This is a genomic window from Flagellimonas aurea, from assembly GCF_017313785.1.
GTDB classification, from domain to species: domain Bacteria; phylum Bacteroidota; class Bacteroidia; order Flavobacteriales; family Flavobacteriaceae; genus Flagellimonas; species Flagellimonas aurea.
In genome coordinates this window covers 57,672-288,357 of the sequence record NZ_JAFLNL010000005.1, presented here as the reverse complement: position 1 = coordinate 288,357, position 230,686 = coordinate 57,672, and the positions used below count along the sequence as shown (strand labels likewise).

Below are 230,686 nucleotides of genomic sequence, written 5' to 3'. Positions count from 1 at the left end.
CAGTGCCGCTGATGAAATGTACATGAACCCGGTCGGGCTTTTGGATTTTAAAGGATTGGCCACGGAGGTACTTTTTTATAAGGAGCTACAGGAAAAAACAGGGGTGAAAATGGAGGTTATTCGCCATGGGAAGTATAAAAGTGCCGTGGAACCTTTTCTGTCGGACACCATGAGCGATGAAAACCGTACACAGATCAAGGAACTGATCACTTCCATTTGGAGTGTAATCGTGGACGATATTTCGGAAACCAGAAACATAGCTCCCGAAAACTTGAACATCATAGCCGATACCCTTGGGGGAAAAACCCCGGAACATGCCGTTTCTTCAGGTCTGCTGGATGGTATCTTATATTATGATGAGTATGAGAATCTGCTCAAAGAAAGGGTAGGGGCGGAAGTGGATGACGAGTTAAACTATGTTGGACTTATGGACTATATACAAAAGGCGAACAAGCAGAAGATACGCACAGGGTCCGACCAAGTTGCGGTAATCTATGCTCAAGGCGAGATTTTATTTGGCGAAGGTGGCAAGGATTATATTGGACAGGGAATCATAGTCAATGCCTTGCAAAAAGCAGTGGACAATAAGAGTGTAAAAGCCATTGTTCTGCGTGTAGATTCCCCCGGGGGCAGTGCTTTGGTATCCGATATCATCTGGAGGGAGATACAATTGGCCAAAAAAGAAAAGCCCCTAGTGGTTTCCTTTGGAAATGTAGCCGCATCCGGTGGATATTACATAGGTGTGGCCGGCGATAAAATTTTTGCGGACCCCACCACCATTACCGGCTCGATCGGGGTCTTTGGGACCATTCCCAACGTTCACGAATTTGCAGACAACATTGGTGTAAATGCCGAACAGGTGGGAACCAACAAAAACTCCGTGGATTATTCCTTTTTTGAACCTATGACGGACAGTTTTCGCAATGCCATGCAAGAAAGTATCAAGGAAACCTATCAAACTTTTCTCGATCGAGTGTCCAAGGGTCGCAATATGACCGTGGAACAGGTAAATGAAATTGCACAAGGCCGGGTTTGGAGCGGAGTGGATGCCAAGGCCCTTGGGTTGGTGGACGAGCTCGGTGATCTGGACGATGCCATTGCGGCAGCCGCCGAAATGGCCGACTTGGACTCCTACGGAATCCGGAAGTATCCCAAATACAAATCCGGTTTTGAAAAGTTCATGGAAAATTATGGTTCCGTAAAAACCAAAATAGGGGAATCCTTCATTAAGGAAGAAATAGGCTCGGAAGCCTATGACATCCTCAAGGAATTCAAACAATTTACCAAACAGGAAGGGGTTCAGGCCAAGATGCCGTTCCGTTTAAATATCAAATAAAAATCGGCCAAAACGATTCTGCAAAGAAGCATTGATGTAATATATGACGCTAAAGGATAAGAGACTTGCTTTTAAAATTTATCTGTATTTAGGGGCTTTGTTCATTACCTCTTTGGTGGTGTCCAACCTCATATTTCAAAAGTTCTTTTCTTGGAGTCCGTTCGGGGATGTTACCGTTTTTGGGGCACCTTTATTTGAGCTTTCGGTGGGCATTTTGCCCTATCCCATCACTTTTTTGATTACCGATCTGATCTCTGAGATATTCGGGCAAAAAAAGGCAAATCAAGTAGTGACCGCAGGTATTTTTGCTTCGTTTTTTTCCATGGGCATTATTTTATTGGCCAATTATTCCCCTGCCATACCCACGTCCCCAGTGGACGATGTAACATTTACCGCAGTTTTTGGATTGTCGCCGCTAGGCGTTTTGGCTTCCATGCTTGCCTATTTGGCCGCACAATATGTTGATATTACCATTTATCATTTTTGGAAAGGTGTGACCAAAGGAAAAATGCTCTGGTTGCGAAATAATTTTTCCACCTTCTCCTCACAGTTTTTGGACACCTTTACCGTGGTAGGGTTGTTGTGCATTTTTGGCGTTCTGCCATGGGACAAGTTCTATGGTCTGTTGATCAGTGGATTTATTTTTAAGGTGATGATTGCGCTGCTCGACACCCCTTTGCTCTATTTTTTCGTATATATCCTACGAAAAAGATTTAACTTAAAAATAGGAGAGGAAATTTCATTGGATTGATGCTTCTCCTTTAATTTGCTGTAAAACAAACATGTATGAAGAAAAAAGCCCTAAAAATTACCGGAATAACCCTACTTGTCCTACTAGCCATTATAATTGCGGTCCCATTGTTTCTTCAAGGGAAGATTGAAGAGATGATCAAAACAAAAGTCAATAACAGTATTAATGCCACTTTCGATTTTGAAGATGCAGACCTGAGCCTTTTGAAGAGCTTTCCATATGCGAACGTGGAGCTTACAAATCTATCTTTGGTAAATAAAGCCCCGTTTGAAGGGGATACCCTATTTGCTTCTTCAGAAATCGAACTTTCCATGTCAATAAAGGAATTGTTCAAATCTGCCGATGAGCCGATTGTGATCAAAACATTGAACATTGATAAAGCCAAGTTGCACATCAAAGCAGATGCAGAGGGCAATGCCAATTACGATATTGCCAAGGAGTCCAACGAACCCGCCTCCACATCATCGGAAGAATCGAGCAGCAACTTTACGCTGAATATGGATTCGTACGCCATTACCAATTCAAATATTACCTACGAGGATTTGGCGAGCGGCATGAAATTGGACATTTCCGAGATGAACCACTCTGGTACCGGGGACCTTTCCTTGGAAAAATCCGAGTTAAAGACTTTGACGGATGCCCTGGTATCCTTTGAAATGGATAGCACGCAATACTTGAACAGGAACAAGATCAATTTGGATGCCTTAATCGGAATCGACCTTACGGAAAACAAATACACCTTTTTGGAGAACAAGGCGCTCGTGAACCAATTGCCCTTGGTGTTCGATGGTTTTGTGAAGGTGAACGAGGACAATCAAGAAGTGGATATTACCTTTAAAACCCCATCTTCGGATTTTAAGAACTTTTTGGCGGTGATTCCCGAGGCCTATGCGGCCAATATCGAAAATGTACAGACCACTGGAAACTTTGAGGTGAACGGTGAGTTCAAGGGGATAGTGGACGACGAGCATATTCCAACCTTCAAAATTGCCATCAACTCGGAAAACGCTTCCTTCAAATATCCAGATTTGCCCAAATCGGTGCGCAATGTGTATATCGACACCGAAATCAACAACGAAACCGGTATCACGGAAGACACTTATGTGAACATCAACAGGCTATCTTTTCTTATTGATGAGGATAAATTTAACCTGAACGCTAAAATCCGGGAGCTTATGGGCAATACCAAAGTAAATGCCCATATGGACGGGAGAATAAATTTGGCCAACATTTCCCAGGCTTATCCCATGCCGGAAAATTACAATCTCAAAGGTATCCTGAATGCTGACGTGACCACGGCCTTTGACATGGCTTCTTTGGAGAAAAAACAATATCAGAACACCAAGACCAACGGAAAGGCATCGGTGTCAGGTTTTGAATATGCTTCGGAAGAACTCAAAAATCCCGTTGTGATCAATACCGCAGCGGTGACCTTTAATCCAAATACCGTGACCTTGGATGCGTTCCAAGGAAAAACGGGCAGTACCGATTTTGATGCAAAGGGAACCTTGACCAATTTGTTGGGATTCATGTTCAACGATGAAGATATTGAAGGCAATTTCACCCTCAGTTCCAACCAACTTGCCTTGAACGATTTTATGGTCGAGGAAACCGAAGAATCTGAAAATGAGGGGTCAGATCAAGAAACTGGCTCTACCACTTCGGGTGAGGAGCGCATCAAAATACCTTCGTTCTTGGATTGTACCATTGACGCTTCGGCCAATACGGTGGTCTATGATAACCTCAATCTTAAAAACGTTAAGGGAACATTGGTAATCAAGGATGAGACCGCTACGGTAAAGAACCTTACATCCAATTTGTTCGGAGGAACATTGGGCTTGAACGGTTCGGTATCCACCAAGCAAGAAGCTTCCACTTTCGATATAAATCTTGGAATGAACAATTTCAATATTGGCGAATCGTTTGCGGGGCTGGAACTTTTCAAGGTATTGACACCACTTGCAACCGCTATTCAAGGAAAGCTCAATTCCGATATTAAAATATCGGGCAACCTAAAAGACGATTTTACACCGAACTTGGCCACGATTTCGGGTAACCTTTTGGCGGAACTTCTAAATCCAACGGTAGATACAGAAAAAGCTCCCTTGGTTTCCGCATTGGATAGCAAACTCAGTTTTTTGAACACCAAGGAAATCAATTTGGATGGATTAAAGACGGCGCTGACCTTTGATAATGGTACGGTAAAAGTGAAGCCTTTTACCTTAAATTATAAGGATATAGCCATCAATGTGGATGGAAGCCACTCTTTTGATAAGCAACTGAATTATTCGGCCACCCTGAATGTTCCTGCCAAATATTTGGGCACGGAAGTCACTAAGCTGATCTCACAATTGAACGATGATAGCGTAGGGGAGGTAACCATTCCGGTAACAGCGAACATTGGCGGAAACTTTACGAATCCATCCGTGAATACCGACCTTACTTCGGGAGTGAAGACATTGACCTCGAAATTGGTGGAGATGCAAAAGCAAAAGCTGGTGAACCAAGGCAAGGACAAGGTCAAGGATTTGTTGTCCGATGCATTTAAAAAAGATGGGTCCGACACCACAACTACCAAATCTGATGGAGTGAAGGAAGCCATTGGAAATATATTGGGCGCTAAAAAGGATACAGCCACAACCGATAGTGTACCCAAAAAAGAGGATGAGGTGAAAGAAGCGGCCAAATCCATTTTGGGCGGACTGCTCAAGAAAAAGAAAAAAGATACTGTGAATTAAAAAAAGGGCGGTTTTACCGCCTTTTTTTTATGGTTCAATTTCTGCTTCCAGCAGTTTTAAGATGTTGTCCAAACCTTCCATTAAAACAGTATAATGCTCCGTTGTGGACTGGCTCGTAATGATAAAGAGTAAAATATTGTTCTCAAAATCCACGGATTTTAAGGACGATAAATTGCTGATGGGCTTCTGTTGTTTTTGGATGCCCAATTGTGCGGACATTCCTGTATTTTCCAATATGGTCCTAATGCTGTGGCCCTCGGTTCTGAACCAATCCACAATATTGGTCCTTTGTTCGCCAAGAAATTTTTCTTGGTTGGCAATGTCATCAATGGTGGCGACCCAATTGGTAAGCCGTATGCGCAACGTATCGTTTGTAATGTCCTTGAGGCTGCCCGAGTTGATCATTTCGAACAAGAGCGAATTGTTGGGATTGAAGAAAATATCGGAAGCAAAGGCATCGATGAACAATTTGGACAACTGCTTTTCCGGTGGATTTTCTTCCTGGTCCATTAAGTGTACAATGTCCTTGGCAGCTTCATAGCTTGCCCGGTTCACCCTCATCAGTTCCTGTAATTTTAGTTTACTTGTCTGGAATTCATCCTTCAGCCCCATCAGATAAATCTGCTCTTTCTCCTTTTTTATGCTGAGTTCGTTGGCATTGTCAATGGCGAGGGCAATCAGAATACCGATTACGACCAATACAATCTCACCAACGGCATAGAGAAGGTAATTGCTGATTTTTTTCTCTTCTATGAACTGCTTTCGGATATTTCTAAAAAACTTTAGCATATCAGGAGCTTTTTCTTTTTTTCGTCCATTTGTAGATGGCTTCTATCAAAAAACAAAAGGCAATGATGGATACTGCCGTAATGACTCCGATTTTGTTGCTGGAATATTGTTGTTGGAGTAGCACGACCACAGCAATCGCACATAAAATACAACCGATGATGGGTATTGCCTTTTTGCCCTTGGTATCGGCGGATAACTTAAAGCCCACATAATTTACAATTGCAAAAATGAGCAAAAAACCCACGCTACCTGCTGTTGATATGCTCTCCAGTTCCAAGGTGTTGGTCAGGGTCAATGTTAAAATTGCGGTTATGAGGAGACCGATGGGCTGGTTCCATAATTGATAGGTGAACTGATGCGGGAGCTCATCATCCTCGGCAATTTCATAACTTACTCTACTACCCCCATAAAGTGAGGCATTGATGGCCGAAAAAGTTGAAATAAGGGCCGCGATGGTGATTATGGTGAAACCGGTTTGGCCCAGCATAGGCTTGGCAGCCTCGGCCAGAACATAGTCCTCCGCAGTTTTGATTTTATCAAAAGGAAGAGATCCTACGGTAACCACAGCAATGACGATATATAGCAAGACCACAAAAATGATGGATATGTAATAAGCCCTGGCAATGTTTTTCTCTGGATTTTTAATATCGGGAGCTGAGTTGGCTATGAGCTCAAAACCTTCATAGGCTACGAAAATTACCATTCCACCGGATAAAATCCGCAACGGGGCCTCCCATTTCTCCGGGGACAATTGCTCCAGATTGGGATTGCCCACCAAACCGTAAATTCCAATCCCTATAAATCCCAATAGGATCATGAGTTTTATAATCACGGCATAGGATTCAATCTTCCCAACGACCTTTATACTGTAATAGTTGATGATGGAAGCCAATATAATGATGCCGCTCGCATAAATATGGAAATCCATTTCGCCGCCAGTAAAGGCATACAGGTTTGGGGCGTAGGAACCAAAGGCCGAAGCGTACAGGGAGAGCATAATGATGTAACTTACCCAGAGCAGGTTATTTATTCCACCACTGAATATGGTTTCACCAAAACCCTGATTGATAAATTTTACGGTACCGCCCCTATCCGCAAATTTATTTGAAAGTTTTACATAGCTGTACGAGGTGATGAGTGCCAACATACCGGCAAAAAGGAAGGCCAAGGGAGTTCCTCCCCTTGAAAGTGAAACGGCCAGTCCCAAAACGGCAAAAATACCTCCTCCTACCATGCCGCCAACACCGATGGAGATGGCGTCCCTAAGTCCTATTTTATCGCTCATTTTGAATTTGGTTCAGGAAAAGGACGATTGTCCTTACTTTTGGTTTTATTTGAAATCAATGCCTACAAAGTAACCTTCACTTCCCCGCACATTGAAAACGGTGTTGTCCTCAAAAATAAGATATTGTCCTTTTATGCCTTTCAAAACCCCTTTATAGCTTGGTGTTTTCTCTAAATTAAGGCTATTCACCTTGTTCGGATATTGCAGGACGGGGAATTCCAAGTGGGTCTCTTCCTTATCATTCAAAAAATATTCGATGGCCTCTTCGGGAATGCTTGCTTTTAGTTTGTTGCGCCATTCCACCAAGTCTACGTCCTCAATATCGTTTTGGAGCATTTTCCTCCAACTGGTTTTATCGCTGACAAAATCTTTTAAAGCCACTTCCGTAATACCTGCCAAATAGCGATTGGGCACCTCCACAATCTCTATGGCCTTATGTGCGCCTTGATCTATCCAACGGGTAGGGACCTGCGATTTTCTGGTAACACCAACTTTAATACTGCTGGAGTTGGCCAAATACACAATGTGTGGCTGCAACTGCATTTTTTTCTCATACTCAAGGTCTCGGTCCTCTTTGTCCAAATGTGCCGTGCTCAGCTCGGGTTTCATGATCCAATCTCCGGCACGGGGTGTTTCATAAAAACATGATTTACAAAACCCCTGTCTATAAATGGGTTTGTCTTCCCCGCAGTTCAAACATTGGTATTTGATGAAATCTATCTGAAGTTCCCTGTTCAATGCTTGGTTCATGTTGATAAAATCGTTCTCAAAAACCAAAAAATATTGAATGGGGCTTCCAAATTCCGTTTGCATTTTTTTCAGGACTCCTTCGTATAACATATTAAAATGAATGTGTTTGTCTTATTTGAAAATGAGTGTTAGAAAAGCTATTTTAGCAGTTGTACTAACCTTAACTTTATTGGTTAAATATACCTAAAATGCCAATACCTTTATTTAATTCCATTGCTTCTTGGTTGTTGAGAAAGCGCTACCACCAAATAGAGCTTTTTTTAAAGTATCCCTTGGATGTTCAGGATGAGGTATTGCGACAACTTTTGGATTTTTCACAGGATACCATGATCGGCAAGCAATATGGGTTCCAAGACCTTCCCAAGTATGAGGAGTTCAGGAACAGGGTGCCGATTGTTGCCTATGAGGATATTGCCCCGATGATAGAGCGCACACGAAGGGGAGAACAGAACCTGTTTTGGCCAACATCCATAAAATGGTTTGCCAAGAGCAGCGGAACAACCAACGCTAAGAGCAAGTTTATCCCTGTAAGTACCGAGGCTTTGGAGGATTGCCACTATAAATCCAGCAAGGATTTGCTTTGTCTTTATTTGAACAATAACGAAAACTCTCAATTGTTTACGGGAAAAAGTCTGAGGTTGGGTGGCAGCAAGGAACTTTATGAGGACAACGGGACCTTTTTTGGGGATTTATCCGCCATCTTGATTGATAACATGCCACTTTGGGCCGAATATAGCAGTACTCCTAGCAATAAGGTTTCGTTGATGACAGAATGGGAATCTAAACTGGAAGCTATTATAGAGGAAAGTATACGCGAGAATGTGACCAGTTTGGCAGGTGTTCCGTCTTGGATGTTGGTATTGCTCAATCAGGTATTGGAGAAAACAGGGAAAGCGCATTTATTCGAGCTTTGGGAAAACTTGGAAGTCTATTTTCATGGGGGAGTGAGTTTTACACCCTATAAAAATCAATATAAAAAATTATTGCCCCGGAAAAAGTTCAACTTTTATGAAACCTACAATGCTTCGGAAGGGTTCTTTGGTATTCAGGATCAAAATAATTCTGATGAGCTGTTGCTAATGTTGGACTATGGTATTTTCTATGAATTTATCCCCATTAGTGTCGATGGAGAAGGGGAGCAGGCCATTCCGCTGTGGGATGTGCAGTTGGGAGTCAACTATGCCATGATCATCACGACCAATGCCGGATTGTGGCGCTATAAAATCGGGGATACCATCCGATTTACATCGAAAAGCCCCTATCGTATAAAGATAACTGGCCGAACCAAGCATCATATCAATGTTTTTGGTGAGGAACTGATCATAGAAAATGCAGAGGAGGCATTAAAACAGGTTTGCCTAAAGACCGAAGCAGAAATTATGGACTATACGGCCGCACCTATTTTTATGACGGATAAGGAAAAAGGGGCCCATGAATGGATCATTGAGTTTAGAAGGCCACCTGCAGATATTGCCTATTTTACCGAAATGTTGGACAATGCACTGAAATCCTTGAACTCCGACTACGAAGCCAAACGCTATAACAACATTACCCTAAAGATGCCCAAGGTGCACGTAGCCAAGGAAAACTTATTCCATAATTGGCTTAAATCCCAGAACAAATTGGGAGGGCAGCATAAGATTCCGAGGCTTTCCAATGACCGTAACTGCATCGAAGAGTTACTGAATATGAATGTCCAATAACTTTTCTTGTATATAAGATTGAACTTTATGATAGAGTTACGAAAACGTTTTCGTAGATTTGGCCCATTCGTCGTGGAAAGGTTTCTTTTGAACAAATAAAAGAGGATTTGCGACGTTTATTGATGAAATTCCTCCCATCAAATCTTTTATCAAACACAAAACCATTAAATCATGGCAGAAAAACTTGTTGTAATCTCAGATAAATGGGGTGCAAAAAAAGGGCTTTGGATAGCTTCATACTTTGGCTACCTACAACAATACTACGATATTGTTTTCCACGATTGTCAGCAATTGGGCAATGTAGATGTTTCCATTTTTTCTGAAGAAAACATTGATAAAGCTTTTTTTGAAGACAATGGAATTGAAAGAGCTGTTTCCAACTTGATTAGAAAAGAAAACGAACCGGCTCATTATTTGGCCTTTGGCGTAGGGGCAACAGTGGTCTATAAAGCATCATTGAAAGGCTTGCCGGCAAAATCAATTACTGCGATTTCCGCAATTGGTATTGAATCGGAGGAACAAATGCCACTTACTACTAACGTACAGCTAATTTTCGGTGAGTGCGATAAAAAGAAACCTAGTCTTAAGTGGGCCAAAAGGGCCGCCGCTAACCTTAGGATTGTACCCAATTTTGGACACACACTCTATTCTGACGAGAAAATCATCTCTGAAGTAAGTTTGGAACTATTGGAAAATGTCACAAAAAAAGCAGTCTAAGAGACTGCTTTTAATTTTTTTACGGTTTCGTAAGAGAGTTTTTTCTCTGCATAACCCTTGGTGACCTTGAATTCCGTTTCATCGCTGCTTGGTAGTGTAAACATAGCGTCGGTGAAGACGGCCTCGCAAAGGGAGCGCAATCCTCTCGCCCCGAGTTTGTATTCTACGGCCTTCTCAACAATATAGTCCAATGCTTGCTCTGTGATGGTGAATTCTATATCATCCATGGCAAAGAGCTTTTCATACTGTTTGATGATTGCGTTCTTGGGCTCTGTAAGTATAGCTCTTAGCGTTTTTGCATCCAAAGGATTCATGTGGGTAAGAACGGGCAGTCTTCCTATAATTTCAGGAATAAGTCCGAACTCCTTCAAATCTTTTGGTATGATATACTGTAGAATGTTTTCTTGGTCTAAATTTTCTTCAGCCTTGGAAGCACTATAACCTACCGCTTGCATGTTCAAACGTTTGGTGATGATGCGTTCGATGCCATCAAAAGCACCACCTGCTACAAATAGTATGTTTTCGGTATTTACTTCGATGAATTTTTGGTCCGGGTGTTTGCGTCCTCCTTTTGGTGGAACGTTTACGGTAGTACCTTCCAAGAGCTTTAACAACCCTTGCTGAACACCTTCACCGGATACATCTCGGGTAATGGAAGGGTTATCGCTTTTTCGGGCAATTTTATCGATTTCATCAATAAACACAATCCCTCGCTCCGCCTTTTCCAAATTGTAATCGGCGGCCTGGAGCAAACGGGTCAAAATACTTTCCACATCCTCGCCCACGTAACCGGCCTCTGTCAACACAGTGGCGTCAACAATGGCCAATGGCACGTTCAACATTTTTGCAATGGTCTTGGCGATAAGGGTTTTTCCAGTACCGGTCTGCCCTACCATTACAATATTACTTTTTTGGATTTCAATTTCCTCGTCCTTGCCCTTGGCCTGCAACAATCTTTTGTAGTGATTGTATACTGCCACGGACATTACTTTTTTGGTTCTTTCCTGTCCAATCACAAAAGTGTCCAAGAACTCGTGTATCTCCATTGGTTTTTTTAAAACCAGTTCGGAGGACAAATCTTGGTTTTTGGTCTGTTTGGACTCCTCAGCTACAATGCTGTGGGCCTGTTCTATGCATCTGTCGCAAATATGCGCATCCAAACCGGCGATCAATAAATTGGTTTCCGGCTTTTTTCTACCACAAAAAGAACATTCCAAATTTTCCTTTGCCATATAAATTCAATCTTCAACCGACAATAACGTAAAAAAAATGGATTTGTTCTACGTTAAGTGGTTGTTTTTTAGTCAATTGGTTTGAATTATGATTTTTCTCTGACCAATATTTCATCGATCATACCATACTCTTTGGCCTCTGGAGCCTTCATCCAGTAGTCACGGTCGCTGTCTTCGTATACTTTGTCGAAGGTTTGACCGGAATGCTTGGAAATAATCTCATACAGCTCATTCTTGATTTTGAGCACTTCTTGCGCTGCAATTTCAATATCGCTGGCCTGACCTTGGGCTCCCGAAAGGGGTTGATGGATCATTACCCTTGAATGTGGAAGTCCGCTTCTTTTGCCCTTTTCGCCAGCGCAAAGGAGCACGGCGGCCATTGAAGCTGCTATTCCTGTACAAATAGTGGCCACGTCTGGTTTTATGAATTGCATGGTGTCGTAAATTCCAAAACCTGCATAAACGCTTCCGCCTGGGGAGTTGATGTAAATTTGGATGTCTTTTGAAGCATCTGCACTCTCCAAGAACAGCAACTGCGCTTGTATAATGTTTGCTACTTGGTCATTTATGCCTGTTCCCATAAAAATGATCCGGTCCATCATCAACCTGGAGAAAACATCCATGGCAACAGCGTTCAATTGCCTTTCCTCAATAATGTTCGGGGTCATGTTCATAGGGTACATGGTACTCATGAGCTTATCATAGTACATACTGTTTATACCATGATGTTGGGTAGCGTATTTTTTAAATTCTTTTCCGTAATCCATAGGATTTTAGTCGATTTATCTTAAAAAAAAGGTGCCGAAAAATTAGCTTTCCGGCACCGTAAAGATACTTAATTTTCTTTTAGCGAAGCCTTAGCTATATGCTTCCTTGATGAAGTCGTCATAAGAAACTTCCTTCACCTTAAGGTTGGCCTTTTCTTTGTAAAGGTCCAAAAGTTTTTGGCTCATCAATTGTTCGGACAATCTTTTTACTTCGTCCTGATTGCTCATTACCCTTGCTGCAACACTTTCCAATTCTTCTTCTTTTGGGTCCATGTGGCCATACTGTGCCATTTGAGACTTGATGAATCCTTTGGCGAATTCCTTCAACTCATCAAACTGGACCTGAAGTTCATTCTCTTGGATAATCTTACCCTCGATCAATTGATAACGAAGACCTTGCTCGGATTTTTCAAATTCTTCTTTGGCTTCATCCTCGGTCAAAGGATTTTCTCCACTGATTTGAATCCATTTTTTCAAGAATTCTGCAGGAAGTTCAAATTTGGTCTCCTCGATCAATTTTTCCGTGATGTCGTTCAACAGTTTTTGATCGGACTGCTGCTCGAACTGCTTTTCTGAATCTTCTTTGATTTTATCCTTTAGTTCTTTTTCCGAAGTCACTTTACCTTCCCCGAACAATTTGTCGAAAAGTTCTTGGTCCAATGCTGCAGGCTCTCTTTCGTTGATTTCCTCAATGGTAAAGGTTACATCGATTTTTAAGTCCTCAGCTTTGTCACGGGCAATGCCCAAGGCGCTGGACAACAAGTAGTCTTCCTTAAAAAGTCCTTTTGTGTTCAAGGTAACGGAGTCGCCCACTTTTTTACCAACAAGTGTATCAATAGCTTTTTTGCTTTTGATCTTGTCCATTTCAAGAGTGGTCTTGTGGTCGATTTCTTCCTCTTCATTGGCAAAGAAACCAGTGATTTCATCTTTTTTGCCTACCTCGGTCTTGGAAATCAATTTTCCGTATTGCTTTTGAATACGTTCCACTTGTTCCTCTATCATCTTTTTATCGGCAACGATTTTATATTGGGTCACCGCTTTTTTGGTCTTCAAGTTTACATCGAAGCTCGGTGCCAATCCTAATTCAAATTCAAAATCAAGATTGTCCTTGTCCCAATCAAAGTTGTCCTGTTGTTTGGGAAGTGGATTTCCCAAAACATCCAATTTTTCTTCGGTAAGGTATTTGTTTAGATTGTCCTGAAGTAATTTGTTCACTTCATCCACCAAAACAGCCTTGCCATACTGCTTTTTGATAAGTCCCATGGGAACCTGTCCTTTTCTGAAACCAGGAATGTTGGCCTGCTTTCTATAATCTTTAAGGATTTTCTCTACTTTATCCTGATAGTCTTCTTTGCTTATGGCAACCTTTACTACTGCATTAAGATCGTCAATCTGCTCTTTGGTTATATTCATTTCCTACCTAATTTGCTTTCTAAAAATGGGATGCAAAAGTAACTCTTTTTTGATTTGCTGCCAAGTTTTTAAACTGTTGACTTTCAAACATTAGAATTTCTACTGGTCTTCTTTTAAAACGGAGTGTAAAATTGCCTGTAAAAAGGAGAGTAAAAGACTAAAAATGATGGCCCACCAAAAGCTTTCGACTTGGAAGCCATCTATCAGGTTTGCGGTCAATAGAATAATTATTGCATTGATTACCAATAAGAAAAGCCCCAAGGTCAAAATGGTAATGGGCAGGGTAAGGATGACCAGGATCGGTTTTACCAAAAAGTTGAGCAAACTCAATACTACGGCCACGATAATAGCAGTAAACATGGATGAAACACCTACACCCGGCAGAACGTAGCTCAATATTACTACGGCCAAGGCATTGAGTAAAAGTCTTAAAATAAGTTTCATGGGTTTGAATGATTAGTTGTTACAAAATAAAAAGGCACCGAATTTCGGTGCCTTTAAGATAAATAAAATAATGTTTGTCTAGTCAATATATAGTCCAGTATAATCTAGAGGATTTACACCGGGCAAATTCGAATTGTATTTTGTGTTGATGGCGTCGATAAAGGCGTTGGCCACAATGGCATAACCTCTAGGTGCTGGATGGACCCCATCTAAAGAAAATCCTCCTCCTGTGGCAAAAGTTGCGTCCACAACGCTTCCATCAGCTTGTTGGAATCCATTGGCGTTAAGTTCGGCCAACAATGCATTGGCATCTACAAATGCCAGATCATAGGCCGTGGCCAAACCTGCTATTGTTTGGTTGTAAGCCGTTAATGCAGTTTCCACAATGGTCTGCTCTTCTGGGGTAAGGACCCATTTGTCCGCCAAAGGAACCGCAACACCGTTTATGGATGTTGGGATGTCCGGGTCCGCAAGTGTTCCGATATGATTTCTTGCCGTAAGTACCAATAAATCATCTGCTGTGGCTTGTCTCATGTTGATCAATGCAGGGTTGAAGCCTGTCAAATCGGTCAAATCTTCATCGATGATTACCACTGCGTTTCCTTCACCTGCGGCAAAAGAGATGGTTCGTTTTTCTAGTTCTTCTTCGGTGATAATACTAAGTTGTTGCAACTGCGCTAAACCGGCGTTGTATGCACCGTATGCTTCAGCGCTGTTCAGATAAGCAGCTGTGGCCGCATCCAATGGAATTGGGTTGTGTGGTACAGTTGTAAAATATGGGATGTCCGTTACATTCGGTAGGTTGGCAATGGCGCCATCTGCTCCGTTGGCCGTCATCGCCTGTAGTATTGCATCCAATGATCCTGCAAAAACATTGGGATCGGTAACGTCATTTCTGTTGTAGGTGCTAGGGTCTACGTTCCCGGCTCGGTCAACACCTGTACCTCCTCCCGTGGCATAGAGCAGAATATCGTTTGCTCCGACCCAAACGGTGAAAAAGGTTGCTCCTTGAGCGGCGGCATCTCCGACTACAGTTGCGGACTCTGAAGATGAGAAACGCGCAAAATAAGGATTGGCAGTTCCCATGGCCACGCCAGTTACACTACCATATCCAGGTGCTAACAATTCGTAACTTTTAGCGCCGGGCACGCCCATGTTGTTATAGGTTCCTGTTAATTTATTTGAAATCTCGGTAGATCCTTGACCTTCAATTGGAACCGGACTTGGACTTGCGCCTAAAAAGGAGAGGATTAGTCTATTGTCGAATCCTGGAATATCGTTTCCTCCTAAGGTCATTCCTCCTAAGTTGTCCGCCATAAAAGGGATTTCGAAACTTCCGCCTCCCACAAGTGCAAAATTTGATGCAAGCATGTTGGGAAAGGACGCTGTTTGTCCATCAATAAATAGGGCGTTATCGGAGAAACCTGCTGTCAATGAGTTTCCTACGGCAACATAATTGGAAAAATCCGCAGATCCTGATGTATATTCCACTGGGTCTGGGCCAGTCGTTTCGGGTGGGGTTGTATCATCTTCGCATGCTATCAAGAATAAGCCTAGAAATGGGAGAAAGGCATAAAACTTTTTCATATCAAAAAATCTGTTACAGTTAGTTTATGTTAATTGTTGTGGTAAGAACCAGAATTAACCAAATCTATATCAAATTTGTCATACAGACAATTAAATAGGTGAAAAAGTTATGCATGCATAATAAAAAGGGCTGAATTTTAAGAATTCAGAAACGCAAGACTCTTGTTGTAGAACTGTTTCGGGTTCTCGGCATGCAACCAATGCCCGGCTTTATCAATGGTTTCTATTTCGGCTTGGGGAAAATGTCTTTTGATTTCTGCGAAGTCGTTTGGCTGGATGTATTCCGAGCGGTCGCCGCGCAAGAATAGGGTGGGCCCGTCGTAAACGGCATTGGAGGGTATGTTCTCTCCGATTTCGTCCATTCGTTCTTTGAGAACATCAAAATTAAAACGGAACCCCAATTTGTCTTTTTCTTCCCAATACAGGTTTTTGAGCAAGAATTGGCGGATTCCCCTTTCCTTGATATGTTTTGACAGTTCTTCGTCTGCTTCACGTCTATCCGAAATCTTGTCGAAATCCAAGTGGGATAGACCGTTGAAGATAAAATGGTGGTGGGCCGGGTAAAACTTGGGTGCAATGTCAGCAATTATCAATTTGGTTACCCTGTCCGGGTGTGATGTGGCCAACTGCATCGCTGTTTTGCCTCCCATGGAGTGCCCCATCACATAGGCTGAATCTATACTGTGGTGATCCATGTAGTCGATGACGTCATCACTCAATATATCATAATTGAACTCTTCGGAATGAAAACTTTTGCCATGGTTACGTTGGTCTATCAGATGTACCTCATACCCGTTTTCGGAATATTGGGTGCCCAATGTCTTCCAGTTGTCTGACATGCCCAAAAATCCATGTAGAATGATAAAAGGTTGTCCTTCGCCCAATATTTTTGAATGTAGTATTTCCATTATTTCAATCTATGTAAGTACATGTTCACCACATTTTCAAGTCCAAGATAAAGTGATTCGCAAATCAATGCGTGCCCTATGGATACTTCCAATAAATGTGGGATGTGTTCTTTGAAAAATTTGATGTTGTCCAAGCTGAGGTCGTGCCCTGCATTGAGTCCAAGCCCAACTTCGTGTGCCATTTTGGCCGCTTCAACAAAAGGTGCTATTCCGCCTTCTTTATTGCCTTTGGCGAATTCATGGGCAAAGCTTTCTGTGTAGAGTTCTATGCGGTCCGTACCTGTTTCTGCCGCGCCCTTCACCATTTGCACATCTGGGTCTACAAAGATGGAGGTGCGAATGCCGTTTTCCTTGAAGGTTTTGATCACATCAATCAAAAAATCTTTATGTTTTAGGGTGTCCCAGCCTGCGTTTGAGGTTATGGCGTCCTCCGCATCGGGTACCAAAGTAACCTGTGTGGGTTTTACCTCGAGCACTAGGTCGATAAATTTTGGAACCGGGTTCCCCTCGATATTGAACTCCGTGGTCACCACCTTTTTAAGGTCCCGTGCATCTTGGTAGCGTATGTGCCTTTCATCGGGGCGTGGATGAATGGTGATGCCTTCCGCTCCAAAAGATTCGATGTCCTTGGTGGAAGTTATCAAGTTGGGCACATTGCCGCCTCTAGAATTTCGTAATGTTGCCAGTTTATTTATATTGACACTCAACTTTGTCATGTAGTTCTTTTTAGAATGTCAAAAATAAGAATTCGGCATGCCTTTTGCCATTTTAAATTAGTATTTTGCACCTAATAGATTTGTTATGTACATCCAAGACAAAATAATCAATACGATTCCCATTTTTGAGGTTTCGGAAACTTTGAAGGACGTTATCAAGTTTTTTGAAGAGACTACATATTCCCATGTTGGAGTAACCGAGAACGGTCTGTACTTGGGATTGTTGTCAGAAAATGACCTGGCCTGTTTTGAGCCTGAAAAAAAGGTCGATGATTTTAGGTTTGAGATGGAGGATTTTTTTGTGGGAAAGGAAACGGCTTGGTTGGATGTTTTGGAAATGTTCTCCAGAAACGAGGCCAATGTGCTTCCGGTGCTGGACGAAGACCGTTTGATTATTGGATATTACGATCTTGAAGATGTGGTGGATGTATTTATTGATACTCCCTTCTTTAAGGAACCGGGTGCTATTTTGGTGGTCTCCATCGGTATCAAGGATTATTCTTTTAGTGAGATAGCACAAATTGTTGAAGGTAATAATGCCCGTTTGTTGGGAGCATTTATCACTGATTCACAGAACGATATCGTTGAGATTACCTTAAAGGTGGGAACGCAGAGTTTGAACGAGGTGGCCCAAACCTTTAGACGGTACAACTATACCATTGTCTTCGGAAACAGTGATGACCAATTTATAGAAGATTTGAAACAACGTTCCGACTATCTGGAAAAATATCTTAACGTTTAGTATGAAAGTAGCCATATTCGGTCTGTCTTTTCAAAAGGAGGACCAGCTTTGCGTAGAGGAGCTTTTGGACGAACTTAAGAAGTTGGATGCAGCGGTTTATGTAGAGGAGGACTTTAATAAACTCGTGGCCACCATTACCAAAACACAGGTTAAGGGTACGTTCAACCAATCCAAAGGATTGGATTCTTCATTTGATATGTTCGTGAGCTTTGGTGGCGATGGAACCATGTTGCGCGCCGTTACCTATATAAAGGACTACGGTATTCCCATTGTAGGGGTCAATACAGGACGATTGGGTTTTCTGTCCACCTTTAAAAAAGAAAATGTTCGCAAACTCGTCACCGAGTTCGAAGCTGGACATTATACCGTTGAAGAGCGTAGCTTGGTGGAAGTAGAGCTCAATTCGGAACTAGAGGAGTTCAACGGGCTCAATTTTGCATTGAACGAAATAACCGTTAGTCGAAAGGATACTACTTCCATGATTACCGTGGAAACTTGGTTGGATGACGAATATTTAACCTCGTACTGGTCTGACGGATTGATTGTTTCCACGCCTACGGGGTCAACCGGATACTCCTTGAGCTGTGGTGGTCCAGTAATTGCCCCTTCGGCGAAGTCTTTGGTACTCACGCCCATTGCGCCGCATAACCTCAATGCTCGTCCGCTCGTGATTTCCGATACAACGCAGATTAGATTGAAGGTTTCAGGTAGGGAGCAGACCCATTTGGTTTCTTTGGATTCAAGGATTGCCGATATCTCAAACGGCAAGGAAATCCGTATCAAAAAAGCAGGTTTTACCATCAAAATGATAGAGTACAAATCCGAAAGTTTTCTGAAAACTTTACGCAACAAATTGCTTTGGGGGGAAGATAGACGGAATTGATACCATCAAAAACAATAAAAGGAGCGAAAAACTGTTTTACAAGGGAAAGCAATATTAAACATTTGTCTATAGACCTTCCTTTACTCTTAATTCTTGTAACTTTTTGGATAGTATGCGGATAGTTTTGGCTGTTTTTCTATGCTGTGTGATGAATATGGGCGCACAGACCTATGAGATAGGAGTATTTGCCGGTGGTGCCAATATGATAGGCGATGTGGGGAGGACCAATTACATACTGCCATCAGGCCCTGCTTTTGGTGGAATATTCAAATGGAACAAGGGAAAACGCTACGCTTGGAGGGCCAGTGTGCTTTATGGTGAAGTTACTGCCGATGACAATAAATCCCACATGCAATCCAGACAGCAAAGGGGATATGTGGTGGATAATTCCATTTTGGAGTTCTCCGCAGGGCTCGAAATCAACTTTGTTGAATACAATCTTCATAAGCTCGGACCCGCCTTCACGCCTTACTTGTACACGGGTGTAACCTACTTCAGATATGATTTTAATTACATTGATGCCCTTCAAATGCAGGATATTAACCAAAAAGACGGTAGTTTTGCAATTCCAATGACGGTTGGGGCTAAGTATCGTTTAAATCAATTCTTGATTCTTGGAGCCGAAATTGGGGCCAGATATACTTTTACGGACAATTTGGACGCAAGTAACCCAGAAGGTTCCAATTTTGAGCAATTCCGATTCGGGAATATATTGAGCGACGACTGGTACGTCTTTACAGGTTTTACATTAACGTATACCTTTGGACGTAAACCTTGCCAGGATTGTTTTCAATAAAATGCACACACTAGAGGACGTAGACAAAGAAAAACTACCGCAGCACGTAGCCATTATTATGGATGGTAATGGTAGATGGGCAAAACAACGAGGGAAACTCCGTATGTTCGGGCACGAGAACGGGGTAGAATCCGTCAACCAAACCGTGGAGAGCTGCGCAAAGCTCCAGATTCCTTTTTTAACGCTATACGCTTTTTCCACAGAAAATTGGAACCGACCAAAGACCGAGATAGACACGCTAATGAAGCTTTTGGTAAACGCTCTTAAAAGAGAGTTGAAGACCTTGAACAAGCATAATATTAGGTTGAAGGCCATCGGAAAAATCGATACACTGCCCAAAAAAGTCTATAAGGAACTTACCGAAGTGATGTCAAAAACCGAAAATAATTCGGGTATGACACTTACGCTGGCATTGAGCTATGGCTCGCGGGAGGAGATAAAAACAGCGGTCCAAGAGATTGCGGTCAAAGTTAAAAATAACATAATTTCCCCTGAAAATATTGACGAAACAGTTATAAATACACATCTTTACGCGCACTTTTTGCCTGATGTAGACCTACTTATACGCACAAGCGGCGAATGTAGGATAAGTAATTTTTTACTTTGGCAGATAGCATACGCCGAATTATATTTTATTGATGTATTTTGGCCCGACTTTAGAGAGCACCATTTGGTAGAGGCCATATTAAGTTATCAAAACAGAGAACGACGATTTGGAAAAACGAGCGAACAACTTAACTAAGGGTATCAAAAACATCATCCTTTCAACCCTTATTATCCCACTATTTTTATTTTCAGCCCAAGGTATTGCCCAAGAGACCGATTTTGAAGAAGGCAAGCAATACATTTTGGGAGGGTTGACCGTAACTGGCTTACAGAGCTACAACGAGCAGACTGTGAAGAGCTACACCGGTTTGCGGGTAGGGCAGCCCATTAAGGTGCCCGGCGATGAAATAAGTGCAGTGATCAAAAAGTTGTGGAACTTGGATTTGTTCAGCAATGTGGAAATGTTCTACACCAACATTGAAGACGATAAAATATTTTTGGAACTGAGCATTACCGAAAGGCCTACCTTGAACAACGTGACCGTATATGGTGTAAAAAAACGTAAGGTTGAGGATATTATCGATGATACCGACCTTAAGAAAGGAAAGAAAATCACCGAGAGTTTGATTGCCAATACCAAGAACTATCTTCAGAACAAGTACAAAAAACAAGGATTCTTGAATGCCAAGGTAAGTATCGCCACAACGGCCGATACCACAGGTACCAATGTACAGAACATGGTCATCAATGTAAATAAAGGTGATAAGGTAAAAATTAAGGACATCAACTTTGTTGGCAACGAAAAACTATCGGACAAAAGGCTCCGCAAATCCCTGAAGAAAACCAAAAAGAAAAAGTTTTATCGTTTTTGGAAAAAATCCAAATACATTGAGGCGGAATATCAAGAAGACCTCGACAACTTAATCGACACCTATGCGGAAAGGGGGTATAGGGATGCCCGCGTGCTATCGGATACCTTTGTGAAACTGGACGAGAAGAACATTGAGCTTACGATTCAGGTAGAAGAAGGCGACAAGTACTATTTCGGTGAAATCGATTTTGTCGGTAACTCCGTTTATACGGATAGAATGTTGAGTCAGGTGCTCGGAATCAAAAAAGGAGATACCTATAATGGTGTAATGTTGAAAAAGCGTATCGCTGACGATTCCGATCCAGATGCGGCCGATCTAACGAACCTATATCAAAATAATGGGTATCTGTTCTCTAGTATCAACCCAGTTGAGGTTTCTGCTGTTAATGATACCATCGATTTTGAAATACGAATCATAGAAGGAAAAGAAACCTTCTTGGATCACGTAACGGTTTCTGGTAACGACAAGACCAATGACCATGTAATTTACAGGGAAATCAGAACAAGGCCAGGTCAAAAATATAGCAAGTCCAATATTGTTAGAACAATCAGGGAATTAGGTCAGCTAGGATTTTTTGATGCGGAACAAATTGTACCGGATATCCAAAACCCAGACCCTAATGCGGGAACGGTGGATGTGAACTATAGCTTGGTGGAATCCGGTTCCAGCCAAATTGAGCTCCAAGGTGGTTTTGGTGGTGGAGGTTTCATTGGTACGTTGGGACTTTCCTTCAGCAACTTCTCTTTAAAGAACATTTTCAACAAGGAAGCATACAAACCCGTACCAATGGGGGACGGACAAACCTTTGCCCTGCGTTTGCAGGCCAGTAGGACCTTCCGTGTCTATAGCTTGAACTTCTCCGAGCCATGGTTGGGTGGTAAAAAACCGGTAAGGTTTAACATGTCGCTGTCCAGAACACAACAGTTTGCTACCGGATATGATCAAAATGGTAGATTGGATGTACAGAAAGATCGTGGGTTCTCCATTACGGGAGTGTCTGCCGGTTTGGCGAAAAGAGTTCAATGGCCGGATGATTTCTTTACGATTTCCCATTCCGTGGGTTATCAATATTATAAGTTTGATGATTATGATTTGGGACTATTTAACTTTGGTAACGGTAGCTCCAATTCATTGACATACACTTTTGGTATTTCCAGAAGTTCCCAAGGTCCCAGTAGAATTTTCCCGATGACCGGTTCCAATTTTGAGTTAACGGCAAAATTCACACCGCCTTATTCGCTCTTTGGCAACAAAGATTTTAAATCGCTAAAGGAGCGTAGGGAAGAGTTGACTGAGATTTCTCGAGAAAGATCTTTGACCACCATGGAGGCCAATGAAATACGGGATATAGAGAAGGAACGTTTTAGATGGTTGGAGTTCTATAAGGTGAAGTTTAAAGGGGATTGGTACACCAATATTGTGGATAAACTGGTATTGCGTACCAATGCCGAGTTCGGTTTCTTGGGGTCTTATAATAATGATATAGGGGATGTACCTTTTGAACGTTTCTATGTTGGGGGCGATGGTCTTGGAAACTTTAGTTTGGACGGTCGTGATGTAGTGCAGCTCAGAGGTTACGAGAACAGTTCGTTGGCCTTTTCGGTATATAACCCGATTAGGGAGAGGGCGCAGCAAGAAGGCGGGGTCATCTACAATAAGTACTCCATGGAGCTGCGATATCCGTTGACCTTAAAACCATCGGCGTCCATTTATGTACAAACGTTTTTGGAAGCAGGTAACGCGTTCAATAACTTTCAGGACCTCAACCCATTTGAGCTAAAAAGGTCGGCAGGTGCAGGTTTAAGGATCTTTATGCCGGCGTTCGGTCTTTTGGGGATTGATTTTGGATATGGTTTTGATGCAGATAACGTTAGACCAAATGCTGGGCCTAGTGGTTGGCAGACACACTTTATCATTGGACAACAATTTTAATGACTTTAATCCGTTTCAGTTAAAAAGATCTGCCGGAGTGGGGCTACATATTTTTGGGCCGGTATCTATACTCTCTGGAATCAATTCTGATGAAAAGCTAAATGTAATGGCAAAATCAGGGTTCAATATGGGGCAAGTAATCGGTAAACGGACTTCATCATCGGGCAGCAGTTTTAATTTATGGAAAACGCCTCTTTATTATTTTTTTCAAATAGTTCATTTTGAATAAATTAGTAATTTTGGCACGATATTTTCTATGTAAAATGCGGAATCAAAGATGAATACCAAAGTTCTTTTAACATTAGTCGTTTTGATGACATCCTTTTATGGATTTTCCCAACGGGGCGTTCGTATAGGTTATGTGGATATGGAGTATATCCTCGAAAATGTGGAAGAGTACAGGGATGCCACAAAGCAGTTGAACGACAAGGCCCAAAAGTGGAAGCAGGAAATCGAACTGAAGCAAAGCGTTGTCGAACAAATGAAAAAAGATTTGATGGCGGAAAAAGTGCTCTTGACCGACGAACTGATTTTGGAGAGGGAAGAAGAGATACAGTTATTGGAAAAGGAAATGTTGGACTATCAACAAGACCGTTTTGGACCTCAAGGGGATTTGGTGCTACAGAAACAATTGTTGATACAGCCGATACAGGATCAGGTTTTCAATGAAGTACAAAAAATCGGTACCAATAAAAGATACGATTTTATTTTTGATAAATCCGCAGATGTTGTAATGTTGTACTCCGAAAAAAGACACGACATAAGTGACTTGGTTTTAAGGGAGATAGGACGCACAAGAAAAATAAGTGCATCAAACAAAAAACAAGAGGAACAAAGCCGTTTGGAGCAGTTCCAGGAAGAGGAGGACGAAATAAGCGATGCGCTCAGGGAAAGACAAGAGCAGGCCGAAGAGGCCCTTGAAGAAAGGGAGAAAGCAGCAGAGGAACGCAGAGCCGAAAAATTAAAAGAAAGGGAAGAACGCAAGAAAGCGTACGAAGAACGAAGGAGAAAATTATTGGAAGAGCGCGAAGCCCAGCGAAAAGCCAAATTGGAAGAGCGAAAAAAAGCGCAAGAACAACAAAAGGATTCAATAGGATAGATTATATTGAAACACTAAATTTAAAGTCAAAAAAGTAACGTTGAGAATCATGAAAAATGTAAAAAGAATCGCTGTAGCCCTAGTATTGTTTGTTGCGGCTACTGGTTTTGTAAATGCTCAGAGCAAGATTGCACACATCAATGTGCAGCAATTATTGTCTGATATGCCGGAGATGAAGGCTGCACAAGCTGAATTGAAGAAATTACAAGAAACTTACAGAGCGGATATCCAAAGCTCTATGACCGAGCTTCAAAACAAGTACACACAATACGAAAACGAAGCAACTTCCAAAACAAGGGAAGAAAACGAGCAAAGAGCTGTTGAACTACAAGGTTTCCAACAGAATATCCAAGAAGCGGAGCAAGCAGCTATGCAAGAAATGCAAAAGAAACAACAAGAATTGTTTGCACCTATTTCTGAAAAGGCAAAAGCAGCAATCGAGAAAGTGGCAGCGGCAAAGGGTTACGATTACGTAATCGATGCAAGCCCAGGATTGAGCTTGATCGTATCCAAAGGCCCGGACCTTTTGGCCGAAGTAAAAAAGGAACTAGGTTTCTAAACCTTACTTTCAAATAAAATAGTAAACCGCTTTTTTTAAAGCGGTTTTTTTATGCCATAAAAATTTAAGCCACTATTTTTAAGTATGCCAAAACCAATAGGAATTTTTGACTCAGGAGTAGGAGGCACCTCCATTTGGAAAGAGGTGGCCAAAATGCTCCCTAATGAAAACACCATTTATTTGGCGGATAGTGCCAATGCCCCGTATGGTGAAAAGTCAAAAGAAGAGATTTTAAGACTCAGTATCAAGAATACGGAGTATTTGCTCAGTTCGGGCTGTAAAATCATTGTAGTGGCCTGTAACACCGCCACAACAAACGCTATAGATTATCTCCGTTCACATTACGATGTTCCGTTTATTGGAATAGAGCCCGCCATAAAACCAGCGGCCCTTCAGACCAAAACAAAAAAAGTTGGGGTGTTGGCTACAAAGGGAACCCTCTCCAGCAGTTTGTTCCATAACACTTCCAAACTCTTTGCCGATGGAATCACTGTCTTGGAGCAAGAAGGTAAGGGTTTGGTAGAGCTGATAGAAACAGGTGAGATTGACTCCCCGGAGATGAGAAACCTATTGGTAACTTTCCTGAATCCCATGCTCGAGGAGAATATAGATTGTTTGGTGCTGGGGTGTACGCACTATCCCTATCTTATTCCAATTTTGAAGGAAATATTGCCGAGCAATGTCAATATCATAGATTCGGGCGAAGCCGTGGCCCGTCAGACCAAGACCGTTTTGGAACAGAATAACTTGCTAACCAAGGTCAATGATAATCCTGAACATCTTTTTTACACCAATACCGATGTAAAAGTTTTGAAAGATTTGGTCAACGACCCCACTGCTCAGGTATCTTCTATGGATTTTTAAATCCTATTTTCTTTTGTAGGTGAGGTAGGTAAAATCATATTCGTGCCTATCATCCTTTGGGTGATGTTCTTCTTTTACCAGTTTCCACTGTTCTTCATCAATCTCTGGAAAAAAGGCATCTGCCTCAAAAGTACCGTGAACCCTTGTCAATTCGATATCCGTGGCACGGTCCATGGATTGCTTGTAGATTTCTCCGCCCCCGATAATAAAAGCAGTCTCGTTGTCCTCTACCAGCGCAATCGCATCCGCCAATGAGTGCACAATGGTGCAGGGGAACTTCGGGACGTAATCCTCGTCTCTTGTAATGGCAATGTGGGTTCGGTTGGGCAATGGCTTTGGGAAACTCTCCAAGGTTTTTCTGCCCATTATGATTTTATGGCCTGAGGTCAAGCTTTTAAAACGTTTAAAGTCGTCCGGTAAATGCCATACCAAGTCGTTGTCCTTGCCCAGGGCATTGTTTTCGGCCGCGGCCGCAATAATGATCAATTTTCTCATTGATCTTTTTTTTTATTGATTTTGGAAAGCGGAAAGTCTGTTTCTATTTCCTTTTGGATTTCGCTGATACGCTTTTTTTGAAGGTTTACCAATCGCTCGCGTTGCTGGCGTTCCCAATCTTGCCCCATAAATTTATGTGTAACAAAAACATTGAATGTGTGCAGGGCAACCAAAAAAGCCCATGCCAATACAATCCAAATGGACCAATCGTAGGCTTCCCCGTACTTGAGTACCTTATTGGCAAGAATCAAAAAAATACTGCCGATCAAAAAAATCACGAAATGCGAGAACAATCGTTTCTTTTGTTTGGTGCGCTTATGGGCATTCTCCAAAAGTTCGTGCTGCTGTAAATCTATTTCGGACGTCTTCTTTTTACCAAATGACAACATGGAATGGCTATCTTTACCAACAAAGATAACTGAATTGTATCCAAAAATCCCGACATGCAAAACCTAAGAAAAAAATTTCCCGTACTCAATCATTGTGTTTATGCCAATACTGCATCCGCAGGTCTGTTGAGCGAAGATTTGATGGAGTGGCGCCAAGGGCACGATCTTGACTTTTTGATTGGCGGCAGTGAAATGAAAAATAAGGGCTTTGCCCATATGCCCGAAATAAAAAAGGTAGTGGGGAAATTTTTTAATTGCAAGGCCGAAAATGTAGCCCTGGTCCCTAATTTCACCTTGGGGTTTAACTTGTTGTTGGAAGGATTGCCCAAGGATAAAAAAGTATTGCTGGTCAATAAGGATTACCCAAGTGTCAACTGGCCGTTCGAGACCAGAGGTTTTGAACTCGACCATGTGGATGCCGATGAACATATGGAAGAAAGTATCCATGCCAAGGTCAAGAAGGGCGATATTGATATTCTCGCCCTCAGTTTGGTGCAATGGGTAGATGGGGTCCGTATTGACTTTGACTTTTTGAAGGATTTGAAAAAGGAATTTCCCGACCTGATGATTCTTGCCGATGGCACACAATACTGTGGTACGGAGCCGTTCGATTTTGAAGCATCGGGAATCGATATTTTGGGAGCCAGTGCCTACAAATGGATGCTGGCCGGCTATGGTAACGGCTTTTTCTTGGTAAAAGACTCCGTAATGGGCCAATTTGAGCTTAGGGGCATAGGGAATGGTTCGGTAAACAATGATGCTTCCAAACGGAACAGTATTACGTTCTGTAAGTTTCTGGAGCCTGGCCATTTGGATTCCCTCAATTTTGGGAGCTTGGAGTTTGCCGTGAAATTTTTGGACGAAATAGGTCCAGAGAATGTGCAGGCGCAATTGCAAAAGCTATCAAAAAAGGCAATGGCCGCTTTTACTGAGCTTGATTTGCTAGAGCCTTCGGTCACTAAAAGAAAGCAGCACAGCACCATATTCAATATTAAGGGAGATAAGCTCTTCAATAAACTCACTGAGGAAAATGTGGTGGCCTCACCACGTGGGGGAGGCATCCGCTTGAGCTTTCATTTTTACAATACCGAGGAGGAAATAGATGTTATTGCAACACTTATAAAACGCTGGAGGTCAAACTCATAATTGGTAAAAAACACGGATCTTATTTGCTAAAGTAATCCTTCGGTTAGGTGGATTTTATCAAATTGATAAATCGATTATAACTAATTGTAAATAAGATGTTTTATGTATTGCTTTGTACCTGAATTAAAAAAAATTGGTACCATGGCAATTAAAAAACAATACCTAAAAAGCAAGCCTGTTTGCAAGGTAACTTTCACGGTTCCTGCAGATGAGGCAGAGACAGTTGCGGTAGTTGGCGATTTCAATAAATGGAATCCCAAAAAGAGCGGCTTAAAGAAATTGAAGAACGGAACCTTTAAGGGTACGTTCGAACTACCTGTGGAGAACAGCTACGAGTTTAGATATTTGGTAGACGGCAACTATACCAACGATGGTGAGGCCGATCGTTACCAATGGAACGATTATGCCGGAACCGAAAATGCCGTATTGGAAGTGTAAATGATTTTTGAGCTGCCATCAGATTCCGCTGGACTGTGATGGTGGCTTTTCTTTTTTAGCTGTATTTCTAGCTATTTTTTAAAAATAGAGGTGTCAACTTCATCAAAAGAAGTGATTACATCATAATTCCATTTGCTGTAATCATTTTTGGCCGAATCAACGATTATAATTTTTTTGGCCTTGGAATTTTCGGCTGCCAATATTCCTGAGGTCGAATCTTCAAAAATCAATGTTTCACCGGCATCGATATCTAAAACATCAATAGCTTTAAAAAAGATTTCGGGGTCAGGCTTGCTTTTTATGTTTCCATTGCTATAAACGATTCGGTCCAGGTCAAAATATTTTTCTAGCTCCAAATGTTCAAAATAGAACTGCAGATTGTAAAGGTCAGAAGCAGTTGCAATGGTAAACGGGATATGGTTTTTGTCTAGATATTCCAAAAGATCCAAAACTCCGGGAGCCAACTCCATTTTTTCTTTTAAACAGAGCGACTGGTAGATACCCTCTTTTTCTATACTTAAGGTGTTTATTTCATCTTTTGATAGTTTTTTGGAGAACAGATTGGACATGATCTCCGCATTGTTTTTACCATGGATTTTAAGGTTTTTCTCTTCGTCGGTGAGCACAAAGGAATGCTTCTTTAAAAAAATGTCCCAAGCCTGATTATGCAAGTGGGTATCAAAAAACAGGGTACCGTTAAAATCAAATATTACACCTTTTATTGCCATAAAGTTCAAGTTTGTTCAATTATCAACCCCTCCAGGGCTGTTTGTCTATTCTGTCCAGTAATCCACAACCGTTACATCGGCAATGTGCGGGCCGGCGATGTCGCCAAAAGCCACATGGTCGGGGTGGGTGAGATAGGTGTCACGGTCAGCTTCGCTATCAAACGTCAAAAAGTAGCAGTGCGTGAGCCCTTTGTTCAAATTCTCCGGGCTGTTGTTTGTGCCCCACTCGTATCCTTTTATTTCCGAAATTTTTGATGGTAGGGCGTTAAAGGCTTCTTCCACTTGATGTATTTCTTCTTCGGATGAGGTCTCCTTAAATTTGAACAATACTACGTGGCGCAATTTTGGTGAATCGATGGCTTTGGTTTCTTTCACGGTCTTTTCTTCCTCTTTTTCGGTGGTTTCTTTTTTGGCTTGCTCGCCACAACTGGCGAACAACAATGCGGCAAATATGGTGATGATGGGTTTCATGGGATTAATTTGGTTATAAGTTTAAATCAGTTTTTAAGGTGTTTGGATGTTGTCTGGTATCAAATACTGTTACAATTTCGATTTCATCGGTTTCTGGCAAGATGCGATAGAAGCAGGTAGATTGTTTTGTAACAACACATTTGTAGAGTCCCATCATTTCAGTGGACTTTGGGCAACTATTTGGTTGAGACGCGATTTGCGACATCTTTTTATCGAACTTTTGGAAGAACTGGTCTCTTGCTTTTACTCCCCAGTTTTCTATCAGATAATCGTTTAGTTTTAGAAGTTTTGATTCAGCAAGCTTGGATAAAAATACCTTCATCAGGAAATCTTCTTAACAAACGAATCATAAGAAACTCTTTTTCCTTCATCAAGTTCCGCCAACCCTTTTTTTATCTCTTGTTGCTGTTCAGGGGAAAGTTCGTTCCAAAAATCCCCTTGTTCTTTTCGGAGAATGTTCGCCATTTTCTCGATGATGCTGGCATTGTCCACCTTTAAAATGGCCTGTATCAATTCTAATTTGGATGCTTTTAAATCCATGACTTTATCGTTTAACTCAAAGATACGATTTTCAATGGATTATGTGGGTGCGGTGTTGCCAGTTCCGTTTGTGGTAGTTGTCCTCGGTATTAGGTTTGCTCTAATTGGTAGAACACACACTTTTTAATTGTCTCAGAAAGAATGGAACAGTCATAATTTGTTGTGACGCTTTATTTGTTTGAGTAGATTACATTTGAATCATGACCGAAAGCGAGAGAAAATTTTTGGACTTGTTTGAAGATGCTTATGCATCTCCTTTAGATCTGGCCAAAGAATTGGAGTTGGGAATTGACATGCTTTTTTATTTGGAAGAAGGAGTCTTTTTGAGAAGGGAAATCCAAAATGTGGCCGCTGCTTTGCGGGGTATAAGTACGGTGTTGAAGAGTTGTGATTGGCACGAGCCAAGAGGCTCGCGGTAGCAGGGGCCATTAGGCTCAAACTAGTGCCGTATTTTAATTAGTTTCTTTAATTCGCTAATACTAAGAGTGTCTAGTTTACGGTGTAGCATTCTATGACAATTGGCGCAGACCAAAGCTAAATCATTCATTTTAGTAATTGTTTCTGCTTCTATTTCGGATAATGGTTTTTTGTGATGACATTCTATAAATCCCTCTCCCAATTCACCATACATTTTAAAGAAATCAAATCCACATACTTCACAATCCAATTTTCCATGAATTTTTAAATAGCCATCTTTTTTCTTTTTGTTGAGCTTTGAATTGCGTTCTCGATACTTGTGTAATTTATAGATTACTTTACCTTCTTTTACTTCTGGCTCGTCATCTTCTTCGTAATTATCAATTTGGTACAAGTTTCCTGTCAATTCTGAATTGGAAACAGTATTTTTTATTTGATTTGCGATTCTATGTAACCCATTTACATCATCTTCAAATTCAAAGAAAATTTTTTCATCCAACTTGCTATATCTATCCATTCCTTTGCCCTCATATTTTGGGTCAATTGCCTTAAAGTTGTTTAGTTTCATGGATACGCCATTTGGATTTCTAAACTTCGTGCTGTCTATTCTTTCTTTGTGGATTGGAAGTTTGTTTAGTATTTCGGAAACAGCAATTACTTTGGGGTTTTTACTGTCCATTTCTCTTGACTCAATATTGTGATATAGGTCGAGAGCGAGAATGATTTCATCTCGATGCCATTTAGGAGGTTTCATATGAGGTTTTATATACAACCCAAATTACTAAAAGTAACTCTAGCTATGTCCTCAAATCTATGAAAAACTAATTAACACTATGAGTTCAATATCGCAACCACTCCTTTGAGATGCGGATGTGGTCAGTTGTTCAGGATCTATTCAGCCAAAATTGTCAACCTTCATGTTCAATGCGCATGGTTAACGACCTATAATACTGGCATATTTGATTATTTTAGGATCTGTATTGTTACTATATGAATGGAATTTTACAGTAAACATTAAATGCTGCAATTGTTTTTCTCTTGTCCAAACACCTGAATTTGTCATTATTTAATTTGGCTTATTTTTAGGTTATGAACTTGGTAATCACAGATTAATTCGTTCAAAAGACTTTTCGTTATATCAGAACCTCCAGGTAATATATGCATGAAAATCTCAACTCTGTCATCCACAGTAAGAGTGTTCAGCTTTTCGTCATCGCGAAAGAATTGCATAAACACTTCTCGTGTCATCTCTTTATATTCACATTTCATCAGTTGTAAAGGATTTCAGTTTAAACCAAACTGTATTTTTCAATAAATAAGAATCAATAGTGCATTAATGCAAGTTAATTGTGTCTTTTCAAATTACTTCCCATTAAATTCACACCGCAACCACCCCTTTAATATGAGGATGTGGGTCATAGTTCAATAGCTCAAAATCATCAAAGGTAAAGTCAAAAATATCCTTTACTTCGGGGTTCAATTTCATGGTGGGCAAGGGGCGTGGGTCACGGCTCAATTGCAGTTCCACCTGCTCCATATGGTTGTTGTAGATATGGGCATCACCAAAGGTGTGGATAAAGTCGCCAGGTTGGTAGCCGCAAACTTGGGCCATCATTAAAGTAAACAAGGCGTAGGAAGCAATATTAAAGGGCACTCCCAAAAAGATGTCCGCACTACGTTGGTACAATTGGCAAGAAAGTTTACCATCCGCCACATAAAACTGGAAAAAGGCATGGCAGGGTGGGAGAGCGGCCTTACCGTTCGCCACATTTTCGGAAAAAGATATCGATGTATTGGGCAGTACGCTGGGGTTCCAAGCGGAAACCAGCATCCTGCGGCTATTGGGGTTGTTCTTCAAGGTTTCGATAACTTCCTTGATCTGGTCGATTTCCTCGCTGTTCCAATTGCGCCATTGATGTCCGTATACTGGGCCAAGATCGCCATTTTCATCGGCCCACTCGTTCCAGATACGCACGCCGTTTTCCTGCAAATAGGCAATATTGGTGTCCCCCTTTAAAAACCATAACAGTTCATGGATAATGGATTTAAGGTGCAGTTTTTTGGTCGTTACCATCGGGAATCCTTCGGAAAGGTCGAACCGCATCTGGTAGCCAAAAACGCTCAAGGTTCCTGTTCCCGTGCGGTCACCTTTTTGGTTCCCGTGCTCCAATACGTGCTTTAAAAGGTCGTGGTACTGTTTCATGCTGTCTGTTCCGTTACTAATGTCATTTCGAGTGGTTTTCCGCTAGCGGAAAATTGTATCGAGAAATCTTATCCGATTAAACTTTGGTCATCTCGACATCCCTTCGACTACGCTCAGGGTAACAGCTCGATATGACAAAAAATCAATCCATCGAAATTACTTCAATAAGTGTTTTTTGGAAACAAAAAGGCAAAAGACTTATGAAGAGTTTATTAACTGTGAGGGGGTGAAGGGTTACCCTAAAATGGTCCCAGCAATGGTCGCGGATAACAATGAAGCCAATGACCCGCCCAAAACCGCCTTCATTCCAAAAGAGGAAAGTGTTTTACGTTGACCGGGCGCCAATGACCCTATACCTCCAATTTGAATACCGATGGAGGCAAAGTTGGCAAAGCCACACAGCATGTACGTGGCCATGATTACCGATTTGTTGTAAGTGAAATGAACTCCGCTTGCCACATTTTTAAGATCGGCCAATTGAATGTACCCGACGAACTCGCTTGCGGCCAGTTTTATCCCGAGCAGTTGCCCCATGAGCATAATGTCTTCATTGGCAACACCTATCAACCACATAAGCGGGGCGAATATGGTTCCTAGAATGGCTTCCAGGGAAAATTCGGTGTACGGGGAATTGGCGGCTATCCAATTATTGAAAGTAGTAAGATCGCCTACCCAGCCCAAGATTCCGTTGATCATGGCAATAAATGCCACGAAAACCAGAAGCATAGCACCTACGTTCAAGGCGAGTTTAAGACCTTCGGTGGTTCCATTGGCAATGGCGTCCAGAATGTTGGCGCCTATTTTTTCGGAAGAAACCTCCACATCTGTATTGACCTTCTCGGTCTGTGGATACAATATTTTTGAGATAACAATGGCCCCAGGTGCTGCCATTACGGATGCTGCCAAAAGGTGCTTGGCGAAGACCAAGCGAAGTTCTGGGTCATCGCCCCCTAAAAATCCAATGTAAGCGGCCAAAACAGCTCCGGCTACGGTAGCCATTCCGCCGATCATCACCAAAAGGATTTCCGATTTGTTCATTTTTTCCAAATAGGCCTTGATAAGCAAGGGGGCTTCGGTCTGGCCCAAAAAGATGTTTCCCGCTACGGAAAGACTCTCCGCTCCCGATATGCCCAAACTTTTGGAAAGCAACCAAGCCATCCATTTTACGACCACTTGAATCACACCTAAATAATATAGGACCGAGGTCAAAGCGGAGAAAAATATAATGGTGGGCAATACTTGGAAGGCAAATATGTAACCAAAGGTGTCCATGTCCACGACCAATCCTTCAAACAGGAATTGGCTTCCGGCACGGGTAAAATCCAGTATGCTTACAAAGATGCTTCCTACCTGTTCAAAAATATATTGTACAAAAGGGACTTTGAGGACCCCGATGGCTATCAACACTTGCAGGGAAAGTCCTATTCCGACGGTTTTCCAATTGATGGCTTTTCTATTGGAACTGAACAAAAATGATATCAATATAAGGACGGCCATTCCCAACGCCCCACGGAGCAATGTGGTAATAGTGAAACCTTGATTGGGAATAATTTCAGCGGTTTGCTGCGCAGCAATGTTCTCCGTAATGGTGGAGCCAATGGCTACATTAAGGGAATCCGCGGGCAATGAATTTTGGCCGAAAGCGACCGAACAAAGGAGTAAAAGTATCAGTAAACTTTGGGTCTTTTTCGCCATGTATGTTGTTGATTATTTGCGCTTGGAAATTTCATCCCTCAATTTGGCGGCCTTTTCGTAGTCTTCGCTGGCCACTGCATTATCCAATTCTTTATGAAGTTCTTGTAGGGACATTTGTCTGTACCCGTGGGTATCGGAACCTGATTCTAACTCCACGGCTTCTCCTTCTTGAAGGATTTCGTCGACCATAATGCTGTCGTCCTCGTCCTCTTCTTTCTCTTTGGAAGAAAATTTTAGGAAAATACCGGCTTTGTCCAAAATGGTCTTGTAGGTGAAAATAGGAGCATTGAACCGCAGTGCAAGTGCAATCGCATCGCTGGTGCGGGCATCGATGATTTCTTCGTCGTTATCGCGTTCACAGATAATACTGGAATAAAACACACCGTCCACCAATTTATGGATGATCACTTGTTTGATCACAATTTTAAACCTGTCCGCAAAGTTCTTGAACAGATCATGGGTCAAGGGCCTCGGCGGTTTTATCTCTTTTTCCAAAGCAATGGCGATGGACTGTGCTTCAAAAGCTCCGATAACTATGGGGAGCTTTCGGTCTCCCTCCTCTTCATTTAAAATAAGGGCGTATGCGCCATTTTGTGTTTGGCTGTATGATATCCCCTTTATTTTTAATCGTACTAAACTCATATATCTCCTCCTAAAGCAAAGGGGCCGTCCAAATAAGTGGCTTTACCAGTTATCTGAACAGCCCCTTGCAATGGGCAAATTAACAAAATTTAAGTGTTTTGGGCTTTAAATTCTTTTAATTTTTCGATGAGTTCGGGCACTACTTCGAAGGCATCCCCTACAATTCCGTAATCAGCGGCCTTAAAGAAAGGTGCTTCGGGATCATTGTTGATGACCACTTTTACTTTGGAGGCATTGATACCTGCCAAATGCTGAATGGCCCCGGAAATTCCGATGGCAATGTACAGATTGCTTGCAACTGGCTTACCTGTTTGGCCAACGTGTTCACTGTGCGGGCGCCATCCCATATCCGAAACTGGTTTGGAGCATGCGGTTGCTGCACCCAAAACATCGGCCAGTTCTTCGACCATGCCCCAATTTTCGGGCCCTTTTAGTCCTCGACCACCGGAGACAACGATATCCGCATCGGCAATGGTTGCTTTTCCGACCACACGATCTACTTCCACCGATTTAACGGCAAAGGCCTTGTCGCTCAATGATGGGCCAAAATCTTCCACCGAAGCAGATATATTGTTTTCAGCAACACCAAATGCGTTGCTGGAAACTCCTATAATCTTTACATCCGACGAAATCTCGGTCATGGCGAACCCTTTATTACTGAAAGCGGTGCGCTTTACTACAAATGGAGAGGTGCTTTCTGGTGCAGCCACTACGTTTGGTACGTATCCGGCAGTTAATTTAGCAGTTAGGATAGGTGCCAAAAACTTGCTGTCCGCACTGGAACTCAATATAATTACTTTAGCGCCCTCTGCTTTTGCAGCCTCGGCCAACACTTCAGCATAGGCTTTTGCGTTAAAAGTTGCCAATGAGCCGTCTGATACCCTCAAAACTTTGGATACCCCGTAGGTTCCCAATGAGGCATCGTCCTCGGCATTGAAAGAGACCGCTGTTACGGTTGTGCCTAAATCTTGGGCCACTTTATGTGCGTAAGAGGCCGCTTCGAAGGCATTTTTTTTGAATTTTCCCTTTAGGGATTCTGTATATACTAATACTGACATAATTTCTTGATCTTGTTTAGATAACTTTTGCTTCGTTGTGCAGTAGTTCTACCAATTCTCCCACGTTGCCGGCATCGACCAACTTAACTGGTCCCTTGGCTGCAGGTTTTTCAAATTTTTGGTCTTGGGTAGGTTGAGCGGCTTCAACGGGTTCTACCACGTTCAATGCTTTTTTACGGGCCATCATTATACCTCTCATATTCGGGATGCGAAGGTCACTTTCCTCTACCAATCCTTTTTGACCACCAATCACTAGTGGAAGCGATGTGCTGATTTTTTCCTTACCACCATCGATTTCACGGGTTGCGGTTGCGGTATCACCATCGATTTCGAGACCGATACAGGTATTCACAAAATTCATATCCAATAAGGTTGCGAGTATTCCGGGAACCATACCGCCATTGTAGTCGATGGATTCCCTACCTGCGATAATGAGGTCGTACTCACCATTTTTGACCACTTCGGCCAATTGCTGTGCCACAAAGAAACCGTCTTTCGGCTCGGCATTTACCCGAATCGCTTCATCGGCACCAATGGCCAACGCTTTTCTGATGGTCGGCTCCGTTTGGGCACCGCCAACATTTACCACATGGACCGTTGCGCCTTGTTTTTCCTTGAACCACATGGCACGGGTGAGTCCGAATTCATCATTTGGATTAATAACAAATTGAACCCCGTTTGTGTCAAACTGGGTATCGCCTTCCGTAAAATTGATTTTGGAAGTAGTATCCGGTACGTTGCTAATGCAAACTAAAATCTTCATATATACTTTAGGTTTATCTGTTCAAATATAAATATAAAAATCCTAAATTTATTATGCATGCATAATAAATTTTGTTCTTTTTTTGGATTTTCGTCAGGCAAGTTTCGGGTAGTTTTTGCTATTTTTGCTTGCGTTTTTAAGCAGACTATAAACATTTAGTACGATTCAATGAAAACATTACAGTTTAGGGAGGCAATAGCCGAGGCTATGTCCGAAGAAATGCGAAGGGATGATACCATTTATCTGATGGGCGAGGAGGTAGCCGAGTACAACGGTGCTTATAAGGCTTCCAAAGGCATGTTGGATGAGTTTGGACCGGAGCGTGTATTGGACACCCCAATTTCAGAACTTGGTTTTGCCGGTATCGGTGTTGGTTCTGCAATGAACGGCAATAGGCCCATTATAGAATTTATGACGTTCAACTTCTCCTTAGTGGGGATTGACCAAATTATAAACAACGCTGCCAAAATTCGTCAGATGTCCGGTGGTCAGTTCAATTGCCCTATAGTATTTAGAGGTCCTACGGCTTCAGCAGGACAGTTGGCCGCTACGCACTCCCAAGCTTTTGAAAGCTGGTTTGCAAACACTCCAGGACTTAAAGTTGTGGTTCCTTCAAACCCAGCGGATGCAAAAGGTTTGTTGAAATCGGCCATCCGTGATGACGACCCGGTAATTTTCATGGAATCAGAGCAAATGTACGGTGACAAGGGTGAGGTGCCCGAAGGAGAGTACACTATCCCATTGGGGGTTGCCGATATCAAAAGAGAAGGTACCGATGTGACCATAGTTTCCTTTGGAAAAATCATCAAAGAAGCCTATAAGGCGGCGGATGAGTTGGAAAAAGAGGGCATAAGCTGTGAAATCATAGATTTGAGAACGGTTCGTCCCATGGATCATGATGCAATTCTTACTTCGGTTAAAAAAACCAACAGAATGGTGATTTTGGAGGAAGCTTGGCCTTTTGGTAATGTGGCCACCGAAATTATCTATCACGTACAGGACAAAGCTTTCGACTATTTGGATGCGCCTATCGTGAAATTGAACACAGCGGATACCCCTGCACCATACTCTCCAGTACTTTTGGCGGAGTGGTTGCCGAACCACGAAGATGTCATTAAAGCTGTTAAGAAAGTGTTATATAAGTAATAGAAATATATTTTGAGGTATATTAGCCCCGTCAATTTTATTGACGGGGCTATATTATTTAGGGAACATTTTTTTGATTAGAAATTACTTTGAACCAAATTTGACCTGAGTTGAATGGGAACTAGCAGTTGTGCTGTTCCACAATGTCCCACATACTTGCCTATGAAAAGATTCTTTTCTGTTTTTTTCCTGATTTTTACAGTTTGTGTCAGTGCGCAGACCAAAATAGAAGGGATAGTTTCCGATGACACGGGAATGCCGATTGCCTTTGCCAACATCATTTTTGTAAACTCTTCCGAGGGAACCATTACCAACGACAATGGTAGGTTTTATATGGAATCCGATGAGACCTATGATGCCATCAAAGTGTCCTTTATCGGATATGAGACCAAGGAGATTCCGTTGGGGCAAAAGGTGAACTACAATATGGAAATTGTGCTGACCGAATCTGCCGAACAGCTTCAGGAAGTGGTGGTCTATACCGGAAAACAATCCAAAAAGAACAACCCGGCCATAGATATTTTACGCAAGATTTGGGCGAAGAAGCGGGAGAACGGGGTGCGCAAATTCAAGCAGTACCAATATGATAAATATGAGAAAATTGAGTTTGATCTGAACACTATCGATAGCGCTTTGATCAAAAGCAAGCTATTCAAAGGGCTCGAATTTATGTTCGAAGACCTGGATACGTCTCGAATCACAGGAAAAACTTATCTGCCCATGTTCTTGAGCGAGTCATTCTCCAAAGTGTATGGAGATAATGTACTCGATAGGGAAAAGGAAGATGTGCTGGGTAATAAAAACTCGGGATTCAGTGGGAACCAAGCCATAACCGCCTTTGTTGAGGACCTCTATTCTGATTACGATATCTACAATAATTACCTCAAGTTTTTTGACAAGAGCTTTACCAGTCCGTTGTCCAAAACAGGGATAGATGTCTATAACTATGTGCTGTCCGATAGTACCTATATTGATGATAAGTGGTGCTACAATATTATTTATTACCCACGTCGCAAGAACGAGTTAACCTTTAAAGGTGACTTTTGGGTAAACGACACCACCTTCGCCATCAAAAAAATTAATCTACAGGTCACCAAAAGTGCCAATATTAACTGGGTAAAGGAGATTTATATTGAGCAGGATTTCGAAGTGGTCAACGATTCGGTTTTTTTATTGAAACGTGATTACATGCTGAGCGATTTCAGTTTTTCCAAAAAAGAAGAATCTCGAGGTGTCTACGGGAAACGTACCACCGTTTTTGACAATTATAACTTTAACAATCCACGGTCCGAAGATTTTTACAAGGCCGTTTCCGATCCATACGACCCGCGGGTGTTCTCGCAGGATAGTATTTTTTGGGAAAATGCCCGTCTAGAGCGTTTGAACGAGAACGAATCGGGAATTTTCAAATTATTGGATACCTTAAAAACAGTGCCCAAGTTCCGAACCTACTACGATATTGTCAGTATTCTAGGGTCGGGTTACGTCGAAATCGATAAATGGAATATCGACATCGGGGATATATACAGCACTTTTGGTTATAATGATGCCGAAGGTGTTCGGCTGAGGGGCGGTGCCCGGACCTATTTTGGACAGAATGATCTTTGGCGATTGGAAGGATATATGGCCTATGGTTTCAACGATAAAAAGTTTAAGCACGGATTTTCAGGAAAGTTTTTGCTGGATCGAAAGAACCGTTTGATCATTTCAGGAGGAAATAGACGGGATATAGAGCAATTGGGGTTAAGCTTAACCAGTACCAACGATGTGATGGGAAGGAGCATTGCTTCATCATCACTGGTAACGGTAGGTTCAAATGACCGTTTGACCAATATCAATCTTTCCACATTGAACGTGGAAATGGAACCTGTGAAGAATTTTAGAATTGATGTTGGTGGCTCGTTCAGAACCCTCAGTTCGGCATTGCCGGATGCTTTTAGCCTGGATTATGTAGATCCAAACTCACCTTCAGGAATTTCATCGGAAATAAAACAGTTCGACCTTACTACCACATTGATCTATACCCCTGGTAAACGGACTATTGGTTATGGCGTGGAACGATCTAATATCAATGATGATTATAGCACACTTGTATTAAAATATACCAAAGGTGTGGATGGGTTTCTGGAAAGCGATTTCGATTACGAGAAAATCCAATTTTCCTATCAGCAACCATGGCAAATAGGAGGTTTTGGTAGGTTAACAAGTACTGTGGAACTAGGGAAGACCTTTGGAGCAGTGCCGCTGGGGCTCTTGAGCGTAATTCCGGGAAACCAGACCCTGTTTTCACTTTATAATGTATTTCCCAATCTGGATTTCTACGAATTTGTGACCGATACGTACGCCACCGTGCATCTGGAACACAACTTCAACGGTCGTTTGTTTTCAAGAATTCCATTGTTGCGAAAGCTGAATCTAAGGGAGATAGTGGGGGTGAGAGGAGCTTGGGGACAATTATCCGAAGAGAATATTGCACTTAGCGCGCCTACCAACATTCCTTTAATGGCACCGGAGGATCAGGTGTATTGGGAATATTCTTTAGGGGTGGGCAATATTTTTAAAATACTTCGGATAGATTTCAACTTCCGTGGCAATTACCTCGAAAATCCAGATGCACGTGCTTTTGGGATTACAGGGACCTTCGGGTTTAATTTTTAATTCAAAGGAAACCTGCGAATTATGTGGTCTATTCCAGTAATACTGGTTATTTTTGCAGCATAAATTATATCACTAACATGTCTAAAAAACCACGTATTACCTTCGATGTACTTGTAGAAATTCCAAAAGGTAGCAGGAACAAGTACGAATACGACTTCACCCTCAACAAAATTCGATTTGACAGAACCCTTTTTTCTTCAATGATGTACCCTGGAGACTATGGTTTCATTCCAGAGACCTTGGCCTTGGACGGGGACCCATTGGACGTTTTGGTTCTTTGTACCGAACCCACATATCCCATGGTTGTTGTAGAAGTAAAACCTGTTGGGGTTTTCCATATGACCGATGAAAAAGGACCGGATGAAAAAATCATCTGTGTTCCTGTTTCTGACCCTATCTGGAGTAAAAGGGACGATATCAGCGAATTGAATCCACACCGATTAAAAGAGATTGAACATTTCTTTCAAGTATATAAAGATTTGGAAGAGAAGAAGGTAGATACCGGTGGATGGGGAGATGTAAATGAGGCCATACAAATCTATCATGAGTGTGTTCAACGCTACGAAGATAGCGACCACAAAAAAAGAAGGGCTTATACCATATAGATTACATAAATATAACTTTAAAAAAATGCGCTTTTAATAATTAAAGGCGCATTTTTTTTATTACTTCGTATTTTACTACATTAGCTGGCATTAAAAAATTCTAAACTATCTAACCTATGGATTTAATCGTAAAATTTTTGCCTGTATTTGGTGTCTTGGGCCTTCTTTATGTATTTATCAAGAACATGTGGATTTCCAAACAAGAGGTCGGTACCGATAAAATGGCAAGAATTGCCAAGAATATTGCCGATGGTGCAATGTCCTTTTTAAAGGCCGAGTATAAAATATTGAGCATTTTCGTGGTCTGTGTTGCCGTGCTGCTCTTCTTTAAAGGAAGTAACGAAGCAGGTTCCAATGGTATGGTGGCCGTTTCCTTTATTGTGGGGGCCATCTGTTCCGCCCTCGCTGGGTTTATTGGAATGAAGGTTGCCACTAAAGCCAACGTTCGTACAACCAATGCAGCAAGAACATCATTGGGCAAAGCACTCGAAGTAGCCTTCGCCGGTGGTGCAGTTATGGGCCTCGGTGTTGTCGGTCTCGGAGTATTGGGGCTGAGCGGACTCTTCATGATCTATAGTGGTCAAGGTTGGGAAATCGCCGAAGTATTGAACGTGCTCTCCGGTTTTTCGCTAGGGGCTTCATCCATAGCATTGTTTGCCCGTGTGGGCGGAGGTATCTACACAAAGGCAGCAGATGTTGGTGCCGATTTGGTCGGTAAGGTCGAAGCGGGAATTCCCGAGGACCACCCTTTGAACCCTGCAACCATTGCCGACAATGTTGGGGACAATGTTGGGGACGTTGCCGGTATGGGAGCTGACCTTTTTGAATCTTACGTAGGATCCATTATTGGTACAATGGTATTGGGCGCCGTATTTGCTGGATTACCTGAATTTCAAACTGCGTTCGATGGCCTTGGAGCCGTGTACTTGCCTTTGGCATTGGCGGCGGTGGGAATCGTGATGTCCATTATAGGTACCTTTTTTGTAAGGGTAAAGGATGGTGGTAATCCGCAGACAGCCTTGAATATTGGTGAATTTGGATCAGCAGGTTTGATGTTGATCGCTTCCTACTTTATAATTACAGGAATGCTGCCAGAATCTTGGGTCGAAGGAGGAAAGGAATTTACTTCCATGGGAGTATTCTGGGCAACTATTGCTGGTCTGGTAGCTGGACTCCTAGTCGGAAAAGTAACAGAATATTATACAGGAACCGGAACAAAGCCTGTGAATTCCATAGTGCGACAGTCAGAAACTGGAGCGGCAACCAATATCATTGCCGGTCTTGGAGTAGGAATGATGTCAACAGCGGTGCCTATTATTTTAATTGCCGCAGCCATTTTGGTTTCCCATCATTTTGCAGGATTGTACGGAATTGCAATCGCCGCAGTGGGAATGTTGGCCAATACCGGTATCCAATTGGCTGTTGATGCCTACGGACCTATTTCGGATAACGCAGGTGGTATCGCCGAAATGGCGGAACTTCCCAGCGAAGTTCGCGAAAGAACGGATAAATTGGATGCTGTAGGAAACACTACCGCAGCAATTGGTAAAGGATTTGCCATTGCGTCCGCTGCATTGACCGCATTAGCGCTTTTTGCAGCCTTTATGAAAACGGCCGGAGTTACCTCAATTGATGTGTCCCAACCCGATATCATGGCCGGACTCCTGCTCGGAGGTATGTTGCCATTTGTATTTTCAGCGCTTTCCATGAACGCCGTAGGTAGGGCTGCCATGGCCATGATCGAAGAGGTGCGTCGACAGTTCAGGGATATTCCACAGTTGAAAGCAGCTTTGGAGGTGATGCGAAAGTATGATTCCGATATTTCGAAAGCAACTGCCGAGGACAGAAAGATATTTGATGCTGCCGATGGTTTGGCAGAATATGAAAAGTGTGTGGCCATTTCAACACAGGCTTCCATAAAAGAGATGGTATTGCCAGGATTGTTGGCCATTGCCGTTCCTGTGGCGATTGGTTTTATAGGCGGTGCTGAGATGTTGGGCGGACTTTTGGCAGGGGTGACCACCGCTGGTGTGCTCATGGCCATATTCCAATCCAACGCGGGTGGGGCATGGGATAATGCCAAAAAGACCATCGAAAGTGAAGGCCGTAAAGGCAGTGATGCACATAAAGCCGCAGTGGTAGGTGATACCGTAGGTGATCCTTTTAAGGATACTTCCGGTCCTTCTTTAAATATTTTGCTTAAATTAATGTCCGTAGTGGCTTTGGTAATCGCACCTAGTTTGGTAAGCCTTTCCCCGGCAGATGGAGTTGGTATCAGTAAAGAAGATGGAACCATGATTACCATCACTGAAGAGGGAATGAAAGAAACCAGAGCAATTGAAAAGGAAATCAGGGTCGAGATCAGTAATACTGCTGATGGCAAATACAAAGCTGTGGTTACCTCGAGTACGAATGAAAACGGAGAGGTTGTTGAAGAGACCGAAGAGCTTATGGCCGATTCCAAAGAAGAATTGGAGAAAAAAATACAAGAATATAAGAGTGCCGAGGCAAAGGATTAGCTCGCGCTTTTTTGAAAGCTGGAAAAACCACGCCATTTGGCGTGGTTTTTTTATTAATTCAATTTAAACGTGATGGGAAGAGAATAGGAAACCTTTACGGGTATGCCTCTCTGTTCTCCTGGTTTCATTTCGGGTAATTTTGATATTATTCTAGCCGCTTCTTTTTCTAAAGATTCATGAGGTCCACGAAGTCGCAAGTTGTTGATTGAACCATCTTTGTCAATTGTGAACATAATGCTCACCCTACCTTGCAATCCCATCTCTTTTGCAGGATCAGGATAACGAAAGTTCTTTCTTATATGCTTTTGTATCATTTCTTGAAAACAATCTCTTTTCTCTTTCTCAGTATTCTCATTTTCACAACCAGGAAAAATGGGGGCGTTCTCAATCAAAATAAACGGTATCTCCTCTGGAATATCGTCTTCCGCCACAGCAACATCTTCAACTTTGGCAATTTCGGTATCCTGATTAGTATCAGAAGCTTCTATCACAGTTTCCTCTATCTTCTCATCATTATTCTTGATTTCAATTTTCGGAGGGGTCTGGATTTTGGGCTTGGGAGGCTCTGGAAGTTTTATTTTGAGAATGGTAGCGTCTTCAATCAATTGGTCGTCAACCTTTAATTCACCAACGTCCCAAGAATCATCTTGGTAATAGGTCTTCAACTCCAAGGCCAAATAAGCCATGAGTAATACCAACGTCATGCCAACAAAAAAGTAGAGAAGGCTGTTTCGTCTTAAATCGAGTTGTGGATTTTTTTTCGGTTCCATAATTTTCAAATTTTTGGCCTGTACAGGCGTAGTTAATAGCTATGGTAAGCTACTTTGAAAATGGACCGAATTAAAACGCCAATGAGTGAACGGGCTATTTGGTTGAGGGAAATTGAAAAACGTATCTAATCTACAATGGACTGATAGACCAAAGCCCTTAATTTTCCATGATCGTCAATGTCGCCTGCGGGAATCAGTTGGGTAAAATAGACCACTAACATTTCCTCTTCAGGGTCTACCCAGTAGTTGGAATGGTAAGCCCCGCCCCAACCATATTCACCGACCGACCCGGGAAGGCCTCTATCTCCCAAATCTTCTACAACAGAAAATCCCAAACCAAAACCAGTGCCACCTGCCCAAGGAAAAGTGGCCTCGCCCAAATGGTCTACAGTCATGAGTTCAACGGTTTTTGGGGAAAGAAGCTGTTTTCCGTTGAAAGCGCCTTTGTTCAACATCATTTGAAGGAATTTGGCGTAGTCCGAAGCCGTGCTCAACAACCCTGCTCCGCCTGAAAAACTTTTTCGCGGTCCGTTGATATAAGCTCCTTGCCCTACCATACCCCCAGGATTTGGTGCACGCTCCAGACCATTTTCGGTAGAGGAATATACTGTAGCTAATCGTTCGGTCTTCTCTTTTGGGAGATAAAAATGGGTGTCGTTCATGCCCAATGGGTCGAGAATGTTCTCCTTTAAAAAAACATCCAATGGTTTTCCCGATGCCACTTCGATAACTGCACCCAAAATATCTGTGTTATAGCCGTAAACAAACGCTTCGCCGGGCTGCGATTCAAAAGGTAGTTTTGCCATTCTTTTTACGGTGGCCAATATGGGTTCGTCCCTATCGGCAAAATACCAGCCTTGTATTCCAGCTTTTTTCCATAAATCGGCAGCAATGCCCTCTCCATAGGACACACCAGATGTATGTGTGAGCAAGTCCCGAATGGTTATCGGTCTATTGGCAGGTACGATATCATAAGAACCATCATCCTTGCGAACGGCTACCGTGGTTTCCATGAACTCTGGGATATATTTCCCAACAGGATCCGTAATCAATAAGCTGCCATTTTCTTGCAACATCATTATTCCTGTGCTTACAATGGCCTTGGTTTGAGAAGCAATCCTAAATATGGAATTTTTTGTCATGGGAACATTGTTTTCCAGATCGTTTTTTCCAAAGGATTCAAAATAGGCAATCTTGCCTTTTCGGGCTACAAGTAAAGTTGCTCCAGGCAACTCTTTTTCATCGATATAACCCTGAAAGGTTTTTGAGAGTCTTTCCAGTCGTTCGGAAGACATGCCTACATCTTCTGGAGAGGCTTGGCTGAGTTCTTGGGCTTGGATGCCCAAATAAAGAAAAAATGCAAAGAAGAGGGCCAGGTATTGGTTTCGCGTTATTGTTCTCATGATGTTGTATTTAGTTTGCGATGTGGTTAAATGCACTTAAATATACCCAATATTGGGTCTAAAAAGAAGTCCCTATATCCAATGTTCAAAAATTAGAAGGACATGGATAATCCTAAACCAACTTGTTCACCGTTGTAGAATGGCACAATGGCTCCATCCATGGTTTCCTTGTCCTTGAAAAGGGTGTTTTTGATAAAGGGGTGAATCCAATAGGCAATCTTGGCGCTTAGCATTCCTATTCCGGCCCCAGCGGCTACATCGGTGAGCCAATGTCTATCATTATAAATTCTAAAAAAGCCCGTTCCAGCTGCCATGGTGTATCCCATTATGCCATACCAAGGCGAGATGTGCTTGTACTCCTGATATAAAAATTCCGCTCCCATAAAAGCAGTTGCAGTATGTCCGGAAGGGAATGAATTTTTGGAAGAACCGTCGGGCCTTTCCACATTTGAGGTCTTTTTAATGGTATTGACCGTGGCACCCATGATCAAATAGGCGGTCCCCAAAATTATGGTCCTATCTTTAAAGTTGTGTTTTCCCTTGATACCAAACGCATTCAATCCGTAGACCGATAGAAATGGTGTGTATTGTGATATGTCGTCAATGGTGAACCTTGTATCGATGTGCTCATTGATTTCATTTTTGATGTCAGAATTAAGAAATTTTAATTGATGGCTCTCCAAGCCAATAACGCCATAGGTTATCAACGACGCCGGAATAATCAAGGATTGGTATTTGAACCTTGGATTTTTTTGCTGTTGGAGCGAATCGTTTTTTATGGACTGACCAAAAATATGAGCGGTGATGAAAAGTAGAAAAAATAATATTTTTTTGAAATGTCTCATTGAATATTATATCGATCTAGAATCGAAAAAAATAAGTGTTTTCAAAAAAAAGATTTCGTGGTGGCCCAGGCTATTCAAAAAGTCCATGAATTTCCCCATCGATTCGGTTGATGACCTCCCCCAAGTCTTCGGGATTGTCCACAAAATCAAGATTGTCCACATCAAAGATGAGCAATTTGCCCTTTTTATAGGTGTTCACCCAAGCTTCATAGCGCTCGTTCAGGCGGCTCAAGTAGTCAATGGAGATTGAGTTTTCATATTCACGCCCACGTTTATGGATTTGATTGACCAAATTGGGGATGGAACTGCGTAGGTATATCATTAAATCCGGCGGTTGCACCAAGGATTCCATCAATTCAAATAGGCCCTTGTAGTTTTCATAGTCACGATTGGTCATGAGTCCCATCGCGTGGAGGTTAGGGGCAAAAATATGGGCGTCCTCATAAATGGTACGGTCCTGGATTACACTTTTGCCACTTTCCCTGATCTTTAAAATTTGACGGTACCTACTGTTCAAAAAGTAGATCTGAAGGTTGAAGCTCCATCGCTCCATCTGGGTATAAAAATCATCGAGATACGGGTTGTCCACCACATCTTCAAAATGGGCCTCCCACTTGTAATGTTTTGCAAGTAAATTGGTCAACGTAGTTTTGCCGGCCCCGATGTTGCCTGCCACAGCAATATGCATAAGATGTCAGTGTTTTTTGTGTTTGTACCAAGGGAATGAAATCGTCGCAATATACAAAGTATATCTACTTATCGAAAAAAAACTGGTTGAAATGGAAGTGGTGTGCATCGGTCAAAACAAAGTTTTAAAATACGTTTCAAATATGTACTTTTGGCCCTTGAAACGAGGAAAGATTTGACTGATTGCAACCTCTTGTCCCGAATCTTTGGTTCAGGATCAAAAAATGCTAAAGCAGTTTCACCGTACCGCATACGGGCGTCCCGAAAGGATGTAGACTTCTAGAGCCCCTTCTGTCAAATCTTCATTAAAATATATAAGTATAATGGCGTATTTATTTACATCAGAATCCGTTAGTGAGGGACATCCGGACAAGATTGCAGATCAGATCAGTGATGCATTGTTGGATAATTTTTTGGCCTTTGATCCGGAGAGCAAGGTTGCGTGCGAAACGATGGTTACCACGGGACAGGTAGTGTTGGCAGGGGAGGTGAAGAGCCATACCTATGTGGATCTGCAGAGTATTGCTAGGGAGGTCATCAATAAAATTGGCTATACCAAAGGTGAATATAAATTCAGTGGTGATTCCTGCGGGGTAATTTCATTGATCCACGAACAATCACAGGACATTAACCAAGGTGTTGACCGTGGTTCAAAAGAAGAGCAAGGTGCTGGCGACCAAGGTATGATGTTCGGTTATGCTACCACTGAGACGCATAACTATATGCCCTTGGCGTTGGATATTTCCCATAAGATCCTGGAGAAGTTGGCCGATTTGAGAAGAGAGGGAACCCGAATTCCATATTTACGTCCAGATGCCAAAGCTCAAGTTACCATTGAGTATTCCGATGACAATGTTCCGCAACGGATTGATACCATTGTGGTCTCCACCCAGCATGATGAGTTTGACGAGGATGACGTGATGCTGGCCAAAATCAAGGAGGATATCGTTAATATTCTGATTCCAGAGGTAAAAAAATTGATGCCCGAGAGTATTCAAAAATTGTTTACCGATAATATCAAATATCACATCAACCCAACAGGAAAATTTGTGATAGGTGGGCCACATGGAGATGCGGGCCTTACCGGAAGAAAGATAATTGTGGATACCTATGGTGGAAAAGGAGCCCATGGAGGAGGTGCTTTTAGTGGAAAGGATCCGAGCAAGGTTGATCGTAGTGCTGCATACGCTGCGCGCCATATGGCCAAGAACTTGGTTGCTGCGGGTGTGGCCAATGAGATTTTAGTGCAGGTGAGCTACGCCATTGGTGTCGTGGAGCCTACATCCATTTTTGTCGATACTTATAAATCTTCCAACGTTAATATGACTGATGGCGAGATAGCAAAAAAGGCATCCGAACTATTTGACATGCGACCTTTTGCGATTGAGGAACGGTTAAAGCTGCGTAACCCTATTTATTTGGAAACTGCCGCGTATGGTCATTTGGGTAAACAACCCAGAACCGTGACCAAGGTTTTTGAATCACCCTATAATGGTCGTATTGAAAAAGAAGTGGAACTCTTCACTTGGGAAAAATTGGATATGGTGGACAAGGTGAAGGCCACCTTCGGACTTTGATTCATCAAAAATAAAATGATAAAGGAGCTTTCATGAGGCTCCTTTTTTTATTGGCATACTCCCGTGAACTTTAGTAGCTTTAGCTAATCAAAAAAGAGTGAAATGAGAAGTTCCATTAAAATCCTGTTTTTAAGTCTTTTAACGTTGACGGTGGCCGTCAGTTGTAAAAAAACCGTCAAGACCGAGGTCCGAGAGGTGGACACCTACGTGGCAGACAATTACACCAAAAAAGAGGTGGACATTGAAATGCGGGACGGGATTACTTTGCATACAACCATTTATTCACCCAAGGATACTTCCAAAAAGTACCCGATCATCATGCAGCGGACCCCTTACAGTTCCCAGCCTTATGGTGAGGGGAATTTCAGGACAAAAATAGGCCCGAACGAACATTTGATGAAAGAAGGGAACATTATCGTGTACCAAGATGTGAGGGGAAGATGGCTTAGCGAAGGACATTACGAAAATATGAGGGCCTACATTCCTAACAAGACCTCGGATGAACAAGTGGATGAAAGTTCGGATACCTACGACACCATTGAATGGTTGGTAAACAACGTGGAAAACAACAATGGCAATGTGGGAATCTGGGGGATATCTTACCCAGGTTATTATGCCACGTACGCCACCGTGGATGCCCACCCAGCCTTAAAAGCGTCTTCCCCTCAGGCCAGTATAGGGGATTTCTTTTTTGATGATTTCCACCACAACGGCGCTTATTTGTTGAGCTATTTCAGGGCTACTTCACTCTTTGGAACCCCTCGCCCCAATGGAGACCAACCTATTGATACGGCATGGTACACGCTTCCAAACCTGCCAACAGAAGATCAGTATCAGTTCTTCTTGGATGCAGGGCCGTTGAAGAACCTTGATTACTTTTTTGAATATGAAACGGCCGATACGCCCACCATGCGTCCAGAGGGAGTAACCGATGATTTCTTTTGGAACGAACTCAAAGAACACCCGAATTATGATGCCATGTGGCAGAGCAAAGGCTTGATCCAGCATTTGAAAGATGTGAAGAGCAGTGTGGCCACTATGGTTGTAGGCGGTTGGTTTGATGCGGAGGATTTATATGGCCCATTGGAAACGTACAAGAATATTGAAAAATATAATGAAGACAACTACAATACCATGGTATTTGGACCATGGGACCATGGTGGTTGGGCTCGGGATAAAGTCCGTAATGTAGTGGGCAACTACTATTTTGGGGATTCCATTTCGTTGTTTTTCCAGAAAGAAATCGAGACCAAGTTCTTTAACCACTTTTTGAAGGGTGAGGGTGATATGGATTCTGGTCTTCCCGAAGCTTACGTGTTTGACACTGGTACAAAAGAATGGAAAAAATATGATGCATGGCCTCCAGAAAATGCGGCCAAACAGACCATGTATTTATCCGATGACCAAGAGCTCACTTCGGAACCCAAAGAAATTACTGGAATTCAGTTCGTGAGCAATGTAAAAAAACCAGTTCCGTATTCGGAAGATGTGAAGACCGTTTTCACCCCGAGAAAATACATGACGGATGATCAGCGCTTCGCAGCGCGTCGTTCCGATGTATTGGTTTTTGAAACCGATGTGATGGAAGAAGACCTGACCTTGGCAGGGGATATTTTGGCCCATTTAAAAGTGGCCACAACAGGTACAGCGGCCGATTGGATCGTAAAAGTAATCGACGTGCACCCAGCCGATGCAGAAACCAATGAAGAAATGCAGGACCATCTTAAAATGAGCAATTATCACTTAATGGTTCGCAGCGAAGTGCTACGCGGTCGATTCCGAAACAGTTTCTCCGACCCAGAACCTTTTGTGCCCAATCAAAAGACCGATGTGGACATCAAGCTACAGGATGTGTTCCATACCATCAAAAAAGGGCATAAGTTGCAGATTCAGGTGCAGAGTACGTGGTTCCCGCTCATCGATTTGAACCCACAAACCTATGTGGACAACATCTTTAAGGCTGACGAATCAGATTTTAAGACACAGACCCATACCGTTTTCACCGATTCCAATATTGAGTTTACGGTGTTGAAATAAATTTGGGCAACCATTATGAAGAATATTTGGTTAATAATATTACTAATTATGCTTAACTCTTGTGGCCTAATACGTGTAAGTTCAGGCTCAAAATATGATAGAGAAAAAGTTAATAAAGTAGATTTCTGTGATTTGTCAGAATTTAAAAATGAATTAATTAAAACTAGACTGGAGTATTCTGGTGTTGATGAATATTGGAGCGCAAGAGGCTTTAACGATTGTGAACTTGACAATGCAGTTTACTTAGATTTTAGGGAGTATTACGAAAGCTGGAAGTACAAACTAATAAATAAACAATTGAGTCGTCTCCATGAAGAATATTGGAAGAGAAAAGCTGTCATGACAGTAATTGGTAGGTTTGAAATGGACTCGGTAACAAAGTATGGGCATTTAGGAAGTAATAATGCACAAATTGTAGTCAAGAGTGTTAGAATAAATTTAAAAAGGAAATAAATTTTTACTGATAAAAACCATTTACAATTGTAGTTCAAGTATTATATCTTTTAAAAGAGTATTACATATCTTTGAAAATATCCGAAAAGATTAGGAAAATCAATCTTTCCATCAGTATATTTGTCCCACGAAGTTCAAACACGTATTGATTAGTTATCAAGAAAGGCGGAGGGAATAGACCCGATGAAGCCTTAGCAACCCTTGGCCCCTGATGCCGAGAAGGTGCTACATTCTATCCCATTTGGGTATAGATAACGACAATCGACATTTTTCGATTTTACTTTCTTATAACTTTTTGATTTTCCTACGGCCTATGTCGAAGGGTTTGACTTTTTAATTTAAAAAATTAACAATTAAAGCAGCAAAAGTCATGAGTGATCAAAAATTTTCAACCAATGCCCTACATGCTGGCCACGATGTAACCGTAAACGGAGGTACAAGGGCCGTACCCATTTATCAGTCCACTTCGTATGTGTTCAACAACACGGACCATGCGGCCAATTTATTTTCATTGGCAGAGTTGGGCTTTATCTACACCCGATTGAACAATCCTACCAACCAGATTTTACAAGACCGTTTGGCAGCTATTGAAGGAGGAATAGGGGCAGTGGTGTTTGCTTCCGGAACAGCTGCCATTTCAACAGGTTTAATGACGCTTCTGAAAGCGGGGGACCATATTGTGGCTTCGAGTAGTTTGTATGGAGGCACCTATAATTTATTGAATGTAACCCTACCAAGATTGGGCATTACCACCACTTTTGTGGATGCCTCAAACCCTTCCAATTTTGCGGCTGCCGTTCAAGATAATACGCGAGCCTTTTTTGTGGAATCTTTGGGGAACCCGAAGTTGGATGTACTTGATCTAAAAGGAATATCCAATGAAGCCAAAGAGGCACAAGTGCCATTTATTGTTGACAATACGGTAGCTACGCCAGGTTTATTGAACCCTATTGAGCATGGTGCCAATTTGGTGATTCATTCTCTGACAAAATATATTGGTGGTCAGGGCAACTCTCTTGGTGGTGCCATTATCGATGCCGGTACCTTTGACTGGGCCAACGGAAAATTTCCTGAGTTTACAGAACCTTCTGCAGGTTACCACGGTTTGGTATACCATGAAGCCCTGGGTGCGCCAGCCTTTACTTTTAAGCTGATTTTGGAGGGACTGCGCGACTTTGGTGGAGCTTTGAGTCCGTTCAACGCTTTTCAGATTTTGCAAGGGTTGGAAACTTTGCCGGTGCGTATCAAACAGCACAGCATTAATGCCTTGGACTTGGCTGAATGGTTGGAGAATAGAGAAGAGGTTGCTTGGGTCAATTACCCCGGATTAAAAAGTAGTAAGTATAATGACTTGGCAAAAGAGTATCTGCCTAAAGGCCAGAGCGGAATCGTTACCTTTGGGGTCAAAGGTGGGTTTGAAGCCGCAAAAAAGCTGACGGATGCTACTAAAATATTCTCGCTGTTGGCTAATATTGGCGATACCAAATCCTTGATCATACACCCTGCCAGTACTACGCACCAGCAATTGAATGAAGAGCAGCAGCAAAGCGCCGGTGTTTCTCAAGATTTAATTCGTTTGTCGGTAGGTCTGGAGGATATCGAAGACTTGAAAGCTGATTTGGAGCAGGCTTTTGCCGCCATTTAATGATTAATAGATTAACGTCGAAGAAAAGCTATGCTGCAGCATTTAAATATAGAACAATTTACTACCCAAAGTGGTGTTGCCCAAGACCTGAAGTTGTCGTACCAAGTTTTTGGAAAACCCTTGCATACGGCACCCATTATTTTGGTGAACCATGCGCTTACGGGCAATTCCAACGTGGCAGGGAAAGATGGATGGTGGTCTGATTTGATCGGTGAAGGAAAATGTATCGATACCGAGAAGTATACGATTTTGTCCTTCAATATTCCAGGAAATGGTTTTGATGGATTCATTATCGAAAATTATAAAGATTTTGTAGCTGGGGATATCGCCAGAATATTTCTTTGGGGATTGAAGGAATTGGAGATTGATAAACTGTTCGCCATCATCGGTGGTTCCTTGGGAGGTGGAATTGCTTGGGAAATGACGGCCATCAATCCAAAAATCACGGAACATTTGATTCCTGTGGCATCCGATTGGAAATCTACGGATTGGTTGATTGCGAACTGTCAGATTCAGGAGCAGTTCTTGGTCAACTCCAAGCAACCCGTGCACGATGCCCGCATGCATGCCATGCTTTGCTACCGTACACCAGAATCTTTCAAAGAACGATTTAAGCGGAGCACCAATGAAGAACTCAAGGTGTTCAACGTGGAGTCTTGGTTGATGCATCATGGCAAAAAATTACAGGAGCGTTTCCAATTGTCAGCCTATAAATTGATGAACCAGCTTCTAAAATCCATCGACATTACGAGAAATGGAGAGGAAGCCTTCAAGGCATTGCAGGAGAGCGATACCAAAATCCATATCATAGGGGTCAATTCCGACCTATTTTTTACAGCAGAAGAAAATAAGGAGACCTTTAAACGGTTGGCCCAGGCCAATACCAATGTCACCTATGGTGAAGTGCAATCCGTGCACGGTCATGATGCCTTTTTGATGGAGTTTGAACAATTGGAAAAATTGTTGGAGACCGTTTTTCAAAAGAATACCGAACGTATCAAGATATTGAAGTTCGGAGGAAAGTCTCTAGCAAACGGTGAAGGCATTGAGCGCGTTTTGAACATCATCCGTAAAAGGTATGAGGAAGAAGAGCACTTTGCCGTAGTGGTATCTGCTCGTGGCAAAGCGACCGACCAATTGGAAAATCTGCTGGAGAAAGCGGCCAAAGGAGTTGATTTTAAAGCTGATTTGAAAAAGTTCTCGGACTATCAAAAAAATAATTTTGATGGTGTAGATATTGATGAAGAACTCTCCGCCATTGAAAAAATATTGAACGGGGTTTCCTTAACGGGGGATTACAGTCTCAAGACCAAGGATGAGGTATTGTCCTTCGGGGAACTGTTGTCCGCCAAATATGTAACGGCAGCCCTGAATGCCGCTGGATTGCAAGCAAAGCTTTTGGATTCCAGAAAATTGATCACTACGGATGACAATTTCAGTAATGCCGAGGTGGACCAAGGAACATCCAAAGAAAATGTGCTTCGATATTTCCATGAATTGGAAAAGAATACCATTCCTATTGTTACTGGATTTATTGGTTCCAATCGTGATGGCTCAACCACCACTTTGGGCAGGAACGGCAGTAATTATTCCGCTGCTTTGCTGGCCAACTTTTTGGATGCTGGCGAGTTGATCAATTACACTCATGTCGATGGCATTTTTACCGCCAATCCAGATTTGGTGGCCGATGCAAAGTTGATTGATGTCATATCGTACGGTGAAGCCAACGAGTTGGCCAATTTTGGGGCCAATATATTGCATGCGAAGACCATAATTCCATTGATAGAGAAAAATATTCCGTTGCGCATCTGCAACACTTTCAACGATGACAACGAAGGCACTTTGATAGGTCCAAAAACGGACAATGGCGGCATTAAATCCCTTTCGGTGCTGGAAAATATGGCCTTGATCAATTTGGAGGGTAGGGGATTGCTCGGTAAAGTTGGTGTGGATATGCGGATTTTTAGAGCCCTTGGCCTTAATGGCATCAGTGTGGGTATCGTGTCGCAGGGATCTTCGGAAAGAGGCATCGGCCTGGTGGTGGATGTAAGCAAGGCCGACAAGGCCAAAAAAGTGCTTGACCAAGAATTTGAAACGGATTATTCATCAAAGGATATCAACCAAATTTCGGTGGTCAAGGATGTTTCCGTAATCTCCATTGTGGGAATGGATTTGAGCAGTTTCCATAAGCCCTTCAATGCATTGGCCAAGAACCAGATTACTCCATTGCTGTTCAACAACACCGTCACAGGGAAGAACGTGAGTATGGTGGTTAAGAAATCAGATTTGAATAAGGCCATCAATGTGATTCACGGACAAATTTTTGGAATCGCAAAGAAAATCAACCTGGCACTATTTGGCCACGGAAATGTTGGGGGCACTTTGATCAGTCAGATCTTGGATTCAAAAAATAGTATTGAAGCGCGAAAAAGCATCGATTTAAAAGTGTTTGCCGTAGCAAACTCGCGAAAGGTGCTTTTGGATGCCACAGGAGTGGGCGCTGATTGGAAGGAACGTTTGGAAAACGAAGGCCAGCCCTATCAAATTGAGGACATTACCGCATTTGCCAAAAAGCATCATTTGGAAAACTTGATCGCTGTGGACAATACGGCCAGCAAAACATTTGTGGAGCAGTACGAACCTTTGATCGGGCACGGTTTTGATTTGGTTTCATCGAACAAAATCGCCAATACGTTGAGTTTTGAGAAATACAAATCGGTTCGAAAGTGTTTGGACAAGAACCAGAAACAATACCTCTACGAGACCAATGTGGGTGCAGGGCTTCCATTGATCGATACCATCAAACTATTGCATCTCTCGGGGGAGAACATCACCCGAATCAAAGGAGTTTTCTCGGGATCGCTGAGTTATATTTTCAACACTTTTTCCGAGAAGGACGTTTCCTTTTCAGAAATTGTAAAGGAAGCCATGCAAAGTGGGTTTACCGAACCTGACCCAAGAGAAGACCTATCGGGCAACGATGTGGGAAGGAAATTGTTGATCTTGGCCAGGGAATTGGACCTTCAGAACGAGTTTTCGGACATAGACGTGCAAAACCTGATACCCGAAGAGTTACAAACCTTGGATTTTGAAAAGTTCATGGAACGAATCGGGGAGATGGATAAAATGTATAAGGAAATCAAGGAAAACCAAGAATCTGGTCACGTGCTTCGCTATGTGGGTGACCTGCATGGAGATTTGCAACAGGACAAAGGGATTTTGGAGGTGAAATTGGTCTCTGTGCCCAAAGAAAGTGCATTGGGCCAGGTAAAAGGTTCCGATTCCATTATTGAGATTTACACAGAATCCTACGGAGAACATCCATTGGTGATTCAGGGTGCTGGCGCTGGTGCCGCTGTAACGGCAAGAGGTGTATTTGGTGACATTTTAAGAATAGCAGAAAAGATATGAGCAAGCAAGGCAAAAAATTCGAGACACAGGCAATAAGAACGCAAATGGCGCGAAGTCAAAATTTGGAGCATTCCAGCCCCATTTATATGACATCCAGCTTTGTTTTTGAAGATGCGGAGGACATGCGTGCCTCCTTTGCCGAAGAAAAGCAGCGGAATATTTATTCCAGATATTCCAATCCCAATTCCAACGAACTCATTGAAAGGGTCTGCCAAATGGAAGGTGCGGAAAATGGTTTTGCCTATGCCTCTGGAATGGCGGCCGTTTTTTCAACCTTGGCGGCATTGTTGAATGCTGGTGACCATGTGATATCCTCCAAAAGCATCTTTGGTTCCACACATACCCTGTTCACCCAGTTTTTTCCAAAATGGAACATCGAAACAAGCTATTTTGATGCCAAAGATTTATCTCAAATAGAGGGATTGATTAAGCCCAACACCAAAATTCTTTATGCGGAAACACCGACCAACCCAGGAGTCGACGTGTTGGATTTGGAAGTGCTGGCGAAGTTTGCCAAAAAGCACGGCCTTATTTTTATTGTTGATAACTGTTTTGCAACGCCCTACTTGCAGCAACCTATAAAATTCGGTGCCGACTTGGTGATTCATTCAGGAACCAAATTGATGGATGGACAAGGAAGAGTCTTGGCAGGAATTACCGTCGGAAGCGGGGAATTGATGGATAAAGTATATCGTTTTTCTCGAATTACGGGCCCTGCGTTATCACCTTTCAACGCATGGGTGTTGTCCAGAAGCTTGGAAACCTTGGCGATTCGAGTGGACAGACATTGCGAAAATGCCCTAAAGTTGGCAACCTATCTGGAAGGACATGATAAAATCGAGCGGGTTAAATATCCTTTCTTAAAATCACATCCCAAGTACGACATTGCCAAAAAGCAAATGAAGGCAGGTGGTTGTGTAGTGGCATTTGAGGTAAAAGGGGGCTTGGAAGCAGGTCGGGAATTTTTTGATAGCATTAAATTGTTGTCTTTGTCCGCCAACTTGGGCGATGCCCGTAGCATTGTGACCCACCCTGCGTCCACAACACATAGCAAGCTGACCACAGAGGAACGCAATGCCGTTGGAATTTCTGATGGAATGGTTCGCGTTTCCGTAGGTTTGGAACATATTGATGATATTATTGCGGATATTGAGCAGGCGTTGGGCTAATCTTTCTACAAGCTGGTTTTGAAGGTGGATTGCTAAATTTCCCTATCTTCGTATGATGCTCTCCAAGAAGACAAAATACGGACTTAAGGCACTTACCTATCTGGCAAAAGTCAAGGATAGGGAGCCTGTGCAGATTGCGGAAATCGCCAAGTGCGAGAATATCTCCCAAAAGTTTCTGGAAAGTATTTTGCTTACCCTTCGCCGAAACGGATTGCTGGGGTCTAAAAAAGGCAAAGGCGGAGGTTACTATTTGATCAAAGAGCCAAATGAGATTCATATGACCACCGTGATGCGAGTTTTGGAAGGTCCCATCGCCATGGTGCCCTGTGTAAGCCTCAATTTCTACGAAAAATGTGATGACTGTCCAGATGAGGGCGAATGCTCCGTGCACAAATTAATGCTTCAGGTAAGGGACAGTGCACTCGATGTTTACCGAAACAATACCTTGGCAGATTTGCTTTAAATCAATGCTTCACGGTTATTTTTAGCTTAAAAATCCTCAAAATTTCCTATCGATTATCGATAATCTACTAAAACTATAGGGTAAAAGTAAATTTATGATTCATTTTGCTTTTTCTTCAGAAAAATAATTTTACTTTTGAAATTCCTATCAATTTGGTAGGATAATAAAAGTTTAAAAATGATTACCGATCAGTTGATTATAAAAGGTGAAAAACAGCAAAGTACCTACACCAAGGATACCGCATCCGAGAGTCCAAAAAGGAGTATAGCAAAATCTATCAGTTGGAGGATAGTTGGAACCGTCGATACCATTATCATATCATGGCTTGTAACAGGAACATTGAGCTTGGCATTTTCAATTGGTTTGGTGGAGCTTGTCACCAAAATGGTGCTTTATTTTTTTCACGAAAGAATCTGGAACTCCATAAAATGGGGTAAATAAAAGTTAGGGCAATGGCATTGACACAAGAGGAAATACAGAACTTAAACCGCCAATTCAAGGGCATTCCACCAGAGGAAATCATTTCATGGGCCATTAACCATGGAAAAAAACCTGTCGTCACCACCAATTTTAGGCCATACGAGGTTGCAATTCTGCACGCGGTGACCGAGGTGGACAAGAGCATTCCTGTAATTTGGTGCGATACTGGGTACAACACCCCACAGACCTACAAACATGCGGAGGAATTGATTGCCCGTTTGGGACTCAACGTTAAATTGTACGTCCCCAAGCAAACGAGTTCCCATCGCGATGCCGTTATGGGAATCCCTCAAATACACGACCCGTTGCACCAAGAGTTTACGGAGCAGGTAAAGTTGGAACCTTTCCGAAGAGCTATGGAAGAGCACAAACCCGATGTATGGTTCACCAACCTGCGCAAAGGTCAGACCGCCCACAGAGATTCCTTGGATGTGTTGAGCATGAGCAAGGATGGCGTATTAAAGGTCAGTCCATTCTATCACTGGAGCGATACCCAATTGGATGCCTATTTAAAAGAGCGTCAATTGCCCAACGAACATAAATATTTTGACCCGACAAAAGTATTGGCGAACCGTGAATGCGGTCTGCACACCTAAATAATATGAATTATCACCTGAATATTAGGGTGATGGATATAAAAAGATATAGCCTTGAGCACACTTGCAGAAGAAATTAAAAAACCAGAGACCTTGAACGGGGTGGAAAGACCCACGGCAAACGCTCTGGAGCATGAAGCCATTTACATTATTCGAGAAGTAGCCGCGCAGTTTGAAAAACCCGTGTTGTTATTTTCTGGAGGAAAAGATTCAATCACCTTGGTACGCTTGGCCCAAAAAGCATTTTGGCCCGCCAAGATTCCTTTTCCATTGATGCATATCGATACGGGCCATAATTTTCCCGAAACCATAGAGTTTAGGGACAGATTAGTGGAAGAACTCGGAGTGGAACTGATCGTAAGAAACGTTCAGGATTCCATTGACGAGGGAAAAGTAGTAGAAGAAACGGGCAAGTACGCCAGTCGCAACATGCTTCAGACCACGACCTTGCTCGATGCCATTGAGGAATTCAAGTTTGATGCTTGCATCGGTGGTGCAAGACGCGATGAGGAAAAGGCAAGGGCCAAGGAACGTATTTTTTCAGTGCGTGACGATTTTGGTCAGTGGGACGAAAAGAACCAACGACCTGAATTGTTCGATATGCTCAATGGAGAAATCGAAATTGGTCAGAATGTAAGAGTATTTCCGATCAGCAACTGGACGGAATTGGACGTTTGGAGCTATATCCAAAAAGAACAAATCGAGATTCCATCCATCTATTTTGCGCACAAGAGAAACACCTTCCTTCGGGATGGATTGATCTGGTCAGCAGAGGACGATGTGGTATTTAGGGCCGATGACGAGCAAGTAGAGGAAAGAATGGTTCGTTTTAGAACCGTTGGGGATATGAGCTGTACCGCAGCTGTCGAATCCCATGCCGATACCATCGATAAAGTGGTGGCCGAAATCAGGGATTCCAGAATCTCGGAAAGGGGCGCCCGTATCGACGATAAGCGTTCCGAGGCGGCCATGGAAAAACGTAAACAGCAAGGATACTTTTAACAGGAAGAAAGACAAATGGAAGTTTTAAAAATAGCAACAGCAGGAAGTGTAGATGACGGTAAAAGTACCTTGATAGGAAGACTGCTTTACGATACAAAATCAATGACCGACGATAAGTTGGAGGCCATTGAACGAACAAGTAAGCAAAAAGGATACGACTACCTCGATTTTTCCTTGGCAACCGATGGATTGGTGGCCGAAAGAGAGCAGGGCATCACAATCGATGTAGCTCATATCTACTTTTCAACACCGTCAAAAAGTTACATCATTGCCGATACGCCAGGCCATGTGGAATACACCCGAAACATGGTAACGGGAGCATCAACTTCTCAAGCATCGATTATTTTGATAGATGCACGAAAAGGAGTTATCGAGCAGACACACCGTCACTTTTTTATCAATAACCTGCTTCGCATAAAGGACGTGATCGTGGCCATCAACAAAATGGACCTTGTCGATTTCTCCGAAGAGACCTACAACAAAATCAAAGCCGATTTTGAGGAGTTGATGAAAAAGAGGGATTACCAAGATCAGAACATAACCTTTATTCCCGTAAGTGCTTTAAAGGGGGACAATGTTGTGAACCGTTCCGAAAATACACCTTGGTACAAAGGGCAGACTTTATTGGAGCACTTTGAAGCATTGGACCAGAAGGATATCTACAATACAGGTACCCCACGTTTCCCGGTTCAATATGTGATTCGACCCAAAACAGAGGATTTCCATGATTTCCGTGGATTTGCAGGAAAGGTCTATGGTGGCGAACTCAGCGTTGGGGATGAAGTAGTAGTACTGCCATCGATGACGCGTTCCAAGATCAAGGACATTTATTTTTACAATAAACAATATAAGACCGCTCCCCGAAGATCTTCGGTCACCATTACCTTGGAAGATGAGGTCAACGTGAGCAGGGGCGACATGTTGGTCAAGGTCGGCGATCTACCGACCATTGACAAACAATTGACAGCAACGGTGTCTTGGATGGACAGTGCCGATTTTACACCTGGTGGAAAGTATGTGCTTCAGCACGGGTTGAACAAGGTTCTGGCCAAAGTGGACGCCATAGAACACAAAATTCACCCAGATTATTCAGGAATTGAGGAAAATGTTACCTCTCTTCAGATGAACGATATCGCCAAAGTGCGCTTAAGGTTGAACAAACCTATTTTTTATGATAGGTTCAAGGACCACCGTACCAATGGCTCTTTCATCATAATCGACAGCCGAACAAACAATACGGCGGGCGTAGGATTTATTGAATAGAATTTTCCCGCCCAGGCGGAGAAAAAGGGGAATCATTTTAAATTAACCCTATAAAATAGATAGGAAAACTAGATTATGCAAAGTTTTAGAACAGAGATAGAAAACCCGATCGTAGAAAAGGACATCATCGAATTGGAGAAAAAAATCCGCCAGTTCAAGGGGGGTGAAATGGATGAGGAAAAATTCCGTAGCCTTCGATTGGCACGTGGAGTTTATGGTCAGCGTCAACAGGGCGTACAAATGATTCGGATCAAGTTGCCCTACGGAAAGGTGACCTCCAATCAGTTGTTGAGAATCGCGGATGTTTCTGATGAATATTCGCGTGGACGTTTGCATATCACAACCCGTCAGGATATCCAGATTCACTATGTGGATTTGGAGCGTACCCCTGAGCTTTGGGCACAATTGGAAAAGGACCAAGTAACGCTGAGGGAAGCCTGCGGAAATACCGTTCGTAACGTAACCGCAAGTGAAACTGCAGGAATCGATGTGGAAGAACCTTTCGATGTTTCCCCCTACGCGCAAGCGGTTTTTGAATATTTCCTTAGAAACCCTATCGGACAGGAAATGGGAAGAAAATTCAAGGTTTCCTTCTCTGCAAGCGATGCGGATACGGGACTATCTTACATGCATGATCTTGGATTTATTGCCAAGGAAAAAAATGGGGAAAGAGGGTTTAAAGTTATGTTGGCAGGTGGATTGGGTTCACAGCCTCGACATGCCGATGAATTGTACAGCTTTTTGCCTACGGATAAAATTATTCCTTTGATGGAAGGCGTCATTCGTGTGTTTGACAGATATGGGGAGCGCAAGAGTAGGGCAAAGGCCCGTATGAAGTTTTTATTGAAGGATTTGGGACTTGATGGTTTCAAAGAATTGTTGGAAGAAGAACAGACCGCAATTCCCCATCAAACCTATCCCATCCATATTGAAGATTATCCAAAAGTAAAAGTTGCCGAGGTGGAAACTCCAGAGGTTTCCATCGAAGACCAAAATGCTTTCGAAAAATGGAAATCAACCAACTTGGTGCCTCAAAAGCAAGAAGGCTACGTGGCCATCGGAATTAAAGTGCTTTTAGGAGATTTTCATACCGATAAGGCCCGTGAACTGGCCAAATTGGTGCAGGATTATGCCGCTGGGGAAATTCGTTTATCGCTTAGACAAAACATATTGATTCCCTACGTAAAAGAAGAGTTAGTGCCCTTCTTCTATCAGGAATTGAAAAAGCTTGGCTTTGCAGAAGCAGGTTATAATAAAGCATTGGACATCACCGCATGCCCAGGGACCGACACTTGTAACCTTGGGATTGCCAGTAGTACGGGAATCGCCGATGAGTTGGAAAGAGTCATCAAAGCGGAATACCCACAATATATCAAAAACCCTGATGTGGTCATCAAGATCAGTGGATGTATGAACGCCTGCGGTCAGCATAACATGGCGCACATCGGTTTTCAGGGAATGTCCGTGAGAACCAAGGATAAATTGGTGGCACCAGCCCTTCAGGTGTTGTTGGGAGGCGGAAACTTTGGAGATGGCAAAGCACGATTTGCCGATAAAGTGGCCAAGATTCCAAGTAAAAGAGGCCCACAAGCATTGCGACTAATCTTGGATGATTTTGAGGCCAACGGAAATGGAGCTTCGTTCACCGACTATTATGAGGAAAAAGGACAGATTTATTTCTACGATTTCTTGAAGCCGTTGACCGATGTGGATAACCTTACCCAAGAGGATTTTATCGATTGGGGGAACGAAGAAAAGTATGTTAAGGAGATAGGAGTCGGGGAATGTGCAGGTGTAATCGTTGACCTTGTGGCAACCCTGTTCTTTGAGAGCCAAGAAAAAATCGAAAATGCGGAGGAAGCCATTAAAGAAGGCAAGTGGGCTGCAAGTATCTACTATTCTTACCAATCCATTGTGAACTCTGCCAAGGCATTGTTGACAGCGGAAAAAGTGAAGACCAATACCCATGCGAGCATCATCAAGGATTTTGATGAATTGTATGTGGAAACTGGAAAAATCGATTTTGAGGGCGGATTTGATAAAATTGCCCTTCAGTTGAACAAGAACGAACCATCCGAAGCATTTGCCAAAAGCTATCTGGAAGATGCCAAGGCAGTTTTGGAAAAATTGGAAACGTTCAGAAAAATGGAGTTGGAACATGCGTAGAGGAAAATTAACTGTAGTGGGTGCTGGTCCAGGTGATGTGGATTTGATCACGCTGAAAGGGATAAAGGCATTACAAAATGCAGACGTGGTTCTGTATGATGCACTGGTATCGCCAGAGCTTTTGGAATATGCACCGGTCGCCGAGAAAATATTTGTGGGCAAACGCAAAGGATGCTACTCCTATCAACAGGAGCAAATCAACGATTTGATCGTGGAGCGAGCTACCAAAGGCATGCACGTGGTACGGTTAAAAGGCGGAGACCCTTTCGTGTTTGGCAGAGGAGCCGAAGAAATGGAACACGCTGCAACATTTGGAGTTGATGTGGCCGTAGTGCCTGGAATTTCATCCTCCGTGTCCGTTCCCGCATCACAGAACATTCCTGTAACCAAAAGAGGTGCGGCCGAAAGTTTTTGGGTGATTACTGGAACCACCAAAGAGCACAAACTATCCAGCGATGTGGCTTTGGCCGCAAAATCCAACGCAACCGTTATCATCCTAATGGGTATGTCCAAATTGGGTGAGATTATGGAACTTTTTAAAAACGAAGAAAAAGAAAATACACCAGTGGCCATCATTCAAAACGGTACCACTGAAAACGAGAAGATTGGAATTGGCACTGTTGCTTCAATTGAGCACAAGGCAAAGGAGCAGCAGCTGTCAAATCCAGCTATCATTGTAATTGGCGAAGTGGTAAACCACCGTCAACGTGTATTGGATATTCAAAGAGAATATCAGTTTCAGGGAGAAAAATTGCAAGAAAGAGTTTAAAATCAGTCAGGTCTCGCCAGATGGGGCCATATAAAAGTAGAATTATGATCAAAACAGATATCATTATAATCGGAGCGGGACCTACGGGTTTGTTCACTGTTTTTGAAGCAGGATTGCTCAAATTAAAATGTCATTTAATCGATGCCTTGGCACAACCAGGAGGACAATGTTCAGAGATTTACCCAAAGAAACCCATCTATGATATTCCTGCTTATCCAGAAATTTTAGCAGGTACCCTGGTGGATAACCTTATGGAACAAATCAAGCCATTTGAACCTGGTTTTACTTTGGGAGAACGAGCCGAAACCTTGGACAAACAAGAAGATGGTTCTTATATCGTTACCACGAATAGAGGAACCAAGCACCATGCACCGGTTGTGGTAATTGCTGGTGGACTTGGTTCTTTTGAACCTAGAAAACCGATAATTCCGAACATTGAGCTCTTTGAAAGTAAGGGTGTGGAATATATGGTAAAGGACCCCGAACAGTTCCGAGACAAGAAAGTGGTTATTTCAGGTGGAGGTGATTCTGCATTGGATTGGGCCATTTTCTTGGCCGATGTAGCTTCAGAAGTTTCTTTGGTACACCGAAGAAATGAGTTCCGAGGAGCCTTGGACTCCGTAGAGAAAGCACGGGAGTTGGCCAAGTTGGGCAAAATTCGATTGTTCACCAAGGCCGAGGTCACCGAGATCCATGGTCAGGAAGATTTACATGCCGTGGTCATTAAGTACAACGATGAGGAAAAGGAATCCACTTATGTGGAAACCGATTTCTTTATTCCATTGTTCGGATTGTCCCCAAAATTAGGGCCCATAGGCGATTGGGGATTGGAAATCGAGAAAAATGCCATCAAGGTGAACAATGCCATGGATTACCAAACCAATCTTCCTGGAGTTTTTGCCATTGGAGATGTGAATACCTACCCAGGTAAGCTTAAGTTGATTTTATCAGGATTTCATGAGGCGGCCGTAATGTGCCAGTTTGCCTATCAGATTATCAATCCAGATAAAAGATTTGTAATGAAGTACACTACGGTTGGCGGAGTTCAAGGATTTGACGGTTCCAAGAAAGAAGCCAAAAAAGAAGTGGTGCAGAGTATCGATTAAAAGTTTTGTTTTTAGAAGTGAAGACACCTTTCAAGAGTAATTTTGAAGGGTGTTTTTTATTTTAGGCTATATTTGAATTTTACAAACGTATGGATGTAGCTTTTACGCTTAACGATTTCTACGGAAAGCTTGGCCTGCCCATTCCAGAGAACATTGGAAAGGATATCGGACACTTTAATGTTTTCAATATTGCCGAATATCGTACCCGATTGAGCAAGGGTGAGATGCGTTATGATAGACGGGCCTATTTTAAAATTAGCCTTATCAATGGAAAAAACAGGGCAGAATATGCAGATAAGGTTATCGATATTGATAACAAGGCGCTATTGTTTGCATCTCCTAAAATCCCGTACAATTATGTTCCTAAAGATGATGAGCAGTCAGGATATTTTTGTGTGTTCACAGAAAGTTTCTTGTCAAAGGACAAAAGTGGTGTCATATTGGAAACCCTACCTATTTTTCATCCCGGAGGCTATCCTATTCTCAATATTTCAGATGAAGATTATATCGAGTTGGAACAACTTTTTCAAAAAATGGACAAAGAGTTGTCCTCGGATTATCCCTTTAAGTTTGATTTGATACGTGCGTATGTAATTGAATTGTTGCACATGGGGCAAAAGTTACATCCGGTTCAACCAAAGGAGGGCGGAAAAAATGCAGCTGTACGAATTACCGATATGTTCGTGGAATTGCTGGAACGGCAATTCCCCATTAATACACCTGTGCAGCGATTGATGCTCAAAACCGCAAATGATTTTGCGGAACAACTTGCTGTCCACCCCAACCATCTTAACAAGGTGCTGAAAGAAACCACAGGAAATACAACCACGGAGATTATTCATTCAAGAATGGTGGAAGAAGCCAAATTGCTGCTCAATGGCAGTGATTGGAATATATCCGAAATTGCTTTTAGCCTAGGTTTTGAGGAAGTAGCCCATTTTTCAAATTTCTTTAAAAAGCATACAAACCGGTCACCATTAAAATTTAGGTCAACGGTCAAAATTTGATTTTTGCAAAAAACAGATTGATGCTTACAACCGTTCAGAGTGTATGCAACGCTAATTTTGTTTTCGAATTCAAAAATCAATTAACATGAGTAAAGCAAAAATAGCATTGGTTACCGGTGGAAGCCGCGGACTTGGAGAGAATATGGCCATCAATATGGCCCAAAAAGGATTGAACATCCTATTGACTTACCAAAGTAATAAAGAAGAAGCGGACAAAACAGTTAGAGAAGTTGAAAAGCTTGGTCAAAAGGCCTATGCATTACAACTGGATGTGGCAGAAAGCAAAACTTTTGATGCCTTTGTGGATGAGGTCAAAAATGTGCTCGAATCCCATTTTGGTTCAGCAACATTGGATTATTTGGTCAACAATGCAGGTATTGGGATCAATTCACCGATTACCGAGACCACGGAACAGGATTTCGACACTTTGGTGAACATTCACTTTAAAGGTGCGTTCTTCCTCACGCAGAAACTTCTCCCTATCATGGCAGATGGTGGAGGCATAGTGAACGTTTCAAGTGGATTGGCCCGCTTTTCGTTTCCAGGATATTCCGTGTATGGTTCAATGAAAGCAGCAATTGAAACACTAACGCGATATCAGGCCAAAGAACTGGGTTCACGTCAAATAAGATCCAATGTGGTCGCACCAGGTGCCATTGAAACTGATTTTGGTGGCGGAACCAACAAAAACGATGAAGATAAAAGAACCGTAATTGCCAATTTTACTGCTCTTGGAAGAGTAGGTATCCCAAGTGATATAGGTGGGGTAGTAGCATTTCTTTGCACTGACGATGCCAAATGGGTAAATGCCCAACGCATTGAAGTTTCTGGAGGAATGATGGTATAAGAACATAACAGAACATTGAAGAAAACGGGTTGAGCGATCAATCCGTTTTTTTATTGTTGTATTTCTAAAAATTCAAGGGCATTTTTTGCTTTTCGTTTACGAGTGCCGTTTCTTTGCAGTTCAGTTCATTAATAAATTGAAAGTGTTATCAAGAAAGGTGGAGGGATTGGACCCTGCGAAGCCTTAGCAACCCTCGACCTCGAGAAGGTGCTACATTCTACCCTTGTCCTGAAACAGTATCGGGAAGGTACGGAGCATAATCCTGCCAAAGGGGAAGGATAACGTATAGAATACTTCGCAGTATCTTCCAAACATTTCTTGATATCGTTACATCCTTTTTTGAAGGGAAATTGTACTATGGAAAATATTGAAGACATATTGAAGAAACGGATTTTGGTGCTGGATGGAGCCATGGGCACCATGCTGCAGCGCTATAAATTCCAAGAAGCGGATTTTAGGGGAGAGCGATTCAAAGATTGGCCAAGTGACCTGCAAGGAAACAACGACCTGTTGTCTTTGACACAGCCAGAAGCTGTTAAGGAAATCCATCGAAAATTTTTGGAGGCAGGGGCCGATATTATTGAAACCAATACATTTTCGGGTACCACCATTGCCATGGCAGACTATGACATGGAAGAATTGGTATACGAACTGAATTACGAATCCGCCAAGATTGCAAAGCAAGTGGCCGAAGAATTCACGAAAAAGAACCCAGGCAAACCAAGGTTTGTGGCGGGAAGCATTGGCCCCACCAATAAAACCGCCAGTATGTCCCCAGATGTGAACGATCCTGGATTTAGGGCCATTTCTTTTGATGAACTCCGTATCGCATATAAACAACAGATTGAGGCCCTGCTCGATGGTGGAGCTGATATTTTGTTGGTAGAGACCATTTTTGATACGCTGAACGCCAAAGCGGCACTTTTTGCAATTGAAGAAGTGAAGGAAGATAGAAATATAGAAGTACCCGTAATGGTCAGTGGAACCATTACCGATGCTTCGGGAAGAACACTGTCGGGTCAAACAGCAGAAGCCTTTTTGATATCCATATCGCATATCCCGATTTTATCCGTGGGATTCAACTGTGCATTGGGTGCCAAACAATTGGTTCCCCATTTGGAAGTAGTTTCGGCAAAATCAGAATTCGCCATTTCGGCCCACCCCAATGCGGGATTGCCCAATGCCTTTGGCGAGTATGACGAAACCCCAGCTCAAATGGCAGCACAGATTAAGGAATATGTAGAAAAAGGATTGGTAAATATCGTAGGCGGCTGTTGCGGAACCACTCCAGAGCATATCAAGGCCATCGCCGATGTCGTAAAGGATTATCAACCAAGAAAACTTCTGACCACAGCATAGTTTAAGTTTATGGCAACGAAAAACGAACAACGATACTTAAAACTGAGCGGCCTCGAGCCCTTGGTCGTTACCCCCGAAAGTAATTTCATCAATGTGGGGGAACGCACCAATGTGGCAGGTTCCAAACGGTTTTTAAGACTGATCAAGGAAGAAAAGTTCGATGAGGCACTCGATATTGCCCGTGAACAAGTGGAAGGTGGCGCCCAGATCATAGACATCAATATGGATGATGGTCTGATAGATGGCAAGGAAGCCATGGTCAGGTTTCTCAATTTGATTGTATCCGAACCCGATATTGCCCGAGTACCCATCATGATCGATAGTTCCAAATGGGAAATTATTGAGGCAGGACTTCAAGTGGTGCAAGGAAAATGTGTGGTAAACTCTATCAGCCTAAAAGAAGGAAAGGAAGAGTTTGTGCGCCATGCCAAGTTGATTAAACGCTATGGTGCCGCCGTTATCGTCATGGCCTTCGACGAGGTGGGCCAAGCGGATACCTATGAACGTCGTATCGAAATCGCGAAACGTTCCTACGATATTTTGGTAGAGGAGGTGGACTTTCCACCAGAAGATATCATTTTTGACCTGAATATTTTTCCCGTCGCTACGGGAATGGACGAGCACAGGAACAACGCCATCGATTTTATCGAAGGTACGCGCTGGGTGCGCGAAAACCTGCCCTATTGTAGTGTAAGTGGCGGAGTGAGCAATGTTTCGTTCTCTTTTAGGGGAAACAATCCAGTGCGGGAAGCCATCAATTCTGCTTTTTTGTTCCACGCCATAAAAGCTGGAATGAATATGGGCATCGTGAACCCAACTATGTTGGAGGTTTACGATGATATCCCCAAAGATTTGTTGGAACATGTAGAAGACGTGTTGCTCAATAGGCGCGAAGATGCCACCGAACGCCTTTTGGAATTTGCCGAGACCGTGGTGGGCAAGGAAAGGGAAAGCAAGGTAGACCTCTCTTGGCGCGAGGAGCCACTCCAAGACCGTATAACACGGGCCTTGGTCAAAGGGATTGACCAATATATTATCGAAGATGTGGAAGAAGCCCGTCAAAAGGCCGCAAAACCTTTGGAAGTAATCGAGGGCAACCTAATGGCAGGCATGAATGTGGTCGGAGATTTGTTCGGAAACGGAAAAATGTTCCTGCCACAGGTGGTGAAGTCCGCCCGAGTGATGAAAAAGGCCGTGGCCTATCTTACCCCGTATATTGAAGCGGCAAAGGATGAAAAGTCCAAACCAGCTGGTAAAATATTAATGGCGACGGTAAAAGGAGATGTCCACGATATTGGAAAGAATATTGTGAGCGTTGTCCTGGCCTGCAACAATTATCAGATTGTGGATATGGGCGTGATGGTGCCACCAGAAAAAATCATCAACAAGGCCAAGGAAGAAAAAGTGGATATCATCGGCTTGAGCGGATTGATCACCCCTTCTTTGGATGAAATGGTGTTTTTGGCCAAGGAGATGGAGCGTCAAAACTTCGATGTTCCCTTATTGATTGGCGGCGCCACGACCAGTAAGGCGCATACCGCGGTTAAAATAGATCCGCAGTACAGTCAAGCGGTGGTACACGTGAACGATGCCTCTAGGGCCGTAACCGTAGTGGGCGATTTGCTTCAGGGTGAGACTTCTACGAAGTATAAAAAAGACATCAAGCTGGACTATGAAAGTTTTAGGGAGAAATTTTTAAAGCGTGGAAAGCAAAAGGAGTATTTAACCTTGGAGGAAGCCCGAAAGAACAAATTACAAATCAATTGGAATCCATCGGACATCAAAAAACCGAACCAGTTGGGCATAGAGGTCTGGGATGATTTTGACCTGACCGAATTGGAGGAATTCATCGATTGGTCGCCGTTCTTCCGAAGTTGGGACCTGCACGGTAAATATCCCGATATTTTGACCGATGAGGTCGTCGGGGAACAGGCCAAGGAGCTTTTTAAGGATGCCAAAGTACTTTTGAAACGTATTTTAGATGAAAGATTATTGAAGGCCAAGGCCATTTTCGGACTGTTTCCTGCCAATCAGGTGGGTGAAGATGATATTGAGGTTGACAAGAACGGAAAAACCTTCATTTTTAGGACCCTACGCCAACAATTGAAAAAACGCGAAGGGGTGCCCAATATCGCTTTGGCTGATTTTATTGCGCCAAAAGATTCAGGAATTCAGGATTATATCGGCTGTTTTTGTGTAAGCACGGGATTTGGGACGCAGGAATTGGCCGCCGAGTTCGAGAAGAACCACGATGATTACAATTCCATTATGATCAAAGCCTTGGCGGATAGGTTCGCGGAGGCTTTTGCCGAATACCTCCACAAAGAGGTGCGGACCAAATACTGGGGCTATACCGTTGACGAGGATTTGGACAACACTGAACTGATCAAGGAAAAATATCGTGGAATCCGACCTGCTCCAGGTTATCCCGCATGCCCCGACCATTTGGAAAAATTGACCATTTGGGAAATGATGGGCGTTGAGGACGAAATAGGGGTGAAATTGACCGAAAGTTTGGCCATGTGGCCTGCCGCAAGTGTAAGTGGATACTATTTTGGTCACCCCGAAACCAAGTATTTTGGATTGGGAAAAATAGAACAGGACCAAGTACAGGATTTTGCCGAAAGAAAAAACATGAAACTAGAGGAAGCCCAAAAGTGGCTAGCACCTAATATTGTAGATGAATAACCGATGAAAATTACCGATCACATAAAAAAAGCAAACGGGGAAACGCTTTTCAGTTTTGAAATTGTGCCGCCCGTAAAGGGGAAAAGTATTCAAGAACTCTATACTAACATAGACCCTTTGATGGAGTTCAAACCTCCTTTTATTGATGTGACCACTTCAAGGGAGGAATACGTTTACAAGGAAAAAGATGGGCTGTTGGACAAAAAATTGACCCGTACCCGTCCAGGGACATTGGGCATTTGCGCATCATTAAAACACAAATATGATGTTGATACTGTCCCCCATGTGCTTTGTGGTGGATTTACCAAAGAGGAGACCGAGTATCTTTTGGTGGATTGCCAGTATCTGGAAATAGAAAATGTGATGGCCCTTCGCGGTGATGCCCGAAAAGAGGAGAAATATTTTACTCCCACCAAAGGTGGACATCAATATGCCACGGATTTGGTGAAACAAATCCAAGATATCAACGAGGGTAATTATCTGCACGATACCATTGAGTCGAGCGATTTGAGCAGTTTTTGTATCGGTGTGGCAGGCTATCCAGAAAAGCATATGGAGGCCCCATCCTTGCAATCCGACCTAAAACGGTTGAAACAAAAAGTGGATTTGGGAGCCGACTACGTGGTGACCCAGATGTTTTTTGACAATCAAAAATTCTTTGCCTTTGTAAAAGCTGCCCGCGAAATGGGAATTAATGTGCCGATAATTCCTGGGATAAAACCGATAGCGGTTAAAAGACACCTCCAGGTGTTGCCCCATGTTTTCAGTATAGATCTTCCCGAGGATTTGATCAATGCGGTCGAGGCGTGTAAGGATAACCAAGCTGTACGTCAAGTTGGCGTGGAATGGGCCATTCAGCAGTCCAAGGAATTAAGGGAAGCAGGCGTGCCAGTGCTCCATTATTATTCCATGGGCAAATCAGATAATGTGAAGGCCATTGCCAAGGAACTTTTTTAATTTCCTACTTTAGTGCCCCATGAGGTACCTACTTAGCCTATTGTTGTTTTCAATTTCGTTCTTTGGAATTTCCCAAACCAACGAAGTGCCCAAAAAATACGTTTTGGACGTAACCCAGTTCTATGGCTCCATCCTTTTGCACAATCCCGACATTTCCCACTTGATCACCAATCATCCAGGAGGCATTATTTTAGGGGTGAGCCGAAAAACGTACGGGCATAAGGAATGGGAAGCCGATTTTGGTTATCCCGATACGGGTTTCACTTTTGCTTATCAAAACACCAATAATACTACCCTCGGGGAACATTTTGGGTTGTATGGTCACTATAACTTCTATCTTCTGAAAAGAAATGTACAGTTGCGGGTGGCACAGGGGTTGGCGTACAATACCAATCCATATGATAAGGAAGAAAATTTTAGGAACAACGCCTACGGAAGCCATATTTTGAGCAGTACCCTATTGATGCTTAATTACCACAAAGAGAATATTGTGGCAGGATTGGGTATGCATGCGGGGTTATCCTTTATTCACTATTCCAATGCCAATTTTAAGGCACCCAATACATCCACCAATACGTTTGCATTCAATTTGGGTCTGAACTATACTTTGGATAGTGACACTAGCTACGAATATTTAAAACCGAAATTGACGGGGGAAATTAGAGAACCAATTCGATATAATTTGGTATTGCGTGGCGGTGCCAACGAAAGCGACGTGATTAATATGGGGAGATATGGATTTGCCATTGTTTCTGCATATGCCGATAAGCGTCTGGGCAAACGTAGTGCCATTCAATTGGGCACCGATGTTTTCTTTTCCAACTTTTTAAAAGAACTGATTCGATATCAATCCATCGCTTTTCCCGAATTGGACGTTGCTTCTGATACCGATTACAAACGGGTAGGGGTATTTTTGGGCCACGAACTTTTTGTGAACAAAATGAGCGTGGTGGCACAATTGGGGTATTATGTGTATTACCCTTTTGATTTTGAAGGAAGAATGTACAATCGGATCGGGATGAAACGTTATTTTGGAGATAAGGTTTTTGGAGCACTCACCTTAAAATCACATGGGGCTAAGGCGGAAGCTGTTGAATTTGGAATAGGGGTAAGATTATAGTATTAAGATTTTAGATGCTAGTATTGAGAAAATTTTATAAGGAAGTAGTTGTCGCCTCGAGCGCAGTCGAGAGGTGCTTTACGTTGGCTATTTCTCTAATTCTGATTTCCTGCAATGGTGATAATGTGCCCGATTGTTTTCAAAATGCTGGCGATATAGTAAGGCGACCAGTTGATGTTTCTGAATTTAACACGATTACGGTTTTTGAAAACCTGAAGGTGGTCTTGAAACAGGGTGATGAACAACAAGTGGAAGTGGAAACGGGCGAATATCTTTTTAACGATGTTTCTGCGGTAGTGGAGGATAACCGTCTTGTGCTACGTAATGAAAACAGTTGCAACTTTGTTCGGGATTACGGTTTGACCACCGTATATATTACCTCGCCCAACATTACTGAAATCCGAAGCGGCACGGGATTATTGATTTCCAGTGATGGTATATTGGAATATCCAAGTTTGAATTTGATAGCGGAAAGCTTCAATAATCCTGATACGGAAACCACGGATGGTTCTTTTGATTTAAACCTAAATTCAACTACGGTAAGGATTGTTGTGAATGGGATAGCCTATTTCAAACTACGGGGCAGTGCCGAAAACTTTAATGTAAGTGTTGCGGCTGGTGATTCCAGAATTGAGGCTGAAGCACTGGTTTCAGAAAATGTAACGGTAAACCACAGAGGGTCCAACGATGTTTTTGTAAATCCGCAGCAACGATTGAGCGGGGTTGTTCGTGGAACGGGAAATGTGATCAGTGTAAATACACCTCCCGAAGTGGATGTTGAAGAATTGTTTACGGGCAGGTTGATTTTTCAGGACTGATTCACGCCCAAAACAATAACATTATTCCTCTTCAACTTTAATATTTCTCGCTATTTTCGGAGTTCAAATCTAATTTTGGGAAATCTTTTTGCACATATCAAAAATCTATTTTCTCCGTTTCCCAAGGTCGAATCAATCGAGGGCCTAATGGGATTGGAAAGGGCGGATGTACTTTTCCATAATCTGGTAGCGGAGAAGAAGGTGCCAGGTCTGGCCGTTACGGTATTGGACAGCGGTAAAAAAGTGCTTCAAAAAGGGTATGGTTTTGCTGATATTGATAAGAAAATCAAGGTCCATCCGAAGCATACGATTTTCCGAATCGCGAGTATTTCCAAATGCATCACAGGATTGGTTTTAGGCAAAATGGTTGAGGACGGTATGTTGGATTTGGATGAATCCTTCTACGCCTATGTGCCTTACTACCCTAAAAAGCAGTATGATTTCACGCTTCGGCAATTGGCAAGTCACACTGCTGGCATTCGAGGATACCGAGGCAAGGAATACGCTCTGAATAATGATTATACCATCAAAGATGGAATCAGAATTTTTAAAGACGACCCTTTGTTTTTTGAACCTGGCACAAGCTATCTCTATAACAGTTTTGATTTTGTATTGCTGTCCTTGGCCATGCAAGAAGCTAGCGGTATGCCATTTGAGAAATATGTAAAAGAGAATATTTTGATGCCCTTGGGATTGAAAAACACCTTTTCTCCAGAGGATTTCGATGTCAGTTCGAGCGCAGTCGAGAACAAAGCCGAATTCTATACTAAAAGGTCACTGTGTTTTACTGAAGCCGTAGAGGTAAACAATACCTACAAATTGGCAGGTGGAGGCTATTTGTCTACCTGCGACGATGTTGCGCAACTGGGACAGGCGATTTTGGTGCGAAAATTATTGAAAAGCGAAACCTATGAGCAGTTGCTTGCCTCTCAAATTGTAAATGGTAAACCTACACACTACGGTCTTGGCTTTCAGGTGAGCCAAGATGCAAAGGGCAGGGCATTTGTTGGGCATGTGGGTAATAGCGTGGGAGCGTACACCAATCTTTTTGTATATCCCGAACAGGAAAAAGTGGTTGCCATCCTAACTAATTGCACGGACCCCAAAGTTCAACTGATTTTGGATGAGGGTATCGATGCACTTTTAGATTTGTGAACTTCGTGATTTTTGTGGAAATTTAATCCAAACACTGACAATTTTGAAGCGACCGACATCCATTTGTATCTTGTTTGTGCTCTTATCCATTGGGCGTTCCTATGCAAAGGAAAATTTCTCTTTGGAAAAAGTATTTGCACAAACGAAAACTGTGGACACAAGCTTGACATCCATTGAGTGGCGGAAGTTCAAAAAATTTGAACAAACATTGCAATCGGCCCAAATGTCGGAAAATGACAAGGAAGAGCAATTAACCGACTATGCTCGGGATTCTCTAAGAATATTGGAGGTAAAGCTTGTCGCAATCAGGGTTTTGGAGGAGAAAAAGCTTTTGAATAGGGATATTGCTGAAAACCCATCGTATTATTCAGGACTTTTGGAGGAATTGAAAGCAAGCAATATTCCGCCATTGGAATATCTTTTTTTGGAGGAAAAGTTGGCCTACATCAACCAAGAAGCCGTAACGGAGAAATTAAAATGGAGCAGGTGGTTGAATGTTGGTCTTGTTACACTGGTAGTGATACTGGGCTTTACCATTTTTTGGAAAAGAAAAAATCAAGATAACAACATTTTGCCCGAGTTGAGCAAACAGGAAACTTTGGTTCGCAATCTAATTTTACAAGGCAAGAGCAACAAAGAAATTGCCACGGAACTTTTTATTAGCCTTAGCACGGTAAAGACCCACATAACCAACATTTACAGTAAAATGAATGTAGCCAACAGGCGTGAACTACTGGAAAATAGTACGGGTGCTAGCACCTAATTCAGACGGTTAAAGCTTTCCGCGAGCGATTATTCCATTTTAATTTGTTTCAAAATTCTATCGTTTTGAAGCAGTTAACCAAGATAATTTTTGTAATCGCTTTTCATTCAACATTGTTTGGATGTTTTGAAAAAGAGTTACAATCTGAAACAACTGATAAGGAGGGTTGGGTTAAAGAAACAAAAGTTTCTAAACTAATCAAGAATGTCAATTTTGTCTTTCCTGAAAACGGATATGCATTTGATCATAAGGAGGAGTTGATCAAACGAACTTTTAATGCCATCGAACACAACAAAAAAATTTTAAAAAAGGATTCTTTTGTTGATACCATCTATGTTCGAGTTATGTCCTCACGAGATGAAATGTTCAAATATACGGGGACAACTGCTACTGGGAATGCCTATCCCTACTGGAGTACTGTCAATATAGTATTAAAAGAAGATGAGGTAGACCCTCCGATAGAGCACGAGCTTATGCATTTGATGGGAATGTTGGATTGGGACTACCCTGAGAATAGCAGCTCTTGGGTTAATGAAGGTATGGCAACCTATGCTGCTAACAATTGCAGCGGGTATACTGTAGCGGAAATTTACAGGTATCTTCTTGCGGAAAATAAATTAATCCCCATTGAGGATTTAAGTTCAAATTTTTACGATCAATCGGAAATGATTGCTTACCATCAATCAGGATATATCGTTCAATATTTATTGGAGCATTATAGTATAGGACAATTCAAACAACTTTGGACGGACGGATTTGAAAAGTTTGAAGAAATCTATGGATTTTCTTACGCAAAAATAGAGGATGATTTACAGAAAGCTGTTATGCTAAAGTATTCTGAAACACCCAATATTGATTGGGAAAAGTTTAGTAAGGGTTGCTATTAAATAATCATATGATGAAGTACTTATCTCTTTTACTCGTTTTTTTACTGGCTCCACATCTTTTCGCTCAACAAAACAGTTTTATTGATGAATATTTGGAGCGCTTAGAAAATTCAAAACAATATTTAATTCTTGTAGCAGAAAACATGCCTGAAGAAAAGTATGGTTTTAGGGCAACCCCAGAATCAATGAGCTTTGAAGAAAACTTAATGCATATTGGTTGGGCAATGGATTGGCATAGTCAGTCACTAATGGGTGATCGTGAAGCAAGAGATTGGAATACTGATACAGAATTAAAAGTTGACAAAAAATCCAAAGAAGAAATGATTGCCACAATCGATAAAACATTTGACTTGACTATAGAGTTCATCTCAAATTTTAAACAATATAAACTTGAGGAAAGGTTGGATTATTTTGGTCTGGAAAGAACAAAAAGGCAAGTTTTATTGTTACTAGCAGATCACATTGCCCATCATAGAGGACAAATGCTTGTTTATCTACGGTTAAATGGTATAAAACCTCCAAGGTATGCTTTGTATCAATGATTGAAGATTGATTAGGGGGAAATAACTTATTTTGTTAGTGTCATCTGTTCTTCAATCTCCTTCGCATACCTTTTACAAAGGTCAAAAGTTTCGGTTACATCTTTCATGGTTGTTCTTGGGTTGATGAGGCACATACGGAGAACAATCTGCCCGTTTAAAATAGTGGTAACGAGCATGGCTTTTCGCGAATCCATTACCTTCCCAGAAATGTATTGGTTGATTTTGTCCAATTCCTTTTCCGAGTATTTTTTGTTGATGGGGTTGTACCTAAAGTTGATGACCGCCAAAGTGGCTGGGAACACCACTTCCCAACTTTTGCTGCCACGAAGCATCGTTTCCACTTCTTCTGCAAGATCGATATTATATGTGATGGCATCTCGGAACTCCTTTAAACCAAAAGTTTTTAGGGACATATAAAACTTCAATGCCCGAAACCTTCGGGTCAATTGAATGCCATGATCATAAAAGTTGATTTCAGAAGTATTCCCTTCGATATCCCTTAAATATTCTGGTTTTTCAGTGAAGGTGTTGCTTAGGTTTTTATGGTTTCGCACCAAGAGACACCCCATTTCGTACGGTTGGAAAAACCATTTGTGCGGGTCAACTGTAAGGGAATCGGCTTTTTCAATGCCTTTCATGGCTTGCTTGCCCTTTTGGGACAAGATGGCGGCTCCACCGTAGGCACCATCAATATGGAACCAGATATCTTCTTTTTTGCAAATTTTACCCAGTTCCACCAATGGGTCAACGGTTCCTGTATTGGTTGTCCCTGCTGTGGCAATCAAACAGAACGGATAAAGGCCTTCCAATCGGTCTTTGGCAATACAGTTCTTCAATTTGTTTACGGAAAACTTGAGTTCGCTGTCCGTAGGAATAATTCTGATCTGTTCTTTTTTAAAGCCCAACACCCGAATGGCCTTGATATTGGAAGAATGGGCTTGATCAGATAGATAAATAACGGCCTTGGAAAAATCGTCCCCGCATTTTATTCTTCTTGCAGTGACTACGGCTGTAAGATTTGCCATGGAACCACCACTGGTAAAAATGCCCCCTCCTTTTTTCTTTGGGAAGCCAAAAATTTTCAACAACCACTGAATGGTTACGATTTCGAGTTCGGCAGCGGCTGGACTTGCAGCCCATCCACCAGAAAAGATGTTGTATCCCGTGGCCAAAGCATCGGCCATTACACTGACATAATTACTTGGGCCAGGCACAAACGAAAACGATCTTGGGTGGGCCATATTGGCACTATTGGTCATTACCTTATCCAGAACAAAATTGAGCACCTGGCTTGGGTCGGAACCTTTTTCTGGGGCCTCCTCCAAGAACAAGGAATCCATTTCTTCTCTTGAACCAAGAGCTACGGGCAATTTTTCGTGTTGGGTGGCATGGTGCTCCACAATGGCATCAATGATTTGATACCCATAGCTTTTCATTTCTTCTTTGGAGAGTTCCAATCTGGCGTTGCTCTTCATAATGAGGTGCTTTATCTTCTGAAGTGCAAAAATACCATAAATGTTATGGTTTTACAGGGGAATGGTGAAGGAGTTTCATGCGGGTGAAAAATCTAGGCTTTTGAAGTAAGCTCGGTAAAAAGGCTTTCTAGGTTTCTGTTCTTTCTACTTAATTGAAGTGTCTTTAGTTTGTTATCGTGGGCAAAATCAAAAACGGTAGGCCGCATGTCCTTAGAGGTGCCAAAAGTGATTTCATATACGAATCCACCTGTATTTTTTACGGTAGAAACATTGGGCATTTGCTGCAATAATTGCTCTTCTACACGATAATCGAATTCCACCTCGATGATTTGTTCCTCTGCTTCACGGAGTTCTTCCAGTTTTTTATCGGCCACCAGCTCTCCTTTGTTAATGATGATCACTCGGTCGCAGACAGCCTCGACTTCCTTCATAATATGTGTGGAAAGCAAAATGGTCTTCTCTTTTGCGATTTCTCGTATCAGTTTCCGTATCTCGATCAATTGGTTGGGGTCGAGTCCCGTGGTGGGCTCATCAAGTATCAAAACTTCTGGGTCGTGCAACAGGGCAGCGGCTAGCCCAACGCGCTGACGGTATCCTTTGGACAACTGTCCGATTTTTTTGTGGCACTCGGGAGACAAACCCGTTTGTTCGATTACATCATTTATTTTGGATTTGTCCACTTTGTAGACATCGGCATTAAAGGCCAAGTATTCCTTAACGTACATTTCCAAATATAGCGGATTGTGCTCTGGAAGGTATCCGATGCTTTTCTGAACATCTTTTTGAGCTTGTAAAACATCGAACCCGTTTACGGTTGCTTTACCCTCATCCGCCTTGTAATAAGTGGTCAAAATCCGCATCATGGTAGATTTGCCAGCGCCGTTGGGTCCTAAAAAACCGACCACCTCCCCTTTGTTGATGGTAAAGGAAACATTATTCAATGCCTTCTGGGAGCCAAAGTTCTTTGTGATGTTCTGTACAGTGATGGACATTCAAAATGGATTTAATCATTCCAAAAATACACTTTTACTCGTTCTAATCCTTGGTTTCAAAAAACAAGGATTTTGTAAAATGATTCTTTTAAGAAATCTCCCAAAGACAAGAATTCTTAAAAAAGCATCGTTTCTATAAAATTATATGCAGTGAAAATGTCTTTTTTGAAAAAAATCAAAAAAAATTTGGGAATGTCTGTGTGTTTCCAATCGAATACCTAAATTAGCCGACAATTAACAACGAGATGACAAACACGTATTTCTGGAACCGTTTTTATTTTTACTTCTTTTTTGGGAGAGAAGCGGGACTATTATAGATACGTTTAAAGTATAACCAATATATAAAGTCCCGATACATCGGGACTTTTTTTTTTGCAATGGAATTAAAAATTGCCATACAAGGAATAAAAGGTTCGAACCACCACCAGGTTGCCAAAGATTTTTTTGGTGAGGACATAGAACTGTTGGAATGCAGTTCTTTCGATGCTGTAGTAGACAGTTTGATCATAGGCGCTGCCGATAAAGGAATCATGGCCATCGAAAACTCCATCGCCGGTTCCATTATTCCGAATTACAATTTGGTCTACCATAACGATATTCATGTAATCGGTGAACATTACTTGAACATTCACCACAATCTTATGGTATTGAAAGGAAGAACTTTTGATGATATCCAAGAGGTACATTCGCACCCAATGGCGCTGTTGCAGTGCAAGGAGTTCTTTAAAGCTCATCCGCAGATCAAGCTAGTGGAAAGCGCTGATACTGCCGAAACAGCGAAACGGATTCAGAAAGAAGAACTTGAGCATATTGCTGCAATTGCACCAAAAATGGCGGCCGAATTATATGATTTGGAAATTATTGCCGACAATATCCAGACCATTGTGAACAATTCCACAAGGTTTATCATTCTAAAAAAACAAAACAAAGTACTGCCAGAAGAAGAAATCAACAAGGCATCACTGAGATTTATAACCGATCACAAAAGAGGGAGTTTGGCCACTGTGTTGAACGTGATGAGCGATTGCAATATGAACCTCACAAAGATTCAGTCCTTACCGGTAATCGAGACTCCTTGGAAGTATGCTTTTTTTGTGGATGTGACTTTTGATAAATACAAGCACTTTGCCAAAACCAAATCTTTGATGCAGATCATGGCCGAAGATTTTAAGGTTTTGGGAGAATATAAAAATGCATTGTTGTAATGAAGACAGCAGAAAGGTTAAATACCGTACAAGAGTATTACTTCTCCAAAAAATTAAGAGAGGTCAGGGGATTGATGGCCGAGGGCAGGCCCATCATCAATATGGGGATTGGCAGCCCAGACCTGGCGCCATCACCTTTGGTACTGGAAACACTTCGGGATTCCATTTTGGAAGCGGGAGCCCATCAATACCAAAGCTATCAAGGCTTGCCAGAACTTAGGGAAGCCATTTCGGATTTTTATCAGCAAAAATTTGAAGTGACGGTAGACCCATCAACAGAAATTTTGCCCTTAATGGGGTCAAAGGAAGGAATCATGCACATCAGCATGGCATTTTTGAATGAAGGTGATGAGGTATTGCTGCCCAATCCCGGATATCCTACCTACGCATCCGTGACCAATTTAGTGGGTGGAAAAGCTGTTACCTACGATTTGAAGGCTGAAAACGATTGGTTTCCAGATTTTGAGGAATTATCCCAAAAGGATTTATCGAAGGTGAAACTAATGTGGGTGAGCTACCCGCATATGCCAACCGGAGCTACTGCTTCCTTGGAACAACTCAAGTTATTGGTGGATTTTGCCAAGAAGAACTATATCCTTTTGGTGAACGATAACCCATACAGTTTTGTACTTTCCAATAACCCCACCAGTATTTTGTCCATTGAAGGAGCAAAAGATTGCACTTTGGAACTGAACAGTTTAAGTAAGACTTTCAACATGGCAGGTTGGCGTGTAGGAATGGTATTGGGAAGTGAGGAACACATCAATGCGATATTGAAAGTAAAGAGCAATATGGATTCCGGTATGTTCTTCGGTATTCAAAAGGGCGCCATTGCAGCTTTGAAGAGTGGTCCTGAATGGTTCGAGGAGCTGGACAAGGTATACACCAAGCGGCGTGAACTGATGTTCCAATTGGCTGATAAATTAGGTTGTACGTATGATAGAAATGCCGTGGGCATGTTTGTATGGTGCAAGTTACCGGAAGGCGCCAAGGCTTCAGAGGAATTCATAGATGAAGTGTTGCACGATAAAGATATTTTTATTGCTCCGGGAACCATATTCGGGAGCAATGGCGAAGGCTACATTCGTTTTTCACTTTGCGTGAGCGAAGAAAAAATCAAAGAAGCCATAGAAAGAGTTTAATTATGAAAGTAGTTATCATAGGTGTTGGATTGATTGGCGGTTCTTTTGCCAAAGATGTAAAAAAAGTGCATCCGGAAGCTGAAATTATCGGTGTGGACAAAAGCGAGGCCCATTTGGACGAGGCACTTCAACTTCAAATCATAGATAAAAAGGGCGACTACCAAGATTTGGAAACGGCCGATTTGGTCTATGTGAGCATCCCTGTGAATGTTTTGGTCAGTGAATTGCCCAAAATATTGGATACCGTAGGGGATGAAACTGTAGTAATGGATGCAGGTTCTACCAAACGATTGATCTGTGAACAAGTTGCCGACCATCCTAAACGAAGGAACTTTATGGCCTGCCACCCCATTGCTGGAACCGAGTTTTCTGGTCCGACCGCGGCATTGGAAGGACTGTATGCCGGCAAGACGATGATTATTTGCGAGGTCGAAAAAACAGCCTTTAAACTACAGGAGCCAGCATTGGCAATATTTCAGGAAATTGGCATGCGAATCCGATATATGAATCCGGAAGCGCACGATAAACACATTGCCTACGTATCTCATTTATCACACATTAGCTCTTTTATGTTGGGAAAGACGGTAATTGAGAAAGAAAAAAATGAGCGTGATATTTTTGACATGGCCGGGAGTGGTTTTGAAAGCACCGTTCGACTAGCAAAAAGTTCCCCGGATATGTGGACGCCGATTTTTGAGCAGAACAAGGACAATGTTGTGGAAACGCTAGAAGAATATATCGAGAACCTCACAAGGTTCAAACAACTGATCGTGGACAACGATTTCGAAAATGTCCACCAAGAAATGAGTAATACCAATAAAATAAAACAAATACTAAAAGGAATACCACTTACAAAAAAATAGAGAGTATTATGGAAAACAAAAAGGAAATGAGGAAATGGTTGGATGACATGAATTTGGGTCATCCCTTGGTAATTGCAGGTCCATGTAGTGCCGAAACCGAAGATCAGGTGCTTAAGATAGCACATGAGCTTAAAGATACCGACGTGAATTATTACCGTGCCGGAATCTGGAAACCAAGAACTCGTCCTGGAAACTTTGAGGGAGTTGGAGCCATTGGATTAAAATGGTTGCAAAAAGTTAAGGAAGAAACCGGTTTAAAAACCGCTACCGAAGTGGCCAACAGAGCACACGTAGATTTGGCTTTGGAATATGATGTAGATCTATTGTGGATCGGAGCACGTTCCACCGTAAGTCCGTTCATCATTCAAGAAATTGCTGATGCTTTGGAAGGTACAGATAAGATCGTGTTGGTGAAAAACCCGGTAAACCCAGACCTTTCATTATGGTTGGGAGCTGTTGAGCGTTTGTACTCTGCCAATATTGAGAAATTGGGAGTTATTCACAGAGGATTCTCTACTTACGAAAAAACGAAGTACAGAAACATTCCAGAATGGCAATTGGCCATTGAGTTACAAACCAAGTTTCCTGACCTTCCCATCATTAATGACCCTAGCCACATTACCGGTAAGCGTGATATGATTTTTGATGTATCCCAAACCGCATTGGATTTGAACTTTGATGGTTTGATGATCGAAACACATTACGATCCGGACAATGCTTGGAGTGATGCTGCACAGCAAGTAACCCCAAAAACATTGGTTCAGATTATGAAAGATCTTCGAATTAGAAAGGAAACTGATGAAGAAGCCGAATACAACAGCAAGTTGACCAACCTCAGGGCACAGATCGATGTGTTGGACAATCAATTGATTGATTTGCTAGGAAAACGAATGAAGGTGTCCGATGGTATCGGTGAATTGAAAAGACAAAAGAACGTTGCCGTACTTCAGAGTAACCGATGGAACGCCATTTTGGGCAACATGATCTTGGAAGGAGAGCAAAGAGGCTTGAGCGAGGAATTTATCCTAAAAATGTTCAAGGCCATCCACCAAGAATCCATCAACCACCAAGAAAAAATAATCAACGCGTAACAAGATTTTTTGAGCTGGTATTTCTAAAACCGCCCTTGGTCAAAATTATTTTGGCACCAATGGCGGTTTTTTTGCTTTAAACTGTAACGATCAAGAAAAAGGGTCATCTTTCAAAAGTAAAAACACTCTGTCATGAAAAAAATATACACACTGAGCCTTCTATTGTTGCCCTTGTTCATGTTTTCACAACGAATCATTGATACGGAAGTGGGGGAATTCAACAAAATCAAGGTTTTTGATTTAATCGAGGTCAATTTGATTCAATCTGATGAGAACAAGATTATGATCAAAGGCTGGAATGTTGACGATATCCAATGGGTCAACAAAAACGGGGTCTTGAAACTGAGAATGCAATTGGACAAAAAGTTTCAGGGCGAGGATACTATGATCGAAGTCTATTATACCAATCTCGATGTTATAGATGGTAACGAAGGCGCCCAAATCACCTGTAACGAGATGGTGCAAAAGAGTAAAATAGAGCTTCGCGCCCAGGAGGGGGCTGCAATCCGTATAGGAATGGACGTGGATTACGCCGAAATAAGGGCGGTAACGGGAGGAATTGTTAAAGCTTCTGGCTTGGCAAAAAATCAAACCGTTGTTATTAACACAGGAGGCATTTTTGAAGGGCGTGAACTTAGGACTTCTACCACCGATGTTAAAATTTCAGCTGGTGGCGAAGCCGATGTGTTTGCTTCAGAAATGGTAGATATCAATGTGAAGGCCGGGGGCGATGTTTATGTGTACGGAAACCCAGAAACGGTCCATAAAAAAACCTTTGTAGGCGGAAGGGTCTATATTAAGGATTAATGAAACTTATTGCCAATAAAAAGCCCTCCGAATTTGGAGGGCTTTTTTTTTTGACAATCGCCAATATTTATTTTTTAAAGATGTATCGGGTAATAAAAATCCCTTGTCCGTCACCTTTTCCTCCTTCACTTTCTACACCGCTTACCACAAAGGCCAATTCCCATCCGTTGGAAACCATATCGTTTATCATGGAAGTGATCATAGCATCGTTGGCCGCAATGTTCTGGAAACGGATACCGCCGATGTTATAAAAGTTCAAAAGTTTGGTTTCTTCAAAATTCTTTACACGGATTTCGCTCCTGTCAGATTTGTTCCTTGAGTTGTCATCCTCGGTCTGGACACTCGTAAATTCTTTATAATCTTTCTCTTCCAGTGCATTAATAATCCTGGATCGTCCCAATCCGTTGGGTACAATGGACTCCACACTTGTAATTACATGGTACTGTTGGGCACTCATGGTAAATGTAGCTGCAAAAAGCACTACTGCAGCCAAAACGATTTTTTTCATAATAGATTAAGTTAATGATTGTTAAAACTGTTAACAAAGATATACGACGAATAAGCAGTAATATTGTTTCTTTGTAATCAAAATATAAACAAATAGTGAACGGAACTGTTTATAAATCAACTGGAAGCTGGTATACCGTAAAATCTTCGGAGGGAGAATTTTACGAATGCCGTATCAAAGGAAAGTTCCGTACACAGGGCATAAAAAGCACCAATCCAGTGGCCGTTGGCGATCACGTAAAATTTGATTTGGAGACCATTGGGGATGAGACCATCGGAGTAATTTCTGAAATTGGTGAGCGCAAAAATTATATTGTCCGTAGGTCGGTAAAGCTTTCCAAACAGACCCACATTATTGCATCCAATCTGGATCAGGTGTTTCTATTGGTCACATTGAACAACCCTCCCACATTTACCAGTTTTATTGATCGTTTTCTGGTAACTGCGGAAGCTTATGACATCCCCGTTGTTTTACTTTTCAATAAAATGGACTCCTATTCGGAGGAAGAAAAGTTGGAGGTGCAATGGTTGATGGACCTGTACTCAAAAATCGGTTACAAAAGCATTGCTATTGAGGCCAAACAGGGAATTAATGTTGACCAAGTAAAAGAGTTGATGTTGGGTGCCACGAGCATGTTCGCGGGACATTCCGGTGTGGGCAAATCAACCTTAGTGAATGCACTTGAAAAAGGCCTCGAATTAAAGACGGCCGAAATTTCCGAGCAGCATATGCAGGGGCAGCATACCACCACCTTTGCCGAAATGTACGACCTATCGTTCGATGCCCGAATAATCGATACACCAGGTATAAAAGGATTTGGCATCGTGGATATGGACAAATATGAAATCGGTGATTATTTCCCGGAATTTTTTGAATTGAAATCCGAATGTAAATTCAACAATTGCCTGCATTTGGATGAACCCAAATGTGCGGTTAAAGAAGCCTTGGAGAATGATGAGGTAGCTGCGAGCAGATATAGGAGCTACGTGCAAATGGTAACAGGAGATGAAGACAACCCATATAGGGAAAGATAAATGAGAACTGTATTACAAAGAGTATCAAAAGCAAGTGTGACTGTTGATGGCCAAATAATATCATCAATCGATGAAGGTCTGTTGATATTGTTGGGTGTCGAAGATGCCGATACCAAAGAGGATATAGACTGGTTGACCAATAAAATTCTCAACCTCCGCATTTTTAATGATGAAAATGAGGTAATGAACCGTTCCGTGATGGATGTAGATGGGGAAATCATCGTCGTAAGTCAGTTTACCCTTCATGCCCAGACCAAAAAAGGAAATCGGCCCTCATACATTAAAGCAGCAAAACCGGATATAGCAGTTCCGATGTATGAAGATTTTGTGCAGGTTTTGGAGCAAAAACTCGGCAAAAAAGTGGGGACCGGAGTTTTCGGTGCCGATATGAAAGTGGAATTGGTCAATGATGGACCAGTTACCATTACCATGGATACAAAAAATAAAGAATAATGAACATAGCAGATGCTCAAAAAGCCGTTGATGAATGGATAAACAATCACGGTGTCCGATACTTTAACGAACTTACAAACATGGCGCAGTTGACCGAAGAGGTCGGGGAAGTTGCTAGAATCATTGCCAGAAGATATGGCGAACAAAGCGAAAAGGAATCCGACAAGGCCAAAGATCTTGGTGAAGAATTGGCAGACGTGGTATTTGTGGTCCTATGTTTGGCAAATCAAACAGGGATCAATCTTCAAGAAGCTTTCGATAAAAAATTGGATTTGAAGACCAAGCGTGATCACGACCGTCATCAGAATAACAAAAAACTAAAATAAAGTTGTCCTCTTAAAAGGAGTTTAGGCCCGTTTTTTCTAGTTTTGACAATTCATTCAAACCGTAAAGAATTGAGACTCCAGCTTTCCTTGCCAAACAATAAAAAAATTCAAAAAAGCATTGCAATCACAGGTTCCAAAAGCGAGACCAATCGCTCACTTTTGTTGCAGGCACTTTTCCCAAATATTAAAATTGAAAACCTTTCCAATTCAGACGATGGAGAAGTAATGCAGAAGGGTTTGGCAAAATCCGAAGGTGAAGTGGACATACACCATGCAGGAACGGCCATGCGATTTTTAACGGGCTATTTTGCATCGCAGCCAGATAAAAAAATAGTTCTTACAGGGTCTCAACGCATGCAAGAACGTCCTATCAAAGTTTTGGTGGAAGCATTGCGTTCATTGGGTGCAGATATCGAATACGTGAAGGAGGAAGGCTATCCACCATTAAAAATTAATGGGAAGAGATTGGTAAAAAGCCAAGTTTCCCTTCCTGCCAATATCAGTAGTCAATATATTTCTTCATTGCTGTTGATTGCTCCAAGCCTTGAAAATGGACTGGAACTTGAATTGATCGGCAAAATAACATCGGTTCCCTACATAAAAATGACCTTGGCGCTTCTTGAACAAATAGGTGTGGAAACCTCATTTGATGAAAATATGATCAAGGTGTCACCAAAGACAAACGTTGAGGATACCACTTTGGTGGTCGAATCCGATTGGAGTTCGGCAAGTTATTTTTACAGCATTGCCGCAATGAGCAAAATCGGTACCGAAATACAATTGTCGTCCTATAAAGAAAGTTCCTTGCAGGGAGATAGCGTGTTGGCCAATATTTATAGGGATTTTGGAGTGGATACCGAATTTTCCAACAATACCATTCTCCTCAAAAAAACTTCCGAAGTAAAATCGGCTCATTTGGAGTATGATCTATCCAATGCCCCTGATATCGCCCAGACCATATCGGTAACCTGTTTGGGTTTGGGAATTGGATGTCACCTTACTGGACTTCACACATTGCCCATCAAAGAAACTGACCGTTTGGCGGCCTTACAGACGGAACTCGGTAAGTTTGGGGCAAAGGTTGATATTGATTCGGAAAGCCTAACTCTCACAGCTCAACCACAACTTACTAGTGGGGTCGAAGTTGACACCTACAACGATCACAGAATGGCAATGGCGTTTGGGCCTTTGGCGCTCAAAACGGATTTTGTGGTGAATGATGCAGAAGTGGTCTCCAAGTCGTATCCCGATTTTTGGAACGATTTGGTTACACTTGGATTCGGTGTAAAGGAAATGTAATCCACAATTAATCATCAAATTACTTGACATCCGCTATCGGTAGGTCGTATATTTGCCCCTCTTTAAAAAAATCGAAAAAAAGCCCAGATGAAATTATCAAACTTCAATTTTGAATTGCCCAAGGAATTATTGGCAGAATATCCCGCAGAACACAGGGACGAATCCAAACTTATGGTAATTCACCGGGATTCCGGAAAAATTGAACATAAAATGTTCAAAGACCTAGTTGACTATTTTGATGAAGATGACGTAATGGTCTTGAACAACACAAAGGTTTTTCCTGCCAGACTTTTTGGCAACAAGGAAAAAACAGGTGCCAGAATCGAGGTTTTCTTGTTAAGGGAATTGAACCAAGAACAGCGTCTTTGGGATGTTTTGGTGGACCCGGCACGAAAAATCCGTATCGGTAACAAACTCTATTTTGGTGATGACGAAAATTTGGTGGCAGAGGTAATAGACAACACCACATCAAGAGGAAGGACATTGCGTTTCCTTTACGACGGTTCCTATACCGATTTTAGAAGAAAACTAAGGGAATTGGGCGAGACCCCACTTCCAAAATATATCAAACGAGAAGTTACTCCTGATGATGAAGAGCGCTACCAGACCATTTATGCCAAGCACGAAGGTGCTGTAGCTGCCCCAACAGCAGGATTACACTTTTCCAAGCACTTGTTGAAGCGTTTGGAGATCAAAGGAATCAACTTTGCGGAAGTAACCCTTCACGTCGGTTTGGGAACATTCAATCCAGTAGAAGTAGAAGATTTGTCCAAACATAAAATGGACAGCGAAGAGTTGGTTATCGATGAAAAGGCGACCGAAATTGTAAACACGGCCAAATCAAACAAAAGAAAGGTCTGTGCTGTGGGAACAACGGTTATGCGTGGATTGGAAAGCGCCGTATCTTCCGAGCATACATTGAATACGTTTGAGGGATGGACCAACAAATTCATTTTTCCACCATACGATTTTAGTATTGCCAATTGTATGATTACGAACTTCCACCTGCCAAAATCAACCTTATTGATGATGGTTTCTGCATTCGCAGGCCATGATTTGATAAAAAAGGCGTACAAACAAGCTATTTTGGAAGGGTATCGATTCTATTCCTACGGGGATGCCATGTTGATTCTTTAAAAATAAAATTTCATAGAAGAGAAATCCCGTTTGCTATTTGGCCAACGGGATTTTTTCTTGCTTATCTTTAAGGGATGGAAACCAAGAAAAGGGACATACGCGCATTGACAAAGGACCAGCTTCGCAATTTTTTTGTGGAGCAGGGAGATAAACCATTCCGCGGAAATCAGGTGTACGAATGGTTATGGCAAAAATCTGCGCACGATTTTGATGCCATGACCAATATTTCCAAGGAGACCCGACAGATGTTGGAAGATAACTTCGTCATCAACCATATTCGTGTAGATCAGATGCAGCGTAGTTCCGATGGTACCATCAAAAATGCCGTTCGTTTGCACGATGGGTTGGTCGTGGAATCCGTTTTGATTCCAACCGAAAACCGAACCACTGCCTGTGTATCCAGTCAGGTTGGTTGTAGTCTGGACTGCCGTTTTTGTGCGACCGCACGTTTAAAGCGTATGCGCAACCTGAACCCGGATGAAATCTACGACCAAGTAGTAGCAATAGACAACGAAAGCCGTTTGTATTTTGATAGACCGTTGAGCAATATTGTTTTTATGGGCATGGGAGAGCCATTGATGAACTACAACAACGTTCTCAAGGCCATAGATAAGATTACTTCGCCCGAAGGATTGGGGATGTCGCCCAAACGGATAGTGGTGTCCACCTCGGGTGTGCCCAAAATCATCAAAAAAATGGCCGATGAGGAAGTAAAGTTCGGTTTGGCCGTGTCCCTACATTCAGCTATTGATGAGGTGCGTACCTCCATTATGCCGTTTAATTCAACATTTCCGTTAAAGGATCTTAGAGAGGCCTTGGAATATTGGTACAGTAAGACCAAGAATAGGATTACTTACGAATATGTGGTTTGGAAAGGCATCAATGATACTCAGGAAGCCGCCGATGCTTTGGTGAAGTTCTGCAAGTTTGCACCATCAAAAGTCAATATCATCGAATACAACCCCATTGATGATGGCGAGTTTCAGCAGGCGCATAGCAGCGCAGTGGAGATGTACCAAAATACTTTGGAGCGGAATGGAATCACTGTAACTGTAAGAAGGTCCCGCGGAAAGGATATTGATGCTGCATGCGGACAGCTGGCGAATAAGAGTTAATCTTTAGGAACAGGAGTTTATGTCAAATTAGTTTTTTCCTTAACCCTTAACCCTTAACCCTTAACCCTTAACCCTTAACCCTTAACCCTTAACCCTTAACCCTTAACCCTTAACCCTTAACCCTTCCCTTGCAAATCATCGATACTTTGAGGGCTGTATCTTAAAACTTCAATTTCATTCCTACAACTCTTTCATTTTCCCTACTTTTAGGGATTCAAAACCAAACACCACACCGTTACGTTGAAAATCGTTTCGCAGATAAGAGAACCCATAGAAAATGAGATGCAGCTTTTTGAGGAAAAATTCCTCAAATCCATGTCCTCCAAGGTTGCACTGTTCAATAGGATAACCTACTACATAGTCAATAGAAAGGGTAAGCAAATGCGCCCCATGTTCGTTTTTTTGACCGCCAAATTGTTGAACGGCCAAGTCAATGAGCGAACCTATACGGGAGCATCCATTATCGAATTGATTCATACCGCAAGTCTAGTCCACGATGATGTGGTGGACGATAGCAATAAGCGCAGGGGTTTCTTTTCCATCAATGCCCTGTGGAAGAACAAAATTGCCGTGTTGGTTGGGGATTTTCTTTTCTCCAAAGGACTTTTGGTCTCCTTGGAAAATAAGAATTACGACCTTCTTCATATTATTTCCAATGCCGTCCGTGATATGAGCGAAGGGGAATTGCTCCAGATTGAAAAAGCACGATTGTTGGATATTACCGAAGACGTGTACTATGACATTATCCGACAGAAAACGGCAACTTTGATCGCTGCCTGTTGCAGTATGGGCGCCTGCTCCGTTCGACCTGATTCAGACGAGGTAGAAACCTTTAGAAAGTTTGGCGAGCTTTGTGGAATGGCCTTTCAAATCAAGGACGATTTATTTGATTATGGTGCCGAAAAAATCGGAAAGCCAACAGGAATCGATATCAAGGAACAGAAAATGACTCTTCCCCTGATCTACGCTTTGAACAACAGCGACAAGGAAAAGAAAAAGTGGTTGATCAACTCCATCAAAAAACACAACAAGAACAAAAAAAGGGTAAAGGAAGTCATCGAGTACGTGAAGGAAAAAGGGGGGCTGGATTATGCCGTGGTCAAAATGCTTGAATTTAAGGACGAAGCTCTGGCCATTTTGGACAATTATCCCGATTCTGAATACAAAAGTGCCCTCACCCTTATGGTCAACTACGTGGTGGACCGCAAAAAATAAAAATTTAAAAACCTTAATATCAATAGTTTACTGAAAATTTTTAGTTTCAGGCAACTATTTCTGTCCATATCCCGTCTATGTAAATAGAAGCACTTTTATAAACCAAACTTTTGAAGATCATCGCGCTACATAGCAACGAAAAACAATTGATCAAAAAATCAATTAAGGGCGACCAACAAGCCCAAAGGTTGTTGTATGATAAATTTTCGTCCAAGATGTTGAGTGTTTGTAGGCGGTACATCAAGGACCTCCATTTTGCGGAAGATGTAATGATCCACGGTTTTGTCAAGGTCTTTAACCATTTAAGCTCCTATCAACATAAAGGGAGTTTTGAAGGTTGGGTCAGAACCATTATGGTCCGTGAAAGTATTTCGTATTTGCGCAAGCGACAATTCGTGGTATATGATGATGATACCTTGGAGTTGAACGGAGAAGTTTCTACTTCCAATGATGGAATTTTGGATGTGGAATATGTACAACATCTCATCGATGAACTTCCGGAGGGCTACAAGGCGGTTTTCTTGCTGTATGCTATTGAAGGGTATGGCCATAAAGAGATTGCCGAGATGTTGGAGATTTCCGAGGGAACTTCAAAATCCCAATTGTTCAAAGCGAGAAAGATGCTTCAGGATAATTTAAGTTTAAAGGGAATGTCGCCCAAATCTCATTCGGCGAGCAAAAAATAAAAGGTATGGATAAACTCGAAAAACATATCAAAGAGAAGCTGGAGGAGCGGACCATTGCTCCATCAAAAGGGGCTTGGGATAAAATTGCCCAGCAGGTAACGGGGCCCGCACCAAGAAAAAGGAGCACATGGTTCTCCTATGCCATAGCCGCAAGTGTTGTGGGGATTGTGTTGGTGTCTGTCTTCTTTTTTACAAAAAGCGATGGAGAGATGGAAGGACTGCAAGTTGTGGAAACGGAGGTCAAAGAAGAAGCTGAAATAAAGTCTGAGGAAAAAGCGGAAAAAGGAGCGGTTACAGAGGTGGAAACCAAAGTGGTGGATACAGAAGTTGAGCCCATACAGCCAGAGGTTAATACGGAATTTCAACAGCCAACTTCTTATACGGCAGTTGCAGAACAAGAAGTAAAGGAGCCATTTCAGGACAAAATCAAGATAAATTCTGATAAGCTGATTGCACAAAAGGTAGAAGAAGTAGTGGCACAGGTGCAGCTAATGGAAAATACAAGTCAAGAGGTTACCGATGCCGAAGTGGACTCCCTTTTACGAGCTGCACAGCGACAGATTTTGACCGATAAGTTATTCGCCGATAGCGGTTCTGTTGATGCCATGTCACTTTTGGCCGAAGTGGAGGACGAACTGGACGAATCGTTCCGGGACCAAATCTTTGATGCCCTAAAATCAGGATACCTTAAACTACGTACTGCCGTGGCAGACCGAAACCAATAAAATTATTCATCAATCAAAGCCAAACCTTCTATAACTTCCTGTCCAACCGGGCAGGGAGGAGGGAGGTTTATAATCCAAAAACAATCATGAAAACAATTACATTTTATTCAGCACTATTATGCTTGTTCCTTGTTTCGCACGTGGCATTTGGACAAGAGGACTATCAAAAGAAAATAGAAGCGTTGAAAATTGAGAAACAACGAATCATTGAACAAGAAAAGGACGCCCTAAAGTTTGAGGTCAGGGATATTAACCAGCGTTTGGAAGATGGTGATATTTCGGAAAACGAGGCCAGGATATTAAAAGAAGAAGTGGCCAAACAGCGCGCCTTGAACATAGAGAACCGTGTTGCCATTGTCGAGAACCAAATTGCTTTGCTGGAGCGAAATAAAGGTGAGGTGCTAACATTGAGAGAAATAGATACTATTTACGGTGATCGTATGCGGATAGGTTTGCTCATCGATGGTAAACCAGCCATTACCTTTAACTCCAACAGATGGAAAAAGGAAATTAAGTACGATAGGAGGACCTATTCCGATTTTGTGATGGCCATAGGGCTTAACAATGCCATCATAGAAGGACAGTCGCTTTCCGACTCCCCCTATAAAATTGGTGGAAGCCGTTTTTTTGAAATGGGCTGGCAGTGGAGGACCAGGGTCTTCAAGAACTCCAATTGGCTGCGCTTTAACTATGGTTTTTCATTCCAGTTCAATGGATTAAAACCTGATGGAAACAGAATATTTGTACAGGATGGGGATCAAACTTTTTTAGAAGAATTTGAATATGATCTGGATAAATCCAAGTTTAGAATGGACAATCTTGTGTTTCCTGTTCATTTTGAGGTCGGCCCTTCACGTTTAAGAAAAACGGAGCGTACCATGCGTTACTCCATTCGTGATCAGTTCAGGTTAGGTTTTGGAGGTTATGGAGGTTTTAGCCTGGGAACCCGTCAAAAATTAAAATATAACCGAGACGGAGAGAACGTAAAAGATAAACTTAAAAGGGATTACAACAGCAGCGACCTAATTTATGGCGTAAGCGGCTATATGGGTTTTGATGGAGTACTTCTCTATTTAAAGTATGATCTAAATCCGATTTTTAAAGATGCGGAAGTAAAGCAAAACAATATTTCACTGGGCCTTCGGTTCGATATTTAACCATTTTTGAACCTTGAAGAATAACGGTCAGGATTTTCCTGGCCGTTTTTTATTGGGATAGTGCCCGTTCCATTTCAGGGGTAAACTCCTCTTTGTAGTATACTTTTTTACAGTGGGAGCATTCCGCATAGCGAATGTTATTGATGGTGAACAATGGAATCCAGAACAAATGTGCGTAGTTCGGTTGGGCAACTGCGGTCAATGTTCCCATTTGGCCGCAATGTGAGCAGGAAGCATGGTTCAGTACTTTGGTTTCTTTTTTGCCAGGTCTTGTTCCGAAGAAGAGTATCATTAAACACCTATATTAATCCATCTCAAAGTTAGAGCTTTCAAGGACGAATGAAAAAAATGATTTTCGTTTTTAAATATTTTCTACATTCGCCCACACTTTTGAAGCTTTGAACGCCTACCACGATTTGGAGGATTGGTTGTCCTGGATGGACGACATCTCCAGTAAGGATTATGTAATCGTAGACAATTTTCTACGGGATGAACTTTATACCGAGATAAAATCTTTTTTTCTGGGTAAGCTCCCTAATTTTAAGGAGGCGGGTATCGGCGCACATTCCGAAAATCAAGTTGACACTAAGATACGTGGTGATTTTACGTATTGGTTGGATAGACAACGTGATGCCCAGCTCGAGACGTATTGGGGGCTATTGGATGAAACCATGCATATATTCAATCGGTACTGTTATTTGAGTTTATCCGGATATGAGTTCCATTTGGCGCATTACCCTTCCGGTGGACATTACGACAAACATTTGGACCAGTTTGAAAACCGAAGCAACCGCATGATTTCCATGATTATTTATTTGAACGATGATTGGAAGCCTGGTGATGGCGGGGAATTGGAAATTTTTGAAAAGGACGGTTCAAGTTTTTTGGTTGAACCATTGGCGTCGCGTTGTGTGATGTTCAAAAGTGCGGATGTGCCACATGCTGTTCTTGAGGCACACAAAAGTAGGTTCAGCCTTACCGGTTGGTTGCTATATCAGCCATCTTCAGTAGGTAAACTCTATGTTTGATTATTTCTTTCTAACAGGAATTTGACGAATGAGTTCTTCATTCTGTGCGGTCGAAGCTCCGTAGGAAATCACCAAGGTGCCCTTTGTGCCATCTTTTGCCTCTATTGCGAAGACTGTGGATTCATCGGCGGGGTCCGTCATGCCCTCAAAACGATATGAATCAATTATCAACAGTTCATCCGGATTATATTCTTTCTTTGAGTACAGAGCCTTTATGGAGGACTCATCTGCTTCAAAATCTTCCTTATAGCCCTCTTTCTGTGTCAAGTAATTGACAACTTCCGAGAGGGTGGTAAAACTATGTTTGTCCATACGTTTTTAATTTTGTTTCCAATCTATTCATAAAAGATAGGACATTCTTTTTTACCTCATCCCAATTTGTGTATTCGTGGTCTTTGGAGGTGTCGACAGAACCGCCTTCCTTTTTAGCGATTGAACGCATGATCAACTTTTTGAAATAATTGTATTCTGTGTATTTCAGGGCGCCGGCAATGTGCCATACCGTTTTTGGATACCATTGGGTTTCCTTTAAAAAGTCCTTCGCAATCTGTTCTACTTCATCATGCTCCTCCTTAATGCTCGAGGCCATGGCCATACTTACCGAAAAAAATGCACTTGATTTAGCATTTAAGGTATCAATATTCTCTTGAATATAATCGCGAACCAATGGATTGTACTTTTGGATATGAATGGAACTTCCAATAAAAATTGCATCGAACCCTTCTGGGGCGGGCGGTTCTTCCACGGCATTTGCTATTACCACTTGATGCCCATTTTCTTGCAGAATATTTTCCATGAACCTCGCAATTTTACGGGTCTGGCCTTCTACGGTACCATAAATAATCAAAATTTTCATGACTGTAAGGATGATAGTTACATTATCCTAAAGTCACATAAAACCATCTTAAATCCTATGATATTAGTCAGTTATGTGTTTTGTCCTTATAGTTTTCCGCCCACAATGGGGAGTGTTAGCTCCGTTCCATCCAAATCCACGGTCAGCTCTGTACCCGGACTTGGCCAAAGCGTAAATTCTTTATCACTGGAAAAAATCATCAGGCCAATTTGTTGTCCTTTTGGAATGATTTGATCATCGGGCATCAATTCAAACTCCATTTCGTAGAATTTTCCGGGAACCAAAGGTTTGCTCTCGGTCAACGAGATATGGTTTTGAGGGTCGGCCCATCCACGGGTAATGATGTTGTCCGTTATTTTGGTGTTCAGGGCGTCGGTCCAAGGTAGCGAAACCAACCAAACAGATAAATTGGCCGCAGGTTTACTACTGGCCAGTTTTATTTTGATTTTGGGCACCCCGGAAATATGGACATCCTCGGCTAATGGAGCAGTAATGTATAACAATCTATGTTCTGAAGATTCGGCCATGGCCAAATCGGCCCCGGAAAAGTTATAATCGTCCTCTAGGGTTTCTGTGCCTTGATTCTTGGTTTTTGTAGGTGTTAGCTTTCCTGACCTTGATCCGCCTTTTGTAAGATGAAAAGTGACATCCTTGGCATCGGGATTCGGATAATCCGCATACGCAGTAGGATTGTCTTTACTGTCATTTTCTCTAACTATCCATGCCTTTGGGTCGTTTTCTACACCATTTTCCACATCAAATAAATAGCGTGTGAACCATCGGTTCATCATAGAGATGGGAGGTGGTCCCCCATGTCCGTTCTGATGGTAGTAGATTTGGGTGGGCAGCCCCATCTCTTTCGCTTTCTTGTAAATACGATAACTATGTTCCGGCATCACGTTCCAGTCATTAAAACCGTGCGACATCAAAAGCGCCGCTTTCATGGGTTTCATATCGTTTAGATAATCCCTGCCGGCCCAAAAATCATTGTAGTCGCCGGTTATACGGTCTTGGCCATTTTTCATTTCGGTGTCACGGATTACTTTATTGTTTCTGGCCCTCTTGGATTCATCTCCACTATGGATAAAATCGTATAGCACATCAATATCCTCGCCCAGATATCCTCCGGGTGAACGCACAAGACCATTGGAACGATAATAATGGTAATAGGAAGTATTCGGTGCAATTGGGATTATGGCCTCAAGTCCTTCAACGCCTGTGGTAGCTGCTGCGAGTGGAATGGTTCCGTTGTACGAGGTGCCAGTCATTCCAACTTTTCCGGTGGACCAATACGCTTTGACTTCCTTATCACCATCTCTCTCGGTGTAGCCTTTTGCTCTTCCGTTGAGCCAATCTATTACTGCTTTTGGGGCCAAGGATTCGTTATCGCCACCAACTGTTGGGGCACCATCCGATAGTCCGGTTCCAGGAGAAGAAGAATGGACCACAATGTAGCCTCTTGGGACCCATGTCATAATTTGCGAGTTGGATATGATGGGCCGTTCGCCCAAGCGATTGACCTCAGGGTGTTTTCTGGGTTGTCCTGGTTCACCAAGTTCGTGTTTTACATCCCAAAAAATACCTTTGTCCAAGCCGGCCGTACCTGCATAATAAGGGCTTGATTCATAAATCACGGGAAGTTTTAAGCCTTCTGACTCTGTTTGTTCCGGTCGGGTTACGTCTACGTGCATGCGGTCGAGTTTTCCATCACCATCAGAATCAAAAGTGGTCTCTACCCAAAGATCATGGCGAATCCATTTACTTGGGTCGGAGAAGGCTTCCACCACTTGAGCTTCGCCATTTTCAATAATAGGAGATGCTTTTTCTGCCATTTGGCCATGTGCCATCAATGAAAATACCAATAGAAATGTTGCCAGTCCCCAGTGTTTTTTAGATATGCTATTTATCATAAAATCGATTTTATATTACAATATACCGCAGTTATGCAAGGCGGTCCTAAGATACTAAATCTAAAAGAGGGAATTCCTTTTTGGGTTCCTCAAAACTTTGTTTTTATTTACCTTTAACAGCTATTTGAATTAAACGCTTTGATTTCAAAAACCACCATAGACCAAGTATATGAAACCGCCCGATTGGAGGAGGTCATCGGTGATTTTGTACAATTGAAGAAATCGGGTTCCAATTTTAAGGGATTGAGCCCCTTTACGGATGAGCGCACCCCTAGTTTCATGGTGTCCCCAGTTAAGCAGATATGGAAGGATTTCAGTAGCGGCAAAGGCGGCAATGTGGTGGCTTTTTTGATGGAGCACGAGCATTTTACCTATCCCGAAGCCATAAAGTATCTGGCTAAAAAATATAATATTGAAATTGAGGAGACCGAGCAAACGGATGAGCAGAAGGAACAGGCCAATGAGCGGGAAAGTATGTATTTGGTATCCGAGTATGCGCAAAAGTACTTTGCCGAAACTCTTTGGGATACCGAACCTGGCAAGGCCATTGGGCTAAGTTATTTCAAAGAGCGCGGCTTTACGGATGATACCATCAAAAAGTTTGGCTTAGGTTATGGGCTGGACGAATGGGATGCCTTTACCACAACAGCACTCGATAAAGGTTACCAGCTGGAGTTTCTGGAGAAAACCGGTCTTACCATTGTTAAGGAGCAGGCTGGCGGAGAAAGCAGAAAATTTGATAGGTTCAAAGGCAGGGTCATGTTTCCCATCCATTCCATGAGCGGTCGAGTATTGGGATTTGGAGGACGTATTCTGACCAATGATAAAAAGGCCGCTAAATACCTGAACTCGCCCGAAAGTGATATCTATCACAAGAGCAAGGTCCTGTATGGCATTTACTATGCCAAGCAAGCCATTGCCAAAGAAGACAACTGTTTTCTGGTGGAGGGTTACACAGATGTCATTCAAATGTACCAACGAGGGGTGGAAAATGTAGTGTCCTCAAGTGGAACGGCATTGACTCCTGAGCAGATTCGACTCATTAACAGGCTTACCAAAAATATTACAGTCTTGTTTGATGGGGATGCCGCCGGATTACGGGCATCTCTCCGTGGTATCGACCTTATTTTGGAGCAGGGCATGAACGTAAAGGTCTGTACATTTCCAGAAGGGGAGGACCCGGATAGTTTCGCCAAGAACAACACTTATGAGAATTTGGTGGAATACTTGACGGAGCATGCCATGGATTTTATCCAGTTCAAAACTTCTTTATTGGCCAAAGAGGCTGCCAATGATCCCATAAAACGTGCAGATACGGTCAGGGATATTGTAAACAGCATTAGTAAGATTCCGGACAGAATACGGCAAGAGATTTATATTCAGGAATGTGCAAGAATGATGCAGATTTCAGAAGATGTACTGTATAATACCTTGGCTCAGATTGATAAAAAGCATCAAACCGATGCTTCAAAAAAGGTAAAACAGGAGCGAAAAGCCTTCGAAGTCGTAAAGAATGATGCCGTAGTTGAGAAGGTAGATGTGCAATACGAATTGGAGCGAAAAATCATTGAAGTGCTGTTGCTTTATGGAAATCAAAAGCAGGAATTCGAAGATTTGGTGCTCAAAGAAAATGAAGAGGGCGAATTGGTGCTGGAGCCCGAAGTCTCTGAGGCCAAAGTGTATGAAAAGGTGTTTTTAGATCTTCAGGAGGACGAAATTGAGCTCACCAATGAACAATTCAAAGCGATATATTATAAGTTGATAGAGCGATTGAACGAAGACTCGGATTTTTCGGTCAATACCTTTTTGTCGGATTTGGATCAAGAAACCGTATCCCAAGTATCTTCCATTTTAATGGAAGAGGAACAGTACGTATTGCACGATTGGGAACGACGTGACATCTACCCGAAAGAAAAGCAGACAGGTGTTGCCCAATTGGTGGGTGAGACCATACTTACTTTACGCTGCAATTTGATAAAGAACCGAATCGAAAAACTAAAGGAAAAGACACAGGATAGCCAAGGGGACCACACAGAAATTCTGGAAGAAATCATGAACTATCTCCAACTCAACAAATTGTTGAACGCCAAATTGAACCGGGTACTCTCTTAAATTATAAAACCCCTTCCAATGTTGTTTTGAAAGGGGTTTCCACAATAGTTGGTTTGGTTGGGTATTCCTAGTATAGTTCCAAGGCTTTTGCCTGTTGGAGTAAGTCCACTAAATTATCCACGTTCAATTTTTTCATCAGACGGGCTTTGTATGTACTTACTGTTTTTTCGTTAAGGTTCAACCCCTCGGCAACCTCTTTGTTCCTTTTGCCGCTTGCCAATAATTTAAGTACTTCGACCTCTCGGGAAGAAAGTTTTCTAAAGAATCTGCGCGGTTTTTGTGTTCCTTCGTCAAAAGCAAGGCGTTGGGCCAGTTCATTGGTGATGAACATATTGCCTTCACTTACTTTTTTTACTGCTGAAATAATGTATTCCAAATCAGCAGTTTTGGATAGGTATCCAAATGCTCCGGCACGAATTGTACTAAGGGCGTAAACATCTTCGGACTGCCCACTGTACATTAGGGTTTTGATGTCCGGAAATTCCAATTTCATTTTTCTTAGGGTGGCGATTCCGTTGATTTCCGGAATATCCATTTCTAAAATAACGACGTCTGGATTTACGTCTTTTAGTGTTTTAAAAAGCTCTTCTGTAGTAGATACATCTGCAATGACTTCAATATCCGAGCTCGTTTCAAGTACCTGTCTTATACCAAGCCTAACAATAGGATGGTTGTCAGCAATCAATACTTTAATCATTATGAAACGGTTTATTTAATGAATGGTTAGCTGCTAATACTTAAAAATATAGCGAGCAAGATAACAATTTAATCATGTAAAATTGTAACTTTTTTCTTAAAACCATAGTTTTTCTATGGTTTTTTTCGTCTTAGACTGGGGTTTTTCAGATGAAATGCTATTTGAGCCCTTTGGGAATCTCACAAATTGGTATGGGAACCATCTTATGTTTATTTGCAGTATTGTATCTTTTATATATTGAGAAAATTTCTTTTTCTCTGCCAGAAAAATCTTCAGAAGTTTTGCCTTGGTCATCCATTTCCATGGCCCATTCCAGTTCTGGGTACGATGCGCCTATTTGGTCTTCATCGGTTCTGCTATCACCCCATAGGCCATCTGTTGGGGCCGCTTCCATAATATCCTGATTTACTCCAAGTACTCGTCCAAGTTCATAAACCTCGGTTTTGACTAGGTCGGCAATAGGGCTAAGGTCAACGCCACCGTCACCGTATTTTGTGTAGAACCCAATACCGAAATCTTCCACTTTGTTTCCTGTACCGGCAACTAGATAACCTTCTAAAGCAGCGAAATAGTAGAGAGTGGTCATGCGAAGTCTTGCGCGTGTATTTGCAAGCGACATGAATCGGTCTTCCTCATTGTCCACCTTGGGAAAGGCATCTACCAACGTATCGAATACAGGTGTCAGGTCAACGGGTTGACGGGAAACATTGGGGAAGTTTTCAATTAACCAATCAATATGCCGGTCGGCACGGGTAACTTGGTTTTCACCTTGGTGAATGGGCATCTCCAAACATAAAAGGTCCAATCCGGTCTTGGCACAGAGCGTTGAGGTTACTGCGGAATCAATTCCGCCTGATACACCAATGACAAAACCTTTGCATTTTGCATTTTCGGCATAGTCCTTTAACCAATCAACAATATGGGCGATTACCTTTTCTGTTTGCATATCTTACTATTTAGATTCTATAAATTACCTTTGTGCCCTGTAAATTTAATCCCTGTGTCCTTAAAAATGAAGTGGTTGTTGAAATACTTTACCATTCCCGTGTTGAGATGTTTTGTTTTGGTGATGATTTTATCGATTTCATCATGCGTTGAGACGGATAAAACCGAAGAGGAGGTCGCTAAAATTACGGTGGACTTGAAAGTATCAAGGTTTGATCGGGAATTTGCAAATGCTTCTGCCAGTGATATTCCCAAATTAAAAACGGAGTATCCTTATTTGTTCCCGGAACAGTTTCCCGATAGTGTTTGGTCGGCCAAACTGACGGACACCCTTCAAATTGAGCTTTCAGAAGAGGTGGCAAAGGAATTTGGGGATTTTGAACAGGAATCAGCAGATTTGGAATCACTCTTTAAACATATCAAATATTATTTCCCGGCAACCGAAACGCCCCATATTGTAACGTTGACCTCGGATGTTCGGTATGAAAGCCGCATCATTTTGGTAGACTCTTTGTTGTTGATAGGTCTTGATAATTATTTGGGGGAAGACCATCATTTTTATGAAGGCATGCAAAGATATATTGCATCATCATTGGATAAAAAATTCTTGACCTCGGACGTGGCCAGCGCATTTGCCAAAAAAGTTATTTCCTATCCGCGCAACCGAACTTTATTGTCGAGAATGGTCTACTATGGAAAGGAACTTTATTTAAAGGATAAATTGATTCCTTTTGCTTCAGATGCTCAAAAAATAGGATACTCCGAAGAAGAAATGGAGTGGGCAAGGGCGAATGAGGAGCAGATGTGGAAATATTTTGTGGAGCGGGAATTATTGTATAGTACCGATACCGGATTGGACCGTAAGTTTTTGGACCCAGCACCGTTTACAAAGTTCGGACTGGAGCTGGATAATGAGTCACCAGGTCGTTTGGGCCGATATATGGGATGGCAGATTGTGAGGGCCTTTATGGAGAAGACCGATGTAGGACTCAAGCAAATGTTTGATATGCCCGCAGATGAAATTTTAAAACAGTCAAATTACAAACCAAAAAGATAAATGGCAGTAGAACATACTTCGGAAATAACCCTAAAGGTAGGGTTGGATGAAAACCGAGTGCCCGAGGAATTGACCTGGTCGGCACAGGATGGCGGTATTAATGAGGAAGAGGCCAAAGCCATGTTGTTGTCCGTTTGGGACAGTAAAAACCAGGAATCCTTGAAAATAGATCTGTGGACCAAGGATATGCCAGTGGATGAGATGAAGGTATTTTTCCATCAAACCTTGGTAACCTTAGCCGATACTTTTTACAAGGCCACACAAGATGAAAAAATGACGGCTACCATGAAGGATTTTTGTGAATATTTTGCGGAAAAATTAGAATTGAAAAAATAGCTCAATCCACTGGTTCATGCGTGCGGTCAAACTTTGCCTTTTCGGCTCCTTTTAGGTCGAGGGTACTCTCAATTTTTGGCTTGGTCGGTCTTTGTAGATATAAATAACCAATCAGTACCACACCAATAATAAGGTAAGTGAGGTTTTGGGTATTCGAAAAAATAACAATGCTGAAAAGCGAAGCTCCTTCCAACAAGGCATATTTTATAATTGATGCCGTTTGGAATTTCGTCAATTTTTCCCTGAGTCCATCCTTTTGGGATACGGACTTCAATATTTTTTTGAAGATGAAATCTCCTAAGAAAATGCTTGCCAAGGCTACCACCGGCACGATGGCCAAAAATATATCGTTTGTGTCCGAAGTGCTGAGCTCTGGGTCTTCTGCATTAAAATAGAATAGTATGGCCAATATCACGGGGGTCGTTGCAATCCCGAGATGCAAAAAGGACATCACTTTAATAAATCCTCCAGGAGTGAATTGGTTCGATGTTTTTTGAGCCATTGGCATTAAGTTTATGACTCTAAAATACCCAAAAAGCGCTTGGAATGTAATTATATGTAAAAATAAGTATAAAAAAGCCCCGATACGGGGCTTTTTTGTTTTGGGCTTAACGTCCTATTTTGTCCAAGCTCATAGGGACTTCCATGAGCAAGACCCTACTGTCTGTATTGGATTTAAAATCGAACGAGTTCGTGTCCCAAATCCCAAATCCATCTCGTTTTTCGAGCTTTTGGCCATTGATTTCGACTTCACCCTCCAAAACGAAGGCGTACACGCCATTTCCTTCTTTTTTGATTTGATAAGAATCCGTTTTACCTTCTTCGAATTTGCCCAAATGGAACCAAGCATCTTGATGGATCCATACGCCTTCATCTTCGGAACTTGGAGAAAGCACTTGGTAAAAGGCATTCTTCTTTTCTATTTCCCGAATGGATATTTGATCGTAACGGGGTTCCACATTCCGTTTGTTAGGGAAGATCCAAATCTGTAAAAACTTTACTTCTTGATCACTATTCTTGTTGTACTCGCTATGTTGAACTCCGGTGCCGGCACTCATCACCTGAACATCCCCTTCCTTAATGGTAGTAGTGTTCCCCATGCTATCCTTGTGTTCCAAATCTCCTTCCAAAGGAATGGAGATGATTTCCATATTGTCGTGGGGATGCGTCCCGAAACCTCTACCGGGCGCCACTTGGTCATCATTGAGTACGCGGAGTACCCCAAAGTGCGTTCGTTCTGAGTCGTGGTAGCCGGCAAAACTAAATGTATGGTGTGAGTTCAACCAGCCATGGTCCGCATGGCCACGGGTTGCTGCTTTGTGTAATACAGATTTCATTGTATCAATCTTTTTTAAATTAAAACTTGAGTTTTAGCTGGTTGATTTGTCGTAAAAACCAGCTATTTCTTACCAAATTGATTGATGTAGGTAAAGGTCTGAAACCTAGTTGTTGCTTTTGAAAAAATCTTGGTTGATACCGTCAATAAACCCCAGGAGTTCTTCCCTGCCCATTCGGTTTGAAGAGGAAGTGGTGAAATGTGGAGGAGCTTCTTCCCAGGCTCCTTCCAATAATTTTTGAAGATAGGCGTTGGCCTGTCTTTCGATGGCACCGGGTTTAAGCTTGTCCGCCTTCGTGAAGATTATCGCAAACGGAATCTGATTGGTGCCCAACCACTCCATAAACTCCATGTCCACGGGCTGCGGCTCGTGCCGGATATCCACCAAAACAAAACCACATACCAGTTGTTTTCGCTTTTGAAAATACTCGGTAATGTACTTCTGAAATGTTTTTTTGTCCTTTTTGGACACTCGCGCATATCCATATCCCGGTAAATCCACCAAAAACCAATTATTATTGATTTTAAAATGGTTGATGAGCTGTGTTTTTCCCGGTCTTCCAGAAGTTTTTGCCAAAGATTTGCGTTCCATCAACATGTTGATCAAGGAAGATTTGCCAACATTGGACCTGCCGATAAACGCATACTCAGGAAGCGGTTCATTGGGGCACTTGGCAACATTGGAGTTGCTCATCACAAATTCTGCCGAGGTAATTTTCATGCTTAGAAGTTACGTTTTTTCAACCAAGCTTCGAGGATATGGTTAAAATCGTTCGGATGTTCCATCATCGGCGCATGGCCACATTTTTCTATCCAGTATAGGTCGGAGTCGGGCAGGAGTTCGTGAAATTCCTTTGCTACGTTGGGGGGTGTAACTGTATCGTTTTCTCCCCAAATGATGCAAGTTGGTGTGTTCATGTGGGGTAAATCCTTGCCCATGTTGTGGCGAATGGCACTTTTGGCTATGGCTAACGTCTTTACCAATTTCATTCTATCATTCACCGTGGCAAAAACTTCATCCACTATTTCCTTGGTGGCTACTTTAGGGTCGTAAAATACGTCCTCTGCCTTTTTTTTGATGAACTCGTAATCACCTCGTCTTGGATATCCATCGCCCATGGCACTTTCGTAAAGACCTGAGCTTCCGGTGATAACAAGTGCTTTTACCATTTCCGGGAACATTTTGGTGTGCAAAAGGCCAATGTGGCCGCCTAGAGAGTTTCCTAACAAGATGACATCCTTTAAGCCTTTGTGCTCAATGAATCCTTCCAGAAAGTTGGCAAAGTTTTTTACAGTGGTTTTCAAAAGAGGTAAATCGTAAATCGGCAATTCGGGAATCAGCACCTGATATCCCTTTTGGGGAAAATATTCGGATACGCCCTGGAAGTTGCTCAAACCCCCCATCAAACCGTGCAATATAATCATGGGAGTCCCTTCTCCCTTTTCTATATATCGGTATTTGCCATCCTCGATTAAATGCTCTTCCATCTATAGTCAGTTGGTAGTAAGAGGGGCAAATATAGGAATTTCATATCACAAAGATTTTAGGTTTTGGTTTATCAGTAAGAAGTTTTTTCATTTTGATCAAAACTATTTTCAATTGGGCTCATGCCACAATAATCAATTTTCATATGCAAATCGGATGAAATAGGTCAAAAGTGGGGAATTTATTAACAAAAGTGGTGTTAAGTGGAGAAATGTGGAAATAAAATCTATATATTTGAGTTGTATTAAGTAACCAATTGATTTCTAGTGACCCATATCATAGGACAACATGATTGCAAAGCGGATTCCAAAGGAAGGGTATTGTTGCCCATTTCTTTGAAGAATCAGTTGGTGCCCGTGATCAAAGATGGGTTTGTTATCAAGCGCTCTGTTTTTCAACAATGCTTGGAATTGTATCCCAAAGCTGAGTTCGATGTGCTGATGCAGAAAGTGATGAAGAAAAGCAAAATCAATCGAAAGTACGATGCTTTCGTGAGAAATTTTGTGGCAGGGATGAAGGAGGTCAGCATTGATGGTGACTCAGGAAGGTTGCAGATTCCAAAAAACTTGGTGGAGTTCGCAGGAATTGAAAAAGAAGTGGTTTTGAACGCGGTTTTTGACAAAATCGAGATTTGGAACAAGGATCTGTACGAGAAAGTCTTGGCGGAAGGCGAGAAGGATTATGCCGATCTGGCCGAGGAGATTTTTGACGACGATGAGTAGTGAATATCATAATCCGGTACTGCTAAAGGAATCGGTGGACGGATTGAATATAAAAGATGATGGAGTGTATGTGGATGTCACCTTCGGTGGCGGCGGGCACTCCAAAGAAATTTTGAAAAGATTGGGTAGCGGCGGAAAGTTGTTCGCTTTTGATCAGGATGAGGATGCGCTTCAAAACGCAATTGATGATGAAAGGTTTCAATTGATCAATCAGAACTTTCGCTACCTCAAACAGTTTTTGAAGTTCTATGGCATTCGGAAAGTTGATGGAATCTTGGCGGATTTTGGGGTTTCCTCCCATCAGTTCGATGAAGCCGATCGTGGTTTCTCCATTCGGTTCAACGCAGATTTGGATATGCGGATGGACAAAAAAAGCGAGTTGTCGGCCTTTCGGGTGGTGAACACCTATTCCCAAGAAGATTTAGCGTCGGTTCTTTTTCAGTATGGCGAGCTGCGCAATGCGAACGCCATGGCCAAAACTATTGTGGAAGCAAGAGCGGAGGAACCTATCAAAACAACAGATGACCTTAAAGGTGTGTTGAAAAGGTTTTTGCCCAAAATGAAAGAGAATAAAATTTTGGCACAGATCTATCAGGCAATTAGGATTGAGGTCAATCAGGAAATCGAGGTGCTCAAAGAATTTTTTGAGCAAGTGCCAGAGATTTTGGAAGAGGGTGGTAGGTTGAGTGTAATCAGTTATCACTCACTCGAGGATAGATTGGCAAAACGCTTTATCCGTGCAGGCAGGTTCGATGGTGAACCAGAAAAGGATTTTTACGGGAACATTAATGTTCCTTTAAAAAAAGTCGGGGGACTGATTGTTCCATCAGCAGAAGAAATAAAGAACAATAATAGAGCAAGAAGCGCAAAGCTCCGCATAGCGGAACGCATATAAAGTGTAAAATGAGAAAAGGATTACTGGACATATTAAAAGGAAAGTTTTTGGTGAGCGGAGATGCGCCCAAGAACTGGATGTTTTTGTTGTTTGCGTCCTTCTTGGCGGCATTAATGATTTCCAGTAGTCACAATGCGGATAAAAAAGTGTTGGAGATTGCCGAGCTGAACGAAGAAGTCAGAAAACTGAAGAGTGAGTTTTTTGAGGCCCGTTCCAGCGTGCAGCAGCTCAAATTGGAATCTACATTACGTGAGGTGGTTGCGGAGAAAGGCTTGGTGCCTTCTCAAAACCCTCCAAGAAAAATTAAAGTTAAATCAGCGGAATAGTGGCCATTACCGAAAAAAATATCATGAACAGACTGTACCTCGTAGCCGGGGGACTTCTTGTTTTGGCCATAGCCGTGGTGGTGAAGTTGGTGGATATTCAAATGGTACAGGGCGAAAAATACAAAGAACTTGCTTTGAGTCAGACCGAGAAGATGTTCACCATAGAGCCCAATCGCGGAAACCTTTATTCAGAGGATGGCAGTTTGTTGGCTGCTTCAGTTCCTAAATATGATATCCGGTTCGATGCGCAGACTGTTTCGCAGGAAAACTTTGAGAACAATGTCGCTGCATTGTCAGATTCTTTGGGTCTGATGTTCGAAAGACCATCATCTTATTATAGACAATTGTTCAGAAAAGCGCGTGCAAATGGCAACCGATACAAACTCGTTGCTAGAAATGTGGGGTACTTGGATTATGTGCGTATCAAGCAATTCCCATTGTTTAATCTTGGACCGTACAAAGGCGGATTTATCGAGACTCATCGCGTGGTCCGTGAATACCCTTTGGGTAAAATGGCGGCAAGAAGCATCGGTTACGAACGTGTGGACGAAAATGGGTACTACACCCGTGTTGGTCTCGATGGCGCATTTGGCGAAACATACCTGCGCGGCAAGGAAGGCAAACGTTTGAAGCAGAAAATAGCCAAAGGGCAATGGAAGCCGGTGGGACTGGACAATATCGTTGAGCCCCAGGACGGACTAGATGTTGTTTCCACAATAGATATCAACATTCAAGACATCGCACACCATGAATTGTTAAAGCAGCTCGAAAAATACAAAGCCGACCATGGTTGTGTGGTGGTCATGGAAACGAAAACCGGGGAAATCAAAGCAATTTCCAATTTGGGAAGAACATCCGAAGGAAAATATTACGAAAAGTTGAATTATGCCGTTGGAGAATCCCATGAGCCTGGCTCCACATTTAAGTTAATGTCCCTAGTAGCCGCCTTGGAAGATAAAGTGGTCGATACCAGTACGGTGATAGATACCGAAAAAGGAAGGTACCGTATTTATGATGGTGTTGTAAAGGATACCAAATGGGGAGGCTATGGAAAAATAACGTTGTCCAAGGCATTTGCTGTTTCATCCAACACGGCCTTTGCAAAGATCATCAACGAAAATTATAAGGAGCAGCCGGAAAAATTTGTGAACCGCCTTATGAATATGGGGCTTCATAAAAAATTGGGGCTTCCAATTATTGGCGAGGGCGACCCGGTAATCCGTTATCCTGGAGATAAAGGGTGGTCCGGAATTTCTTTGGGTTGGATGTCGCACGGATATGAAGTGTCGTTGACTCCTATTCAAACTTTGGCATTCTATAACGCTATCGCAAATGATGGTGAGTATGTGAAGCCTCGTATGATTCAGGAAGTACGGGAAGGCAATAAAGTTGTAAAGCGGTTTGATAAAGAAGTGTTGAACTCCTCTATCTGTTCCAAAGAAACGGTAAAAAAGGCGCAACAATTATTAAAGGATGTAGTGGAGAAGGATTATGGAACCGGGCACAGAATGTATTCCAAGAACTTTTCCATGGCCGGTAAAACTGGAACCACTCAAAAAAACTACGTGGAGAAGAATCCTGATAAACTGGCATACATTTCCTCGTTTGCTGGCTATTTCCCAGCGGACAATCCAAAGTACTCCTGTATAGTGGTCATTCATGAGCCGGATAAACAAGAAGGGTACTATGGGGCCGATGTGTCGGGGCCGGTATTTAAATCTATGGCCCAAAAAATTCATGCCATTTCTCCTATGGTGGATGAAGTGGATAACAGAATTAAGGAGGATGTCGATTTGGATAAGGACTATCAGCAGTACTATGCCCAAGTCCAGAAAAAATATAGTACGGTTCCCAATGTTAAAGGGATGAGCGGTATGGATGCCGTATCCCTTTTGGAAAATCTGGGAATTGAGGTCGAGGTCCACGGCAACGGAAAAGTCAAAAATCAGTCCGTGAACCAAGGGACTAATATCAAACAGGTCAAAAAAATAGTATTGGAGCTTTCATGAAGTTATTGAAGGACATATTATATGGTGTTAGCCTCTCCGCAGTGAGCGGGGATACCAACGTAATGGTGAACAATGTGCATTTCGATTCCAGAAAGGTGGAAATGGATGATGTGTTCGTGGCCATTCGGGGTACGCTTACTGACGGCCACAAATTCATACAAAAAGCTGTGGATTTGGGTGCGCGCGCCATTGTGTGCGAAGAGCTTCCTGAACTTATGGTGAATGGGGTTACTTATTTGCAGGTGGACAATTGCAACAGTGCATTGGCCGTGATTGCCTCCAACTATTACGATAACCCTTCCAAGAACCTTAAATTGGTAGGGGTAACGGGAACCAATGGCAAGACTACGGTGACTACACTGCTGTATCATTTATTTAAAAAGGCTGGTTTTAAAGTGGGATTGATCTCTACCATCAAGGTATTGGTGGATGACAAAGAGTATAAGACCACACATACAACCCCGGATGTATTGACCATCAATGATTATTTGTCCAAGATGAACCTAGCGGGGGTGGAGTTCTGTTTTATGGAAGTAAGCTCGCATGGAATCCATCAGAAAAGAGCTGAAGGGCTGCATTTTGAAGGAGCCATCTTTACCAATTTGTCCCACGATCATTTGGATTACCATAAAACTTTTGCCGAATACAGGGATACCAAGAAGAAATTGTTCGATGGATTGCCAAAAACAGCTTTTGCCCTGGTAAACATCGATGATAAGAACGGACTGGTGATGTTGCAAAACACCAAAGCCAAAAAATATACCTACGCCCTAAAGACCTTTGCAGATTATAGGGCCCAGATTTTGGAGAAACAGTTCAATGGTCAACTGTTGAAGGTGGATGACAACGAATTGTGGTCCAAACTCATCGGGGATTTCAATGCCTATAATTTATTGGCCATTTATGCCACTGCCGATATTCTGGGGCTGGAGAAAATGGAGACCCTTAGGCTGATGAGCGAGTTGGAAAACGTGGACGGCAGGTTTCAATATTACATATCAAAAGATAAGATAACGGCTATTGTCGATTATGCCCATACGCCGGATGCACTTAAAAATGTATTGGTTACGATCAATGCATTGAGGACTGGAAATGAAAACGTCATCACCGTAGTGGGGTGTGGTGGTGACCGTGACAAGTCTAAGCGTCCGGTTATGGGTCATATCGCTTCGGAAATGAGCAATCAGGCCATTTTTACATCCGATAATCCCAGAACGGAATCTCCCTCTGTGATCATTGAAGAGATGGAAGCAGGCGTGGAGCCTCAAAATGTCCGTAAGGTATTGTCCATAGAAAATAGAAAACAGGCCATAAAAACAGCCTGCAAACTGGCGGTGGCCAACGATATAATCCTAGTGGCGGGAAAAGGCCACGAGACCTATCAGGAGACCAATGGTGTCCGGGTCGATTTTGATGATTTTAAAGAAGTGAAAGAAGCTCTGGAGAGCCTAAAAAAATAATGTAGTCCATGTTATACTACTTGTTCGAATTTTTAGAGAAACAATACCAACTGCCCGGTGCGGGACTTTTTCAGTTCCTTACGTTCCGGGCGGCACTGTCCGTGTTGTTGTCCCTATTGATCGCCATGGTCTACGGTAAACGCATCATATTGTTCTTACAGAAAAAGCAGATAGGCGAAAGTATCCGTGACCTTGGTCTGGAAGGGCAAAAGCAAAAAGCGGGAACTCCTACCATGGGCGGATTGATCATTATCATGTCCACTTTGTTGCCCGTTATTCTTTTCGCCGACATCAAAAATATCTATGTCATCCTATTGATAGTGACCACCGTTTGGATGGGTATCATCGGTTTTATTGATGACTACATCAAAACCTTTAAAAAGGATAAGCAAGGTCTTAAAGGAAAATTTAAGGTTATGGGACAAGTAGTGTTGGGCCTGATTGTTGGTGCAACCTTATACTTTCATCCTGCAGTAACCATCAAGGAAAAGGATACCACAACAATTACCCAAAACTTTAAGGTGGAAAAAGTCTTTGGCGAAGAAACCAAAGCGGTACGAACCAATGTTCCCTTTTTTAAGAACAACGAGCTGGATTATGCCGATCTAATTTCATGGATAGGCGAGGGTGCCGAAGATTATGCTTGGCTGATTTTTATTCCAGTAGTGATTCTGATCGTGACCGCAGTTTCCAATGGAGCAAACCTAACGGACGGAATCGATGGCCTTGCAGCCGGTTCTTCGGCTATAATCGTAATGACCTTGGCCATTTTTGCTTGGGTGTCCGGTAATATTCAATTTTCTGACTATCTGGACATCTTTTATTTGCCAAGAGTGGGCGAGCTGGTGGTGTTCATAGCTGCCTTTGCCGGTGCTTTGGTCGGATTTTTATGGTACAATACCTACCCCGCACAGGTTTTTATGGGTGATACGGGTAGCTTGACCATAGGCGGAGTCATTGCCGTAATCGCGATAATCGTAAGAAAGGAATTATTGATACCCATTTTATGCGGAATCTTCTTTGCGGAGTCATTATCGGTAATGCTGCAAGTAGGCTATTTCAAGCATACAAAAAAGAAATATGGCGAAGGAAAACGCATCTTCCTGATGGCGCCATTGCACCATCATTATCAAAAGAAATTATATCACGAAAGCAAAATAGTAACCCGTTTTTGGATCATAGGAATCATGTTGGCCATTATCAGCATCGTTACACTTAAAATTCGATAAAAATGGGTCGCTTGGTGATACTTGGAGGAGGAGAAAGTGGCGTTGGAACCGCCATTTTGGGAAAGCAAAAAGGATTTGAAGTCTTTGTTTCTGACAAAGGCGAAATTAAAGAGAATTACAAAAAAGTTCTTGAACATTTTGAGATTGAATGGGAGTCCGGTGAACATACCGAAGCCAAGATTCTGAATGCCGATGTGGTGATGAAGAGTCCGGGTATTCCTGATAAAGTGCCGTTGGTAAAAGCACTTGTTGAAAAAGGAGTGCCTGTGATTTCGGAGATTGAGTTCGCATCAAAATATACCGATGCCAACTTGATTGGAATCACGGGAAGCAATGGTAAAACGACCACGACCATGTTGACCCATCACCTTTTGAAGGATGGCGGATTGAACGTGGGCATGGCGGGCAACATTGGCGATAGCTATGCTAAAATGGTAGCTGAGCAAGATTTCGATCATTATGTGTTGGAGATAAGCAGCTTTCAGTTAGATGGTATTGTGGACTTTAAACCTCACATCGCTATTCTTACCAATATAACGCCCGATCATTTGGACAGATATGAGTACAAGTTTGAAAACTATATCGCATCCAAATTCAGAATTGCCATGAATCAGGACAAAAATGATTACCTGATCTATGATGCCGATGATGAAGTGATTCAGGATTGGTTGAAAAAACACCCTGTTCAATCCAAATTAGTACCCTTTTCAGTAAAAAGGAAATTGGAAGAGGGAGCTTGGTTGGAAGACAAAACGATAAAAATAAAATTAGAACATAAAACCTTGGAAATGAGTGAAGATATTTTGGCCTTGGAAGGTCAGCACAACGTAAAGAACACAATGGCGGCAAGCATGGCGGCCATGCTGGTTAAGGTCAGAAAGGAGACAATTCGCAACAGTATTCAATCTTTTCAGGGCGTACCCCACAGATTGGAAAAAGTGTTGAAAATCAACCATGTGGAATACATCAACGATTCCAAAGCGACCAACGTAAACGCCACTTTTTATGCCCTGGACGGTATTAAAAAGCCCATTATCTGGATTGCTGGCGGCGTGGATAAAGGAAACGATTATTCCGAGTTGATGTCATTGGTGCGGGAAAAGGTAAAGTGCATCATTTGTTTGGGAACCGACAGTTCCAAGCTGATCGATGCCTTCGGAAATGTAATCGACCTCATGGTAGAGACCTATTCCATGGAAGAGGCCGTTAAGGTGGCATACAAAGTGGCCGAACGTGGAGATGCAGTTTTGTTGTCTCCGGCGTGTGCCAGTTTCGACCTATTCAAAAATTACGAGGATAGGGGAGATCAATTTAAAAACGCAGTAAAAAATTTGTAAAACGTGTTTGCAATTTTCAAAAATCTGAAAGGTGATAAAGCCATTTGGGGCGTAGTGGCCCTCTTGGCACTTTTCTCATTTTTGCCAGTGTACAGCGCCAGTACCAATTTGGTCTACGTTAATGGTGATGGGACCACTTTTGGGCATTTGGTAAAGCACGCCGTGCTGTTGTTCTTGGGTTTCGGCATCATCTATGCCGTGCACCGAATTCCAACGCATTATTTCAAGGGGCTTTCCATTATTGCAATGCCCATTGTTATCCTGTTATTGATCTATACGTTGACGGTGGAAACGCGGATAGGCGGGGTAACGGCAAATCGTTGGATCAAGATTCCGTTGGTAGGGGTCAACTTTCAGACGTCTACCTTGGCGTCAGTTGTTTTAATGATTTGGATTGCGAGGTATCTGACCAAGATCAAGGACGTAAAGATCACGTTTAAAGAAAGCATACTTCCGCTATGGTTGCCCGTAGCCCTTGTAGTTCTACTGATTTTGCCAGAGAACTTCTCGACCGCAGCGATTATTTGTTTCATGGTATTGGTATTGTGTTTTCTGGGAGGATATCCCTTAAAATATTTGTTCGCCATGGTGGCGACAGGAATTGTATTTGCGGGAATGTTCCTTTTTGTGCTGTTCAAGGCACCAGAAGTGTTGCCGCAGCGTGCAGGAACGTGGAAATCAAGGATAGAGACCTTTATCCATCCAGAGCAGGCGGATAGGGATGATCTGCATCAGTTAACGTTGGCCCAGATTGCCGTGGCTGAAGGCGGTGTAGTGGGCAAAGGAGCTGGAAAAAGCGTGATGAAGAATATGTTGTCACAGAGTACGTCGGATTTCATTTTTGCCATCATTATAGAAGAATATGGATTATTGGGAGGGGGAGCTTTGCTCTTTTTCTACCTCCTGTTGCTGTTCCGCATTGTGGTTGTGGCGCATTCGTCCAAAACGGTGTTTTCAAAATTACTGGTTATAGGAGTTGGGTTGCCAATTGTGTTCCAGGCCTTCATCAACATGGCCGTTGTGGTGCAATTGTTCCCCGTTACGGGACAACCGTTGCCATTGATCAGTATGGGGGGTACCTCCATTTGGATGACCTGTATGGCCATTGGAATCGTGTTGAGTGCAAGCAATAGAAAAGAAAATTTAGAGGAGCAATCCCATGGAATAGATGAAACGAATCCTTTAGAAGTATTGAGTGGACAGATATAGGTTTATACTTTCTGGAGGAGGAACGGGAGGACATATTTATCCCGCCGTGGCCATCGCAAACGAGCTGAAACGAAGATACCCTGATGCCGAATTTTTGTTTGTAGGGGCCAAGGATAAAATGGAAATGGAAAAAGTACCGCAAGCTGGATATGAAATCAAGGGTTTGTGGATAAGTGGAATACAACGGAAACTGACATTGAAAAACCTCATGTTTCCATTTAAACTGATAAGTAGTTTGTTAGAAGCGCGCAAAATAGTGAAACAGTTCAAACCCCATGTGGCCATTGGAACGGGAGGGTTTGCGAGCGGGCCATTGTTACGGATGGCCGAAAGCTCGGGTGTTCCATGCGTGCTGCAAGAACAGAACTCTTTCGCGGGAATCACGAACAAACTATTGGCGGGAAAAGCGGATAAAATCTGCGTGGCGTATGATAATATGGAACGATTTTTTCCAAAGGAAAAAATCATAAAAACGGGAAATCCCATCCGCACCGATTTGGTTGAAGTAAAAGCAAGCAAGAAAGAAGCAACTGCCTTTTTTGGGTTTGATAGCGATAAAAAAACGGTCCTGGTGCTCGGAGGTAGTCTCGGAGCAAGACGAATCAATCAACTGATAGAAAAAGAGCTTGAATTTTTTGTGAAACAAGGATTACAGGTACTCTGGCAATGTGGCAAGCTGTACCATGAAGAATATAAAAAACATGAATCGGATACGGTAAAGGTTTTGGCCTTTGTCAACCGAATGGATTTGGCCTACGCGGCAGCCGATGTGATTATTTCAAGAGCGGGCGCAGGATCGGTCTCCGAGCTTTGTTTGGTGGGCAAACCTGTGATTTTTATCCCATCGCCGAACGTGGCAGAGGACCATCAAACCCAAAATGCAAAAGCCTTGGTGGCCAAAGATGCGGCCATTATGCTAAAAGAAAATGAGTTGGATGCTGAATTTGAAAATCGTTTTTCTGCTTTGATGAAGTCCGAAGCGATTCAGGAAAAATTGGGAAGGAACATCAAAAAAATGGCCATGCCCAAGGCCACGGAACATATTGTGGACGAAATAGTAAAGTTGTTGAAGTGAATTTGAAGGATATACATAGCGTTTATTTTATCGGCATCGGCGGCATTGGAATGTCCGCCTTGGCGCGCTATTTCAAATTTGTGGGGAAAGAAGTGGCTGGTTACGACCGTACTCCCACGCCCATCACCGATGGGTTGATGGAAAAAGGTATTTCGGTACATTTTGAGGACAACGTTGATTTGATTTCGGATACCTTCAAACATCCCAACACCTTGGTGGTGTACACGCCTGCGGTTCCTTCAAAACATACGGAGTTCCAGTTTTACCAATCAGGCGGATTCAATCTTAAAAAACGTTCCGAGGTTTTGGGAATAATTACAAGGGATTCTTTTTGTTTGGCCGTTGCAGGTACACATGGCAAGACCACCACGACCTGTATTTTGGCGCACTTGCTAAAAGAATGTGAATTGCCGATGACCGCATTTTTGGGTGGTGTTTCGGAAGATTTTGACAGCAACTTTGTGTTGGATGGCACGGAATATTCCGTAGTGGAGGCCGATGAGTTCGATCGTTCATTTTTACGATTGACGCCTACCATTGCCTGTATTACATCGATGGATGCCGACCACCTAGATATTTATGGTACCAAGGATGAATTGGACAAATCTTTCAGGGAATTTGTGAATAGGATCAAGCCCGAAGGTAAGTTGTTCGTGCGCAAGGGCCTTCCTTTGGAAGGAATCACCTTTGGCATTGAAGATGGTGCTGATTATTGCATAGAAAACATTGAAATTGAACATGGAGCCTACATATTTGATCTCGTAACGCCTTCCGAGGTAATCAAGAACGTAAAGTTCAACAAGCCTGGAAGACACAATTTGCTCAATGGATTAGCTGCTTTTGCGATGGCGGTGCAAACGGGTTGCCCACCCCACCGCCTTGCCGAAGCTTTGGCTACGTTCAAAGGAGTTCAGCGCAGGTTTTCCTATCAGATAAAGGAAAAAGATTTTGTATTCATTGATGATTACGCACATCATCCAACCGAAATAAGTGCCGTGCACCAAGCCATTCGGGAAATGCACGCAGGGGAAAAGGTTACGGTAATCTTTCAACCACATCTATTCTCGCGAACCAGGGATTTTGCGGATGATTTTGCAGCCAGTCTTTCGGATTTTGATGAAATCATCCTGTTGGATATTTACCCCGCCAGGGAGGAACCGATTGAAGGGGTGACATCGCAATGGCTTTTGGAAAAAATAGAGAATCCCAATAAAAAGTTGATTTCAAAATCAGCATTATTGGAAGAAGTAAAGAACCGCAAATCAGGAGTGTTGGTTGCTCTGGGAGCAGGGGATATTGGAATGGAAGTGCCGAAAATCAAAAAAGAATTGAGTTATGCGCATTAATTGGGATTACATAAAATTAGCGGTTTTGTCGGTCGCCGTAGTTGCGCTTTACGGGTTTGCCGATCAACGAAATGAGCGAAGAATGGTGGAAAATGTCACTGTGAAATTCGTTGGCGAAAACAGTTTGTATTTAACTGAGGATGCGGTTAATAAATTGTTAATACAAAAATACGGACCCCTAGAGAACAGGCCCAAAGAACAGTTAGTTTTGAATACCATAGAGGAGGTAATACTATCCAATGATATGGTGAAAAACGCCCAGGTCTATCTTACTGTAAACGGGGAACTTGTATCCAAGATTGTTCAGCGAAAGCCAATTGGAAGAATAGAAGGTGCCTCCAAATTTTATTTGGATGATCAGGGTAAACGCATGCCATTGTCAAAGCACCATTCTGCAAGGGTTCCCATTATTACAGGTAAGATAACGGGGAAGACCTTGGAGGATGCCTATGTTATTCTGGATTATATCAACAAAGATGATTTCTTGAGAAAGAACGTAATCGGGATACACATACTGGAAGAAGAAAAATATCAGCTCAAGTTCCGCATGGAAAACTTTGTAGTGAATTTGGGCGGAGTGGATAACCTGAACAAGAAGTTCAGCAATTTTATGGCCTTTTATGCAAAGGCGGCCAAGGACAATTCCTTGGAGGATTATGCAACGGTTAGTTTGGAATTCAACAATCAAGTGGTTTGCACCAAAATTTAAATTATGGAACAAGGTAATTATTCAGTTGGATTGGATATTGGAACCACCAAGATCGTAGCGATCATTGGTAGGGAAAATGAGTATGGAAAAATTGAAATTTTGGGCACCGGACGATCAAAGAGTTTGGGTGTTCACCGCGGAGTGGTCAACAATATCACACAGACCATCTCGTCTATTCAACAAGCGGTAGAGCAGGCTGAATTGAACTCGGGGCTTAAAATTGGTTCTGTGGTGGTAGGAATTGCAGGTCAGCATATACGTAGCTTGCACCACAGCGATTATATCACAAGACCGAATTCGGAGGAAGTTATAGACAACGAAGATTTGGACAAATTGTGCAACCAAGTTTACAAATTGGTGATGCTTCCCGGTGAGGAAATCATCCATGTGTTGCCGCAAGAATATAAAGTGGACGGACAATCCGAGATCAAGGAGCCAGTAGGTATGTACGGCGGCCGATTAGAAGCCAATTTTCATGTAGTGGTAGGTCAAGTATCGTCCATCAAAAATATAGGAAGATGTATCAAAAGTGCCGGATTGGACCTTGGTAACATCACTTTGGAACCTTTGGCATCCGCTGATGCAGTTCTGAGTCAAGAAGAAAAAGAAGCAGGAGTCGCTTTGATAGATATAGGTGGTGGAACTACAGATCTTGCCATTTTCAAGGATGGTATCATCCGTCATACTTCCGTGATTCCGTTCGGCGGTAACGTTATTACCGAGGATATCAAGGAAGGTTGCTCCATCATCGAGAAGCAGGCCGAACTATTGAAAATAAAATTTGGTTCCGCTTGGCCAGGAGAAAACAAGGACAACGAGATTGTTTCCATTCCCGGTCTAAGAGGTCGTGAGCCAAAAGAAATCACGCTAAAAAACCTCTCCAAGATTATCCACGCCCGTGTGGTGGAGATTGTGGAGCAAGTGTATGTGGAAATCAAGAACTACGGCCACGAGGAACAGAAGAAAAAATTGATTGCTGGAATTGTGCTTACCGGAGGAGGTAGCCAATTGAAGCATTTGAAGCAATTAGTGGAATACATTACCGGTATGGACACAAGGATAGGCTATCCTAATGAGCATCTTGCCGGTGATTCGGATGAAGAAGTCGCGAGCCCACTTTACGCAACCGCTGTGGGATTGTTAATGAATTCCCTAGAGGCCAAGAAGAAAAACCGTATCGAGCACCATGAAGAAGAGATGCCCGAAGAAGAGGTTTTGGTAGGACAAGAAAACGATATGGGCCCCAAGGCTACAGCTTCGGTTACAGCCACCCATACGGATAGAAAATCCATTTTTGACAAATGGTCGGAAAAGTTGAAGGACTTTTTGGACAACGCAGAATAATAACCCCATAAGAGAAATATAACTGTCATGAGCAAGAACACTGAATTTGACAATATAGCTTTTGATTTGCCCAAGAACAAAAGCAACGTAATTAAAGTTATTGGAGTAGGTGGCGGCGGAAGCAACGCCATCAACCATATGTTCCAGGCCGGAATCAACGGAGTGGATTTCGTTATCTGCAATACCGATGCCCAGGCTTTGCAAAACAGCGCGGTACCCAATAAAATTCAATTGGGAGTATCGCTTACCGAAGGACTTGGCGCTGGAGCCAATCCCGATGTTGGTGAGCAGGCAGCTTTGGAAAGCATGGAAGACTTAAAGGCCATGTTGGACAACAACACAAAAATGGCCTTTATCACTGCCGGAATGGGCGGTGGAACGGGTACGGGTGCAGCCCCGGTTATAGCAAAAATCGCTAAGGAAATGGATGTTCTTACGGTGGGTATCGTTACCATGCCGTTCCAGTTCGAAGGGGCCATGCGTAACAAACAAGCACAGATAGGAATCGAGAAATTGCGTGCGAACGTGGATTCCTTGATCGTGATCAACAACAACAAGCTTAGGGAAGTTTACGGTAATCTTGGGTTTAAGGCCGGTTTCTCAAAAGCGGATGAAGTATTGGCCACTGCAGCTAGGGGTATCGCAGAGGTCATAACCCATCACTACACACAAAACATTGACCTTAGGGACGCGAAGACCGTGCTTTCCAACAGTGGAACCGCCATTATGGGCTCTTCGGCCGCTTCAGGGTCGTCAAGGGCTACCGAGGCCATTATGAAGGCATTGGATTCACCGTTGTTGAACGACAACAAAATCAATGGGGCCAAAAATGTATTGTTGCTCATCGTATCCGGTTCGCAGGAAATCACTATTGATGAAATTGGAGAAATCAATGATCACATCCAAATTGAGGCCGGTCATGGAGCCAACATCATTATGGGTGTCGGTGAGGATGAAAGCCTTGGTGAGGCCATTGCCGTTACGGTAATTGCAACCGGTTTTAATGTAGATCAGCAAGATAATATCGTAAATACCGAATCCAAAAAGGTATTCTATACTTTGGAGGATGAACAGACCGCAGAGCAGGATTTGACCCCTGAATCTACGTCGGTTCAAGAAGTTAAGGTTGAAAAAGTACCAGAACCGGAGCCGACCCCAGAACCAGAACCCAAGGTGGTAAAGCATACATTGGAAATGGAGGAGGAGCCGGTAAAAGAGGTTAAGCAGACTATTGCTCCGAAAGTGGAAGTAAAGGATCCTCTTATTCCAACTACCAATTATATCAGAAACTTCAATGTGTTCTATGAGGAAGTTATTGCCGACAAAGTGGATGACGATTTTGTAATCATCGAGGCGAAAAATGTCATCAATAATTTTGATGTTATCGATGCAGAAGTAGTATCATCCAAAAGCAACGAAGACCAATTCACCTTGAGTTTTGATATGCCTTTGAACAATGATGAAGTAGAAGAAGAGGAAAAGGAACATACCGTGACTTTCAACTTGGATGATGATGGTTTAGGTGATGTGGAGGTGAACGATTATGTAGAGGTAAAACCTGTTCTGGAATACAAAAAAGAAGGTGAAACCCGATACGATCTCCAAGAATATATGGAATTGGAGGAAAAGTTGACAGGAGCCAAGTCCAAAGCAGAGACCCACGAACCAAAGATGGTCGAAAATGAGCTTGTTTTTGAGAAGAAGACGGTACAGGTAGAAGAAAAGAAGGAAGCCAAAGCTCAAAACGAGGAAACTATGGCCAGCTTAGACCCTATGAACAGTTCTATAAGTGATATTTTAAAAGATCGTGCGGATGAGCGCAGGAGAAAATTAAAAAACTTCAATTACAAGTTCCAGAATAACAGAAACAGTATTGATGAAATCGAAAAACAGCCTGCTTATAAGCGGCAGGGAGTTGATTTGACAGATGTTCCAAGGGAACAAAAGGTTTCTAGGACATCTTTAGGGGAGGATAGCAATGACGATTTGCAGTTGCGTTCCAACAACTCCTTTTTACACGATAATGTTGATTAGTAGTGTTTAAATAAACATCCATTTTAATGGAAAGCATAAACCCGGAAGTACAGTAACTTTCGGGTTTATTTTTTATCTTCGCGAACTAAAATCAGAACAGATGAATTTGCAAGACAAGGTGATGACAGAAATGAAGGCCGCGATGAAGGCAAAGGATACCGTTGCCTTGGAGTCGTTGCGAGCCGTTAAATCAGCTATCTTGTTGGCTAAGACCGATAAAGGTGCAGGAGCTGAATTGTCTGAAGAAGAGGAAATTAAATTGGTTCAAAAGTTGGTGAAACAGCGCAAGGATAGTGCAGCGATATACCAAGAGCAAGGACGTGAAGATCTTGCGGAACCGGAATTGGCACAAGTTGCAGTGATCGAAAAGTTCTTGCCGGAACAGCTTACCGAAGAAGAAATCGAAAAAGTGGTGGTACAGACCATCGATTCCGTTGGAGCTTCTGGAATGCAGGATATGGGCAAGGTTATGGGAATAGTTTCCAAGGAATTGGCCGGACAGGCAGATGGCAAGACCATTTCTGCCATTGTTAAGGCAAAATTGAGTTCATAATTAGTTAAGAATGGCCCAGTAGTTCAACTGGATAGAATATCAGATTTCGGCTCTGAGGGTTGGGGGTTCGAATCCTCCCTGGGTCACTTTTTAAGTTTAAACAAAATCAAAACCTTGCATATCTTATTGATTTGCAAGGTTTTGACTTTTTTGAACTATCATTTGATATGGTTTGATTTGACCTTTTTTGGTTTGTAATTCGGTTAGTAAAATTTTATTTTGAAAGTGTTAACCGAATAAGCTTGTAATTAACTATATTACAGATACTTGGGATTTGACTTTCGTAGGTGAAAATCGTTTAATTTAACACAAATCCTATGAGAACAAGGTCAACATTTTCCATCAGTTTTTGGATAAGTACTGCAAGGAGGGTTGATGGCACAGCAAAGATCTATGCCCGTATCACGGTCGATTCACAAAGGACCAACATGAGTTTGAAGTATACTATCCCAACAGAAATTTGGGAAAGAAAAGGGGCGAGGGTTCTGGGGCATAACAAAGAGGCAAGGGAAATCAACACCTATCTGATGGAGGTTGAAACAGAACTTTTTCAATGCTATCGAGAATTAAGGTCTAAATCCCACTATGTTACACCACAGATGGTGAAGGCTTATTATTTTGGTGAAGATGGGAGTAATATCAAAATAACGACACTCTTTGAGCACCACAATGTGCATTGCGCCCACAATTTGTGCAAGGCTACCTTGAGGCATTATGGGACGACACAGAACTACCTATTGAAGTATATCAATGAACAATACAAAAGCGACGATTATCCAATTTCACAGTTAGACCATAAGTTTATTGTCGGATTTGAGACGTTCCTTCGAAAGCTCTATCCTAGGCATAAACATGAAAAGCTCTCAAATAATGGAGCGATGAAGCATATCCAACGCCTGCGAAAGATGACAAGAATGGCTTTGGACAATGAATGGATAGACAGAGATCCCTTCCGCAGGTTCAAAGTAAAGATGGAAAGAAAAGAAAAGGAGTTCCTGACCTTGCGGGAACTACAGGACATTCAAGAATATTATACGGGTATTGAGCGGCTACGCATCGTCAGGGACCTATTTGTTTTCAGTTGTTACACTGGCATTTCCTATTGTGATCTGATGGAACTTGGAGAGGATAACCTAATACTGGGAATAGATGGAAAACATTGGATAAGTACCAAAAGGCTAAAGACCAAGAACGCCTTCAAGCTTCCCCTAATAGGTCCTGCCCTATCCATTATCAAGAGATACCATTACCACCCGAAAAAGAACCCGGAAAAATTATTCCCAAGCATCTCCAACCAAAAACTGAACAGTTATCTCAAAGAGTTGGCAGATGCTTGTAAAATAAGGAAGAATATCACTTTTCACATGGCAAGGCACACATTTGCCACTACGATTACCTTGAGTAACGGGGTGCCAATCGAGACGGTCTCGAAGATATTGGGGCATACTAAATTGGCCACCACCCAAGTCTATGCACGGGTGCTGGACAGAAAGATAAGTGAGGACATGGACGGACTGGATACCATACTGGACAAAAAAATGTCAGAAACAAATATTGCAAAGGAAAGGTTTGGAAATTTTGACCATTGAAAAGGAACTCTCATTTCCTTCTATTCAAACCAAGACCTATCAAAAGTCCCATTTCTTACCCAAACATTTGCACTTTGTCCCTGTTGCAATTTTATAGTGTTCGGAAAGATAAGCGTAAAGTAAAATGGTAATAGGGTGGAATTACCTATTTCAAATCCTCGATTGAACCAATCATGATTTCTAATATCTAAGGGTTTTTCAGGTTTTCTTTGCTGAGCAAAGAAAAAATGAACAGCAAGAGGGTGATGCGCAAATTGCGCCATCACGGTTGTTTTCGGGTATTCAACAAGTTGAAAACCAGTTAATTGAATGATTTTTGGAATAAAGTACAAAATCGGGGGCTACAGTAGACTTTTCCGAAATCTACAGTAAAGTCTTTGGGAAGCCCTTTAAACACTGGAAATTTTTGACGAAAAAATTGACGCAATTTCACTAAAAAACAAAATTGAGGCCAACAGACCATTGGATTACCTCAAATGGTGGGAAGAGTATATAGGATTAATAGATAGAATTGCCTCGCTCAGTGAGGTTAGTTTGGCAAGATTTGGGGCTTGCAGCACTCCACTTCGTTGCGTTCGCCTTTGTTTGGAATATCATTAAGAACCAGGGGATTTTAAGTTACCGTTATATTGAACTTTCATTGGAAGATGAGTCTGCTGATTCTAAGGAGTTTACTTTTTCCGTACACTTAGATGGTTTACCTTTTTTACCCTGTAACCCTCCCTTTTCTCGGACCATTGGTTAGACGACTTTTTTTGTTCTTCCAAGCATGCTTGCTTAGAAGAGAATTCCTTTTCATAGCGTTCCGGGGTGATTCCCTCCAAGGCTTCATGTGGCCGTTTCCCGTTGTAATCCTTTATCCATTCCCCGGTCAATAAGTGTACCTGTGAAATATCCTCGAACAGGTGTACATCAAGCATATCATTCTTAAAATTTGAAATTAATTGTACTATTTTCAAATAGATGTAGGTTTTTTCTTTATATTGGTAATCCATTTCACAATTTCATTTTATGAAATTGTTAATAAAAACTATTTATTCACTAAACACTTTAATTATGAAAAAAATCATTGGAATGCTCTTATTTTTATTAGCTTTTTCAACCAATATGGATGCAGAGGCAAAAACTCTTACTGATGAAGAAATTACGTTTGAATCTTGTGTCAGTATTGCATCTGAATTGACAGCAGATAGACCAGATTTATTTGCACTTGCTTATAACTGGTGTATCTATCAAAGGTGTGGTTGCGATTGGTAATTAAAAATAAAAAATGACAAATAAAATCGGGGGGATTAAGAAATCTCCCCTTAAATTTTTTATGAAATTATTAGAATGTAAATTAAAAACAACTATTTTTTTCTTCGCCATTGTTGGAACTATATTTGGCCAAAAATCACTTAGTGTTTCTTATACCATCGAATCAAAATTTGATCTGAACGAAATGAAACATGCAGAAGCACAGACTATGGCAAGCATGGCAGCAGAGATTATGGGCGACTTCGAATTTCAATTGCTGATTGATGATAATGAATCCATTTTTAAACAATCTGAACAATTGGTCAGGGACGATATAGACCCCCTAATGTATAAATTGGCATCAGGTTTTTGCTCTGGAAACGAAGTTTGGTATACAAAAACCGGGGACTCCATTAAACGAATTGCATTGCTAAACTCTCAACCTCCTGTGGTGTTGACTTTAGATGAAAAAGTACAGTGGGAGATAACCAACGAGTCTAAACACATTGGCAAATTCAAGGTTCTAAAGGCCACAACCACAAGAAAGTTGGGGAGTTATCTTGAAGAAATTGAAGCTTGGTTCGCACCGGAACTGCCTTATTCTTTCGGACCTATAGGTTACAACGGACTTCCGGGCCTAATACTTGAAATGAATCGGGACAAAGTGGTTTATAGGTTCAAAGAAATTGAAGAAAAAACCGTCAAAATAAACCCTCCAAAAGGCTCAAAACAGATGACTTTTGAAGAATATTACGAGATGCTGGAAACCAATATGGCAGAAATTAAAAAAGGAGGTTGATAAAGGAATTACGGTACATTTACCTTCGTAGCTTAGAGATTATAAAAAAAATTAACCCCCTATTACGAGGTTTGTTTGTTTCATGCCGTTACAATAATATATATATCCTGCTTATTTTAATGGTTCTGGCAAATGGGTATGTCCATGCCCAGAAAATAACCCTCGGTGGAAAGGTGTCTTCATCTACAGACGGCCCTTTGGAAAATGCCAATATCTTAGCGTTTGCAGTAAGCAGGAACACCGCAACGGTCTTCTCCATAAGCAACCAAAAGGGGGAATACCAGCTTAAACTGGAAAAGGGTGCTGCCTATTCCATTACAGTCAATTATTTAGGCTATGAAGAGTTGGTTTTTGAGTATACCGCCTTAAAAAATGAAATCAGGGATTTGGTGTTGACCCCAAAGGCCAGTGTATTGGATGAAGTGGTGCTGGAATATAAAATTCCCATTGAAGTCAAGAAAGATACAATTACTTATCAAACGGATGCCTTTGTCAACGGTAAGGAACGAAAACTGCGGGAGGTGTTAAAAAAACTTCCCGGTATAGAGGTGGATCGTGAGGGCAATGTTACCGCACAGGGGAAAGAGGTCACGAAAGTATTGGTGGATGACAAGACTTTTTTTACAGGCAACAGCAAATTGGCCGTCAACAATATTCCCGCGAATGTGGTAGACCAGGTACAAGTTTTGGACAACTACAATGAAATAGGTTTTCTAAAGGGGCTTCGGGATTCCAATGAACTGGCATTGAACATCAAACTCAAGGAAGATAAAAAGAAGTTTGCCTTTGGTGATGTGGAAGTTGCGGGCGGGCCGGATCGACGCTATTTGGTACACCCCAACCTATTCTACTATAGCCCAAAGACAACCCTGAACTTTATCGGAGATTTCAACAATGTTGGGACAAAGTCTTTTGAATTGGGGGACTATATTGAATTTAACGGTGGTTTTGGTAAGCTCTTGGGGGATATCCGGGGATATGTATCACTTGCCAATGATGATTTTTCGAAGTTTCTGTCCAATACCGATTTTAAGACCAACACCAACCGCTTTGGGGCATTGAACCTTAGACGATCCGTATCCAAAAAGACGGATTTCAACAGTTTTTTAATTGCAAGTAGCAGTGATGCCGAAACACAGGTGAACACCTTGAACATTTATAACGGCAACGATAACTCTTTTGATGAAAACAGGACTGAGACCGAAGCATTGGACGGTTTTTTCCTGTTGGGAAAATTGACCTTGGATTATGAGCCTAACAGTAAAGAGGACCTGGCCGCCAATACCTTTATCAAATTGACCGACAATAATGTAACGGGGGCTTTGCTGACCCAAAGTTTTGGAATGGAGAGTTCCTTTGCCACGAATTCCGCTCTACAGGCCATTGACGTTAAGCAGAACCTGGAATACAGCAAACGGTTTTCCAGAAAGCAGACCCTAAGTTTAGAGTCAACGATAAACCTCGTAAAAAGTACCCCTGTTAATAATTGGGTTGCCGACCGATCCTTTTTGGAAGGTCTTATACCAATTCAAGAGGACGACCAAATCGATATCCTGCAAGAGCTGGATAGAAGAACTACCACGATTGACCTAGTAGCCAAGGACTACTGGGTGCTTAACAATTTCAACCACCTGTACACTACCGTGGGGGCCAACCTGTTCTTTGATTCTAGTTCAACCAAAGAAATACAACACCTAAGTGACGGCAGCATCAACAACTTTGCGGACAATGGTTTTGGAAACGCAATCGATTATCGGTTTACCGATACCTTTTTAGGGCTGGAGTACAAGTTCCTAAGCGGAATCTTTACCTTAAAGTCCGGATTGTTTTATCATAACTATCTATGGGACAACTCCCAATTTGGAAATTCTGTCAATAATACCGCCAAGGCCCTTTTACCTGAATTCAATGCCGAAGCGGAATTCAACAACAGTGAAAAGTTACACTTCAGATATAAACAGTGGTTGCGTTTTCCGCAAAGCAATCGTCTGTTAGATAATTTTATGTTGAACTCCTTTAACAGTGTGCTTTTGGGCAATCCAAACCTACAAAGCGAACGCTTCCATTCAGTTTCCTTGACCTATTACAGGTTCAGTCTTTTTAGAGGGCTTAATCTCAACGCCTCTATTTCATATAACCGCAAAACCCAAACCGTTAAAAAGAACACCGTGTTGGGCGGTATTGACCAATTTGTAACCTATACCATGTTCAATGAACCGGAAAATTCATTGACAGGTGATTTTAGATTTAGCAAAAGGTTGGGGAAGGTGAAACTGGGCATTGACGCATCCGGAAATTATAATGAGTTTTTTCAATTGGTGAACGATAACGTTTCAAAAAACTTTTCAAGGTCCTTGTCCGTAACAGGTAAAGTTGAAACTTTTTTCGACAAACTTCCCAATCTAGAAATAGGTTACTCCTTTGAACCCTCCAATTTTGAGGCCTCTGCTGTGACAAATGAATTTATCAACAAAGAGTTTTTTGGTGCACTGTCCTATGATTTTCTAAATAATTTTAAGTTAAAAGCAGACTTTAAACAGGTAGATTACGAAAATCGAACCCAAAACCTTACCAATACTTTTAACTTGGCCAATATATCTCTGTTCTATCAAAAAGAGGACAGTCGATGGGGATTTGAAATTTCGGCAAACAACTTGTTTGATACTCACATCAGGAGGCAAAATTCGTTTACAGATTTTCTCATAATTGACCAAACTACATTTATTATGCCAAGAGTTGTTTTTTTCAAAATTTTGTACAAGTTGTAAGGATTGCTAAAGGCTAGTTTTAAGATTTTTTTGATTCGTATAACAACTAAAGGCAATCTGGTTCAATACTGCATATGTGTTAAAAGTTCTTAAAAGATTCAAATAATAATAACGCTATGATTATTAAAAAATTGAAATTTAGAGTGGTCCGTATTTAATCCCACAACCTGACTAGTATCTTTGAAATTTTGGTTGTAGTTGGATTCATACAAAAGAGGAATGTAGATACCCCAAAAATTAGGGCAGTAAGTTTAATCATTAAATTTACTGAATATACCATGAAGAAAATTCACCCCGAAGTTCAAGACCAAACAAAGAAAATTACATTTATCCTTTTGCAAACACTGCAAAAATCGAAAGCATACTTTCGAAAATGGACTTATATGTGGAGTTACTAATATGTCAGCAGATTTTAATGACTATTGTTCCGATTATCAACACGACAAAAGGCAATTGGATTTTCTTAAAAATGAATTTAAACAAGAAATAAAAGAAGAGTATCCAAAATCAGGACTTAAGGGAGCTTTATCTCAATTTGAATTCCAAAGGGTTCCCAAAGTACTTTTTAGAAAATTTAAAACTCGAGAAAAGCCATATGGGTTTGAAATAAGTAAAGACAACAAATATGATAAACGTTTATTAGGAATGATTTGGTTTTTGATAGCGCTATTGGTTTGGGGAAACTTAAAAAATAAATATTCTTGGGATTTGTCATCAGCAAATGTAATTGGAATACTTATTCTTTTTATAGTCCAGTTATATTTTATCTACAAGGGCTATTTCTATAAATATCCTAAATTGATGACGATTCAAGAGAAGGGAATTGATCTGAAGGATGACTATATTTACTGGACTGACATATTGGATTATGGAATACTGCAAGGGAAAGGTAAAAGGTCTTCAGAAAAGTATATAATAATTGGAACAATTTCATCAGGCATAAAAAAATAGACCTCACAAACACAAATATTTCTCAATTACAGTTCATTGAAATATTACAACATCATAGAAACATTTCACAAATTCCCATTTAGGAAGATGAAGGAGTTTTCAAAAACAAAGTTCAAATAAACGATTGACAATTTACATGGATAGATATTTAACCATATTTGATTATTATTGATTAATTTTGACTTATACGAAAGGAGATTGCTCAAAGTGGTCTGTAATTCGGTTAGTTACAAAACATAAGCAAGGCACAAGTCAATAAAGTTAAGGGCCAGCGGATGGGGTTCGAATCCTCCCTGGGTCACAATTAAAAAAGCACGCTTTTAAAGCGTGCTTTTTTGTTTTTATGCAACTTTATCAATTGCCTTGTTTAAGGCATTTTTGCTCATTTTTGAGAAGAGCAACGGACCGTTTACAGGCTTAGTGACCAAATCGTTCGCCCCCAGTTCAAATATTTTTTTTCTTGTGTTACTGGTATTATCAGCAGTAAGGACTATTATGGGTATTTGTGCATTACAATTTGCTTGGCCGCTTCTAATAATCGATGTAGTTTCAAACCCATCCATTTCGGGCATTTGTAAATCCATTAAAATAATATCAAAACTTTGGTCCTTCATCATTTCCAAAGCCTCTTTACCGTGATTGGCAATGGTTAGGTTGGCATTGGCCCAATTTCTCTTGAAAAGAAGTTTAACCACGGTCTGGTTCATTTTGTTGTCTTCTACATATAGTATGTTACCCGCTTCTCTATTAAGTAATATGTCTGTTTTTGATTCCTCATCCACTGTTATTTGGTCCTCATCAATTTCAAAACTTAGCGTAAGCTCACAGGTTGTGCCCAAATCAGTATTTTGTCGTAAATCAATTGTACCGTTTTGAAGGTCTACATAGGTTTTTACAATGTAAAGCCCCAATCCCAATCCGCTGTACTCGCGTTTGTCCATAAAGGATTTTTTGGTAAACGATTCAAAAATAGTGCTCATCTTCTCTTTGGAGATGCCAATGCCCGTGTCCTTTATATTAAAACGTATCGAGGCCGAGGCTTTGTTTTCGCTATTTCGATCACATAAAATATCGACTTCAACTTTTCCCTGATTGGTAAATTTGATTGAATTATCTAAAATATGGTTAAGGATTTGCGCCAGTTTAGCCTTGTCGCCCACAATTCTGAATGGCAAATTATCCGCAATCGATATGTTGAATTCCAAACCTTTGGCAAGTGCTTTTTTCTCTTGTGACCTTAAGATTTTGGTCAGTGTGGAATTCAAGTCAAAAGGAACTTCTTGTAACTCTTGATTCCCCTTTTCAATAACGGTAAAGTCCAAGATGTCTTCAATGTTTCCCAGTAAGTTCTTTGAGGAACTCAAGAGCATTTTGCATTTTTCATCAAGGTTTTCCTCCTCTTTGTTTTCTTGAAGCGATGTGGCCACGCCCATGATCAAGTTTAGGGGTGTTCGGAGTTCGTGACTGATGTTGGATAGAAATGAAGATTTAATTTCGTTCATGTCTTCGGCCCGTTGTAAGGCCAACAACTGGTTCTGTTCATTCTCCATTCTGAGGTCCCTGATTCTGTTGCTCATCGATATGGATAGAAATATAATTTCCAGACCGATTCCAAATTTGGTTCCGTTGCTAGTAAAAAATGAGTTTTCTATGGTATTGAAATTATTCAGAATAAATACTACAAAACCCAATATTAGAAAGCAAATACCAATTACAAAATAGTGGTCTACTTTTATTTTTTTGACTTTTAGTACTATTAATGAAGTTATCATTTGAAGCAATACCAAAATTCCAATGCCATTGGCCAACGGATAGCAGTATTCAAAATTGGGTGCCAGCGCCAAGATTAACATGCCTATAATAATGGATGCCCCCATTATATTGTTTGTAATGTGCAAGATGGGGCTGTTCTTTCTTAGGTTAAGGTATACGTCGCCGTACTTGCCAAAAAACAGTAGCGAGGTGAACGCCGTAAATAATACGGACCTATCTGACAGCCATCCGCCTTCCGGGGTAAAATATTGATGAAAAAATCCGTCTAGGGAAAATTGCATCAACGCAATGAACAAAACATAACAGGCATAATAAACAAAGGCTCTGTCTTTTAGCGCAAAAAAGAAAAAAAGGTATATAATGCTCGCCAAGACCAAAATACCATAAAAGAACCCATAAAATACCTGCTCTTTATAGGTGAGGTTAAAAAAACTGGTCTCCGGGTAAAGTTCCATAGGGAGCATAACTACCTCTCCATCGCTTTTTAGATGGATATAGGCCTGTATATTTTGACCAGGTCTGAGACCGATTTCAAAAATGGATTTTCTGTGCTTAATGGTTTTCTTGGAAAAAGGGATTTTATCCCCACTAAATTGTTTCTCCACTTGGCCTGTTCCATCTATGATGAATAGATTCACAATATCTGTAATGGGCCTAGCAGTTTCTAGGTAATATTGCCTATATCGATCGGTTGTGTTTTCCAAGCTGAAGGTCAGCCAGTAATTGTCGTTGGAAAATCCAAGATTTTCCTTCAAACCGGAGAGTGGAACAAAATCCAGACTTGGATTGTTTCTTATTTCCTCAAAACTATAATCTTTTTGCCCTGCCAGTAAAACTGATGTTATGGGGCGAAGTGAAATTGCTTCCGTGGTGTTTTCGTTTTGCGAAAACTGTGCGTTGGCAATAGAAATAGAAGTAAGCAATAATGCAATTAACCATATTAATGGCCTTGGGGGGGACATTTGATACATTAAGTAGGCTTTACTGATACCGTTTTTTGGAAAACAGAATCCTGTTAGTTTGGTTTGTATTTAAAACGTATGTATGCTACACTTATTATTGAATGGGCCAAACTTTGGATGTAATTGAGAAAAACCTCGATGAACGGAAGCTTTTACAAAGAGATACCTTTATTCGCGGTCTGTTATTAGTTTGAATTTAGTCCTAAAAGCCCCATGGTTTCCTCATAATCCGCGAAACTGTTACTGGATACACCAGTTGTTGAAGCAGTGTGAAGATTTAACCAACCGACAAAATGGAGGAATTGACCATCTTTTTTTCATAATCCAAGTATGGCTTGAAAGGAATCGATGGCTTTAAGGACTATTAAAGGGTTAAACTCTTAATTCCTGATATGATCAACAAGTTTATTCTCCTTTTGTCTTTAATGATGTGTACATATGGTTTTTCCCAAACCATTGATTATAATACCAAGAACGGGTATGCTGTTCAAGGTTATGATGTGGTCTCTTACTTTGATAAAACTCCATTGGAAGGAAAAGAAGAGTTCTTCACAACTTTTGATGGGGTCAAGTTTAAGTTCTACAATGCAAAAAACTTGAAAAGGTTTGAGGAAAGCCCATTCAAGTACCTGCCAAAGTATGGTGGCTATTGCGCTTATGCAGTCGCTGTGAATGGCAAAAAAGTGAACGTAGATCCAGAAACTTATGAAATCAGGAATGGGAAGCTCTACCTTTTCTACAACAAGGGAAAAAACAACACCTTAGAGTTTTGGTTGGACGAATCGCCGGAAGAACTGCGACAAAAAGCAGACGAAAACTGGGAGCATATCAAAAATTGAATATAAGCTTTTGACCAATCGGAAACCATACCGGGATTCAACCTTGAATTTTCTTTTTATCTTATACTCATAAATCAAAAAACGAATTATAAATAATCCACCATCATGTTCAAATCTTCTTTGAAAACATTGGAGCAGTTCAAAAAAGTACTGTCAGAATTACCCAATGGATGTTACTCGCAAACCTGCCAAATTCTTTCCAACGCTACTATAGGGCAGCACACCCGCCACATTATAGAACTGTACCTCTGTTTGATCAATGGATATGAGGTGGCAGATGTTTCATATGATAAACGGGAACGCAACACCAAAATTGAAGAAGATGTTGACTTTGCATTGGAACAATTGACCTATATCCAAATGAATTTGACGAAACCGGACAAGGCAATAAAGGTCACTTATGAATTGGCGGACGAAGAAGTCTGTTTGGATTCAAACTATTTCAGGGAAGTCATGTATAATTTGGAGCATACGATTCATCATCAGGCGTTGATCAAGATAGGTGTAAGGCATTTTTCGACCCAAAAAATCCCAGAATCTTTTGGTGTGGCACCCTCAACCATTGAATACAGAAAGGCATGTGCACAGTAAGTTTTATTTATTCAGGAGGTAAACACCTCATTACTTCCAACCGCGATGAACATGTTTCCAGGCCATTGGCCTTGCGGCCGCAGGAGGAAATCATAGGTTCTGTAAAGGTGCTTTTTCCAAAAGACCCAAAAGCTGGCGGTACTTGGTTTGCACTTAATGAAAATGGTTCGGTGGCCGTGCTCCTTAATGGCGGTTTTGTGAATCACGCGCCAATGGGGAACTATGCGCGTAGTCGTGGCCTTGTGCTATTGGATGTAATCGCATCGGAGCAACCTTATGATTTGCTTCAGGAGATGAATCTTCTCCATATTGAACCTTTTACTTTGGTACTTTACAATAGGAGGTTACTAGAATTTAGATGGGATGGACATCAAAAATATTATAGACCGTTGGATGCAACAAAAAATCATATTTGGTCCTCTGCAACACTATACAAAGATGAAGTGATTGAAAACCGAAGAAATTTATTTCAAAAATTCGTAGAAAGAAATTCCCATATCACTGCTAGCACCGTGGTTGATTTTCACTCCAATAATCACGATGATTTCGAAAACGGATTTATCATTGACCGGGAGACAGGTCTTAAAACCTTTAGCGTAACCCAAGCTGTTTTGGATGACGGTGAAATCGTGATGCGCCATTTCGATTTATTGAACGATAAACTTTTTGAAGTTCCCTTCTCACCAAGTCAACTTACGTTTTAAGTGCAATGGATTCGCTAAAACTGCTATGTCACCGTATCACACATTGGGAGTATTGGCCGTTTTGGCTGATTTATTATCCCATGTTTCCCGTTTGGTTATACTATTCCATCAAAGCACGTTCCTTTTTCTTTTTTAATGCCGCCAATCCCAGTATGAGAAATGGGGGGATGGCCATGATATCCAAAATGGAGATTTACAACATGATTCCTACGGAGTTTATTCCACAAACGCTCTTTTTTGATAAGGATGTTGCGCTAGGGAAGGCGTTGGAGCGAGTACTGGACGATGGCATCAGTTTTCCCTTTATCGCTAAACCCGATATTGGTATGAAGGCCTTTGGGGTAGAGAAGGTTCACAACAAGGATGAATTTCGGGAATATGTGTCTTGGACACCTTCACATTTCTTGGTACAAGAACTTATTCCATACCAAAAAGAGATGGGCATATTCTATGTCCGTAAACCCAATGAAGCTCAAGGTAAAATTACAGGGATGGTGTCCAAGGAGTTTTTGTCCGTCACGGGAGATGGACAAAGTACCATGTTGGAACTCATCAAAAAAAATCCCCGAAGCCATTTGCAATTAAAGGCATTGCAGAAAAAGTTTGGCGCCCAACTTCAAAATGTGTTGGCTAAGGGAGAAGAATTTATTCTGGTGCCCTACGGAAGCCATACGCGAGGGGCCAAATTTGTGGATGTCAGCCACAAAATCAATTCGGAACTGGTAAAGACTATTGATTTTATCTGCTCTCAAATGGACGGGTTCCATTATGGAAGATTGGATGTGCTCTATAATAGTTTTGAGGAGCTTTGCCAAGGAAAGAACTTCAGCATCATTGAAGTGAACGGGGCTGGGGGAGAGGCCACACATATTTATGACCCCAAACATTCCTTGTTCTGGGCTTGGCGTGAAGTGGCGCGTCATTGGGGCATGTTGTGCGAAATTAGCATTGCCAATAAAAGGGCAGGCCATACGTATTTAAGCTTCAAGGATGGTAGGGCCATGCTAAAACAAACCGGCGCTTTGCAGTCACAATTAAAATTTTAAAAAACTTAAAGGATATCCTTGATATAGCTCTCCATGGCACTGGGCTCCGTAGTGGGAGCAAATCGTTTTACGGGTTTACCTGTTTTATCGATTACAAATTTGGTGAAATTCCATTTGATTTTTCCACCCAACAAACCGCTCAACTCCGTCTTAAGATATTTGAAAATGGGATGGGGGTCGCTTCCGTTGACATCGATTTTTGCGAACATGGGAAAAGAGACCCCATAATTCATCTGGCAAAACTCTTTTATATCCTCGGCAGTTCCGGGTTCTTGGTTCCCAAATTGATTACATGGAAAACCCAATATCACCAATCCTTGATCTTTATAAGCTTTAAAGAGCCTTTCAAGCCCTTCATATTGAGGTGTAAGGCCGCATTTACTGGCAGTGTTCACCACTACAATGGTTTTGCCTTTATATTTTTCCATGGACTCTTTGGTGCCGTCCAAACGTTCCGCTTCAAACTTGTAGAATTCCATAGGTATCATTTTTGTTTGTTCATCAAATGTTTCAATGCTCCTGTGGACCAAAGGGCCCAAAGTATCAATACGGGCTGAAAAAACAGTCGGACGAATCTCTTCAAGTCGGTGTCCAGTCCAAAAGCGTCGATGCCATTGGTGTATTGCGAAATGTTTCCAGGGAATATCAATACATAGAAAATGGCCAGCACAATACCCACTTTTACCTTGTATTTGACCAAAAGGACCATGGCAAGACCCAAAAGTATCTCAACTAAACCAGAAGCTACCACCACAAAATCCATAAAACCCTCGCTAGTAGGTAACCATCGGGGTACTTGGGCCTGAAACTCCTCACGTTGAAAGGTAAGGTGACCGATTCCGGCCACGATCATCAATAGGCCAAGTATGATCCTGAATACATTTTGTGTTGTGCTTGTTTTCATTTGAAAGCTTTTTCAGATTCTCTTAAAGATAATCATATATAGAAGGAAGCCTTTTCTGAAAAGCTGCAAATGTTGACCCAAATCAAGATTCCTCTTCTACTGATTGCATCTTATGCTTTATGGCATTCATGATAATTGGAGCATGAATCCGAGAATTTTCGATAAACCATTTATGGGTTTCCATTCCGCCGCAAATCACACCTGCCAAGAATAGGCTGTCCACATTGGTCTCCATGGTTGCTGGGTCATACTTAGGTAACCTTTTTGGGTCGTTGGAGAGTTCGATGCCCAGTTTCTCCAAGAACGCAAAATTTGGTTTGTAGCCGGTCAATGCCAGTACAAAATCGTTTTCCAGTACAATTTCGCCTTCTGGGGAATTGATAACGATTTCATGGGGCTTTATTTCCTTGACGATGGAATTGTAGTATGCTTTAATGCTGCCTTCCTCAATACGGTTGATGATATCTGGGCGTACCCAATATTTTACGCGTGGACCGACCTCGGGGCCGCGGATTACCAAAGTGACTTCGGCACCTTTTCGCCAACATTCCAAAGCAGCATCTATGGCGGAGTTACTAGCACCGACCACAACTAATTTTTGACTTGCGTAAAAATGTGGGTCGTTATAATAATGGGATACCTTGGGCAATTCCTCTCCTGGAACATTCATGGTGTTGGGCAGGTCGTAGAAGCCAGTGGCCACGACTACATTTTTTGCTCGGTACTCATCTTTATCAGTTTTGACCAAAAAGCTTTCTCCTTGTTTTTCGGTATCCAGCACCTTTTCAAAAAGATGAATATTGAGCTTGTTGGAGGTCACGATTCTGCGATAGTATTCCAAAGCTTCGTTGCGTTTGGGTTTGGCCTCTTTACTTATGAACGGTATCTCGTCTATCTCCAACTTTTCGGAAGAGGAGAAAAATTGCATGTTCACGGGATAATTGAACAGCGAGTTTACAATTGGTCCTTTTTCAATGATAATGTAGGTGAGTCCTTGCTTTTTCGCCTCAAGACCACAAGCTATTCCAATGGGCCCGCCTCCAATGATGACTACATCAAACTTCTGCATTAGGCTATTTCTTCTTTTAATTTTTTTATGGTTTCGGCAGGGTCGGGACTTTTAAAAACAAAACTTCCGGCCACCAAAACATCCGCACCATGGTCGACCAGCTTTTTCGCGTTATCGGCGTTAACTCCACCATCAATTTCGATTAAGGTACTCGCATTCTTACGGTTGATGAGTTCCTTGAGGTCAGCTATTTTTTGATAGGTGTTTTCAATAAAGGATTGTCCTCCAAAACCTGGATTTACGCTCATTACGATTACAATGTCGATATCTTGAATGGTGTCCTCCAACAATTTTATGGAAGTATGCGGGTTAATGGCTACCCCAGCTTTCATGCCTTCAGCTTTTATGGCTTGTAAGGTTCGGTGCAAATGTGGACATGCTTCATAATGAACGGTCAAGTGGTCTACCCCCAAATCACCGAAAGTTTTAATGTACCTGTCAGGGTCAACAATCATTAAATGAGTGTCCAACGGTTTTTTTGCATGTTTGGCAATGGCCTGTATCACGGGCATTCCAAAGGAAATGTTGGGCACGAACACACCGTCCATCACATCTAAATGGAACCAGTCGGCATCGCTTTGGTTCACCATTTCTATTTCCTGTTGCAAATTGGCAAAATCCGAAGCCAATAAGGAAGGTGCAATAATTTTTTTGCTCATGTAAGAATCAACTCGTTCTCTACAAAGATAATGAAATGTGAGGGCAATTCCTTATTTGCCAATGGTCTATTCCGAACCCGTATTTATTTGGACCGGACCATAGACCGCATCACGGAACCTTTTATGAAGAGAGCCGTTGTAAGGAAAAATTTGCACGAAGAACACCGCCGTTAATTCATTTACGGGATCTACCCAAAACAAGGTGCTCGCCGCTCCGTCCCAAAAGAATTCTCCGACAACCCCGTAGTTCTCTTCAACGGAGGCAGGGGCACGAAGCCGAACGGCAAAATCTATCCCGAAGCCTACTTGTCCCTTGCTGGGCAACCACGACCTTTCCGTTATGTTTTCATCCAAATGGTTGGTGGACATCAACTCCACGGTTTCTGGTTCAAGAATTTCCGCTCCCTCCAAGTTTCCCTCGTTGACCAACATTCTGGCAAAGCGCATATAATCGTCAAGTGTGGAAGTCAATCCCCAACCACCAGGGGTCAGTGGCCATTTTTTATAATTGAATGCATGCGCTTCTTCGTTGGGGGATTGGTTCAATTCACCCATTTCAGTTTTACGATAAGCCGATGACATTCTGTAACGGTCATCCTCTGGTACTACGTAGCGGGTATCTGTCATTTTCAAGGGGTCAAGAACATGCTCACGGACATATTCCTGATACGGTTGACCGGAAATCCGCTCCACCAAAAATGCTTGCACATCGACCGAAGGACCATATTCCCATTTGGCTTCGGGCTGGAACCATAGAGGTACGCTTCCCAATTTTTCTGCCATTTGGGGCAAGGTATTCTCCCAGTTGAACGGGTCTGCTTCTTTTAAGGCCTCACTATACCCTGGAATATCGTCCCGGGTAGAAAACCCCGCCGTATGGCGTGTAATGTCACGGATGGTAATCGGTCGGTTCAAGGGTTCGAGTATCATCTCACCATCGGAGTCCACCCCTTGGTACACTTTCATGTTGGCAAATTCGGGAGCATATTTTTCCAACGGGTCGTCCAATTGAAACTTACCTTCATCATACAATGTCATCAAAGCGGTTCCCGTAATAGGTTTGGTCATGGAATATATCTGCACCAATGTGTTGCGCTTCATGGGTACTTTGTTTGCCAAATCGGCATAACCAAATGCGTTGAAATAGACTTCTTTTCCCTTTTCATAGATTAAAGCCGATGCTCCGGCCACTTCACCGTTTTTCACAAAGCTTTGCAAGGTGGAATCCAATCTGGTCTTTGCCGCTTCTTGAACTACGTTATCAGAATTAACCTGACTTATACCTGCTGATATAAAACCAGTTATCATCAAAATGGAGAGAAATGTTCTTTTCATGTTAGGTGGAATGTATGTCTTTTATGTCAAAAATGTTTGAACAAGAAAGGTAGCCAATTAATTAATAACTCATTATTATTTTAACCTGAAGGAAATGGATGTATAAAATTTTAAATCACTTTTTTGTGAAAAATACATTATGGCTTCATAGGAGACGGTAAATTTTATTATTTTCACCGCAATCGATTGCGTTTATCAAATTAAAAATGAAGAAAAATAAAGAAGACCTTCGGAGCAAAGAATGGTTTGGCACCAATGACAAAATGGGTTTTGTGCATCGTTCTTGGCTTCGTAACCAGGGGTATCCCAACGACATGTTTCAAGGAAAACCCGTAATTGGGATTTGTAACACCTGGTCGGAACTCACCCCTTGCAACGGCCATTTGCGAGAGTTTGCAGAAATCGTAAAAAAGGGCGTATTGGAAGCAGGCGGATTTCCTTTGGAATTCCCAGTAATGTCCCTCGGAGAGACCATTATGAGGCCTACGACCATGCTTTTCCGAAACTTGGCCAGTATGGACGTTGAGGAATCCATACGCGCGAACCCATTGGACGGAATTGTTTTGTTAACAGGTTGTGACAAGACGACCCCTTCGACCATTATGGGAGCTTGCAGTGTGGACCTACCCACCATTGTGGTGCCCGGAGGCCCCATGTTGAATGGAAAATTCCGTGGAGGGGAAATAGGTTCCGGTTCCTTTAATTGGATGATAAAGGAGAAGAAAAAACGGGACAAATTTACCGAGGAAGACTTTTTGGAGGCTGAAATATGTGCGGCACGTAGCGCTGGCCATTGCAATACCATGGGGACGGCTTCAACGATGGCCACCATGGCAGAAGCCCTGGGACTCACATTGCCCGGTGCATCCGCAATCCCCGCGGTCGATGCCCGAAAAAAGGTAATGGCACAGCTTTCCGGGAGAAAAATCGTGGAAATGGTCAATGAAGATTTGAAGCTATCCAAAATATTGACCCGAGAAGCTTTTGAAAATGCAATAGTGGTCAATGCAGCCGTGGGAGGCTCCACAAACTTGATTGTCCATTTACTGGCCATAGCGGGCAGGATTGGAGTTCCTTTAAAATTGGAGGATTTTGATGAAATCGGAAGTAAAATTCCATTGCTGGTCAATCTTATGCCTTCCGGCAAACATTTGATGGAAGATTATTTTTATGCAGGAGGTCTTCCTGTAGTCTTGAAGGAATTGAAATCAAAATTGCATAAAACCATAACGGTCAACGGCAAGAGCCTTCATGAGAATTGCGAAAAATCCACTTGCTATAACGAAGAGGTCATTGCCAAAATGGATGCTCCCTTTCAAAAGGATGCTGGAATCGCAGTTTTAAAAGGAAATCTATGCGAAAATGGAGCCGTTATTAAACCTTCTGCAGCCACTCCTGAATTGATGAAGCACCGTGGCAAAGCAGTGGTCTTTACCAGTATGGACGATTACCATGCCCGTGTGGACGACCCTGATCTGGACATAGATGCCAATAGTGTAATCGTTCTGCAGAATGTGGGACCCAAAGGTTACCCTGGTATGCCCGAGGTGGGCAATGTGGACCTTCCAGAAAAATTGATCATGCAGGGCGTGAAGGATATGGTCCGAATTTCAGATGGACGGATGAGTGGAACGGCTTATGGTACCGTGGTGCTCCACGTGTCACCCGAAGCGGCCATCGGTGGGACCTTGGCTTTGGTTAAAGATGGAGATTACATCGAACTGGATGTGGAAAATAGGAAATTACATCTGGATGTTACGGAAGAAGAACTGGCTGAAAGAAGAGCGGCTTGGAAACCGCCCCAGCCCCATACCGATAGAGGTTATGTGAAAATTTACCTGAACCATGTAGAGCAAGCCGACAAGGGTGCCGATTTTGATATTTTGGTGGGAGGCTCTGGCAGTGAGGTAAAGGGAGATTTGCATTGACCATCCTAACTTTAAATAACCGACCATGTTAGTAGTTTATTTGTTGTTGAGCATAGCCCTTATTATTGGCTTGATCAATTATTTGCGCCTGCATCCGTTTTTAGCACTTTTTGTGGTAGCCATATTTTTTGGTTTTGCCGCGGGGATGGACTATCAACTTATTTTGCAGACCATAAACGATGGATTTGGGGGAACACTGGGAAAAATAGGTTTGGTGATCATCTTTGGTGTGATCATTGGTGCATTTCTGGAAAATACGGGCGGGGCCTATGCACTGGCCGAAGCGGTCATCAAACTGGTGGGAAAGAAACGAGTGCCCACGGCCATGGGAATATTGGGATATTTTGTATCCATACCCGTTTTTGCGGATAGCGGTTTCATCTTACTGTCCCCGTTGAATAAAAGTCTGTCCAAAAAAGCAGGAATCAGTTTGGCAGGTTCAGCTATTGCGCTGGCAATGGGCCTTACCATTGCCCACAATTTGGTGCCTCCCACTCCTGGGCCCATAGCGGCGGCTGGTATTCTAAACGCTGATTTAGGTCTTGTCCTGGCCTTGGCCATTCCCATTAGTATCGTTGCGCTTATTATGGCATTGTTGTTCGCCACGAAGTTTGCTGCTCGCACTTATATTGATCCAAACCCGGATGTTTCCCAAGAAAGTATCGACCTTCGGATGAAAACTGCGCCTTCGGCATTCAAAGCATCATTGCCCATTGTGGTACCCATTGTTTTGATCATGATCAATTCCAGGTTACGGATAATCCCAGTGGAGGAAATCGCATCATGGCAATCATTTCTAATGTTTTTGGGAGAACCCGTAATTGCGTTGGTCATTGGAATGCTTCTGGCCTTTACGCTGCCCAAAAAACTGAACAAGGAATTGATTTCTACAGATGGATGGGTTGGAAAGGCATTAAAGGATTCCGCCAATATTTTATTGATTACGGGAGCTGGTGGCGTTTTTGGAAAGATGCTTCAAAATTCTGGGATAGCGGGTGTGATGGGAGATGCGTTGAGCGATTTAAACCTTAGTTTTTTTCTTCCCTTTTTGATTGCATCGGCCATAAAACTGGCACAAGGGTCATCCACCGTGGCGTTGATCACAGCAGCTTCCATTGTGTTTCCTATGATGGGGAGCCTTGGATTTGCTACAGAAATGGACAAAGCGCTATTGGTGATTTCGATAGGGGCGGGGTCCATGGTGGTTTCCCACGCCAATGATAGTTTTTTTTGGGTGGTGACCCAAATGAGCGGAATGAACATTGCCAAAGGCTATAAACTCCACAGTTTGGGAACCTTGGTCATTGGGCTAACGTCCATAATTTCAGTATTGATAATCAGTCTATTTGTAAATTAACTGTTTGAAACTGTACAGAATTTTCTGGATACATTGTTGCCGATGAGCTGAAACAGGGGAATCCGTTTGGGATTTACCGCTTGGTAAATGGAGGGTTGATGAATTAAAAAGGGACCCTTATAAACGAAAAAAACTCCGGTAATCAGCCGGAGTTTATTCATCAATCAAAAAACGAACAGTCATGATAAACTGTTATATCTTACTAAATTACAACTTTCCTGCCAAAAATCAAATTTAAGGATAGTTTAACTGTAATGTAGAGGGTGTTTTTTTACACTTATCCCAAATATGTCTTTAAAATCTTACTTCTGGATGTGTGTTTCAGCCTGCGAATTGCCTTTTCCTTGATTTGGCGTACCCTTTCCCTCGTAAGGTCAAAAGTTTCACCGATTTCTTCCAAGGTCATGGAATGTTGCCCTGCCAAACCAAAGTAAAGTCTGATAACATCAGCTTCACGCGGTGTAAGGGTCTCCAATGCACGCTCGATTTCCGTACGAAGGGAATCGTGCAAAAGTTCCTTGTCCGGGTTAGGGGACTCACCACTGCGCAATACATCGTATAGGTTGGAATCCTCCCCATCGATCAATGGTGCATCCATGGATACGTGGCGACCTGAGTTTTTCAAGGATTGCTTTACATCTTCCACGGTCATGTCCAATTCTTTGGCAATTTCCTCTGCAGATGGCGGACGCTCGTGCGCTTGCTCCAAGAAAGCAAATGTTTTGTTGATCTTGTTGATGGAACCGATTTTGTTCAATGGCAAACGAACAATACGGGACTGCTCGGCCAATGCCTGAAGAATAGATTGACGAATCCACCAAACGGCGTAAGAAATAAATTTAAATCCACGGGTTTCATCAAAGCGTTGAGCTGCCTTGATCAGTCCCAAGTTTCCTTCATTGATCAAATCAGGAAGTGTCAACCCTTGGTTTTGGTACTGTTTTGCTACAGAAACAACGAACCTAAGGTTGGCTTTTGTTAATTTTTCCAAAGCTACCTGGTCTCCCGCCTTGATTCGCTGTGCCAACTCTACCTCTTCATCGGCGGTAATCAAATCCACCTTTCCAATCTCCTGCAAATACTTGTCTAACGACGCGGTTTCCCTGTTGGTAACCTGTTTTGTAATCTTTAACTGTCTCATCTAAAATATCCCTTCAAATTAAATTTGTGAACCGGAGCTCAATAGGTTATACGTTCAAAAAACTGAAAAGTTACATTTTGGTTACATTTTTTTTAAAAAGTCTGATTTTCCATTGATTAATATGTTGTCAGGTCGAGCGCAGTCGAGACCTTACTCTTAGGTTTTGAAAACAATACCTTCTCGACTGCGCCCGAAGTGACATTGTACTATTTTGATTTTGAGTTTTAAAAAAACAAAACCCCGAGGTTGTTCCCCGGGGCTGTTTTTATACAATAGGATTATTTTAAAACTAATCCCTTCTTGGTTTTCTGTCACGATCACCACCTCTTCGGTCGCCACCACGTCGGTCGCCACCACCTCTTCGGTCACCACGATCACCACCTCTATCGTTGCGCGGTGGACGTTCTTGATATCCTTCAGGTTTGGGCAACAAGGCTTTTCTTGAAACCTTTTCCTTTTTGGTCCTTGGATCAAGACCGAAGTATTTTACGTCAAAAACATCGCCCATGTTTACCACATCGGATACATTTTCGGTGCGCTCCCATGCCAATTCGGATACGTGGAGCAATACTTCGTTCCCTGGAGCTTCGGTATATTCTACCACAGCTCCAAAGTCGAGCATCTTGATTACTTTCACTTCATAAACGCTACCAACCTCAGGTTTGAACATCAAAGCATCGATTTTTGCCAATACTTTGTTGATTCCATCCTGATCGGTACCAAGAATTTCCACAATGCCTTCCTCGGTTTCTGGGTCTTCGTTGATAACAATGGTAGTTTTAGTTGTTTTTTGAAGCTCTTGAATGACTTCTCCTCCTTTTCCAATAAGTGCTCCGATGTATTCACCAGGAATAACTCGGGTAACAATTTTTGGTGCGTAAGACTTCACTTCTGGTCTTGGAGCTTCAATGGTCTCAGTAAGTTTGCCCAAAATGTGCAATCTACCGTCTTTAGCCTGCATCAAAGCTTTTACCAGGATTTCATAAGAAAGTCCTTTTACCTTAATGTCCATTTGGCAAGCGGTTATACCATCTGCGGTACCGGTTACTTTAAAGTCCATGTCTCCCAAGTGATCTTCATCGCCCAAGATGTCGGATAGTACGGCATATTTTCCAGTTTCAGTATTGGTGATCAGTCCCATTGCAATACCTGAAACAGGTTTTTTCAATTGAACCCCGGCATCCATAAGAGCCATGGTTCCAGAACATACAGTTGCCATGGAAGAGGAACCGTTGGATTCCAATACTTCGGACACTACACGAACTGTGTACGGGCAATCTGCTGGAATCATCCCTTTTAGAGCACGTTGCGCCAAGTTACCGTGACCTACTTCCCTACGGGATGTACCTCGGATTGGCCGTGCCTCTCCTGTTGAGAAAGGAGGGAAGTTATAGTGCAAATAGAAAGTTTCCTCGCCTTCGAAAGACGGCATATCTATTTGGTTGGCTTCTCTGGAAGTACCTAAAGTTACGGTTGCCAAAGCTTGGGTCTCACCCCTTGTAAATATGGCAGAACCGTGAACGGATGGCAAATAATCGATTTCGCACCAGATGGGACGAATTTCTGTGGTTTTACGACCGTCCAAGCGGAGTCCTTCCTCTAGAGTAAGGTTTCTGACCGCCTCTTTTTCGGCCTTGTAGAAGTATTTGGAAACCAAATCTCCAAACTCTTCCAATTCTTCTTCTGTAAACGTAGCTTTTACTTCTTCTTTGATAGCATCGAAGGCAGCACTGCGCTCATGCTTGGATGAACCGGCTTTTGCAACGGCATACACTTTATCATAAGTAAGGTCGTACACCTTTTTTTCAAGGTCGGCATCTTCGTTTTCCGGTTCGTATTCACGAACTTCTTTTTTACCGAAAGCTTCGGCCAATTTTACTTGCGCGGCACATTGAACTTTAATGGCTTCGTGGGCAAATTTGATGGCTTCTACCATTTCCTCTTCGGAAATTTCATTCATTTCACCTTCTACCATCATTACAGAATCCGCAGAGGCACCAATGATCATGTCAATATCCGACTCCAGAAGTTGTGCTCTGGTCGGGTTGATGATGAATTCACCATTGACCCTACCTACACGGACCTCTGAGATGGCACATTCGAACGGGAAATCCGAAAGTTGAATGGCGGCTGAAGCGGCCAATCCGGCCATCGCATCTGGCATAACGTCTTCGTCATGCGACATCAACTGAATCATTACCTGAGTTTCGGAGTGGTAATCCTTTGGGAACAGGGGCCTCAACACCCTGTCTACCAAACGCATGGTCAATACTTCACCATCGCTTGGTCTTGCCTCTCTTTTAAAGAAACCACCTGGGTAACGTCCTGCTGCGGCAAATTTTTCACGATAATCTACGGTAAGTGGCAAAAAGTCCACGTCCGACGCTTTGTAATTGGAGACAACTGTACACAATAGCATACACTTGCCAGATTGGACAACAACAGAGCCGTGGGCCTGTTTTGCCAGTTTTCCGGTTTCGATAGAAATTTCCCTACCGTCACCAAGGTCTATGACCTCTTTGAATGTCTTTGGAATCATAAAAATAATCTTACCTAACCCATAAGGTCAGGCTGTTAAACTTTGGTCTACCGCCATCCGGGCGGTCGGGTTGTGTTGTTGTTGTGTGTGCCTGGGGCACTTGACCAATGAAAAACTATTTTGTAGCTTTTTGTGTTTGCCCGTTTTCCCGGGACTTTTTGTTGAAATATCTTCAACCAAAACAAAGGGGAAGCCAATGCCTCCCCTTGTGTTTTTATTTTCTAATACCTAGTTCTTTAATCAAAGTACGGTATTTTGCAATATCTTTTTTCTTTAGATAATCCAAAAGACTACGTCTTTTACCTACCAACGCAACCAAGGAGCGCTCGGTGTTGTAATCTTTGTGGTTTCTCTTAAGGTGTTCTGTCAAATGGTTGATACGGTGCGTGAACAACGCAATTTGTCCTTCCGTAGAACCGGTGTTGCTCTCAGAGCCGCCGTGTTTCTTAAAAATCTCGGCTTTAACTTCTTTTGTTAAATACATTCCAATATTATTTAAATGATTTTTATGTATTGATTGACCTTCAATCAGCGTGCAAAGATATGCTTTTATTTGAAATCAAAAGATTTATTGGAAAAATCTTTACATGTTGGCATGGCCTGTAAATCCCCCGATTAAAATCAAAAAGCCCCGAATTCGGGGCTTTTTTTAGTTTCGTACAGGTTGATTGGTAATCAAGTCTATATATAGATTGATTTTTTTCTTCAAGTCCCTGCGGTGTGTGATAAAATCCAAAAATCCGTGCTCTTTCAAGAATTCGGATGTTTGGAAACCATCGGGAAGGTCTTTTCCTGTAGTATCCTTTACCACCCTTGGCCCGGCAAAACCGATAAGGGCACCTGGCTCGGCAATGTTGATATCCCCCAACATGGCGTATGATGCGGTAGTTCCCCCTGTTGTAGGATCCGTACATAACGAAATATACGGGATTTTTGCATCGGCCAATTGGGCCAGTTTAGCTGATGTTTTGGCCAACTGCATCAATGATAGCGCGGCTTCCATCATACGGGCACCTCCGGATTTGGAAATCATCACAAATGGAATTTTCTTCCTTTTTGCGACATCAATGGCGCGGGAAATCTTTTCCCCTACCACGCTTCCCATAGATCCCCCGATAAAGGCAAAATCCATGCAGGCCACAACAATATCCTTTCCTTGGGACTTTCCTACGGCGGTCCTAACGGCATCTTTTAATCCAGTTTTCTGCTGGGCCGCTTTTAAACGATCGGAGTATTTTTTGGTATCCTCGAACTTCAAAGGGTCTTTGGCAGTCATTTTCGTGTCAAGCTCACGGAACTTGTTGTCATCAAAAAGAATCTCAAAATATTCTTTACTGCCTATACGTACGTGATAATCATCCTCTGGACTTACATAAAAGTTTTTGGCCAGATCTTCGGCCTCCACAATCTTACCGGTAGGGGATTTGTACCACAGCCCCTTGGGGGTGTCTTTTTTTTCCTCCGTAGCGGTCTGTATTCCTTTTTCCTTTCTTTTAAACCAAGACGACATGCAATCAATATTTAATTAGACAAGGGCTTACAGAGTGTTTACGTTGTTCAGGTCTTCGAAAGCCTTTTTTAAACGGGCAATAAAGGTTTTTTCTCCTTCTCGAAGCCATACACGTGGGTCGTAGTATTTTTTGTTCGGCTGGTCGTCACCGTCGGGGTTTCCGATCTGCGCCTGAAGGTAGCCTCCCTTACCTTGGATATAATCGCGAACACCTTCCAAAAATGCGTATTGCAAGTCGGTATCGATGTTCATTTTGATTACGCCGTAACCGATGGCCTCCCTGATTTCTTCCACTGTAGAACCGGAACCTCCGTGGAATACAAAATCGATGTGATTATGCTCAACTCCATATTTTTCGGTAATGAACTCTTGAGAGTTTTTAAGGATTTTTGGAGTCAATTTTACGTTTCCGGGCTTGTAAACACCATGTACGTTACCAAATGCTGCGGCAATGGTGAATCGTGGGCTTACTTTTGAAAGTTCTTCATAGGCAAAAGCCACTTCTTCGGGCTGGGTGTACAATTTGGAATCATCAACATCTGAGTTGTCCACACCATCTTCTTCACCACCTGTAATTCCTAATTCTATCTCCAAAGTCATATCCATTTTGCTCATGCGCTCAAGATACTCTTTGCAGATTTCAATATTTTCTTCGATCGGCTCTTCTGAAAGGTCGATCATATGTGAACTGAACAATGATTTGCCAGTTTCCTTATAATGTTTTTCACTGGCATCCAAAAGACCATCGATCCAAGGCAATAATTTTTTGGCGCAGTGGTCTGTATGAAGGATTACAGTGGCGCCATAGGCCTCGGCCAATTGGTGTACATGTTTAGCTCCTGCTACGGCACCCAAAATAGCTGCTTTTTGGTTTTCGTTGGATAGGCCTTTACCTGCATTGAACTGGGCTCCTCCATTAGAAAATTGAATGATTACAGGGGAATTCAATGTTGCGGCAGTTTCCATCACAGCATTGATGCTATCTGAACCGATTACGTTTACGGCCGGGAGCGCGTAACCGTTTTCTTTTGCATGGTTGAAAATTGCCTGTACTTCATCACCGGTAGCGACACCGGGCTTGATATTGTGGGACATAGTTATATTGGTTTCGAATTAAATAGGAAACAAAAGTAATAAATTATTTGCTCTAGAAAGGATAATTGATACCTATGTTAAAGGCAGCTTGTTTAAAGTTGTACCCATCAAACCAGCGATCGGACCCAACTTTTGCAGGATTGTAGGTCTTGAAGCCTACGTCCAGCCTAAAGACAAAATAGGTGAAATCGTACCGCAGACCAACGCCTGTACCCAATGCTAGGTCACCCAAAGAAGAGAACCCTGTGAAAATGGCGTCGGGATTTGTTTCGCTGTCGAAAACGTTCCAAATGTTGCCCGCATCCGCGAAAAGGGCACCTTTTACATCGCCTGCTATCGGGAAACGATATTCCAGGTTCAGCGCAATTTTCAGGTTTGCTTCGTTAAAATCATTGATGTTGTCAGTTTTTCCTGGACCAAGCTCGTAAGCATTCCAAGCGCGGTTGTCGTTGGAACCCCCGGCAAAGTAACTTCGAACAAAGGGAATGTTGTCCGAGTTGCCATACGGAATGGCCAGCCCCGTAAAACTTCTAAAAGCAATCACCTGTGAACCTCCAATTTCCCAATGCCGAATGTAATCGAACTCGGTTTTTACATATTGGGAGTAGGGGACACTGAAAACAAGGTTCTGTCCATTGTCATTTTTATTGAAGGGAATTACGTTGGTGAGCAATGATAGCATGGCTCCGGCACTTTCAACTTTAATTCGATATTGATAAAAATCGAGGTCGTTGATGCCTGATTTACTATTCTTGGTATGAGTGAAATTGGTGGCGAAAATAAGGTTGTTTTCCGTTAATCTTCTGCGCCTTTCCTCAATGCTGTTGACCAATTCCTTATCCTCCGCGCTTACAGGAATCGAATCATTCAATATGTTTCTAACAAAACCATTCGCCCCAGTTGGGATGCTTAGTACCGGTTCATCATCAACATCTTCCAAAGGTCTGAAGTATTGTGAATATTGCGGATCGTCCTGAAATTGGTCGGCGACACTGTTCAAGTTGGAAAATGTATTTCTGTATACGTTGTAAAAATTATCGGGATTTACGTTTCTTACAAATTCGACATTGAGCAGTTCAATATTGTTTTTCAACCTTTCGGAAGGTGTCCAATTAAAGGAAAGTATGGAGTTTAGGGATTGCTTGTCGAGCCCGATGTTTCGTTGGAAATTGGTACCTGCCGACAATCGGGTCTGGGGCAACATATAATATGGAATGATACCTTCTGTGTTGAAGGGGAGCCAGATGCGGGGAAAGGTGATATTGACATCTCCACCGAGTTCCGATGTAAAATTTCCATCCGATAGGGAGGCATCACTCAATAAACCGATGGAACCCCTTGCAGAAATGTTCAATGTCTCCGCACCCCCAAAAACGTTCCTTGTGATAACGGATGCACTAAAAGCAGTTCCTACCTGTTGAATATTGGAATGAGTAACATCAAAATTAAGGTTTAAAGAATATTTGGGCTTGGCCGCTAGATAGATATTTGTTTCCAGTTGTGTTTGGGTGGAGTCGGGGATAAACTCGATGTTGGGATATTTAAAAGTATTAAGGTTGGTGATTTGTCGGTAGGTACGTATCCTGTCCAAATCACGATAAATACTGTCTTTTTCAAAGAAAATAGCATCGGTCAGCGCTTTGGGGCGATATCTCAGCTTTCCACTATATATGATGTTGTGATTGTCGTATTCAAGAGTTTTTAGGGAGTCTGAGTTTCCGTTCAGGTCATAATCAGCATATATATTGATTTTTCTGTGCCGTGCCACTTTGTAGGGCATATTGACATCGGTACTATCGTTGGTGCTCCTAAACTTTCGGATGTTCAGTTCCACATCCATCAATTGGTCGTCCGAAGCTTGGGTGGTATCCCTAAATATATTGTAGTTTATGGAGCTTTCTTGGAAATTGTAGACTCCAGAATTCCTGAAAAGTGTGGTAAGGCGCTCTCGCTCCAAAGTAAAATTGTCCAGGTCAAATTGTTCCCCTTGCCTTACAAAACTCCTGTTTGCCGATTTTTTGTAAATGGAATCCAGTTCTGGGGAAGTGATGTTTTTTTGTATCGTGTCCACAATGTAGGGCTTGTTCAAAGTAACACGGTATGCTATCTGCGCTTTTTTTGCGTTTTTACCTTCAATTATCTCATACTCCCCGGTGTTGTTAAAATAACCCTTGCTATTGTAGTAAGATTCGAGCTTGCTTACGGATTTGTTGGTTTTGGTGGTATCGATGATTACGGGAGGTTCGCCGATCCTTTTCAGAAATTCGCTATATCCCTTTACTAAAAACGATTCCTGTAATCTGTAAACCTGTTTTTCGGACAGTAGATTGTTCAATCGTTTTTCCCTTTTCTCTTTTCTGTTGAGCCAATCTTCGAATGAGGAATCGGGGTTTTCCTTGGCCAGATTGTAAAGGTTCAATTTTAAAGGATATCCAAGTACACTGCTGTTGGGTTTTTGGCTGATCAGGCCTTTGATTTCGCTACTGGTGACCTTTTCTTCATCTACCAAAATAGTGTTCTTGGTGAGCAATAATTCATCCTCCCCGACCTTTTTTAAGGTATTGCAACCTAAAATGCTGAGCAAAAGCAACAATAATCCTATTTTTGCCAAGTTGCCCGTTACACCAGAATAACCACTCATAGAAGCCAAAAATACACGATTTAGATGGTTACAAAAAACCAAATTAAGCTAGTTGTTAGCCTAAAGCAAAAAAAGTACCGATCTCAACATGGACTATTTGTTGTAGAGGGTGAAAAGCTCGTGAACGAATTGTTGAATTCGGGTTTTAAAACGTACCAGATTTTTGTGGATGATACTGGTTTGGTTCAAAAATTTGAGCAGGCTGAAGTGGTTCCGGAAAAAACATTGAAACAGATGAGCAGCTTAACGCATCCGAGTGGTATACTCGGTGTTTTTCGTGTGAAGGATTCCGAAGCTTTGGATTTGGACGATTGGGTTGTGGTTTTGGATGCTGTTCGAGACCCTGGGAACATGGGAACCATTATTCGACTATGTGATTGGTTTGGAATTAAACGATTGGTCTGCTCAACGGATACCGTGGACTGTTATAACCCAAAAGTATTGCAGGCCACTATGGGTTCTATTGCAAGGGTAAATGTTGAATACACTGATTTGATAACCTTTTTGGACAAAACGGATATACCAATTTATGGAGCCTATATGGACGGCGAATCGGTTTATGGTTCCAATTTGGCGAAAAAAGGTGTTTTGGTAATGGGCAACGAGGCCAATGGCGTTTCTGCCGAAGTTGGAAAATTCATCACCAAAAAAATCTCCATTCCACAATTTGGTGCAACTACTACGGAAAGTTTAAATGTGGCCACGGCCACTGGAATTCTTCTCAACGAAATCCGCAGGGGATAGGCTATTCAAAAGTAAAATTGATGAAGATTCCGCGGGTGCGCATGGCAGCAATGTTACCTGTCCAAGGGCTATTGGGGTCGGCATCGGGAACCAACTCGTCCGTTAAGGCAAAAACTCCTCGAATGGATGGTGTGAACTTGAAGTATTCGGTGTAAAAATCAATCCCGAAACCAACTTCGTACCCGTAAACATTTTGTTTCATTCTAAACTGGCCACTACTGTTGTCGTCCAAACTATCTTCGTTGCTTCCCAAGTTAATGGAGGTGTAAACCCCACCAACAATAAACGGTCTCCAGTTTCCGATTCTTCGCGTACTGGCCTTCAACAATAAAGGGAATCGAATGTAGGTGGAACGCACTTCGCGAAGCGCATCGTTCTCCGTAGTAAATCCAGGGAAGCCCAATGTTCTTGCAGTGTAGAGCAGACCCGGTTCAAAACGGGCATCCAAAAACTCATTTATTCGAAGCTCCCCGATCAAACCAACGTTGAATCCTAGACTTTTGTCCACCAATACATCTTGGCCAATATCGTCTTTGTACTCAAATTGAAAATCGTATTGGTTAAAACCTAGATAATATCCCCAGTTCAAAAATTTCTTGTCCTCGTTCTGAAGGTTGAGGATGGGGTCGCTTCCAAATTGGGCAACGGCCATTTGGTTCGATAATACGATAAGTCCAAATAGGATCAGGAGATTTTTCATCAATCTATTTTGAAGCAACATAAATGGATGCTACACCCATTGTTTGTGGTTTGTTCTCTATTCCTATAAACCCGATTTTCTTCAAAATATTGTTGAAAGCCTGTCCATGAGGAAAAACAGAAGCAGATTCACTCAAATATTTGTAAGCCGACCTATCTTTTGAGAACAAGTTTCCAATAGAAGGAAGCACGTATTTTGTGTAGATTTTATAACCCTGTTTGAAAGGGGTTTTGGTAGGTACGGAAGTTTCCAAGACCACAAAATGTCCTTCGGGCTTAAGGACCCTATAGATTTCTTCCAGCCCTTTTTCCAGATTTTCAAAGTTTCGGACACCAAATGCCACAGTGATGGCATCAAAGGAATCATCCTCAAAGGGAAGGTTCTCACTGTCCCCAACAACCATTTCGATAGTGTTCTGTAAATTCTTGTTGGATACTTTTTTCTTGCCGACCTCCAGCATACCGGGGGAAAGGTCTAGACCAACAATCTTATTGGCACCCGTTTTTGCCATGGCTATGGCGAGGTCCCCGGTGCCGGTGGCTATATCCAGAATGGAATCGGGGGACTTCTCTTTTAAAAAGGCTACTATTTTCTTGCGCCACTTAACATCCGTTCCAAAGGAGATGACCCGGTTAAGACCATCGTAATTTCCGGAAATGTTATCGAACATTTGCTTTACTTGCTCCTTTTTGCCGAGCTCAGATTCTTTGTAAGGTTTCACCTTTTCCGACATAGCTTTTATTTGCTGGCAAATATACAACTTAGGATAGGGGATGCGGACAAAAATATTTGTGTAATTTTGCCCTCCAAAGGGATTTATTTTCCGTATTTGGTTAAAAGTATGGAGTTTACGTTTAGCATACCATTCTTAGTATCGTTTGCAGCGTGCAAAACGAGGTTATTTAAGAACACATCCTATTCTAATCAATGAGAATCATTATTGCAGGTGCTGGTGAAGTTGGGTTTCATTTGGCAAAATTATTGTCCTACGAAGCGCAGGAAATTACTTTGATCGATACCGATAAGGAAAGGTTGTCCTATGCGGACACCCATTTGGATATTAGGGTGCTGCGCGGTGATGCCACGTCGATACAGGTGCTACAGGATGCCGATGTAGACGGTTCCGACCTTGTGATTGGGGTTACCGCATCGGAGACCACTAATCTTACCCTTTGTGTGCTGGCAAAACAATTGGGCTGCAAGCGTACCATGGCCCGGATTTCCAACACGGAGTTCATGGACAACAGGGAACTTATCAGGTTTGAACAATTGGGCATCGATGAATTGATTTCACCAGAGCGTCTTGCCGCTACGGAAATACAGTTGATGCTGAACCAGTCTGCCTTCAACGATACCTATCAATTTGAGGAAGGATTGTTGACCATGTTCGGGGTAATTCTTCCGAAAACTGCTCCATTTGTGGGTAAGATGGTAAAGGAGGCTGCAAGGATTTTTCCAGAGCTCAACTTTATGCCCATTGCATTACAGCGAAAAGGAACACAATTCACTCTGATTCCAAGGGGTGATACCGTTTTTAAAGAGGGTGACCAAGTTTATTTCATTACATCGGATAAGGGTGTTGAAGAGCTGTATAAACTCTCGGGTATGCAAAAACAGGACATCAAAAATGTGATGATCTTGGGTGGAAGCAAGGTGGGCTATAAAACGGCTCGTGACCTTTGCAATAAAAAATTCAACGTAAAACTTATTGAAAAAAATAAGGAAAAGGCCTTTGATATTGCAGACGAGCTGCCACATGCACTTGTCATCAATGGGGATGGCCGCAATGTGGAACTGTTGGAAGAGGAGAGCTTGGAGTCCATGGATGCCTTTATCGCGGTTACGGGAAATTCCGAGACCAATATTATGTCGTGCTTGGTGGCCAAGAGCAAGAAAATAAAAAAGACCATTGCCTTGGTGGAGAATATGGACTACTTCCAGTTGTCACATTCCATTGGGGTGGATACCCTCATCAATAAAAAACTACTTGCAGCAAACAGCATATTCCGGTATATCAGGAAAGGGGAGGTGCTTGCCCTCACCCGTTTGAACAACTTGAATGCTGAAATCTTGGAGTTTGAGGTGAAGCCATCCTCGTTGGTGAATGGAGAAATAATCCGCGAACTGAATTTTCCAAGGGAAGCGAGCATAGGCGGGGTCATTCGAAATGGAGAAGGAATTATAGCACTGGGTGATTTTAGGATTGCTGAAGGTGATAAAGTGGTAGTCTGTTGTTTGCCCAAAGCCATAGCTCGCATAGAAAAGCTATTCCTATAATGAAGCTCAATACACGTATCATTATCCACATCATGGGGTTGTTGTTGCTTTGCAACGGGTCCTTTATGCTCTTGGCGGCATTGGCCAGTGGAATTTATAAAGATGGTGCCACAATGGACATCATGTTGTCCGCCATAGTCACGATGCTTTTTGGTATGATGGCCATGTTCTATACTCGTGGACATAAAAAGGAGGTTAAAAAGAAAGAAGGGTACATTGTTGTGACCTTTGGTTGGATCGTAATGTCCATCTCTGGTATGTTGCCCTATCTTTTTTCCGGTTCCATTCCCTCCATAACAGATGCTTTTTTTGAGACCATGTCCGGTTACACAACAACGGGAGCATCCATATTGGACGATATAGAGGCGCTTCCTGAAGGTATTTTGTTGTGGCGAAGCCTTACCCATTGGATTGGGGGGATGGGGATCATAGTTTTGGCCATAGCCATTCTACCGCTTTTAGGTATCGGAGGTATGCAGTTGTTCAGTGCAGAAGCACCAGGTCCTGGTGGAGATAAGCTCCACCCACGGATTACGGATACAGCAAAAAGGCTTTGGCTTATCTATTTTGGGTATACTGTTTTGGAAACCTTGTTGCTGAAATTTGCGGGGATGTCATTTTTTGATGCTATAAACCATGCCTTGGCCACGATGTCCACAGGTGGTTTTTCCACTAAAAATGCCAGTTTGGCCTATTGGAACGATTCTCCAATAATCCAATACATCATCATTATTTTTATGTTCTTGGCGGGAAGCAACTTTGTATTAAGTTATTTTGCATTGACCGGACGGGTGAAACGTGTTTTTCAAGATGAAGAATTCAAGTACTATTTTGGGTTTGTAGCGATTTTTACCATTTTGGCCGCTCTGGGCGTTTATTTTAAGGCGGACGTTCCGGTATCCGACTTTCATCCCATGGTTTGGGGAAAGGCAGAGAGTGCCTTTAGGCATACCTTGTTTCAGGTGGTCGCGGTAATTACCACTACCGGTTTTGTTTCTGCAGATTTTACTTCTTGGACACATTTCTTGACCGTTTTCTTTTTTGGTTTGATGTTCCTCGGGGGATCTGCAGGTTCAACAGCAGGGGGAATTAAAGTAATGCGCCATTTATTGATTATTAAAAACGGTATCTTGGAGTTTAAACGTACCCTGCACCCCAATGCGGTGATTCCTGTTAGATATAATCAAAAAACAGTTACAGAGCACATCGTATACAATGTTATAGCTTTCTTTGTGTTGTATATGTTGTTGTTTATTATTGGTTCGCTGGTGCTTGGGTTCCTAGGCTTGGACTTTGTTTCCGCGGTCGGTGGTTCGGCCTCATCGCTTGGGAATGTTGGTCCTGCTTTGGGTAGTTTGAACCCTGTGAGCAATTACAATAGCCTTCCAGCTGCAGGTAAGTGGTGGTGTGCTTTTCTGATGTTGTTAGGGCGTTTGGAACTGTTCACTGTATTGATCGTGCTTACCCCATATTTCTGGAAAAAGACCTAATAAAAAACCTCTCAAAGTAGACTTCAAGAGGTTTTTAAATTTATATTGGATAGCTGAACTAACTTGCTTCAGCATTTCCTGTTTTATATTAAAGTACTGCCTTTATCCTTGAAATAGCTTCCTTCAACTCCTTCTCCGATGCGGCATAAGATATGCGGATACAGTTCGGGTTTCCGAATGCTTCACCGGTAACCGTGGCTACATTTGCATGTTCCAATAGATACAGTGAGAAATCAGAAGCATTGTTGATCGTTACATCTTTCAATGTTTTTCCAAAGTAAGCGGATATGTCCGGGAACACGTAAAATGCACCTTCTGGAACATTGAGGTTAAATCCTTCTATCTCACCCAATAGACCTAGGACAAGGTCCCTTCTTTCGTGGAACTTGTCGATCATAAATTGAATCTTGCTCACAGGGGCATCCAACGCAGTGATTACTGCACGTTGAGCAATAGCATTCGCTCCACTCGTTACCTGACCTTGCAATTTGGTACAGCCCTTAGCAATCCATTCCGGTGCGCCGATGTAACCAATACGCCATCCGGTCATGGCAAATGCCTTGGATACACCGTTTACGGTTACCGTTCTATCGTACATGCCATCAATGCCAGCAATGCTGGTGTGACCACCTTCGGTAAAATTGATGTGCTCGTAGATTTCATCGGATACCACGTAGATATCCGGGTGTTTTTTCAATACCTCGGCCAAACCTTCCAACTCTTTCTCGCTATACACGGAACCACTTGGGTTACATGGAGAGCTGAACCAAAGCATTCTTGTCTTTGGGGTAATGGCAGCTTCCAATTGTTGAGGTGTCATTTTAAAATCGGTGTCGATTTGTGTGGGAACCTCTACTGGAACTCCTTCGGCCAATTTTACGATGTCGCTGTAACTTACCCAGTATGGTGCCGGAAGAATTACTTCATCGCCAGGATTAAGTACTACCATGGCCACGTTGAAAAGCGATTGTTTTGCTCCCGTGGAAACTACGATTTGGTTTGCACCGTAATCAAGGTTGTTGTCTCTTTTGAATTTATTCGAAATAGCTGTCTTAAGCTCGGCGTACCCATCAACAGGTGTATAGCTACTATAATTTTCGTCGATGGCCTGCTTTGCTGCATCCTTGATAAAATCGGGAATATTGAAATCGGGTTCCCCCAAGCTCAGACCGATGATATCCTTTCCTTCATTTCGTAATTCCCGCGCTTTGGCTGCCATGGCCAAAGTTGCTGACGTGGACATGTTCTTGATCCTGTCGGATAGATGGTTGCTCATTTGATGCTTCGTTTTTTTACTGATACTGGAGTGCTGGGTTTTTGCCCAACTCCTTTAAGTGTTTGAAGTGCGAAATTATGGCTTTTCTCGTAGTTTTATATTCGTGGTACGGTAAATTGAACTCTTGGGCAGTCTGTTTCACAATTTTTGAAATATTTGTGTAATGAATGTGACTGATGTTGGGGAAAATATGGTGTTCCACTTGATGGTTCAATCCACCGGTAAACCAGTTTACAATTCTGTTTTTAGTGCCAAAATTCACTGTGGTGAACAATTGGTGAATCGCCCAGGTGTTTTTCATGTTTCCTGCTTCATCGGGAAGCGGGGTTTCTGCATGGTCCACAATATGAGCCAGCTGGAATACCACACTAAGAATCACACCGGCAACGTAGTGCATGATAAAGAATCCAAGAAGCACTTGCCACCATGCGATATCAACAAAAATTAATGGGAGTACGATCCAGATGGTCAGATAAATGACTTTTGTAATTACCAATGTGCTCCAGTTGATCACGGGGTTGGGAAGTTTTCCATAGCTCAACTTTCTCTTCATGTAACGGTACATCTGTTGAAAATCTGTTGTAATGGCCCAGTTAAAGGTCAACAGGCCGTACAGTAAAATGGAGTAGTAGTGTTGGAATTTGTGGTGTTTTCTCCACTCGGCATGCTCGGAGAATCTTAGGATTCGTCCAGCTTCCATATCCTCGTCATGTTCATGGATATTGGTGTAGGTATGGTGAAGCACGTTGTGCTGAACTTGCCAGTTGTATACATTTCCAGCAAGAATGTAGATACTGCTTCCCATAAGTTTGTTTACCCATTTTTTATTGGAGTAGGCACCATGGTTTCCATCGTGCATCACGTTCATTCCCACTCCGGCCATTCCTACACCCATGGTGATGGAAAGGAGCAGATAGCCCCAAAAAGGCAAATCAAGGGTCAACATTAAAAAATAAGGGGTCAAAAAAATGGCAAACATCACTATCGTCTTCAAGTGAAGTTTCCAGTTCCCGGTTTTCTTAAGTTCGTTTTCCTTGAAGTATTCGTTTACTCTCTTGTTCAGCGTTCTGAAAAATTGTGCGGAATCTCTTCTTGAAAACCGGATGGTATTCTTATCCATAAAAAAAAGTTTTATACAAAGGTAACTAAAATGCTTTTTAGAGTTAACAACGTTCTGTTAGAACGGTGTTAAGGTTGGTAAAAGTATTAGTTTTGTCAAAAATACGGTTGGCAACATGAAAGCGGAACTTATATTTAAATATTTTACGACGCTCAACGAGGAACAGAAAGAGCAGTTTGCAAAGCTGGAAACGCTTTACCAAGACTGGAATCAAAAGATAAATGTGGTTTCGCGTAAAGATATTGATGAGCTGTACTTGCGACATGTGCTTCATTCCCTGGGAATTGCCCAAGTCCAATTGTTCAATGAGGGGTCGGAAATTTTGGATGTGGGAACCGGTGGCGGCTTCCCGGGAATTCCGTTGGCCATTATGTTTCCAAACGTAAAGTTTACCCTTGTGGATGCCATTGGAAAAAAAATAAAGGTGGTCAACGAGGTAGTGGAAGGATTAGGTTTGGAGAATGTTGAAACCCATCACTCCAGGGTAGAAGAAATTCCAGGACAATTTGACTTTATTGTGAGCAGGGCCGTCGCGGCCATGCCTACTTTTGTGCATTGGACCAAAGGTAAAATCAAAAAAGACTCCGCACATCAGAGAAAAAATGGTATTCTTTATCTAAAGGGCGGAGATCTTACGGAAGAACTGAAGGGTTATGAAACCGTCCAGACCTTCGATTTAAACGAGTATTTTGAGGAGGATTTCTTCGAGACCAAAAAAGTGGTGTACTTACCTCAGAAATATAAAGGATAGATTAAATACTGTACATCCTTTTATATACCAACCTACATTTTCGGGCATAATCCTTGGCATATAGCCAAAATTGCTGATATTTTTTAATCATCAATTTCCCCCATGCATGAATTCTAACAGTCATAACTAATTGATTTAATGTAATCAAAGATAAATAGATTACGTTCAGTTTACAATTAGTTAACGTTAAATTTACATTTAAATTGTTTGTTTATTGACAGATTTTGTTCTAATTATCTAAAAATAAGATTATTGGGTGTGTATTTTTCTTAAATCCTGGGTTAATCAAGTTTCTTGAATATTTTACCATTTTTCTCCAGCTGGTAACCCGTTATGTCTCCGGAAGGATTTCTTATAAACCCTACATATTCACTATTTACGTCAGAGAAAACATCATCGGTTTCATGATATATGGGGTAAAAAAGATGGTCGATTTCTACCAATAAATTTCCTTGGTTCTTATCATATTTTAGATTGAAGGTAGTATCATTTTTGTATTGATAAACGCCTTCAAAATCTTTAAAAAATGCCGCATGCCTTTGGTCGGCGTATGGATTCGATTCCGATAATAGGAGTCCATTGCCCATATTCCAGTTGTCGTATTCCATGTAGAAAGCTGTTCTCTTGGCTGTATTTATACCCTGTAATTTGGCCACAAGATGAAGAGCGCCATCGATCCCTGCCGAAATCCCTGCGGTAGTGATTACCTCTCCATTATCCACATATCTAACATTTCTGCGGACATCTACTTTAGGATAGTTTGTTTCCAGGTCGGATAGGGCGTTATGGAAAGTTGTGGCGACTTTTCCGTCAAGAATGCCTGCTTCAGCCAACACAAATGCACCGGTACAGACCGAGAAATGATATTCAATATCCTCCTGCTTTTTCACCCATGCGATAACCTCCTTGTTTTGGGATGCGGCTTGTGAGTTACCTCCAAAAAATGCCAATATATCTGCCTTTGGGGCATCCTCGATACTGTAGTCCGGAACTACGGTCAAAATGCCCTGTGACTTAATGGGGTCTTTGGTGGCCGATACGGTAAAAACGCGATAACCAGCATAGCTGAATACTTCCATGGGGCCTGAAAAGTCCAATACCTCCACTCCGTCTTGAAGGTAAAATGCAATGGTTTTGGACATTTCTTTCTTGACAAACGGCATATTGCAATGCTGGCAGGTGCCGGGAGCATCGTAAGTAATGTCGTCGCAGGCGTTATTGCAGGGCGGACAAACATAAGCCGTGGCTTGATTACTTGAATTTTGAGACATTACGCCCATTGATATTAGGTTGCACAATATGATCAATGACTTTTTCATTCTTTTTTGGATTTGATGAATGGTTCAAAATTAGATGGGTCATCAATCTTTTGAAAGGACAATTATGCTCAGTATCGGGCCATCAAGATGATTATCCCATTATGGGATGGAGGCATGCTTTTTTAGTAGTGTTCTAAGTTGGTTGCTACTTTTGAGTCCACAGGCCATTGCGGCGGCACTAACCTTGGAACCATTTGTAATCAATTGCTTGGCATGTTCGGCCCTTAATTGTTCCAAGTATTCTCCAATGGTTATTCCCGTTGTGGTTTTGAAAAGTCTGGTGAGGTTTCTTCTGCTCATGTGAACCATTTCGGCCAGTTCCTCGATTTTTATCTTTTTATCAAGGTTTTGGCTCAGTATATCCTGAACCTCATGTATCCGGTTTTCCAAATGGTTCCTATAACGGAGATAAATGCTTAATTGCGGGTCTTTTGATGTTCTTCTTGCATAAATGACTACTTCTTTAGCGATTTTGGAAGCGAATACTGCTCCAAAAAGCTCTTCTATAATAAAAAGGGAAAGGTCGATGCCTGATGAAACACCTGCACTTGAATAGATGTTGTCATCCTTTACGATCAAGCGGTCGGTCAGCACTTCCGTATCTGGAAACCGTTGTTTGAAATCATCGAGGTACTTCCAATGGGTGGTGCACTGCTTGTTGTCTAAAAGCCCTGCAATCCCCAAGAGGTAGGCTCCCGTACAAACAGAACAAATTCTGGCCTTGTACTCGCCCTGCTTTTTCAGCCATTCAAAAAAGCTTTGGTGTTGCTGTATAAATTGTTCTGACAAAAAGAGTTTGGACTCCAACCCCGGTACAAAAAGTAAGTCATTGCTATTCAATTCAAAAGTGTTGAATGGTAAAAGCTCCCCAATGGCAACTCCGGCACTTGATTGCTGTGAAGAGTTCAGGTCTAAACTTAGATAGTGTATTTCTATTTCGGCCCCGTATTCTTTGGCTTCGTAAAAAAGATGGGCGGGACCTGCAAAATCCAAGAGTTGGACTTCTGGTGGTATCAAAAAGAAGACGCGTAATGGATTGCTTTCGGACATTTTTATTGATAGAGGTCGTTGATGTCTGCGTTGGAAATGTCGACCAGTAATTTGCCCATTTTGGCACACACCAAATTGAAGAACGTTTCACCTTTTTCTTTGGAGGCCTTGCTGGGGTCGCCAACCCCTGTATCTTGCGTTACTTTGGACCAAGGTCGCTCGGTCCATGCCCATCCTTCAGAAAATGCTTTGATTTTGTTTTTGAATTCCTTGCCTTCTCCCCAGTCCTCTTTAGGCAGCACCAGTTCGGGGGTTAAATGTAGGATGAGGCTGGTTTCCATTTCATCGGCATGATCGCCCGGTTTTTCAAACACACCCGAATCACTGCCAAGTTTGAACCAATTGGTGACACAAAGGAACATTTCCGGGAAAAGTAATCCCAGTTCCCTGATGATTGCCTTCCAATTATTGCCTCCGTGACTGTTCAAAATCATGAACTTTTTTACTCCTTGTCGGTCCAGTACGGTAATCAAATCCTTTAATATGGCAAATTGGGTGCTTGGGTTTAGGTTCATGTCCAAATAAATGTCCGATTGCCCCGTGTTCACTCCAAACGGTATGGTGGGCAATACAATTACTTTGCTGCCCTGTTCCCATGCAATTCTGGCAGATTCTTCTGCAATCGACGTTCCTTCAATGACATCGGTGGCGTAGGGGAGGTGGTAATTGTGGGCTTCGGTGGCGCCCCATGGCAATATGGCAAGGTCAAAAGATTCATTTTTCAAGTGTTTCCAGTTGGTCTCTGCCAAAATATAGGGTCTGGGCATGTCTTGGATGGGTTAGGTTAAACAAAAAAAGGCCGTCATATTAATATGACGGCCTTGAAGTTAATCGTTTTTGGTGTTATCCCAAAAAAGGATACCTGTAATCCTCGGGGGTCACGAAGGTTTCCTTGATCAAACGAGGGGATACCCATCTGAGGAGGTTCTGCATGGAACCTGCCTTGTCGTTGGTCCCGGAGCCCCTTGCCCCTCCGAAGGGCTGTTGTCCCACAACGGCGCCCGTTGGCTTGTCGTTGATGTAGAAGTTCCCGGCCGCGTTCTGCAGGGCCTTGGTGGCCTCGTCGATGGAGTAGCGGTCGCCGGAGAGCACTGCCCCGGTGAGCCCGTATTCCGATGTGCCGTCCACGAGCTTCAATGTCTCGCCCCAATCCTTGTCCTCGTACACGTAAACCGTCACTACCGGTCCAAAGAGCTCTGTGTACATGGTCTCGTACTGTGGGTCGGTGGTCAAGATCACGGTAGGTTCTATAAAGTACCCTTCGGACTTGTCGTAGTTCCCTCCGGCGATGATCTCTGCATTGTCATCGGCCTTGGCCTGATCTATGTATTTGGCCAATTTGTCAAAGGACCCTTCGTGGATCACCGCGGTGATAAAATTGTCCATGTCCTCCGGGGAGCCCGGCTTGTTGAAGGATGCAATGTCCTTTTTGACCAGTTCCAGAATTTCATCGGCAGTGGACTTTGGCAGGTACACCCGTGATGCCGCGCTACATTTCTGTCCCTGGAACTCGAAGGCCCCACGGCTGATGGCAGTGGCCACTTGTTGCGGTTTTGCCGTCGGGTGCGCGATGATAAAATCCTTTCCACCTGTTTCACCTACGATTCGTGGATATGTTTTGTATTTGTGGATGTTGTTCCCGATCTGCTTCCAAAGGTTCTTGAACACGGTGGTGGAACCGGTAAAATGTATTCCCGTAAAGTCCGGGCTGTCCAGAACGGTGTCGGATATCATAACGGGGTCTCCGTAGACCACGTTGATCACCCCATCGGGCAATCCGGCCTCCTTGAAGACATCGACGATCACCTTGGCGGAATAGATCTGGCTATCGCTGGGCTTCCAGACCACTACGTTGCCCATCATGGCCGCACTGGCGGGAAGGTTCCCTGCAATGGCGGTAAAGTTGAACGGGGTGATGGCGTAGACGAAGCCTTCCAACGGACGGTATTCCACACGGTTCCATACCCCTTCCGAGGATTCGGGCTGTTCGCCATAGATCTGTGCCATGTACTCCACGTTGAACCTCAGGAAGTCCACGATCTCACAAGCGGAATCGATCTCTGCCTGATAGATGTTCTTGGACTGGGCCAGCATGGTGGCGGCGTTCATCTTTTGGCGGTACGGCCCCGCGATGAGCTCGGCGGCCTTGAGGAAGATGGCGCATCGCTGTTCCCAAGTGAGGTCGGCCCAGGCTTCCCTGGCCTCCAGGCAGTTGGCGATGGCCTGCTCCACGTGTTGTTTCTCGGCCAAGTGGTAGTGCCCCAGAATGTGCTTGTGGTCGTGCGGGGGCGACATGGGCCTGGTGTTGCCCGTTCTTATCTCTTCGCTTCCGATGTAAAGAGGAATGTCAACCTCACTGTCGTAAAACGCCTTGTATTGTTTTAGTACTTCTTCTCGTTCGGGGGAACCTGGAGCGTAGCTCAGTACAGGCTCGTTGTATGCTGTTGGAACTTGAAAAAATCCTTTTCCCATAGAAATGTTTTTATTAATTAAACAATTCTACCAAAGGTAATGAAACCTAAAAGGAATATAAAATGGACGGAATTAGTTTATGGCAAACGGTGCGGCAAATTTAAAGGTAGGGATGTCCACTTCAAATTCGTTGGCATTGGTAAAGTTGACCATCTGGTAGTGTCCACGCATTGCCCCAACGGGCGAAGCCAGTAGGCAACCCGAACTATAAGTGTGGGATTTGCCGGGCTTTATAACTGGTTTTCGGCCAATCACCCCTTCTCCGTCGATGGTCTCCATGTCCTTAAGGGCATCGAATACATCCCAGTGCCTTGCGGTAAGCTGCACAGTGTCCTTGCTCAGATTTTCTATGGTTATGGTATATCCGAATGCATAATGCACTTTATAATTCTTAAAGAATGTGCCTTCAAAAGATGTGCGTACCGATACTTTTATTCCTTTGGTTACCTGTGTAAACATAACTATCAATAAGTTAAACCGCTTCCTGCAAACGTGACTATGATCGTGAAAAAGGCCAAGATCATGAATACCGTGTTCAAAAAGACGTATTTCACAATAGTTTTAAATCTTCCTTGTCCGTAGAACTTTCGCATCGCTTTATAAAGATAAAAAGCGAAAATCAACAGAAAAATCCCCGAGCTATTTATATCGAATATGGTATCCAATGTAAGGCTAAGGATGAGCAAGATAAACAAGAGCGACTGATTGTGAAAACTAAAAATAAGATGATCGGTGTAGGTATAATTTTTTCTGATGTATACCAACCAAATGAAGACTGTGAACACTGGCATAAAGAAGAAAATGACAAAAGGGAGCTTGGAAATTGTTTCGTTGACCCAGCTCCCTGGTTTACTTATCACCTTTAAAAGGCTGTTCGCCATATTAAAGGCCATCTTGTTGGATCGACTGCTTTCAATTTGATATTTAGCCCTCGCCTGCTCAAAATTGAACAAGGTATCCTGTTTGATTGCATGTCCAAAAAATTCTGTTTTGCTCAGAAACTTTTCTGTTCCAGATTCACTTTCCAGAGTTTTGAAATAACCCGAAGGGTCGTTGGTCATGAAAGAATCCTTTTCTTGTTCTTGTTCTTGAATACCGTTTATAAAAACACCTAAGGAGTCCAAACCACCAAGTTGTTTGGAAAGCTTAGGGTTGGTGTTTTCGATGGAATCAAGATTGTGAATACCTGTCAAAATATCTGGATTTGACCTTTGTAGGGAGTCTAGGGTTTTTTGCGTTTTGGTAGTTTGTTTTTTCAGGGCTACACTGTCAATTTCAAATCCTCCTTTATCTGTATTGAACTTGAATGGTGAGCCGTTGAATAAGGTGCCATCATATTTTTGGGCGTCTTGGTCCCAAGTATCAAATTGACTATTGTAGGCGAACATCAAAAAATAGAGGAAAGCCAAGCTCAGTAAAAAACGAAACGGGTTGGTGTAGGTTACCCGTTTTCCGTTTACGTAGTCCTTGGTAATTCTACCCGGTCTTAATAAAAGCGCATAAAGCGTTTTTAGGAGTTTAGAGTCATAATTGATCAATCCGGAAAAAAATTCATCAACAAAATCCTTGAGCGTCAGTTTTTTGGTGCTATTGGCCTGGGAACAATTGGGGCAGTACTTATCACTAATGTCCAATGGATGCCCGCAATTCAGGCATTCAACGCCCCTAAACTTTAATTCATAGCGACCCTTGGTGATCAAGCCATCTTTTTTGCCCATACTTTTTTGAGGATTTGGGCCTAAAGATAATTAATTGCTAATATTTTGGGAGTTTACCGAGCCTATACCTATAATACTATCGTACATATCCCCGAAATCTCGATAATATACCAATATAAGGTAGTTGTTTTCAGTAAAATGAAAATTGCCGCTCACCAGATTGGGCTCGATGGATCCGTCTTCTTGTTGAATAACATATTTATAATTGTAAAACCCTTGCTTCATCAAAAGGGTTGCCTCAAACTTTCCGGTTTCCTCGTTGAATACCATTTTGTTTTCATCGGTCAATGCGTAATTGTTGAACTTTCCGATAACGTACACATCGTCCAATCCTATCAAATCGGTGTATGGCAAACTAAAATGAACCTTGGAATATTCTGCCTCTCTTGAAACATCCTCCCCCTGGAGGGTCCTTACCACAAAATCGCCATTAATGTCCGGGAAATAGGTGTATTCTTGGTCAAACCGATATTCATTGGTAAAAAGATAGTGGTGGTATACGTCCCTCATCTCAATTCTTGAAATGGCAAATGTGGGGGAGCGAAGGTCTTTGGTATCGAAGTTCAGGTACTCGTTGCCGCCAAAAAAACTCGTTTCCTCATTGTACTTGTACACGAGTTCCGTACCAATGGTAAATTGTGGTTTGATGTTGTAAAGTGCCGTGGGCCACTGATGGTTCTGTATGATGGCGACCTTGACCTCCTTTTTTGGATTTACCACATTGAAGCCGGCAGTGTTGATATTGAACTGTACTACTTGTTTGGTGTTGATAAAGTTAAAATCCCTGGACCGCTTTACGGTGCCTGCTACGGAGACTGCGTTCTGGTAAACCACAAACCTTCTTGAAAATTGAAGGTCGCCGTAGCTATTGTAGATTTCCAGTACAAAATTGCCGCTGACCGTCAATCGAACATTCTCGTTGGGGATGGAAAGGCGGTAATTGGAGTAGGGCTGAAGTGTGGTGTAGCTGTTCTCGTAGTCGATTATCCGTTGGTTGTCCGCACCGGAAAGATATTGCGATTTGAGTAATTGAGAAGGGGTCCAATCGTAATCACAATGAATGATTTTATAGTAGTAATCCTGTTCGTTGGCCAAAAGGTCATCGAACTCCAAAGTCATTGATTCTCCAAGTTGTATCACGGGAAACTGGTCTTCTGTGGGACCTTTAAAAATCACCGATTTTATATTTTCCGGGGGATTTACTTCTTCCAAAACTTGTCCGGAAACCGAGGGGATTACCAGACCCATCAGAAAAAGAATGTAGGCAAATCGTATCAAGGGCATAATTTTAAGTAAAGGTAAGCAAAAAGTAAGCCAAGGGAATTAAGCCCTTTATAATCCCAATTTTATGGTTAATTATTATGAAAACAATCCTTTTAGTACTATTTTTGCGTTCGATTTTGATAACAAAAGGTCTACAATAATATGTCTAAAGACATCCGGATTAAAAAGGGGTTGAATATCAACCTCGTCGGGGCGGCAGAGCAGACTATTTCCAAAGCCGTTACAAGTAACGTTTACGCCCTGAACCTAGATGATTTCCACGGAATCACTCCAAAAATGTTGATAAAACAAGGGGAAGAGATAAAAGCGGGCGAGCCTCTCTTTTATAACAAGAACAACGAAGAAATGCACTTCGTGTCCCCGGTCAGTGGAGAGCTTGTGGAAATTGTCAGGGGAGCAAGGAGGCGAATCTTAACGCTAAAGATTCTTGCTGATAAAGAACAGGATTACGTAATCAATAAGGTGCCGGATTTGGATACGGCAGATGGTGAGGCCATTAAATCTTACCTATTGCAATGTGGGGGATGGCCTTTTATTAAGCAGAGACCTTACGATGTGATTGCTGATCCCAGTGTTACTCCAAAGGCAATATTCGTTTCTGGATACGCAACTGCGCCATTGGCGGCGGACCCTGATTTTGTGCTTCAAGATAAGGAGCAGGAAATTCAGGCAGCGGTATTGGCATTGAGCAAAATGACCCCGGGAAAAATACATGTGACCGTTGGAAAATCCAATAGGTCCCCGTTCAATAATATTAAAGGAATAGAGCTTCACAAGATCTCTGGTCCACATCCCGCTGGATTGGTGGGTACGCAGATCAATAGGATCGACCCTGTAAACAAAGGTGAAATGGTGTGGACGCTGTCAGCCCAGGACATGGTAATGTTGGGTGAGCTTCTATTGACGGGTAAGTTCAACGCGGAACGAATCGTGGCATTGGCTGGTTCTGTTGTGAAGCAACCGAAATACTATAAAACCAAAATCGGAGCTGAAATCTCCACTTTTCTTTATGCAAGTGGTGTCAATGAAGATAGGTTTAGGTTGATAAATGGAGATGTCCTGACAGGTTCTAAAACAAATACAGAGGGCTACCTTGGATTTTATAATAATACTGTGACGGCTATTCCCGAAGGAGACGATTACGAGTTTTTTGGTTGGAACAAGCCTGTGTTCAATAAAATTTCATCTACCAGGGCATTGACCTTCTCATGGTTGCAGCCAAACAAAAAATATGATCTGGACACCAATACCAATGGAGAGCATAGGGCTTTCGTGGTAACAGGTAGGTATGAAGAGGTCTTTCCTCTGGATATATACCCGCTTCAATTGTTGAAGGCCTGTATGGTTAAGGATTTGGACGAAATGGAGCAATTGGGGCTTTACGAAGTGGCTCCGGAGGATTTCTCCTTGACGGAATTCATATGCATATCAAAACAACCACACCAACAAATAATCAGGGAAGGATTGGATTTGTTGCAAAAAGAACTTGGATAATATGGGCATGAAAGAAAAATTACACCAGTTAAAACTAAAGTATCAGGGCAAAAAAATGGCTCCGGCCTTCAATGCGCTGCATACTTTTCTTTATATGCCGAACGAAACTACCCATTCCGGGGCACACGTTCGGGCGGCGGATGACTTAAAGCGTACCATGAACACGGTAATTATGGCCTTGGTGCCATGTTTGTTGTTCGGTATGTTCAATGCGGGATATCAACATTACTCTGCAATTAATGGTTTTCCGGAGAGCTTTTCTCTTTTTGAACACTTTTTGACATGGGATAACTTCTGGGTCGGTGTTACTACCGTTTTGCCATTGGTGATAGTATCCTATGGCGTAGGTTTGGCGATTGAATTCTTGTTCGCAGTGATCAAGGGCCATGAAGTAGAGGAAGGATACTTGGTGACCGGGATGTTGGTTCCGTTGATCATACCTGTAGATACGCCTCTTTGGATGTTGGCCATCGCGGTAGCGTTTGGTGTTGTTATCGGAAAAGAGGTTTTCGGAGGTACCGGAATGAATATATTGAACCCGGCACTCACCATACGTGCCTTCTTGTTCTTTGCTTATCCAACTTGGATGAGTGGTGATAAAGTGTGGGTTCACGAAGGAGTTGAGAGAGCGGGGACCGCTGATGCTATTTCTGGGGAAACCGTTCTAGGTTCTTTGGCACAGGGCTCTGACTACGCCTATTCGTTGTCCGATATGTTCTACGGATTTATTCCTGGTTCCGTTGGTGAAACATCCACTTTATTGATTCTTTTGGGAGCACTTTTCTTGATTTTCACGAAAATAGCTTCTTGGAGAATTATGGTAAGTGCCGTAGTGGGGGCTTTAGCTATGGGACTTATCTTCAATGGTATCGTAGATGCCGGATGGTTGCCCGAATACAGTAAATTTTATACGTTGATGAGTTTCCCTTACTGGCAGCATTTGTTGGTTGGAGGATTGGCCTTTGGTATTGTGTTTATGGCCACCGACCCTGTAACAGGTTCCCAGACCAATAAGGGTAAATGGTACTATGGATTCTTTATTGGATTCCTTTCGGTAATGATCAGGGTCTTCAACCCGGGATACCCGGAAGGTGTGTTCTTGGCCATCTTGTTGATGAACGTATTTGCGCCTACCATCGACCATTATGTGGTAAAAGGCAACATCAAAAAGAGATTGAAACGATTTAAGACAGCAACCATCTATCCAAAATCTTCGGATGAGGTAGATACACTAAAAACGGAAACAGCTTAATTATGGCAATCAATACAGAAAAAAATAGCTACACTGTAGTATTCGCAGTCTTAATGGTTGTTGTTGTGGGTTCGCTATTGGCATTTGTTGCATCTGGCCTAAAGCCGATGATCGATGAGAACGAACGTTTTGAAAAGCAACAGAACATTTTATACGCCATGGGTGTCAACGAGAATGAGGGAGATGGCGATGTGGCCTTTGTTCCTACTTCGGAAGTTGAAGAAGCGTTTGCAAAATATATAACACAGCAATTGGTGTTGGAAGGCAGCAAAGCAGTAGAAAAACAGGATGCCTACCTGATTAATGTAGAAAAAGCTTTGGCCAAGGCCAAAAGCGGTGAGAAAGCTGAGCTTCCCTTGTTGATAGGTGAAAAAGATGGAGAAAAATTCTATATCATCCCTATGTACGGTAAAGGACTTTGGGATGCTATTTGGGGATATCTTTCCGTGGACGAGAACATGGTGATAAAAGGTGTTTATTTTGACCACCGTGGAGAGACTCCAGGTCTTGGGGCCAACATAAAGCAACGTTTTTTTATGGATGATTTCAAAGGTGAATTGGTTGTTCAGGGCAACACTTATGTTGGAGTTGAGGTTGCTAAGGGAAACAACGACCCTTTGAATAATGAAAAAGAAGATAATCAAGTAGATGCTTTGGCCGGTGCTACCATTACCGGTAACGGTGTTACCGCTATGATAAAGGAAAGCCTAAAGCTATACAAACCTTATTTACAAACTATTAGATCCAATTAATATGGCGCTACTATCAAAAAAAGATGCAAATCTTATAAAAGATCCGTTGGCGGACAACAACCCTATTACCATTCAGGTATTGGGTATCTGTTCAGCGCTAGCGATTACCGCGGAGCTCAAAGCTTCCGTAGTGATGGCAATATCGGTATTGTTCGTACTTGGCGTGGGTAACGTTGTTATCTCATTATTGAGGAACATCATACCTGCAAAAATTAGAATTATCGTGCAATTGGTGGTTGTTGCCGCCTTGGTGATCATAGTGGACCAGGTTTTGAAAGCCTTCGCCTATGAACTCAGCAAGACCCTGTCCGTATTTGTGGGATTGATCATTACCAACTGTATCATTATGGGACGTTTTGAAGCATTCGCTTTGGGTAACGGCCCTTGGAAATCCTTCTTGGATGGTATAGGGAATGCATTGGGATATGGTGTGATTCTTGTAATAGTTGGTTTCTTTAGGGAACTATTGGGCTCTGGAACACTTTTCGGAATGAAAGTTTTGGGGGACCCTGTTACAAAAACAGGACTGTACTCCATCGGATATGAAAATAACGGCTTTATGATCATTCCTCCAGCAGCATTGATTGTGGTGGGAATCATTATCTGGGTACAACGTTCTCGAAATAGAGCATTAATTGAAGAAGCATAAACTGAGGAAACATGTTAGAGCATTTAGAACTATTTTTTAGATCAATCTTCGTAGACAATATGGTGTTTGCGGTCTTTTTGGGAATGTGTTCCTATTTGGCCGTATCCAAAAAAGTTTCCACAGCCGTAGGTCTTGGCGCGGCCGTAATATTCGTTTTGGGTGTTACCGTGCCATTGAACTGGTTATTGGATCAATATTTATTGCAAGATGGAGCCTTGGTTTGGTTGGGACCGGAATATGCCGATTACGACCTGAGCTTTCTGTCCTTTATCCTATTTATCGCCACCATTGCAACAATGGTACAATTGGTGGAAATCGTAGTGGAAAAGTTCTCTCCATCGCTGTATAACTCCTTGGGTATTTTCTTGCCGTTGATTGCAGTAAACTGTGCGATTCTGGGAGGTTCGCTTTTTATGCAGACCAGAGAAATTCCAAATATAGGTTTGGCGTTGAATTATGGAATCAGTTCTGGTATCGGATGGTTCCTTGCCATTTTGGCCATAGCCGCCATACGCGAAAAAATCAGATATTCCAACGTTCCTGCACCCTTGCGTGGACTTGGAATTACATTTATCATTACAGGCTTAATGGGAATAGGGTTCCAAAGCTTTGGTGGAATGCTCACAGGAGACAATGAGCCACCAGAGGAAACCCAGACAACCACCGCTAAAGCTGAGGATGAAAAGGAAATTAAGAAGGAGATTGATGACAAGGAAAAAGCGATCTCTTATAACGAAGCCATAAACAAATAGAAGATGATATTAGCCGCAAGTACCGGAGGTACTATTCTAATTACCGTAGTAGCGTTTCTTGTTTTGTTGTTGATTTTGGTAGCACTTTTGCTGTTTACCAAAGAAAAGCTATCTCCATCAGGACCAGTTACGATCACCATTAATGGTGAAAAAGAATTGGAAGTTGGTTCAGGAGGGTCTTTGTTGTCAACCTTGGGTAATCAAAAGATATTCTTGCCATCCGCATGTGGTGGAGGAGGAACCTGTATCCAATGTGAATGCCATGTGCTTTCCGGTGGAGGAGAGGCCTTGCCAACAGAAACACCTCACTTCTCTAAAAAGGAGTTGAGCGAGGGTGCTCGTTTGGCCTGTCAGGTCAAGGTTAAGCAAGATATGAACATCACTATACCAGAAGAGGTGTTTGGTATCAAAAAGTGGGATGCCAAAGTGGTTCGTAACTATAACGTGGCCTCTTTTATCAAGGAGTTTGTGGTAGAGATTCCAGAAGATATGAACTATAAGGCAGGTGGCTATATCCAAATTGAGATTCCACCTTGCGAAGTAAAATATTCAGATATTGACATTACCGCTCACCCAGAAGAACATGAGACACCGGACAAGTTTCAAGCCGAGTGGGATAAGTTCAACCTATGGCCATTGGTAATGAAGAATCCTGAAACTGTAGAAAGAGCCTATTCCATGGCCTCTTACCCAGCAGAAGGAAGAGAGATTATGCTGAACGTTCGTATTGCTACCCCACCTTGGGACCGTAACAAAAATGGATGGATGGATGTGAATCCAGGTATTGCCTCTTCATATATCTTTAGCTTGAAGGAAGGTGATCCAGTAACCATTTCTGGACCGTTCGGTGAATTCTTTATTAATGAGTCCGAAGCAGAAATGCTTTACGTAGGTGGTGGTGCCGGTATGGCGCCAATGCGTTCTCACTTGTACCACTTGTTCAAAACATTAAAGACCAATAGAAAAGTTACTTATTGGTATGGGGGTCGTTCCAAAAGAGAATTGTTCTATATTGATCATTTCAAGCAATTGGAAAAGGATTTCCCTAACTTCAAATTCTATATGGCACTTTCAGAACCAATGGAAGAAGATAACTGGAAGGTTAAAGAGAATATTGATGCTGAAGGAGATGGTTTTGTTGGGTTTATTCACAACTGTGTTATCGATAACTACTTGAACCATCACGAAACCCCTGAAGACATAGAACTATACTTCTGTGGTCCGCCATTGATGAACAAAGCTGTTCAGAAAATGGGCGAGGACTTTGGTATTCCAGATGAGAACATAAGGTTCGATGACTTTGGAGGATAATCCAGAACATATAATCACCTCGAGCATTGTCGAGAGGAATTTATAAAACCAAACCGATGCTCAAGCATCGGTTTTTTTGTTGCCTATGGGAAGAGAACTAACAGAACAGGAATTGCACAACTTGGCCATGAACATAGTGGGCCGGGAGCTGGAAGCGGATGGTTTTGAGTTTATGGCCATCAACAGTAAGCTCAAAAAGAACCCTCAGTACGTGTGCCTTAAGGAAAAGGTGCTGCATTTTATTGTAGTGCGCAATGTGGAATTTCCCTTGAATCCAAGGGAATACGATGAAGAATTGATGCGCACCGTTAAGGACCATGCCGAGAAATTTGAGGCCCGGACTTATTTCGCAGGGGTTGGACTCTCCAACGCATCGGACCGGACGGAACCGTTGTTTTTGGATGAAGAATATGTAGTGGACTATCAAGGATTAATAGAGATATAGATGAGAAAAATTGTACTCTTATTGGGATTCGCCGTTTTGTTTTTTGGCTGCACCCAGAAGAAAGGGCAGATAAAGAACCAGGCCTGGGGCAATGCTCTTGGCACTACCTATTCCATTATTTACATTGCCGATGGGGAGTTGGACTATCAACAGGAAATAGATTCTGTTTTTCAAGTGCTCAACCAATCTATGTCCACCTATATCCCTTCTTCCGACATTTCCAAGATCAATGAAGGTGACTCCACTGTAGTTGTGGATGATATGTTCAAAGAGGTGTTTGATGTTTCTAGCGACGTACACAAGGCTTCAAACGGCTATTTTGATCCCACTATCGGTGTTTTAGCGAATGCGTGGGGATTTGGTCCGGGAAACCAGATGGAGCTTGACAGCCTTCGTGTGGACAGTTTATTGGGCTATGTGGGATGGGGGAAAGTTAAATTGAACTCAGATAACACCATATCAAAGGAACATCCATCTATCCGTTTTGATTTTAATGCGGTGGCCAAAGGTTATGCGATAGATAGACTGGGGGCCATGTTGGATGCCAAAGGTATCGAGAATTACCTCGTTGAAGTAGGGGGCGAAGTGCTCGCCAAGGGCACCAATCTGGATTCAGGAAAACAATGGACGGTCGGTATTGATGACCCTCAGGTGGAAACAGGTCGTGAATTGAAACAAATTGTATCTCTAGAGGATATGGCCATGGCTTCCTCGGGCAACTACAGAAAGTTTCGGATAGACCCTGAGACAGGCGAGAAATACGTGCATACCATCAACCCAAAAACAGGATACACCAAAAACTCCAATGTTTTGGCGACCAGTGTGGTGGCAAAAACCTGTGCCGTGGCCGATGCTTATGCAACAACCTTTATGGCGATGGATCTGGAGGAGTCCAAAGAAGTACTTGCGAATCATGATGAGCTGGAAGCATACATCATCTATTTGGATGAAAACGGGGAGACTAAGGAATTTTTTACTCCGGGTTTCGAGAAGTTGGTCAAAAAATGATTATTTCCTGACTAGAGGAATAATCTCCCCCTTCGCCAAGCGATATTTTTCAACGGCTTCCTTTGGAAGAATACTCGTGTAATCCACTTCTTCCACAGTGAAACCTATGCTGCGAAGCTTATCAAAATAGTCCCTTCCATAGATGCGGACATGGTCGTATTGACCAAAAATGCGGGCACGTTCCTTTCGGTCGGTAATGGTGTTATCTTCAAAGGTCTTTTCCCTTTTCAGGTCCTGCGGAATTTGAAAGATGCCCCATCCGCCTGGTTTCAAAACTCGATATAGTTCTTGCATGGCCTTGGTGTCATCCGGAATATGTTCCAAAACATGGTTGCATAAGATGACATCAAAGGAATTATCGGAAAAGGGTAGGTTGCAAATATCAGCCTTTACATCTGCCAAAGGTGAATTGAGGTCGGTAGTGGTGTAATCTAGATTGTCCAACTTTTTGAAACGTTTATAAAACGCCTGTTCAGGCGCGAAGTGGAGCAATTTTAATGGAGCGTTGAAAAATTCCGTTTCATTTTTTAAATATAGCCACAATAAGCGGTGCCGCTCCAAGGATAGGGTAGAAGGAGAGAGTACGTTCTCCCTGGGACTCTCATATCCATAGGGTAAAAATTTCTTGAATGATTTGCCATCAATAGGGTCTGTGAATCTGTTTCCTTTGAGTGATAACGCAATTATTGGTCTCACCCAATAACTTAACCTGATCAGTATGGGCCTAGGAATTAGATTTAGGAAGTATTTAAAAATTTTTGACACGAATCACACGGATTTTTACCAATTGATTTATAGTATTACTCTTTTGTAGGATAAGCTATCCTCACCAAAATTTACAATTAGACCCAACTTCATATTGGAAGCTGCTAGGTAATTCACCGTTTGTTTCACATGACCACTATTTATTTTTTCCACAGCTTTGAGTTCTAGGATTATTTTGTCGTCCACTAAAAAGTCAGCGAATTAGTGATGTTTCAAGATGTTGCCTTTATAGGTGATATTGAATTTAGCTTCTTTTTGATACGGAACACCGTTCGACTTTAGTTCCAACTCCAATGCTTCTCCATAGACTGCTTCATTGAATCCTTTACCAAGTTCATTATAGATGTCCATGCATAGGCCAATGATGAAGTAGGACTCATTTTTATAAATGATTTGGGACATTTATTTGAGTAATTGGTGAAATTCGTGTCAAAATAAAAAATACTTACACTAAAGCACCAACTTCTTGCTTCGGAACTCATCCTCTTCATCGCTGGTAATGCCCAACGCATCATAAATATATTGAAAAGTGGATAGGAGTTCAGGTTTGCCGTCTACAAGGGCCACATCGTGCTCAAAGTGGGCGCTCGGCTTTCCATCCGCCGTTAGAATGGTCCAACCATCTTTCAGTTGTTTTATTCGTCTTGTGCCCATGTTGATCATAGGCTCAATGGCCACAACGGTTCCATTTACAAATTTTTTGCCCCGCCCCCTTTTCCCATAATTGGGCATTTGAGGGTCTTCATGTAGTTCACGGCCCAAACCATGTCCCACCAATTCACGCACAACTCCATAGCCATGGTCTTCCGTGTACTTTTGGATGGCATAGGCCACATCGCCCACACGATTGCCCAATGTAAACTCTCTAATTCCCAAGTAAAGTGATTCTTTGGTGACCTTGAGCAGTTTTTTGGTTTCCTCGGCCACCTCGCCAACTTCAAAAGTATAAGCGTGGTCACCATAGAACCCATTTTTGACGGCCCCACAATCCACGGAAACAATATCGCCGTCTTTCAAAGTTTCGTTGCCGGGTATGCCGTGCACTACTTGCGCATTTGGGCTCCAGTTAAGGGTGTTCGGAAAATCGTACATGCCCAAAAATCCGGGTACGGCTCCTTGTTCACGGATAAATTCCTCCGCCATTTTATCCAACTTTAGCGGATTGGCACCTGGCTTGATTTCCTTGGCCAACATGCCCAATGTTCTGGATACTACCAAAGCGCTTTCGCGCATCAACTCAATTTCCTCTGCTGTCTTTACTTGAATCATAGCCGCAAAGATAAATTGATTCTATGGATTTTAAAGAATGTTTGCTTAAACCAATGGTTTTTGAGTCATCAATTCGGGTTGTGGTACACCGATCATTTTAAGAATGGTCGGGGCAATATCTCCCAAAACACCGCTTTTCACCTCTTTGATATCGCTGTCCACCAAAATAAGTGGTACGGGGTTGGTGGTGTGTGCCGTGTTGGGGCTACCATCGGGATTGATCATGGTATCGCAGTTTCCGTGATCGGCAATTACGATAGTGGAATAGCCGTTCTCCAAGCCGGCGGTAATCACGTCCTTGGCACATTGGTCAACGGTTTCACATGCCTTAATGGCTGCTTCCATGACACCTGTGTGCCCAACCATATCCGGATTGGCAAAGTTGAGACAGACAAAATCGGCCTCCCCTTTTTTAAGTTCGGGGATAATCGCATCACGGATGTCGTATGCACTCATTTCTGGTTGAAGGTCGTACGTCGCAACTTTCGGGGAAGGGCAGAGTATGCGTTCTTCGCCATCAAAAGGTTCCTCGCGCCCTCCGTTGAAGAAGAAGGTAACGTGCGGATATTTTTCAGTCTCGGCGATACGTATCTGCTTTTTACCATTTTTGGCTAGGGTCTCACCAAGGGTCTCCTTTATATTTTCTTTGTTGAATATGATTTTGATTCCGTTGAAGGATTCATCATAATTCGTCATGGTAACGTAATACAGGTCCAGTTTGTGCATGTTCTGCTCATGGAAATCCTGTTGGCTCAACGCTTGGGTAAGCTCACGGCCACGGTCGGTCCTAAAATTGAAGAAAATTATCACATCACCATCTTGAATCTTGGCAACCGGGGCATTGGTAGCATCCGTCATTACCAAAGGTTTGATGAACTCGTCGGTAACGCCTTCATCATAACTTTTTTGCATGGCCTTGCCTATGTGCTGTGTTTTTTCACCATCGGAATTTACAAGGACATCATAGGCCATTTTAACGCGTTCCCAACGTTTATCACGGTCCATGGCGTAGTATCTTCCGATTACGGTAGCCAACTTGGTCTTTTTGTCGGAACAGTAATTATCAAGGTCTACCAAAAAGCCCTTTCCGCTTTTGGGGTCAACATCACGCCCGTCGGTAAATGCATGCACAAAGGAATTTTCCACACCATTTTCGTCGGCGGCTTTTATGAGTGCTTTTAGGTGGTCGATATGGCTATGTACGCCGCCATCGCTCACCAAGCCCAAAAAGTGGACAGGTTTGTTGTTGGCCTTGGCGTAGTCAAAGGCTTCCTTGAGTACTACTTCATTTTTTAAGGTGTCTTCTTTTACGGCTTTGTTGATTTTGGCCAAGTCTTGGTAAACGATTCTTCCCGCACCAAGGTTCATGTGCCCCACCTCGCTGTTTCCCATCTGTCCTTCGGGCAGACCAACGTTCATTCCGTCGGTGTGCAGGTCCGCATCAGGATATTTGGTATATAGTGAATCAATGAATGGTGTATTGGCTTTTTCGATGGCCGAAACTTTTGGGTCTGGAGATTTTCCCCAGCCGTCCAAAATCATAAGAATAACCTTTTTGTTCATAGTAACATATTGTACCACAAAAATAAAATGTTCTCCTTGGATGCCCTAGCTTTTTGTTAAAATTCTAATTATGAAGTTGTTAATTATTTTATGTTAAAATTGCAGAGTTGTTAAAAATAAGTTATTTAACTGTTAATCGTGTAACACTGTCTGTTTTTAGAAGTCTATTTTTATAACAAGTAAATTCATTAATCAAAAACAATCATCATGAAAAAAACAATTTTCACAGTGGCTGCATTTTCCATGTTGGCCCTAAGCGGCCTTTCTGCCAACGAACTCAAAACAACTGATTTTGGAACCTCTATTGAACTGGTAAGTCCGGACGAGCTCAGCAGTTTTTGCAAAGCTGTAATGCAGGGCGATGTGGACACCGTTAAAAAATTGATTGAACTTGGCGAGGATGTCAACCAAAAATCTTTGGGAAAAGCTCCTATCCATTATGCGGCCCGTTACAATAAGGCAGAGGTCTTAAAAGTGCTCATTGAAAATGGGGCCGACCTAAAAAAGCGCTGTGATGGCGGCATGACTGCCATGAAGTATGCAAAATTGTCCAACGCAACAGAGGCACAAGCCGTGTTGGAAGCTGCTATGAAAAAATAGAAAAGGAGTTTATTCGTCCAATGAAAAGGCCCCAACAAATTGTTGGGGCCTTTTTTCATTTCACAAATTTAGTGTCCCTGCAAAAGAGTGTGTCTCGCGGCTTAGAACTCAAAGCCAGTAAAAGCTCTGTATAAAAATGCATATACAGCCAATAAAAACATGGCGGCACAGAATATTGAGTATCCCTTTAAAAAGAATACAACAAAGCTAGGTTTGCAATCGTCAAATGCCTCTAAATAGAGATCTTTAAAGTGTAATAGTGTTCCCATATGTTCTCTCTTTTTATAGCATAAAAGATCAAGAGAACGTAGGTAGGATTCGGGTTCATTCAAAGATACGGAAATAAAGGCAAAGCACTTTTTTAATCGATGAACCGCCGATTCTATCGACCTGAATATTTATCGATGGATTCCTTGATTTTTTCGATCCTGTTCTCGGGGTCGGGGTGAGTGCTCTGGAATTCGGGAACCCGGTTTGGTCCGGCAGCGGCTTTCAGTATTTTCATTACCTCGATCATCTCGTTGGGGTCGTAACCGGATTCGATCATAAACAACACCCCAAGGTCATCGCTCTCCAGTTCGTCGCCCCTGCCATTGGTCAAAAGGGTATTTTGGCCGATACCTGCCACCACGTTGCCCATGTCGCCACCTACCGATGCCCCGGTGGCCAAAGTTTGCCAAAAACTGCTCTCGGCAATACGCTCGGCGGAGTGCCTGCCGATCACATGGCCTATTTCGTGGCCCAGTACGCCCGCAAGTTGTGCCTCGTTGAGCTGGGAGAACAGGGCATAGGTGATAAATATTTGTCCGCCCGGCAAAGCAAAGGCATTAATGGTACGGTCGTCCGCTAACAGGTGGAACTCATAGCGATAAGGTGTCTCGCTGGCCACACTGTTTTGGACGAGTTTGTTGCCCACTTTGTCCACTAAATTTTGAAGACGCTCATCGGGATAGAGGCCGCCGTGCTGTTGTGCCATTTCAGGCGCACTTTGCAGCCCAATGGCAATCTCCTGCTCCGCGGTCATGTCGATGTTCTGGGTTCGCCCGGTGTACGGGTTTTCTTCTTGGTTGCTGCATCGGCGGATGAATGCGAAGGCAACAATGGCCAAACCGATAAGGATGCGTATCCTCCAACTACCTCTTCTCATGGTATAGCGTTATAGTCAGTTGAAGATACGAAAAAACACTTATAGCAATACTGGGTTGATGTCCAAAATATTGTCCTGAATATACGTTTTTATGAACCCTGCGGTAAAGTGTTGGCTACCCAAGAAACTCTCTTCCTGCAACAACTTGAGGATATTGAGTTTTCTATAGGCCGTTAGCATGGGAATGGAAATGGGGGCATAGCTGTAATGCCAAGGTTCGTATTTGAAGCCCCTTCTTCTAGGGTTGTCGGTGTAGACCAGATAGAAGCCATATTTGGTCGAGTTTTCGTCCAACCAAAGTTTGAAGCCTTCGTAAGGGCCGCCCGCCTCAAATTTTTCGGGGACAAGCACGTCTCCCGATGCCTTTGGGAAGCCATCTATAATATCGATGTCCGTGCCCCAGTGATGCCTGCTGGTTCCGGGAATCGTGGAATATTCTATGATTTTTTCAATGGCATCTAACGGGGACATGCCGGATTCTTGCGTGTAGTTCAGGTATTTGCGTTCCCAAATGCGCTGTTGATGGTAATAATCGCGAAAACTGGACACCATTTTAATATCGAACCCATCCGAATAGGCCGCTTTTTTCATTTCCAAAAAGGAGTTGTAGGCCTCTTCCCTTAAATTGATGCCTTCGCCAAAAAGTTGTACGTCCGCTTTGCCCATGAGCTCCTCGGTCGAGTATTTGGGTTCGGCGAAATAGGGAAATACGGGTGGAAGGGCACAGGCCATGCCGGATGCCGCGGTATTTTTTAAAAAGCTCCTTCTTTTCATGAAACAAATTTTGCCCCAAGTTAAGAAGTATTTTTAATTCCTGCTTTTGAAAAATTCTGGAGGGAAAGACTGATTTTTTACTTGTCCAAAAATAGGAAGCCATTATATTCCAGTCCAAGGTCGTCCAAGGTCACCAGATAAAAATAAACACCTTCCGGCAGTCCGGTCGCTTGGTTGGGAACCATGCTGCCCGTGTTGGCCACGCCCCTGAACTCGTTGGTATAGTTGATTCTTTCAAAAACCTTTTGTCCGTAGCGGTTAAAGATGCGCAAACTGTTGTTCGGGGATTCCTCCATACCGTCAATGACCAAAAAGTCGTTGATGCCGTCACCATTCGGGCTCAAAAAATAATTCCCCAACGTGGGGTTGTTCACGGCAAAAGTATCTGTCGGAAGCGGAACCGTACCAAAGGTAATGGCCGCATAATCGTTGGGCACAAAGGTCTCCGAGGTTACAAAACCATTGGTGATATCGCCACTATAAGCGGTGTTCCCGATAACCACCCATTGGTTGGACGATTTGTTCCAGCCCACTACGATTATGGATTCCACCGTGGCGTTCGGAATGGTGATCAGGCTGCTACGGGTGTTCCACGAAATGGTGACCTGAACGGGCACATTGCCCTGTAGTATCCAGAATTCCCTATCGGTCACCGTACCAATGTTGTTCACTTTTTCTTCTACATTAAAAGTTTGTGAAAGGGAAGTGGGGGCGGAAGGGTTTTCAAAAAAATAGGCACAAATGGCCCGTGGTACACTGCCCTGGGCATTGAACGTCAACGGACGGAGCTGCTCTGCATCGCCTACCGGAAAGGAGAACACGTTGCGGTTGTTCACCTCGGCAAAGCCGACGACTTTGGAAGCGTTGCTCTCCCCGCCAAAAAAGCCGTCTTCCATAAAATTTAGGTTGACCGTTGGCGTGTTGGTGGGCGTTAAAAAATCACCCAGTATAAAATTAACGTTGTTCCGGACCATAAGCGGGATGTCCAAAAACACATTGTTGTCCATCAAGATCTCCGTGTCCCAAAAAGTGGGGGGTATGCTCCCTGTGACCATAATGGGGCGGTTGCCGTAAAAACCGACCAGCCCGGTGGTTTGGTCAAAGTTGGCATCGTTGATCAAATTGGTGTGCAGGCCCACTTGGGCATTGTTGTGCACGGTAAAGTTGCCACTATTGTACAGCCCCTCTTGGGCCAAGGCAACACTTACCGATAACAAAAATGCTATGTGGAGGAAGGGTTTCAAAGAATTATAAGTTTGTTACTGTAAAATACCAACTAGAATCTACAGGGGAATAAAGTATATTGTCAACCACAACTGAGTGTGTGTGAGGGTCTACGGTTGTTGGGGTCGTTGGGTCTTGTGTTTCATAGAAATCTGCCATTGGAAAAGGGGCATAGATAGTTACATCAAACCCGTTAACTGTTGGGTTTGATACTTCTATCGTTGTTCCTGGCTGTGGTTGGTTTAAAACAGTTAGTTGAACAATATAATTTACATCACCCGCAGGTCTAGGAGTAGCAAATTGTACAGAATAATTACCAGTACTGGTTCTTGTTACACCCGAACCTGCTGCTGGCAGTGCGACTCCAGATGCATTCACAATTGTTGCGTTATTATTTACTCTGCCGAGAGCTACCACGGGATTTGTAACAGCGACATTAAAATCTTGTCCGGAGGGAGTAACAGTAATTCCATCTCCTTCGGAAACAGTAGGTGTATCTATTAGAATCCAGTTCGTTCCGTCCCATTGCATGAGCTGTCCGTTGGTTGTTCCGTCCTCAAGTTTTGCACGAGTAACGTTTGCATCGAGTATTTTATTTGTAGTGACCGCTCCGTCCGCAAGTTCGTCGGTATCTATTCCCCCGTCAAGCACGTCCAAAGTCAAAGGGTCTGCCTGTGTTCCAGTTCCGTTCAGTGCAAGGGACCCGTTTAATGTTGCGTCGGTTACTTCGTTCCCTATAATACCATCCGTTTCTGTGATGTTCAATGCCGATTCATCAATAAGGACCCAGTCGGTTCCGTCCCATTGCATAAGCTGTCCTGTGGTTGTACCATCCTCAAATTTTGCACGAGTAACATTTGCATCTAGTATTTTGTTTGTAGTGACCGCTCCGTCCGCAAGTTCATCGGTATCTATTCCCCCGTCAAGCACGTCCAAAGTCAAAGGGTCTGCCTGTGTTCCGGTTCCGTTCAGTGCAAGGGATCCATTTAATGTTGCGTCGGTTACTTCGTTCCCTACAATACCATCTGTTTCTGTGATATTCAGGGATGTTTCATCGACGAGTACCCAGTCGGTTCCATCCCATTGCATGAGCTGTCCGTTGGTTGTTCCGTCCTCAAGTTTTGCACGAGTAACGTTTGCATCGAGTATTTTATTTGTAGAGACCGCTCCGTCCGCAAGTTCGTCGGTATCTATTCCCCCGTCAAGCACGTCCAAAGTCAAAGGGTCTGCCTGTGTTCCAGTTCCGTTCAGTGCAAGGGACCCGTTTAATGTTGCGTCGGTTACTTCGTTCCCTATAATACCATCCGTTTCTGTGATGTTCAATGCCGATTCATCAATAAGGACCCAGTCGGTTCCGTCCCATTGCATAAGCTGTCCTGTGGTTGTACCATCCTCAAATTTTGCACGAGTAACATTTGCATCTAGTATTTTGTTTGTAGTGACCGCTCCGTCCGCAAGTTCATCGGTATCTATTCCCCCGTCAAGCACGTCCAAAGTCAAAGGGTCTGCCTGTGTTCCGGTTCCGTTCAGTGTAAGGGATCCATTTAATGTTGCGTCGGTTACTTCGTTCCCTACAATACCATCTGTTTCTGTGATGTTTAGTAATGTTTCGTCAACAAGAACCCAGTCGGTCCCGTTCCATCGCATGAGCTGTCCGGAAGTTGTTCCGTTGGCTATTTTGTCGAGGGTAACAGCATCATTCGCGATATCCTCTTCAAGAATCGTGCTGTTCAATATTTTATTTGAAGTAACCGCATTATTGGCAAGTTCGTTTTCCGTGATTCCAAGTGGAGAAACCCCAAGCGTATATGGGTCACCGGCATCTCCATTTCCAGAACGTGTCAAGGTTCCATCGGTGACATCCACCACCTCATTACCTATAACGCCATCGGCTTCAGAAATCTGTAGATCAGATTCTAAGATAAGTTGCCATTCGCCTTCGGCCCCTGCGTTTCCGTTCCATAAGATAATTTGTCTCGTTAGGTCATCGCCATCAGAAAAAATCCGCAAAGGGTCTACGGAACTGATTGCGATTTTTTCTCCGCGAATAGTACCGTTGGCTATATCCCTGCCTTCAATTGAAAAGTTTTGTATGTTACTTCCTGTGATTTCTCCAACCTCAAAGTTGTAATTGGTGCTGCCATCCCCATTGTCCGTAGTGGTGATTACAACGGTGCTGTCCAAGGTATTGGAGTATAGCTGGCTCATATAATCGTCGCGGGTGCTTACGGTAAACGAATCATCCAGCGCCTCACAGATATTGATCCATGCCGTGCCATCGTAGTAGTGCAGGCAGTTTTGGTCCGTGTTGTACACCAAGGCACCGCGCAACGGGCTTATGGCGCTCATTTGGGCATCGGTTACTCGGGAGATCACCAAGGCACGCGAGGTACTCTCCAACTCCAGTAACGAGGCCGGGTTCAAGTTCTGGGGGTTATCACCGATTTTTACCTGTGCGGTCAACGAGTTGATCGCCAATAGGCCTATGATGGTGTAGATTAGTGCAGTTTTCACAGTGTTTGTTTATTTGAGGATTTTCCAAACGTAAAAACAAAACTATACTTATGTTTTAATATCTTTAATAAATACCGTCCAAACACGAAATTCACAGGTGAATGGAACCACCTTTGGTATATTTGTTGGGCACAGAATTAACAAAAGTTTAGAACGGCTTAATTTTTTTTATGCCGTTCATGGACTTTCTTTAACTGATACTAAATACATTCCAATGAAAAATATATACTTGATCGTGTTCTCATTACTGTTGTCCGGCTATTGCATGGCGCAGGACTCCCGTCAAATGTTGCGGGGAAAGGTGCTTTACAGGAGCTCCAATGTCCCCAACGAGAACGTTATCAACTCCACTAGTGGCCAAGCTACCATAACCAACGACAATGGTGAGTTTATGATCGAGGTGATGGAAGGCGACCAATTGGTCTTTACCGCGATCAATTACCAGTTGGAGGTGGTGAAGATCACACCGGAAATATTGGCCAACAACCGTTTGGTGGTAGAGGTGGATGAAAAAGTACAGGAGCTGGACGAAGTAGTGGTAAGCCCGGAAAACCAAGAACGCTTTCTTGAGGTAAAAAACGAGGATTTTAAACAGTTCGATTACGAAATAGATCGTAGCACTGAGGTGGAGAACATTGCCAATTCCCAGATTACACGTGGTATGAAGGATGGACTCAACTTTGTGAACATTTTCAAGGCTTTATTTAAGTCTCAAGATGCCAATGGACAGGAGCGAATCCCGCTTAAAGTGAGCGAAGTGCTCAGACATGTGTATGATGATGAGTTCTTTGTGGTGGATCTAAGGTTGCCACAGGACAAGATAGATGCATTTCTGTTGTATTGTGATGACAAAATACCTTCCCAGACCCTGCTCAAAAAAGAAAACGAATTTCAGTTGATCGATTTTTTGGTGACCCAAAGCAAGGAATTTAGGGAAACTTTGAGCGAGGAATGAAAAAGTGCTTACTTGCCTTGTTGATTTTTGCCGCCCAATGGGCTTTTGCCCAAGAAGGCGAGACTAAAATATTGCAGGGGAAAGTTATCAGTGCCGACAAAGATGTTGTGGGTGTTGTAGTTCAAAATGTGACTACTGCCGATGCGGTGATCACCGATCTGGAGGGCAATTTTTCCATACGGGTAAGGGTAAACGATACCTTGTTGTTTTCCGCTGTACATTTTTTAAGAAAATCCCTTCCCGTTACCGAAGCATTGTACCGCTCCAACTTTGTTGAGGTGCCCATGCAGGAGTTTGTGAACGAGCTCAAGGAGGTGGTGGTAACCCCGTACAACCTGACGGGTGATCTCACCAAGGACATAGACCGTGTAACTTTGGAAAAGGATGTAAGCGCCGAGGCGTTGAACCTGCCCAATGCCCACAGGCGTATTCCTACCCAGAGTGAGCGTAAATTGCAGGAAGCGTCATCCATGAGCATGACCGCTGGCGGTGGTTTGGGAGGTGCAGGTGGTGGTATGAGCCTCAATCCCATCATCAATGCGATAACAGGGCGTACCAAAATGCTCAAGAATAGGGTAAAGGTGGATAAAACCTATGCCCAAACACAGCAAGTGCAAGGGTTTTATGCCGACTCGCTTTTTGTGTCCACTCTTAAGATTCCCATGGATAAAATAGAAGACTTTATGTATTTCTGCGAGGTGGACGAAGCTTTTCAAACAGCCGTGGAGCTGGGAGATAAACTACAAATCTTGGATATTATGATTCAAAAGAGCAGGGCATACCGGGAGAGCAATAATTTGGATTGATTTTTTTAGATGTTTGATGTCTGATGTCTGATGTCTGATGTCTGATAAAAGTTTGGCAGGTAAATTGCAGAAAGATTTCTAAAACTGTAACATTGCTGTGCAATTAAAGCCCAATACCACATGATGACACTAAAAAAAGGAAGGATGGCATTTTTACCTTTGGTAATGTTGTTGTTGCTATCCTTTTCATCCGCCCATAAATATTATGTAAGTGTTACCAATATCGCCTATTCCAAAGATGATAGCGCGTTCCAGGTTACCAGTAGGGTCTTTATAGACGACCTCGATAAGTTGCTGAAGGAACGGTATGACATTGAGGCGAAATTGGCCACGCCAAAGGAATCCAAGTTGGCGGACGAGTACATCGAAAAATATTTTAGAACAAAATTTGCGATAGAACTTGACGGGAAGCCCGTTCAATATAATTTTTTGGGAAAACGCTACGATAACGATATGGTGATCTGTTATCTGGAAATCCCCAATGTAAAGCTATCGGAAACAAAAAGCATGACCATACAGAACGAAGTGCTCATGGATTTGTTCGATGATCAGCAGAATATAGTACATGTCAAGTGGAACGGAAACAAAAAAAGTTTTATGCTGATCCGTCAGAACAACAAAGGAATGTTAAACTTATGATGTATTCTTAACAATTGGTTAAAATATGTTATTTTTCACCGTTATAAAATCAGATAAAAAATGAACAGATTCAAGTATTGCTTAGCTTCTGTCTTGTTCCTTTTTGGGGCCGTGGTTATGGCACAAGAAGAAGGGGACGTGAAAGAAAAGCGGGAGCCCGGTCATTACAACCAAAGTAGATTCAAACAATTGTACGAGGAGTTTTCCACTCCCAACACCTACCGTTCGGCCTCAGGTGCCCCAGGCCCTGATTATTACCAACAGCAGGCGGATTACGTAATGGACATCCAGTTGGATGACAAGAACGCGAAGATCAGTGGGGAAGAGACCATTACGTACCATAACAATTCGCCGGACGATCTGGAGTTTCTTTGGGTGCAATTAGATCAAAACGTGCGGGCCAAAGATTCTAAGTCTCCTTTGCGGGACGGCAATGGTGTAAATATCGCCTATACGGCGGACAACTTTGCCCAAACCTATATAAGTGAGCCGTTCGATGGTGGTTTCAATATACAATCCGTTACCGATGCCAGTGGAAAGCCGTTGTCGTACACCATCAACCAGACCATGATGAGAATCAACATCCCCGAACCGTTAAAAAGCGGGGAGAAAGTTTCATTCTCCATCAAATGGTGGTACAATATTCCAGACCATACTGTGGATAGGGCACGTTCTGGCTACGAGTATTTTCCAAAAGACGGGAACCGTGCTTACGTAATCGCACAGTTCTTCCCAAGAATGGCCGTTTACAATGATGTAGAGGGATGGCAGAACCACCAGTTCTGGGGAAGCGGAGAGTTCGCTTTGCCATTCGGTAATTACGATGTTAGCATTACCGTACCTGCAGACCACGTATTGGATGCAACGGGAGAGCTTCAAAACAGAGATGAAGTGTTCTCCAAAGAAATGCTAAAGCGTTACAAGCAGGCCAAAAAATCGTATGATAAGCCTGTGATCATCGTAACCCAAGAAGAGGCGGAAGCTGCAGAGAAAGGTTTTTCTACCGACACCAAGACATGGAAGTTTAAAGCAACCAATGTTAGGGATTACGCATTTGCATCGTCCAGAAAATTTGTTTGGGATATGCAGGCCGTTAAAATCGGTAACAAAGATGTAATGGCAGTGTCCCTTTACCCAAAAGAAGGAAACCCACTTTGGGAGGAACTGTCCACCAAAGCAGTGGTGCAGACCTTGAAGACTTATTCAAAGCACACGTTCGATTATCCATACCACAAAGCCATTTCCGTCCATGCAAAGAACCAGGGAATGGAATATCCGATGATTTGCTGGAATTACGGACGTCCGAATGAGGATGGTACGTATTCCGACAGGGTAAAATATGGAATGATCAGTGTGATCATCCACGAGGTCGGCCATAATTACTTTCCTATGATAGTTAACTCCGATGAGCGCCAATGGGGATGGATGGATGAAGGAATCAACACCTTTGCCCAATATTTGGCAGAACAGGAATTCGGTAAAAACTATCCTGAAGTGATAGCCCCCAACAGCGAATACCCATCACGAAGAGGAAAAGCAGCGGATATTGTGCCTTATATGGCTGGAGACCAAAGTTATATTTCCCCTATCATGTCCAACCCGGAAAATGTGTATCAATTGGGTCCAAACGCATACGGTAAACCGGCAACGGCACTTAATATCTTAAGGGAAACCGTAATGGGAGAGGAATTGTTCGACCATGCCTTCCAAACCTATGCTCAACGTTGGATGTTCAAGCATCCGACCCCAGAGGATTTCTTCCGTACTATGGAAGATGCTTCCGCAGTGGATTTGGATTGGTTCTGGAGAAGCTGGTTCTACACTACCGATTATGTAGATATCGGGGTGTCCGGTGTTAAAAAATACTATGTGTCCAACAAGCCTACCAAGGAAATGGAAAAATATATGGCCGATAGAAACCTTACCGAAGCCGACCTACCACCATTGGTATATTTGGCAGAGGAAGATAGCGAGGACTTTGCTCCGGAGCTAAAAGGAAAATCCCCGACCGAGACTTCCAACAACCTTAAGGAATTTATGATGGACAACATGACCGAAGCCGAAAGAGCCCAAGTCAAGGAGCCAAAGTATTTTTACGAGATCACTTTTGATAAGCCAGGAGGAATACCAATGCCATTGATCGTAGAGTATACCTACGCAGATGGAACTACCGAGAACATCACGTATCCACCAGAAATCTGGAGAAAGAACGATGCCGAGGTAAAACGAGTAATGGCCACCCAAAAGGAATTGGTGGGAATTGTAGTTGATCCAAAATTGGAAACTGCGGATATCGACACTACCAACAACGCTTGGCCCAAGAAAGACGAGAAGTCTGACTTTGATAAATTCAAGGAAAATATCAAAGGAGACAAATAACATAAAAAACTATGTTAAGAGCCCCGTGATTTCACGGGGCTTTTTTTATTTTGGAATGAAGATCTGATTATATTTGTGCCATGCAATTTCTATTTATTAGTGGAGCCGAGATTTTTTTCATCCTATTTATAGTGGTGATGGTGTTTGGTGCGGACAAGATTCCCGGTATCGCCAAAAGCCTCGGGAAAGGAATGCGTCAACTTAAGGACGCAACGGACGATATTAAACGCGAAATACAGAAAAGTGCGGATGATGTGGATACTGATTTCACAAAGAACATCCGTAAGGAAATCGACGATGTAAAGAAGAATGTGAACGAAGTTTCCGGTTCCATCAAAAGAGACCTGAACAAGTAGAATTCTATGTTGGAAAAATTGCTCAAATGGGATAGGGACACATTTGTTTATCTCAACGCACTGGGCATAGAGGATTACGACGTTTTCTGGTCTACCGTTACCAATATTTCCACTTGGATACCATTATTTATCCTTTTTCTCCTTCTTTTTTACCTGAAGTTTTCCAAAACCGAAGCTTTGTACAAGTTTCTCACCGTACTGGGCTTGGTGATTTTTATCACGGCCATTACCCATATCACCAAGGTTTCGGTGGCTAGGCTAAGGCCCAATAATACGGAAGAGATCAACACCCTGATCCGTATTTTAAAAAGCCCAACGGATTATAGCTTTTTCTCTGGCCATGCATCCAGTTCCTTTTCCATAACCACTTTAGTGTTTCTTTTTTTACGCCATAAGGTAAAATGGGCGATACTTTTTTTTATCTGGCCCATATTGTTTGCCATGAGCCGTATTTACGTAGGCGTGCATTTCCCCATTGATATTATCGTTGGAACGATGGTTGGGATTTTGTCCGGATTGCTTTTCTTCTGGATTTACCAACGATTTATAGCACCCTACTCAACGTCAGTCCGTCCCTAATGGGCAACAATACGGTTTCCACTCTAGGATCTTCCTTTAATTTTTGATTGTATTCGAGCAACACCGCTGTGGCTTTGTCTGATTTTTGTAACGGTTCCACCACTTTTCCGGACCATAGCACATTGTCGGAAAGAATAACACTGCCTGGTCTGGTTTTTTGGATAACCGCTTCAAAATAGGCATCGTAGTTTACCTTTTGCGCATCAATAAAAACAAGGTCAAAAGTTGGGTCAAGCTCGGGAACAATATCAAGTGCATCCCCAATATGTTGTTTGATTTGAGGGCCAAACCCGCTTCTATCAAAATACCTGCGCTGCATTTCATGGAGTTCCTCGTTCACCTCAATGGTATGCAGCTCCCCATCTTTTTGAAGCCCTTCCGCCAAACACAAGGCCGAATAGCCCGTGTAGGTGCCAATTTCCAAAATATATTTGGGGTTGATGATCTTGGACAACAAACTTAACACCCTTCCTTGAAAATGCCCGGTGATCATTCGGGGCTGCACCACCTTTAAGTGTGTCTCACGGGTGAGTTCCTGCAATAATTTGGGCTCGTCCTCCGAACTGTTGGCAATATAACTCTCCAAAATGGGCGATAGGAAATGCATGATATATTTTTCGCAAAAATATAGAAAAGAACTACATTGACTGCTTGATAAAACAAAAGAACCTCATGACGTTACCAAAGGTAAGCATACGAAAAGCAACATTGGAAGACTTGCCCAAGCTCCTCAACTTTGAACAGGAAATCATTGAGGCGGAGCGCCCTTTTGATGTTACTATAAAAGAAGGGCCTATCAGTTATTACGATATTGGAGAAATGATTCAGGATACAAAAGCATGCGTATTGGTCGCAGAGATAGATGGTGGGGTCGTTGCTTCGGGCTATGCTATCCCCAAAAAAGCAAGGCATTATCTGGACCATGAGTTTTACGCATATTTGGGTTTTATGTATACCGATGAAAATTTTCGGGGGAAGGGAATCAATGCTCAGATTGTGGACGGGCTTAAACAATGGTCCCAGGAACAAGGTTATAAGGAAATCCGATTGACGGTCTACAACGAAAACTTACCAGCAATCAGGGCTTATGAAAAAGTAGGATTTAAAAAGCACATCATCGAAATGCGTTTGGAGTAATTTTCTTTTGATCACATTACTGTTACAAATTGTATTTTTGATGAAAACCAAAATAGAATGACATTCGAGAATACGCTTGAATTTGCCAAAAAGCTCGATGCTTCCGATGCATTGGCTTCCTATAGAAATGAATTCCACTATCCACAAGTCAACGGTAAGGATGTAATCTATTTTACGGGCAACTCACTTGGGCTTCAACCCAAACGTACCCAAAAGTTTGTTGATGAGGTTATGAAGGACTGGCGAGAGCTCGCTGTCGAAGGACACTTTTACGCTGACAAGCCTTGGTGGGATTATCACGAAAGACTGGCCGAGGGTTTGGGTAAGGTCGTAGGGGCAAAACCCAAGGAAATTTCGGTGATGAACACCCTAACCGTAAACCTTCATTTGTTGATGGTGTCCTTTTACCGACCTACCGAAAAACGGTTCAAGATAATCTGCGAAGAGAAGGCGTTTCCGTCCGACCAATATATGTTGCAAAGTCAGGTGCGCTATCACGGACTGAATCCCGAGGATGCTATAGTAGAAGTGAAAAAAAGAGATGGGGAACATGCATGGCGTACCGGGGATATCATCCAAAAAATAAATGAAGTGGGCGATGAGCTGGCTTTGGTGTTGATGGGTGGTGTCAATTATTATAATGGGCAAGTATTGGATATGAAAGCCATTACCAAAGCGGGCAAGGATGTTGGTGCCTTTGTTGGTTGGGATTTGGCCCATGGCGTTGGAAACATCAAATTGAACCTGCACGATTGGGGTGCTGATTTTGCCGCTTGGTGCAGCTATAAATACATGAACAGTGGCCCGGGGAACGCATCGGGAGTCTTTGTGCACGAAAAACACTTGGGTAAAGAGGACATCCCTCGTTTTGAAGGCTGGTGGGGAACCAAAAAAGAGACACGTTTTTTAATGAGGCCGGAGTTCGACCCTATCGAAACCGCCGACGCATGGCAACTGAGCAATCCGCCCATTTTGTCCATAGCTCCCTATTTGGCCTCCTTGGAAATATTTGATGAAGTGGGCATGGATGCCCTGATCAAAAAACAAAAGACCATTGTTGCCTATCTGGAGTATGTGCTTCACGAGATAGATAAGGAGGTGGATAGCTCATTTGAAATTATTACCCCTGCAGACAGGGGATGTCAACTTTCCGTGTTTTTGCACGGTGAGGGCAAGTCCATCTTTGACTATTTAATGAAAAAAGGTGTAATCACCGATTGGAGGGAGCCGAATGTTATTCGATTGGCACCCGCACCTTTGTACTGTTCGTACGAGGATATGTATCGTTTTGGACAAATCTTAAAAGAGGGTATACAGGGCAAATAAGAACCAATGCACTAAATGAACCGACTAAACACCACCATTAGATGAAATCCCTATGGCTTATTTTGTCCAATCCACGATATTTTGGAGTGGCATGGGTATTCACCAGTATCAATATTTGGTTTGGTACATGGGCCATTTATATTCCTACCGTAAAGGAAAAACTGGACATAAACAAGGCCGATTTGGGAATAGCCCTGTTCTGCTTGTCGCTGGGGGTTTTTACTATTTTCCCTGTGGCTTCCAAGGTCATCAATAAACTTGGGGTCGGAAGGTCGTCATGGTATGGGGTAATATTTGCTTCCATAACAGCAATGTTGCCGCTTATGGCACCCAATTATTATATGCTGATGGCAGCGTTGTACCTTTTTGGGGCAAGCAATGGATTTATAGATATAGCCATAAACACTTTGGTCACCGAGATTGAAAAGGAAGACAAACAAAACTTTATGTCCGCGGCCCATGGCTTTTTTAGTTTGGGCGGTATTTTGGTAGGCCTGGGCAGTTTCCTGATTCCTGTGATTGGAAACCCTGTGTTGCACATGGGCGTTACCGTGGTGTTGGTATTTATCATCAATTTTTTTCTAAAGAAACATTATATCCAAGTGGTTGCCGCTCCAGTAGAGAAGGAACCTTTCAGCTTAAAATTGTTCAAGCCGTTGCTTTTGCTGGGCATTATTGGGTTTGTATCCTTTGGTAGCGAAGGTGCCATTATAGATTGGAGCGCACTTTACCTCAAAGAAATGACCATGGCACCAGAGCTGCTCATTGGTGCGGGATTCTTGGCATTTTCCACAACTATGACCTTAGGTCGGTTTCTGGGCGATGGTATCAGCGCAAAAATTGGGCCCATAAGAATAGTAGGGTTGGGAGCACTAATTGCTACTATTGGTTTTGTTTTGGTGCTGACACAAAACACTACTTGGTCCATAATTGGATTTGCTCTTAACGGTCTTGGTTTTTCGGTCATAGTACCCGAATTGTTCCGTATCGGAGGGAATGTAAAAGGGGTGGATTCTTCCCAAGGTGTTGCTTTTATAGCTGGGTTCGGGTATATCGGATTTTTGTTGGGGCCTGTTATTCTAGGGTTTATTGCCGAAAGCGCCTCTCTAAACTATAGCTTTGTCCTGTTGCTGTGTATGGCCCTTTTGGTTTTTGGGATTACATTTTTTCTGCGAAGGAGGGGGAAATAAAATCAATTGTATGTGCTCATATCAGAATTGATCAATGTTCCATAACTGTAACGAATTATTTGGCCGATTGCAGGTCATATGATTTTCTAAGTTATCAGTTTCCGGCTATACCAACTTCTCACATATAGGAGACAGTTATTTTTCCTTTATCAGGGCTCTTAACTTTTCAAGCTGTGTGTCCGATTGCCAAAGCACTTGGTTCATATCCCTTTCTATTTTTATATCAGGTGTTGTTCCGTAGCCGTCCAAAACCTTTCCATCTTTTTGAAAGGAGACCATTGTACTGATTTTCCCGAACAATTTTGAATTTGGGAGGTCGACCCAATCGCTATTGCCACTAGAACCATCCGTTGTTACCCCAACAATTTTTATATTCGGAATTCCTTTGAAAGCAGAGACGAAAACAGATGCGGCACTAAATGTTTTTTCGTTGGCCAAAATATAGATAGGCTTGTTGTAGTAGAGTCCTTCTGTGGATAATTTCTCTCCATTTAACAATCCAAAATAATATTCGCTGTATTTTGCTTCATCTAATTCATAGATGGGTTCAAAATTTTTTAAAAACTCCGTTGCCTTTTTCTGTTCCCTGTCATCCAATTCCGAAAAAGAATATAAAAATCGGCTGTGTAGGCTTTCTTTATAATCTTTTGGTAAGGGGAGTGGCCCTCTTTGCTTGACTACATTTACAATATGAATGGAGTCAGGGTGAATCAAATATTTTGCAAATTCATATAGCAAATCCCGTGTTCCTCCACCATTGGCCCTGACATCGATAATTAGGGCTTCGCTGTCGTTTTGAATGGATTTCATAAATGAATTGACTTTCTCAAAAAGTAGGGGAGCTTCATCCTTACTTACCATTTCCGGTAGTTTGATGTATGCGATGTTGTCGTCCAAACTAAATAGCCCAGCAATATTTTCGGGTTGGTTAAAGTCCTCGTCCTTTATAAAAAGATAGTCCCTTTCAAATTTTTCATCCCATGGTCTTTGCCTTTCTGATTTATCTTTTACGGGAACAACTAAAACAGTGTCATTTTGCAATACAGCGTCCGAAAGCGTTAATTCGATTTCTTTCGGTAGTGCTTTGTCCAATAGGATGTAGTTTTTTTGAATGTCCCTAATGTCGCGAACTGCTAGGGTAAAATAGGTCTCTTTGGAGGCCTTAATGTCTTCTGGCCGCGTTTTTTGCAAGAATTTATCTATGTCGAGACCATCAATCTTTTTGAGGTAGGGGAAGCGGGGATTTAGGATTTTCAAGTTTTCATCCTGATCATAATTCAAGACAACAACTTTATCGTTTACAGGTGCGTAAACAAATGGTAAGAATAAGGATTCGTTTAGGCTGTAGCCTCTAATGCCATTTAAAGCGGAATGTCTATCCGCGATTTTGGCCAAGGTGTTGGTGATAAACAAACCAAAATTTTTAAGTCTTGTGGAATCTTTTAACGATGTAAGATAGATTTCAAAATCCTTGTTGAAATCAAAACCGTTCAGATAAGCATAGGAAGACTTTTCATTTAATGTTTTGGTCAAAAATTCAACATCCTCTGTTATTTGTTTTTTGGTGAGCCAATTATCCTGTGCTTGTACATGTATGGTCACCAGACAAAATAATGGGATGATAAGGTTTTTAATTCGCATTTATAGTTTTGTTTCAAAAGTTTCATTTCCCGAAATAGGAAAATAAACGATGGGAAACATCATTTTTTAAGCGCCGGGGAGAATTTTGAAAATGCTTTTTGTAAGCAAACCATGCTCACAAAATCGAATTCTATTACTCCTTGCTTACCGTAAGCCCGGTAAAATATAAGTTGGTGCCACCTTCGGGACGATTGTGCTGCTTCGCTAACTGCAACCCCTGCATCTCTACATAATCTTCCCAAGTGGAGACCAAGTTGGACTCTTCTTGGTTGGATTTTCGATAGGCCCACTCGCGAATTATATAGTCGTCCTTAAAATAGAAATCATAGGCATCACCGGGAGTGTAACCACCTTCGTTGGCATACACTATGGTGAGTTTTTGCATAGGCTCTTTGCTAATTGGAGCGGTGGCCTCAGCTGTATGTTCGTAGGTATAGTTGCCGGAGTCCCACATTAAATTAAAAGGGGCCATCAACCAATATCTGTCATTTATAAAACCACTGTTTGTTTTTAGGGCAATGCTGTCCATGGAATTTCGGTTGTATGTAAGGGTGTCGGGTCCCGAAATGGCAGTAACAGTGTTGCTCTTGGGTTTCCAGTCCCAACTACGCTCAAAATGCATGGAATCCCTATCTACATTAAAGGTAAATGTGATTTCCTTCACAGCCGACCAGTTTTCAAAACCATGGGCTTCGGCAATAAGTTCCGGGACCGATTTATCGGTTTCGGTCGCTTCTTGGGTCTCCTCTTTTTGTTTTGGCTCCGTTTTACAGGATGCGAAAAATAAAATAGCGAACAATCCAACGATGTAATAGGTCTTCATATCTGATTTTTAACCAAATATAGTGTGAAAATCCGTTATTTTGCGCCCCATTTTAAAAAGCCTGACCAATAAATCTGTTTTTGAAGTGACTTTTTTTAAAAACTTGTTTCTAATACTTATAAGTAACCCCGACAAAGCGTTTTTGGAAAAGGAAGACTTATACGTACATCTTTCTGATGAGGAATTAGTAAAACAGATTGTGGCGGACAATGACCCTATGCTCTTTGGGAAGTTGTATGACCGCTATGTGAAAATGGTCTATAACAAATGTTACGGATTTGCGAAATCTGCGGACGAGGCGGAAGACTTGACCCAAGATGTCTTTCTTCAACTATTTATCAAACTTCGCACCTTTAAGGGAAAATCGAAGTTTTCTACATGGCTATATTCTTTTACCTATAATTTTTGTGTGAACTATGTAAACCGGAACAAGCAACTTAAAATACGGGATAAATCCGTACAGGTCGAAAGTTCGGAATACAAACTTACTGAAGAGGTGCCCGATGAGAGCTTGTTTGAAATGAAAGCTGATAAGCTCAAGAAATGCTTGGAAATCATCTCCGCCGAAGAGCGGTCTATTTTATTGTTGAAGTATCAGGACGGAGCCAGTATAAAGGAACTGGTAAACTTATTGGATATAGGGGAGAGCGCAGTTAAAATGCGGCTTAAAAGAGCCAAAGAAAGACTATTGGAAATCTATAATACCCTCGAATAGATGGCAAAGAAACACAAAAACCCATTCAAAGAGCTGGAGGCTTCCTTGCACGAGGCCCCACCGGAAATGAAGCAAAAAGTGATGAACGACATTGCTGCCGCAAAGTTGATCATGGACATGGCTTCATTGTTCTCGATTAATTTGGGCAGTGCTTTGCGTAAGCTTTTCCGAACAATGGGCGACAACTAATCAACTAACAGAACACTATAAATAAACAACAACTATGGAGACTATTAATGAATGGAAAAATGTGACCCTGGAGTCCCTGTCTGGCATGGGCAAAGAGATGGCGCTGGCCCTCCCAAAAATATTGGGCGCTATCATTATTTTGATTTTAGGTTGGATCGTTATCAAAATTGTACTCTTCCTTCTGAAGAAAATCCTTAAACTGGCCAAAGTGGATATGCTAAATGATAAGATCAATGGCATGGAAGTCGCAGGCAAAGGAGACCTGAATGTAGATATCATAAAAATTATTTTGGGGTTTGTTCGGTGGTTTTTGATTTTGGTGTTTTTGATTGTCGCCGCGGATATTTTGGATTGGAAGATCATATCCAAGGAAATCGGCAACCTCTTACATTATCTTCCTAAGTTCTTTAGCGCTTTGGCACTATTGATGCTCGGGTTCTATATAGGCAACTTTGTGAAGAAGACCATAAAAAGATTGTTCGATTCGCTGGAATTTGGAGGTTCCATTATCGTAAGCAACCTGTTTTTCTATGTGATAGTCATCTTTATGTCCATCACCGCATTGAACCAGGCAGGTGTTGATACCACAATCATTACCAATAATATCACATTGATTCTGGGCTCTTTCCTTTTGGCATTTGCTTTGGGGGTAGGATTGGGATCCCGAGAAATTGTTGCCGATATCCTTAGGGCATTTTACACCCGAAAGACATATGTGGTAGGCGATAGAATAGTAATAGGGGATGATGAAGGAGTTATTAAATCCATAGAAAACAATAGTTTGACTTTGGAGACAAGAAGTGGAAAGTATGTTATCCCGATCAAGGATGTGGTATCGCAAAAGGTGCAGATAAAATCATAATACGGCCATTGTGAAAAACAAGTGCGGTAACTTCCTTGGAATTTGATTATTTTTGAAGTCTTACAACACGTAAAAAAAATGAGTTCAAAAAAAGGAAAAGTTCAGGAATTGATCCAAGAGAAATTATTAGACGACCGCAAAGTGTTCCTTTGGGGCCAAGTAGACGATGATTCTGCAAAGCATGTAATCGACCGGTTGCTCTATTTGGATATGTTGAACAATAAAGAGATTCAATTGATTATCAATAGCCCGGGAGGATATGTAACCTCTGGTTTTGCTATTTACGATACCATTAAACAAATAAAAAGCCCTGTGTCTACCGTATGTTCAGGTTTGGCCGCCTCTATGGGTTCCATACTTTTATCGGTGGGCGAAAAGGGCAGAAGGTTTATCCAACCGCACGCCCGTGTCATGATTCACCAGCCAAGTGGTGGTGCAAGGGGGCAGGCTTCCAATATCGAGATTCAGGCAAGGGAAATCATCAAGACCAAGGAATTGGGTGCTAAAATCCTATCGGAGAATTGTGGACAGCCTTATGACAAGGTAATGAAGGATTTTGATCGCGATTACTGGATGAGCGCCGAAGAATCGGTAGAATATGGTATTGTGGATGGAATCCTGTAAATAAGACCATACATAATTCTTAAAAAGTGAAAAGTCCTTCGCAACGTATTGTGAAGGACTTTTTATATATAGGCGCCGTAGCGGAATATTTTATTTGATAGATATACGACAAGGTAGCAGCCCACAGATTTTAAAGAATTGTTAAAATCAAAATTCATCGGGTTTTTCTATAATTTTCTGCGCCCTTTCTTGTAATTCGTTCAACTCTTCCTTGCTTTTCTTTTCCAATAAGCTCAACATCATCGACATGCGTTGGTTGTTCTTAAAATGTCCTTTCTTTTCCTCCAAAAAGTTCCAGTAAAGCGAATTAAAGGGACAAGAGTTCTCTCCCGACTTTACAGTATGACTATAGGAGCATTCCTTACAATAATTCCCCATCTTATTAATGTAATTGGCACTGCTCACATAGGGTTTGGTGGCAATGATGCCTCCATCCGCAAATTGGCTCATTCCTCTGGTGTTGGTAATCTCTACCCATTCAATGGCATCTATATATACACCTAAATACCATGCATCTACTTCGGAGGGATCTACTTGGGTGAGCAGAGCGTAGTTGCCGATGACCATTAAGCGTTGAATGTGATGGGCATAAGCATCGTCCAAACTCTGTGTGATGGCTTTTTGCAGACAGTTCATTTTGGTTTTCCCCGTCCAAAAGAAATCTGGGAGCGCATTGTGGTTCTCCAGTTTGTTCATTTGGGCATACTCGGGCATTTCTTTCCAATACACACCGCGCATGTATTCCCGCCAACCCAATATCTGGCGGATAAATCCCTCGACTTGTGAAATATCGATATCATCTTTATGCTCGTAATAGTGTTCCAGCACGGTGTTGATGACTTCTTTTGGCGAGAGCATTTTGCTGTTCATCGCAAAGGACAATCGGGAATGGAACAAGTATTTCTCTTGGGTATGCAATGCATCCTGATAGTCCCCGAAATAGGTCAATAGTTTCGAACAGAAAAAATCCAATAGCTCCGTACATTCTTCGTAGGAGGTGGGCCAAGGAAAGTTTTTGGCATCAATGTTCCCAAAGGTCTTTACTTCCGCGCTTTGGATTTCTTCCAGCAGTTCGGTAACATCCGCGTTGAATGACAGTTCCTTTGGGATGTTAGGGGAACCGTCCCATTTTTTACGGTTACTCTGATCAAAATTCCATTTTCCGCCTTCAGGTTGGTCGTTCTCCATCAGAATGTTGTGCTTCTTACGCATCATCCGATAGAAACTTTCCATCAATAATTGTTTTTTTCCCTTGAAGTGATCTTTGAGTTCATCCCTTTTCGTGTAGAAGTGTTCCGTATCAAAAACTTCTGATGGAACGGAAATGGATTTGCAAATTTCTTGAAGCTGTTGGTCCAATCGGTATTCATCGGGCAATTGGTATTCAAACTTTTCAATTTTGTGCTCGGAAATGGTTTGCTCAATAAGATCGGACAGGTTTTGGGGATTGTTTTGATCACCGATTTTAAAATAGACCACGTTATGACCCTTTTTTTCCAAAGCATCCGCAAAATTTCGCATGGCAAGGAAAAAGCCGACCACTTTTTGAATATGGTGCTTTACATAATCCGTCTCTTGCCGCATTTCGGCCATCAGGTACATATGGTCATCGTTCTCTTGGTCCAGCCAGCTGTGCGATAGATTAAGCTGGTCGCCGAGTATAAGTCTGAGTGTTTTCATGAATCAAAATAAGGTGGGTTGGAGCCAAAGGCTCTGGAATTTTTTGTTCGGGTCGTAGCGTTCTGCTTGACTTTTGGTATTAAAGGTCCTGTTCCTAGGGTCGTTCCCCACGCCACTGTTGTACATCCAATTGCCCCAATTGCTGTGCACATCGTAATCAATGAGCATGGCTTCAAAATACGAGGCTCCGATACGCCAATCCTGTTTAAGGTGCTTGGACCAATAACTGGCCACGTTCTGGCGGCCACGGTTGCTCATCCAACCTGTTTTTTTGAGCTCTATCATATTGGCATTGACAAAGTCATCATCCGTTTCTCCATTGATCCAGTCACGTTTAGCGGCTTCGTTCGAGTGCCAGTCATATTCCTTTTGAAGGATTCCATCAATTTTAAAAATCTGGTTGCCATGTTTTAAGGAAACGTACTTGAAGTAATCGCGCCATATCAGTTCAAAAATCAACCAGTAGGTGTCCTGATTTTTCTTGATTTCGTTTTCAAAACGTTTTACCTCCCAATAAATGGTACGCGCGGATATACTACCATTGGCCAGCCATGGTGAAAATTTGGAACTGTAATCCGTGCCTACGAGTCCGTTTCTGGTTTTTTTGTAGTAAGCCAGTTTTTTGGTATCCCAGAAGTAATGTTGCATTCGATGAAGCGCATCGTTTTCACCACCAATAAATGGGAAGGCCGATCTATGGTCCGTATCAAAGGAAGAAAATCCCAGGTCATGTAGGCTAGGGAGATTTTTGGGTGGACCTACCCGATTTTCCTTTGGAAATACTTTTGGTTTCTCAAAACAAGGCCTTACCTGAACGTGCTTCTCGCACTTTTTGCGGAAAACCGTAAATACCTGCGGAATCTGTAAGTAAGAATCAAAAGGAATGTCCTCCGGATGAAAAAGGAACTGGTCCCAGGTCTTGTGGAACTCCACAGTATCAGGTACGCGGTTCTCAACATTTTGTATGACTTTGCTCTCTTCGGATGTCCACTCCTTTTGCAGAAAAATATGGTCGATGTTGAATTGCTCCACCAATTCTGGGATTCGGTCTTCAGGTTTTTCATGGAAAACTAGTAAGGTGATATTGAGTTCTTCCAGATTTTTTTGAAGCTGATGTACCGTTTCCAGTAAAAATTTGGCTCTGAAACGTTCTGTTTTTTTGAAACCAAAGGAACTCAACTCAAATTGTCTTGGGTCAAAAAAGTAAACGGCAACCGCACGATCGGATTGTGCGGCCCTATACAACGCTTCATTATCAAGAACCCGTAGATTGTTTCCGAACCAAATAAGGCTAGTTTTCATGTTTGTTTTTATTTTTTCTGCACCGTTCACTGCAATAGATTACCTGTTCCCAGTCTTTGGCCCATTTTTTCCGCCAGGCGAAGGGTCTTTTGCAAACAGGACATAATTTGGTGGGTAAATGCGGTTTCTTATGTGTCAATCTATTTTATTGTTTAATAAAAATACGAAAATATTAAACAAAATATTGAAATGGCTTTTTGAATAATTCAGATTCCCCGGTTTAACCTACAAAATGCTTATTTTTACGATTTAACCAGAATTCGCCCGCAGGGCATCTATGGCACAGACTTCAAAAAATATAGCCATCATCGGTTCCGGATTGGTGGGCTCACTACTAGCGATATATTTACGTAGAATAGGACACCAGGTTACTGTTTTTGATAGAAGACCGGATATTAGAACGATTAAGTTTTCGGGCCGCTCCATCAATTTGGCCATGAGCAACAGGGGATGGCGCTCATTGGATGAGGTGGGCATCGGCGCAAAAATCAAAGAAATTGCAATTCCGTTGGACAAGCGTGCCATGCACGTGAACGATAAGCCCGTGTATTTTCAAAAGTATGGAAAGGATGGCGAGGCCATTTGGTCCATATCCCGAGGGGTACTCAATAAAAAGATGATAGACCTCGCAGAAGGCGAAGGGGCTGTTTTCCGCTTCAATGAGAAAGTTTGGGACGTTAATTTGCCAGAGGCTAAAATATATACCGGGGAAACCGAGAAAAGTGAATGGCAGGAGTATCAATACGATTTGATTTTTGGCTGTGACGGGGCTTTCTCGCGCGTCCGTCACAAAATGCAGCGTCGTAGTAGGTTCAATTATTCCCAGAACTTCATCGATGTGGGCTACAAGGAGCTTACCATACCTGCCAACGAGGACGGAACCCATAAGTTGGATAAGAACTCATTTCATATTTGGCCGCGCGGCGAGTTTATGCTCATCGCCATGCCGAACATCGATGGTACCTTTACCTGTACGTTGTTTTTGCCGTTTGAGGGCAAGGTTTCTTTTGAAAGCATAAAGACCGAAGATCAGGCAAGGGAATTTTTCAAGGAGTATTTTCCCAATGTAAGAAAGGAAATAGAGAATCTTACCAAAGACTTTTTCAATAATCCTACCAGTGCCATGGTAACCATGAAATGCTATCCATGGACCTATTGGAACAAAGTGGCACTTGTTGGTGATTCGGCACATGCCATTGTTCCTTTTTATGGCCAGGGTATGAATGCTGGTTTTGAAGATATTTTTGTTTTGAATCAATTAATGGAAAAGCATGGAGATGATTGGGAGGCCATTTTTTCCGAATACCAAGAAAGTCGCAAGCCAAATGCGGACGCGATTGCGGAGCTCAGTTACAGAAACTTTGTGGAGATGAGCAGTAAAACGGCGGACCCTAAATTCTTGTTGCAGAAAAAAATTGAAAAGCATTTTGCAAACAAGCACCCCGAAAAGTGGGTGCCTGTGTATAGCCGCGTCACGTTTTCGGATAGACCTTATTCCGAGGCATTGGCGATAGGGGATATGCAAGAAACAATTATGAAACAGGTTATGCAAATGTCAAACATTGAGGAAAAATGGGACTCCAAAGAGGTGGAGGATAAAATATTGGCTCTTTTAAAGGACAGTTAAGGAGATTTAAAACGTATTTATATCAAAAGAAAAAGCCACCTTTTTAGGTGGCTTTTTTATTTGTTTACTTTGGACCAGCTTAAAGCTTGGCAAAAAGTTTTTCCATTCTATCTTGCTCTTCTTCAGCTAAAAGTGGGTCGACCAGTATTCTTCCACTATGCTCATCGGTGATGATTTTTTTACGGGAAGCAATCTCAACCTGTACCTGTGGTGGAATGGTAAAGAAAGAACCTCCGGAAGCGCCACGCTCAACAGGAACTACGGCCAGACCGTTTTTCACGTTGTGACGGATTCTTTTATAGGCCTTTACCAAACGGTCTTCGATTTTTTCTTCGTACTCTTCGGATTTTTTCAAAAGAGCTTTTTCTTCTTTTTCGGTTTCGGCAAGAATGGCATCCAATTCACCTTTTTTATGTTTTAGGTGACCTTCTCTCTCAGACAATTTCTCCTTGGTCTGTGCGATAACCTCTTTTTTCTGCTCAATCTGTGCTTTGAACTCTTTTATGTTCTTTTCGGCCAACTGAATCTCCAATTCTTGGAACTCTACCTCTTTGGTCAACGAATTGAACTCGCGGCTGTTCCTAACATTTTTCTGCTGCTCGCTATATTTTTTGATAAGCGCCTTGGACTCGTCGATAAGGTTTTTCTTTGCAGTAATCTCAAAGTTAACGGTCTCAACATCCGTTTTTAATTTGTCCAACCTTGTTTTAAGACCAAGAACTTCGTCTTCCAAGTCCTGTACTTCCAAAGGTAGTTCGCCTCTAACGTTGCGGATTTCATCCACTCTGGAGTCGATAAGCTGTAAATCGTACAGCGCCCTTAATTTGTCCTCTACAGTGCTTTCTTTCTTATTCGCCATATATTTTATAAATACTTGATGGGATTCGTTATACTCTCCGATAAAGAGACTGCAAAATTAGGAATTTTTTTCGTAAGATAATCAACCAATAAATCTTTTGTAAACTGCTCAGTTTCAAAGTGCCCGATATCGGCCACGACCAGTTGATTTTCGGCCTGGTAAAAATCGTGATATTTAAGGTCGGCTGTAACGTATATATCTGCTCCCGCTTTCTTGGCAGCTCCAATGGCAAAAGCCCCGCTGCCCCCTAAAACAGCCACTTTTTTTACTTTATTTCCCAATAGTTTGGAATGGCGTACTATAGAAGCGTTCATCCGCTCTTTGGTAAAAAGAAGAAACTGTTTTTCGTCCATTTCGGTATCAAGCTCGCCTATCATTCCCATGCCCAAATCTTGATTGGTATTCTCCAAAGTAAGTACTTCATAGGCCACTTCTTCATAGGGGTGGGCGTTAAAAAGTGCCTTTAAAATGGATTTTTCTTTTTCAAATGAGAAGATTACATTGATTTGGGTCTCCTTTTCGGAATGTATTTCACCAACTTTTCCAACGGCCGGGTTGGCTCCGTTCTCTGCTTTAAAACTCCCTATTCCATTCAAACTATAACTACAATTACTATACTTCCCAAGGTTGCCGGCACCAGCTTTGAACAGGGCCAGTTTTATATTTTCAGCATCGGCGATAGGGGCATATGTGGTCAGTTTTTTTATGCTGTTGGCCCGTGGAATAAGGATTTCAGGGTTTTTAAGCCCCAAAACTTCACAAATTTTGGCATTTACCCCCATTTTGCTATTATCCAAAGCGGTGTGCATGCTATAAATGGCGATGTTGTTGGCAATGGCCTTTATGACTACACGTTCCACATAGTTGCTGCCCGTCAATTTTTTTAATCCTTTAAAAATGATAGGGTGAAAGCTTACAATAAGGTTGCATTTTTTTTCTATGGCCTCATCTACCACATTTTCCAGAGTGTCCAAGGTTACCAGCAGGCCCTGTACCTTCATATTGGGGTCGCCTACCAATAAGCCTACATTGTCAAAATCTTCTGCGTGTGCCAAAGGTGCCAGTTCTTCAAGCACTTTTGCTATTTCGTTAACGGTCATTTTAAAAATGTTAATTGGGCTAAAGATAAAATATTATATTTTCGTTCAATGCTTCAATTGCTCCGGAAAATAGCGTTCCCCATTTCGTTGATCTATGCCTTGGTGGTACATGTTCGAAACTTCTTGTTCGATACAGGTGTTTTTTCATCCAAATCGTACCGAATCCCGACCATTTGTGTGGGCAACCTAAGTGTGGGGGGAACGGGAAAAACCCCCATGACCGAATATGTATTAAGGATATTGGCGGAAAGAAACACTGCGGTGCTGAGCCGGGGATATAAGCGCAAATCGGATGGATTTTATTTGGCCAATGCCAAAAGCACTGTTCTGGAGCTGGGTGATGAACCTTATCAAATCCATAGAAAATTTCCCGAAGTTGCTGTTGCTGTGGATGCCGATAGATGTAACGGTATCGAAAAATTGGAAAAATTGGTGAACCCAGAGATGATTGTTTTGGACGATGCATTTCAGCACAGAAAGGTAAAACCGACTTTTTCAATTTTACTGACCACCTATCAAAATTTATATGTAGACGACTGGTATTTGCCAACAGGCAGCCTCCGGGATGCCAAAAAGGAGGCCAAACGGGCAGATTTGATTATTGTCACAAAGTGTCCGCTAGGTCTGGATGACATAGAGAGGAACGCTATTGAGGCAAAGTTAACTCCTGAAAAACATCAAAAAGTGCTATTTGCCCATTTAGCCTACCATGATTGTGTAAGTGATGGCAGCGAAGAGAAAATACCATTGAAGGAATTGAAGGGCAGGCAGGTGGCTTTGGTAACGGGAATAGCTTCTCCAGGACCTTTGGTTCGCTATCTTGATGACTTGGGGGTTGATTTTAAGCATTTTGAGTTTGGAGATCATCATAATTTTAACGCATCGGAAATTGACAAATTCAAAGGCTATGAGTTGATTCTAACTACAGAAAAAGACTTTGTTCGGCTAAAGGGTAGTGTGGATAGGCTCTACTATTTGGAAATTGCCCACAACTTTTCCAAAAAAGATGAATTGATACTACAAAGAGCTATTGAGGATTTGTTCTAAATGGAACCTTCCATTTTGCTTCTAAAAATATTTTCACCAATTTTTTGATAAAATACTTCAGGTTTAAAAGGTTTGGTGACCACATCGTTACAGCCAGCATCATAGAAACTGTCCAGGCTGTCGTCCAATGAAATGGCCGTTAGTGCTATAATTGGGATAACCGTATCAAACTTACGGATTTGGCGAGTTGCCTCTTCTCCGCTTATACCGGGCATGTGAATGTCCATCAGAATGGCATCGTAGGTATTATTTTTTGCCATATCAATGGCTTCGTTACCATTGTTGGCAATGTCGCAGGTAATCTCTTTTTTGGTGAGCATTTTTTTGGTAATCACCTGATTTATTTTGTTGTCCTCTACTACGAGCACGTGCAGCCCTTTGAACTGAAATTCATCAAGGTTGAGCTCGAATGCAATTTCATCTCCTTCTTTACTCTCATAATCCAAGTCCATCTCAAAGTAGAAAGAACTACCGTGGTCCAGTTCACTTTCTAGATGAATGGTGCTTCCAAATAGTCCCAAGAGACTTTTTACAATTGTTAGGCCAAGGCCTGTTCCGCCGTATTCCCTATTGATTTGGATGGACCCCTGCTCAAAACTTTCGAATATATTTTTTTGTTGGTCTTCCGAAATACCGATTCCGTTGTCCCGTACTTCAAAATAAATTTTTACTTGGTCCTCTTCTTTTTTAAGCATTTTGGCTATGACCTCGACCCTGCCGTTTTTGGTGAATTTAAGGGCGTTACCGACCAAATTCATGAAGATTTGTGAAAGTTTGATTGGGTCTCCCATCAACTTTTTCGGAATTGTGGGGTCGTAGTCCAGAATAAGTTCTGTTTTTTTCTCGTGGGCATTTTGTTGCAGGGATTCTACAACATCATCCAATACTTTATGTAGCTTGAACTCGATGTTCAGAGGTTCCAGCTTTTCTGCATCAATTTTATTTATTTGAAGGATATCGTTGATGAAATTGAGTAGGTATTCCCCAGAAAACTTTAAAGATTTTAGGTGTTCTTTTTGGTGTTCTGATGGATTCTCCTCCAACAATAGGTGGGTGAGCCCGGTTACAGCGTACAACGGTGTTCGCAGTTCGTGCGTTACTGTTGACAAGAAGTTGGTTTTCGCCTCCATGGCCGATACAGCAGCATCACGCGCCAATTCCAGCTCTTTGTTCTTTGTGTAGAGCAGGTCATTGGTCTTTAATTTTATTTGGTTGTTTCGGAACAAGGAAACTGCCAATAGCGAGATTATGGTCAAAAAAGCCGATGTCAATATTGCCGTGATCTCTGAACGGTTTTTGGATTCGCTCAACTCTTCGTTTATTGCCTGTAGCTTGTTGAGCTCGTTCATTTGGTGTTCAAATCGTACTTTGTCCGCCGTATTTGCATCAAGCTTTGCTTTCTCCACATTGAATATGGAATCCTTCATTTTGGAAAGTCCCTTTGCGTACAATAATGACTCTGAGTAGTTGCCGTTTGCTTCGTAGATATTGGACAATTGCTCGTAAGCATTTTTGATTTCTTTGGAAAAGCCATGTTTTTCGGCTAGCTCCAGCGCAGCTTTGGAATGGACGATTCCTTCTTCCAAGTCGTTAAGGGTAACGCTTATTTTTGCCAATTGAAGATTGGCCCTGGTTGCTAGATAGGCCCGTTCCTTGTCATCAGAATTGACGATAAGTGCATGAAGGTTCTTTATGGCAGCATTGTATTTTTCTATATTGGTGTAGATGTAAGCTTCTTGCAACAAGATATTGTTGGTAAGGTTCCTGTTGTTGCTTAGTTTTCTTGATTCTTCCAGCTGTTTAAGGGCCTGGAAGTTGTTTCCTTCGGAGTATCTAAGGGATGCATCCAAATACAGATGAAAGGCTTGCCCAAAGGAATAAGAGGTATCCTTTAATAATATACTGGCACGGTCCCAATAAAAAATTGCCGTTTCATAATCGCCTTCTTCCAGAAAGAGTCTGGCGTATTGGTGATACGTATCCAACAATAGTTTGGAATCTTCATTCCTTTCTGCAATATTGGCGGCTTGGCTCAGCGTTTCAAGGGCTTTGTCCACGTTGTTTTCGTGGCGGTACCTCATAAAATCATTAAAGATTTCCTTGACATTGGATGCTGAATTGCCGTCGTTTTGGGCAATAGTTGTTTGTATGCACAATATTAAGCATAGTAGAAACGGCCATTTAAGGCCTGCCCTTTTGTTTGATAAGGTTGCGATCAAACGTAATTTTTCTTTATCAGCAAAGCTATTAAATCAATAATTCTGGAACAATATCCAGTTTCGTTATCGTACCACCCGATAATCTTTACCATTTTACCGATTACGGAGGTCATCAATGAATCAAACGTACAAGAGTAACAACTATTGTTTATGTCGATAGAAACAATAGGGTCTTCGGTGTAATTAAGAATTCCTTTAAGGTTGTTTTCCGCTTGCCTTTTAAAGGTAGCATTTATTTTTTCAATCGAGGTTTCCCGTATCACGTTGAACGTAATATCGGTCAATGACCCGTTTGGCACGGGCACTCGGATACCACATCCACCAATGACATTTGACAGTTCTGGAAAAATACTGGTCAATGCCTTTGCTGCGCCGGTTGTGGTAGGGATTATAGATTGCCCGGCTGCTCTGGATCTACGAAGGTCTCTGTGGGGACTATCGTGAAGGCTTTGGTCAGAAGTGTAGGAGTGAACAGTTGTGATGTACGCTTGTTCTATGCCGCACAGTTCGTTGATAACTTTGATCATGGGCGCAGCATTGTTGGTAGTGCAGGACGCGTTGGAAATAATCTGGTCGTCCTTGTCCAGGATATCCTCGTTTACGCCCAATACCACCATTTTTATGGAGTCGTCCAACGGCGGAACGGAAAGTATTACCTTTTTGGCCCCATTTTTTATGTGTAGGCCCAAGTCCGTTTTTGTCTTAAATTTCCCAGTGGATTCGACCACGATGTCCACCCCGTGGGATTTCCAGTTGATTTCATTTGGATGATGGTGGTTGAGTACCGGTATTTTGTTGCCATCAACAAGAATATGTCCATTTTGGTGCGATACATCAAAGGGCAATACACCATGTATACTGTCATATTTTAACAGATGGGCCAAGGTTTCGGCATTGGCCAAATCGTTTATGGCTACCACATTGATGTTCGGATGGTTGAGCAAAAGTCTAAAAAGGGTTCTACCTATACGACCGAAGCCATTTATACCAACGGTTATGTTTTTCATGATGATGGGGTGCCGTACTAGTGTATGTGCTTATGTGCTTTGTAGGATGAACGGACCAAAGCTCCGCTTTCTACATGCCTAAAGCCCATTTCCAGTCCTAATTCCTCGTATTTTTTAAATTGTTCCGGAAGGATAAATTGTTTTACCGGGAGGTGTTTTTTTGAAGGCTGGAGGTACTGCCCAATAGTGATTACATCCACATTCGCTTTTCGTAGGTCTTCCATAGTGGCGATAACTTCACTCTCTTCTTCGCCCAAGCCCAACATGATGCCCGATTTGGTCCTGTTTGCTCCGTTATTCTTCAGATAGTCCAATACTTCCAGACTTCTTTCGTACTTAGCTTGTATTCTAACCTCTCGTGTCAGCCTCTTTACGGTTTCCATGTTATGGGAAATCACTTCAGGGGCTACTTTCAATATTCTGTCCAAATGGTTGGGGATTCCTTGGAAATCAGGAATCAAAGTTTCCATTGTTGTTTCTGGATTCATGCGCCTTACGGCTTTTACCGTTTCTGCCCAGATAATGGATCCCATATCTTTTAGGTCGTCACGGTCCACAGAGGTGAGCACGGCATGTTTAATGTTCATGATCTTTATGGAGCGGGCCACTTTTTCCGGCTCCGCCCAATCCACAGTTTCCGGGCGTCCTGTTTTTACACCACAGAACCCACAGGAACGGGTACAGATATTTCCCAAAATCATGAATGTAGCGGTACCTTCGCCCCAACATTCACCCATGTTTGGGCAGCTGCCGGAGGTGCAAATGGTATGTAGGTCGTACTTGTCCACAAGCCCCCTGAGCTGGGTGTATTTTTTGCCCGTTGGAAGCTTAACCCTTAGCCACTTTGGCTTTCCTTTGGGTGGTATTACGTTTTCTGCTACGCTTGTGCTCATAGAACAAATTTAGAAGTACAAAGATACGAAACTGGGAAAGAAACTGTGTGACTTGGAAGGAGTCACTTTTTTTTGATGATTTCTGCCAAAAGTTTTTTGGCGCGGAGCAATTTCACCTTTATGTTATTGACGGGCTCATTGAGTTCTTTGGCTATGTCGGCATAGCTCATTTCTTGAAAATAGCGCAGGTTGATCACTTTCTGATAGTGTGGCTTCATTTTTTTGATATCCTGCAAGAGGTTGGCCAGATTTTGTTCCGTAATCAAACGGTCCTCTACCGTGGGAGTTTCGTCCAAAACTCTTTTTACCTCGTCTCCGCGGGATTCCATTTCGTTCATTAGACTTCTTTTGCGTTTTCTGAGAAGGTCTACATGAAGGTTTTTAGAGATGGTGATGAGCCAAGTTTTGAACTCGTAGTTTTCGTCGTAGGTATCGATTTTATCGAACGCTTTGGAAAAAGTCCTTATGGTAATGTCCTCGGCATCGTTTTCATTTTTGGTACGAAGCATTTGAAAACCGTACACATCGTTCCAAAAAGTGTCAACGAGGTTACTAAAGGCAATTTGGTTTCCCTCTTTTGCCCTTTGTATAATCTCCTTGATGGAATCGTTGGTTTTTTCCAAATAATAAGACTTGCCTAAGAATTAATTTTATTGGGTATTTGTAACGGTATCTTTCTTGCAATCTTGTTCTTCCGGTAGTTTTCCGCAAAAACCACAAGCTTCCCCGTCCTTGTTCAAAAAAGGACTTTGACTTGCACATGTACCGGCAAACTCGCCGTTCTTTTTTCCCCAGATTTTGATGGCGATTCCTGCAAATGCAAGTGCTAACAATCCAATGGTGACCAATACTAACTTCATAATCCAACTTTTGTACAAAGGTACAAAATACCTTGTTAAAGGTCGGAATGTTTAAGGTTTCTTTACCGTAAACTCTATTTTATTAGTAATTGATATTGGCTACGATATTGTCTACAGATGGAATATTGTTTCCGCCTTTTGGTTCAATGGTGATATATCCCACAGCATTGTCAGCGTAGGGTAGGGCAAGAAGTTTATCTTTTTCATCAAAATCTTTGATGACACCTAGGTTTACCAATTCTCCATTGACCTCTGCCCACATTTGGAAGCATTTATCCTCGGGAAGTTCCGGAACGTTGCTCACATTGATGTAAGACAGTTTTTTAACAGGGTTTATGTATGCAATGGCCTTAAGCTCCTTTGCCTCACGTTCACCTCTTACCTGATATTTTTTGGTAGCAGGATTGTTAAGAACAATGAACTGGTTTCTCATGTCGGCCAATTGGTCCTTCATATTGTCCTCCAAATACTTGATTTGGTTGGTGACCAAGGTATTTTCTTCCTGTAATGTTTTGTTCTGGTTCCAAAAGAATAGGGAGGAGCCGGCGAAAATCATGATGGCGATACTGGCGGCAACGGCATATCTCATATACCTTTTGCTTACCATGGTTTCTTTTCGTGCACTGGCAATTATAATGTCCTTTAAGCCTTCTGGAGTTTTTTTGGCATACATATTGGCAAAAGTCTCCAGATTTTTCTGAAGTACTTCATAGGTCTCCCGCACTTCGGGGTACATGGCAATATATCTTTCCGCTTTTTGGGATTCTTCCTTGGTGGTGTCCCCTAAAAGGTATTTCTCTAAAATGTCGGATTCTAAAAATATTTTAACTTTTTCCTTCATGACAACAAATTTAAGATTAAGAGCAGGGACATTGTTGTTCCGTAAATCTTTCCAAGTTCCCTAAGTCCTATTTTTAACCGGGATTTTATGGTTCCCAAAGGAATGTCCAATTCATCACTTGCCTCCTGCTGCGTCATTCCTTCAAAAAATAGGGCCTCTAAAACAATTCTGTACTTATCTTCGATTTTGTCCAAGTTTTCTTGGATGTCCAGATGTTCCGGGTTAATGGCCTTGACTCCAAGATTATATACGTCTGAAACGTCGATTTGGATTTCTTTATCCGATTTATTATTGACGCTGCGCAATTTATCTATGGCCGTATTCCTAACAATCCTGAACAACCATGTAAAAAGTTTGGCTTTGGAAGCATCATAGGTATCGGCTTTTTTCCAGATTTTGATAAAACTTTCTTGTAGTACGTCTTGGGCCAAATCCTCATCTTTTACTACCTTGAAAGCAACACCGAACAAGGTGTCCCCATAATTTTCATAAAGTAGGGAAATAGCTTTGTCATCTTTTTCCTCAAGGAGTGAAACAATATGTCTCTCGATCAATGTGCTCATTAATGATGCTTTTGGTAAAATTTTTTATGGGGCCAAAATCTAAAATAGGATTTATCTCGTATATAAAACAAAGCTAAGGCAGAAAAAGCTTTTTTGTCTTGTGAATTTTGAATAGAAATAAGGGGTTTCAAAGCCCTGACGACATACATAAATTTGGTTAGTTTGGTTTGGTATAACCCTCGTTATTGACTTCAATGCGGGGGTTATTTTATTATATTCACTTCAGGTTGAATCTTTATCTTGAAGGTTTTTTGCACTTCGTCCTGAATTTTTTTGCTTAGGTCAAGAATTTCTTTGCCCGTGGCACTTCCGTGGTTAACCAAAACAAGGGCCTGTTTTTCGTGTACGCCTGCGTCACCAAAGCGTTTCCCCTTAAAACCACATTGCTCTACCAGCCAACCGGCGGGAATCTTAAATTTATCGTCGTCCATTTCATAAAAAGGCGCATTGGGGTATTTTTTGATGAACCTATCAAACGCTTTTTGAGAAATCACGGGATTTTTAAAAAAGCTTCCGCAATTGCCTATTTCCTTAGGGTCGGGCAGTTTGCTTCTCCGTATAGCGATGACGGCATCTGAAATATCCCTGATTGTCGGATGTACAATGCCCTTCTCCTTCAATTCGTTCTCAATGGAACCATAGCCTGTGTGAAGTACATGGTCTTTCTTGGTCAACTTGAGTACTACCGAAGTGATGATGTATTTATCCTTTGCTCTGTTCTTGAAAATGGATTCCCTGTACCCGAACTCGCATGCTTCGTTATCAAAACCCTCGAGCTGGCCAGTTTTGACGTCCATGGCGGCACAACTCACAAAAACATCTTTTAGTTCAACACCATAAGCACCAATATTTTGGATGGGTGCCGTGCCAACGTTGCCCGGGATTAGCGAAAGATTCTCGAGTCCGCCAAACCCTTGGTCCAGACTCCACATAACAAGTTCGTGCCAATTCTCGCCGGCCATTGCCTTGACCTCTACAAAATTCTCGTTTTCTTCAACAATGGAGATGCCCTTTAGTTTTAGGTGTACCACCAAAGCATCTATATCTTTGGTAAGTAGCATGTTGCTTCCTCCGCTGATGATGAACTTTTTGGGATATGCTTTGAGCTCCAGTACTTTTTGAAGCTGGACAAGACCTGTTATTTCAACAAAGAACCGTGCCTTAACGTCAATGCCGAAGGTATTATAGTTTTTTAAGGATATGTTTTCCTGTATGTTCACTGGGCGTTATACTCTCTTAAAGCCTTTCCTAAAATATGGACTGCCTTTACAAGTTGCTCTTTTTCCAGCACATAGGCAATTCTAATCTGATTTTTTCCCAAACCAGGTGTTGCATAAAAACCGGCAGCGGGAGCCACCATTACCGTATTTCCATCTACCTCAAAACTTTCCAACAACCATTGCGCAAAATGGTCGGCATTCTCAATGGGAAGCTCGGCAACACAATAAAAGGCACCTTGTGGGGTAGCAACCTTTACACCTTCCAATTTATTGAGCTCGGTGATCAAAAGGTTTCTTCGGGAAACATATTCGTCGATTACATCATCAAAATAGGATTGTGGAGTTTCCAAAGCGGCCTCGCTGGCAATTTGGGCAAAGGTTGGAGGTGACAATCGCGCTTGCGCAAATTTTAGCGCAGTACCAATAACTTCTTTGTTTTTTGAAATCATACAACCAATACGGGCGCCACACATGCTGTACCTTTTGGATACGGAATCAACCACAATGGCATGCTCTTCCAATCCCTCGACCTGAAGAATTGAATAGTGTTCCCTGCCGTCATAAGTAAATTCGCGATATACCTCATCGGCCACTAGGAAAAGATTGTACTTTTTGACCAAATCCGCCAACTGATGAATTTCTTCCTTACTATAAAGGTATCCCGTTGGGTTTCCAGGGTTACAAATTAGAATGGCCTTCGTTTTTGGAGTGATAAGGTCTTCAAACTTGGAAATGGGAGGAAGTGCAAAGTTATTTTCAATGGATGAAGCAATGGGTTTTACCTTAACACCTGCGGCAGTGGCAAAACCGTTGTAATTTGCATAAAATGGTTCGGGTATGATAATTTCATCATCATTGTCCATAATGGTGCCCAATGTAAAGGACAATGCCTCGGAACCGCCCGTGGTCACTATAATATCTTCAGCATCAACAAAAATATCCTGTTTTGTATAGTAATCCGCAATTTTTTTTCGGTACTCCTCAGAGCCCTGGGTCATGCTATACTCAAGAACCTCAATGTTATGGTTGCGAACCGCATCCAAAGCCACTTTTGGGGTTTTAATATCGGGTTGTCCAATATTTAGGTGGATAACATGGATTCCTCGTTTTTTGGCAGCCTCTGCGTAGGGCACCAATTTTCGGATAGGTGATGCGGGCATTTGAGTCCCTTTCTTTGAAATGCTTGGCATGAACTAAAGTTTTGGCAAAAATGAGAAAACCTAATATCGAAAACAACAAGATTGAACATAAATTAATTGTTATTGGAAATGTTAAAATATGATCGGGTTCAAACCTTATTTTGTATATTCCTTAGTGAAGAGGTGATTATTTTATGTATGTCGATGAGAAAGGGTTTGATTTTTATGCTTCTTTTAATTGCGCCAATGTTTATTTTGGCGCAGGGCTTTGAATTGCCCGAGGACAAGAAATTCCAACGAATCAACTTTGAACTCATAAATAACCTCATCATCATTCCTGTGGAGATTAACGGGGTTGAACTGACCTTTATACTCGATTCCGGTGTAAGCAAACCTATTCTTTTCAATCTGTCGGAATCAGATTCCATACCCATCAACAATGTTTCCGAAGTTACCATACGTGGTCTGGGCGATGGAAAGCCTATGAAGGCGCTGAGTTCCAAGAGGAATATATTTAGGTTGGGCAAAGCGATGAATTTTGCCCAAGACCTATATGTGGTGATGGATCGTGGAATCGATTTTTCAACGACATTGGGAATTCCTGTACATGGTATAATGGGCTATGATCTATTCCGTGATTTTATTATTGAGGTGAACTATAACGCTAGAAAGCTGAAACTGCACAATCCCGAACTTTACACATATAAGGAGAGGAGAAACAGACAGACCATTCCTTTGTTGGTAGAAAAAAGAAAAGCATATGTTGAGGGAACGGTATTGATGAAGGATACGGCCAATATCAACGTGAAGTTACTTGTGGATACTGGAAGTAGTGATGCACTTTGGTTGTTTCCCGAACCCGAAAAGGGATTGGAAATACCCGAAAAAAACTATGAGGACCATCTGGGAAGAGGTCTGAGCGGCGATATTTTTGGAAAACGGAGTAAGATCAATGGAGTCCAGATAGGTGATTTTAAACTGGATGAAGCCAAAGTTGCTTTTCCTTATAGAGAGTCTTTTCAGGGAATAGATAGTTTGAATGGCCGAAATGGTAGCTTGGGGGGAGAGGTGCTCAAACGTTTCAACATGGTTTTTGATTATGGCAGAGGTCTGGTCACCCTAAAAAAGAACGGTAATTTTAATGAACCCTTTCAGTACAACTTGGCCGGAATCGATTTGCAGCACAATGGCTTAAGATACATTGCAGAGAGTATTGCGGATGTTAATGGGCTTGTCAAGGAGGACAATGGCGATACATTTGGTAACGTTCAGATTTTATTGGAGAACAAGACCAGGTTGAGTTTGGTCCCAGAAATTGTGGTGTCCGGTATCCGTGCCGGTAGCCCTGCTGCAGAGGCTGGTTTACGTGAAGGAGACGTTATACTGGCTGTAAACGGGAAAAAAGTTCACAAATACAAACTTCAGGAAATTCTTAAAATGATAAACGAACGTGAAGGAAAGCGGATAAAAGTGCTTATAGAAAGATACAACACAGACCTGCTTTTCACCTTTGTCCTTAAAAAGATGTTCGACGACGATTAAAAGAAAAGGCCCCAAAATCAATTGATTTTAGGGCCTTCAAAAAAATAATTCTCTTCTTCTTACTTTGCTCCAGGATTTTTAACGGTACCCTTGATTTTGAGTACTTTCGTTGGAGTATCAGCATTTGAGGTTACAGTAATGGCCTTTCTGATAGGGCCAACCCTGTTTGTGTCATATTTTACTTCGATTTTACCAACTTTTCCAGGCATAATCGGTTCTTCTGGTTTTTTAGGAATAGTACATCCACAGCTAGATTTAACACTACTGATTACCAAAGGAGCATCACCTGTATTGGTAAATTCAAATACACGAACACCATCGCTACCTCTTTCAATTTCTCCGTAATCAATGGTCTCGCTCTTAAATTCGATTTTAGCGGTTTCTTGAGCGTATACCCCTAAGGATAAAAGCCCTATAAACAGCATCAGTACAGTTTTTTTCATCATTTTTGGTTTTTGGGTGAACTTCAAATGTAGATGTTTTGATACCTGCATCCAAAATTCTTTTGTTATAGAATAACGTTACTTATTTTTGTTTCGTATTTCTGAATTGGTACTAAGCTGAAGAATAGCGTAAAATTAACATTTTGCTTTCCTTTCAAAAAAACCAATCACAGTCTTATTAACAAAAACTATACCGAAAAATGGAAATTCCATCAAAATATGACCCAAAAAGGGTTGAAGAGCATTGGTATGCCTACTGGTCGGAACATGATTATTTTAGTTCCAAACCCGATGACAGGGACCCCTATACCATAGTAATACCCCCACCCAACGTCACCGGGGTGCTCCACATGGGCCACATGCTCAACAATACCATACAAGATGTTCTTATCCGTAGGGCCAGACTTTTGGGAAAAAATGCCTGCTGGGTTCCGGGAATGGACCACGCGTCCATAGCCACGGAGGCCAAGGTAGTTGCCAAGCTCAAGGCGGATGGTATCGATAAATCCAAGTTGACCCGCGATGAATTTCTAAAACATGCCTGGGATTGGACCAATGAGTATGGGGGAGTAATTCTTCAACAATTGAAAAAATTGGGTTGTTCCTGTGATTGGGACCGCACCAAGTTTACGATGGATGACGATATGTCAGCATCGGTAATCAAGGTTTTTGTTGATTTATACAATAAAGGTTTGATTTACAGGGGGTACCGAATGGTGAACTGGGACCCCGAGGCCAAGACCACGCTTTCCGACGAGGAAGTAATCTATGAAGAGCGGCAGGGCACCCTATATTATCTGTCCTATGCCATCGAAGGTTCCGATGAAAAAGTGACCATTGCCACCACCCGTCCGGAGACTATTTTGGGCGATACCGCCATCTGTATCAATCCAAATGATGAAAGATACCGTCATTTGAGGGGCAAAAAGGCAATTGTGCCCATTTGCGATAGGGTAATCCCTATTATCGAAGATGAATATGTCGATGTGGAATTCGGTACAGGGTGCCTAAAAGTTACCCCTGCCCACGACGAGAACGATAAAAATCTTGGTGATAAACACAATCTTGAAGTAATCGATATTTTCAATGAAGATGCCACCTTGAATTCTTTTGGCCTTCATTATCAGGGAAAAGACCGCTTTGTGGTACGCAAAGAAATCTCCAAAGAGCTTGAAGAGAAAGGATACTTGGTAAAAACAGAACAGCATACCAATAAAGTGGGTACATCTGAAAGGACCAAAGCGGTAATCGAACCACGATTGTCCGACCAATGGTTCTTGAAAATGGAGAATATGGCGAAACCTGCCTTGGAAGGCGTTTTGGAGACCAAGGATGTAAAATTGTACCCTTCCAAATTCGATAACACCTATCGCCATTGGATGGAGAACATTCGCGATTGGAACATTTCCCGTCAATTGTGGTGGGGACAGCAAATCCCTGCTTACTATTATGGTGATGGCAAAGAGGATTTTGTTGTGGCCGAAACTCCAGAAGAAGCTTTGCAACTTGCCAAATCCAAAAAACCAAATATTCAACTTTCCGATTTGCGTCAAGATCCTGATGTTTTGGATACTTGGTTTTCCTCTTGGTTATGGCCCATCAGTGTTTTTGGTGGCATCTTGGAACCAGATAATAAAGAAGTCAATTATTATTACCCGACCAGCGATCTGGTCACGGGACCCGATATTCTGTTCTTCTGGGTAGCTAGAATGATCATGGCAGGATACGAATACCGAGGAAAACGACCGTTTGAAAATGTTTACCTCACAGGATTGGTACGTGACAAGCAACGTCGAAAAATGTCCAAATCCCTTGGTAACTCCCCCGATGCCCTAAAATTGATTGAGGATTTCGGTGCTGATGGTGTTCGTGTAGGATTGTTGTTGAGTTCCGCAGCAGGTAATGATTTGTTGTTCGATGAAGCCCTCTGCCAGCAAGGGGCCAACTTTGCAAACAAAATATGGAATGCTTTCCGATTGGTAAGGGGATGGGAAGTTGAGGATATTCCGCAGCCCGAAGCCGCACAAAAAGGAATCGAGTGGTACAAGGCCAAGTTCAATCAGACCTTGGTAGAGATTGAAGACCATTTTTCCAAATACCGTATTTCCGATGCGTTGATGGCTACCTATAAATTGGTGTGGGACGATTTCTGTTCTTGGCTGTTGGAAATCGTGAAGCCTGAGTATCAAAAGCCTATCGACCAGAAAACCTATGATGAGGTATTGGGTCTTTTTGAAGAAAACCTGAAGCTGTTGCATCCATTCATGCCATTCTTAACAGAAGAAGTTTGGCAGCATATCGCCGAACGTACTCCAGAGGATGCTTTGATTGTTTCCCAATGGCCCGAAGCAAAAGAAGTGGATTCAGCCTTGATTGCAGATTTTTATTTTGCTTCGGAGGTAATTTCGGGTATCAGAACCATCAGAAAGGAAAAAAACATTCCGCAAAAAGATGATTTGGAGCTATTTGTGTTGAATGCCGAAGGCGTGGATTCCCAAATGGACGCCATTATCCTGAAATTGGGTAATCTATCAAAAATGGAAACGATAGATACCAGTTTGGACGGAGCCCTGACCTTTAGGGTAAAGAGCAACGAATATTTTATCCCGATAAGCGGCGCCATTGATGTTGATGCAGAGATTGCCAAGATCACTGAGGAGCTCAATTATACCAAAGGATTTTTGAAATCTGTGGAGAAGAAACTGGGCAACGAGCGTTTTGTGAACAATGCACCTGAACAAGTGGTTGCCATGGAGCGCAAGAAAGCTGCCGATGCCGAGGCCAAAATCGAAACCTTGGAAAAGAGTTTGGCCAGCTTAAAATAAGCTAAAAGCATACTTAAATTAGAATTTTGAAAAGGGAAGTAAGCTTCCCTTTTCTTTATATTTTTTATACTTTGGAAGGCATAATAATCAAGTGACGTTAGAACCAATGAAAAACCTCGATAGAAGAAGTTTTATCCAAAAAACTTCGTTGACCGCCGCAGCTGTTTCCATAGCCCCGACCTATCTAAGAGCCAATTCCGAGAGACCTATCTCATCGACCTATATGGGTGGCTTTGCTGCTCCAAAATTGGAAAAGGTCCGTGCCGCTTTTATTGGAGTGGGAGCCAGGGGAGGAACGCATGCCAAATTTTTTGCCGCTTTGGAAGGGACCGAGGTAGTCGCTATCTGTGATCTTTATGAGGATTTGGTCAAAGAGAAGACGCGTTGGGTAAAAGAGGCAGCAGGAGAAAATCGCCATAAAAACATAGCCCAATACTGGGGAGACGAGGATGAGTGGAGGACCATGCTCAAAGAAGTAAAGCCCGATGTGGTGTTTATTGCCACCAATTGGGCCAACCATGCGCCAATGGCCATTGGGGCAATGGAATATGGGGCCCACGCCTTTGTTGAGGTGCCCATGGCCACCACCATTCAGGATATGTGGGACATTGTGGATGCCAGTGAGCGTACCCAAAAGCATTGCATGATGCTGGAAAACGTGAACTATAGCCGCGATGAACTCATGTTCCTCAATATGTGCCGACAAGGCCTGGTCGGGGAAATTTTACATGGCGAAGCGGCCTATATCCATGAGTTGCGCTGGCAGATGGAAGAGCAGGAGCGAGGTACGGGCTCATGGCGAACACCTCATTATGCCAAACGTAACGGAAATTTATATCCAACACATGGTTTGGGACCAGTGGCCCAATACATGAACTTGGCACGGCAAGAGGATACCTTCGGTAGCTTGGTTTCTTTCTCTACGCCGTCAAGAGGGCGTGAGTTGTATGCTGAGAAAAATTATCCTGCCGACCACAAATGGAACCAGTTGGACTTTAAAGGAGGTGATTTGAATACATCCATCATCAAAACTCACTTTGGAAAAACCATTATGGTGCAATGGGACGAAACCAGTCCAAGACCCTATTCTCGATTGAACTTGGTTCAGGGAACCAAAGGAGTTTTGGCAGGATTCCCGACTCGCGTAGCGTTGGAAGGTGGTGTGGAAGGACTTACGAAAGACCATCATTCTTGGGTGCAGGGAGAGCAACTCGATAAATTATATAAGAAGTACGATCACCCGCTTTACAAACGACTGAATGAAGCTGCGAAGGGCAGCGGACATGGAGGCATGGATGGTATCATGGTGTTCCGTATCGTGGAATGCTTGCAAAAGGGGCTTCCGCTCGACCAAAATGTTTATGAAGGGTGTCTATGGAGCGCCGTATCGCCATTGAGCGAACGGTCCGTGGCAAGTAATGGAGCACCGCAACCTTTCCCCGATTTTACGAGAGGCAACTGGAAGAATACCGAACCATTACAAATTATTAGTTAGTAGAAAATATTCATGATTGAAATAAAAGTACCCGCCCGAATCTGTTTTTATGGCGACCATCAAGATTATTTGGGACTTCCTGTGATTGCAGGAACCATTGACCGATTCATCAATTTAAGGGCAACCCAAAATCCCAATAGAGAATATCTGTTGAAATTGTTGGACCTGAACGAAGAAACATCAATTTCGCTGGATGATGATTTGAAGGCGATTCGGCCCGATGATTATTTTAGGTCGGTGATGTCCGTTTTAAAACAACAAGGTTTTCAGTTTGATAAAGGGTATGATATCGAAATTTCTGGAAATATTCCTGTGAACGCTGGTCTGTCCAGTTCTTCCGCTTTGGTGGTGGCCTGGATTCGTTTTTTGGTGGCAACACAGGGAAAATCGGAGGAAATCAGTGATTATCAAATTGGGAGGTGGGCCTATGAGGCGGAAGTGCTCTTTTTTGATCAACCTGGAGGCTTGATGGATCAGTACACCATAGCCCAAAAAGGATTGATCTATATCGATACCAAAAGCGGGGAAAGCACACGCCTAAACGCCCACTTGGGGAAATTGCTGGTTGCTGAGTCGGGCGTTCCCAAAAAGACCCTGGAGGTACTTAAAAATGCCAGGGTGTATCAACAAAGAACAATAGATGCCGTCACAAAGGCTCATCCTGAATTTAAATTGGAGCATGCCACTGTGGAGGATTATGAAAAATATGTAGAACTGGTGCCAGAGGAACTCCAAGGCTATTGGTATGCCGCCATCTATAATTATCACATAACGTTGGAGGCCAAAAAAGAGTTGCTGAAGCCAAGCCCCGATGTCCAAGTGTTAGGAGATTTGATGAACCAGCACCAAATCATCCTTCAGAACGAAATCAAAAATACACCCTTGAAAATGGTTGAAATGATGGATGCTGCCCGTGATGCGGGTGCCATTGGGACCAAGATAATAGGTTCGGGCGGCGGTGGCTGTATGGTGGCCATGGTTCCAGATGATATGGAAGAAAAGGTAATACAGACATTTTTGAGCAAAGGAGCGAAAGCAGTGTATGCCGTAGAATTAACAAGTTGAATATAATGGAGAACACGAGTTTGATCATCATGGTAGGTGGTGCATCATCACGAATGAAAAGGAGTTTAAAACAACGGGATGACCAGGTTATGGACAACATCCCTCACAAAAGTCTGATTCCCGTAGGGAAAAAGGGGAGGCCATTCCTGTATTATTTGGTCCAAAATGCGGTGGAGGCTGGTTACACCAACCTGTATTTGATCACAAGCCCGGAAAACGAAGCCTTTCAAAACTTAAAGGGTCAGGGCAATCTTCCCGCTGGATTGAATGTTTTTTTGGCCGTGCAATCTGTCCCGGAGGGAAGAACCAAACCATTGGGTACCGCCGACGCCCTTCAGCAGTGTTTGGATCAATATCCTGAATTAAAACAGACCACGTTTACCGTTTGCAATGGCGATAATCTATACTCCGTTGGCGCCTTACAAGATTTAAGGTCGGCTAGAAGAGCTCCCCACGCGTTGATCAGTTACGGAAGTTCAGGTTTTGATTATACCGAGGAGCGTATTGCCAAGTTTGCCGTAATGGATATTTCCGAGGATGGATTTTTACAACAAATTGTTGAAAAACCAAATGTGGAAGATGTTCCCAAGTATAAGGATGCATCCGGACAGCTAAGGGTGAGTATGAACATTTTCAGTTTTTCTGGAAATGAGATCTATCCCTACTTAAAAAACTGCCCCATCGACCCAGTGCGCGATGAGAAAGAATTGCCCAAAGCCGTTGCGGTTTTGGTGGATAAAGAGCCACGAAGTGTGCTCTGTATTCCCCGCTCGGAACACATTCCCGATCTAACGGATGCAAATGATATTCAGTTATTTAAAAATTTAGATTAACTTAAAGGCATATAATCCCATTCTTGCTGCGAGCAATATTTAAATTTTTGAAATGGAATCGTATGCAACGGCATTGTTATATGCTACACCGTTTTTTGTCGGCCTGGTATTGATAGAAATTCTTTACGGCCGTTTTGTTAAGGATCAAAAACACAACCTCATGGATACCGTGAGCAGTCTTAGCTCTGGTTTGACCAATGTGGTAAAGGATTCCTTGGGATTGGTGCTTATTTTGATCAGTTACCCTTTTTTATTGGAGCATTTGGCGCTTATTGAAATCAAGGCTACGTGGTTGGTCTGGGTGGTGGCCTTTATTGCTCTTGATTTTGCGGGTTATTGGAACCACAGGTTGAGCCATCATATTAACTTTTTTTGGAACCAGCACGTGATTCACCATAGCAGTGAAGAATTTAATTTGGCTTGTGCGTTGCGACAGCCCATTTCAAATTTGTTGGGATATTATGCACTCCTTTTGATTCCGGCCGCACTGATGGGCGTGCCGCACCAAGTGATTGCCATTTTGGCGCCTATCCATTTGTTTGCCCAATTTTGGTACCACACCCAGCATATTGGAAAACTTGGTGTTTTGGAATACGTGATTGTGACCCCCTCGCAGCATCGGGTTCACCATGCCATTAATCCAGAGTATATTGATAAAAACCTTGGGCAGATTTTTTGTGTTTGGGATCGAATCTTCGGAACTTTTCAAGAAGAACTGGATGAAGTGCCCCCACAATATGGTGTGCTGAAACCTGCCAACACTTGGAATCCTATCGTTATCAACTTTCAACATTTATGGCGATTGATACAGGATGCTTGGCGGACCAAAAATTATTGGGACAAATTACGCATCTGGTTCATGCCCACGGGATGGCGCCCAAAGGATGTAAAGGAAAAATATCCGATTCGGATTATAGAGAACGTGTACAATTTCAGAAAGTACCGACAAGAGGCTACCAGTTCTTTAAAGGGCTATGCATTGTTCCAATTGATCGTCACCACCTTTTTAATGCTATTTATGTTCTACAACTATTCGGATATTGGTTTTGATGGATTATTGTTGTTCGGTGCATTCATATTTGTGGGTATTTATGGATACACGACTTTAATGGACCGTAAAAATTACGCAGTTTGGATTGAGGTGGTCAGGGGGCTTGGTGGTCTGGTATTGATTTTTTTTACCAATGATTGGTTTGGAATAGATAACTACCTTGCTCTGGGAAGCTATCTGGTGGCCCTGTATTTTTTGATCACTATTTTTGGGGGAATCTACTTTACCTATTTTGAGAAATCGTTTGTGACCTCGGATTTAGTTTCCTAAAGGGATTTTAGTTCTTTATCGACCAATTCCACATAGTTTTCCATGGCTTCTTCCACACTTATTCTTTTGGCTTGGAACAGGGCATTTGCCTTAAATGCATTGATCAGCGGGGTTCTACTGCCTGGATTGTCAAAGTTTTTATTGGCAATCTTAAAGTAGGCGTAGAGTTTTAAGAGTAAATCTGCAGGTAAAGGGTCGGTGTAGTCGTTAACAAAGTTAACGGCATCTTCGAATCTTTTATGTAAATCTTCGTTAATCATCTAACGGTCTCACTGTAGCTATGCAAGTGTGCGCTCCAACTACTTTTTGATTTAGTTTAACGGTAATGTCACAATCCAAAGGGAGCAACAAATCAACACGGGACCCAAATTTTATAAAGCCTGCATCCTCGCCTTGGGTTACTTGTTCACCTTCCTCAGCGTAGTTTACGATCCTACGGGCCATGGCACCGGCTATCTGTCTATACCCTATTTCTCCGAATTTTGGTGTGTGGAGAATTACCGTGGTTCGTTCGTTTTCCGTACTCGATTTTGGGTGCCAGGCTACCAAATATTTCCCGGGATGATATTTGGAATACGTTACTGTTCCACTGGCGGGGTATCGGGTTACGTGCACATTTGTGGGGGACATGAATATGGATACCTGTTTTCTTTTTTCCTTGAAGTATTCAGGTTCATCCACTTCTTCAATGACCACGACCTTTCCGTCAACGGGGGCCAATATTTCATCAAAACTACGGGTGACACGTCTTTTGGGATTTCTGAAAAACTGGAGAATGGCAATGAGAAAAATTAATGCGGCAACCTGAAGCGAAAACCGGGCCCATTCCAAATTAACGTAGTAATGCGCCGCCAGAACGGCTGCAACCACGATAAAGAAAGTGATGATAATAATTCTTTGACCCTCTTTATGAAACATAGGAGAAAATATTTAAAATCAAATAAGCAAAAGGCGCAGCGAACACTAGGCTATCCAAACGGTCCCAAATTCCACCATGTCCAGGCAATATGGCACCACTGTCCTTAACCCCGGCCATTCGTTTGAACTTGGATTCCAATAAATCTCCCAAACTCCCCGCTACAACTATTAAACAGGCCATTGCCATCCACTCGGTAATCGACAACCTGGTTTCGTACCATGATAAAAAGTAAGCGGCCACCAATGCAAAAATAAGACCTCCTACAGAACCTTCAATGGTTTTTTTTGGAGAAACTGAAGGAAAAAGTTTGGTTCGGCCAAAAGTTCGCCCTGTTAGGTAGGCAAAAGTATCATTGACCCATATCAAAATAAAGATGCCCATGATAAGAAATTGGGCAAAATCATCATGTTTATATGGAATCATGGTCAAAAAAATACAGCCTCCACCGATGTAAAATAAACCAATGATGAATTTTTGGAACGTGCTAAATTTTTTGGGCCTTTTAGAGAAAAGGAACATGAGCAATGCAATGTCCACCGTGATGGTACAGAGCATTAGAAGGTTTATGGCGGTTGAGTCATTGGTAAGGTATATAAAAACCCACCAAAGTGCCAAATAGGCCATGAATATATGGTAGCCCTTTAGGTTTACAATGCGCTTGTATTCATACAGGCATGCCAGTCCAAAGGTCATAAATAAAAAGTCGAAGGCATCCGAGCTTAGAAAAACAGCACCCAGTAGAAGCAACACGTAAATCACCCCGGTTATGGAGCGTCTTAAAATTTCTCTCATGTACTTAGAAATCTTCTAGGAGCAAAAGATATACATTTTTTGATGCACTTCCGTAAGAAAGGAAATCATCTTTGTTTTCCGCTGTGGGCTGAAAGTGTTTTAATGTGGTAATATTGTTGGGAATGTTCTTTTGATAGCGTTCCTTGATGATCTTAAGGGCTTCGCTTATGGAATCCACTAACTGACTCGTTGTGGCAAAAACTACCAAGTTGGATGGCAGTTCGTCCAATTTCTTTTCCTTGATTTGATTGGAACACACCAATATGGAGCCGTTGTGGGCAACCAGATGCTCGCAGGTGGTAAAGAAAATATTGCTCTCCTTGCGATTGTCGGTAAACTGAAGATTTTCGGATGCAAACTTTGTTTCCAGTCTTGGGTCCAAGGAATAAAACAGGTGGTTTTGCCAGTCGTTTTCCGAAATAATGTTTTTAAGCGCTTCGGAAACCTCGGCAAAATCTTCACAGTAGATGAATTTTCCGCCGTTTTTCTTAAAGTAGATGGTGAATTTCTCATCTACGGGAATTTTTAAATCGGGCATATGGTCACCACGGGTTTCCGCAGTTTCCTTGGAAACCTTTTTTCCTCCTCCGAAAAGTTTTTTAAAAACTCCCATTTATGGCATGTGTTCTTTTCTACTGAATCAATATAATTCTTTTGATTAGAATTTTTTGAATGATTTTATTCTGCAGGCTCCAATTTCCCCTCTTGTTTTTCAAAAGGTCTTTGGCCAAAAATCTTTTCCAAATCGTCCTTAAAGATAACCTCTTTGTCCAAAAGTCTTTCGGCAAGTTCGGTGAGCTTGTCCTTGTTGTCCTGCAACAATTTAATGGCTCGCTGGTACTGCTCTTCGATCATTTTGGATATTTCCCGGTCAATTTTTTGCGCCGTTTCCTCACTATACGGTTTGGTAAACCCGTACTCGTTCTGTCCTGACGAATCGTAATAGGTAATGTTGCCTAATTGTTCGTTAAGTCCGTAAATGGTGACCATTGCACGGGCCTGTTTGGTTACTTTTTCCAAATCGCTCAAGGCGCCGGTAGAAATTCTATCGAACATCACTTTTTCTGCGGCCCTACCTCCCATGGTGGCGCACATTTCGTCCAACATCTGTTCCGGACGAACAATTAAGCGTTCTTCTGGCAAGTACCAAGCAGCACCCAAAGATTGTCCTCTTGGAACAATGGTAACTTTGACCAATGGTGCGGCATGTTCCAGCATCCAGCTCACCGTGGCGTGCCCAGCTTCGTGGAACGCGATGGTTTTCTTTTCGTCCGGGGTGATTATTTTATTTTTCTTCTCAAGACCACCAACGATTCTATCCACGGCGTCCAAGAAATCTTGCTTGTTCACTGCTTTTTTCTCCTTACGAGCAGCAATAAGTGCAGCTTCGTTACAAACGTTGGCTATATCGGCACCGGAGAAACCTGGTGTTTGCTTGGCCAAAAAGTCCAAATCCAGAGTTTCTGCAGTTTTTATGGGACGAAGATGTACTTCGAAAATTTCTTTTCTTTCGTTAAGATCTGGTAAATCAACATAAATCTGACGGTCAAAACGTCCGGCGCGCATCAATGCCTTGTCCAGTACATCGGCACGGTTGGTGGCGGCGAGCACAATTACGTTGGTGTTAGTGCCGAAACCATCCATTTCTGTCAATAACTGGTTCAAGGTATTTTCACGTTCGTCGTTGGAACCTGTAAAGTTGTTCTTGCCCCTTGCACGCCCAATGGCGTCGATTTCGTCAATAAATATAATGGCTGGGGATTTGTCCTTTGCTTGTTTGAACAAATCACGCACCCTTGATGCTCCCACACCCACGAACATTTCCACAAAGTCCGAACCTGAGAGGGAGAAGAAAGGAACTTTTGCCTCTCCGGCAACAGCTTTTGCCAATAGGGTTTTACCGGTACCTGGAGGGCCCACCAAAAGGGCTCCCTTAGGTATTTTTCCCCCAAGAGAGGTATATTTGTCGGGATTCTTAAGGAATTCTACAATTTCTTGAACTTCTTCTTTGGCTCCCTCCAATCCTGCAACATCTTTAAATGAAGTGCGGGTGTCTGTTTTTTCGTCGAACAATTTGGCTTTGGATTTTCCTATGTTGAAAATCTGACCTCCTGCACCTCCACCGGCACCACCTGACATTCTACGCATTAGGTAGATCCAGATGCCTATGATCAAGGCAAAAGGAAGTAAGGTTAGGAATATTTCCCCAAGAACATTGGACTCTGTATCAAACTCGACAATGGTGTCCAGGTTGTTCTCTTTCTTTATTTCGGTGATTTCATTCTGGAAAATCTGTAAATCTCCATAATCCAGCACATATTGAGGAACAAGACCACTAGATGGGAGTAGGGGTTTTTCGGCCACTCCTTTGTGTACGTCTTTTTTCAGGGCCTCTTCGGTTAGATAAACCTTTGCCTGACGTGTGTTCGTAATTATGACGATCTTGGAGATGTCACCATTACGTAAGAATTCCTGTAATTCAGAAGTTGTGGTTTTTTCAGTGCTTGAAAAACTGCTTCCGCCAAAAAATTGGAAGCCAATAATCAATGCGATGACCACACCATATATCCACCACGAGCTAAATCGTGGTTTTTTGGGAGCATTATTCGGGTTGTTTTCTTTTGCCATTTTTTCTTAAGAATTGTAACTGCTTTCCACCATAGTGACCTTGGCATCTCCCCAAAGTCCCTCAATATCGTAAAATTCCCTAATGTGTTTTTGAAATACATGTACCACAACGTTTACATAATCCATCAGCACCCATTCGGCGTTCTCGGAGCCCTCGACATGCCATGGCTTGTCTTGTATGGCCTTGCTTACCTTTTTTTGGACGGAGGATACTATTGCGTTAACATGCGTGTTGGAAGTACCGTTACAGATGATGAAGTAGTCGCAAACTGTATTTTCGATTTCCCTAAGGTCCAGTAGATTTATGTCAACTCCTTTAACGTCTTCTATTCCTTCCAGGATCAAGGCAATCAATTCATCTGCGCTAGCTTTCTTTTTCTGCATTCAAAAAGTTTAGTTTTTACAAAGTTATGTTTTTTTTGTTTTCTTAGCCCTAGTTTTTAACAAATCGTAAAGGCTTGTCATATTGGGAAAACATTTTCAAATACTCAAACTTGATGCCACGGACTCCACAAATCAAT

220 protein-coding genes, 1 tRNA gene, 1 pseudogene and 2 riboswitches (2 of these 224 only partly in view) are annotated in these 230,686 nt (G+C 42.4%); of the genes and pseudogenes, 125 read left to right on the top strand and 97 right to left on the bottom strand.

Annotated elements, in window-relative coordinates:
- The 3 genes in view from sppA to J0656_RS11315 are tightly spaced (at most 43 nt apart) and all read left to right on the top strand, a layout consistent with a single transcriptional unit that may run on beyond the window.
- Positions 1–1,336, top strand: the 3' portion of a protein-coding gene (sppA, locus tag J0656_RS11325) for a signal peptide peptidase SppA (RefSeq protein WP_207033820.1). It extends 425 nt beyond the left edge of the window; the window shows 1,336 of its 1,761 coding nt (coding positions 426–1,761); the start codon falls outside the window, past its left edge; the stop codon is at positions 1,334–1,336.
- A 43-nt stretch (positions 1,337–1,379) separates the two neighbouring features.
- Positions 1,380–2,087: a queuosine precursor transporter gene (locus J0656_RS11320; protein WP_207033818.1), complete on the top strand. Its 708-nt coding sequence runs from the start codon at positions 1,380–1,382 to the stop codon at positions 2,085–2,087.
- 35 nt (positions 2,088–2,122) lie between these two features.
- Positions 2,123–4,825, top strand: a complete 2,703-nt coding sequence (locus J0656_RS11315; RefSeq protein ID WP_207033816.1) for an AsmA-like C-terminal region-containing protein — start codon at positions 2,123–2,125, stop codon at positions 4,823–4,825.
- A 27-nt stretch (positions 4,826–4,852) separates the two neighbouring features.
- On the opposite strand, the gene J0656_RS11310 is transcribed toward J0656_RS11315, so the two are convergent.
- From J0656_RS11310 to J0656_RS11300, 3 genes are read right to left on the bottom strand one after another with little or no spacing between them, the layout of a single operon-like run.
- A complete protein-coding gene (locus J0656_RS11310; RefSeq protein ID WP_207033815.1) occupies positions 4,853–5,614 on the bottom strand; it encodes a DUF6090 family protein in 762 nt (253 codons plus the stop codon).
- Between the two features lies 1 nt (position 5,615).
- Positions 5,616–6,899, bottom strand: a complete 1,284-nt coding sequence (locus J0656_RS11305; protein ID WP_207033813.1) for an APC family permease — start codon at positions 6,897–6,899, stop codon at positions 5,616–5,618.
- A gap of 45 nt (positions 6,900–6,944) precedes the next feature.
- Positions 6,945–7,739, bottom strand: a complete 795-nt coding sequence (locus J0656_RS11300) for a DUF2797 domain-containing protein (protein WP_207033811.1) — start codon at positions 7,737–7,739, stop codon at positions 6,945–6,947.
- Between the two features lie 98 nt (positions 7,740–7,837).
- Between J0656_RS11300 and J0656_RS11295 the strand changes: the two genes are divergently transcribed.
- Positions 7,838–9,352, top strand: coding sequence for a GH3 auxin-responsive promoter family protein (locus J0656_RS11295; RefSeq protein ID WP_207033809.1), 1,515 nt, complete (start codon positions 7,838–7,840; stop codon positions 9,350–9,352).
- A gap of 171 nt (positions 9,353–9,523) precedes the next feature.
- Positions 9,524–10,069 carry a hypothetical protein gene (locus tag J0656_RS11290; RefSeq protein WP_225603457.1) on the top strand — a complete coding sequence of 182 codons (546 nt, stop codon included), beginning with the start codon at positions 9,524–9,526 and terminating at the stop codon, positions 10,067–10,069.
- On the opposite strand, the gene clpX is transcribed toward J0656_RS11290, so the two are convergent.
- From clpX to J0656_RS11255, 7 genes are all read right to left on the bottom strand, one after another.
- Positions 10,066–11,301: an ATP-dependent Clp protease ATP-binding subunit ClpX gene (gene clpX, locus J0656_RS11285; protein ID WP_207033807.1), complete on the bottom strand. Its 1,236-nt coding sequence runs from the start codon at positions 11,299–11,301 to the stop codon at positions 10,066–10,068. The two genes, J0656_RS11290 and clpX, sit on opposite strands and share 4 nt — an antisense overlap.
- An 86-nt stretch (positions 11,302–11,387) precedes the next feature.
- Positions 11,388–12,068 (bottom strand): ATP-dependent Clp endopeptidase proteolytic subunit ClpP, encoded by a 681-nt coding sequence (gene clpP, locus J0656_RS11280; protein WP_207033806.1) that lies wholly within the window; start codon positions 12,066–12,068, stop codon positions 11,388–11,390.
- 90 nt (positions 12,069–12,158) lie between these two features.
- Positions 12,159–13,481, bottom strand: a complete 1,323-nt coding sequence (gene tig / locus J0656_RS11275; protein ID WP_207033804.1) for a trigger factor — start codon at positions 13,479–13,481, stop codon at positions 12,159–12,161.
- 99 nt (positions 13,482–13,580) lie between these two features.
- The gene (locus J0656_RS11270) at positions 13,581–13,925 is read right to left on the bottom strand and encodes a phage holin family protein (RefSeq protein WP_166246891.1); all 345 of its coding nucleotides are present in this window, start codon (positions 13,923–13,925) and stop codon (positions 13,581–13,583) included.
- Positions 13,926–14,003: 78 nt separating this feature from the next.
- Entirely contained in the window at positions 14,004–15,512 is a 1,509-nt protein-coding gene (locus J0656_RS11265) for an SGNH/GDSL hydrolase family protein (protein ID WP_207033802.1), read from the bottom strand.
- A gap of 137 nt (positions 15,513–15,649) precedes the next feature.
- The gene (locus J0656_RS11260) at positions 15,650–16,420 is read right to left on the bottom strand and encodes an alpha/beta fold hydrolase (RefSeq protein WP_207033800.1); all 771 of its coding nucleotides are present in this window, start codon (positions 16,418–16,420) and stop codon (positions 15,650–15,652) included.
- Positions 16,420–17,136 (bottom strand): pyridoxine 5'-phosphate synthase, encoded by a 717-nt coding sequence (locus J0656_RS11255; RefSeq protein ID WP_207033798.1) that lies wholly within the window; start codon positions 17,134–17,136, stop codon positions 16,420–16,422. Before J0656_RS11255 ends, J0656_RS11260 begins: the two co-directional genes overlap by 1 nt.
- Before the next feature lie 85 nt (positions 17,137–17,221).
- Between J0656_RS11255 and J0656_RS11250 the strand changes: the two genes are divergently transcribed.
- From J0656_RS11250 to murI, 8 genes are all read left to right on the top strand, one after another.
- A complete protein-coding gene (locus tag J0656_RS11250) occupies positions 17,222–17,878 on the top strand; it encodes a CBS domain-containing protein (protein WP_207033796.1) in 657 nt (218 codons plus the stop codon).
- A gap of 1 nt (position 17,879) precedes the next feature.
- On the top strand, positions 17,880–18,761 hold the full coding sequence (locus tag J0656_RS11245) for an NAD kinase (protein WP_207033794.1): 882 nt from the start codon (positions 17,880–17,882) through the stop codon (positions 18,759–18,761).
- Positions 18,762–18,873: 112 nt separating this feature from the next.
- Positions 18,874–19,557 (top strand): type IX secretion system protein PorG, encoded by a 684-nt coding sequence (gene porG / locus J0656_RS11240; protein WP_207033792.1) that lies wholly within the window; start codon positions 18,874–18,876, stop codon positions 19,555–19,557.
- Between the two features lies 1 nt (position 19,558).
- Complete coding sequence (locus tag J0656_RS11235) at positions 19,559–20,299, top strand: undecaprenyl pyrophosphate synthase (RefSeq protein WP_207033790.1); 741 nt, start codon at positions 19,559–19,561, stop codon at positions 20,297–20,299.
- Positions 20,271–22,907, top strand: coding sequence for a BamA/OMP85 family outer membrane protein (locus J0656_RS11230; RefSeq protein ID WP_207033788.1), 2,637 nt, complete (start codon positions 20,271–20,273; stop codon positions 22,905–22,907). The genes J0656_RS11235 and J0656_RS11230 overlap by 29 nt, the downstream gene beginning before the upstream one ends.
- 277 nt (positions 22,908–23,184) lie before the next feature.
- The gene (locus J0656_RS11225) at positions 23,185–24,006 is read left to right on the top strand and encodes an OmpH/Skp family outer membrane protein (RefSeq protein ID WP_207033786.1); all 822 of its coding nucleotides are present in this window, start codon (positions 23,185–23,187) and stop codon (positions 24,004–24,006) included.
- Positions 24,007–24,055: 49 nt separating this feature from the next.
- A complete protein-coding gene (locus tag J0656_RS11220) occupies positions 24,056–24,565 on the top strand; it encodes an OmpH/Skp family outer membrane protein (RefSeq protein ID WP_207033783.1) in 510 nt (169 codons plus the stop codon).
- A gap of 84 nt (positions 24,566–24,649) precedes the next feature.
- Complete coding sequence (murI, locus tag J0656_RS11215) at positions 24,650–25,429, top strand: glutamate racemase (protein ID WP_207033781.1); 780 nt, start codon at positions 24,650–24,652, stop codon at positions 25,427–25,429.
- Positions 25,430–25,432: 3 nt separating this feature from the next.
- Here the strand turns inward: murI and J0656_RS11210 are convergent, their stop codons facing one another.
- Positions 25,433–25,924: a dihydrofolate reductase gene (locus J0656_RS11210; RefSeq protein WP_207033779.1), complete on the bottom strand. Its 492-nt coding sequence runs from the start codon at positions 25,922–25,924 to the stop codon at positions 25,433–25,435.
- Complete coding sequence (locus J0656_RS11205) at positions 25,921–26,313, bottom strand: 2TM domain-containing protein (protein WP_207033777.1); 393 nt, start codon at positions 26,311–26,313, stop codon at positions 25,921–25,923. Before J0656_RS11205 ends, J0656_RS11210 begins: the two co-directional genes overlap by 4 nt.
- Positions 26,314–26,367: 54 nt before the next feature.
- Here J0656_RS11205 and J0656_RS11200 point away from each other — a divergent pair, with 54 nt between their 5' ends.
- Complete coding sequence (locus J0656_RS11200; protein WP_207033776.1) at positions 26,368–27,459, top strand: aminotransferase class V-fold PLP-dependent enzyme; 1,092 nt, start codon at positions 26,368–26,370, stop codon at positions 27,457–27,459.
- A 141-nt stretch (positions 27,460–27,600) separates the two neighbouring features.
- Positions 27,601–27,897 carry an isoamylase early set domain-containing protein gene (locus J0656_RS11195; RefSeq protein WP_207033773.1) on the top strand — a complete coding sequence of 99 codons (297 nt, stop codon included), beginning with the start codon at positions 27,601–27,603 and terminating at the stop codon, positions 27,895–27,897.
- Between the two features lie 71 nt (positions 27,898–27,968).
- Here the strand turns inward: J0656_RS11195 and J0656_RS11190 are convergent, their stop codons facing one another.
- Genes J0656_RS11190 through J0656_RS11175 form a run of 4 tightly spaced genes read right to left on the bottom strand, consistent with a single transcriptional unit; the run spans position 27,969 to position 29,636 of the window.
- Positions 27,969–28,625: an HAD family hydrolase gene (locus J0656_RS11190; protein WP_207033771.1), complete on the bottom strand. Its 657-nt coding sequence runs from the start codon at positions 28,623–28,625 to the stop codon at positions 27,969–27,971.
- Between the two features lie 45 nt (positions 28,626–28,670).
- Entirely contained in the window at positions 28,671–29,096 is a 426-nt protein-coding gene (locus tag J0656_RS11185) for a Dabb family protein (RefSeq protein WP_207033769.1), read from the bottom strand.
- A 13-nt stretch (positions 29,097–29,109) separates the two neighbouring features.
- The gene (locus tag J0656_RS11180) at positions 29,110–29,418 is read right to left on the bottom strand and encodes a type II toxin-antitoxin system RelE/ParE family toxin (protein ID WP_207033767.1); all 309 of its coding nucleotides are present in this window, start codon (positions 29,416–29,418) and stop codon (positions 29,110–29,112) included.
- Positions 29,418–29,636: a hypothetical protein gene (locus J0656_RS11175; protein WP_207033765.1), complete on the bottom strand. Its 219-nt coding sequence runs from the start codon at positions 29,634–29,636 to the stop codon at positions 29,418–29,420. The genes J0656_RS11180 and J0656_RS11175 overlap by 1 nt, the downstream gene beginning before the upstream one ends.
- Before the next feature lie 200 nt (positions 29,637–29,836).
- On the opposite strand from J0656_RS11175, the gene J0656_RS11170 reads away from it, so the two are divergent.
- Positions 29,837–30,055, top strand: coding sequence for a hypothetical protein (locus J0656_RS11170; protein WP_207033764.1), 219 nt, complete (start codon positions 29,837–29,839; stop codon positions 30,053–30,055).
- Positions 30,056–30,075: 20 nt separating this feature from the next.
- On the opposite strand, the gene J0656_RS11165 is transcribed toward J0656_RS11170, so the two are convergent.
- The 6 genes from J0656_RS11165 to J0656_RS11140 all read right to left on the bottom strand — a co-directional run bounded on the left by J0656_RS11165 (position 30,076) and on the right by J0656_RS11140 (position 36,414).
- Positions 30,076–30,807, bottom strand: a complete 732-nt coding sequence (locus J0656_RS11165) for an HNH endonuclease (RefSeq protein WP_207033762.1) — start codon at positions 30,805–30,807, stop codon at positions 30,076–30,078.
- A 624-nt stretch (positions 30,808–31,431) separates the two neighbouring features.
- A complete protein-coding gene (locus tag J0656_RS11160) occupies positions 31,432–32,256 on the bottom strand; it encodes a thymidylate synthase (protein WP_207033760.1) in 825 nt (274 codons plus the stop codon).
- A gap of 234 nt (positions 32,257–32,490) precedes the next feature.
- Positions 32,491–33,951, bottom strand: coding sequence for a NupC/NupG family nucleoside CNT transporter (locus tag J0656_RS11155; RefSeq protein WP_207033759.1), 1,461 nt, complete (start codon positions 33,949–33,951; stop codon positions 32,491–32,493).
- A 12-nt stretch (positions 33,952–33,963) separates the two neighbouring features.
- The gene (locus J0656_RS11150; RefSeq protein WP_207033757.1) at positions 33,964–34,593 is read right to left on the bottom strand and encodes a bifunctional nuclease family protein; all 630 of its coding nucleotides are present in this window, start codon (positions 34,591–34,593) and stop codon (positions 33,964–33,966) included.
- Between the two features lie 89 nt (positions 34,594–34,682).
- Positions 34,683–35,651: an electron transfer flavoprotein subunit alpha/FixB family protein gene (locus tag J0656_RS11145; RefSeq protein WP_207033755.1), complete on the bottom strand. Its 969-nt coding sequence runs from the start codon at positions 35,649–35,651 to the stop codon at positions 34,683–34,685.
- Positions 35,652–35,667: 16 nt separating this feature from the next.
- The gene (locus J0656_RS11140) at positions 35,668–36,414 is read right to left on the bottom strand and encodes an electron transfer flavoprotein subunit beta/FixA family protein (RefSeq protein WP_207033752.1); all 747 of its coding nucleotides are present in this window, start codon (positions 36,412–36,414) and stop codon (positions 35,668–35,670) included.
- Positions 36,415–36,582: 168 nt separating this feature from the next.
- On the opposite strand from J0656_RS11140, the gene J0656_RS11135 reads away from it, so the two are divergent.
- The 4 genes from J0656_RS11135 (at position 36,583) to J0656_RS11120 (ending at position 43,342) form a co-directional block, all read left to right on the top strand.
- Positions 36,583–37,560 (top strand): pyruvate dehydrogenase complex E1 component subunit beta, encoded by a 978-nt coding sequence (locus tag J0656_RS11135; protein ID WP_176621206.1) that lies wholly within the window; start codon positions 36,583–36,585, stop codon positions 37,558–37,560.
- 162 nt (positions 37,561–37,722) lie between these two features.
- Complete coding sequence (locus tag J0656_RS11130) at positions 37,723–40,218, top strand: DUF5686 and carboxypeptidase-like regulatory domain-containing protein (RefSeq protein WP_207033750.1); 2,496 nt, start codon at positions 37,723–37,725, stop codon at positions 40,216–40,218.
- Positions 40,219–40,295: 77 nt separating this feature from the next.
- A complete protein-coding gene (locus tag J0656_RS11125; protein ID WP_207033749.1) occupies positions 40,296–40,823 on the top strand; it encodes an inorganic diphosphatase in 528 nt (175 codons plus the stop codon).
- A 116-nt stretch (positions 40,824–40,939) separates the two neighbouring features.
- Complete coding sequence (locus J0656_RS11120; protein ID WP_207033747.1) at positions 40,940–43,342, top strand: sodium-translocating pyrophosphatase; 2,403 nt, start codon at positions 40,940–40,942, stop codon at positions 43,340–43,342.
- Positions 43,343–43,395: 53 nt separating this feature from the next.
- Here the strand turns inward: J0656_RS11120 and J0656_RS11115 are convergent, their stop codons facing one another.
- The 4 genes from J0656_RS11115 to J0656_RS11100 form a co-directional block, all read right to left on the bottom strand.
- Positions 43,396–44,112 carry an energy transducer TonB gene (locus J0656_RS11115; RefSeq protein ID WP_207033745.1) on the bottom strand — a complete coding sequence of 239 codons (717 nt, stop codon included), beginning with the start codon at positions 44,110–44,112 and terminating at the stop codon, positions 43,396–43,398.
- A 125-nt stretch (positions 44,113–44,237) separates the two neighbouring features.
- Positions 44,238–45,515 carry a serine hydrolase domain-containing protein gene (locus tag J0656_RS11110; RefSeq protein WP_207033744.1) on the bottom strand — a complete coding sequence of 426 codons (1,278 nt, stop codon included), beginning with the start codon at positions 45,513–45,515 and terminating at the stop codon, positions 44,238–44,240.
- A 92-nt stretch (positions 45,516–45,607) separates the two neighbouring features.
- Entirely contained in the window at positions 45,608–46,360 is a 753-nt protein-coding gene (locus J0656_RS11105) for a phosphatase PAP2 family protein (RefSeq protein ID WP_207033742.1), read from the bottom strand.
- A gap of 70 nt (positions 46,361–46,430) precedes the next feature.
- Positions 46,431–47,048: a deoxynucleoside kinase gene (locus J0656_RS11100; protein WP_207033740.1), complete on the bottom strand. Its 618-nt coding sequence runs from the start codon at positions 47,046–47,048 to the stop codon at positions 46,431–46,433.
- Positions 47,049–47,370: 322 nt separating this feature from the next.
- Here J0656_RS11100 and metK point away from each other — a divergent pair, with 322 nt between their 5' ends.
- The 25 genes from metK (at position 47,371) to J0656_RS10975 (ending at position 77,327) form a co-directional block, all read left to right on the top strand.
- On the top strand, positions 47,371–48,624 hold the full coding sequence (gene metK, locus J0656_RS11095) for a methionine adenosyltransferase (RefSeq protein WP_207033739.1): 1,254 nt from the start codon (positions 47,371–47,373) through the stop codon (positions 48,622–48,624).
- 102 nt (positions 48,625–48,726) lie between these two features.
- Positions 48,727–50,661 carry a CocE/NonD family hydrolase gene (locus tag J0656_RS11090; RefSeq protein ID WP_207033737.1) on the top strand — a complete coding sequence of 645 codons (1,935 nt, stop codon included), beginning with the start codon at positions 48,727–48,729 and terminating at the stop codon, positions 50,659–50,661.
- Positions 50,662–50,676: 15 nt separating this feature from the next.
- Positions 50,677–51,114, top strand: coding sequence for a hypothetical protein (locus J0656_RS11085; protein ID WP_207033735.1), 438 nt, complete (start codon positions 50,677–50,679; stop codon positions 51,112–51,114).
- A 150-nt stretch (positions 51,115–51,264) separates the two neighbouring features.
- Positions 51,265–51,372: riboswitch (SAM riboswitch) on the top strand.
- A gap of 112 nt (positions 51,373–51,484) precedes the next feature.
- Positions 51,485–52,759, top strand: coding sequence for an O-acetylhomoserine aminocarboxypropyltransferase/cysteine synthase family protein (locus J0656_RS11080; RefSeq protein ID WP_207033733.1), 1,275 nt, complete (start codon positions 51,485–51,487; stop codon positions 52,757–52,759).
- Positions 52,760–52,789: 30 nt separating this feature from the next.
- Entirely contained in the window at positions 52,790–56,170 is a 3,381-nt protein-coding gene (thrA, locus tag J0656_RS11075) for a bifunctional aspartate kinase/homoserine dehydrogenase I (protein WP_207033732.1), read from the top strand.
- A complete protein-coding gene (locus tag J0656_RS11070) occupies positions 56,167–57,339 on the top strand; it encodes a trans-sulfuration enzyme family protein (RefSeq protein WP_207033730.1) in 1,173 nt (390 codons plus the stop codon). The genes thrA and J0656_RS11070 overlap by 4 nt, the downstream gene beginning before the upstream one ends.
- A 55-nt stretch (positions 57,340–57,394) precedes the next feature.
- Positions 57,395–57,802 (top strand): RrF2 family transcriptional regulator, encoded by a 408-nt coding sequence (locus tag J0656_RS11065; RefSeq protein ID WP_207033844.1) that lies wholly within the window; start codon positions 57,395–57,397, stop codon positions 57,800–57,802.
- Between the two features lie 177 nt (positions 57,803–57,979).
- The gene (locus J0656_RS11060) at positions 57,980–58,243 is read left to right on the top strand and encodes a DUF2061 domain-containing protein (RefSeq protein WP_207033728.1); all 264 of its coding nucleotides are present in this window, start codon (positions 57,980–57,982) and stop codon (positions 58,241–58,243) included.
- 11 nt (positions 58,244–58,254) lie between these two features.
- Entirely contained in the window at positions 58,255–58,878 is a 624-nt protein-coding gene (locus J0656_RS11055; protein ID WP_207033726.1) for a phosphoadenosine phosphosulfate reductase domain-containing protein, read from the top strand.
- Positions 58,879–58,980: 102 nt separating this feature from the next.
- Positions 58,981–59,880, top strand: a complete 900-nt coding sequence (gene cysD / locus J0656_RS11050) for a sulfate adenylyltransferase subunit CysD (RefSeq protein ID WP_207033842.1) — start codon at positions 58,981–58,983, stop codon at positions 59,878–59,880.
- Between the two features lie 15 nt (positions 59,881–59,895).
- A complete protein-coding gene (locus J0656_RS11045) occupies positions 59,896–61,143 on the top strand; it encodes a sulfate adenylyltransferase subunit 1 (RefSeq protein ID WP_207033724.1) in 1,248 nt (415 codons plus the stop codon).
- Positions 61,144–61,218: 75 nt separating this feature from the next.
- The gene (locus J0656_RS11040) at positions 61,219–63,309 is read left to right on the top strand and encodes a ferredoxin-like domain-containing protein (protein WP_207033722.1); all 2,091 of its coding nucleotides are present in this window, start codon (positions 61,219–61,221) and stop codon (positions 63,307–63,309) included.
- The gene (gene cobA / locus J0656_RS11035; RefSeq protein ID WP_207033720.1) at positions 63,302–64,078 is read left to right on the top strand and encodes a uroporphyrinogen-III C-methyltransferase; all 777 of its coding nucleotides are present in this window, start codon (positions 63,302–63,304) and stop codon (positions 64,076–64,078) included. Before J0656_RS11040 ends, cobA begins: the two co-directional genes overlap by 8 nt.
- Positions 64,079–64,122: 44 nt before the next feature.
- Positions 64,123–65,184, top strand: coding sequence for an NAD(P)/FAD-dependent oxidoreductase (locus tag J0656_RS11030; protein WP_207033717.1), 1,062 nt, complete (start codon positions 64,123–64,125; stop codon positions 65,182–65,184).
- A gap of 89 nt (positions 65,185–65,273) precedes the next feature.
- A complete protein-coding gene (locus tag J0656_RS11025) occupies positions 65,274–66,191 on the top strand; it encodes a helix-turn-helix domain-containing protein (protein WP_207033715.1) in 918 nt (305 codons plus the stop codon).
- Positions 66,192–66,276: 85 nt separating this feature from the next.
- Complete coding sequence (locus J0656_RS11020) at positions 66,277–67,038, top strand: SDR family NAD(P)-dependent oxidoreductase (protein WP_207033713.1); 762 nt, start codon at positions 66,277–66,279, stop codon at positions 67,036–67,038.
- A gap of 142 nt (positions 67,039–67,180) precedes the next feature.
- Positions 67,181–67,301: riboswitch (SAM riboswitch) on the top strand.
- 94 nt (positions 67,302–67,395) lie between these two features.
- Positions 67,396–68,397: a homocysteine S-methyltransferase family protein gene (locus J0656_RS11015; RefSeq protein WP_207033711.1), complete on the top strand. Its 1,002-nt coding sequence runs from the start codon at positions 67,396–67,398 to the stop codon at positions 68,395–68,397.
- Positions 68,398–68,406: 9 nt separating this feature from the next.
- A complete protein-coding gene (metH, locus tag J0656_RS11010; RefSeq protein WP_207033709.1) occupies positions 68,407–71,085 on the top strand; it encodes a methionine synthase in 2,679 nt (892 codons plus the stop codon).
- A 3-nt stretch (positions 71,086–71,088) separates the two neighbouring features.
- Positions 71,089–72,042 carry a methylenetetrahydrofolate reductase [NAD(P)H] gene (metF, locus tag J0656_RS11005; RefSeq protein ID WP_207033707.1) on the top strand — a complete coding sequence of 318 codons (954 nt, stop codon included), beginning with the start codon at positions 71,089–71,091 and terminating at the stop codon, positions 72,040–72,042.
- Positions 72,043–72,061: 19 nt separating this feature from the next.
- Positions 72,062–73,162: an acyloxyacyl hydrolase gene (locus J0656_RS11000; RefSeq protein WP_207033705.1), complete on the top strand. Its 1,101-nt coding sequence runs from the start codon at positions 72,062–72,064 to the stop codon at positions 73,160–73,162.
- A 14-nt stretch (positions 73,163–73,176) separates the two neighbouring features.
- On the top strand, positions 73,177–73,980 hold the full coding sequence (locus tag J0656_RS10995; protein ID WP_207033703.1) for a head GIN domain-containing protein: 804 nt from the start codon (positions 73,177–73,179) through the stop codon (positions 73,978–73,980).
- A gap of 147 nt (positions 73,981–74,127) precedes the next feature.
- Entirely contained in the window at positions 74,128–75,135 is a 1,008-nt protein-coding gene (locus J0656_RS10990) for a serine hydrolase domain-containing protein (protein WP_237688915.1), read from the top strand.
- Positions 75,136–75,178: 43 nt separating this feature from the next.
- Entirely contained in the window at positions 75,179–75,898 is a 720-nt protein-coding gene (locus tag J0656_RS10985; protein ID WP_207033699.1) for a helix-turn-helix transcriptional regulator, read from the top strand.
- A gap of 65 nt (positions 75,899–75,963) precedes the next feature.
- On the top strand, positions 75,964–76,785 hold the full coding sequence (locus J0656_RS10980; RefSeq protein ID WP_207033697.1) for a peptidase MA family metallohydrolase: 822 nt from the start codon (positions 75,964–75,966) through the stop codon (positions 76,783–76,785).
- Positions 76,786–76,793: 8 nt separating this feature from the next.
- Positions 76,794–77,327 (top strand): DinB family protein, encoded by a 534-nt coding sequence (locus tag J0656_RS10975; protein WP_207033695.1) that lies wholly within the window; start codon positions 76,794–76,796, stop codon positions 77,325–77,327.
- Positions 77,328–77,353: 26 nt separating this feature from the next.
- Here J0656_RS10975 and J0656_RS10970 read toward each other — a convergent pair whose 3' ends face one another.
- Both J0656_RS10970 and gldA read right to left on the bottom strand, forming a co-directional pair.
- Positions 77,354–78,802 (bottom strand): pyridoxal phosphate-dependent decarboxylase family protein, encoded by a 1,449-nt coding sequence (locus tag J0656_RS10970; protein ID WP_207033693.1) that lies wholly within the window; start codon positions 78,800–78,802, stop codon positions 77,354–77,356.
- Between the two features lie 92 nt (positions 78,803–78,894).
- Complete coding sequence (gldA, locus tag J0656_RS10965) at positions 78,895–79,794, bottom strand: gliding motility-associated ABC transporter ATP-binding subunit GldA (RefSeq protein WP_207033691.1); 900 nt, start codon at positions 79,792–79,794, stop codon at positions 78,895–78,897.
- A 377-nt stretch (positions 79,795–80,171) separates the two neighbouring features.
- Here gldA and J0656_RS10960 point away from each other — a divergent pair, with 377 nt between their 5' ends.
- From J0656_RS10960 to J0656_RS10940, 5 genes are all read left to right on the top strand, one after another.
- A complete protein-coding gene (locus J0656_RS10960) occupies positions 80,172–80,999 on the top strand; it encodes a prephenate dehydratase (protein WP_207033689.1) in 828 nt (275 codons plus the stop codon).
- The gene (locus J0656_RS10955; protein ID WP_207033687.1) at positions 80,999–82,141 is read left to right on the top strand and encodes a pyridoxal phosphate-dependent aminotransferase; all 1,143 of its coding nucleotides are present in this window, start codon (positions 80,999–81,001) and stop codon (positions 82,139–82,141) included. The genes J0656_RS10960 and J0656_RS10955 overlap by 1 nt, the downstream gene beginning before the upstream one ends.
- Before the next feature lie 2 nt (positions 82,142–82,143).
- A complete protein-coding gene (locus tag J0656_RS10950; protein WP_207033685.1) occupies positions 82,144–83,004 on the top strand; it encodes a prephenate dehydrogenase in 861 nt (286 codons plus the stop codon).
- An 8-nt stretch (positions 83,005–83,012) separates the two neighbouring features.
- Positions 83,013–84,095, top strand: coding sequence for a bifunctional 3-deoxy-7-phosphoheptulonate synthase/chorismate mutase type II (locus J0656_RS10945; protein ID WP_207033683.1), 1,083 nt, complete (start codon positions 83,013–83,015; stop codon positions 84,093–84,095).
- Between the two features lie 132 nt (positions 84,096–84,227).
- Positions 84,228–84,902: a head GIN domain-containing protein gene (locus J0656_RS10940; RefSeq protein ID WP_207033681.1), complete on the top strand. Its 675-nt coding sequence runs from the start codon at positions 84,228–84,230 to the stop codon at positions 84,900–84,902.
- Positions 84,903–84,969: 67 nt separating this feature from the next.
- Here the strand turns inward: J0656_RS10940 and J0656_RS10935 are convergent, their stop codons facing one another.
- On the bottom strand, positions 84,970–85,410 hold the full coding sequence (locus tag J0656_RS10935; protein WP_176621236.1) for a hypothetical protein: 441 nt from the start codon (positions 85,408–85,410) through the stop codon (positions 84,970–84,972).
- Positions 85,411–85,505: 95 nt separating this feature from the next.
- Between J0656_RS10935 and rsgA the strand changes: the two genes are divergently transcribed.
- The 10 genes from rsgA to J0656_RS10885 all read left to right on the top strand — a co-directional run bounded on the left by rsgA (position 85,506) and on the right by J0656_RS10885 (position 94,557).
- Complete coding sequence (rsgA, locus tag J0656_RS10930; RefSeq protein WP_207033678.1) at positions 85,506–86,444, top strand: ribosome small subunit-dependent GTPase A; 939 nt, start codon at positions 85,506–85,508, stop codon at positions 86,442–86,444.
- On the top strand, positions 86,445–86,897 hold the full coding sequence (gene dtd, locus J0656_RS10925) for a D-aminoacyl-tRNA deacylase (RefSeq protein WP_207033676.1): 453 nt from the start codon (positions 86,445–86,447) through the stop codon (positions 86,895–86,897).
- Complete coding sequence (locus J0656_RS10920; RefSeq protein ID WP_207033674.1) at positions 86,897–87,223, top strand: nucleotide pyrophosphohydrolase; 327 nt, start codon at positions 86,897–86,899, stop codon at positions 87,221–87,223. Before dtd ends, J0656_RS10920 begins: the two co-directional genes overlap by 1 nt.
- A 69-nt stretch (positions 87,224–87,292) precedes the next feature.
- Complete coding sequence (locus tag J0656_RS10915) at positions 87,293–88,522, top strand: 3-phosphoshikimate 1-carboxyvinyltransferase (RefSeq protein ID WP_207033672.1); 1,230 nt, start codon at positions 87,293–87,295, stop codon at positions 88,520–88,522.
- Positions 88,523–88,609: 87 nt separating this feature from the next.
- Entirely contained in the window at positions 88,610–89,659 is a 1,050-nt protein-coding gene (gene queA / locus J0656_RS10910) for a tRNA preQ1(34) S-adenosylmethionine ribosyltransferase-isomerase QueA (protein ID WP_207033670.1), read from the top strand.
- 74 nt (positions 89,660–89,733) lie between these two features.
- Positions 89,734–90,774 carry a dual-specificity RNA methyltransferase RlmN gene (gene rlmN / locus J0656_RS10905; RefSeq protein WP_207033668.1) on the top strand — a complete coding sequence of 347 codons (1,041 nt, stop codon included), beginning with the start codon at positions 89,734–89,736 and terminating at the stop codon, positions 90,772–90,774.
- A 240-nt stretch (positions 90,775–91,014) separates the two neighbouring features.
- On the top strand, positions 91,015–91,989 hold the full coding sequence (locus J0656_RS10900) for a polyprenyl synthetase family protein (protein WP_207033666.1): 975 nt from the start codon (positions 91,015–91,017) through the stop codon (positions 91,987–91,989).
- 110 nt (positions 91,990–92,099) lie between these two features.
- Positions 92,100–92,675, top strand: coding sequence for an RNA polymerase sigma factor (locus J0656_RS10895; protein WP_207033664.1), 576 nt, complete (start codon positions 92,100–92,102; stop codon positions 92,673–92,675).
- 5 nt (positions 92,676–92,680) lie between these two features.
- Positions 92,681–93,400, top strand: a complete 720-nt coding sequence (locus J0656_RS10890) for a hypothetical protein (RefSeq protein WP_207033662.1) — start codon at positions 92,681–92,683, stop codon at positions 93,398–93,400.
- A gap of 86 nt (positions 93,401–93,486) precedes the next feature.
- Positions 93,487–94,557 (top strand): hypothetical protein, encoded by a 1,071-nt coding sequence (locus J0656_RS10885; protein ID WP_207033660.1) that lies wholly within the window; start codon positions 93,487–93,489, stop codon positions 94,555–94,557.
- Between the two features lie 49 nt (positions 94,558–94,606).
- Here J0656_RS10885 and J0656_RS10880 read toward each other — a convergent pair whose 3' ends face one another.
- Positions 94,607–94,849, bottom strand: coding sequence for a zinc-ribbon domain-containing protein (locus J0656_RS10880; protein WP_207033658.1), 243 nt, complete (start codon positions 94,847–94,849; stop codon positions 94,607–94,609).
- Positions 94,850–94,955: 106 nt separating this feature from the next.
- Between J0656_RS10880 and J0656_RS10875 the strand changes: the two genes are divergently transcribed.
- Positions 94,956–95,585, top strand: a complete 630-nt coding sequence (locus J0656_RS10875; RefSeq protein ID WP_225603524.1) for a 2OG-Fe(II) oxygenase — start codon at positions 94,956–94,958, stop codon at positions 95,583–95,585.
- Here J0656_RS10875 and J0656_RS10870 read toward each other — a convergent pair whose 3' ends face one another.
- The 3 genes from J0656_RS10870 to J0656_RS10860 form a co-directional block, all read right to left on the bottom strand.
- Complete coding sequence (locus J0656_RS10870) at positions 95,586–95,897, bottom strand: phosphoribosylpyrophosphate synthetase (protein ID WP_207033656.1); 312 nt, start codon at positions 95,895–95,897, stop codon at positions 95,586–95,588. It lies immediately after the preceding gene.
- On the bottom strand, positions 95,884–96,441 hold the full coding sequence (locus tag J0656_RS10865; RefSeq protein ID WP_207033654.1) for a flavodoxin domain-containing protein: 558 nt from the start codon (positions 96,439–96,441) through the stop codon (positions 95,884–95,886). Before J0656_RS10865 ends, J0656_RS10870 begins: the two co-directional genes overlap by 14 nt.
- A gap of 86 nt (positions 96,442–96,527) precedes the next feature.
- On the bottom strand, positions 96,528–98,288 hold the full coding sequence (locus J0656_RS10860; RefSeq protein ID WP_237688919.1) for a Xaa-Pro dipeptidyl-peptidase: 1,761 nt from the start codon (positions 98,286–98,288) through the stop codon (positions 96,528–96,530).
- Positions 98,289–98,489: 201 nt separating this feature from the next.
- On the opposite strand from J0656_RS10860, the gene dnaG reads away from it, so the two are divergent.
- Positions 98,490–100,463 carry a DNA primase gene (gene dnaG, locus J0656_RS10855; protein ID WP_207033651.1) on the top strand — a complete coding sequence of 658 codons (1,974 nt, stop codon included), beginning with the start codon at positions 98,490–98,492 and terminating at the stop codon, positions 100,461–100,463.
- 67 nt (positions 100,464–100,530) lie between these two features.
- On the opposite strand, the gene J0656_RS10850 is transcribed toward dnaG, so the two are convergent.
- Positions 100,531–101,160: a response regulator gene (locus J0656_RS10850; RefSeq protein WP_108244780.1), complete on the bottom strand. Its 630-nt coding sequence runs from the start codon at positions 101,158–101,160 to the stop codon at positions 100,531–100,533.
- Positions 101,161–101,317: 157 nt separating this feature from the next.
- On the bottom strand, positions 101,318–102,106 hold the full coding sequence (nadE, locus tag J0656_RS10845) for an NAD(+) synthase (protein WP_207033649.1): 789 nt from the start codon (positions 102,104–102,106) through the stop codon (positions 101,318–101,320).
- Positions 102,107–102,172: 66 nt separating this feature from the next.
- Here nadE and gldB point away from each other — a divergent pair, with 66 nt between their 5' ends.
- Positions 102,173–103,162, top strand: coding sequence for a gliding motility lipoprotein GldB (gene gldB, locus J0656_RS10840; protein ID WP_207033647.1), 990 nt, complete (start codon positions 102,173–102,175; stop codon positions 103,160–103,162).
- Positions 103,163–103,498 carry a gliding motility protein GldC gene (gene gldC / locus J0656_RS10835; protein ID WP_207033645.1) on the top strand — a complete coding sequence of 112 codons (336 nt, stop codon included), beginning with the start codon at positions 103,163–103,165 and terminating at the stop codon, positions 103,496–103,498.
- A gap of 1 nt (position 103,499) precedes the next feature.
- Here gldC and J0656_RS10830 read toward each other — a convergent pair whose 3' ends face one another.
- From J0656_RS10830 to J0656_RS10815, 4 genes are all read right to left on the bottom strand, one after another.
- Positions 103,500–104,000, bottom strand: coding sequence for a hypothetical protein (locus tag J0656_RS10830; RefSeq protein WP_207033643.1), 501 nt, complete (start codon positions 103,998–104,000; stop codon positions 103,500–103,502).
- A gap of 106 nt (positions 104,001–104,106) precedes the next feature.
- Positions 104,107–104,835, bottom strand: coding sequence for a pirin family protein (locus J0656_RS10825; protein ID WP_207033641.1), 729 nt, complete (start codon positions 104,833–104,835; stop codon positions 104,107–104,109).
- A gap of 105 nt (positions 104,836–104,940) precedes the next feature.
- Positions 104,941–105,555: a ribosome biogenesis GTP-binding protein YihA/YsxC gene (gene yihA / locus J0656_RS10820; RefSeq protein ID WP_207033639.1), complete on the bottom strand. Its 615-nt coding sequence runs from the start codon at positions 105,553–105,555 to the stop codon at positions 104,941–104,943.
- A gap of 2 nt (positions 105,556–105,557) precedes the next feature.
- Positions 105,558–106,322, bottom strand: a complete 765-nt coding sequence (locus J0656_RS10815; RefSeq protein ID WP_207033637.1) for an alpha/beta fold hydrolase — start codon at positions 106,320–106,322, stop codon at positions 105,558–105,560.
- 264 nt (positions 106,323–106,586) lie between these two features.
- Here J0656_RS10815 and J0656_RS10810 point away from each other — a divergent pair, with 264 nt between their 5' ends.
- The 16 genes from J0656_RS10810 (at position 106,587) to J0656_RS10735 (ending at position 124,157) form a co-directional block, all read left to right on the top strand.
- Positions 106,587–107,042 carry a division/cell wall cluster transcriptional repressor MraZ gene (locus J0656_RS10810; protein WP_108244773.1) on the top strand — a complete coding sequence of 152 codons (456 nt, stop codon included), beginning with the start codon at positions 106,587–106,589 and terminating at the stop codon, positions 107,040–107,042.
- Positions 107,035–107,937 (top strand): 16S rRNA (cytosine(1402)-N(4))-methyltransferase RsmH, encoded by a 903-nt coding sequence (rsmH, locus tag J0656_RS10805; RefSeq protein ID WP_207033635.1) that lies wholly within the window; start codon positions 107,035–107,037, stop codon positions 107,935–107,937. Before J0656_RS10810 ends, rsmH begins: the two co-directional genes overlap by 8 nt.
- Positions 107,938–107,945: 8 nt before the next feature.
- The gene (locus J0656_RS10800; RefSeq protein WP_207033633.1) at positions 107,946–108,263 is read left to right on the top strand and encodes an FtsL-like putative cell division protein; all 318 of its coding nucleotides are present in this window, start codon (positions 107,946–107,948) and stop codon (positions 108,261–108,263) included.
- Positions 108,263–110,272: a PASTA domain-containing penicillin-binding protein gene (locus tag J0656_RS10795; protein ID WP_207033631.1), complete on the top strand. Its 2,010-nt coding sequence runs from the start codon at positions 108,263–108,265 to the stop codon at positions 110,270–110,272. Before J0656_RS10800 ends, J0656_RS10795 begins: the two co-directional genes overlap by 1 nt.
- Positions 110,269–111,732, top strand: a complete 1,464-nt coding sequence (locus J0656_RS10790) for a UDP-N-acetylmuramoyl-L-alanyl-D-glutamate--2,6-diaminopimelate ligase (protein ID WP_207033629.1) — start codon at positions 110,269–110,271, stop codon at positions 111,730–111,732. The genes J0656_RS10795 and J0656_RS10790 overlap by 4 nt, the downstream gene beginning before the upstream one ends.
- An 8-nt stretch (positions 111,733–111,740) precedes the next feature.
- Complete coding sequence (gene mraY / locus J0656_RS10785) at positions 111,741–112,961, top strand: phospho-N-acetylmuramoyl-pentapeptide-transferase (protein WP_207033627.1); 1,221 nt, start codon at positions 111,741–111,743, stop codon at positions 112,959–112,961.
- A 2-nt stretch (positions 112,962–112,963) separates the two neighbouring features.
- Positions 112,964–114,298, top strand: coding sequence for a UDP-N-acetylmuramoyl-L-alanine--D-glutamate ligase (gene murD / locus J0656_RS10780; RefSeq protein ID WP_207033625.1), 1,335 nt, complete (start codon positions 112,964–112,966; stop codon positions 114,296–114,298).
- 3 nt (positions 114,299–114,301) lie between these two features.
- Positions 114,302–115,507, top strand: coding sequence for an FtsW/RodA/SpoVE family cell cycle protein (locus J0656_RS10775; RefSeq protein WP_207033624.1), 1,206 nt, complete (start codon positions 114,302–114,304; stop codon positions 115,505–115,507).
- Entirely contained in the window at positions 115,494–116,582 is a 1,089-nt protein-coding gene (gene murG, locus J0656_RS10770; protein WP_207033622.1) for an undecaprenyldiphospho-muramoylpentapeptide beta-N-acetylglucosaminyltransferase, read from the top strand. Before J0656_RS10775 ends, murG begins: the two co-directional genes overlap by 14 nt.
- Positions 116,579–117,928: a UDP-N-acetylmuramate--L-alanine ligase gene (gene murC / locus J0656_RS10765; protein ID WP_207033620.1), complete on the top strand. Its 1,350-nt coding sequence runs from the start codon at positions 116,579–116,581 to the stop codon at positions 117,926–117,928. Before murG ends, murC begins: the two co-directional genes overlap by 4 nt.
- Complete coding sequence (locus J0656_RS10760; protein WP_207033618.1) at positions 117,918–118,637, top strand: cell division protein FtsQ/DivIB; 720 nt, start codon at positions 117,918–117,920, stop codon at positions 118,635–118,637. Before murC ends, J0656_RS10760 begins: the two co-directional genes overlap by 11 nt.
- Before the next feature lie 3 nt (positions 118,638–118,640).
- Positions 118,641–119,981 (top strand): cell division protein FtsA, encoded by a 1,341-nt coding sequence (gene ftsA, locus J0656_RS10755; protein ID WP_207033617.1) that lies wholly within the window; start codon positions 118,641–118,643, stop codon positions 119,979–119,981.
- 27 nt (positions 119,982–120,008) lie between these two features.
- Positions 120,009–122,015: a cell division protein FtsZ gene (gene ftsZ / locus J0656_RS10750; RefSeq protein ID WP_207033615.1), complete on the top strand. Its 2,007-nt coding sequence runs from the start codon at positions 120,009–120,011 to the stop codon at positions 122,013–122,015.
- A gap of 100 nt (positions 122,016–122,115) precedes the next feature.
- On the top strand, positions 122,116–122,568 hold the full coding sequence (locus tag J0656_RS10745; RefSeq protein WP_207033613.1) for a GatB/YqeY domain-containing protein: 453 nt from the start codon (positions 122,116–122,118) through the stop codon (positions 122,566–122,568).
- Positions 122,569–122,580: 12 nt separating this feature from the next.
- Positions 122,581–122,654: transfer RNA gene (locus tag J0656_RS10740), tRNA-Arg, on the top strand.
- Positions 122,655–122,885: 231 nt separating this feature from the next.
- The gene (locus J0656_RS10735) at positions 122,886–124,157 is read left to right on the top strand and encodes a site-specific integrase (RefSeq protein ID WP_207033611.1); all 1,272 of its coding nucleotides are present in this window, start codon (positions 122,886–122,888) and stop codon (positions 124,155–124,157) included.
- A 20-nt stretch (positions 124,158–124,177) separates the two neighbouring features.
- On the opposite strand, the gene J0656_RS10730 is transcribed toward J0656_RS10735, so the two are convergent.
- The gene (locus tag J0656_RS10730) at positions 124,178–124,489 is read right to left on the bottom strand and encodes a hypothetical protein (RefSeq protein WP_207033610.1); all 312 of its coding nucleotides are present in this window, start codon (positions 124,487–124,489) and stop codon (positions 124,178–124,180) included.
- A gap of 339 nt (positions 124,490–124,828) precedes the next feature.
- Positions 124,829–125,152, bottom strand: a complete 324-nt coding sequence (locus J0656_RS10725; RefSeq protein ID WP_262897075.1) for an integrase core domain-containing protein — start codon at positions 125,150–125,152, stop codon at positions 124,829–124,831.
- Positions 125,153–125,213: 61 nt separating this feature from the next.
- Here J0656_RS10725 and J0656_RS10720 point away from each other — a divergent pair, with 61 nt between their 5' ends.
- The 4 genes from J0656_RS10720 to J0656_RS10705 all read left to right on the top strand — a co-directional run bounded on the left by J0656_RS10720 (position 125,214) and on the right by J0656_RS10705 (position 129,911).
- On the top strand, positions 125,214–125,414 hold the full coding sequence (locus J0656_RS10720; protein ID WP_207033607.1) for a hypothetical protein: 201 nt from the start codon (positions 125,214–125,216) through the stop codon (positions 125,412–125,414).
- Between the two features lie 13 nt (positions 125,415–125,427).
- Positions 125,428–126,192, top strand: a complete 765-nt coding sequence (locus J0656_RS10715) for a GLPGLI family protein (RefSeq protein ID WP_313790189.1) — start codon at positions 125,428–125,430, stop codon at positions 126,190–126,192.
- Between the two features lie 119 nt (positions 126,193–126,311).
- Complete coding sequence (locus J0656_RS10710) at positions 126,312–128,960, top strand: carboxypeptidase-like regulatory domain-containing protein (RefSeq protein WP_207033602.1); 2,649 nt, start codon at positions 126,312–126,314, stop codon at positions 128,958–128,960.
- Between the two features lie 399 nt (positions 128,961–129,359).
- On the top strand, positions 129,360–129,911 hold the full coding sequence (locus J0656_RS10705) for a hypothetical protein (RefSeq protein WP_207033600.1): 552 nt from the start codon (positions 129,360–129,362) through the stop codon (positions 129,909–129,911).
- Positions 129,912–130,252: 341 nt separating this feature from the next.
- Here J0656_RS10705 and J0656_RS10700 read toward each other — a convergent pair whose 3' ends face one another.
- Entirely contained in the window at positions 130,253–132,607 is a 2,355-nt protein-coding gene (locus J0656_RS10700) for a hybrid sensor histidine kinase/response regulator (RefSeq protein WP_207033599.1), read from the bottom strand.
- A 431-nt stretch (positions 132,608–133,038) separates the two neighbouring features.
- On the opposite strand from J0656_RS10700, the gene J0656_RS10695 reads away from it, so the two are divergent.
- The 4 genes from J0656_RS10695 to J0656_RS10680 all read left to right on the top strand — a co-directional run bounded on the left by J0656_RS10695 (position 133,039) and on the right by J0656_RS10680 (position 135,826).
- On the top strand, positions 133,039–133,485 hold the full coding sequence (locus tag J0656_RS10695) for a YHS domain-containing (seleno)protein (protein ID WP_207033597.1): 447 nt from the start codon (positions 133,039–133,041) through the stop codon (positions 133,483–133,485).
- A 105-nt stretch (positions 133,486–133,590) separates the two neighbouring features.
- Positions 133,591–134,076, top strand: a complete 486-nt coding sequence (locus J0656_RS10690) for a DinB family protein (protein ID WP_207033595.1) — start codon at positions 133,591–133,593, stop codon at positions 134,074–134,076.
- Positions 134,064–134,780, top strand: a complete 717-nt coding sequence (locus J0656_RS10685; protein ID WP_207033594.1) for an NRDE family protein — start codon at positions 134,064–134,066, stop codon at positions 134,778–134,780. Before J0656_RS10690 ends, J0656_RS10685 begins: the two co-directional genes overlap by 13 nt.
- Before the next feature lie 5 nt (positions 134,781–134,785).
- Positions 134,786–135,826: an ATP-grasp domain-containing protein gene (locus J0656_RS10680; RefSeq protein ID WP_207033592.1), complete on the top strand. Its 1,041-nt coding sequence runs from the start codon at positions 134,786–134,788 to the stop codon at positions 135,824–135,826.
- 5 nt (positions 135,827–135,831) lie between these two features.
- Here the strand turns inward: J0656_RS10680 and J0656_RS10675 are convergent, their stop codons facing one another.
- The 5 genes from J0656_RS10675 to J0656_RS10655 form a co-directional block, all read right to left on the bottom strand.
- On the bottom strand, positions 135,832–136,305 hold the full coding sequence (locus J0656_RS10675) for a glutathione peroxidase (protein ID WP_207033590.1): 474 nt from the start codon (positions 136,303–136,305) through the stop codon (positions 135,832–135,834).
- A gap of 5 nt (positions 136,306–136,310) precedes the next feature.
- On the bottom strand, positions 136,311–136,730 hold the full coding sequence (locus J0656_RS10670; RefSeq protein ID WP_207033588.1) for a DoxX family protein: 420 nt from the start codon (positions 136,728–136,730) through the stop codon (positions 136,311–136,313).
- 82 nt (positions 136,731–136,812) lie between these two features.
- The gene (locus tag J0656_RS10665; protein ID WP_207033586.1) at positions 136,813–137,799 is read right to left on the bottom strand and encodes a YpdA family putative bacillithiol disulfide reductase; all 987 of its coding nucleotides are present in this window, start codon (positions 137,797–137,799) and stop codon (positions 136,813–136,815) included.
- Positions 137,799–138,458, bottom strand: coding sequence for a ribulose-phosphate 3-epimerase (gene rpe / locus J0656_RS10660; protein ID WP_207033584.1), 660 nt, complete (start codon positions 138,456–138,458; stop codon positions 137,799–137,801). Before rpe ends, J0656_RS10665 begins: the two co-directional genes overlap by 1 nt.
- 66 nt (positions 138,459–138,524) lie before the next feature.
- A complete protein-coding gene (locus J0656_RS10655) occupies positions 138,525–139,793 on the bottom strand; it encodes a serine hydrolase domain-containing protein (RefSeq protein ID WP_207033582.1) in 1,269 nt (422 codons plus the stop codon).
- 206 nt (positions 139,794–139,999) lie between these two features.
- On the opposite strand from J0656_RS10655, the gene J0656_RS10650 reads away from it, so the two are divergent.
- Both J0656_RS10650 and J0656_RS10645 read left to right on the top strand, forming a co-directional pair.
- The gene (locus J0656_RS10650) at positions 140,000–141,721 is read left to right on the top strand and encodes an IlvD/Edd family dehydratase (RefSeq protein WP_207033580.1); all 1,722 of its coding nucleotides are present in this window, start codon (positions 140,000–140,002) and stop codon (positions 141,719–141,721) included.
- A gap of 25 nt (positions 141,722–141,746) precedes the next feature.
- Positions 141,747–143,078, top strand: coding sequence for a GntP family permease (locus J0656_RS10645; RefSeq protein WP_207033578.1), 1,332 nt, complete (start codon positions 141,747–141,749; stop codon positions 143,076–143,078).
- 277 nt (positions 143,079–143,355) lie between these two features.
- Here J0656_RS10645 and J0656_RS10640 read toward each other — a convergent pair whose 3' ends face one another.
- The 6 genes from J0656_RS10640 to tamL form a co-directional block, all read right to left on the bottom strand.
- A complete protein-coding gene (locus tag J0656_RS10640) occupies positions 143,356–144,219 on the bottom strand; it encodes a sigma-70 family RNA polymerase sigma factor (RefSeq protein ID WP_100817395.1) in 864 nt (287 codons plus the stop codon).
- Positions 144,220–144,508: 289 nt separating this feature from the next.
- The gene (locus J0656_RS10635) at positions 144,509–146,758 is read right to left on the bottom strand and encodes a polyribonucleotide nucleotidyltransferase (protein ID WP_207033577.1); all 2,250 of its coding nucleotides are present in this window, start codon (positions 146,756–146,758) and stop codon (positions 144,509–144,511) included.
- A 214-nt stretch (positions 146,759–146,972) separates the two neighbouring features.
- Complete coding sequence (gene rpsO / locus J0656_RS10630) at positions 146,973–147,242, bottom strand: 30S ribosomal protein S15 (RefSeq protein ID WP_163625172.1); 270 nt, start codon at positions 147,240–147,242, stop codon at positions 146,973–146,975.
- 165 nt (positions 147,243–147,407) lie between these two features.
- Positions 147,408–148,268 carry an acetyl-CoA carboxylase, carboxyltransferase subunit beta gene (gene accD / locus J0656_RS10625; protein ID WP_207033575.1) on the bottom strand — a complete coding sequence of 287 codons (861 nt, stop codon included), beginning with the start codon at positions 148,266–148,268 and terminating at the stop codon, positions 147,408–147,410.
- Positions 148,269–148,295: 27 nt separating this feature from the next.
- Positions 148,296–149,363, bottom strand: a complete 1,068-nt coding sequence (fbaA, locus tag J0656_RS10620; RefSeq protein ID WP_207033573.1) for a class II fructose-bisphosphate aldolase — start codon at positions 149,361–149,363, stop codon at positions 148,296–148,298.
- A gap of 52 nt (positions 149,364–149,415) precedes the next feature.
- Positions 149,416–152,004, bottom strand: coding sequence for a translocation and assembly module lipoprotein TamL (tamL, locus tag J0656_RS10615; protein ID WP_207033838.1), 2,589 nt, complete (start codon positions 152,002–152,004; stop codon positions 149,416–149,418).
- Positions 152,005–152,028: 24 nt separating this feature from the next.
- Here tamL and J0656_RS10610 point away from each other — a divergent pair, with 24 nt between their 5' ends.
- Positions 152,029–152,748 carry a TrmH family RNA methyltransferase gene (locus J0656_RS10610; RefSeq protein WP_207033571.1) on the top strand — a complete coding sequence of 240 codons (720 nt, stop codon included), beginning with the start codon at positions 152,029–152,031 and terminating at the stop codon, positions 152,746–152,748.
- Between the two features lies 1 nt (position 152,749).
- Here J0656_RS10610 and porT read toward each other — a convergent pair whose 3' ends face one another.
- Together porT and ubiE are read right to left on the bottom strand one after the other, a co-directional pair.
- Entirely contained in the window at positions 152,750–153,448 is a 699-nt protein-coding gene (gene porT / locus J0656_RS10605; RefSeq protein ID WP_207033569.1) for a type IX secretion/gliding motility protein PorT/SprT, read from the bottom strand.
- Between the two features lie 4 nt (positions 153,449–153,452).
- A complete protein-coding gene (ubiE, locus tag J0656_RS10600) occupies positions 153,453–154,181 on the bottom strand; it encodes a bifunctional demethylmenaquinone methyltransferase/2-methoxy-6-polyprenyl-1,4-benzoquinol methylase UbiE (protein ID WP_207033567.1) in 729 nt (242 codons plus the stop codon).
- A 194-nt stretch (positions 154,182–154,375) separates the two neighbouring features.
- Here ubiE and trkA point away from each other — a divergent pair, with 194 nt between their 5' ends.
- Together trkA and J0656_RS10590 are read left to right on the top strand one after the other, a co-directional pair.
- A complete protein-coding gene (gene trkA / locus J0656_RS10595) occupies positions 154,376–155,725 on the top strand; it encodes a Trk system potassium transporter TrkA (RefSeq protein ID WP_207033565.1) in 1,350 nt (449 codons plus the stop codon).
- Positions 155,725–157,215, top strand: coding sequence for a TrkH family potassium uptake protein (locus tag J0656_RS10590; protein WP_207033563.1), 1,491 nt, complete (start codon positions 155,725–155,727; stop codon positions 157,213–157,215). The genes trkA and J0656_RS10590 overlap by 1 nt, the downstream gene beginning before the upstream one ends.
- A gap of 88 nt (positions 157,216–157,303) precedes the next feature.
- Here J0656_RS10590 and J0656_RS10585 read toward each other — a convergent pair whose 3' ends face one another.
- Both J0656_RS10585 and J0656_RS10580 read right to left on the bottom strand, forming a co-directional pair.
- Positions 157,304–158,491, bottom strand: a complete 1,188-nt coding sequence (locus J0656_RS10585) for a pyridoxal phosphate-dependent aminotransferase (RefSeq protein ID WP_207033561.1) — start codon at positions 158,489–158,491, stop codon at positions 157,304–157,306.
- A gap of 16 nt (positions 158,492–158,507) precedes the next feature.
- Entirely contained in the window at positions 158,508–159,611 is a 1,104-nt protein-coding gene (locus J0656_RS10580; protein WP_207033559.1) for a fatty acid desaturase family protein, read from the bottom strand.
- Positions 159,612–159,726: 115 nt separating this feature from the next.
- On the opposite strand from J0656_RS10580, the gene rsmG reads away from it, so the two are divergent.
- Positions 159,727–160,362, top strand: coding sequence for a 16S rRNA (guanine(527)-N(7))-methyltransferase RsmG (gene rsmG, locus J0656_RS10575; protein WP_207033557.1), 636 nt, complete (start codon positions 159,727–159,729; stop codon positions 160,360–160,362).
- Positions 160,363–160,643: 281 nt separating this feature from the next.
- On the opposite strand, the gene J0656_RS10570 is transcribed toward rsmG, so the two are convergent.
- From J0656_RS10570 to J0656_RS10540, 7 genes are all read right to left on the bottom strand, one after another.
- Entirely contained in the window at positions 160,644–161,681 is a 1,038-nt protein-coding gene (locus J0656_RS10570) for a DJ-1/PfpI family protein (protein WP_207033555.1), read from the bottom strand.
- A gap of 99 nt (positions 161,682–161,780) precedes the next feature.
- A complete protein-coding gene (locus J0656_RS10565) occupies positions 161,781–162,731 on the bottom strand; it encodes a GlxA family transcriptional regulator (RefSeq protein WP_207033553.1) in 951 nt (316 codons plus the stop codon).
- A gap of 2 nt (positions 162,732–162,733) precedes the next feature.
- Positions 162,734–163,498, bottom strand: a complete 765-nt coding sequence (locus tag J0656_RS10560) for a creatininase family protein (RefSeq protein WP_207033551.1) — start codon at positions 163,496–163,498, stop codon at positions 162,734–162,736.
- 76 nt (positions 163,499–163,574) lie between these two features.
- Positions 163,575–165,203, bottom strand: a complete 1,629-nt coding sequence (pruA, locus tag J0656_RS10555) for an L-glutamate gamma-semialdehyde dehydrogenase (protein ID WP_207033550.1) — start codon at positions 165,201–165,203, stop codon at positions 163,575–163,577.
- 72 nt (positions 165,204–165,275) lie between these two features.
- Positions 165,276–165,662: a Co2+/Mg2+ efflux facilitator ApaG/CorD gene (gene apaG, locus J0656_RS10550; RefSeq protein WP_108247285.1), complete on the bottom strand. Its 387-nt coding sequence runs from the start codon at positions 165,660–165,662 to the stop codon at positions 165,276–165,278.
- Between the two features lie 5 nt (positions 165,663–165,667).
- A complete protein-coding gene (locus tag J0656_RS10545) occupies positions 165,668–166,921 on the bottom strand; it encodes a DUF3667 domain-containing protein (RefSeq protein WP_207033548.1) in 1,254 nt (417 codons plus the stop codon).
- Between the two features lie 30 nt (positions 166,922–166,951).
- On the bottom strand, positions 166,952–168,205 hold the full coding sequence (locus J0656_RS10540; RefSeq protein ID WP_207033546.1) for a type IX secretion system plug protein: 1,254 nt from the start codon (positions 168,203–168,205) through the stop codon (positions 166,952–166,954).
- 141 nt (positions 168,206–168,346) lie between these two features.
- Here J0656_RS10540 and J0656_RS10535 point away from each other — a divergent pair, with 141 nt between their 5' ends.
- The 8 genes from J0656_RS10535 to J0656_RS10500 all read left to right on the top strand — a co-directional run bounded on the left by J0656_RS10535 (position 168,347) and on the right by J0656_RS10500 (position 175,868).
- Positions 168,347–169,699 carry a Na(+)-translocating NADH-quinone reductase subunit A gene (locus J0656_RS10535; protein ID WP_207033544.1) on the top strand — a complete coding sequence of 451 codons (1,353 nt, stop codon included), beginning with the start codon at positions 168,347–168,349 and terminating at the stop codon, positions 169,697–169,699.
- 1 nt (position 169,700) lies between these two features.
- Positions 169,701–170,951, top strand: coding sequence for an NADH:ubiquinone reductase (Na(+)-transporting) subunit B (locus J0656_RS10530; RefSeq protein ID WP_207033542.1), 1,251 nt, complete (start codon positions 169,701–169,703; stop codon positions 170,949–170,951).
- Positions 170,952–170,953: 2 nt separating this feature from the next.
- Positions 170,954–171,703: a Na(+)-translocating NADH-quinone reductase subunit C gene (locus tag J0656_RS10525; RefSeq protein ID WP_207033541.1), complete on the top strand. Its 750-nt coding sequence runs from the start codon at positions 170,954–170,956 to the stop codon at positions 171,701–171,703.
- Position 171,704: 1 nt separating this feature from the next.
- Complete coding sequence (locus tag J0656_RS10520) at positions 171,705–172,352, top strand: NADH:ubiquinone reductase (Na(+)-transporting) subunit D (RefSeq protein ID WP_207033539.1); 648 nt, start codon at positions 171,705–171,707, stop codon at positions 172,350–172,352.
- A gap of 11 nt (positions 172,353–172,363) precedes the next feature.
- Entirely contained in the window at positions 172,364–173,104 is a 741-nt protein-coding gene (gene nqrE, locus J0656_RS10515) for an NADH:ubiquinone reductase (Na(+)-transporting) subunit E (RefSeq protein WP_207033537.1), read from the top strand.
- A gap of 3 nt (positions 173,105–173,107) precedes the next feature.
- Positions 173,108–174,415 (top strand): NADH:ubiquinone reductase (Na(+)-transporting) subunit F, encoded by a 1,308-nt coding sequence (gene nqrF / locus J0656_RS10510; protein ID WP_108247292.1) that lies wholly within the window; start codon positions 173,108–173,110, stop codon positions 174,413–174,415.
- Positions 174,416–174,500: 85 nt separating this feature from the next.
- Positions 174,501–174,860, top strand: coding sequence for a DUF8840 domain-containing protein (locus tag J0656_RS10505; protein ID WP_207033535.1), 360 nt, complete (start codon positions 174,501–174,503; stop codon positions 174,858–174,860).
- Positions 174,861–175,868, top strand: coding sequence for an FAD:protein FMN transferase (locus tag J0656_RS10500; RefSeq protein WP_207033533.1), 1,008 nt, complete (start codon positions 174,861–174,863; stop codon positions 175,866–175,868).
- On the opposite strand, the gene J0656_RS10495 is transcribed toward J0656_RS10500, so the two are convergent.
- From J0656_RS10495 to gpmI, 4 genes and pseudogenes are all read right to left on the bottom strand, one after another.
- Positions 175,869–176,633: a class I SAM-dependent methyltransferase gene (locus J0656_RS10495; RefSeq protein ID WP_207033530.1), complete on the bottom strand. Its 765-nt coding sequence runs from the start codon at positions 176,631–176,633 to the stop codon at positions 175,869–175,871.
- A gap of 27 nt (positions 176,634–176,660) precedes the next feature.
- Positions 176,661–177,035, bottom strand: a pseudogene (locus J0656_RS10490) (GxxExxY protein).
- 48 nt (positions 177,036–177,083) lie between these two features.
- Complete coding sequence (gene map, locus J0656_RS10485) at positions 177,084–177,902, bottom strand: type I methionyl aminopeptidase (protein WP_207033528.1); 819 nt, start codon at positions 177,900–177,902, stop codon at positions 177,084–177,086.
- Between the two features lie 45 nt (positions 177,903–177,947).
- Positions 177,948–179,465, bottom strand: coding sequence for a 2,3-bisphosphoglycerate-independent phosphoglycerate mutase (gene gpmI / locus J0656_RS10480; protein WP_207033526.1), 1,518 nt, complete (start codon positions 179,463–179,465; stop codon positions 177,948–177,950).
- 207 nt (positions 179,466–179,672) lie between these two features.
- Here gpmI and J0656_RS10475 point away from each other — a divergent pair, with 207 nt between their 5' ends.
- Positions 179,673–180,065: an ankyrin repeat domain-containing protein gene (locus tag J0656_RS10475; protein ID WP_207033524.1), complete on the top strand. Its 393-nt coding sequence runs from the start codon at positions 179,673–179,675 to the stop codon at positions 180,063–180,065.
- Positions 180,066–180,166: 101 nt separating this feature from the next.
- On the opposite strand, the gene J0656_RS20360 is transcribed toward J0656_RS10475, so the two are convergent.
- From J0656_RS20360 to J0656_RS10455, 5 genes are all read right to left on the bottom strand, one after another.
- Complete coding sequence (locus J0656_RS20360) at positions 180,167–180,334, bottom strand: DUF6747 family protein (protein WP_313789992.1); 168 nt, start codon at positions 180,332–180,334, stop codon at positions 180,167–180,169.
- A 113-nt stretch (positions 180,335–180,447) separates the two neighbouring features.
- Entirely contained in the window at positions 180,448–181,212 is a 765-nt protein-coding gene (locus tag J0656_RS10470) for a M48 family metalloprotease (protein ID WP_207033521.1), read from the bottom strand.
- 39 nt (positions 181,213–181,251) lie between these two features.
- Complete coding sequence (locus J0656_RS10465; protein ID WP_207033519.1) at positions 181,252–181,986, bottom strand: M15 family metallopeptidase; 735 nt, start codon at positions 181,984–181,986, stop codon at positions 181,252–181,254.
- A gap of 77 nt (positions 181,987–182,063) precedes the next feature.
- Complete coding sequence (locus tag J0656_RS10460) at positions 182,064–183,230, bottom strand: T9SS type B sorting domain-containing protein (RefSeq protein WP_207033517.1); 1,167 nt, start codon at positions 183,228–183,230, stop codon at positions 182,064–182,066.
- A 4-nt stretch (positions 183,231–183,234) separates the two neighbouring features.
- Positions 183,235–185,724: a phage tail-like protein gene (locus tag J0656_RS10455; RefSeq protein WP_207033515.1), complete on the bottom strand. Its 2,490-nt coding sequence runs from the start codon at positions 185,722–185,724 to the stop codon at positions 183,235–183,237.
- 214 nt (positions 185,725–185,938) lie between these two features.
- On the opposite strand from J0656_RS10455, the gene J0656_RS10450 reads away from it, so the two are divergent.
- From J0656_RS10450 to J0656_RS10425, 6 genes are all read left to right on the top strand, one after another.
- Positions 185,939–186,679 carry a BamP family beta-assembly machinery protein gene (locus J0656_RS10450; RefSeq protein WP_207033512.1) on the top strand — a complete coding sequence of 247 codons (741 nt, stop codon included), beginning with the start codon at positions 185,939–185,941 and terminating at the stop codon, positions 186,677–186,679.
- The gene (locus J0656_RS10445; RefSeq protein WP_207033510.1) at positions 186,676–187,485 is read left to right on the top strand and encodes a BamP family beta-assembly machinery protein; all 810 of its coding nucleotides are present in this window, start codon (positions 186,676–186,678) and stop codon (positions 187,483–187,485) included. Before J0656_RS10450 ends, J0656_RS10445 begins: the two co-directional genes overlap by 4 nt.
- Before the next feature lie 120 nt (positions 187,486–187,605).
- Positions 187,606–188,124, top strand: coding sequence for a DUF6702 family protein (locus J0656_RS10440; RefSeq protein ID WP_207033509.1), 519 nt, complete (start codon positions 187,606–187,608; stop codon positions 188,122–188,124).
- 60 nt (positions 188,125–188,184) lie between these two features.
- A complete protein-coding gene (locus J0656_RS10435; RefSeq protein ID WP_207033507.1) occupies positions 188,185–190,503 on the top strand; it encodes a M1 family metallopeptidase in 2,319 nt (772 codons plus the stop codon).
- A gap of 80 nt (positions 190,504–190,583) precedes the next feature.
- Positions 190,584–190,859: a Sec-independent protein translocase subunit TatA/TatB gene (locus J0656_RS10430; RefSeq protein ID WP_207033505.1), complete on the top strand. Its 276-nt coding sequence runs from the start codon at positions 190,584–190,586 to the stop codon at positions 190,857–190,859.
- Positions 190,860–190,865: 6 nt separating this feature from the next.
- Positions 190,866–191,438 (top strand): phosphatase PAP2 family protein, encoded by a 573-nt coding sequence (locus J0656_RS10425; RefSeq protein ID WP_207033502.1) that lies wholly within the window; start codon positions 190,866–190,868, stop codon positions 191,436–191,438.
- Here the strand turns inward: J0656_RS10425 and J0656_RS10420 are convergent.
- The gene (locus J0656_RS10420; RefSeq protein WP_207033500.1) at positions 191,404–192,045 is read right to left on the bottom strand and encodes an O-methyltransferase; all 642 of its coding nucleotides are present in this window, start codon (positions 192,043–192,045) and stop codon (positions 191,404–191,406) included. The two genes, J0656_RS10425 and J0656_RS10420, sit on opposite strands and share 35 nt — an antisense overlap.
- A gap of 65 nt (positions 192,046–192,110) precedes the next feature.
- Between J0656_RS10420 and J0656_RS10415 the strand changes: the two genes are divergently transcribed.
- The 3 genes from J0656_RS10415 to J0656_RS10405 are packed head-to-tail and all read left to right on the top strand — an operon-like array spanning position 192,111 to position 195,091.
- Positions 192,111–192,575 (top strand): GNAT family N-acetyltransferase, encoded by a 465-nt coding sequence (locus tag J0656_RS10415; protein ID WP_207033498.1) that lies wholly within the window; start codon positions 192,111–192,113, stop codon positions 192,573–192,575.
- Positions 192,576–192,632: 57 nt separating this feature from the next.
- Positions 192,633–193,901, top strand: a complete 1,269-nt coding sequence (kynU, locus tag J0656_RS10410) for a kynureninase (protein WP_207033496.1) — start codon at positions 192,633–192,635, stop codon at positions 193,899–193,901.
- Between the two features lie 41 nt (positions 193,902–193,942).
- Complete coding sequence (locus J0656_RS10405; protein WP_207033494.1) at positions 193,943–195,091, top strand: MFS transporter; 1,149 nt, start codon at positions 193,943–193,945, stop codon at positions 195,089–195,091.
- Positions 195,092–195,226: 135 nt separating this feature from the next.
- Here J0656_RS10405 and J0656_RS10400 read toward each other — a convergent pair whose 3' ends face one another.
- Together J0656_RS10400 and J0656_RS10395 are read right to left on the bottom strand one after the other, a co-directional pair.
- Positions 195,227–196,732, bottom strand: coding sequence for a S41 family peptidase (locus J0656_RS10400; RefSeq protein WP_207033492.1), 1,506 nt, complete (start codon positions 196,730–196,732; stop codon positions 195,227–195,229).
- A gap of 133 nt (positions 196,733–196,865) precedes the next feature.
- Positions 196,866–197,555: a hypothetical protein gene (locus tag J0656_RS10395; protein WP_207033491.1), complete on the bottom strand. Its 690-nt coding sequence runs from the start codon at positions 197,553–197,555 to the stop codon at positions 196,866–196,868.
- Between the two features lie 85 nt (positions 197,556–197,640).
- On the opposite strand from J0656_RS10395, the gene J0656_RS10390 reads away from it, so the two are divergent.
- The 4 genes from J0656_RS10390 (at position 197,641) to J0656_RS10375 (ending at position 199,945) form a co-directional block, all read left to right on the top strand.
- Positions 197,641–198,270 (top strand): RNA polymerase sigma factor, encoded by a 630-nt coding sequence (locus tag J0656_RS10390; protein WP_288980510.1) that lies wholly within the window; start codon positions 197,641–197,643, stop codon positions 198,268–198,270.
- A complete protein-coding gene (locus J0656_RS10385; RefSeq protein ID WP_108247190.1) occupies positions 198,271–198,459 on the top strand; it encodes a hypothetical protein in 189 nt (62 codons plus the stop codon).
- 34 nt (positions 198,460–198,493) lie between these two features.
- A complete protein-coding gene (locus J0656_RS10380; RefSeq protein ID WP_207033489.1) occupies positions 198,494–199,321 on the top strand; it encodes a mechanosensitive ion channel family protein in 828 nt (275 codons plus the stop codon).
- 78 nt (positions 199,322–199,399) lie between these two features.
- Entirely contained in the window at positions 199,400–199,945 is a 546-nt protein-coding gene (locus tag J0656_RS10375; RefSeq protein ID WP_108247188.1) for a ClpP family protease, read from the top strand.
- Between the two features lie 147 nt (positions 199,946–200,092).
- Here J0656_RS10375 and J0656_RS10370 read toward each other — a convergent pair whose 3' ends face one another.
- The 3 genes from J0656_RS10370 to J0656_RS10360 are packed head-to-tail and all read right to left on the bottom strand — an operon-like array spanning position 200,093 to position 203,066.
- Positions 200,093–201,625 (bottom strand): cryptochrome/photolyase family protein, encoded by a 1,533-nt coding sequence (locus J0656_RS10370; protein WP_207033487.1) that lies wholly within the window; start codon positions 201,623–201,625, stop codon positions 200,093–200,095.
- A 3-nt stretch (positions 201,626–201,628) separates the two neighbouring features.
- A complete protein-coding gene (locus J0656_RS10365) occupies positions 201,629–202,927 on the bottom strand; it encodes a DASH family cryptochrome (RefSeq protein ID WP_207033485.1) in 1,299 nt (432 codons plus the stop codon).
- Positions 202,917–203,066 carry a DUF2256 domain-containing protein gene (locus J0656_RS10360; RefSeq protein ID WP_207033483.1) on the bottom strand — a complete coding sequence of 50 codons (150 nt, stop codon included), beginning with the start codon at positions 203,064–203,066 and terminating at the stop codon, positions 202,917–202,919. Before J0656_RS10360 ends, J0656_RS10365 begins: the two co-directional genes overlap by 11 nt.
- Positions 203,067–203,204: 138 nt before the next feature.
- On the opposite strand from J0656_RS10360, the gene J0656_RS10355 reads away from it, so the two are divergent.
- Complete coding sequence (locus J0656_RS10355; protein WP_207033482.1) at positions 203,205–204,554, top strand: FAD-dependent oxidoreductase; 1,350 nt, start codon at positions 203,205–203,207, stop codon at positions 204,552–204,554.
- Positions 204,555–204,633: 79 nt separating this feature from the next.
- Here the strand turns inward: J0656_RS10355 and J0656_RS10350 are convergent, their stop codons facing one another.
- Together J0656_RS10350 and J0656_RS10345 are read right to left on the bottom strand one after the other, a co-directional pair.
- Positions 204,634–205,413, bottom strand: a complete 780-nt coding sequence (locus tag J0656_RS10350; RefSeq protein WP_207033480.1) for a zinc ribbon domain-containing protein — start codon at positions 205,411–205,413, stop codon at positions 204,634–204,636.
- Positions 205,414–205,418: 5 nt separating this feature from the next.
- Positions 205,419–206,513 carry a Nif3-like dinuclear metal center hexameric protein gene (locus J0656_RS10345; RefSeq protein WP_207033478.1) on the bottom strand — a complete coding sequence of 365 codons (1,095 nt, stop codon included), beginning with the start codon at positions 206,511–206,513 and terminating at the stop codon, positions 205,419–205,421.
- 48 nt (positions 206,514–206,561) lie between these two features.
- Between J0656_RS10345 and lpxK the strand changes: the two genes are divergently transcribed.
- Complete coding sequence (lpxK, locus tag J0656_RS10340) at positions 206,562–207,560, top strand: tetraacyldisaccharide 4'-kinase (RefSeq protein WP_207033476.1); 999 nt, start codon at positions 206,562–206,564, stop codon at positions 207,558–207,560.
- On the opposite strand, the gene J0656_RS10335 is transcribed toward lpxK, so the two are convergent.
- The 9 genes from J0656_RS10335 to J0656_RS10295 form a co-directional block, all read right to left on the bottom strand.
- On the bottom strand, positions 207,557–209,719 hold the full coding sequence (locus J0656_RS10335; RefSeq protein ID WP_417947012.1) for a tetratricopeptide repeat-containing hybrid sensor histidine kinase/response regulator: 2,163 nt from the start codon (positions 209,717–209,719) through the stop codon (positions 207,557–207,559). The genes lpxK and J0656_RS10335 overlap by 4 nt on opposite strands.
- 56 nt (positions 209,720–209,775) lie before the next feature.
- The gene (gene gap, locus J0656_RS10330) at positions 209,776–210,786 is read right to left on the bottom strand and encodes a type I glyceraldehyde-3-phosphate dehydrogenase (protein WP_207033472.1); all 1,011 of its coding nucleotides are present in this window, start codon (positions 210,784–210,786) and stop codon (positions 209,776–209,778) included.
- Positions 210,787–210,803: 17 nt separating this feature from the next.
- Positions 210,804–211,679 (bottom strand): lipoyl synthase, encoded by an 876-nt coding sequence (lipA, locus tag J0656_RS10325; RefSeq protein WP_207033471.1) that lies wholly within the window; start codon positions 211,677–211,679, stop codon positions 210,804–210,806.
- A gap of 62 nt (positions 211,680–211,741) precedes the next feature.
- Complete coding sequence (locus J0656_RS10320) at positions 211,742–212,302, bottom strand: RNA polymerase sigma factor (RefSeq protein WP_207033469.1); 561 nt, start codon at positions 212,300–212,302, stop codon at positions 211,742–211,744.
- A 27-nt stretch (positions 212,303–212,329) separates the two neighbouring features.
- On the bottom strand, positions 212,330–212,539 hold the full coding sequence (locus J0656_RS10315) for a membrane or secreted protein (protein ID WP_108247176.1): 210 nt from the start codon (positions 212,537–212,539) through the stop codon (positions 212,330–212,332).
- Between the two features lie 82 nt (positions 212,540–212,621).
- Entirely contained in the window at positions 212,622–213,380 is a 759-nt protein-coding gene (locus tag J0656_RS10310) for an anti-sigma factor (protein ID WP_207033467.1), read from the bottom strand.
- Positions 213,377–213,943, bottom strand: a complete 567-nt coding sequence (locus J0656_RS10305; RefSeq protein WP_207033466.1) for an RNA polymerase sigma factor — start codon at positions 213,941–213,943, stop codon at positions 213,377–213,379. The genes J0656_RS10310 and J0656_RS10305 overlap by 4 nt, the downstream gene beginning before the upstream one ends.
- 203 nt (positions 213,944–214,146) lie before the next feature.
- The gene (gene murB / locus J0656_RS10300) at positions 214,147–215,163 is read right to left on the bottom strand and encodes a UDP-N-acetylmuramate dehydrogenase (protein WP_207033464.1); all 1,017 of its coding nucleotides are present in this window, start codon (positions 215,161–215,163) and stop codon (positions 214,147–214,149) included.
- Positions 215,160–216,353: a pyridoxal phosphate-dependent aminotransferase gene (locus J0656_RS10295; RefSeq protein ID WP_207033462.1), complete on the bottom strand. Its 1,194-nt coding sequence runs from the start codon at positions 216,351–216,353 to the stop codon at positions 215,160–215,162. Before J0656_RS10295 ends, murB begins: the two co-directional genes overlap by 4 nt.
- Positions 216,354–216,506: 153 nt before the next feature.
- On the opposite strand from J0656_RS10295, the gene J0656_RS10290 reads away from it, so the two are divergent.
- Entirely contained in the window at positions 216,507–217,844 is a 1,338-nt protein-coding gene (locus J0656_RS10290; RefSeq protein ID WP_237688913.1) for a PDZ domain-containing protein, read from the top strand.
- A 59-nt stretch (positions 217,845–217,903) separates the two neighbouring features.
- Here J0656_RS10290 and J0656_RS10285 read toward each other — a convergent pair whose 3' ends face one another.
- Positions 217,904–218,290 (bottom strand): DUF1573 domain-containing protein, encoded by a 387-nt coding sequence (locus J0656_RS10285; RefSeq protein ID WP_207033458.1) that lies wholly within the window; start codon positions 218,288–218,290, stop codon positions 217,904–217,906.
- 197 nt (positions 218,291–218,487) lie between these two features.
- Here J0656_RS10285 and J0656_RS10280 point away from each other — a divergent pair, with 197 nt between their 5' ends.
- The 5 genes from J0656_RS10280 to J0656_RS10260 all read left to right on the top strand — a co-directional run bounded on the left by J0656_RS10280 (position 218,488) and on the right by J0656_RS10260 (position 225,826).
- Complete coding sequence (locus tag J0656_RS10280; protein WP_207033456.1) at positions 218,488–221,112, top strand: valine--tRNA ligase; 2,625 nt, start codon at positions 218,488–218,490, stop codon at positions 221,110–221,112.
- Positions 221,113–221,218: 106 nt separating this feature from the next.
- The gene (locus J0656_RS10275) at positions 221,219–222,607 is read left to right on the top strand and encodes a Gfo/Idh/MocA family protein (protein ID WP_207033454.1); all 1,389 of its coding nucleotides are present in this window, start codon (positions 221,219–221,221) and stop codon (positions 222,605–222,607) included.
- Between the two features lie 12 nt (positions 222,608–222,619).
- Positions 222,620–223,672: a GHMP family kinase ATP-binding protein gene (locus J0656_RS10270; RefSeq protein WP_207033452.1), complete on the top strand. Its 1,053-nt coding sequence runs from the start codon at positions 222,620–222,622 to the stop codon at positions 223,670–223,672.
- A gap of 5 nt (positions 223,673–223,677) precedes the next feature.
- A complete protein-coding gene (locus tag J0656_RS10265) occupies positions 223,678–224,505 on the top strand; it encodes a sugar phosphate nucleotidyltransferase (RefSeq protein WP_207033450.1) in 828 nt (275 codons plus the stop codon).
- 52 nt (positions 224,506–224,557) lie between these two features.
- Complete coding sequence (locus tag J0656_RS10260; protein WP_207033448.1) at positions 224,558–225,826, top strand: sterol desaturase family protein; 1,269 nt, start codon at positions 224,558–224,560, stop codon at positions 225,824–225,826.
- Here the strand turns inward: J0656_RS10260 and J0656_RS10255 are convergent.
- From J0656_RS10255 to rsfS, 6 genes are all read right to left on the bottom strand, one after another.
- A complete protein-coding gene (locus J0656_RS10255; protein WP_207033446.1) occupies positions 225,823–226,086 on the bottom strand; it encodes an acyl-CoA-binding protein in 264 nt (87 codons plus the stop codon). The genes J0656_RS10260 and J0656_RS10255 overlap by 4 nt on opposite strands.
- Entirely contained in the window at positions 226,079–226,744 is a 666-nt protein-coding gene (locus tag J0656_RS10250; protein ID WP_207033444.1) for a phosphatidylserine decarboxylase family protein, read from the bottom strand. The genes J0656_RS10255 and J0656_RS10250 overlap by 8 nt, the downstream gene beginning before the upstream one ends.
- The gene (locus J0656_RS10245) at positions 226,734–227,537 is read right to left on the bottom strand and encodes a phosphatidate cytidylyltransferase (RefSeq protein ID WP_207033443.1); all 804 of its coding nucleotides are present in this window, start codon (positions 227,535–227,537) and stop codon (positions 226,734–226,736) included. The genes J0656_RS10250 and J0656_RS10245 overlap by 11 nt, the downstream gene beginning before the upstream one ends.
- A 4-nt stretch (positions 227,538–227,541) precedes the next feature.
- Positions 227,542–228,150 (bottom strand): LUD domain-containing protein, encoded by a 609-nt coding sequence (locus tag J0656_RS10240; RefSeq protein WP_207033441.1) that lies wholly within the window; start codon positions 228,148–228,150, stop codon positions 227,542–227,544.
- 65 nt (positions 228,151–228,215) lie between these two features.
- Positions 228,216–230,165, bottom strand: coding sequence for an ATP-dependent zinc metalloprotease FtsH (gene ftsH / locus J0656_RS10235; RefSeq protein WP_207033438.1), 1,950 nt, complete (start codon positions 230,163–230,165; stop codon positions 228,216–228,218).
- 6 nt (positions 230,166–230,171) lie between these two features.
- Positions 230,172–230,549 carry a ribosome silencing factor gene (rsfS, locus tag J0656_RS10230; RefSeq protein WP_108247160.1) on the bottom strand — a complete coding sequence of 126 codons (378 nt, stop codon included), beginning with the start codon at positions 230,547–230,549 and terminating at the stop codon, positions 230,172–230,174.
- A gap of 82 nt (positions 230,550–230,631) precedes the next feature.
- On the opposite strand from rsfS, the gene J0656_RS10225 reads away from it, so the two are divergent.
- On the top strand, positions 230,632–230,686 hold the 5' portion of the coding sequence (locus J0656_RS10225; RefSeq protein ID WP_207033436.1) for a biotin--[acetyl-CoA-carboxylase] ligase. It continues 689 nt past the right edge of the window; only the first 55 of its 744 coding nucleotides appear in the window; its start codon is at positions 230,632–230,634; its stop codon lies off the right edge, out of view.

Coding starts and splice junctions, on each gene's coding strand:
- J0656_RS10370 (WP_207033487.1), bottom strand. CDS start 201,625: ATGAAAACACTCAGACTTATACTCGGCGACCAGCTTAATCTATCGCAC.
- rpe (WP_207033584.1), bottom strand. CDS start 138,458: ATGAGCAAAAAAATTATTGCACCTTCCTTATTGGCTTCGGATTTTGCC.
- lpxK (WP_207033476.1), top strand. CDS start 206,562: ATGCTTCAATTGCTCCGGAAAATAGCGTTCCCCATTTCGTTGATCTAT.
- J0656_RS10255 (WP_207033446.1), bottom strand. CDS start 226,086: ATGATTAACGAAGATTTACATAAAAGATTCGAAGATGCCGTTAACTTT.
- J0656_RS10540 (WP_207033546.1), bottom strand. CDS start 168,205: ATGCCCTTGATACGATTTGCCTACATTCTTTTTCTGATGGGTCTGGTA.
- J0656_RS10635 (WP_207033577.1), bottom strand. CDS start 146,758: ATGATTCCAAAGACATTCAAAGAGGTCATAGACCTTGGTGACGGTAGG.
- J0656_RS11135 (WP_176621206.1), top strand. CDS start 36,583: ATGAAAACATTACAGTTTAGGGAGGCAATAGCCGAGGCTATGTCCGAA.
- J0656_RS11015 (WP_207033711.1), top strand. CDS start 67,396: ATGGAAAATATTGAAGACATATTGAAGAAACGGATTTTGGTGCTGGAT.
- trkA (WP_207033565.1), top strand. CDS start 154,376: ATGAGAATCATTATTGCAGGTGCTGGTGAAGTTGGGTTTCATTTGGCA.
- accD (WP_207033575.1), bottom strand. CDS start 148,268: ATGTCGTCTTGGTTTAAAAGAAAGGAAAAAGGAATACAGACCGCTACG.
- J0656_RS10470 (WP_207033521.1), bottom strand. CDS start 181,212: ATGAGAAGAGGTAGTTGGAGGATACGCATCCTTATCGGTTTGGCCATT.
- ftsZ (WP_207033615.1), top strand. CDS start 120,009: ATGAGCAAGAACACTGAATTTGACAATATAGCTTTTGATTTGCCCAAG.
- metK (WP_207033739.1), top strand. CDS start 47,371: ATGGCGTATTTATTTACATCAGAATCCGTTAGTGAGGGACATCCGGAC.
- nadE (WP_207033649.1), bottom strand. CDS start 102,106: ATGCAAACAGAAAAGGTAATCGCCCATATTGTTGATTGGTTAAAGGAC.
- J0656_RS10970 (WP_207033693.1), bottom strand. CDS start 78,802: ATGAAGAGCAACGCCAGATTGGAACTCTCCAAAGAAGAAATGAAAAGC.
- J0656_RS10960 (WP_207033689.1), top strand. CDS start 80,172: ATGGAATTAAAAATTGCCATACAAGGAATAAAAGGTTCGAACCACCAC.
- J0656_RS10580 (WP_207033559.1), bottom strand. CDS start 159,611: ATGGATAAGAATACCATCCGGTTTTCAAGAAGAGATTCCGCACAATTT.
- J0656_RS10450 (WP_207033512.1), top strand. CDS start 185,939: ATGAAAAATATATACTTGATCGTGTTCTCATTACTGTTGTCCGGCTAT.
- J0656_RS11140 (WP_207033752.1), bottom strand. CDS start 36,414: ATGAAGATTTTAGTTTGCATTAGCAACGTACCGGATACTACTTCCAAA.
- J0656_RS10565 (WP_207033553.1), bottom strand. CDS start 162,731: ATGTCCGAAAGCAATCCATTACGCGTCTTCTTTTTGATACCACCAGAA.
- J0656_RS11120 (WP_207033747.1), top strand. CDS start 40,940: ATGGATTTAATCGTAAAATTTTTGCCTGTATTTGGTGTCTTGGGCCTT.
- porT (WP_207033569.1), bottom strand. CDS start 153,448: ATGAAAAATCTCCTGATCCTATTTGGACTTATCGTATTATCGAACCAA.
- lipA (WP_207033471.1), bottom strand. CDS start 211,679: ATGAGCACAAGCGTAGCAGAAAACGTAATACCACCCAAAGGAAAGCCA.
- J0656_RS10265 (WP_207033450.1), top strand. CDS start 223,678: ATGGAGAACACGAGTTTGATCATCATGGTAGGTGGTGCATCATCACGA.
- J0656_RS11180 (WP_207033767.1), bottom strand. CDS start 29,418: ATGAAGGTATTTTTATCCAAGCTTGCTGAATCAAAACTTCTAAAACTA.
- J0656_RS11045 (WP_207033724.1), top strand. CDS start 59,896: ATGGAAGTTTTAAAAATAGCAACAGCAGGAAGTGTAGATGACGGTAAA.
- J0656_RS10560 (WP_207033551.1), bottom strand. CDS start 163,498: ATGCCCAGACCCTATATTTTGGCAGAGACCAACTGGAAACACTTGAAA.
- J0656_RS11170 (WP_207033764.1), top strand. CDS start 29,837: ATGACCGAAAGCGAGAGAAAATTTTTGGACTTGTTTGAAGATGCTTAT.
- J0656_RS10310 (WP_207033467.1), bottom strand. CDS start 213,380: ATGAAGGAAAAAGTTAAAATATTTTTAGAATCCGACATTTTAGAGAAA.
- mraY (WP_207033627.1), top strand. CDS start 111,741: ATGTTATACTACTTGTTCGAATTTTTAGAGAAACAATACCAACTGCCC.
- J0656_RS10655 (WP_207033582.1), bottom strand. CDS start 139,793: ATGAAAAGAACATTTCTCTCCATTTTGATGATAACTGGTTTTATATCA.
- cobA (WP_207033720.1), top strand. CDS start 63,302: ATGCGTAGAGGAAAATTAACTGTAGTGGGTGCTGGTCCAGGTGATGTG.
- J0656_RS10440 (WP_207033509.1), top strand. CDS start 187,606: ATGATGACACTAAAAAAAGGAAGGATGGCATTTTTACCTTTGGTAATG.
- J0656_RS10790 (WP_207033629.1), top strand. CDS start 110,269: ATGAAGTTATTGAAGGACATATTATATGGTGTTAGCCTCTCCGCAGTG.
- J0656_RS11165 (WP_207033762.1), bottom strand. CDS start 30,807: ATGAAACCTCCTAAATGGCATCGAGATGAAATCATTCTCGCTCTCGAC.
- J0656_RS10445 (WP_207033510.1), top strand. CDS start 186,676: ATGAAAAAGTGCTTACTTGCCTTGTTGATTTTTGCCGCCCAATGGGCT.
- tig (WP_207033804.1), bottom strand. CDS start 13,481: ATGAATATAACCAAAGAGCAGATTGACGATCTTAATGCAGTAGTAAAG.
- J0656_RS11185 (WP_207033769.1), bottom strand. CDS start 29,096: ATGAAACCCATCATCACCATATTTGCCGCATTGTTGTTCGCCAGTTGT.
- ubiE (WP_207033567.1), bottom strand. CDS start 154,181: ATGTCGGAAAAGGTGAAACCTTACAAAGAATCTGAGCTCGGCAAAAAG.
- J0656_RS10745 (WP_207033613.1), top strand. CDS start 122,116: ATGAATTTGCAAGACAAGGTGATGACAGAAATGAAGGCCGCGATGAAG.
- J0656_RS20360 (WP_313789992.1), bottom strand. CDS start 180,334: ATGGGAACACTATTACACTTTAAAGATCTCTATTTAGAGGCATTTGAC.
- J0656_RS10715 (WP_313790189.1), top strand. CDS start 125,428: ATGACAAATAAAATCGGGGGGATTAAGAAATCTCCCCTTAAATTTTTT.
- pruA (WP_207033550.1), bottom strand. CDS start 165,203: ATGGGAAAAGGATTTTTTCAAGTTCCAACAGCATACAACGAGCCTGTA.
- J0656_RS11200 (WP_207033776.1), top strand. CDS start 26,368: ATGCAAAACCTAAGAAAAAAATTTCCCGTACTCAATCATTGTGTTTAT.
- J0656_RS11290 (WP_225603457.1), top strand. CDS start 9,524: ATGGCAGAAAAACTTGTTGTAATCTCAGATAAATGGGGTGCAAAAAAA.
- J0656_RS10610 (WP_207033571.1), top strand. CDS start 152,029: ATGGTTACAAAAAACCAAATTAAGCTAGTTGTTAGCCTAAAGCAAAAA.
- J0656_RS10535 (WP_207033544.1), top strand. CDS start 168,347: ATGTCTAAAGACATCCGGATTAAAAAGGGGTTGAATATCAACCTCGTC.
- J0656_RS10725 (WP_262897075.1), bottom strand. CDS start 125,152: ATGGATTACCAATATAAAGAAAAAACCTACATCTATTTGAAAATAGTA.
- J0656_RS10500 (WP_207033533.1), top strand. CDS start 174,861: ATGAGAAAAATTGTACTCTTATTGGGATTCGCCGTTTTGTTTTTTGGC.
- J0656_RS10295 (WP_207033462.1), bottom strand. CDS start 216,353: ATGCCAAGCATTTCAAAGAAAGGGACTCAAATGCCCGCATCACCTATC.
- J0656_RS11025 (WP_207033715.1), top strand. CDS start 65,274: ATGGATGTAGCTTTTACGCTTAACGATTTCTACGGAAAGCTTGGCCTG.
- J0656_RS11090 (WP_207033737.1), top strand. CDS start 48,727: ATGAGAAGTTCCATTAAAATCCTGTTTTTAAGTCTTTTAACGTTGACG.
- J0656_RS11315 (WP_207033816.1), top strand. CDS start 2,123: ATGAAGAAAAAAGCCCTAAAAATTACCGGAATAACCCTACTTGTCCTA.
- clpP (WP_207033806.1), bottom strand. CDS start 12,068: ATGGATTACGGAAAAGAATTTAAAAAATACGCTACCCAACATCATGGT.
- J0656_RS11020 (WP_207033713.1), top strand. CDS start 66,277: ATGAGTAAAGCAAAAATAGCATTGGTTACCGGTGGAAGCCGCGGACTT.
- J0656_RS11225 (WP_207033786.1), top strand. CDS start 23,185: ATGAATACCAAAGTTCTTTTAACATTAGTCGTTTTGATGACATCCTTT.
- gldC (WP_207033645.1), top strand. CDS start 103,163: ATGGCAGTAGAACATACTTCGGAAATAACCCTAAAGGTAGGGTTGGAT.
- J0656_RS10260 (WP_207033448.1), top strand. CDS start 224,558: ATGGAATCGTATGCAACGGCATTGTTATATGCTACACCGTTTTTTGTC.
- J0656_RS11210 (WP_207033779.1), bottom strand. CDS start 25,924: ATGAGAAAATTGATCATTATTGCGGCCGCGGCCGAAAACAATGCCCTG.
- J0656_RS11305 (WP_207033813.1), bottom strand. CDS start 6,899: ATGAGCGATAAAATAGGACTTAGGGACGCCATCTCCATCGGTGTTGGC.
- J0656_RS10405 (WP_207033494.1), top strand. CDS start 193,943: ATGAAATCCCTATGGCTTATTTTGTCCAATCCACGATATTTTGGAGTG.
- J0656_RS11115 (WP_207033745.1), bottom strand. CDS start 44,112: ATGGAACCGAAAAAAAATCCACAACTCGATTTAAGACGAAACAGCCTT.
- clpX (WP_207033807.1), bottom strand. CDS start 11,301: ATGGCAAAGGAAAATTTGGAATGTTCTTTTTGTGGTAGAAAAAAGCCG.
- J0656_RS10400 (WP_207033492.1), bottom strand. CDS start 196,732: ATGCGAATTAAAAACCTTATCATCCCATTATTTTGTCTGGTGACCATA.
- J0656_RS10505 (WP_207033535.1), top strand. CDS start 174,501: ATGGGAAGAGAACTAACAGAACAGGAATTGCACAACTTGGCCATGAAC.
- nqrE (WP_207033537.1), top strand. CDS start 172,364: ATGTTAGAGCATTTAGAACTATTTTTTAGATCAATCTTCGTAGACAAT.
- J0656_RS10680 (WP_207033592.1), top strand. CDS start 134,786: ATGGATTCGCTAAAACTGCTATGTCACCGTATCACACATTGGGAGTAT.
- J0656_RS10530 (WP_207033542.1), top strand. CDS start 169,701: ATGGGCATGAAAGAAAAATTACACCAGTTAAAACTAAAGTATCAGGGC.
- J0656_RS10570 (WP_207033555.1), bottom strand. CDS start 161,681: ATGAAAAAGTCATTGATCATATTGTGCAACCTAATATCAATGGGCGTA.
- J0656_RS11190 (WP_207033771.1), bottom strand. CDS start 28,625: ATGGCAATAAAAGGTGTAATATTTGATTTTAACGGTACCCTGTTTTTT.
- J0656_RS10475 (WP_207033524.1), top strand. CDS start 179,673: ATGAAAAAAACAATTTTCACAGTGGCTGCATTTTCCATGTTGGCCCTA.
- J0656_RS10650 (WP_207033580.1), top strand. CDS start 140,000: ATGAAGAAAAATAAAGAAGACCTTCGGAGCAAAGAATGGTTTGGCACC.
- J0656_RS10270 (WP_207033452.1), top strand. CDS start 222,620: ATGATTGAAATAAAAGTACCCGCCCGAATCTGTTTTTATGGCGACCAT.
- J0656_RS10920 (WP_207033674.1), top strand. CDS start 86,897: ATGAACATAGCAGATGCTCAAAAAGCCGTTGATGAATGGATAAACAAT.
- J0656_RS10885 (WP_207033660.1), top strand. CDS start 93,487: ATGAAAACAATTACATTTTATTCAGCACTATTATGCTTGTTCCTTGTT.
- J0656_RS11220 (WP_207033783.1), top strand. CDS start 24,056: ATGAAAAATGTAAAAAGAATCGCTGTAGCCCTAGTATTGTTTGTTGCG.
- J0656_RS10800 (WP_207033633.1), top strand. CDS start 107,946: ATGAGAAAAGGATTACTGGACATATTAAAAGGAAAGTTTTTGGTGAGC.
- J0656_RS10720 (WP_207033607.1), top strand. CDS start 125,214: ATGAAAAAAATCATTGGAATGCTCTTATTTTTATTAGCTTTTTCAACC.
- J0656_RS11130 (WP_207033750.1), top strand. CDS start 37,723: ATGAAAAGATTCTTTTCTGTTTTTTTCCTGATTTTTACAGTTTGTGTC.
- nqrF (WP_108247292.1), top strand. CDS start 173,108: ATGATATTAGCCGCAAGTACCGGAGGTACTATTCTAATTACCGTAGTA.
- apaG (WP_108247285.1), bottom strand. CDS start 165,662: ATGTTTACACAGGTAACCAAAGGAATAAAAGTATCGGTACGCACATCT.
- J0656_RS10735 (WP_207033611.1), top strand. CDS start 122,886: ATGAGAACAAGGTCAACATTTTCCATCAGTTTTTGGATAAGTACTGCA.
- J0656_RS11205 (WP_207033777.1), bottom strand. CDS start 26,313: ATGTTGTCATTTGGTAAAAAGAAGACGTCCGAAATAGATTTACAGCAG.
- J0656_RS10245 (WP_207033443.1), bottom strand. CDS start 227,537: ATGAGAGAAATTTTAAGACGCTCCATAACCGGGGTGATTTACGTGTTG.
- J0656_RS10860 (WP_237688919.1), bottom strand. CDS start 98,288: ATGGCACATGGCCAAATGGCAGAAAAAGCATCTCCTATTATTGAAAAT.
- queA (WP_207033670.1), top strand. CDS start 88,610: ATGAAATTATCAAACTTCAATTTTGAATTGCCCAAGGAATTATTGGCA.
- J0656_RS10870 (WP_207033656.1), bottom strand. CDS start 95,897: ATGGACAAACATAGTTTTACCACCCTCTCGGAAGTTGTCAATTACTTG.
- J0656_RS11195 (WP_207033773.1), top strand. CDS start 27,601: ATGGCAATTAAAAAACAATACCTAAAAAGCAAGCCTGTTTGCAAGGTA.
- J0656_RS10850 (WP_108244780.1), bottom strand. CDS start 101,160: ATGATTAAAGTATTGATTGCTGACAACCATCCTATTGTTAGGCTTGGT.
- J0656_RS10950 (WP_207033685.1), top strand. CDS start 82,144: ATGAAAGTAGTTATCATAGGTGTTGGATTGATTGGCGGTTCTTTTGCC.
- yihA (WP_207033639.1), bottom strand. CDS start 105,555: ATGAAAATTACCTCGGCAGAATTTGTGATGAGCAACTCCAATGTTGCC.
- J0656_RS10645 (WP_207033578.1), top strand. CDS start 141,747: ATGTTAGTAGTTTATTTGTTGTTGAGCATAGCCCTTATTATTGGCTTG.
- J0656_RS10250 (WP_207033444.1), bottom strand. CDS start 226,744: ATGTTTCATAAAGAGGGTCAAAGAATTATTATCATCACTTTCTTTATC.
- J0656_RS10955 (WP_207033687.1), top strand. CDS start 80,999: ATGAAGACAGCAGAAAGGTTAAATACCGTACAAGAGTATTACTTCTCC.
- J0656_RS10415 (WP_207033498.1), top strand. CDS start 192,111: ATGACGTTACCAAAGGTAAGCATACGAAAAGCAACATTGGAAGACTTG.
- J0656_RS10675 (WP_207033590.1), bottom strand. CDS start 136,305: ATGGAATTCTACAAGTTTGAAGCGGAACGTTTGGACGGCACCAAAGAG.
- gpmI (WP_207033526.1), bottom strand. CDS start 179,465: ATGAACAAAAAGGTTATTCTTATGATTTTGGACGGCTGGGGAAAATCT.
- thrA (WP_207033732.1), top strand. CDS start 52,790: ATGCTGCAGCATTTAAATATAGAACAATTTACTACCCAAAGTGGTGTT.
- J0656_RS11030 (WP_207033717.1), top strand. CDS start 64,123: ATGATCAAAACAGATATCATTATAATCGGAGCGGGACCTACGGGTTTG.
- fbaA (WP_207033573.1), bottom strand. CDS start 149,363: ATGTCCCACAATATCAAGCCCGGTGTCGCTACCGGTGATGAAGTACAG.
- J0656_RS10640 (WP_100817395.1), bottom strand. CDS start 144,219: ATGAGACAGTTAAAGATTACAAAACAGGTTACCAACAGGGAAACCGCG.
- J0656_RS10425 (WP_207033502.1), top strand. CDS start 190,866: ATGTTGGAAAAATTGCTCAAATGGGATAGGGACACATTTGTTTATCTC.
- J0656_RS10275 (WP_207033454.1), top strand. CDS start 221,219: ATGAAAAACCTCGATAGAAGAAGTTTTATCCAAAAAACTTCGTTGACC.
- J0656_RS10945 (WP_207033683.1), top strand. CDS start 83,013: ATGGAAAACAAAAAGGAAATGAGGAAATGGTTGGATGACATGAATTTG.
- ftsH (WP_207033438.1), bottom strand. CDS start 230,165: ATGGCAAAAGAAAACAACCCGAATAATGCTCCCAAAAAACCACGATTT.
- kynU (WP_207033496.1), top strand. CDS start 192,633: ATGACATTCGAGAATACGCTTGAATTTGCCAAAAAGCTCGATGCTTCC.
- J0656_RS11265 (WP_207033802.1), bottom strand. CDS start 15,512: ATGAAAAAGTTTTATGCCTTTCTCCCATTTCTAGGCTTATTCTTGATA.
- J0656_RS11255 (WP_207033798.1), bottom strand. CDS start 17,136: ATGACAAAGTTGAGTGTCAATATAAATAAACTGGCAACATTACGAAAT.
- J0656_RS11065 (WP_207033844.1), top strand. CDS start 57,395: ATGCTCTCCAAGAAGACAAAATACGGACTTAAGGCACTTACCTATCTG.
- J0656_RS10990 (WP_237688915.1), top strand. CDS start 74,128: ATGGGATTGGAAAGGGCGGATGTACTTTTCCATAATCTGGTAGCGGAG.
- J0656_RS10385 (WP_108247190.1), top strand. CDS start 198,271: ATGGCAAAGAAACACAAAAACCCATTCAAAGAGCTGGAGGCTTCCTTG.
- J0656_RS10695 (WP_207033597.1), top strand. CDS start 133,039: ATGATCAACAAGTTTATTCTCCTTTTGTCTTTAATGATGTGTACATAT.
- J0656_RS10355 (WP_207033482.1), top strand. CDS start 203,205: ATGGCACAGACTTCAAAAAATATAGCCATCATCGGTTCCGGATTGGTG.
- J0656_RS11110 (WP_207033744.1), bottom strand. CDS start 45,515: ATGAGAACAATAACGCGAAACCAATACCTGGCCCTCTTCTTTGCATTT.
- J0656_RS10380 (WP_207033489.1), top strand. CDS start 198,494: ATGGAGACTATTAATGAATGGAAAAATGTGACCCTGGAGTCCCTGTCT.
- J0656_RS11295 (WP_207033809.1), top strand. CDS start 7,838: ATGCCAATACCTTTATTTAATTCCATTGCTTCTTGGTTGTTGAGAAAG.
- gap (WP_207033472.1), bottom strand. CDS start 210,786: ATGAAAAACATAACCGTTGGTATAAATGGCTTCGGTCGTATAGGTAGA.
- gldA (WP_207033691.1), bottom strand. CDS start 79,794: ATGTCCATCACTGTACAGAACATCACAAAGAACTTTGGCTCCCAGAAG.
- J0656_RS10880 (WP_207033658.1), bottom strand. CDS start 94,849: ATGATACTCTTCTTCGGAACAAGACCTGGCAAAAAAGAAACCAAAGTA.
- rsmG (WP_207033557.1), top strand. CDS start 159,727: ATGAAAGCGGAACTTATATTTAAATATTTTACGACGCTCAACGAGGAA.
- J0656_RS11040 (WP_207033722.1), top strand. CDS start 61,219: ATGCAAAGTTTTAGAACAGAGATAGAAAACCCGATCGTAGAAAAGGAC.
- J0656_RS11270 (WP_166246891.1), bottom strand. CDS start 13,925: ATGAAACTTATTTTAAGACTTTTACTCAATGCCTTGGCCGTAGTAATA.
- J0656_RS10995 (WP_207033703.1), top strand. CDS start 73,177: ATGCTAGTATTGAGAAAATTTTATAAGGAAGTAGTTGTCGCCTCGAGC.
- J0656_RS10315 (WP_108247176.1), bottom strand. CDS start 212,539: ATGAAGTTAGTATTGGTCACCATTGGATTGTTAGCACTTGCATTTGCA.
- J0656_RS10280 (WP_207033456.1), top strand. CDS start 218,488: ATGGAAATTCCATCAAAATATGACCCAAAAAGGGTTGAAGAGCATTGG.
- J0656_RS10585 (WP_207033561.1), bottom strand. CDS start 158,491: ATGAGCAACCATCTATCCGACAGGATCAAGAACATGTCCACGTCAGCA.
- J0656_RS11160 (WP_207033760.1), bottom strand. CDS start 32,256: ATGAAACAGTACCACGACCTTTTAAAGCACGTATTGGAGCACGGGAAC.
- J0656_RS10710 (WP_207033602.1), top strand. CDS start 126,312: ATGGTTCTGGCAAATGGGTATGTCCATGCCCAGAAAATAACCCTCGGT.
- metH (WP_207033709.1), top strand. CDS start 68,407: ATGGCAACGAAAAACGAACAACGATACTTAAAACTGAGCGGCCTCGAG.
- J0656_RS11100 (WP_207033740.1), bottom strand. CDS start 47,048: ATGCATATTGCTGTGGCAGGCAACATCGGGGCCGGCAAAACTACGTTG.
- J0656_RS10705 (WP_207033600.1), top strand. CDS start 129,360: ATGTCAGCAGATTTTAATGACTATTGTTCCGATTATCAACACGACAAA.
- J0656_RS11085 (WP_207033735.1), top strand. CDS start 50,677: ATGAAGAATATTTGGTTAATAATATTACTAATTATGCTTAACTCTTGT.
- murD (WP_207033625.1), top strand. CDS start 112,964: ATGGGTCGCTTGGTGATACTTGGAGGAGGAGAAAGTGGCGTTGGAACC.
- J0656_RS11125 (WP_207033749.1), top strand. CDS start 40,296: ATGTCTAAAAAACCACGTATTACCTTCGATGTACTTGTAGAAATTCCA.
- J0656_RS10935 (WP_176621236.1), bottom strand. CDS start 85,410: ATGAAAAAAATCGTTTTGGCTGCAGTAGTGCTTTTTGCAGCTACATTT.
- J0656_RS11300 (WP_207033811.1), bottom strand. CDS start 7,739: ATGTTATACGAAGGAGTCCTGAAAAAAATGCAAACGGAATTTGGAAGC.
- ftsA (WP_207033617.1), top strand. CDS start 118,641: ATGGAACAAGGTAATTATTCAGTTGGATTGGATATTGGAACCACCAAG.
- J0656_RS11320 (WP_207033818.1), top strand. CDS start 1,380: ATGACGCTAAAGGATAAGAGACTTGCTTTTAAAATTTATCTGTATTTA.
- J0656_RS10290 (WP_237688913.1), top strand. CDS start 216,507: ATGAGAAAGGGTTTGATTTTTATGCTTCTTTTAATTGCGCCAATGTTT.
- gldB (WP_207033647.1), top strand. CDS start 102,173: ATGAAGTGGTTGTTGAAATACTTTACCATTCCCGTGTTGAGATGTTTT.
- J0656_RS10670 (WP_207033588.1), bottom strand. CDS start 136,730: ATGAAAACAAGCACAACACAAAATGTATTCAGGATCATACTTGGCCTA.
- J0656_RS10345 (WP_207033478.1), bottom strand. CDS start 206,513: ATGACCGTTAACGAAATAGCAAAAGTGCTTGAAGAACTGGCACCTTTG.
- J0656_RS11080 (WP_207033733.1), top strand. CDS start 51,485: ATGAGTGATCAAAAATTTTCAACCAATGCCCTACATGCTGGCCACGAT.
- rlmN (WP_207033668.1), top strand. CDS start 89,734: ATGGAAACCAAGAAAAGGGACATACGCGCATTGACAAAGGACCAGCTT.
- J0656_RS10350 (WP_207033480.1), bottom strand. CDS start 205,413: ATGGCGAATAAGAAAGAAAGCACTGTAGAGGACAAATTAAGGGCGCTG.
- J0656_RS11150 (WP_207033757.1), bottom strand. CDS start 34,593: ATGAGTTTAGTACGATTAAAAATAAAGGGGATATCATACAGCCAAACA.
- J0656_RS11310 (WP_207033815.1), bottom strand. CDS start 5,614: ATGCTAAAGTTTTTTAGAAATATCCGAAAGCAGTTCATAGAAGAGAAA.
- dtd (WP_207033676.1), top strand. CDS start 86,445: ATGAGAACTGTATTACAAAGAGTATCAAAAGCAAGTGTGACTGTTGAT.
- J0656_RS10975 (WP_207033695.1), top strand. CDS start 76,794: ATGATGAAGTACTTATCTCTTTTACTCGTTTTTTTACTGGCTCCACAT.
- J0656_RS11145 (WP_207033755.1), bottom strand. CDS start 35,651: ATGTCAGTATTAGTATATACAGAATCCCTAAAGGGAAAATTCAAAAAA.
- rpsO (WP_163625172.1), bottom strand. CDS start 147,242: ATGTATTTAACAAAAGAAGTTAAAGCCGAGATTTTTAAGAAACACGGC.
- murI (WP_207033781.1), top strand. CDS start 24,650: ATGCCAAAACCAATAGGAATTTTTGACTCAGGAGTAGGAGGCACCTCC.
- map (WP_207033528.1), bottom strand. CDS start 177,902: ATGATTCAAGTAAAGACAGCAGAGGAAATTGAGTTGATGCGCGAAAGC.
- J0656_RS11235 (WP_207033790.1), top strand. CDS start 19,559: ATGCACACACTAGAGGACGTAGACAAAGAAAAACTACCGCAGCACGTA.
- J0656_RS10285 (WP_207033458.1), bottom strand. CDS start 218,290: ATGATGAAAAAAACTGTACTGATGCTGTTTATAGGGCTTTTATCCTTA.
- J0656_RS11000 (WP_207033705.1), top strand. CDS start 72,062: ATGAGGTACCTACTTAGCCTATTGTTGTTTTCAATTTCGTTCTTTGGA.
- rsmH (WP_207033635.1), top strand. CDS start 107,035: ATGAGTAGTGAATATCATAATCCGGTACTGCTAAAGGAATCGGTGGAC.
- J0656_RS10760 (WP_207033618.1), top strand. CDS start 117,918: ATGCGCATTAATTGGGATTACATAAAATTAGCGGTTTTGTCGGTCGCC.
- J0656_RS10830 (WP_207033643.1), bottom strand. CDS start 104,000: ATGGCTCAAAAAACATCGAACCAATTCACTCCTGGAGGATTTATTAAA.
- tamL (WP_207033838.1), bottom strand. CDS start 152,004: ATGAGTGGTTATTCTGGTGTAACGGGCAACTTGGCAAAAATAGGATTA.
- metF (WP_207033707.1), top strand. CDS start 71,089: ATGAAAATTACCGATCACATAAAAAAAGCAAACGGGGAAACGCTTTTC.
- J0656_RS10365 (WP_207033485.1), bottom strand. CDS start 202,927: ATGAAAACTAGCCTTATTTGGTTCGGAAACAATCTACGGGTTCTTGAT.
- J0656_RS11105 (WP_207033742.1), bottom strand. CDS start 46,360: ATGAGACATTTCAAAAAAATATTATTTTTTCTACTTTTCATCACCGCT.
- J0656_RS11260 (WP_207033800.1), bottom strand. CDS start 16,420: ATGGAAATACTACATTCAAAAATATTGGGCGAAGGACAACCTTTTATC.
- J0656_RS10590 (WP_207033563.1), top strand. CDS start 155,725: ATGAAGCTCAATACACGTATCATTATCCACATCATGGGGTTGTTGTTG.
- porG (WP_207033792.1), top strand. CDS start 18,874: ATGCGGATAGTTTTGGCTGTTTTTCTATGCTGTGTGATGAATATGGGC.
- J0656_RS10865 (WP_207033654.1), bottom strand. CDS start 96,441: ATGAAAATTTTGATTATTTATGGTACCGTAGAAGGCCAGACCCGTAAA.
- J0656_RS10690 (WP_207033595.1), top strand. CDS start 133,591: ATGTTCAAATCTTCTTTGAAAACATTGGAGCAGTTCAAAAAAGTACTG.
- J0656_RS10520 (WP_207033539.1), top strand. CDS start 171,705: ATGGCGCTACTATCAAAAAAAGATGCAAATCTTATAAAAGATCCGTTG.
- J0656_RS10940 (WP_207033681.1), top strand. CDS start 84,228: ATGAAAAAAATATACACACTGAGCCTTCTATTGTTGCCCTTGTTCATG.
- J0656_RS10525 (WP_207033541.1), top strand. CDS start 170,954: ATGGCAATCAATACAGAAAAAAATAGCTACACTGTAGTATTCGCAGTC.
- J0656_RS10435 (WP_207033507.1), top strand. CDS start 188,185: ATGAACAGATTCAAGTATTGCTTAGCTTCTGTCTTGTTCCTTTTTGGG.
- J0656_RS10665 (WP_207033586.1), bottom strand. CDS start 137,799: ATGCAGAAGTTTGATGTAGTCATCATTGGAGGCGGGCCCATTGGAATA.
- J0656_RS11175 (WP_207033765.1), bottom strand. CDS start 29,636: ATGGATTTAAAAGCATCCAAATTAGAATTGATACAGGCCATTTTAAAG.
- J0656_RS10430 (WP_207033505.1), top strand. CDS start 190,584: ATGCAATTTCTATTTATTAGTGGAGCCGAGATTTTTTTCATCCTATTT.
- J0656_RS10420 (WP_207033500.1), bottom strand. CDS start 192,045: ATGCATTTCCTATCGCCCATTTTGGAGAGTTATATTGCCAACAGTTCG.
- J0656_RS10375 (WP_108247188.1), top strand. CDS start 199,400: ATGAGTTCAAAAAAAGGAAAAGTTCAGGAATTGATCCAAGAGAAATTA.
- J0656_RS11250 (WP_207033796.1), top strand. CDS start 17,222: ATGTACATCCAAGACAAAATAATCAATACGATTCCCATTTTTGAGGTT.
- J0656_RS10240 (WP_207033441.1), bottom strand. CDS start 228,150: ATGGGAGTTTTTAAAAAACTTTTCGGAGGAGGAAAAAAGGTTTCCAAG.
- J0656_RS10545 (WP_207033548.1), bottom strand. CDS start 166,921: ATGGGCAAAAAAGATGGCTTGATCACCAAGGGTCGCTATGAATTAAAG.
- J0656_RS10395 (WP_207033491.1), bottom strand. CDS start 197,555: ATGAAGACCTATTACATCGTTGGATTGTTCGCTATTTTATTTTTCGCA.
- J0656_RS10890 (WP_207033662.1), top strand. CDS start 92,681: ATGGATAAACTCGAAAAACATATCAAAGAGAAGCTGGAGGAGCGGACC.
- J0656_RS10465 (WP_207033519.1), bottom strand. CDS start 181,986: ATGAAAAGAAGGAGCTTTTTAAAAAATACCGCGGCATCCGGCATGGCC.
- rsfS (WP_108247160.1), bottom strand. CDS start 230,549: ATGCAGAAAAAGAAAGCTAGCGCAGATGAATTGATTGCCTTGATCCTG.
- J0656_RS11245 (WP_207033794.1), top strand. CDS start 17,880: ATGAAAGTAGCCATATTCGGTCTGTCTTTTCAAAAGGAGGACCAGCTT.
- J0656_RS11060 (WP_207033728.1), top strand. CDS start 57,980: ATGATTACCGATCAGTTGATTATAAAAGGTGAAAAACAGCAAAGTACC.
- J0656_RS11070 (WP_207033730.1), top strand. CDS start 56,167: ATGAGCAAGCAAGGCAAAAAATTCGAGACACAGGCAATAAGAACGCAA.
- J0656_RS11055 (WP_207033726.1), top strand. CDS start 58,255: ATGGCATTGACACAAGAGGAAATACAGAACTTAAACCGCCAATTCAAG.
- J0656_RS10305 (WP_207033466.1), bottom strand. CDS start 213,943: ATGAGCACATTGATCGAGAGACATATTGTTTCACTCCTTGAGGAAAAA.
- J0656_RS10825 (WP_207033641.1), bottom strand. CDS start 104,835: ATGAAATCTGTATTACACAAAGCAGCAACCCGTGGCCATGCGGACCAT.
- J0656_RS10815 (WP_207033637.1), bottom strand. CDS start 106,322: ATGGAAGAGCATTTAATCGAGGATGGCAAATACCGATATATAGAAAAG.
- J0656_RS10685 (WP_207033594.1), top strand. CDS start 134,064: ATGTGCACAGTAAGTTTTATTTATTCAGGAGGTAAACACCTCATTACT.
- J0656_RS11155 (WP_207033759.1), bottom strand. CDS start 33,951: ATGGCGAAAAAGACCCAAAGTTTACTGATACTTTTACTCCTTTGTTCG.